Here is a 165,721-nt window from a genome sequence, read left to right on the forward strand (position 1 = left end):
TGAGTTCGCTTTTTCTTGGGTACAGTGTTATTCATAAAATAAGTCTAAATTGTGTAAACTTATTTCAGGACGGGACAATAAAACAAAAAAAAGCTCAAACAAAAGTTTGAGCTTTATGATTGGTTGTAAATAATTGAAGGGTTTATCTTTTAACCAATTTAGTGTTTAATTTTTTATCTCCTATACTAACTTCAAGTATATACATACCAGAGTTTAATTTAGAAACATTAATTCTTCCATTTGTTAATTCACCATTTTGAACAGTTTGTCCAATTGTGTTAACAATTCTATATGAACTTAACGCAGCTCCTTTAGTATTTATTTTTACTTCAACAAAACTAGTTGCTGGATTAGGATAAGTAGCTACATTTATAGCTTCTTCGTTACCTAACGCTTCAGCATCATTAAATGTTGTAAATAAACTTGAACTTGCTGTAGAAGCTACAATATTAATTGTATAATCTTCAACTTCACCATCAGCGAAGTTCTCACAAGCAGTTTGAGCAGCATTGTACTTCATAGATACTCTCATTCTAGTTTGTCCTAAAACAGCGCTAGAAGGCACATCTACAGTTGCAGATAAGTTATTTGCACTAGAAGAAGAACCTGAAACTACTTTTTCACTATCTTCAAATGTTCCATTTCTGTTGAAATCAATCCATACTGCCCAGAATTCTGTATAAGCTTGACCAGAGAATCCTGCACTTACAATCATACTATTTGAACTACCTCTAGCTAAAGTACCAACTTGAGAAGTAAAGTCTGAATAACCACTTCCAGCACCTGTAGCATTTGCAATTCCACCTAACTCTACATTATCAATCCATTCAAATTGAGTTCTATTACCACTAGAAGCACAATAATTAACTGGTGTAGGCGTATCACTATCCGTTGTAAATGTTACCGAACCAGCAGCTGATTCATTTCCAGCGGCATCTTGAGCTCTAACAGAAATTGTATATGAAGTACCAGCAGTTAAACCTGTTAAGTTTGCAGAAGTACCTGTAACTGTTCCTAAACTAGTAGATCCTTGGAATACTTCGTAAGCCGTTACACCTACATTATCTGTAGAAGCAGACCAACTAACTGTAGCTGTTGTTTGTGTAATACTTGATGCTTGTACATTAGAAGGAGCAGAAGGCGCTTGAGTATCTGTTCCAGCATTAACAGCAGTTAATGCTAAATCATCAATTGCAACATCACTTCTCCATCCATTTCCAGTTGTACCTACAATTCTTAATTTAATAGTAGCGCCTAAGTAACTAGCTAAATCTACAGAAGCAGCATTCCATTGGTTACCTTGGTTTCCTGATTGATTCCAAACATCAGTCCAGCTAGCTCCATCATTAGAAGAAACTTGAACTTTTAAAGATCCCATGTTTGTACCATACATATGATTTTGGAATGTAAATGTAGCTGAAGATTTTCCAGATAAATCAAAACATCCACTTTCTAAAATAGCAGTAGCATTGTTTCCTATTTGTCCAGTACTTCCATTAGTAGAAGCTTCTAAGAACATATAGAAAGACCCATCAGCTCCAGAACTTGGTCCTGTTGTACTTGAAGGAGTACCTCCACTATCTCTTACCCAGTCACCATCATCACCACCAACTTGAGTCCAACCATCATTACTTTCAAAACTTTCACTATAAGGTAAAGCTTGACAAGCAGCAGGTGCATTAGTTGTAAATGTAGTAGAAGAACTGTAAGAAGAATTTGTACCATCAGGACACTTACTACGTACTTGTACTTGATACTGAGTAGCAGCAGTTAAACCTGATAAATCTAAAGATGTACCAGATACAGCACTAGTTGTCCAAGAAGTAGTTCCAGCAACTCTATATCTAACATCGTAAGTAGTTCCAGCAACTGCAGACCAGTTTACTGTAGCTCCTGTTTGAGAAACTCCATTTACATTTACTCCTGTAGGAGTAGTAGCATTACAAACTGCTGGAGTTCCAGTTACACCAGTAACGATTAAAGAGAAAGCTTGGCTACCACCAGTTAAACTCCCTTTATGTGTTACTGTAATTGTATATGATCCTGAAGCATTAGCAACATCAACTCTTTCGAATGGATCTACATTATTATCTCTTTTAGCACTAGACGTTGGTCCAGTTAACTCATATGGTAAAAATTCAGAACTTCCTTTAGAAACTCTAATATCTAAATCATTTACTAATACTGGTGTAGTAGAATTTACTGTAGTCACAGCAGTACCTGGTCTATCTGTCCAAGAAATAGAAGCTAATAAAGGACTAGTTCCATCAGAATCTACAGTAATTGTATATGTTTGACCAGAAGTTAATGTTAATTCTTCAATTTTAGAAGCAGCTCCATTAGCAGTAATTGTTTCAGCAGCTCTTTTAGCATTTAAAAGTCCCCATCCGAAAACAGCATCTGGACCAGAAGCACCAGCATCATCAGCTGTATGAAGTGCTAATCCTTTTAAAGTAGCAGCTCTCATGAAATTACCGTTTACATTATTATAATGTTGTTGTAATAAAATCATAGAACCAGCTACGTTTGGAGAAGCCATTGATGTACCTGTAATAGAATTATAAGCTGTATTACTATTATGATACGTAGAATAAACTCCAGTACCATTACCTGTAATATCTGGTTTAATACGGAAATCATCTGTTGGTCCTTCACTACTTGAACTATTAATAGACACAGAAATTAAATTTCCACTAGCATCTACATTAGCATCTTGCGCATTAGCTACTACTAAATTATTTTTAGAAGTTGAATGACCTGTTAATTTATCCCATCCAGAACCTCCTGTTGGGTTAGAGTTTGCTGTATTGTCATTTCCATCGTTACCAGCAGCAACTACCATTAAATAGTTTGGTGCATTAAACATAATTTCATCCCAAGCACGAGACTCATCAATATAACCTCCAAAGAAATATTGAGGTAATTGAACCTGACCTGTGTTAGGGTTTCTTGCAGCAAAACCATAAGAGTGGTTAGAAACTAACATCCCGTTAGCAGCAGCATTAGTAGCTTCAGACTGATCATTATCCCAAAAATAACCAACAGCTTTTGCATGTGGAGCCATACCTTTAGCATCTGCTTGAACACCAGAAGCGATAATTGTTCCTGTTACGTGAGCAGCATGAAAATTTAATGTTGAGCTTCCATCTCCAACAGAAAAACGGTTATTACCTCCAGCTCCATCATATTCTTGGTGAGAAGCTCTAGCAATACCACCATCCCATACGTGAGCAGTCATACCTTGACCCATTAAGTTTAAACCTAATGAACCTCCGTTGTTTAAATGATTTGTTCTTGTAGATCTTGCAGCATCTACATTAAAAGTAGTAAGATAAACAGGTACATCGTTTACAACTCTTTGTAATTGTAAAAACCTACCATCTTTAGTTGTAAGAGATGTTTTCCATCCTTTTTGTTTTGCTATTCTAATAGCTTCTTTTCGTTGTGAATTTTCTCTAGATTCAATAGATTTCTCTATTGTTTGAAGTTTCGTCAGATTGTACCGACTTTGAATCTCCTTAATTTGCTTTTCGTTTTGTGCATTAGATTGTAAACCAAAAGACAACAATCCAGCGAAAAGCAATACTTTTGGAAAGTATTTGTTTTTCATTTTGAAGGGTTATAAAATATAAGGTTCAGATGTTAAAATAAACTTAAACTAAACCTTAAAATTTTGTTAATAGTGCGCCAAATATAATTTTTTTTTATTTTAATCCAAAAAAAACAAGGTTAATTATTTAAAATAGATAGAGTTAACCCCTGTTTTTTAACAATACAATATTTTTAGACGTTTTTTTATGGTTATAATTAAGGATTTTTCAATTTCATTCAAAGGAACTAAAGTAATTAACAATCTTAATTTCAAAATAAAACCTAATTCTATATTAGGAATTGTAGGTGAAAGCGGAAGTGGGAAATCATTAACTTCTTTAGCAATAATGGGCCTTTTACCAAAAAGCGCAGAAATTTCCGGTCAAATTAATTTTATAAATTCTGATTTATTATCACTGCCAGAAAAAGAACTTCAAAAATATAGAGGAAATGAAATTTCTATGATTTTTCAAGAACCAATGAGCTCTTTAAATCCCACAATAACATGTGGTAAACAAGTTGCAGAAATTTTATCTCTACACACAAAATTATCCAAACAAGAAATTAGAGAAGAAGTAATTTCTTTATTCGAAAAAGTAAAATTACCAAGACCAAAGCATATTTACGATAGCTTTCCACATGAAATTAGTGGCGGTCAAAAGCAAAGAGTAATGATTGCTATGGCAATTGCATGCAAACCTAAATTACTAATCGCTGACGAACCTACAACAGCTTTAGATGTTACTGTTCAAAAAGAAATTATTTTACTTTTAAAAAACTTACAATTAGAAACTCAAATGAGTATTCTTTTTATTTCACATGACTTGAATTTAGTTTCTGAGATTGCAGATGATGTTCTTGTTATGTACAAAGGTGAACTTGTAGAATACGGAAATACTACTTCAGTATTCAAAAGCCCGAAAGAAAATTACACTAAAGCATTAATCAACTCTAAACCCAAAGAAAATGTTCGTTTAAAAAAGCTACCAACAGTAAAAGATTTTATTAATGATACAGTGGAAAACAGTGTTTTTTCAAAAGAAGAAAGAAAAGCATATCATGAAAAAATTTACAATACCACTCCTTTTTTAGAAGTTAAAAATCTTAAAAAAGAATTTATTTCTAAATCATTTTTATTTACGAAACCAAATGTTGTTAAAGCTGTAAATAATGTTTCTTTTTCTTTATACCAAGGTGAAACATTAGGTTTAGTAGGAGAATCAGGCTGTGGGAAATCCACTTTAGTTAGAACTATTTTACAATTAGAAAAAGCTACAAATGGTGAAATTTTCTATCAAGGAAAAGATATAACAAAACTCAACACAAAAGAATTAAAACTAATGAGAAAGGATATTCAAATTATCTTTCAAGATCCTTTTTCTTCATTAAATCCAAGAAAAACAGTTGGCGAAGCGATTTTAGAACCAATGACTGTTCATAAAATTCTATCTAATAAAAAAGAAAGAAAAGATTATGTTTTAGAACTTTTTAAAAACGTTGGTTTAGATATTACTCACTATAATAGATATCCACATGAATTTTCTGGTGGACAGCGTCAAAGAATTGGAATCGCTAGAGCAATTGCCTTACAACCTAAATTATTAATTTGCGACGAATCTGTTTCTGCTTTAGATGTTTCTGTTCAAGCTCAAATTTTAAATCTATTAAACGAATTAAAACTGAAATATAATTTCACTTACATTTTTATATCTCATGACTTATCAGTTGTAAAATATATGTCTGATCAACTTATTGTAATGAATGCTGGGCAAATTGAAGAAATTGGTGATGCAGATGAAATTTACACTAATCCCAAAAAAGAATATACTAAGGCTCTAATAAGTGCTATTCCTAAAGGAATTTAACCCTTACATCAAAAAAATTAATATAGTATATTGCGATAGTAAAAAACTAGAAGAATTAAATGAAGATTATTGTTCCTATGGCTGGTGTTGGCTCACGCTTACGCCCTCATACTCTTACCACTCCAAAACCTTTAACGGTTATAGCTGGAAAAACTATTGTACAACGTTTAGTTGAAGATATAAGCAAAGTAATTGATCAACAAATAGTAGAAATCGCTTTTGTTATCGGACCTGCTAAAAAAGGTTTTCCTTCTGATACTAAACAAAAACTAATCGAAATTGCTAATAATTTAGGAGCAAAAGGTTCGGTTTACGTTCAAGAAGAAGCTCTAGGAACTGCGCATGCTATTTATTGTGCTAAAGAATCTTTAAGCGGACCGTGTGTTGTAGCTTATGCTGATACTTTATTTAAAGCTGATTTTACTTTAGACACAAATGCTGATGGAGCTATTTGGGTAAAACAAGTTGAAGATCCAAGCGCTTTTGGTGTTGTAAAACTAGACAACGGATTTATTACAGATTTTGTTGAGAAACCTAAAGAATTTGTATCTGATTTAGCAATTATTGGAATCTACTACTTTAAAGACGGAGATAAAGTTAAAGAAGAAATTCAATATTTAATTGATAATGATTTAAAAGAAAACAATGAATATCAATTAACAAATGTTTTAGAATCTTTAAAGCAACAAGGTGCTAAATTTATACCTGGTAAAGTAGACGCATGGATGGATTGCGGTAAAAAAGATCCAACTGTTGATACTAACAAACAAGTATTAGGATTTGAAGCTGCAGATGGAAATAACTTAGTTTCTGATGATGTTGTATTAGAAAACTCAGAAATTATTCAACCTTGTTATGTAGGTAAAAATGTTGTGCTGAAGAATACAAAAATAGGTCCTTATGTATCTATCGGAGAACATAGTGTAGTAGAAAACGCTACGATAACAAATTCTTTAATTCAAACGAATGTGCAAATAAGTAATGCCAATTTTGATAATGCTATGATTGGTAATTTTGCTAAATTTAATGGAAAATTCACATCAATAAGTATCGGTGATTATACAGAACTTACATAAAATAGAAACTTTAGGAGAGTATAAAAAGGCATTTAAAATCTTACCTTTTCTCCTCTCCTTTTTGTTTTTTACTAATTCTCAAACTTATGCTCAAGACAGTCTTGTATTAGAAGCTTCTGTTTCTGAAAAAAAGCTAATTGAATTTGAGCAATTGTTTTTTGATGCTATAACTTCTAAAGCTATAAACAATCATCAAAAAGCAATACAACAATTAGAAGAATGTAATACAATCATCCCCGATGATAAAGCAGTACTTTTCGAGCTTTCTAAAAACTATTTTGAATTAAAGAAAATTCCTGAAGCTACAGAATATGCAAATCAAGCATTAACTAAAGATCCTGAAAATCTTTGGATTCGTGAACACTTGGTTAAAGTATACAGGAAATCTGGTCATTTTGATAAGGCTATTGAAATTCAAGAAAAAATAGGAGAAAAATTCCCTAAGAAAAGAAGAGAATTAGCTTTTCTTTATTTGATGAATAATGAAAGATCTAAAGCAAAAAAACTTCTTAACGATTTAGAAAAAGCAAAACTTTTAGATGGTCGTTTACGTAGATTAAAAAATCAATTGGAGAAAGTTAACAAAATTAAGCGTTCGATTAAAAAACCTATTGTAAAAGAAGATTTACAAACTGCATTTAACAAAGATAAATCGTTTAAAAACTTAACTTCTCTTTTAAAACAACTTGAAAAAAACAAGAGCAATAAAGATTTACTTTTATATAGTGAAAAAGGTTTAGGCTTATTTCCTGCACAACCTTTGGTATATCTTATGAATGGCATTGCGTTAAATAATACTAAACAATTTAAAAAAGCTATAGAAACACTTAAAAATGGTATTGATTTTGTTATTGATGACAGAAAAATGGAACAAAAGTTTTATGTAGAGTTATTAAAAGCTTACAAAGGAACTGGAGATACCAAAAACATTAACAAATACCAGAAAAAAATTAAGTAATCAATGAAAAAAGTATACTTTATACTTACCACATTAATTATCGCAACTTTAAGTTCTTGTAAATCTACTAAAGAAACTACAAGCACTTCTGCGATAAAAAACTTATCTGCAAGAAAAGTAGTTAAAAGGCATTTAGCTTCTAATTTTGAAGGAAATACCATCGACGCAAAATTAAAAGTTAAGTACAAAGACAAAAAAGAAGATATTGGTTTTTCAGTAAAAATGAAAATCAAAAAAGATGAAGTTATTTGGTTAAAAGGAACTAAAATTATTACTGTTTTTAAAGCTAAAATAACTCCAGAAAAAGTGAGTTTTTACTCGCCATACAAGAAAAATTATTTTGAAGGTGATTTTAGTATGCTAAAAAAACTTTTAGGTTTTGATGTTAATTTCAAACAACTTCAAAATATGTTACTGGGTCAGGCCGTTCTAGATATATCTGAGAATAAACAAAAAGTTGATATTGTAAATCGCTCTTATCAACTTCATCCTAAAAAACAACCTTTATTATTTGATATTTTTTATCAAATACACCCCGATCACTATAAATTAAAAAAACAATATTTAGTTAATCAATTAAAAGAACAGCGATTAGATATTGATTATACTGATTATATTAAAAAGGATGATTTATTATTTCCTAAAAGAACTGTAATTACAGCTAAAGAGAAGAATAAATTTACCAACATTAATATAGAAGTTAGATCTATTAACTTCAATACTAATTTAGAAATGCCATTCAGAATACCATCTGGATATAAAGAAATTAAATTATAGTGAAAAAGCTTTTTTACATATCTATTTTAAGTTTTTTATGTGTTTCTCTTTCATCTCATGCACAAGGAAGAAAAGAGCTTGAAAAACGCCGTAAAAAGATAAATAAGGACATAAAAAAGATCAATTCATTACTCTTTGAAACCAAAAAAGAAAAAACAAATGCTTTAGATGACTTAAAAGATTTAAGTCAGAAAATTACTGTTCGTGAACAACTTATTGAAACAATTCGGTTAGAAACAGAAGAATTAAATAAAGAAATTAAGCAAAACGAAAAGAAAATAACTGTAAACAATACAGAACTAAAAAATTTAAAAGCCGATTATGCTGATATGGTTTTTAAATCATACAAGAGTAAATCACAGCAAAGTAAAACCATGTTTTTACTATCTTCTGAAGATTTCTTACAAGCTTATAAAAGAATAAAATATATTGAGCAGTATAAAAGTTTTAGAAAAAAACAAGCTCAAAAAATTATATATAAAACTAAAGAAATAGAACGCTTAAATGATTCTTTAACTAAAAAAAAGAATCAGAAAAAAGTTTTAATTAATACAGAAACTAACCAGAAAAACAGAATAGAAAGCGAAAAAGAAGAACAAGAAGAGTTAGTTAGTAAAATTAAAAATCAAGAAAGTAAGTATAAGCGACAATTAAATAAAAAAATTAGAGAAGAAAGGGCAGTAGCTAAAAGAATAGATCGAATTATTAGAGCTGCTATTGCAAAGGCTAATAAAGGAAAGAAAGGGAAAGCAAAGAAAGGAGAGTTTTTATTAACTAAAGCTGAAAAAACTTTAAAAGCCAAATTTGAACAAAATAAAGGTAGACTTCCTTGGCCAATTAATGGTGTTATTACTAGAAAATTTGGTAAACAACCCCACCCAACATTCAAATCAATAACTATTAATGGTACTGGTTTGCATATTAGAGGTAAACAAGGAGATGATGCAAAGAGTATTTTTAATGGTAAAGTTTTAAGTATTACCAAAACAGATAAAGGAACAAAAAGTGTTATGGTTCAGCATGGAGATTATATTACTACATACTCTAATCTTAGAACTGTTTTTGTGAAAAATAATCAGAATGTTACTACAGGAACTCCAATTGGTAAAGTATTCACTAATAGAGTTACAGGAAAAACTGAATTACTTTTTGTATTGTCTAAAAACACCCAAAAACTAGATCCTGCAAGATGGATTAAATCAAACTAAATGAATAAAGCATCTAATTTTATTATAGTTACAACAGCAATAATTGCTGTTTTAGTGATTGGAAAAGGAATTTTAATTCCGTTCATTTTTGCTGTTATTTTCTGGTTTTTTACAAGAGAAATTAGAAAACTTATCTATAAAATTCCTTTTGCTGAAAAATTCATCCCAAAGTGGATTAGTAATATTTTGGTGTTTTCTATAATTATTTTAGCCTTTGGTTTTATTTCAGAAATTGTAACCAATAGTGTAACAGATGTTACAGAATCATACACAAAATATGAACCTAATATCGAGCGAATTATCACAGATTTAGGTAATTATTTGAATGTAGATCTTTTAACATCGATAAAATCCGTAGTTGGAGATTTTAATTACGGATCTGTTCTTGGTGATGTTGCCAATGGTGTAAGCGGAATATTAGGAGACACGTTTATGATTATCATTTATGCTTTATTCTTATTTCTTGAAGAACGTTCTTTTGTAAAAAAGATCTATATGGTCTTCAGTAGAAATAATAATTACGAGAGTATTCAAACAATGATTGATAAAATAGAAGATTCTATTTCTAATTATTTACGATTAAAGACCTATGTAAGCATTTTAACGGGTGTTTTAAGCTACTTTGTTTTACTTTTTGTTGGTGTAGATAGTGCGCCGTTTTGGGCCTTTCTAATCTTCTTATTAAACTACATTCCGACCGTAGGTTCGTTAATAGGTACACTTTTCCCTGCAATATTTAGTTTATTGCAGTTTGGAGATTTTACTCCGTTCTTAATTATTACCGTTGCTGTTGGAATAATTCAAGTAGTTGTAGGAAATGTAATCGAACCTCGCTTGTTTGGTAAATCTTTAAACTTAAGCCCTTTAGTAACTATTTTATCTTTATCTGTTTGGGGCAAAATATGGGGAATAACAGGAATGGTATTATCAGTTCCTATCACTGTAATAATGATTATCGTGTTCTCTCAGTTTGAAAAAACAAGATCTATAGCAATTATGCTCTCAGAAAATGGTGAAATAGATAAAATTACGAAACCTAATCAAACAAAGCTTTAAGTTCTGTAGCTTCCTTTGGTTGCATTTTTCCTGCTAAAATTAAACTTAATTGCTTTCTTCGTAAAGCTCCATCAAAACGTTGTTGTTCTAACTCAGTTTCTGGTTTAATTTTAGGAATTGGTACAGGTTTACCTGTTTCATCTACGGCTACAAACGTATAAATACCTTCATTTACTTTCGTTTTTTCACCAGATTGACGGTCTTCTATCCAAACATCAACAAAAACCTCCATAGACGATGTAAAAGCCCTAGAAACCTTAGCTTCTAAAGTAACTACACTTCCAACTGGAACTGACTTGGTAAATGCTACGTGATTTACAGAAGCTGTTACAACAATTCTTCGAGAATGACGACGAGCAGCAATACTACATGCTCTATCCATACGAGCTAATAATTCTCCTCCGAAAAGATTATCTAAATAATTCGTTTCTCCTGGTAATACTAAATCTGTAAGTACTGTTTTTGATTGTTGTGGTGTTTTAGCTTCCATCTCTAAAATTTGCCGCAAAGATAATTAAACCCTAAGAAAGGATTTTAAATTTAATCAAGAAAATATAGGATTTACTTTACAAGAATCCAAGCATCTTTAGATGCTTGCTCTCGAATAGTTTCAATAGCTTCTTTTGCAGCTTCTTTAGAAGAATAACTAGCTACAGAAACTTGAGTAAGACCCCATTGATTTTTTCCAATAATCTTAGCATTACTATATCCTTTTTGCTTTAATTCTGCTATTTTCTTTTCTGCATTCTCTTCTAATTGAAAAGCTCCTGCAATAATGAAAACAGTTTCCTTATTTTCCTTAGTAATGTCTAAACTTATTGTTGGTAATTTATCATCAATAACAAAAGTAGCTTTCTGAATTTTCTCTTCTACTAAATTTTGTTCTGCTACTAAATTATCAAGGTTACTTTTAGGTGCAAATTGTTGAAATACAGCCGCACCAGCTAAAAGTATTGCAGCCGCTGCTGCGTATTTAGTAATTCTAAATGGCTTATTTGTAGTTTGTTCTTCTTCTGTAATTTGCTCTTCATCAAAAGAAGTAACCGTTGGTAATGGTATTACTTTTTCTTCTTTTTCAATTATAGGATAACTCACAGATGAGAAACCAAAAGAACTCGTAAGGAAGTTTGTAGTACTTTCTGGTTTAAATACTAATTGATCTTCTTCATTTAAGACTAAAGTACCTACTTCATTAATTTCTAAAGCTCCAACTTTTAAAGCTGTTTTCCATTCAGTAACAGTCTCAGAAATTTTAGCTACAGCTTCTTCAAATGAAATATTTAAAATCGAAGCTACTTCATTTGCTAACAAACCATCGTTATGTTGCAACTGAGCATTAAAAGAAATCTTCTTTGTAGGTGGGTAAAAAACACCATCAACTAACTGAGTTGTAGTTGTGTTTGTAACAAATCCTCCAAAGTTCGGAACGATTACACAATCGTAACGATATAATAATTCCTTTATGTAGCTTCTCATCATCATAAGTACAAAGTTAACTTTTTTGTTGATTTAAAAAAAGTATATTTGTGTTTAGTAGACTAGATTTTTTAAAATTTTGGTCTTCTAAATTAAGAAAAAGAAAATGCTAGAAAAAGAACTATTGGCTGTATTGCGTTTACAGTCAACACCAAAAGTTGGTGATATTATATCAAAAAAATTGATACGCACGCTGGGATCTGCATCGCAAATTTTTAAAGAAAAAAAATCTGCTTTACTTAAAATCGATGGAATAGGAGAGTACATTGTTCAACATCTTCTCAATGAAAAAACACATCTATTAGCCGCCAAAGAACTTGAATATATTCTAAAACAGAATATTTCTTATTCGTATTGTTTCGATGCTGATTATCCTAAGAATCTACAAAATTGTACAGATGCTCCATTACTATTTTTTTATGACGGAAAATTAAATTGGAAAACTGATCGCATTATTTCAATTGTTGGTACTCGAAATATGACAAACTATGGAAGAGAGTTCTGTAGAAATTTCATCGAAGATATTGCTAAGTACAATCCTTTGATTGTAAGCGGGCTTGCTTATGGTGTTGATATTTGCGCACATCAGGCAGCTATTGATTGTGATTTACAAAATATCGCTGTTTTGGCTCACGGACTTAATGAGATTTATCCGAAAAGACACAAACAGTTTTTACCGAAAATCATGAATAATGGTGGAATTATTTCTGAGTTTTGGCATAACGAACAACCTATGCGTGAAAACTTTTTAAAACGGAATAGGATAGTAGCTGGAATGTCTAAAGCAACAATTATTATAGAATCTGCTGAACGGGGAGGAGCTTTAGTTACCGCAGATATTGCTAATTCCTATCATCGTGATGTTTTTGCAGTTCCTGGAAAAGTAACAGATTATTATAGTAAAGGTTGTAACAACTTAATAAAATCGAATCAAGCACATTTGTTAAGTTCCGCTGAAGATTTAATAAAAATGCTGAATTGGGATGTACAAGAAAAACCTATTGTTAAACAGACAGAATTATTCGTTAATTTAAATGAATTAGAACAAAAAGTATATGATTATTTATTAAAAAACGGCAAACAACTCTTAGATGTTATTGCATTAGATTGTGAGATTCCGGTATATAAACTATCGTCGTTATTACTTCAAATGGAATTAAGAGGAATTATAAAACCTTTGCCAGGAAAAATGTTTGAAATATAAAAAAAGTCTCTTTTTTAAGAGACTTTTTGTTGTTATATACTTGCTTTAATTCGTGCTGTAATTTCTTCTATTGAACCCATTCCGTCGAAAGTTGCCACTTCTAACTTTGTTTTCATGTAAGCGATTGCTGGCTTTGTAGTTTCTTCGAAAATTCGAATTCGTTTTAAATGCGTTTCTGGATCTTTATCGTCTTCTCGATTTGAAGTTTCTGCGCGTTTCTTAGCTCGAAGTAGTAATTCTTCTTTCGGAACTTCAATATCAATTACCTTTTCAATACTCAATCCTTTTTCTGAAACTAAAGCTAATAGATCGTCCATTTGTGGAATTGTTCTTGGGTATCCGTCTAAAATAATTCCTTCTTCAGATCGATTTTCATCTAAAATTTGACTGAACAATGTTTTCATGATTTGATCTGGAACTAAATCTCCTTTCTTTTCATACTTGGATAATTCTTTACCGATTTCGGTTCCTTGTTCTTTTTCCAATCTACAACGATCACCTGTAGAAATGTGCTTGTAGTTTAAAAGATTCTTTAAAATTTCACACTGTGTTCCTTTTCCAGAATACGGTGGTCCTGTGATGATTAAAATTTTCATCTTTTTAATTTCTATTTCAATTGTTTATCTACAAATGTACTTATAATGTGTTACTCGACAATAAAGGTTATTGGAATTGTATAGCGAACACTTACATTTTTTCCGTTGTGTTTTCCTGAAATAAATCGAGGTAATTTTTCAAACAGTTTTTTGAGTTCTTCTTTGAGAGAAGGATGCGGTGCTCTAGTTTCAATATTAGTTACAATACCTGAACTATCAATTGTAATTCGAGCATACATTCTCTTTTTACCTTGGGATAATCCTAAGTTTTGAGTAGTTGAAAAATCAAAGTTTTTTTTTACAAATTCATTCATCTTTCGTTCAAAGTTCTTTTCCCATGTTTCATTTGCCCTTTTAACAACACCTTTAAATTTTGGTTGTTTTTCTACAAAACGAAAAGAATAGAATTTCTCTTTGTTTTCTTCTGCAGGAGTTATAATTCCAACTACAGGCTCTATTTCATCACTTCTTTCAACATAATTTGTATCGACAACATCTCCAGTGGTTTCAATAACAATCTCTCCATTATCTATAATTGGTAAATCTCCTAGAATTATAAGGTCATCTTTTTTCTCTGGAGGTGAGGGACAAAAAGTAGGTTTCGTTTTAAGAGAATCTTTCGGATTGAAAACTGCTAAGGAATCTATTGTTTTTTCAACTTTAGTGAGACTGTCTATTAACGTTATTTTCTCTATTTTTTGAGTTTTATGTTCCGTTTTACAACTAAATAATGTTGTTCCCATCGCAATAAGTAGCGCTAGAAAAAACAGTTTTTGAAATGATAAATTCGTATTAAAAACAGTATCTGGTAACTGAATTACAATAGAATCTAATTGCTTTCTGTAGAAATGACCACAAACTCTTTTTCCCTTATTTTCTGTAAGATATTCTTGAATTTCCTTTGTCGATTTTTTAGTAAAATCAACTACAGTTTTAGAGCAAGAAGCACAAAATCTTCCTTTATCATTTGGAGTCATTTTTTGCCAGTTTTCATGGCAAGGTTCTGGAATAGTAATCTTGTAGTTTTTCATAGTCATTTAGCTTTTCGTTTTGGTTGCAAATACTATTCCAAAAAATCTTCATTTAAAATACTTACATTTGAAAAAAACACCCCAATGGAGCATTCAGAAGAAAAATTAATGTCGAAGAAAAAACCTGCTTTTCCTATCAATCATTTTCTAAATGATTACTTGATAGAACACAGCAGAAATATTAAGATTCCGATTTTTTATGAAGATTTACTTCGTTTTCAAGGCTCTGTTGTTGTGTATGATAAGAACGATGAAGATACACTTTGGGTGCGTGTTTATTTCTCTGAATTCGACCGACAAGAAATTGATTTGAGTTTGAAGAAAGTCTACAACATTTTACACTCCAACGGTAACGAAGACAATATTCAGTATTTAAATATCGATGCTGTTGATTATTGTACTTTTGGAAACTCAAAACCTTTCCGTGTGAAAGTGAGAAACGTTTTAAATGATAATTACACCTATTTCTACGTAAAAAAAACAGATGCTTCACGTGTTTATGGTTTAGAATTAGAGCATATTTTATCGCCATACAATCTTAACTTTTTGGTGTATAAAGACACTTTAATTGAAGAACATATTGCAGGAATTCCTGGAGATACATTTATTAAAGAAATTTTACCGAGTTGTACTGAACCTCAAAAATCTCAAATTGCCAAAGAGTTTGTAAAGTTTAATGAACGTTGTATGATTCGTTTATTAGGTGATATGCGTTCTTACAATTATGTGATTGTTCCTACCCACGATTTTGATAGTGTGGTATATAAAATTAGAGCAATTGACTTTGATCAGCAATGCTTTGAAGGAAAATTTAAAGTGTATTATCCGCAGTTTTTTAAAGAAAATTACCCGATGGTACAATTGGTAGGAGATAAGCTTCAAGAAAATTCTATTGAGCAATATAAGCTGGAAGAAAGATCGATTGTAGCTAAACGTATTTTATCTTCTGAAGATCGTTTAAATGAATTGATTTTCTGTATGAAAAATGATGAAATTTCTAATGATGCAAACATCGAACAGTTAAAAATGCAGATTCATGATTTTACGAAAGATATTTCTTTTAAAAAGAGTAAAAACATGGGGGAAGTTCTTGAAAGTGCGTTGGACTTTGTTAGACGAAATTATGAAGATGTAACTATGCGATAATTCGTGTTTACTTTTTCTTACTTCGAATACTTTCAATAACAACGGTTGCTAAAATTAAACTTCCACCGATTAATGTATTCATATTTGGAATTTCATGTAAGAAAATGAATGCTAGAATAATTCCGAAAATTGGTTGTACACTACTAATAATACTCGTAGTTGATGCTGTAAAAAACTGGAGAGAATACACCATTAAACTATGTCCGATTGCTGTAGTTAAAAAAGCCAACAATAGTAAATATGGCAACTGACTTTGTACACCAGAAATATCCATAAAAAATAGTGTAGGGAAGAGGCAAACTGAAATAATTACGGTTTGATAAAACATTAAAACTACACCGTTATACTGACTAACATAACGTTTTAAAATCAAAATTCGAATGGCATAACACAATGCTGAAATTACTCCGAAAATCATACCTTGAACGGTTGTGTTTTCAAAAGTAAAATCTGGTGATAAAATGTATAATCCGAGTAAAACTAAAACCCCTAGAACAATATAAATCGGATTGAACTTCACCTTTAAAAAAACCGGTTCTAAGAAAGCAATAAGAACAGGGAATGTATACAAAGACAACATTCCTACTGCAACATTAGACAATTTTAATGCATAGAAATAGGTAATCCAATGGATTCCCATGAAAACACCTGCGATAAGAAATGGTAAAAAATGACTTTTAGATTTTAACGATAACGGTTCTTTTTTAATTTGTAAAAACACAAACAAAATTACCATAGCAAAAGCTGCTCTAAAAAAGATAATTACTTCAGAAGGCATGGCAATATATCGACCTAAAACTCCCGAGGTACTAATAAAAAAAGTAGCTAAAAGTAAGCCTAAAACTTTTTTAAAATGTGAGTTATTCATTTGTGTAACTTTCTATTTTAATAATCGCAATATCATCTGTAGGAACATAATCAAAGTTTCTTTCTAAAATCTTAATTTTCGACTTTAATGTCATTGACTTTTCTTCATGTAAGAGAAAACTAATAATTTCATCTTCAGACTTATGCGCTTTGCTATTTTTTAAGTTTTTAAAAGCAAAAATTCCATCTGTGGCTAAACTAAGCGTTTTAAAATTAGGAACCGTAATTTTTTGTGTTTGATTATGATACCAATTATGGAAAGAATCTTTTAAATGATATGCTAAATAGTTTGGTTTATCATTACTTTCAAAATCATAATGTTTTTGATTAACAGTAACTAAGCCATCTCCAGCTATTAAAATTTCTGTTTCTTTTGTTTTTGTATTTACAATAGCCAAAATTAGAGTAGAAAGTAGTTCATAAACATCTAGATCTAATAGGTTTTTAATTACTTTTAGTTCATTAAAAAATTGTTCGGAAATAGTATATAATTTATCCGATAATTTCGTTTTTTCTTTTGTGATAAAGTCTTTGTGGAACTCTTTTTTACTGATGTTTCTTAATAATTTCCCGAATAAAATTGAGGCAAAAACAGACTCATTTCCAGATGAGCAACCATCAAAAACAGCCACTAATCTTTCATGATCAGCTGTATTCTCAATAAGTAAAAAGTCTTCGCAATGATTGGTGTGAAATTCACCTATTTGAAGTATATAATCTATGTGCATTCCCTGCAAAATTAAGGAATGACTTTTAACTACTATAATTTTACTTTATAAAAATCTTATTCAAGATTTTTCTTGTTTTTTTACTATTGATTTTCAATTTATCATTTAAAATTTTTCCTTTGTCTGATAACAAAACTACTGTTGGAAAAGAAGAAATATTATAGGTTTTCACAAACTTTCCTTTAGATCCATTGAAAAATAAATGTGTTCCTTTTTTATTCGTTTTTTCAACGATACTTTTCCACTTTTCAAAATCCTCTTTTTTATCTACAGAAATATTTACAAAAACGATATTATAATCGTGGTAATCATCTTTAAGTTTTTCAATGGTTTTAAAATCTTCGACACAAGTTTCACACCACGAAGCCCAAATATTCATTAGAATATAATTGCCTTTGTATTCTGAAAGTTTTACTTCCTCTTCATTTTCTGTTAGAAAATCGAACTTAGATAAATTTTTAGACGCTTCTACCAAACGAACCTCATCATATTTCACTCTTGCCTCAGCAATTAATTCTAGTGTAGAAGAATTCGATTTAATTAAGCTGTAATAGTCTCTTGTTCTTTTTGGAGTGTCTTTACTCATTAATTCAAATAAACTCTCTAAAACACCTTGTTTTAAAGCGTCAGTACGAATTGACGATAAGATATCTCGCATCATTTTTAGATTCTCCGCATTTTCAAGATCTTTTCGCCATTTTAGAATACTTAACTCTGCGTAAGAGTTGTATTTTTCAAAAAGATGATCGGTATCGAAATGAATATGACTTAGTGGTTCTAAAAACCTTTTTGAAGGATAAATACTGTCTTTAAATTGATAGAAAGATTTGGCGTCTTCAAACCTTAGTAAATCTAAAGAATAACCAAACTGAAGATTTTTCATTTCTTCATCAACAAAATCTTTATCTAAATTTCCAGAAAATAAAATTCCATAGAGACCTTTGTAATATCCGTCGATTTTACGGAGATACGCATTTTCATCTCCTTCATAAAATTCACGATCGAAATACTTTCTTGTATTAGCATTTCCATTTAAACGCGAAGCGTTTTTTTCTGATAAAAACTTATTGATTGAAGCTCCTTTACCAGAAAACTCCATTGAATTTCTAAAATCTTCAGAGTCAAATTTTATAGTAAGTTCATGTTCTGGTTTTATATACAGAACTACTTCTTCATCTTCTTTTTTTAAGTAGTAATATCCTTCATCTAAACTTATTTTTTCTAATTCGAAGTTTAGTTCTTTAAGTGTGATGTTTCTTATCACTTCATTTGTCACTTTTCGAATCGAAAAAGTGCTTCCAATGGTATCATTTTCTATATTAAAAAATATCTTTTGTCCAAATAAACTAGTAATACTACATAGTAATAAACAAGTAACTATTTTTTTCATAATCATTACGTTACACCGCTACAAATTAACTCATTTATCTTTTTATTAAGCAATAAATATGCCTAAAATAAATCTTTCTATTATTTTAAAAGCTTGTTTAAAAGCTGCTTTGTTTTTTCTTGAGATGGTTTGCTTAAATGACTTTCTACGATTTTTCCTTCAGGAGAAATTAAAATAAAACGAGGAATCGAACTTACACCAAAATCACTCACAAACTCAGAGTCGAAAGCGTTATCTGAAAACAACTGAACTCCATTTAATTCTTTTTCATTTAACATCTTTTTCCAAAGGTCGTATTCTGTCTTTTCATCTACTGAAATTCCTACAAAAACGATGTTTTTATCTTGATATTGTGTGGCCAACTTTTTTAAATGTGGTACTTCTTTTAAACATGGAGTACACCATGTTGCCCAAATATCAATAAACACATACTTCCCTTTAAAATCTTTTAAGGATACATTGTTTCCGTTTTTATCTTTAAAAGTAAATCCAGGTGCCTTTTTACCAATTGCTGTAGATTTTACCTTATTGTATTTCTTTCTTGCTTTGCTGACAAATTCTTGATTTGGAACATACTTTTTGATTAGTTCATAGTAAAACTTCGACTTTTCTGGTGTGTCTGAAATTCGATATAACGCATCTACAATTACATCAACAAAAATTTGATTGGTTTTAATTTTTCTGAACGAAGATTCCATTTCCTTAAAACTCGTCGCTTTTTTTAATTCTTTCTTCCATTTGTTAGATGCTAAACTCTTGTAAGACGGATAAATACTATACAATTTTGCGTCGTCGTAATACACATCTTTTAACTCACTAAAGAAATCAGCATTTAACTTGGGGTCTTTTCCTGTACGATATTTTACTGCATGTGGATAGTAAAAAACATCATTTAAATAATTGAACTGTAAGTTTACCAATTCGTGTTTTCTAAAACTCTCGTCATCTACTTTATTTAATAATCCTTTTAGCTCTTTATGAATCGCTCTAATTTTAGATAAATACTCATTTTCACTTCCATTATAAAAGCTTTCAGCATCTTTCCAACGTTCTTTTAACAACTTCTTTTTTGCTAACAGATAATTATTTACCTCTGCACCTTTACCAGAAAAACTTATCGTTTTATTAAAATCTTTTGCATCAAAATTTACTTCTAAATTAAAATCTGGTTTTAAATAGATGTAAGTTGAATTACTATTCTTTCTTAGTAGAAAATATCCCTCAATTCCTCCAAGATCTCCAGTATTAAACCTTGTTCCTTGAATTGGTATTTTCTTTACCATTTTCTTATGAATATTTCTTAATGAAAGGGTTACATCTTTTGAAGCGTTTTTTGCGTTTCCATAAATCGACTGACCAAATATTGATATCGTACAAAATGCTAAGCTTAAAATTGTTATCGTTTTTTTCATTCTTTTCCTTTTTTCTTTTTGAATTTGACGACAAATGTACATATTCTTTTTTTTCAGGTGTTTATAACGGATTTTAAGTGCTGTGTTCGACTACCTTTTTACTACATACAAGGAATAAAAACAGATGTCTTCGAATACCTCAGACACCTACTTATATATTATACTTTTTGTAATGTTTCTAAAGCTTTTTTAACTGTATCGATCTTAATAAATGTGATTAATAATCGTAAACCATTTTTGGTTTGTTTTTCTTTCATCACACAGCTTTTAGAGTTGTGCTGTACATACTTCAACATTTTGGTAAATGCTTCTGTTTGATAGAAATCACTTTGCTGATCGGATACAAAATACCCAATCATACGTTTTTGTTTTAGAATGATTTTCTCTAATCCTAATGATTTTGCTAACCATTTGATACGAACAGAATCTAGTAAATCTTGAACTTGAGTTGGATATTCACCAAATCGGTCGATTAAGTTGGTTTCAAAAACTTGTAATGTTTCTTCCGTTTCTAATTCACCTAATTGTTTGTATAAATTCAAACGTTCTGTGATAGAATTCACATAATCATCTGGGAATAAAATCTCGAAATCAGTATCAATTTGAACTTCTTTTACATATTCTTTCGGACCAGCATTTTCATCAACAGGATATAAATCTTTAAATTCATTTTCCTTCAGTTCTTCAATCGCTTCCTTCAGAATTTTCTGATACGTATCGAAACCAATATCATTAATAAATCCACTTTGTTCTCCTCCTAATAAATCTCCAGCTCCACGAATTTCTAAATCTTTCATGGCAATATTCAATCCGCTTCCTAATTCAGAAAACATTTCTAAAGCCTGAATTCGTTTACGCGCTTCTTCCGTCATCATATGATACGGCGGCGTAATAAAATAACAGAATGCTTTTTTGTTCGAACGTCCTACACGACCACGCATTTGGTGTAAATCTGACAACCCGAAGTTATTGGCATTATTGATAAAAATCGTGTTGGCATTCGGTACATCTAATCCACTTTCAATAATTGTGGTAGACACTAAAACATCGAACTCTCCGTTCATAAAAGCCAGCATTAATTCCTCTAGCTTTTTTCCTTCCATTTGTCCATGCCCGATTCCAATTTTTGCTGAAGGAACCAAACGTTGTAACATTCCGGCAACTTCTTTAATATTCTCAATTCTGTTATGAATAAAGAAAACCTGACCTCCACGTGAAATTTCATAGGAAATCGCGTCACGCATGGTTTCTTCCGACAAACGAACCACATTGGTTTCTACTGGATGACGGTTTGGTGGTGGTGTTTTTATCACTGATAAATCACGCGCTGCCATTAAACTAAATTGTAACGTACGCGGAATTGGTGTTGCTGTTAAGGTTAATGTATCTACGTTTTCCTTAATGGTTTTTAATTTATCTTTTGCTGCAACTCCGAATTTTTGTTCTTCATCAATAATTAATAAACCTAAATCTTTGAACTGTACATTTTTGTTCGTTAATTGATGTGTTCCAATCACAATGTCTACAGATCCATCGGCAATACCTTCTAAAACACCTTTTTTCTGTTTTGCGGTACGAAAACGGTTTAAGTAATCTATTTGTACAGGAAATTGTTTTAAACGCTCAGAAAATGTCTTAAAATGCTGAAACGCTAAAATTGTAGTGGGTACTAACACCGCAACTTGTTTTCCATTGTCTACAGCTTTAAAAGCAGCACGAATCGCAACTTCTGTTTTTCCGAAACCAACATCACCACAAACTAAGCGATCCATTGGTTGGTCTTTTTCCATATCAGCCTTTACATCTTGCGTTGCAGAAAACTGATCTGGTGTATCTTCGTATAAAAAACTCGCTTCTAACTCATGTTGCATGTGCGTATCTGGACCAAAAGCGTGTCCTTTTTCTAATTTACGTTTTGCATAAAGTTTGATTAAGTTAAAGGCAATTTCTTTAACTCGAGTTTTCGTTTTTTGCTTGATTTTCTTCCACGCATTCGATCCTAGTTTAAAAATCTTTGGTGGTTTTCCATCTTTTCCGTTGAATTTAGAAATCTTGTGTAACGAGTGAATACTCACATACAAAATATCGCGATCGCCGTAAATTAATTTAATCGCTTCTTGCTTCTTTCCTTCAACATCGATTTTTTGTAATCCTGCGAATTTTCCAACTCCGTGATCGATATGTGTTACATAATCTCCTTTTTCTAAATTGGTTAATTCTTTTAGTGTAATCGATTGTTTTTTGGCGTAACCATTTTTCAGTCGGAACTTATGATAACGTTCAAAAATTTGATGATCGGTATAACAAACTATTTTCTGATCTTCATCGATAAATCCTTGATAAATCGGAAAAACTACGGTTTCGTAATGTACCTCAACATCGGCATCTTCAAAAATATCGTGAAAACGCTGTGCTTGTTTTTCATTGGCACAGAAAATATAGTTGGTATATCCTTTGGAATGATGAACGTTTAGATCTTCGATTAATAAATCGAACTGCTTATTAAACGATGGTTGTGAACGGACTGAAAACGAAATCTTACCGTCACCCTGAACTTGTTTCAGGGTCTCACCTGAGTGAGCAGGACTTTGATCTGGATGAGATGCTGAAACAAGTTCAGCATGACGCTTGTCCAAATAAGCCACCGTAAAATCTTGTAATTGATTTTTAATCAATGTTCCGTCGCAGAATAATTCTGATGGTTTTGAATGTTTTATGTCTTCTGACAGTTTTTCAAACTCTACTTCCGCTTTGCGGAAAAATTTATCGAGATTTCCAGTAAGTAAATCCTGATTTTTAATCAGTAATACCGTTTTTGCCGAAATATATTTTAAAAAGCTTTCTCGTGATTCTTGTAATGCCTTGTTTTCTACATTTGGCATAATACTCACTTTGGTGAGTTTTTCTTTCGACAGTTGTGTTTCTACATCAAAAGTTCGGATGCTGTCGACTTCGTCTCCAAAAAATTCAATTCGATAGGGTTCGTCGTTTGAGAATGAAAACACATCTACAATTCCTCCACGTACTGAAAACTCTCCAGGTTCGGTAACAAAATCGACACGATTGAAATTGTATTCGAACAAAACTTCGTTGATAAAATCGAGTGATAAGTTTTCACCTTGATTTACCTTGAGTGTGTTTTTTTCTAGCTCTTTTTTCGTCACTACTTTTTCAAATAAAGCAGTAGGATACGTAACAATTATCGCTGGTTTTTTTCGTGAATTGATACGGTTTAGCACTTCCGATCGTAACAATACATTGGCGTTGTCAGTTTCTTCGATTTGATACGGACGACGATACGAACCGGGATAAAACAGTACGTTTTTTTCTCCCAGCAATTGCTCCAAATCGTTTAAATAATATGCTGCTTCTTCTTTGTCGTTACAAATAAATAGAAAAGGTTTATCGGCAGTTTTAAAAGTTTCGGATATCACAAAAGACAACGAAGAACCGACCAAATTCGATAATTGAAAGTGGTTTTTTTCTTGTTGTAAGGCCTGTTGTACCAAAGCTACCTTTGTAGCATTTTGGTAGTAGTTTACAATGGTTTGCTTACTCAACGGTAAAAATTTTGAGCAAAGATACGGAGTTGATTATAAAGTTGAAAAATCGAAAGACTTTAAAAAGAGGATGTTTAAAGGACTCGAATACTAAAAGAATCATGTTTTATCTATATCACTAACCCTTTTTTTCTATTAATTCTTTTAATTTCTTGTATTCTGAGCCTTCCAAAATATCATATTGATTTGTTGTCGCAAGTAAAATTGCGTTTCTACATTCTTCTATTCTCCTTAAAACTGGTAAAACAATGTTCTTTCCATGATTAATGTATTTTTTCATATCGCTTGCGGAAGTTGGAATTTTATAACCATCTCTACTGCTTGCAATCAAAATTCCTTCATCTCTTAAGTGACCTATGATTTTTGAGCTAAATTGCTCTTTACTTAACGGTTTATGTCTATTTACACTCAAATGGTGAACAAATTCTGCAGCTGTTGTAAACTTTCGTGGATGATTTGATTGATGATATAAAAGTAGTAGTTTAAGAAAGTTTATTCTATCTCGATTATCAATTGTATTTCCTCTTGTTTTATCAATAAAGTCAAATGCTCTGTTCAATCCAAGGGTTGCAATCGTATTATCATATTCACTAAATGTTGCTTTTTCATTAAACTCCTCAGATTTATATTCTTTAGGAAATTGATTTAAACTAATTAGTTTGTCATTAATTAATTCAGCAAACTCAGATGATTTATCAGATTTTTTGAGTTCGTCAAATATATAACCTAAAGTTCCAGCCATCATATCTGCTAATTGAACTCCAAGATCATTATGGCTTTTTTGAATTTGAAAATCTGAACCTGTAAATAGATTTCTAATATGATTTTTTTCAACATATTTTTTAAAACTTCGCATAAAATCATTTCCACCATGTTCATCAACTCTCAATTCCAATTGTGGAAATGTTCGATAAAGTTCTTTATAAAGAATTCCATTTAAAAATTTATAAAATGACTTTTTATATTTAAATCCCTCTCCATACAGTTTTCTCTTATCTATAACAACTGCATAAACAGAAAAGTTAACCTTTTTAAGTTCTCTTAAAATGATGATTCTGCGATTATGATTATGTTTTACCTTACTGGATTTAATTTCTCCCGTTTGAAAAAAACGTTTTCTTATTTCCTCAAGTTGAACTTGTATTTTGCTCAATTCATCTTGATTAATTATTACACTAGCAATAATAAAATGACTCCCTTGATTTTCAAAATCGAATGAGTTATTTCCAAATTCGTCTGCAAATGCTATTACTTTCTTCATTTTTTTAAATGTAGGATTAAACTTGATAAAATAATTCCGACCTCAAATAATTCGTTACAGGCTCTAACATATTCTATTAGATTTATTTTTTTTTCTGTACCTCCTCCTTTTCCAACTCCTAAAATTATTTCGTGTGTATCTGAGTTAAAAGTGGAATTTTTGTGATGAGTCCCATTTCTAAGCCATGGAAAGTAAAATTCTGTCAATTGTTTCAGGTTAGGATTTGATTGAAAATTTGTTCCTCTACCAGCTTTATCTGTTTTCAAAAATTTATCTAACGTAAACCCTGGAGTGTTGAATTGATCAAAATCCCGACCCTGTTTGATGTTATTTATCATTGTCGGAATAGTTAATAAATCTCCAACTATTTCATATAAATCACCATATACTGATTCTATGTCTTCCCAATGAACATTTGCGGTCATATCTGATGTTAATTCCCAACCATATTTTTGATGAAATATAGTACTCTGAAAGTTTTCTGAATGTCGCATATAGACATTGCATAGAGCATATATTTGCTTTATTAATTTATCCTCATTATTAAGGTAATTTTTAATTTCTGAACTATCAATAGATAAAAATTCAGTATTAATCTTTTCAAAAATATTATCTTTTTTTCCTCTTATAAAAATTCCTAGCCATTGATGAAATTCATCTGAAAAAACATCAAAATCTATATTTTTCAATCTTTTAAGTTCGTCTTTATTTTTTTTAGCGACGATACGTAATAAGGGTTCTATTTTTATCCATTCACTATAAAACTGAGACCAAATATATTGTAGCTCTTTAAATTTAAATATGTCAGCGTTAGAATTATTTAATTGTTGAAATAATCCCATTGTTTGAAATAAGGAAGGATCGTTTAAACGATCTTTATCAGTAGGAATTTCAGGATGTAAATTGACAACTTTAACATCCTTTTCAAAGCCTCCATTTTCAATAAATCTACAACCTTCAATAATTCTGTCTTCTCCTTTACTTTTAAATCCAATTTTTATCTTTTTAGAACATTCTGTACATTGAAAAGATGCTGATTGAGGAAAATTATTTCCCATTCCATATCGAATTCTGTAGTTTTCAGAACAATCTACACATTCAATAATAAAACTTATTGTCATTGTTAATTTAATTATGGATAACGTTTTTTATATTAAAAAATTCAATAAATATCAACTGTAGAAACAGTATATGAATATGAATAGTTTTTGAAATTATTAATTTCTAAAAAATGAAGGAATAGGAGGATTATACTATTTCTTTATCTTTTTTCGGTTGCTAAATAAAATAAAATTATTTAGGGTTGTTTATCTGTAGTATAGGGGAAAAACACCCTTTTTTTAATCAGTGATCGGTTATCAGTAAACAATGATCAATGTTTTTTTGGTGTAATTTTGTTTTTCACTACTAGTAATCAGATTATTATAATCTAAACATGATGAGAAGCTGAAATAAATTCAGCTTGACGAGAACATGATGTTCCATGGTAAACGTCATTCCGAACTTGTTTCGGAATCTCATCAAGAGAAGTACAAGTGAATTCAACACTATGAGAAGCTGAAATGAATTCAGCTTGACGAAAACGTGATGTTTCACAGTAAACGTCATACATAGATTGAACCATAAAATCCACCGCAAGAAACGAGCAAAATGAAAAGCTGTTTGAGCGATAGCGAGTTCTTTTCATTGCGTTTCGAGGATGTGAGTTTTATGTGTGAAAAGCTGTGAAGACTAGATTTTTTTGCTTCTTTTTTCATCAATGGAAAAAAGAATGAAAGGTACAATGTTTCTTACTCGATAAATGTATTTGTTATTATTCCCTTTCTTTTTCTTGACAAAACCTTTCGACTTTCGCTCAAGACAGGCTTCACAAAAATCAAGACTTCAGATCATCAACTAAAAATCTTCGAACGAATTCTAAAATAAAATAACTCGGCGTTGCCTCAAACAGATTTTATTTCTTAACGAATTTATTCTCTATTTTCTTTACGTCGATTCTCTGAGGTCAGAGTTCTCTAAAATTTAAATAAATTTAGTTTGACAAACGAAATTGTTCCACGATAAACACTTTTATTTTAAACATCGTGAATAGAAAAAAGTGTTAAGAGAGTTTCATGATTGTTTCAAAATACTACAAAATTATCAGCGATACTCGCTGTTAGTTCTGAAATATTACGAAGTTATAAGCGACATTCGCTAGGGGTTTCAAAACTCTACGAAGCTATCAACGAACTTCGTTGACACTTATGAAACTCTACGAAACTATTAGCGAACTTCGTTGATAAAATTGTTTCAAAATAGACGTCATTCCGAACTTGTTTCGGAACCTCATCAAGAGAAGTACAATTGAATTCAACACTATGAGAAGCTGAAATAAATTCAGCTTGACGAACAAAATTGTTCCACGGTAAACGTAATACTTTACTTTTGATTAATGCGTTTTTCGAGTTGTATTGAAATTTTACTTTAAAATCGAAAATAGTTCTCGATACAACTCCCCAAGGTCGTCACTCGAACTGACATTTTGATTTGAATATTCCAAAAAGTTCAATGTCTTTTCTGGCTGCAACAGAGTTATAACTTTTTTCAAAAGATAAAACTTCAAAATATTCAGAGAAATAACTCAAATATTCTTCTTTATCACCGCCAAATGGACGCTTTTCTAGATCTCCAGTTAATGGAATATCAAACCACAAACCAACTAATTTTCCGTTTGGTTTTAATAACTCGTACATCTTTTTTGCATAAGCTTTTCGAGTTTCTGGAAGTGGAGGGAATGAACAAAAAAATGTTTGTTCAATAATTAAATCATATTGACCTTCGAACTCAAAAAAATCGGCTTCTAAAAGTTGGTTTTTAGGGAAATCAGGATTTCGTTCTGCAAATGCTTGTAAAGGTTCGTTAGCAATGTCTAAAACCTCAACATTTGAAAACCCGTTTTTATATAAATATTCTGCTTCGTAAGAGTTTCCTGCTCCAGGAATTAGAATGCTTAAATCTTTGTTGGTTAATTGATCGAAATACGTTTGTAGTGGGAGGGAAGCTGTACCTAAATCCCAACCAGTTCTTTCTTCAATGTAGCGTTGCGACCAGTAGTCTTTTGTTGTACTCAAATTGTTTTAATTTTACTTAAAAATACAACTTTTTACTTTTTCTTGTAACGTGTAATTTCTATTTCAAAAATAGATGTTGGATATAATTTTATACTATCCATTGTAATTTCTTTTATGGCTAAAGATGCATTCTTCATACCAGAAAAATAAGAACATAAAAACAAAGTTTTATCTATTTCTTCAATAGCAAAAAAACTCTTTGTTTCACTATTAAATTTCTTACTAAAACTAAATACTTGTTCTCTTTTATTATTGTTAATCTTCATCACATAAGTTATCGCTTCTATTTCTTCTTTTGTTAAATTTGTTTTTGTGGGAAGCAAACGGTCGTAATTACTTTCAAAAGTAACTTCTTTATCATTATATTTTCCTTCAGAATATATTATGATTTGATTCTCATTTACTACTGTAAATTCATGAGAAACTTCATCTTTTAAGGTCAAAAAACATAGGTTACCTAGTTTAAGTTGGAATTCTGGCTTTTTTAGTGAGAAATCTCTGTAAAAAATCACTTTTTCTTCTTCTATTTCAAACAACCAAAAACCTGGAAATCCTTTTTTCATGTTGTTATGACTAATATCTCTTATCAACCATTTTCCTTGTAAATTCTTATTTTTCATTACTGCAATATTCAAAAAAATAAATGATTATCTATAATGTGAAATGATAACTAACGTTAATCTGAACCTGTTTCAGATTCTCATCATCAACATCTAGTTACTAAAATTATGAGATTCCGAAATAAATTCGGAATGAAGAAAAAACAAGCAATATGACTAAAACGTTTATTCATAAAAATATTTCTAAAAACTAAAAATACCGATAGCTTTCACTACCGGTATTACACAATAACTATTTAATTCCTAATTTTTAATATTAGTTTCCTAAGATTACAGTATACACAACTTGGTCTACATTCCAACCTCTTTCGTTGAAACATCCATTTTGTGCATCAGCTTGAATAAAAGCTATTTTTAATGGCTTAACTTGACGCTCGATTTCTGCAATATGCGCATCGAATTGGAATTGATATCTGTCCATGTTTATATCAGAATCACCATCGATATAGTAAGAATAATCGAAAGTAAATTGTTGTGCTTGTGGAGGAAAAATTAATGTTCCTTGTGAAAAATTAATACAGTTTGATGTATTTACATATTCTTCTATTTCTAAAGCAGAATCACTTCCACATCCAACATCGCTATCTAAAGTACAGTTTACAATTCTTTCAGAAACGATAGCTGCATTTAATTTAGTTCCTGATTGTAATTCTTTTACTATTTCTTGAACTTCTGGAGTGTTAGAAACATCGATTACCTTAACAAATTGTTGGTTTTGATTACTAGTTGGTACAGCTTCTGTTGCTACAGTATCATCATTTTGACAGCTGTTAAATGCTACTAATGCCACAGCAGCAAAAAATAATTTAAAAGTTTTCATTTTTATGAAGATTAAAAGGTTAATTCTGTGGCGAATTTACCCAAAATCATCATCGGAAAAACAAGGTTTTAAAATGGTGATAATTGTATAATATTCTTAAAATTAACTTTACAGATTGCTAAAGTTTTATTGCTAAAATTTTAATCTATCTTTAAAAATCGGATACTATTTTTATTGGTTATAAACCTTTTATAGATTACTATTCTGTTTTAAGTTGTTGCTGTTCTACCATAAAATCGAAACACAAATCTTCTAATCTTTTACCATTAACGGTTGCATTCCACGGACCATGACCTTTTCCTTCTAAAGGATAAAAAGCATGGTTAACTCCTGTAGCAATATAATTATCTCTTAAAGCTTCACCCTCGCTAAATAATACCGTAGGATCCTCTGTTCCGTGCATTATAATTATTGGTGCATTTGAAGCATTAAAGCGTTCTTTACCATACAAATCATTAATGATTTTTACTGAAATACCGCTTCCCCAGAAATCTAAAACTGTATGAACTTTTGTAGATTGTTCTAAATTGGTTGTTGCCAATGTAGGATCTAAAGTCATAGAAATTTCTTCTGTATAATCTTCTGCTGCAGTAACACCTAACATTGTTGCGGTTACAGCTCCTGCAGAACCACCGCCTACAGTAATATAATCAGTATTTATCTTATAATTTGAAGCATTTGCATGTAGCCAACGTAAAGCTGCTTTAACATCTCTGCTTGCAGGATAAATTGCATAAAATTGATCTATTTGAGAAGGTTCTAAACTATTCTGCGCAAAAGGAATCCAAGCTGATGGAATAGTTCCTAAATCTCCTTGTAATCTATAGTTTATTGAAAAAGCAACCCAACCTCTTGATGCAAAGTAGTTTGCTAAATTAGTCATTTGTGGTACATCTTTAGATCCAGATATAAAACCTCCTCCGTGTATTAATAAAACTGCTGGTCTGTTATCATTTGTATTATTAGGTACGTAAGCATCTAATTTTAATTGTTTTACTCTAGTGTTTGTCCCGTTTATAGTTGTATGACTTAATCCTTCTGCATATACTATATCACTTGTAACTAAAACTTCATAAGTAGCATCTGTTGTAACTATTGGTATTTCTTCATTTATTTCAGGAATTTCTTCATTATTTTCTTTGTTACAAGACATTAATAAAAGAGAAAAAATTAGGGTATAAATTATGTACTTCATCATTCAGGTGTATTTATTTCTATGACAAAAATTATTGCTAATGGTTTAATTTTAAATCATTTTCATTAAAAATATAAAATTTATCATGTTGTAAAGAGTGACTTTTTACAGATTTTTTGATCTAAAAAGATGTAGGATTATTTAAATTTATAACAACAAAAAATTAAAAAATATGTCTATATCAGATTTATACGCTAGCGGTCAACACAAACAAGAAATAGGTCATTTTGCTAGTATTGTTAAAATTGCATTAGTTGACAACACGATTACTGAAGGTGAACAAAAATTACTAGATAGAGCTGCTAAAAAATTAAATATTAGCGAAGAAGAATATAAAAAAATACTTAAAAATCCAGATGCTTACCCTGTAAATCCACCAATCGGTTATGATGAAAGTATTGAACGTTTGTATCGTTTAACTACAATGATTTTTGCTGATGGTGATGTTGATAAAGATGAAGTTTTATTAATGAGAAAAATAACAACAGCCTTAAGTTTTCCTTTAGATAATGTTGAAAAAATTTGTGATGAAGCTATTCATTTAGTAATGAACAATAATGATTTAGAGACATTTACAGATGCTATTAAAAAAGTGAATTCTATTTAGATTTCCTATACTAAAGCAAAAATTTAGTAGTTTAGTAAACTATAACCCATCCCCAAATTTATGATTATGAGAAAATTTTTTTTCGTCGTAACAGTATTCTTATTGTCTAATATTTTTGCTCAAGTAGAATCTAATCGAAACAGAAAATGGCAAATTGGCTTTGGAACAGGTGTTGTTAAGTTTTCAGATGAAGATGCAAGTTTTATTGGAGACAAAAACATGATTCAGATTCCAAGATTAAATCTAACCATTCCTATTGGCGAACAATTATCTTTAGACGGAGCCATGTCTTTTAATAGTTTTGGTGTTGGTTTTATCGATAACTCGGTAAAATACTTTTCACTTGATGGTTCTGTTAGATACAATTTCAATCAATTATCCGAAGATTTTGTTCCTTATGTTTTTGCTGGAGGAAGCTTAGTAGATTCTGAAAGAAAAATGACTCCAACTTTTAATGTTGGTGCTGGTCTTACGTATTGGATTACTAATTCCTTAGGTTTAAACACACAATTGTATTACAAACATTCTTTAGAATCTTTCGAAAGTATGCGTTCTCATATCCAAATTACAGGTAGTTTAATTTATTCTTTCGATATTGGTAATTTATTTTCAGGAAGAGCAACTTCTGCCATTGGAGGAGCTTGTTATTTTAACCAACATTAATTACTTGTTATGAAAGCATTTGCCGTATTTTTTTGTATTAGTATGTCTCTATTTTTAGTTTTTTCTAAAGGAAAAAATAAAGAAGAAAAGAATCCGAAGCTACAGTCTGATACCTGTAGATTTGATGGAAAAAAACTTTACGGTAAAATTAAACTTGTTGAATATTCATCTCAAGCAGATATTAAAGTTAAAATAGTCAATTCTTTTCCTGATATAAAAGTAAAATTTGTAGAAAGTTTTGCTGATGATTGTGGTGAATGGCAAATCGTTGAACATGGTGAAGATTTACGTGTATACATCACAGAAAATTTTGCAGATTTAAAAATTAAACCTGTGAATTCTTTTCCAGGAATGTCTCGCTAATTAAAAACTGTACATAATTCCGTTTGTTAATCGGTACTGCTCCTTTGGAATACCTAAAACCGGAAATTCATCATACTGATATGTGAAAGTTGTAGCAAACCTTAAATTTTTAACGATTTTAAAAGACATTGTTGTTTGACTAGAAATTCTAAAGTCAGAAAATAAATCAAATCTCGGTTGAAAGTATGTAGTACTTGCAATCGAGATATTTTTTGTTGGAAATAAACTCATAGAAAAATATGAACTATTTCTCCAATCGCTATTTGTTATTTTTTCATTAGATTCAATCACCTTTTCATTTTCATACATAACTAAATTACCTAAATACAGTTTGTATTTCTCCGATTTAGACAATTTAAAGCGTAAACCCACACCAACTAAACCTCTGAATCGAATAGCAGCTATTTCGTTCTCCTGAGACTGTAAAAACGCCTCTAGAGCGATTTTTTCACGAAATCGATAGTTATACCTTAAATGCTGTGCATTTTTACTTACAAGCTTATTAGAATTCGCTTCTCTAAAATCTAAATCATTAACAAACAACCATAAATGCTTATTGGTCTTGTACTGTACACGTATTCTGTTAGAAAAACCAAATATTGTATTTCTATTTTTTATTAAGTGTAAATCTAATCGTGCAAAACCAGACCAACCTGTTGTATCTGTAACTCGTCTCAAGTTTTCAACATTAATAATTTGAGAGGATAATATAAACGGGAATAGTAGTATTAGAAAAGAAATACGTTTTTTCATTTTGTTTTGGCTAAACTATTGTTGATTTAAAAGCAGTATAAAACTCTTGCTGAAGTTGTTCTATCTGGGCTGATTTATATTTTCTTGAAAAATGTACAGGAATAGGATTTTTTATTCTAGATTTTTTAGCTATTTCACCTGATTTTGCTGCATAACTATGAAAGTTTTTGATTGCCAATTCTTTATCTTCATTCAAATAAAAAGATTCTATGTAAACAGTTTCACAATCTTTAAAGTGTTCTTGAATTTTTTGATGATTTTTTTCATTAGGAGCGTGGTCCATAATAATTCCTAAACTATCTCCTAATTGAACTTCCAATAAATAAAAAAGATCTTCTGCAGAATAATTATTTTCGGCAATGATAATTTCTTTTTCTTTGTCATTATTTTCAAAAGCTTCTTTTAATTCTTTTACCCATTTACCTGGTTTAAAATCACTTTTTTTAATATTGATTTTAATTTTTTCTTTTTCTTGAAACTTATAAGCGACTGTTGGAATTTTATGATCTAACAGCACACAAGAAACTGAAAAATCTTTGTCTTCGAAAATCTGCTTATTTGTGACTTCTTTTACTTTTTTTAGCTCCCAAATTGGAGGTTTTAATTCATAAACGATGTAGTAATTAGCTGATATCACTTCTCTTACTTCATACGTAATTGAATCTTGATTAATAAGGTTCCACGTGTAACCTTTTAGCTTAGATTGTACTTGGGTTGCAATACCTTTTGGACCTATAATAATCACATATAACTCAGTACCAATCTGATGCCTAATTATAGCATCAAAATTGATAAAATGATCTATATGTGTGTGACTGATAAAAACAGCTTTAGTATTTTGTATTTCTTTTACTGTTAATAAACTCGCTTCACCACAATCGCATAAATAATTCCAAGAATGATTGTCTTTCTGAACAAGAATAGAAATATCTTCTTCTGTAGTACTTTTTACTGTAGTTGTAAACATTTTTTCTTTTTCTCTAATTCGTTGCAAAGAAACAAAAATCTAAAATGATTGAAAGAAAAAAAGCGTTATTAAGTACTATAATAACGCTTTTTAAAATATTCATTTGTGATAAACTATCCTAAATTAGTTATCGCATTTTGTATTCTTTTAATAGTTGTTTCTTTACCAACCATAGTCATAATATCAAATAAATCTGGTCCAGCAAGTTTACCAACTAAACTTAATCGTAATGGTTGCATTACCTTACCAAAACCTATTTCTTTAGAAGTAATCCATCCTTTAATTTCAGTTTGAGCGTTTTCAATAGTAAAATCTTCAATTCGTTCAATTACAGAAACTAACTCTGTCATTAAAGCTCCAGTAGTTTCTTTCCACTGTTTTTTAGCTGCTTTTGGATCATATTCTGTAGGATCTTGGAAGAAGAAACTTGATAAATCCCAAAAATCTTGTACAAAAACTGCACGTTCTTTAATTAAATAAACTACCTTTTCTACAAAGTCTTTATTAGTAGTAATTCCTTGATTTTCAAGTATTGGCAAAAATAAACTAACTAACTCATTATCAGTTTTTTGCTGTAAATATTGTTGATTAAACCACTTTGTTTTATCAGGACTAAATTTTGCTCCGGATTTACTTACTCTAGCTAAATCAAAAGCTTGAATTAAAGCTTCTAGTGAGAATAATTCTTGCTCAGTTCCAGGATTCCAACCTAATAAAGCTAACATATTTACAAAAGCATCAGAAAAATATCCATCTTCTCTGTATCCACGTGTAACATTACCAGTATTTTCATTTGTATATTCTAGCGGAAAGACTGGAAAGCCTAATTTATCACCGTCACGTTTACCTAATTTTCCTTTACCAACAGGTTTTAAAATTAAAGGTAAATGCGCAAATTTTGGTGATTCCCAACCAAATGCAGTGTATAATAATGAATGTAATGGGAGAGAAGGTAACCATTCTTCACCACGAATTACATGTGAAATTTCCATTAAATGATCATCAACAATATTTGCTAAATGATAAGTTGGCATACCGTCAGATTTAAATAAAATCTTATCATCCAATGTATTAGTATCAATTTTAATTGTTCCTCTTACTTCATCTTGTAAAATTAAAGTTTCGTCTTGAGGTGTTTTAAAACGTATTACATATTTTTCTCCTGCTTCTATTTTTTGCTGAACTTCTTCTTCAGAAAGTACTAAAGAATTCACCAATCTTCCTTTTTCACGATTATGCCAATTGTAAATAAATGTTTTACCATTTGCTTCATGATCTTTACGATGTGCATCTAACTGATCTGCAGTATCGAAAGCATAATATGCCCAACCGTTTGCTAATAATTCATCAGCATATTTTTTATATAAATCTTTACGTTCAGATTGTCTGTAAGGACCAAATTTCTCATTCTTTCCTGGACCTTCATCAAAAGGAATTTCACACCATTCTAAGGCATCTACAATATACTGTTCTGCATTAGCTACATAACGTGTTTGATCAGTATCTTCAATACGTAAAACGAATGTTCCGTTATGTTTCTTTGCAAATAAATAATTGAATAATGCGGTTCTTACGCCACCCATATGTAACGGTCCTGTTGGACTTGGCGCGAAACGCACACGAACGTTGTCAGACATTTTTTTAATTTTTTAACGAGGCAAAGATAGTTTTAAAAGACAAAGCAAAAAAGACAAAAAAAGAGAGTTTCTTTCGAAACTCTCTTTCATAATATTTATGTAAAAATAATTTATAATTTGTAATACAAACCGAATGATAGTGCAGGAGATTTTGCAACTCTTCTTCCGCTTAAAGCACCACCTAAACCAACATTTGCACCAAAGTTTTTATTAATTTCTCCTATAATTTTAAATCCAAAAGCTGCATAGCTCTGGTCATTAACATATAAACTTGTTCTTAAGTTAGTAAATGGTTGTAAAATTTCTCCATTTTGAAAAGAAGCAACACCATCTAAAAAACCAGCAACCCATAACCAAGAACCTACTTTATAACCAGCTTCACCACCTAATTTAAATGCAGAACTATAATCGTTTGTTCTAATATCAACTCCTGTAAAAGCTTGAATATACCATTTATCGAATCCTCTACCTGCAGAAATAACAGGAGTAAAAGTCCAAGCATCGTAACCAGTTCTTAAACCAGTAGCAGCATCAAAATTACTTGTATTAGCTTCAACCATCAATTGACCAGAAATTAACCACTTTTTATTGTAAAAATTATGGCGAACTCCAACTTGTATATTTCCTAAAGAACTTTCAGATCCTTCAGCAGTTACTGGAAATGGAGTAGGATTAACTAGATCGTTAGTAGCAACAAATTTAAAAGGTAAGTTAGCTATTAAAGTTGTTCTATCTGAAATTCCGTATTCAGCATATAATTGTAACGTATTATCGTTAATTTCTCTTTCAGTTTGAAAATCTGGATTTCCAAAAATATCTGAGTATGTTGGAATTGTAGTAAAAGATAATTGTAAATAAGCCTCACCTTTCTTTTGTGTCCAAGGACTTTGAGCATATGTGCTTATTGATAGGCAAATAAGTAAAAAATAAGTTAGTTTTTTCATGTTTTAAATATTTTCACTGTTAGTTTAAATATAAGTCATTTCCTTACAAAAAATCACTAGAAATTTTAAAATTTCTAGACAGTATAAAGTTTGTATTTATCTTAAATGTTATTAAGCTTTTAAATAAAGTTATATTTTTATTTAAAGAAAAAGACTGATCGAGAATGATCAGTCTTTAACTAATTCTATTTTATGTTTTTCTTAATTAAAAGAACCTATACAACATAAACCGTTACGAACAGTTCCAATACAAGATTCTCCAACTGGAGCATCTAAAACACAAGTTCCACCTTCAGATCCGATGAATCCTTGTCCACCTGCATGATGAGAAGCTACACAACCAGTTGCAGTACAATTAGAACTTCCCCAAATTCCTCCTTGGATAGTTCTTTGTTGTTCTTTTGATAAAATCTTTGTGTTTTGAAGTTTTAAAAATTCTTTTTTCATAATATTTAAATTTATGAGGTTAATAATTACTTTAAATCTATTGTTATTTTCTTTTTAATAGTGTTAAAGTGGATTATTTTAAAATTTATTTAACAAATTATCATATTAAATCACTGTTTTAACTTTTTTAATACTGTTTTTGAACACGAAATTTGTTTACTTTTATAAGTTAATATTTGTTTTATGAGTAATTTCAATCGAATTGAGCAAAAACTTCAGCAGTTTAGTAGAAAATTTAACACAAATGAGCTAATAAAAGGAAGTATTCTATTTTTAACTTTAGGACTTTTATATCTTTTATTTACACTATTTATAGAGTATTTTTTTTGGTTAAAACCTAATGCAAGAACAGTTTTATTCTGGTTATTTATAACCGTAGAAGTATTTTTATTAATTCGTTTTATTTGTTTTCCGATTTTTAAACTTTTTGGACTTAAAAAAGGAATTACACAAGAAGAAGCTTCTAAACTAATTGGAAATCATTTTCCAGAAGTAAAAGATAAATTACTTAATTTTTTACAGCTTAAAAACGAAACAAATTCATCGGAATTACTTTTAGCAAGTATCGATCAAAAAGCAAGTGAACTACAACCGATTCCTTTTTCAAATGCTATAAATTTCTCAGTAAACGTAAAATATTTAAAATATTTAGTAATTCCAGTGGTTTTATGGTTACTTACTTTTATTACTGGTATTGGTGATAAACTTAATGATAGTTTAAATAGGGTAGTAAATCATAGCATTGCTTACAATCCACCTGCTCCTTTTTTCTTTGAACTTACTTCAAAAAACTTAGAGGTAATTAAAGGTGATCCTTTAACTGTTTACATACAAACTAAAGGACAAGTTATTCCTGATGAAGCAAAAATTAACTTTAATAATGAATCTTATTATTTAGACAATAATGGTTCTGGACTTTTTTCTTACACCTTTGAATCTGTAAATAAAAACATTCAATTCTTTATTGAAGCAAACAACATTAAGTCTACTAATTATCAAGTAAATATTATTAAGACTCCTTCAATAAAAAATATCAGTATGCAGATCAATTATCCGAGGTATATTGGTAAAAAAAACGAACAACTTTCTAACGCAACAAACATCACTGTTCCACAAGGAACATTCGTAACTTGGAAAGTTTTAACTTCTGATACAGATAGTGTTAATTACACGAGTAACAATAAAACCAAACCTTTTAAAACAGATAAAAACAACGAATTTTCTTTTCAAAAGAGAATTTTAAAAGATGTAAATTATTTAATAAGTACTTCAAATGTTAAACTAAAAAATTACGAGAAACTAAATTTTTCTATTAATACAATTTCTGATGAATTTCCTACAATTGAAGTTAAATCAAATATTGATAGTATTTCTAGAGGTCCCGTTTATTTTGCTGGTGAAATTTCTGACGATTATGGATTTCAAAAATTAGAAATGGTTTATTATGACATTGATAATCCTGAAAATAAAAAATCTAAACAAATAAAAATTTCTACAGAAAACGTTCAGAGCTTCTTTGCTAAGTTTCCAGATGATTTAAAATTAATAGAAGGTATAGATTATGAATTATTCTTTAGAGTTTTTGATAACGATGCTATACAAGGAAATAAAAAAGCAATCAGTAAAAAATTTTCATATAGAAAGAAAACAACTGAAGAGTTAGATAATGAATTGCTGAATGAACAACAAAATTATTTAGAAAACATTCAGAATTCTTTACAAAAGCAACAAGACAGCAAACAAGAACTAGAAAAAGTTCAATTCGATCTTCAAAACAAGAAGAATATGAATTGGAATGATCAGAAGAAAATAGAGAATATCATTAAGCGACAAGAGCAGTATCAGAACATGATGCAGCGACAAACAAAAAAACTTCAAGAGAACTTTTCTGAAAAGGAAGAAAAAAATGAAAGTTTACAAAAGAAAAAAGAAAACTTACAGAAAAGAATAGAAGAACTTAAAAAGATTCAAAAACAAAAAAAGCTTTTAGATCAACTTAAAAAAATGGCAGAAAAGCTGAACAAGGAAGATTTAATTAAAAAATCAAAACAACTTGCTCAACAAAACAAACAGCAAGAAAAGAGTTTAGAAAGAGTTTTAGAATTAGCTAAACAATATTATGTAGAGCAAAAAATGAATAAAATTGCTAAAAAACTAGATGAATTAGCTAAAAAACAAGAAGAATTAAGTAACAAAGAGAACACAGAGGAGGAACAAAAAAAATTAAAAGAAGAATTTGAAAAGCAAAAAAAGGAATTAGATGATTTAAAAAAGGAAAACGAAAAATTAAAAAGACCAATGGATATTCCTTCAGTTGAAAATTTAAAGAAGGAAACACAAGAACAATTAAACAAAGCAGAAGAAAACCAAAAAAACAATAACAGTCAAAAAGCTAAACAAAATCAGAAGAAAGCTGCTCAAAAAATGAAAGAAATGAGTCAGAAAATGCAGCAATCAATGCAAATGATGAGTAATGAAATGGCTGAAGAGAACATGGAAGATCTTCGTAGTATTCTTGAAAACCTAGTTACATTCTCTTTTGATCAGGAAACATTAATGAATGATTTCTCTAAAATTAATTCAGGACATCCTAATTTTGGAAAGAATTTAAAGAAGCAGAATCAATTAAAAACATACTTCGAACATATCGATGATAGCTTATTTGTTTTATCACTACGTGTACCAGAAATTAGCTCTAAAATACAAGATCATTTAGCTGATGCACATTATAATTTAGATCAATCCTTAGAAAACTTTGCAGATAGTAGATTCCGAAATGGTGTTTCTAACCAAAGATATGTTATGACTTCAGCTAATGAATTAGCCAATATGTTAAGTAATACTTTAGATGCAATGCAAAATCCTAAACCTGGTAGTGGTAGTGGAAAAGGGAAGAGTGGAGATTCATTTAGTTTACCAGATATTATTCAAAAACAAGAAGGATTAATGGAGAAAATGAAGAAAGGAATGAATAAAAACGGAAAAGATGGAAAACCAAAAGATGGCAAAAATGGGGAACCTAAAGATGGAAAAGGAGATAAACAGGGTCAAAAAGGGGAGAATAAAGGACAACAAAAAGGAGAAGGACAACAAGGACAAAACGATGATTTAAATGGAGAATTATACGAAATATACAAGCAACAAAGTGAACTTAGACAACAATTACAAGATGCTATAAAAGATGGAAAAGACGGAAATGGAGAAGGTAAAAAAGCATTAAGAGAGATGGAACAGTTGGAAAATGAAATTTTAGAAAAAGGTTTTAATCAAAGTACTTTACAAAGAATGCAGCGTTTAAATTATCAACTTTTAAAATTAGAAAAAGCAACTTTCGAACAAGGAAGAGAAAAGAAAAGAAAGTCTAACACTAATTTAATCCAATACAATAAAAATAGAATTAAAGAACTTGAATTTAAAAAACAGTATTATAATCAAACTGAAATTTTAAACAGACAATCGTTACCTTTACAACAAAATTACAAGAAGAAAGTTCAAGAATATTTCAACAATAAGAACACTTCTAAAAATTAAAAAATGATAGCTTTTAACTACGAGACCAACTTTGAACTTACAGATGAAAAAAGAACATCTGAATGGATTATTAAATGTATAGAAGAAGAAAACCACGAACTAGGTGAAGTGAATTATATCTTTTGTGATGATACTTATTTACATAAAATAAACGTAGAATTTTTACAACATGATACATTCACAGATATTATTAGTTTCGATTATTCTTTAGGTAAACTTGTGAGTGGAGATATTTTTATTTCTATAGAAAGAGTAAAGGAAAATGCTTCTAAATTTGAAGTTTCTTTTCAAGAAGAACTACACCGAGTCATTATACATGGGATACTTCATTATATGGGTTTTAAAGATAAAACAGATAATGAAAAACAAATCATGAGAGACAAAGAAAATACTTGTTTAAAAGTCTTAAATTTGTAGTCCGTTCCACGTGGAACGGACTTTTTTATTTTAAAGAATATCCAATACAGAATATAAAGATGAGTTTATTCACAACAACATACGATGTTATTGTAGTAGGAGGAGGACATGCTGGTAGTGAAGCAGCAGCAGCAAGTGCAAACATGGGAGCACACACTCTTTTAATTACAATGAATTTACAGAACATTGCTCAAATGAGTTGTAATCCTGCTATGGGTGGAATAGCAAAAGGACAAATAGTTAGAGAGATTGATGCGTTAGGTGGTTACAGTGGAATTGTCACAGATAAAACCGCTATACAATTTAAAATGCTTAATAAATCTAAAGGACCTGCAATGTGGAGTCCGAGAGCTCAATCTGACAGAATGCAGTTTGCAGAATGTTGGAGAAATATGCTTGAACAAACTAAAAATTTAGACTTTTATCAGGATTCTGTAAACGGTTTAATCTTCGATGAAAACAAAATAATTGGAGTAAAAACAAATCTTGGTTTAGAAATAAAAGCCAAAACTGTAATTGTAACAGCAGGTACATTTTTAAATGGTTTAATTCATATTGGAGAAAAAACATTTGGTGGTGGTAGAGCAGGAGAAGGAGCTTCTACTGGAATAACAGAAGACTTAGTTGCTAAAGGTTTTGAATCTGGAAGAATGAAGACAGGAACACCTCCGAGAGTAGATGGACGTTCTTTAGACTATTCTAAAATGACAGAACAACCTGGTGATGATAATCCAGAAAAGTTCTCTTATTTACCAATTACATCTGTTTTAAAAAAACAGAGATCTTGTTATTTAACTTATACAAATCAAACTACTCATGATTTACTTAGAGAAGGGTTTGATAGATCTCCTATGTTTAATGGAAGAATTAAATCAACCGGACCTAGATATTGCCCGTCTGTAGAAGATAAAATAAATCGTTTTGCTGATAAGGAAAGACATCAAGTTTTTGTAGAACCTGAAGGTTGGAATACAGTTGAAATATATGTAAATGGGTTCTCTACATCTTTACCAGAAGACATTCAAGATAAAGCAATACGTTCTATTCCTGGTTTTGAAAAAGTAAAGTTTTTTAGATATGGATACGCAATAGAATACGACTATTTTCCACCAACACAGTTAACGCACTCGTTAGAAACAAAACTTATCGAAAACTTATTTTTCGCAGGGCAAATTAACGGTACTACTGGATATGAAGAAGCAGCAGCACAAGGATTAATGGCAGGTGTGAATGCAGCGTTAAAAACACAAAATAAAGAACCTTTTATTTTAAAAAGAAGTGAAGCTTATATAGGAGTTTTAATTGATGATTTGATCACAAAAGGAACTGAAGAACCATATAGAATGTTTACTTCTCGTGCAGAATACAGAACTCTACTTCGTCAAGATAATGCTGATTTAAGATTAACTAAAAAATCTTTCGAACTTGGTTTAGCTTCAGAAGAAAGATTAGAAAGAGTTACTAACAAAGAAAAGAAAACAGAAGAAACTATAGAATTCTTAAAAAAGCTAAGTGTAACAAAAGAAGATATAAATCCTATACTTGAGAAGAAAAATCTAGCAGCTATAAATCAATCTATGAAATTATATAAAATAGCAGCCAGACCTCAGCTTAATTTTAATGACTTTTTATCTATAGAAAAATTAAATAATTTCATAAAAGAAAATTCAATAGATAAAGAAATCATTGAACAAGTTGAAATTCATTTAAAGTATTCTGGTTATATCGAAAAAGAAAAGAGCAACGCTGATAAATTAAACAGATTAGAAAACGTTCCAATCCCTTCAAGTTTTGATTACACTAAAGTAAAATCATTATCATACGAAGCAAGAGAAAAACTTCTAAAAATAAAACCAACTAGTATTTCACAAGCGAGTCGAATAAGTGGAGTTTCTCCAAGTGACGTCTCCGTATTATTAGTTTATATGGGTAGATAATTTAAAACGTTCCATGTGGAACGTTTTTTTTTATTCTTTAAAATTTAAATCAAAAAAGCGAATGTTCCTTGTGGAACATTTTTTAAATTTACCTTTTAAAAACGAAAAGTTTCACGTGGAACTTAAAATAAAAAATAACTTGAACTATAATAAAAACACTTCCCTTTATAAAGATTGTAAAGATCATTCAATAAGTAAAGAAGATTTTAAATTATTAAGAAACGAAGAATACGATTTATTAATTACAAGTCCAATACCTGATAATTTAAGTTCTTATTACGAGAGTGAAGAATACATTTCACATACAGACAGTAGTGAAGGAATAATTAATAAGATTTATCAAAGCGTAAGAAAGTATACGATATCAAAAAAAATAAAACTTATAAATAATTATAGTAATAAAAATAAGTCAATATTAGACATAGGATGTGGTACTGGAGATTTCATAAAAGAATGTAAAAACAAAAATTGGGAAGTTGTAGGTATTGAACCAAATTCTAAAGCAAGAGATATAGGACGAACTAAAAACTTAGTTATATTAAATTCAATTGATGAATTACGTGAACAGAAATTTGATGTAATAACAATGTGGCATGTTTTAGAACATGTAACGAATTTAGATGAGACTATTAACAAAATTAAAAACATGTTAACAGAGAATGGAACTTTAATTATTGCTGTACCTAATTATAAAAGTTATGATGCTACTTATTATAAATCTTTTTGGGCTGCTTATGATGTTCCAAGACATATTTGGCATTTTTCAAAAAATAGCATCTCAAGAATCTTTGATAAAATCAAAATGGAAGTTGTAAATATAAAACCAATGTTATTTGATTCATTCTATGTTTCTATGTTATCTGAAAAATATAAAAGAGGAAGAAATAACTTTTTAAATGCTTTTTTTGTTGGATTGTGGTCTAATATAAAGGGAATATCAACAAAAGAATATTCATCTCATATCTACATCATAAAAAACAAGAAATAATTATTTGTAGATAGTTTTAAGAAGGTTTTATATATAATCTATAAAATCATATTAGTAAAAAATAAAAACGCTTTAAATCTCATTATTTAAAGCGTTTACTATAATTAAAAATTATATTTATTTTTTTTATTATAAATTTTACTTACTTAATAAATACACTCCGAAAATTGCAATTATAAAATAAACTGCTAACGTCATAGCACCTGCATAATCTTTTGCTAATCTTTGTCCTACTAAAAGAAAAATTAAACTTAGTGCAGAAAGTACTGCTCCAATTAAAGCAATTTCTTTTGCACCTGTTGTTGATAAGTGAAAAATACCAACGAACATTAAAGCACCAGCTAAAAGTTCCATAATTAAAATAACTGCTAATAAAATAGGCACAGAATTTTTTAAAGGAGAATTTTTAAAGTGTTCTTTGATAAAAGATGAATTTCCTTTCCAATCTGTAACCTTATCTATACCCGATTGTAAAAAAGTAACAATAAGAAATAATAGCAATAAAATTTCTGTTATGTGTTTTTGAATAAGTTCCATAAATTAAGTTTGTTTAGGATAAAATTACTACATATTGTAACAATTAAAAAAAATTGCGTCATATAAGTAACTTAAATAGCTATATTTATAAATAAATCAACTTAAAAAAATTTAACTATGTTATTCGTTTTTAACCCATTATTACCAATAATAATATTTATATCTATAATATTATTGATATCAGCATTCTTTATAGTAAAACAACAAACAGCTGCTGTAATCGAACGATTTGGTAAGTTTCACAGTATTCGTCAGTCTGGTTTACATTTAAAAATACCTTTAGTAGATCGTATTGCAGGTAAATTAAGTCTTAAAATTCAACAATTAGATGTAATTGTAGAAACAAAAACTTTAGATGATGTATTCGTACGTTTAAAGGTTTCTGTTCAATATAAAGTAATAAAAGATAAGGTATATGATGCTTTCTATAAGTTAGACTATCCACACGATCAAATTACAAGTTATGTATTTGATGTTGTTCGTGCCGAAGTTCCTAAAATGAAGTTAGATGATGTATTTGTTAAAAAGGATGATATTGCAATTGCAGTAAAATCTGAATTAAATGATGCAATGATGGAGTATGGATATGACATTATTAAAACGTTAGTAACAGATATCGATCCTGATGCTCAAGTAAAAGCTGCAATGAATAGAATTAATGCTTCTGAAAGAGAAAAAATTGCTGCTCAATATGAAGGAGATGCGCAACGTATTTTAATTGTTGAAAAAGCAAAAGCAGAGGCAGAAAGTAAACGTTTACAAGGTCAAGGTATTGCAGACCAAAGAAGAGAGATTGCACGTGGTTTAGAAGAGTCTGTAGAAGTTTTAAATAAAGTTGGTATTAATAGTCAAGAAGCTTCTGCATTAATCGTTGTAACGCAACATTATGATACATTACAATCGATAGGAGAAGAAACTAATAGTAACTTAATCTTATTACCAAACTCACCGCAAGCAGGTAGTGACATGTTAAATAACATGGTAGCGTCTTTTACAGCAAGTAACCAAATTGGTGAAGCGATGAAAAGAGCTAAAAACAAGAAAAAAGATGATTCTGAAGATTAATAATACATCTATAAATACTAAATAAATTAAAAGCCAGTAGTAAAACTACTGGCTTTTTTACGTTTATCAACAAAAAACTAACGATCATCAAACAAATTATAAAGTCTTTTAATTCATCTGTTTATTTGTATCAAACTTAAAAATGATGAAAAAAATTATTACCATAATTGCTATAATTAGTTTATATACTACTGTAGCTCAAAAGAAAAATTATACCGATGATATTAATACTTTTATAAAAGAATTCCCAACTAATACAGAACTGTCAGTCTTACTTGTAGATGGAGATAATTCAGAGTTCTTAGGTGTTAGAAAACAAAATGGTACTATAAATAGTATTGATAATAAAGAAAGTATTTTTGAAATAGGATCTATTACAAAAGTATTTACCAATATTTTGTTATCTAATTCAATACAGCATGGTAAGACTACTTTGAATGAAACTTTACAAAGTAACTTTGATTTTACTATTCATAAAGGCGATAGTATTACTTTACAACATTTATCAAATCATAGCTCTGGGTTTCCTGTTTTACCTTCTAATATGTATAAACAAATGGAAAAGAATCCAACAAATCCATATAAAGAGTACACAAATGATGACTTAGAAAAGTATTTGAATGGGAAAATTGACTATGGATTTAAAGCTGGTGATAAGAGTGTGTATTCTAATCTAGGAATGGGATTATTAGGATATATATTAACAAAAAAAACAAAGAAAACTTATCATCAATTGCTAAATGAAACTATTCTTAATCCTTTACAAATGAATAGTACTTCAACTAATGTAAAAGATAAAAGTAAATTGGTAAAAGGTCTAAATCCTGATGGTAGTTTTGCAAGTAATTGGGATTTTACAGATGCTTTGGTTGGAGCAGGAGGCATAAAATCTACAACTAAAGATATGGAAAAATTCATCCGTAAAAACTTCGAAAATGATCCAATGTATACATTACCTTTAAAAGAAACATTTGCTGTAAATAAAGTAGCTAAAATTGGTTTAGGTTGGCAAATTATAGACAGTAAAAATAAAAAGTTTTACTGGCATAATGGAGGAACTGGTGGATATAGATCTTGTTTAGTATTTCATAAAGAAACTAAAAAAGCAGTTTTGATATTATCGAATATTTCAGCTTTTCATGGTAAATCTTCGAGTTTAGATAATTTATGCTTTTCTTTATTTAAGAAACTAATGAAATGATAAAAAAGAGAATCTTTATAATCCTTTTACATTTAACTTTCTGGTTATTAAGTTATCTATATATAACTTCTGGTAATTTAAGTTGGAATGGATTTGGAAAAGAAGAAGGATTATTAAAAAAAGCATACCTGTATGGTATGTTTTTTAATGCTTTATTATTTTACATTCAAGTGTTTTGGTTGGTTCCTAAGTATTATGTGAAAAACAAAAAAGCAATGTTTTGGGGATTTTCTATAGTACTTTTCTTTTTAATAACTTATGTGGAAACTTATTTAGATGTTGCTTTAGCAGTAAAGTATCGTGTGTATAGTTTTGAACCAATTGCAGCTGGAATAATATGGTTTTATCATAATTCAATATTTCATTTCATATATTTTATAGTTGGGTTTTATTACCGTTTTCAACAAGAATACATCAAATCTGAGAGAGTAAAACAAGAATTACTAATAGAGAATCATAATGCTGAATTAAAATACCTAAAAGCTCAATTAAATCCACATTTTTTATTCAATGGAATTAATAGTATTTATCATTTAATTGGAAAGAATAACGCTAATGCTAAAAACACGTTACTTAAGTTTTCTAATTTATTACGTTATCAACTTTATGAGAGTAATACAAATAAAATAGAGCTATATAAAGAGATAAATTACATAGAAGAATACATTAGTATAGAAAGAATAAGAAAAGGAGAGGATATCGTTTTAAATTTAAATATAGATATTGAAAAAGAACATAATTTGATTATGCCTTTATTATTAATTCCTTTTATAGAAAATGCTTTTAAACATATTAGTAATCATAATGAAGCAAAAAATAATATTATATCAATCTCAATTGTAGAAAGAAATAACCTTTTAAAACTAATTGTTAATAACTCTAAAGATTTTTTTCATCATCAGGCAAAGAGTGGGGGAATAGGTTTAAAAAATGTAAGAAAGAGATTAAATTTACTTTATAAAGATAAATATGATTTAAATATTAAATCTACTGAAGATACACATGAAGTTGAACTTATAATACATTTAAATTGAGAAAAATAAATTGTTTAATTGTTGATGATGAACCATTAGCCAGAGAAGGAATTAAAGAGTATTGTGATCAGATTCCTTTAGTAAAAGTTATTGCTTTGTGTAAAAATGCAATTATAGCTAATGAATATTTACAATCACATGAAATTGACTTAATTTTCTTAGATATTAATATGCCATTATTAACAGGGTTAGAATGGTTAAAAACACTTAAAAACTCACCACTTATAGTAATTACCAGTGCATATTCTGAACATGCATTAGAAAGCTATGATTTTGAAGTCATAGATTATTTAGTAAAACCTATTCCTTTCAACAGATTTTTACAGGCTGTTAATAAAGCTGAACGTTTGTTAGTTAAAGAAGATGATAACAATACAATTTTTATTAAAACATCTAATGCAATAAAAAGAGTTGCAACTAGTGATATTCTATTCGTAGAATCTATGCAGAATTATGTAAAAGTAATTACAGAAAAAGAAACAATTATTACACATATTACTTTAAAACAAATGTATGAGCAATTGCCTAAAAACGAGTTCATACAAACACATAAATCCTATATTGTATCAAAAAATAAAATCGATGAGATTAATGGTAATTTAATTGTAATACGTGATTGTAAAGTACCTATAAGTGTTCGACTAAAAAAAGAAGTACTACAAACTTTAATGCAATAAAAAAGCTCACAAAATTGTGAGCTTTACATATATAATTTCTTAAAAATTATTTTTCTTCGATTCTATCGTCCTCTTCTTTAGTAGCATCTTTAAATTCCTTAATACCAGAACCTAATCCTCTCATTAATTCAGGAATTTTCTTTCCTCCAAATAATAATAGTACTACAACTACTATTAATGCTATAGACGCTCCACCAGGAATTGCTAAAAATGTTGTTAATGTATTCATCATCCAAAATTTTGTATTGCAAAGATATAAAAAACTTTAGTTACTTCTTTCAATAGTTCCACCAATTACTTTCTTTTCTTCAATAAGTTCTGGCTTACCTTTATAAAGTATTGTTCCACCAAAGCTTACTTTAGCATTTAAAGTTTCTCCTGAATGAACTTCAGCTTTTGCACCGGAACCAGCAGTTACTGTACAAACATTGGTAACTTTTAAATTGTAACCGTGATAAGTTGCACCTAAATCTAATTTAACTGTCTGATTTTTAGCTTCACCAGAGAGTTTAATAACTCCACCGGAAGAGCTTTTCACAGCTAAATGTTTTGTGTTAACAACTAAATTCATAAACGCGCCTTCTTGAGCTTTAATTTCAACATGATTTTGATTTATCTCTTTACATGTTAATGTAACTCCTTCATTTGCATCTATAATGCTAATATCTTTATTAAAATATAATTTAGCTTTTACTTTTCCATCCGCTGTAGTTTCAGGAAAGCGCAATGATATTTTTAATTTCTTGCCTTGTTGTTTAATTCTTACTTTTTCTGCTTTCTCTCCAGTAATATAAATTTCTTGTTTATCAGATTTAATTAATTCTATATCGATACCATTGTATACTTTAAGAACCTCAAAATCTTTCAGTTGCTTCATAATTGTGGTTTGAGCAAAAGTAAAAATAGAAAGAAAACAAAGCTTAAAAAATAATATTTGTTTCATTTTTAGGTGATTATATAACTACAAATTAAACTATAAATTTGTGTGATTAGTATATTGAAAAAGTTAAAGTTTAGTGTGATATTAAGTCAAAATCTAAATGTTTTCTTTCAAGATCTGTATGTTTAACTTTAACAACAACTTCATCTCCTAATTGAATTACAGCTTGAGTTGCCTGACCTACAACTGCATACTGTTTTTCATCAAAAATGTAATAATCATCTTTTATATCTCTAATACGAACCATTCCTTCGCATTTATTAGCTATAATTTCAACATAAATTCCCCATTCTGTAACACCAGAAACAACACCTTCGAATTCTACATCTTTATGATCTTGCATATACTTAACTTGCATATACTTAATTGATTCACGTTCTGCTTTTGCTGCGAGTTCTTCCATTTTTGAAGAATGTTTACAACGTTCTTCATAACCTTCTACTTTTGGTGAAGTACCTCCATCTAGATAATGTTGTAATAATCTGTGTGTCATTACATCTGGATATCTTCGAATTGGTGAAGTAAAGTGACTATAATATTCAAAAGCTAAACCGTAATGTCCAATATTTTGTGTAGTGTAAACCGCTTTACTCATCGAACGTATTGCTAAAGTTTCCACCATATTAGCTTCTCCTTTTCCTTGAACTTCTTTTAAAAGTTGGTTTAAAGATTGAGAAGTTGTTTCTCTTGTTTGTGTATCAATTTTATATCCGAACTTAGAAACAATATTTTGTAAAGAAGCTAACTTTTCAACATCTGGCTCGTCGTGAACACGATATATAAATGTATTATTGCTTGGTTTACCACCTTTAGCTTTACCAATAAATTCTGCTACTTTTCTGTTGGCTAATAACATAAATTCTTCAATTAATTTATTAGCATCTTTTCCTTCTTTAAAGAATACACCAACCGGATTAGCATTTTCATCTAAGTGAAATTTTACTTCTACTTTATCAAAGGATATTGCTCCAGATTTCATTCTCTTACTACGCATTTTCTTAGCTAATTCATCTAATTTTAAAATAGCATTTGAAATATTCTCATCTACAGTATATGCTGAACCTGATAATGAAACTTCAACAGGAACCACATTTGTTTTACTTTCTATAATGGCTTGAGCTTCTTCATAGGCAAAACGTTTATCAGAATAGGTAACTGTTCTTCCAAACCACTGATTTACAATCTGCGATTTTTCATTCATCTCAAATACAGCTGAAAAAGTCAATTTTTCTTCATTCGGACGTAAAGAACAAACTCCATTAGATAACATTTCTGGTAACATAGGTACCACACGATCAACTAAATATACAGATGTTGCTCTGTCGTAAGCTTCGTCATCTAAAATTGTTTTCGGTTGTACGTAATGAGAAACATCAGCAATATGAATTCCAATTTCATAATTACCGTTTTCTAAAACTGTAAACGATAAGGCATCATCAAAATCTTTTGCATCTTTCGGATCTATTGTAAACGTAAGATCGTTTCTCATATCTCTACGTTTGGCAACTTCCTCATTTGTAATAGCTATAGGTAACTTTTCTGCGTCTTCTTCTACCTCTTTTGGAAATTCATAAGGTAATCCATATTCTAATAAAATCGAATGAATTTCAGTATCATGATCTCCTGGCTTTCCTAAGATTTGGGTAATTTTTCCAAATGGATTTTTAGAGTTTTCTGGCCAATCTGTAATTTTGGCAACTACTTTGTCTCCATTATCGGCCCCATTTAATTTTCCTTTCGATACAAATATATCTGCATACATTTTAGAATTATCTGGTAAAACAAAACCGAAATTTTTACTCATTTGTAATGTTCCAACAAATTCTTGTCGAGCTCTTTCAATGATTTCAACAACATCTGCTTCTAGTTTAGATGTTTTTCTTTTGTTATACACGTAAACTCTAACAATATCGTCTTGTAAAGCTTTATTAATGTTTACTGAAGGAACAAAAATATCGTCTTCAAAATCGTCACAAATAAAATATCCATTACCATTACTTGTAAGATCCATTGTACCAATATGATACTTACGATCTGCATTAATTTTATACTTTCCTTTTTCTGCTTCTACAATTTTATTTGTAGCAGCGAGTTCGTGAAGTTTCTTTATAATTTGATTTCTTCCGTCTGTATCACTTATAGTAATTTTGCTAGCAATTTGCTTATAATTAAAAGCCTTGTTACTATCTTCATTTAAGATTTTAAAAATTTTTCTCGTTAAATCCTTTATCACCTTACCTTTCTTCTTGTAAATTTTCTTCTTTTTAGGCATATAATTAATTAAATTTTTTACTGAACCAAAGTACAAAGAATTATCCACGGATAATATTTCTTAAAAAAATCTTAAGAAAAATGTAACATCTCTTAAATTTTCTCGTCTTTATATAAACTAACTACTACAAAGTGAAAAACTTACGTAAAATAATAATCTTCTTTCTTGTAATATTTATTACAGGAATCATTATTGCTGCAGTGAGTATAAACACAACACTAAGTAAAAAGGACCCAACAACAGTTGTTTCTTCAAAAAAAGACATTCCTTACTTAATCAAAATTTCATAGCTCAGTTTTCCTTATTAACAACTTATATTATTATTAATTGTTTTATTTAAAATTTTAAAAAAAAGACAACTGATTATAATAGTCTGTTAATTTGTGGAATTGTTTTCTGAATTTAAATTTGGTTTTATCACTTATTAAATGAAATTAACAATTTATGAGTATAAAAGTAGGTTGAAAATCAACTATAAAACATAGTTATTAACAATCTGTTCGATTAGAAATACACTTATTTTTATGAATAGTTAATTTCCTGTTCACTGTAAATAAATTGTAAATTTTATGTTGATAAATTCAAATTAAAAAACTAAAAAAAAAGTTGCATAATTCATGTAGACCGCTGTATTGTAAAAAAAACTCAGAAACCCAAAAATTCTTTTGATAAACTTCTTAGTAGTTCTTAACAATTTAGAAATATTGGTAAATCGTTTATTTTAAGTTGTTTATTACCCTTTTTAAAAAAAGCATTGTTAATTACTGTTGATAACCGTTAATAACACTATTTTTGTGACCAACAACACAATTAAAATCAAGAAATTATGACTATTGCTATTGGTAATGATCACGCAGGAACAGAATATAAGTTTGAAATCATCAAATTATTAGAAGAATTAGGTCATACTGTAGTTAATTTTGGAACAGATGATAATGGTAGTATGGATTATCCAGACACAATTCATCCAACAGCTAATGCAGTTGAAAATAATGAAGCCGATTTAGGTATTATTTTATGCGGAAGTGGTAACGGAGCACAAATGACTGCAAACAAACATCAAGGAATTAGAGCTGCCTTATGTTGGAATAACGAATTGGTTGCTTTATCAAGACAACATAATAATGCTAACATATTAACAATTCCGGCTCGTTTTGTTTCATTACAACAAGCATTAGGCTTTGTAAAAATTTTCTTAGCTACAGAATTTGAAGGTGGTCGTCACCAAAATAGAGTATCTAAAATCGCTTGTAGTTAATAACTAGTTAACAAATGGAATTTTTAGTAAAATCTTTTAATGAGCTCTCTTTAAGGGAGCTTTATAGTTTATTACAATTACGTTCAGAAGTATTTGTTGTTGAACAAGATTGTGTATATCAAGATATCGATGGTAAAGATGAAAAAGCTTTACATGTTTTAGGTGTTAAGAATAATGAAATTATAGCGTATACGCGTTTATTTAAACCATTAGATTATTTTGAAGAAGCTAGTATAGGTAGAGTTATTGTAAAACAACCGGAACGTAAATATGGTTACGGTCACGATTTAATGAAGTTTTCTATTGATACCGTTATTAATAAGTTTTCTACAAAAACTATAAAAATAGGTGCGCAAACCTATTTACAGAAGTTTTACGAATCTCACGGTTTTCAACAAGTTGGTGAAGGTTATATTGAAGATGGAATTCCTCATATTCATATGATAAAAAACTAAATAACTTAAAAAGGCTGTGTAATTTACACAGCCTTTATTTTTAAAATATAATTTCCTTACAACTACATAGGTAATTGTCAAAGTAAAAACCACCAGGACAATCTAGTTCAACTTTACATCTTACATTAGAAATAGCACCTTTAGTATTTTTTAATTCTGTTTGGTTTAATACTTTACCTAGATTTAAGATTGATTTTTTCATGTGAATTAAATTTTAAAATTACGTAAAGTGAAAATCTATTTTTCTGTTAATAAAGTCAATAATAAATTCAGAAGTGTAATACCTTTTTTCAAAATTGACTTTGTAAGCCAAAGAATATTTTAAATTAATTTTGAAACTTCAATTACACCTCCAGAAGGTAAATCGTTTAACCATATATTTCCTATTCGAACACGAACCAAACGTAGTGTTGGAAAACCAACAGCAGAAGTCATTTTACGAACCTGACGGTATTTTCCTTCTTGTAATATAATTGAAATCCAAGATGTTGGTCCGTGTCTATCGTCTCTAATTTTCATAGAACGTTCCGGAAAATTAGGAGTATCAATAACGCTAACCTTGCAAGGTTTTGTCAGGTACTTTTCACCTTTAATTCCAATTTTAACACCAGTTTTTAACAATTCAATTTCTTTGTTAGTAATCGCACCGTCAACTTGCACATAGTATTCTTTTTCTACTTTACCACGTGTCGTAATAAAATCACTTACTTTTCCATCTGTTGTTAACAATAATAAACCTTCAGATTTTACATCTAAACGTCCAATAGCCATTGTTCCTTCAGGAAAATCATATAATTCTCCTAACATTTTTTTCTGTCTCTTAGTTTGATTGTTGATAAACTGAGAAAGAAATCCGAAAGGTTTATGAATAATAAAATGACGATGTTCCATAATAAATAGTTAATCTGAAAAAGGAATCAAAATTACACTACTTTTTTCATAACTTAGCATATCTTATTTTATAATAATTTTTACCAATTTTATGGCAACAGATAAAGAAAAAGAAGCGAAATTAAAAGCGCTTCAACTCACTCTAGATAAATTAGATAAGTCTTACGGAAAAGGAACTGTAATGAAATTAGGAGATAAAGTAATCGACGATGTAGATGCGATTTCTTCTGGTTCTTTAGGTTTAGATTTAGCGTTAGGTGTAGGTGGATATCCTAGAGGAAGAATTATTGAAATATACGGACCAGAATCTTCTGGTAAAACAACCTTAACTATACATGCCATTGCTGAAGCTCAAAAAGCTGGTGGAATTGCAGCATTTATTGATGCAGAACATGCTTTCGATCGTTTTTATGCTGAAAGTTTAGGTGTAGATGTTGATAACTTAATTATATCACAACCAGATCATGGTGAACAAGCATTAGAAATTGCGGATAACTTAATTCGTTCTGGAGCTATTGATATTGTTGTTGTCGATTCTGTAGCAGCTTTAACACCAAAATCTGAGATTGAAGGTGAAATGGGTGATTCTAAAATGGGATTACATGCACGTTTAATGTCTCAAGCATTACGTAAGTTAACAGCTACTATTAGTAAAACTAACTGTACAGTTATCTTTATTAACCAATTACGTGAAAAGATCGGTGTAATGTTCGGAAATCCAGAAACTACAACGGGTGGTAATGCATTAAAATTCTATGCTTCTGTTCGTTTAGATATCCGTAGAAGAACGCAAATTAAAGATGGAGACCGTGTTATTGGTAACAGTACTAAAGTAAAAATTGTTAAAAACAAAGTAGCACCACCTTTCCAAACTGCAGAATTTGATATTATGTATGGATTAGGTATTTCTAAAGTTGGTGAAATTTTAGATATCGGTGTAGAGCTTGGTATTGTTAAAAAGAGTGGATCTTGGTTTAGTTACGGAGACACAAAATTAGGTCAGGGTAGAGATGCTGTAAAAGGTATTATTAAAGATAATCCTGAATTAATGGAAGAGCTTGAAAACAAAATTAAAGAAGCTATCGACAACCAAGAATAAACATTAGAAAGAATCTTGTTTAATATAGAAACAGTTGTAGTTTAACTACAGCTGTTTTTTTATTTTTAAAAGAAAAAAGTGATTACAGTAAGCAAGCAAATAAGTTTAGTTCCTATAACTTCAAATGACACTTCAGTTTTGTTTGATCTAATGAACGAAATATATCCTCAAGCATATGATTATTTCTGGGAAGACGCTGGTAATTGGTATATAAATAACCAGTATTCTAAAGAAAATATAGAAAAAGAGTTAGCTGAAACAAATTCAGATTATTATTTTGTAGTTGTTGATGGAGAAAAAGTTGGTAATTTTAAAGTAAACTGGAATAGTGAATTAGAAAATTTTATTGAGAAAAGAGCAGTAAAACTACATCGAATTTACTTACATACTAAAACACAAGGTAAAGGTGTTGGAAAGCAATTATTACTGTGGTTGGAAAATGAAGCAAAGAAAAAACAATATGAAATGATTTGGTTAGATGCTATGGATGAAAAACCACAAGCTTTTGAGTTTTATAAAAAACTAGGTTACCAATACCATTCACATTGCTTTTTACCTTTTGATTTATTATATGATAAATACAAGAAAATGAGTCAGGTTTACAAAATTTTAAACTAAACTCCAGTACTACCAAAACCACCAGCTCCTCTTTCTGTTTCATTTAAAACAGAAACTTCTTGCCAGTTTACACGTTCATGTTTAGCTATTACTAATTGTGCAATTCGCTCACCATCGTTTACGGTAAATTCATCATTAGAAAGATTTACTAAAATCACTCCAATTTCACCTCTATAATCTGCATCTACAGTACCAGGAGAATTTAAAACAGTAATCCCTTTTTTAGCAGCTAAACCACTTCTTGGTCTTACTTGTGCTTCAAAACCTTGAGGTAAAGCAATAAATAATCCTGTTTTAATAATAGCTCTTTCTAAAGGCTTTAAAACAACAGGTTCATTTAAATTAGCTCTTAAGTCCATTCCTGCAGAACCTTCAGTTTCATAAGTAGGAATTTGATGCTTCGATTTGTTAATTATTTCAACGTTCATTTCACATTTTTTAGCGTTTCAAAGATAAATAATACTAACAATTACGCACTAGATTATAGTTTTATTAATTTAGCATCATAAAACAAACGACATAAATGAGCGAATTTGAAAAAATAGCCGTTATTGGTGGAGGAAGTTGGGCTACTGCAATTGTTAAAATGTTATCAGAAAATAAAACCAAAATAGGTTGGTATATGAGAAGCATTTATGCAATAGAACATATTAAAAGAAATAAGCATAATCCGAATTATTTAAGTTCTGCAGAATTACATCCAGAACAATTAGATTTAACAAACGATATCAATACTTTAGTAGAAAATTATGATGTTTTAATTTTCGCTATTCCTTCAGCTTTTTTAAATTCAGAGTTAGAAAAATTAGCCATACCATTAAATAATAAAATTATCTTTTCAGCGATAAAAGGTATTGTTCCAGAAACAGGGTTAATTGTTGGTGAACATTTTCATAAAAACTATAATGTATCTTATGAAAATATAGGAGTTATTGCCGGACCTTGTCATGCAGAAGAAGTTGCTATGGAACGTTTATCGTATTTAACAATTGCTTCTCAAGATGAAAAGAAAGCAAAGGAGCTTAGTAAATGTATTAAAGGAAGATATATAAAAACAAAAGTGTCTGACGATATTTTTGGAACAGAATATTCTGCCATGTTAAAGAATATTTATGCAATTGCTGCAGGTATAGCACATGGATTAGGATATGGTGATAATTTTCAGTCGGTGTTAATGAGTAATGCTATTCGTGAAATGAAACGATACATTAAAAAAGTTCACCGAATGAAACGAAATATTAATAACTCTGCCTATTTGGGAGATTTGCTAGTAACAGGTTACTCTGTATTCAGTAGAAATAGAATGTTTGGAAACATGATTGGTAAAGGATATACAGTAAAATCTGCGATGTTAGAAATGAATATGGTTGCGGAGGGATATTATGCTACAAAAAGTGCCTACAAGATTAATGAAGAGAATGGTGCAAAAACGCCTATTATAGATGCTATTTACAGTATTTTATATGGAAAAAAAGAGGCGAAAGAAGTGTTTGAGAAACTAACAAATATGTTAGATTAATTTTTCAAATTAAAAGTATAAAAACCCTTCAAATAATACCTACAAAATGAAATCAAACATCATCTAACGCCTAAAATTTTTACGCCACAAAAGTAAACGAAAAAAAAATTTTAGCAACACAAATAGGTTATTAAATATTTTGGAAAAAGTTAAATAAAAATTAACAAATTTTAATATTTTTACAACAACTAGTATATTTTTAAACAACGATGAAAACAATTCAAGAAGCTGTTGAAATTACTATAAGAAAAACCCCATTTATTGAAGAAGCCCTAAACGAAAAGTTAATCAATGTTTCCTCATTAGCCAGGTTAATTTTACCTGAAGTAGCTCAGCAACTTAAAAAAGAAGTAAAAGTTGGAGCTGTAATGATGGCAATTAATAGATTATCGCCAGCTAACGAATTACGTATTCGAAAGAATATTAAGAAGTTAGCTTTAGATTTGGGAGATGTAATTGTGCGTTCGGATTTATGTGATTTTACCTTTAAAAATTCTCCTACTTTATTTAAAAAGATAGCTATCATTTTAGGAGAATCTGCAGAGAATAACGATTTATTTTTAACTATATCTCAAGGTATTTTTGAAACAAATATTGTAGCCAGTAAAAGCTTACAGCCTTTAATTCAAGAAACTTTTTTGAAAGAGATTCTAATCAATAATGTAGACAATTTAGCTTCTATTACTATAAAATTACCAAAAGAAAACTTAGAACAATCTGGAATTTATTATTTCATTTTAAAACAATTTGCTTGGGCAAACATTGCTGTTCAAGAAGTAATTTCAACAACACATGAAATGACAATTGTTGTAAAAGAGAATGATGTAAATGAAACATTTTCAATCCTAATGGATTTGAAATTAAGCTAATACTTTATGCAAAAACAAGATCCGTTTGCGTCTTTACGTATTAAGGAGTTTAATATTTTTTTATTAGTAAGATTTGCATTAGTTTTTGGTTGGTCTATGCAATTTCTCATTTTAGAATATGAGATTTATGAAATAACAAATTCAAAACTAGCTATAGGAATTATAGGTTTAATGGAAGTAATTCCAGCTGTTTCTATGGCTTTATTTGCAGGTCATGTTGTAGATCAAAAAGAAAAAAGAAATTTGTTAGTTGTGTGTATAGCTCTCTTTTCATTAATAAGTTTAGGTTTATATTTTCTTACATCTGATTATTATACTGAAGGTTGGAGTTATAACTCGATTTTATATTCAATTTATGCATTAGTATTTTTTGGAGGTTTATTACGATCTTTTTTTGGACCTACAATTTTTTCTCTGGTAGCTTTAATTGTTCCTAAGAAATTATATACAAATGCCGCCACATGGAATAGTTCTACTTGGCAATTAGCAAAAATATTAGGTGTATCATTTGGTGGTTTTTCTATAGGTTTATTTGGAGTAGATTCTTCTTTATTAATAGTATTTTCATTAGTAGCTTTATCTTTAGTTTTATTATTATTTATAAAGAAAAAACCAATTTTAAATAAAAAGATTGGAGAGCCTATTTTTGAAAGTTTAAAAGAAGGAATTCAATTTGTTAAAAATTCCAAAGTAATTTTAGGTGCTTTAACTTTAGATATGATCTCTGTTCTTTTTGGAGGAGCAGTGGCTTTACTTCCTGTTTTTGCTAAAGATATTTTAAAAGTAGGACCAGAAGGTTTTGGTTTTTTAAGCGCTGCACCTGCTGTAGGAGCTTTTTTAACGATGTTAATTACTGCTTATATTCCTGTTAGTAAAAATGCAGGAAAGAAGTTATTAGTAGCCATTTTTGGTTTTGGTATTTGTATACTAGTTTTTGGTTTATCAACAAGTTTTTGGATATCACTAATAGCTTTATTTTTTAGTGGTGTTACAGATGGAATTTCTATGGTTATTAGGCAAACTATTTTACAGTTAAAAACACCAGATCATATGAGAGGTAGAGTTGCTTCTGTAAACTCAATTTTTGTTGGATCTTCAAATGAATTAGGAGCTTTTGAAAGTGGATTAACAGCCAAATTAATGGGAACGGTTACTGCAGTAGTTTTTGGAGGTACAATGACTTTGTTAACAGTAATAACTACCGCAATAAAAAATCCAACCTTAAGAAGGCTGGATTTAACTAAAGATATGCAAGAACAAGAAGAAAAAACTAATTAGTAATTTTCGACCAGTTCTTATCTGCTTGTTCTTTTAATTTTTTTGGATCTTCTTTTAACCATAATTTTAAGGTATTAGTACCCCAAGAATTATAGAAAAGATATAATTTTCCGTCTCTTATTTCAAAAGTCTTAGGATTTATATCAACTTTTTCGCCATTAACACCAATTGCATAAGCACAATATCCACCATATTGAGGTACATATTTATCGGGGTTTTCTTTAAAAGTTTTTAAGTTTTCTTCTGAAGAAAAACGATACGTAGCACCATTATGATTTGTACTTAATTTCTTTTTTCCTTTAACGGCAGTATTACTAAAATAAGCCACAACATCGTAACCTTTAGCTACAATTCCTTTTTTTGTATTAAGGTGTTCTGTTTGGCTAAAAACAGTTGTTGTTATAAATAGTAAAGCGAATAAAAAACGAATCATAATTATTTATCTGAATTTTTCATTTCTTCCCAGTTTTTATCTCCTTTAGCTTGTAAAGCTTTTGTATCTCCTTCTTGCCAATCAGTTAATTTATTAGCAAAAAATGAATTATAGAAAAGGTATAATTTACCATCTCTTATTTCATAAACTTCTGGATCTACACCCATTTTAATCTTCTTTTCAGCCACAGCATAAGCACAATATCCACCATATTGAGGAATATATTTATCTGGATTACTCGTAAATTCATTTAAACTTTCTTTGTTAGAAAAATAATACGTTTTTCCATTAATATCTGTGGTAAATGTTTCATTTCCTTTTACAGGTCCGTCTGTTGAATAGTAAGAAACTACATCGTAACCACCAACAGCTACTTTATCATCTGTTTTTGGTCCGCATTGATAAAATGTAATAGATGCAAAAATTGTAAATAGAAGAAAGATTGTTTTTTTCATTGGTAAACTATTTTAAATCAGATTATAAATATATTTATTTGTCTCTTAAAATACCATTAAATTACAACCACGGATATCAGAATTATCAAAACGACCGATAATTTCAAAAGAATTATCGTCGTAAATCTTTCCTAAATCTTGTGTTGCAATAAAAGAGCAAGAATTATAATTGGCTAAATCAATAACATTTATTCCGCCAGTTTTTTTTGTTTTTGCGATTGTTAATGGATCTTCTGTATCTCTGGTAAGAATTTTCATCCAAGGAGGGCAATTAAAAATTCCATCTCCTGTAGAATATCCTTGACTTAAAAGTTCTGTCATACCATATTCAGAATGAATTTTATCAACACCAAATCCACATTTTAAAATATGGTGAAGTTCTGTTCTAATCAACTCTTTTCTTCTACCTTTCATACCACCAGTTTCCATAATAATGGTATTTTTTAAATTAAATTGATGCATTTCAACTAAATCTAAAAGAGCAAAAGAAACACCAATTAAAAGCACTTTTTTATGTCCATTATCTAAAGAAGTTAGTTTATCAGCAAGTTCATTTAAGTTGTTTAAATAAAATCCACTATCAGCGTTTTTAGATCTTTTTATAAGGTCGTTCACCATATATATTAAAGATGAACCTTTTCTTTCTAAATAGTTTGGTAAAAGCGCTAAAACAACATAATCTTCTATGTTTCCATAAAAATGTTTAAAACCTTCTAAATAACTCTTTTCATATAAAGAGATGTCAGAAACGTAGTGTTTACTAGTAACACTTCCTGTGGTTCCAGAACTACTAAAAGTTTCTTGAATAGAAGCTGTTCCACTTACTACTTCATGTGATTTAAAAAATTGGATAGGTAAGAAAGGAATTTCATGTATTTCTTTTATATCACTAGGGTGAATGTATAATAAATCACAAAAAGATCGATATACACGATTATTTTCGAATTGATGTGCAAAAGTTTGTAATGCCTTTGCTTTAAATTCATCAGTAGAATTAATATTTGTGAAACAATTTTCCATAATACAGACAAAAATACAAGTTACTCACGCAACCTTTGCAAAAAAAGCCCATCTATTAGGTAAATAAAAGAGTTAAAAATTAAAGTTAATAGTTAAATTATGAGAAGGGTCTTTTACAGTTTATTCATTAGTCTTTCATTTATATCTTGTTTGAAAGATGAAAATGTCACAAATTTTAGTCCAACAAATCCTCTAGAAAGTTTGGAATGGTTAAAAGAGAAAAAGGAAAATTTTGAAAGATTAATGAATTCTGTAAAAGTTGAAATATTACAATTTAAATACGAAGGTCATGATGTGTTCTTAATTAACGATTGTGTCGATTGTACAGATGCACTAATAAAAGTGTACAATTGCGATGGAGAAGTAATTTGTGAGTTTGGCGGAATTGCAGGATTAAATACTTGTCCCGATTTTCAAGATAATGCACAACTAGTCGGAGTATTATGGCGTAATTATGATCAACTCATCATAAATAAAGAAAGATACGATGCTACTAATACAGATAACTATTCGATAACATCTGTATCTATTCAAAATAATATTTTAACGCTCGAAGTAACCTCTTCTGGTTGTAGTGGAGATAGCTGGATTATGAACTTAATTGATTCTGGTGGAATTTCTGAATCTTTTCCTTTACAGAGAAGTTTAAAGTTAGAATTAACTAATAATGAAGCTTGTTTAGCAATTGTAACTAAAGAAGTAAAGTTTAATATTTCACGATTACAAATATCTCAAATCGATCAGATTGTATTGAATTTAGAACAATGGAATTCACCAATAAATTATAATTATTAAAAGGTTGTTATGAAGAATTATAAATTACTAAAAGTTATTTTTTTACTGGGTGTATTTTATTTAATGTCTTGTGGTTCAGAAGAAAATGAGTGCGATGATTTAGTATTTAGGACTTCACCAGTAGAAACTCTTTTACTTTTCAATTTTAATACTCAGGTTAATATAAACGATATAGAAATACTTTGTGATGTAAATGGTTTAGAAGATCAAGATTGTAAAAATTTATTACAGTTTTCAGATAATACATATTCATTTCCTATAACAACAAATCTTAATGCTATAACTGTTAAAACTCCAACTAAAGATTATAAAATAGAATTTAACTACAAGTTTATTCAACATCAATGTTATACACAAGTTGTTGTTGAACGAATTGTAGTAAATGGAGAAGTACTTTGTGAAGAATGTAATCTTCAAAACACATATACTTTAAATTAAAAAGAGATGAAGAAAAGAGTATACTTAAAATTAATATTTCTACTGCCATTAATATTAATTGGTTGTAATGAAAAAGAGATAGAAAATGATTTGAATTTAGTTTGTTCGGTTGAAAAACCAACAGAAGATTTAAGTTGGTTAAAATCTGAAATAGAAACAATTAATAATTCTACAGAGTTCTCTAAATATAATTATATCGTTCAGATAATGCATAATGATGAAACGAAGTTTGTTTTAGCTAATTGCAATCCTGCGATCAACTCAGTATTTGAAGTAAAAAATTGTTCAGGAATAACAACCAATATTGTTGGCAGTGGAGCAGAAGATGTACCACTTGAAACTTTTGAACAAGGAACAATTATTTGGAAATCAAATCAAATCGAATGTCAATTTCAATAAAAAAGATAAAAATGTATAAAAGATTAGTAATTATCTGTCTTGCAACTGTTTTAAGTTTTTTTAGTTGTAGTAAAAGTGAAAATGATGTATTACAAGATTCATTAGTTGGAACTTGGAGTTTAGTAACCATTGAAGGAGGTTTAGCTCAACCTGTAACATATAGCAAAGGAGAAATAGTATGGTTTGTTAATTTTGATAATAACACAATTACTATAAAAAATTCAGTAGAACATAACGTAGGAATCCAGCAAAATTTTAGTCTGAATCATACAGGAGTTTATGATTTTTCTATAACAACAGAAAATGATAATGAAATTTTAGTTGTAGGTGAAAGAAAAGGAACCATAAAAAAAGAACAAGGAAAATTCATCATAGATTACGGAGTAGCTTTCGATGATGTTCGATATACATTAATTAGATAAAAAATATGAAAAATTTAAAATTTATAACAATACTGTTTTTAGTATTTATTTCTTGTAGTGAGAATGAAGAAGTTGAAATAATAGAAAGTAATTTATTACTAGGAAATTGGTCTGAAGTAGTTTATGAAAATGAAAAACTAATTTTTAAAAGAGTAAAAGAATTACCACAAGAAGCTTACGGATTTTCGTTTAAAGAAGAATTTCCAGAGTTTTTAGAAAGAACTTCAGGTTTTTGTGGAACACCTCCACTTAGTTTTTTTGATATAGATGGTAATTGGCAAATTGAAGATGGAGATATATTAAAGATTTATGATTTAAGTATAACTAATCAATACAGACCAAATAATGGACTTTTACATAACTTTAAAATAGTTTCTTTAACTAAAGATGTTTTAATTTTAAAAAGAGAATTAACGGAACAAGAAAAAGATCACCAAGAATTAATGGATCTTTACAATGAGTTTTATGAAATGGCAAATAATAAAAGTTGTACAGATGAAAATAATTGGTCTTTTGTAGGATATGGATCTAAAGCATGTGGAGGTTTTCAAGGGTATATAGCTTATTCAACATTAATAGATGTAACAGCTTTTCTACAAAAGGTAGAAAAGTATACGCAATTAGAAGATGCATATAATAGAAAATGGGAGATTTATTCAACTTGTGATTTGATAGCTCAACCTCAAAAAGTAATTTGCTTAAACGGACAACCAACGTTAAAATATTAGATCAACAATTTAAATCAAACGGAGTATCAAAATAGAACAACTCATACAAGAGTGTAAGCAAAATAACTTACAAGCCCAGTCTCAGATTTATCAAATCTTTGCTGCGAAACTCTTTGCGTTGAGTTTAAAGTATTGTAGAAATTATCAAGATGCAGAAGATGTACTTCAAGATAGTTTTTTAAAAGCTTTCGATAAAATACATCAATACAAAAATAAAGGATCTTTTGAAGGATGGTTACGAAGAGTTGTAATTACTACTGCGCTTCAAAAATATAAAGACAAAACGCAATTATACATTGTAAAAGAAGAAATAGACGTTAAAGAAGAGGAGGTAAGCTTAGATGAAAGTAATATTGATATTGATGTGTTACTAAGCTTAATTCAAGAACTTCCAGATCGTTATCGTTTGGTTTTTAATCTTTATGTTCTAGATAATTTTTCACATAAAGAAATAGCAGATTTATTAAGTATTTCTGAAGGAACTTCTAAATCAAATTTATCTAGAGCAAAGAAAATTTTGAAGAGTAAGTTAGAAGCATATCAGTTAAAATTAGAAAAGGCATAATGATGGAAGATAAAAATATAGACAGATTATTTCAAGAAAAGTTAAAGGATTTAGAGGTAATGCCTAATCCTGAATTATGGCAGAATATTGAAGATAAACTTTCAAAGAAGAAAAAGAAGCGAATTATACCTTTTTGGTGGTTTTCTTCTGGAATAGCTGCAGTTTTATTAATCTCTTTATTAATTACAAATCCTTTTAAAAATGATGCTACTATTAATTTTCCTACACCAGTAAATGAAGATTTTCCTGTTGTTGAAACACAGCAAATAAAAGTTGATACAACAACTTCAAAATTTAAGGAAACAATACCAAAAGAAGAGGTTACAACAGAGTTAGTAGAAAATAAATTGAATCAAAAGAAAACTGATAAAACAACAAAAAACACAATTGAAATAGCTAAAACAGAAACGAATAAAAGTTTCAAAGAGAAATTAAAAACTAAAACAAATTCATCTAAAAAAGAGACAAATAAAATCTTAAAAAAGAAGGAAGTACATAGTTTTAAAAAGGATGTTTTAATAGCAGATAATCAAGTAGAAAAAACAAAAAATAAAGAAGATAAAATCACTAAGAAAACAAAAGAAACAAAACAAGCATTAGTGGCTTTAGTCGATGAAAATCCAATTGAAGAAGAGAAAATCAAAACTTCCAAAAAATGGAGTGTCACACCAATTGTTGGAGTTATAGGTTCAAGTGCATTTTCTGGCGGATCACCAATAGATGAAAGTTTAAATTCAAATTCTATTTCAACAGACGGAACTTTGGCTTATGGAGTAAAAGTAGGTTATCAATTAAATGAAAAATGGTCGATTAGAACTGGTGTTCAATTTCAAAAGAATGTGATAAATACAGAAAATGTTGGTTTATTTACTAGTGTAACATCAAATAACAATTTAGAAGCGATTAATTTTTCAATTAACGATGCATTTACTTTTGTAAGTTTAGAACCTTCTGGTGATAGTAGTTTTGCTTTAGATCCTACTAATTCTGGTGGTAATTTAGCAGATAGAGGAAGCATTGCACAAACGTATAGTTATTTTGAAATACCTGTAGAAGTTCAATACCAATTTTATGAAAACAAAACATTTAAAACACAGTTGGTAACAGGATTTAGCACCTTATTTTTAAATGAGAACTCTGTAGCGTTAAACTCAAGTATTTTAAATCAACCTATAGGAGAAGCAAATAACTTAAACACATTAAATTTCAGCGGAAATTTAGGAATTAATATTGATGTTCAATTATCCAAAAAATTGAATTTAAACTTTAATCCAATGTTAAAAGCGCAGTTAAATACATTTTCAGAAAACTCTAATGGATTTAGTCCTTTTATTTTCGGAATATATTCTGGAGTAACATTTGATTTTTAAATATTCGTTTCACATGGAACATATAGAAAAAGAAGGTTAACAAGAAAAAGAGCAATTATCAATATTAGCAGTAACTAATACGATAATTGCTCTTTTTTAATATGAGAAATCTTTTAAGTAGTTTTACTCTTTATAAATTTTCACTTCAGTTTCACCTTTAGCGTTCATAGAAGCTCTATACATTCCTGCAGTATTAAATTCAAAAACCATATTTCCGTTTTTATCAACAGCAATAATTCCACCTGTACCACCTAATTTGGTAAGTTTATTCTGAATAACTTCTCTTGCGGCTTCTTTTAACGATAAATCTTTGTAATCCATTAAAGCAGAAATATCATGAGCAACTTGAGCTCTTATAAAATATTCACCCCAACCTGTAGATGAAACACCACAAGTAGCGTTATTTGCATAAGTTCCAGAACCAATAATTGGAGCATCACCAATTCTATTCCAACGTTTGTTAGTCATTCCACCAGTAGAAGTACCGGCTGTAATATTTCCATTTTTATCTAAAGCAACACAACCTACAGTTCCGAATTTAGAATCTTTAATAATAGGGTCATAAAAAGCAGTTTTAGCATCGTGATCTAATTCAGCCTTCATTTTTTCTTTAACACGTTGTAAAGATTTAAATCTACTTTCAGTATAAAAGTAGCTAGAGTCAACAATTTCAATACCCTGAGATTTAGCAAAAACAGAAGCTCCTTTACCAGAAAGCATTACATGTTCAGAGTTTTCCATCACTTTTCTTGCTAAAGAAATAGGGTTTTTAATATCAGCAACACCAGCTATAGCACCAGCATTTAAGTCGTTTCCTGTCATTATAGAAGCGTCTAATTCATTAGTTTCTTCATGAGTAAAAACAGCTCCTTTTCCGGCATTAAATAACGGAGAGTTTTCTAATACATGAATTGTTTGTTCAACTGCATCTATACTTTTACCACCGTTTTTAAGTATGTTATATCCTACTTTAACTGCTTCTTTCAATTTGTCTTGATATGCTTTTTCTTTCTCTGGAGTCATATTTTTCTTTAAAATAGTTCCAGCTCCACCATGTATTACAATAGCAAATTCATTAATTTTTTCATTTTTTGATTCTTTTTTTTCAGTTGTTGTTTTACAACTAATTAAAAGAAGTACTAAAGATAAACTGGTTAATAAGGTTTTCATGGTAAGTTATATTTTAAACAAAAATTATAGTTTTTGTTTAATTTTATTAATAGTGATTTATTTGTAAATTTGACATCAATTTAAACAACTAAAACGTAACTACAAAATGACAGATTTTGGTATTAAAGAAGCATTAAAAACCTTAGGGGTTAATGATATAAATGAAGGAACTTCTACAGGTTCTAAGTGGTTTTCTAATGGAGAACTTATTGAAAGTTATTCTCCAGTAGATGGTAAATTAATAGCTAAAGTAAAAGCTTCTACTAAAGAAGATTACGAGAATGTAATGACTGCTGCTACTGAAGCTTTTAAAACTTGGAGAGTAATGCCAGCTCCTCAACGTGGAGAAATTGTTCGTCAGTTTGGAGAGAAATTAAGAGAAAAGAAAGAAGCTTTAGGTAAATTAGTTTCTTATGAAATGGGTAAGAGTTACCAAGAAGGTTTAGGTGAGGTTCAAGAAATGATTGACATCTGTGATTTTGCTGTTGGTTTATCGCGTCAGTTACACGGGTTAACAATGCATTCTGAAAGACCAGGACACAGAATGTACGAACAATATCATCCGTTAGGAGTTGTAGGAATTATTTCTGCGTTTAACTTTCCAGTAGCTGTTTGGTCTTGGAACACAGCTTTAGCTTGGATTTGTGGTGATGTTTGTGTTTGGAAACCATCTGAGAAAACTCCATTATGTGGTGTAGCTTGTCAGAACATAATTACTGAAGTTTTACAAGAAAACAATTTACCAGAAGGAATTTCTTGTTTAGTAAATGGAGATTATGTAGTTGGAGAGTTTATTTCTAAGGATACTAGAATTCCTTTAGTTTCTGCTACAGGATCTACTCGTATGGGTAAAATTGTTGCTAGTGAAGTTGCAGGTCGTTTAGGTAAAAGTTTATTAGAATTAGGAGGAAATAATGCAATTATTGTTACTCCAGATGCTGATATTAAAATGACAGTAATTGGTGCTGTATTCGGAGCTGTAGGAACCGCAGGACAACGTTGTACTTCTACACGTAGATTAATTATTCACGATTCTATTTACGATAAAGTAAAAAATGCAGTTGTAGATGCTTATAAACAATTACGTATCGGTAATCCTTTAGATGAAAACAATCATGTTGGACCGTTAATCGATAAAGATGCAGTTGCAATGTATAACAAAGCTTTAGAGAAAGTTGTTGCTGAAGGTGGAAACATTATTGTAGAAGGAGGAGTTTTAGAAGGTGAAGGATATGAAAGTGGTTGTTATGTAAAACCTGCTATTGCAGAAGCTGCTAATGATTATGAAATCGTTCAGCACGAAACGTTTGCTCCAGTTTTATATTTATTAAAGTATTCAGGTGATATAGAGAATGCAATTAATTTACAAAACGGTGTTGCACAAGGTTTATCTTCTGCAATTATGACCAACAATTTACGTGAAGCTGAGCGTTTCTTATCACACGCTGGATCAGATTGTGGTATTGCAAATGTAAACATAGGAACTTCTGGAGCTGAAATCGGTGGAGCTTTTGGAGGTGAAAAAGAAACTGGAGGAGGAAGAGAATCTGGTTCAGATGCTTGGAAAATTTACATGCGTCGTCAAACAAATACAATTAATTATACTACAGAATTACCTTTAGCTCAAGGAATTAAATTCGATTTATAGTATAAACATAAATAAGCTACAATAAAAAAGCCGTCTCTAAGAGACGGCTTTATGTGTCTAAATAACTATAGTCCCCCCGAACTATAAACCTTGAATTTTGTTATTCAGAAACTCATTTACTACTTTCTTTCCACTTTAAAATTACTATTTATTCTACTTTTTTCGTTCTAACTATCGACGAATGGTAATTTTCTAGAGTTCATAAAGGTTTCCGTGTAGATTAACGATATATTATATGAGTTATAAATTTATTTTATAAAAACAAAAAGCTAGCCGTCGGGTTATGACGGCCAGTAGTTGTAAGCAATAATCGACCCCCTTCAAGTCTGATTATTAAGCGGAACAAAAATAGAATTAAGATTCATTTATAAATTCTTAAAATCGACGGTTGATATTAAATATGGTTCAAAAGGTTTTTATTTAAAGATGAATGGTAAAAAATTAAAGATTAAGAGTTTAAAAATGAAGTATACAAACTAAAAAAGACGACTTATTTAAGTCGTCTTTTTTAGTTATAAACTATACAGCCCCCCCGAGCTATAATTATCTATATTTATTTTTATTATTTACTAACTAACACTGTAAAATTACGTAAAAGAAGAGATCGCCCTTGTGAATTATCGACGAATGGAACTTTAAATAAGTTGATAAATATTTGACTATAGATAAATATCAAAAAAAGGTAAAAATCCATGCTTCTTTTATAGATTTGTACTTTATAAATTAATGTTTATGATGAATTTTCTTTCCTTAGTCGGTAGAATTTTTGGACAAAAACAAGAATCTGAAGAAGATATTATGAAGAAATTTTTAATTGTGGGTCTAGGAAATATTGGTGAAAAGTACGATAACACCAGGCATAACATAGGCTTTAAAATTGTAGACGCTTTTGTAAAAGAAAATGAAGCTTCTTTTTCTACTGAAAAGTTAGGTGATTTAGCAAAGCTAAAAGTAAAAGGAAAAACAGTGTTTGTATTAAAACCTAATACTTATATGAACCTGAGTGGTAAAGCTGTTTTATATTGGATGAAGAAAGAAAATATTCAAATTGAAAATTTATTAATTATTACGGATGATTTGAATATAGATTTTGGAAAACTAAGAATAAAAAGCAGAGGTAGCGCTGGAGGACATAATGGTTTAAAAGATATTCAAGAAAAATTAAACACAGGTTCTTACCCAAGATTCCGTTTTGGTGTAGGCTCAGAATATAAAAAAGGAAGACAAGTAGACTTCGTTTTAGGGCAATGGAGCGATGAAGAAGAGAGTCAGCTTATAGAGAGAATACCAACGAGTGTAAACGCGATTACATCGTTTATAAATGCTGGAATTTCAAATACTATGAATGAGTTTAATGGTAAGTAAAAAACAAAAGAGTTTATAAATTAAAAAAGCAGACAATTATTTGTCTGCTTTTTTAATATGATTTAGTAACTAATTTCTATTGTCTCTCAAAAGTAATAGTTATTTCTTCAGTTGTTGTAATTTGATTATCTGTAGCTTCTGCTTCTTTAGAAAGTACTAAAGTATTCGCAGTGAAAGAAGTAATTTCAAAAATTCCGTTAATTACACCAGTATTAGTATCTGTAAAAGTAACTCTTCTATTTAAAGGATCTAAAGTATATGTTCCAGAGCTATTTTCAGTTTCAATACTAGTTTCTTGTACAGGAGCAGATCCATTGTTTAAAGTAGTAACTGCAACTTCTCTGTATTCTCCAGAATAAGTAAACGATCCGTTAGTAGAAAGTACTAAATCAAGTTGAAACGTATCTCCTTCATAAGATTCAGTAGAAATATCTACAGTTTGACCAGAAGCCGTTGTAGAAGTTTTATTTGTACCTCTTAATTTAGTTACTGCATATGTTCCTGTAAAGTTTTCAGTAGTTAATTCGAATACAGGTGTTTCGTCATCACCACTACAACTTGTTAATGTTGCAAAAGCAACAAATAAAATAAATGACTTTAATAATTTCATGGCTTATATCTTTTTTAAATTTTATTGAATATATCTTTTATATATCTAAAGAAAAAAAGAACTAAATATTGTCTGATGCAAACCATTCTGCATAACAACTTTCAGTTTCTTGTAATTTTAATGAATGTAAACGAATTCCTTCTGGTAAATTTCCAGATATCTTTTTAGCAAAATCAATCACCATCATTTCGCTTGAAGGTTGGTAATCTACTAAAATAATATGATGTCCAAGTTCCTTAAGATATTCAGCTAATTCGAGATGAGGTGTATTTTTATTAAATAAAGTTGCGTGATCAAACGCATCAACAATTTCTTTATTTACGATCTTTTTTAAATCACCAAAATCAATTACCATTCCGTATTTTGGGTTATTGGTATCTGATATTGGTTCACCGATTACAGTAACAAATAACTTGTAACTGTGTCCATGAATATTTTTACACTTTCCGTCATAACCATATAAAGCATGAGCTGTTTCGAAAGTGAACTTTTTTGTTATTCTAATCTTACTCACTACCTTCTAAATTTTTTATTATTTCTATACTTGTTAACAAAGTATACAACGCCAACAGCTAATGCCAATCCAAGAAATAAAATATTTTCTCCCATAATTTCAATTAAAATATTCCGCAAAAATACAATTTTAATTTACTCGCATTACATACGTTAATCTAAAAGTTCTCAGCTATACCTAGCTTTTTATAGATTATTTTTTCTTTTTTGAATAGAATCTCATCAGAAATAAAGTCTAAAATGAATAAATGAGTTATTCTAAAGATTGCATAATTTTATAGAACAAGAAAAAACATGAATAAGAATAATACGCAAATAGAAAGGTATCAGAAACTTATTGTATATCTAGAAAATAAGTTTAAAACCGATATTAATTCAAAAGATATAGAAGATGTTTCTTTCTATTCATATCGAAATATCAATAGAATATTCGCAGCATTACAACATGAAACTATTGGTCAATTTATCAAAAGAAAAAGGTTAGAAAAAGCCGCTGAGTTTTTAAAATATTCAGCAGAAGAAATTTCTGACATTGCTTTAGATATTGGTTATAAAGATGTAGCTGCTTTTAGTAAAGCATTTAAAAAACACTTTAATTGTTCACCTTCTACGTACAGAAATTCGCAGCATATTCAGCAAGAGATTACGACCAAAATTTTACAAGAGAAAAGAGAGAATGCTAATAAAACGCTATCATTTAGTATTGAACACTTACCAAGTTTTAAAATTCTATATCTACAATATAAAGGTTCTTATGAAGATATTCGCGGAATAGAAAAGACTTGGAATAGTTTGCTAAAATATGTTTTTAAAAAGAAGTTATTGTCTGATGAGACTATACTTTTAGGTGAAATTTTAGATGATGATGACATAACAGATACTTTGCAATGCAGGTATAACGCTGGAATTGTTTTAGAAGATCATCAAGATTTTGATACTAAAGGTTTCTTTGAAATAAAGGAAATACCTACTCAAAAATATGCGAAATTTATACACAAACGAAGTCATGAATCTTGTTACGAAACTTACAATAACATTTATGCAAGATGGATGCAAGATGTACAATTAGAATTTGCAGACCAAGCTACATTGGAGTTTTATGTAAATGATGAAAGTACAACACCAAAAGAAGAACTAATTACAGAAATTTATATTCCAGTAGTATAATTGTCTTGAATGGACAAACAGTTTTTGAATTCCTGAGATAATTTTGAACAAAAAATTATCGATTATGGATTTAAAAACCATTACGCTGTTATTTGAAAAAGCACCTATTATAAATTATGTGGCTATTTTCTTTGTGTTCAATCTTTCTTTGATTTTATTTGAGATTGCTGTTGATTTTTTCGTTTCTAAACAACGAAGATGGAAAGATACTGGAGCGAATTTACTCATCTTTATTATCAATCAATTACTAGAAAAAACAATATTAGGAAGTATTGGAATTTTGTTTTTAATTCCATTTCAATGGATTGCTTTTTTTGAAATCCAGATGGATTTAGGGTCTTGGTTTTTTGCCATTTTAGCAGCAGATTTTACATATTATTGGATGCATCGTTTAGAACACGAACATCGAATTTTATGGGCACATCATAGTGTACATCATTCTTCAGAAGATTATAATTTAACTGTATCAATGCGTTTAAGCTTTGTAGAAGGATTATTTGAGTGGATTTTCTTAATTCCAATGGTGTTAATCGGTTTTAGTCCTTTTCAAACTATTGTAGCTTTAGTTTTAGTAGCGCAATATCAAACTTGGATACACACAGAACATATTAAAAAATTAGGCTGGTTAGATGAGGTTTTTAATACTCCATCGACACATAGAGTTCATCACGGATCAAATCAAAAGTATTTAGATAAAAACTACGGAGGAATTTTAATTATTTGGGATAAGCTATTTGGAACCTTTAAAAGAGAGGAGGAGAAAGTAGTTTACGGATTAACAAAAAATATAAAAACCAATAACCCAATTACGATTAATTTTATTGAATATGTTCATATTTGGAAAGAAGTAAAGCAATGTAAAACATTAAAAGATAAATTGAGAATAGTTTTTGGAAACCTTATTTGGAAGCCAGCATATTTTGATAAAAATAAGTCTTAATTTAACTGTTTTTCAAAACAAATACTTTCTTCTAAACCAGAATACTGTCCGTAATTTTCTATGATTTTATAATTGTTTTTTTTGTAAAGATGAACTGCTTCAACTTGTCTAATTCCAGTTTCTAAAATACATCGATTAAAAGAAAGTTCTTTTGCCCAAATTTCTAATGCTTTTAGTATTTGCGAAGCCAAACCTTTACCTCTTGCTTTTTCAGAAGTAAACATTCTTTTAATTTCCATTGTAGTTGTATCGTATTGTTTAATGGCTCCACAAGCTAAAGGTTCGTTATCAACATAAATAAGAACAACATGTTTAATAAGATCGAGTTTGTTATACTGATTGTAAAAATCATGATCCTCACCATCTGTAACAGCTAAAAAAGCATCCAATTGTTTTACTAAAGCTCTAAAATCTTTGTTTTCTGAATCGGTTCTAACAAGAGATATCATAATTCAATACGATTTAAAACAATCCAAATAACTTTTTACGTTTAGCAATATTAGGTCTTGTTAAATTCAAAACATCAGAAATATTGTGTTTATCAAAACCATTAAAAAGAGATTCAACACCTTTGGTCATTTTAAGATTTAACTCTTCTTGATACAAAGGAATTAACGTGTAAAAATCTATAGATTTATTTTCTAAAGTTAACGTGTGAAATTGTTCATTAAAAACAATAGAAGGTAATAAAACAACAGAACTTAGTTTAGTTTTAGCATCAAAAGGTTGCGCAGGATCTCCATTTGGCATAGTATGTCCGTAAGCTAACCATGTGTTGTATTCATGAGGAAAACGTGCTAAAAACTTTAACCATCGAATTGGCCAGTAATTGCTTTCATCTTTAAAATCTTCTTCAGAAATTTTCCAATCTTCAGGTAAACAAATGCTTAATTCTGCATAATTACAACCTTCAATACCTTCTGGAGTATTCATAGGTTTATCGCTCATTCCAGAAGTAACTAAAGTATGAAAAGGTTTTGCTGTAGTAGGTTTAACCCAGTGCACATCAATATGAACTTGATCGGAAACAATTTCATGAAAAACCATATCGATTTCTCCTACGTGTTTTTCTATATGATCTGAAATAGCTTCCAGAGAAGATTCTCCAGAAGCTATTTCAAATTTATTTTTATTGTTTTCGTCGTATCTGTAAATTGGCGATCCTGATTTAGACTTTTCCATAGTTTTATTTCTTATTGTTTTTTGAATTTAGCTAGTGCATTTTTAGTAAACTCAGAAAGTACTAATCTTCCTGTAATTTTTGCTCTTTCAACTAATAATTCATTCCAGTTTTCAGTTCCTTCCCAAAGTGTTTTTTTCATTTCAAATAAAGCATCAGGATTATAAGAAGCTAACTTTTCAGCTAACAAACTTACTTCTTTGTCTAATTCAGAAAGAGAATCGAAAACCTTAGCATATAAGCCTTTGTCTTTTGCCCAATATGCATTTTTCCAGCTTGTAGCATCTAAAGTTAATTCTGCTAAACCACTAACTCCAATTTTTCGTTCTACTGCAGGAGCAATAACAAAAGGTCCGATACCAATAGTAAATTCAGAAAGTTTAATACTTGCCGCTTCAGTAGCTAACACATAATCACAGGCAGCTGCTAAACCAACACCTCCACCTACAACTTTTCCTTGAACTCTACCGATAACTAATTTCGAACAAGTACGAATCGCATTAATTACATTAGCAAATCCGGAAAAGAATTTTTTTCCATCATCTAAATTATCAATTGCAACTAATTCATCAAAAGAAGCACCAGCACAGAAAGCACGTTCTCCTTCAGATTTTAAAACGATAATATTTACTTTATCATTATCTGATAATGAATTTAATTCTTTCGTTAAACGATCTAATAATTCACTAGGAAAAGAATTACTGGCAGGATGCCCAAATTCTATAGTTGCTATTTTATTCTCTATATGTGTATATAAACTTCCGTTAGGTCTTGTTGTTGTCATTTATTTAGTTGTTTGTTCAAAAATAGTCTTAATTTTATTTTTTCTGAAAAAAAGAATCATGAAAAACATAAAAATGATAATTATTGAAGGTATTCCTAAAGATACTATTTTAAAGGAACTTTTACATTTATATGAAACGATTTTTGATGATGCAAAACTTGATTTTTTCATTGATAGGATTACAAGTAAAACCGATGTAATAATTGTGTTGACTTATTTTGAAAATTCACCAGTTGGATTTAAAATAGGATATCGATATAATGAAACTACTTTTTATAGTTGGGTTGGGGGAGTGTTATCTGATTTGAGAAGAAAAGGAATTGCACAAGAACTAGCTAAGAAACAAGAAGAATTAGTAAAAGAAAAAGGATATAAAAAGCTTCGAACAAAATCGATGAATCGTTTTAAGCCAATGTTGATTTTAAATATTAAAAACGGATTTGATATTGTTCAAGTGTATACTAATACCAGCGGACAACAAAAGATTGTTTTCGAGAAAGATTTATAATTCGTCTTCAGCTAATCTTAAAAACTTACTTCTAAACTTAAGAATTAGTGGTAATCCACGAACAATAATCCAGGCAAAGAAAGCGATCCAAATAGCATATAATTTATAGTCTAAATAATCGAAAAAAAGCAATGTTGGAATAAATACTAATCCTGTAGATAACAATAATAAATTTCGTAAATATTTCATTTCTCCCATACCTTTAAACATTCCGTCATAAATAAATGCTAAAGAACAGAAAGGTTGCATTAGTAGAATCACCCAAAATACTTCGTAGAAACTCGTTAAAACTTCGGTTTCTTGTGTAAATAACCTTCCGATAGGTTGATATAAAACAAAACCAATAACTGCTAAAGCTATTCCTAGTAAAAATCCATATAAAATCAAACGACTTCCTAGTTCTACTAAAGTTTTATAAGCTTTTGCACCTAATAATTTTCCTGATAAAATATTTCCAGCAGAAGAATATCCGTCCATTATAAATGCGCCCATCAACCATAAATTCAATCCAATTGTATAGGCAGCTATATATTCGTTTCCGTAAGCTGTAGCATAAGAAGTTCCGAAGTATAAAGCTAAATTTAAAGCTATAGTTCTAACAAATAGATTAAGAACCATAGAAATAAATCTCGGAATTTCTTGATTAAATGGTAGTTTAAAACGTAAAGAAATAGAAGTCTTTTTATATAATAAAACCAAAGCAATTACAGCCATTACAATTTGTGCAATAACACTTGCATAAGCAGCTCCTTCTATATGCATGGCAGGAATATATCCTTCAATTCCGTAAACAAAAGCTAAGTCTAAAACAATGTTTACAACAGTTCCTATAATTGCAATAACCATAGGATAAAACGTGTTTTGTAAACCTCTAAAAGTTCCGTAAACAGCGATTGTAAATAAAGTAAAAGGAAAACCAAAAGCTCTGATTTTATAATAATCAACAGAATACTCTAAAACTTGTCCGGATGCATTATAAAACTGAAAAATTTCTTTTGCAAACGGATAACTTAATCCTAAAATTAGTAAACTAACACCAACAATTATTACTGTAGCTTGTGCAGGTAAGTTTTTAATCTCATCGATACGCTGTGCACCAACATATTGAGAAACAATAGAAGAAATTCCACTACGAGTTTGACCAAATACCCAGATTAGCATAGATAAAAAAGCACCAACAATTCCAATAGCTGCAATACTTTCGGTAGCATTTTCTTTAATGTTTCCAACAATAGCTAAATCTGTTGTAGATAGCAAAGGTTCTGCAACACCAGTTATTAAAGCAGGAATAGCTAATTTATTAATATATTTAAAACTAATATCGTGTTGCATAATAGTCAGCAAAAATAAGTATATTGAACAAGGAAAAACATAGTTTAAATTAAATAATTATTATGGGAGAATTAGCAGCTAGTTTAATAGAGTTCTTTGCTGAAATAGCTTTAGGATTCCAGCAATTGTTTTTCAAGAAAAAACTAAAGAAAAGAAGAGCATACGAAAAAGCGAATAACTTACCACCTAAGAAAATGATATCACCTTATGGAAGAGTTACTATTTTAGTAGGTGTGTTATCATTTATAGCTATTGTATTTTACATAGTAAATACAAGCAAAGCTGATAAAAGTAAAACTGAAGATAAAGTTGTTGAAATAAAAGCGCTATTAGAAAAAGAAAGAGAAGTTTTTGGTAAATATCCTGATAAGTTAAATATAATCAAAAGAAACAATCCGCTTCGCAACGATTTATTAGTTGATGGTTGGGGAACTACTTTTTCTTATAAAGTTGTTGAAAACTCATACATTTTAGCATCTGCAGGAAGTGATAAAAAGATAAATACTGAAGACGATTTAATTTATAATTAATCGTTACAATTATCACAAATACCTGTAATAAAAACAGCTGTGTTATCGATTGTATGATTTGGAATATTAGGAATCGTAACTTCTACAGGTAAACACATTACTTTTTTACATTTTTTACATTCAAAATGCGGATGAACATCATTGTGATGATCAGAAGTACAATTGTTTTTACATTTTGCGTACCACTTTAATCCATTTTTTCCTACAAATGAATGAATAATACCTTCATCTTCTAAACGATCTAAGGCTCTGTATACTGTAGTTTTATTCATTTCATTCTTTAGTCTTTCCACTAAATCAACAGCTAAAATTGCTGAGAACTCATTCTCGAATAAATCAAGTAAAATTTTTACTGCTTTTGTTTTCCTAATGATTCCCATAGTACAAAATTAAAGCAACTGTGTTGCGATATAATAAATTAATGTATTTTTGTCTCCCAAATACAAAATTAAAAAAAATAGATGTTATTGAATCAAAAATCAGATGCTTTAGGTGTATTTTCTAGCGGTTTATGTTTAATCCATTGTGTTTTTACCCCTTTTTTATTTGTTATTCAATCTCATGGAGCGTGTTGTGAAGGAACAACTGCACCATTTTGGTGGAAGAGTATTGATTATATTTTTTTAGTGATTTCTTTTTTTGCTATTTTTAAGTCAGCAAGCCAAACATCAAAAGAATGGATGAAATATGCTTTATTTTCGAGTTGGGTATTATTAGCATTCATTATTATAAATGAGAAAATTGCGTTATTCGCTATTCCAGAAGCAGTTATGTATGTTGTTTCTTTAAGCTTAGTAGGATTACATTTATATAATAGTAAATATTGCCAGTGCTCAAATGAAACATGTTGTACAGTAAGCTAAAAATCTAATATTTATGGAAAAACACGATCACATAGGAGACAATCATATACTTACAAACATTAAAACCCCAATGGTTCCTAATGCTTTTGATAAGTCTGATGATGAAAAAATAGCTAACATTCAGGTTTATTTTAAAAAGATTATGGAAGAATTAGGCTTAGATTTAACAGATGATAGTTTATCTGGTACTCCATATCGTTTTGCAAAAATGTATGTGAAAGAGTTATTCTATGGATTAAATCCAGCGAACAAACCAAAGGTTTCTACTTTCGAAAACAAGTATGGATATCAAAAGATGTTAGTCGAACAAAATATTACAATAGATTCTTCTTGTGAACATCATTTTTTACCAATTACAGGATACGCACATGTAGGTTATATTCCGAAGGATAAAGTTGTGGGCTTATCTAAAATAAATCGTTTGGTAGACTATTATTCGCACCGACCTCAAGTACAAGAGCGATTATGTATTCAAATTTTAAAAGATCTTCAAGAAACTCTAGGAACAGAAGATGTAATTGTGGTGATTAATGCTAAACATTTATGTGTTTCATCAAGAGGAATTAAAGACAAGGAAAGCTTTACTACTACTGTAGAATATGGAGGTCGTTATAACGAAGCAAGTATTCGAAATGAATTTTTTAAGATTTGTGATTTTAAGAATGCAGAGTAAATAACGTCAACCTGAATTTATTTCAGGTTCTCATGAATATTTGTAATCAAGCTTTTTTATCAAAAGTTTCTTTGGTAATGACAGTATTATTAACCCTTTGAACCCATTTTAAAAAATTAGCTTCTGTAACAAACCAATTTTCATCTACTAACTCGTTGTTTGAATAACTAAAAATCCATGTTGATATAGAATTCTCAAAACTTACTTTTTCTATAGTATCTATTTTATGAGAAGTTGCAGTTATTTTGTTTTCAATAGAGTAAGAAATATCTGTTATTTTATTAGTGAACTTTTTAGAAGTTTTGAATAGGTTTAGAAAGAAGAAGAATTCTTTAAAAGCATTTTCATCATCGTTTAAATTTCTATTGTGAATTTGCCAATACCAACCACCAGTTTCACCAAAATGTTTTGGTAAATGACCGAGTAACCAAACATTAAAAAAGGAAAAATCGTTAAACTCCTCGCTATACCAATGACTATCATTTGCAGTACAACTATACCCATTAATAAAAGCATCAAGAGAATTAAAAGAATAATGATTACCTAAATACAAGGCTTTTCTTTTTTCAAGATGATCTAATATTTGATATATGTTTAGTTTTTTGATTGACATGATAATGAGATGCTGAAATAAATTCAGCATGACGTTAATATAGAATTTATCAGTGATTGATAATTGATCAAAGATAATTGAATATTGAACCTATTTTTTCACCAACATTCGCTTAATTTCGTTCAATTTCATTAAAGCTTCAATTGGTGTTAACGTATCGATATCTGTAGCTAAAATTTCTTCTCTTAAATCTTCTAATAAAGGATCATCTAATTGGAAGAAACTCATTTGCATGTCGTTGTTTTGAACATCTTTTAACGTGTCTTCCACATTTTTGTTAGCATGACTTTCTTCTAACTGTTTTAAGATCTTATTCGCTTTTCTAATCACCACATTTGGCATTCCAGCTAATTTCGCAACGTGAATTCCGAAACTATGATTACTTCCACCAGCAACGAGTTTACGTAAAAAGATAATGCTGTCTTCTAATTCTTTTACAGAAACATTAAAGTTTTTAATTCGCTCAAACGTTGTTGTCATTTCATTTAATTCATGATAATGCGTGGCAAACAATGTTTTCGCTTTTGAAGGATGTTCATGTAAATATTCGGTAATTGCCCAAGCAATAGAAATTCCATCGTAAGTAGAAGTACCTCTTCCAATTTCATCTAATAAAACTAAACTACGTTCTGAGATGTTATTTAAGATCGAAGCGGTTTCATTCATTTCAACCATAAATGTAGATTCTCCCATAGAAATGTTATCGCTAGCACCTACACGAGTAAATATTTTATCTACAATTCCAATTTTCGCTTCAGTTGCAGGAACATAACTTCCCATTTGTGCTAATAAAACGATTAATGCAGTTTGACGTAAAATCGCAGATTTACCCGACATATTCGGACCAGTAATCATAATGATTTGTTGGTTTTCACGATTTAAAACCACATCGTTAGCCACATATTCTTCGCCGATTGGTAATTGCTTTTCAATTACAGGATGACGACCATTTTTTATTTCTAATATTGTAGAGTTATCAACAACAGGACGCACATAATCGTTTTCTTTTGCCAAGTTTGCAAAAGACAATAAACAATCGAGTTGTGCAATTAATTGCGCGTTGCTTTGTACATCTTGAACATCTTTTACGATGTATTGAATCAGCTCGATAAATAAATCAGCTTCTAACGACTGAATTTTATCTTCTGCACCTAAAATTTTTGCTTCGTATTCTTTAAGTTCTTCAGTAATATAACGTTCGGCATTTACTAAAGTTTGTTTACGAATCCAATCTTCAGGAACTTTATCTTTATGTGTATTTCGAACTTCAATATAATATCCGAAAACATTATTAAAAGCTATTTTTAAACTCGGAATTCCTGTACGTTCAGTTTCACGAGCCAACATATTGTCTAAATACTCTTTTCCAGAATTTGCAATCCCTCGTAATTCATCTAACTCTTCAGAAACACCATCAGCAATTGCATTTCCTTTATTAATATTTACAGGAGCATCTTCAAATAAAGTTGTGCTTATTTTTTCAATTAAATCATTACAATCTTTCAGTAAAGAACCAATCATTTTTACTGTAGCATTTTTAGTGCTTTCAGCAGCAGATTTGATCGGATGAATAGCTTTTAATGAGTTCTTTAATAAAACAACTTCCCTTGGAGAAACTTTACCTGTTGCAACTTTAGAAATTAAACGTTCTAAATCGGAAATCTGTTTTAGTTGATAGGTAACCGTATCAAAAAACGATTCGTTATCAATTAAAAACTGAACCTGTTCTTGTCGTTGCTGAATTGGTTTTAAATCTTTCAACGGTAAAGCCAACCAACGTTTTAATAAACGTCCTCCCATAGGAGAAATAGTTTTGTCGATAATGTCTAATAAACAAACCGAGTTTACAGAATTACCGCCATATAATTCTAAATTTTTAACCGTAAAACGATCCATCCAAACATATAAATCTTCAGCAATTCGTCCTACAGATTGAATGTGTTCTATTTTATTCAGTTGTGTTTCAGATAAATAATACATCACTGCACCAGCAGCAATAATACCATCCGTAATTTCTTCAACACCAAAACCTTTTAAATTCTGAACTTTAAAATGATTGATTAATGTTTCATAACCATAATCTTTTTGAAAAACCCAATCTTCTAAATAAAAGGTGTGAAAATCGTTAGTAAACGCTTCTAAAAAACGTTGTTTATTTTGTTTTTGCACCAAGATTTCACTCGGCGAAAAGTTTTGTAGTAATTTATCGATGTAAGCTTCATCTCCATGAGCTACTAAAAATTCACCTGTAGAAACATCTAAAAAAGAAACTCCTAATCGTTTTTTTCCGAAGTGAACCGCAGCTAAGAAATTATTGGTTTTCGATTGTAATACCTCATCATTTAAAGAAACTCCTGGAGTTACCAATTCTGTTACACCACGTTTTACAATCTTTTTGGTCATTTTCGGGTCTTCTAGCTGATCGCAAATTGCAACACGAAGTCCAGATTTTACTAACTTAGGTAAATAGGTATTTAATGAATGATGTGGAAAACCAGCCAAAGCTGTTTCACTTTCACTTCCATTTCCACGTTTGGTTAATACAATACCTAAAACTTCCGAGGCTTTAATAGCATCTTCACCAAAGGTTTCGTAGAAATCACCTACGCGAAATAATAACATGGCATCCGGATATTTAGCTTTAATTCCGTTGTACTGTTGCATTAATGGCGTTACCTTTTTTGCCTTTGTTTTTGCCAAGTTTGTCTATTTTAAGTTAGTTTTGCGAAGATAGAAAAAATACTCAGTGCTCACTTTACAATGAACAATTATCAGTAAACAATAAAAGAGTAATTTTGAAGGCTGATAATTGATAGTTGACCACTGATTATTGTTAATTGAAGAGATGAGAAAATTAAGAAATAGCGAATTAGGAAGAATTTCTGTAGAGGAATTTAAAACAGCGACAAAAACTCCAATTATTGTTGTGTTAGACAATATTAGAAGTTTAAATAATATTGGTTCTGTGTTTAGAACTTCGGATGCTTTTCTTATTGAAAAAATATATTTATGTGGAATAACAGCAACTCCACCAAGTAAAGAAATACATAAAACAGCTTTAGGTTCTACAGAGTCTGTGTCTTGGGAATATGTTGAAGATACATTAACATTAGTTGAAGAACTAAAATCTGAAAATGTAAAAGTATTGTCAATTGAACAAGCTGAAAACAGTACGATGCTAGATGAATTTATGCCAGAAACCAATCAGAAATATGCAGTTGTCTTTGGAAATGAAGTAAAAGGAGTACAACAAGAAGTTGTTTCTGCATCTGATAAATGTATAGAAATTCCTCAGTTAGGAACTAAACACTCATTAAATATATCGGTAAGTTGTGGTGTAGTTTTGTGGGATTTGTTTAGTAAGATGAGAAGTTAAACAAAAGAGAAATATAATTGAACCGTTACTTTTAGTAGCGGTTTTTTTATGTTTTCCCTTCGAGAGCTTCAGGGAACGATAATGAGATGCTGAAACAAGTTTAGCATGACGAATAAACGGGTACCGTCATTCTTAATTTATTTCAGAATCACACATAGAAATGAATTTGTTTGAATAGTTTAATGTCAGTTCGAGTGAAATTCTGAAAGAATTTTATATCGAGAACTATGTTTTCGTGCTCAAAATCGCCTTTCTCGATACAATTTTCAGAATCACACAAAATTATAGTTTGAATAATTCGGTAGCTTAGCCAAGTCGAAGCCAGAATTATAATAACATATATTACTATCCGTTGTGCATTTAGAAACATAAGTAATCCTAAGTTGTCAGTTCGAGTGCTTTTGAGGTACGAAAAAGTGTATCGAGAACTATTTCTAAGTTAAAATTCTTATTCTCGATACAATTTTTCTTCATTTCATTTCGAAAAATCACTCGAATTGACAGAATTTCACTCCAAATGCACAAAAGGTATATTATTGCAAAACAGAGTTGCAAATAAAAAATAAACACATTTTTTATTTTTTTAACAGGCAAATTTTGTTTTTAAAGTATTGTAAAAGTATTGTAAAAGTATTTTTCTGTTTTATTAACCTTGTAATACATAAAATTATGTTAGAGAATTTAAAGCAATTTGAAATTGAAAAAGAACAATTGGTAACCATTTATGGAGGAATAAATGGCGGAGGTGGAGATGGTGGAAATACAGGTGGCGACCGTTCTGGCGGTGGAGGAGGAACTAGTGGAGATGGAGATCTTTACTGTGATGATGCCATTCAAATTTGTTAAGAATTTAATTTTTAAGAACCGTTACTTTTAGTAGCGGTTTTTTTTGTTTTCCCTTCGAGAGCCTCAGGGAACAATAATGAGATGCTGAAACAAGTTCAACATGACGATTTGAATCACACAGAATTGAAGTTGTTTAAATAGTTTAATGTCAGTTCGAGTGAAATTCTGAAAGAATTTTATATCGAGAACTATGTTTTCGTGCTCAAAATCGCTTTTCTCGATACAATTTTCAGAATCTCACAAAACTATAGTTTGAATAATTCGGTAGCTGAGCACAGTCGAAGTTACATTAAAAATTAGTTTTTATTTCCCTTCGAGGGCCTCAGGGAACGATAATGAGAAGCTGAAACAAGTTCAACATGACGATTTTAAAAAGAATTGGTAGCTGAGCACAGTCGAAGCTAAGAAACAGATGAGGATATGCTCAGTTTGACATAATATGTCATTTAATAATGACAGTAAAATTGACATTTTTGTTTTATTAATTAATAGTAAATTAACTTTTGTAAGTGTTTTTTTGTCAAATAATTATGATTTAAAACTTTGAAAGAGTTTAAAAATGATAAATAAACGTTAAATAAGGCATAATTATTGTTATATATAAGTGAGGTCGATTGTTAGTGTATAAAAAATTGCGACTTTTGCGTATCTACAAGAAAAAAGCTAAATTTAGAACGCTAACATATATTATTATTAATTTTTAAAAAATACAGTGTATGAAAACTTTTACTCACAATTTACAAGCAACAAGTATTAAATTTCCAGGTGGAGATGGTGTTTCTGGAGACGGAGGCGGTGGAGATGATGGAGGACAAGGTGGAGATAAGTAAACATTCATTTATACTTTACAATAAAATAAAAAACCATTATTTTTGAAAATAATGGTTTTTTATTTTCGTACCGATGATTAAACAACTACTATTATTACTGTTATTACTACCTTTTTTTATTTTTTCACAGGATTATAATAATAAGTATGATTCTGTAAGAAATGTTATTATTGAAAAAGGAAGACAAGCTTATTTTGATAAAGAATTAGATAAGTTGAAGGAAATTACTAATGAAGTTTTAGGGATTTACACACAAAATAAAGATTCTGTTCTATTAGCAAAATACTATCATTTTAAAGCTTTACAAAGTAAATTAGCATATAAAAATGACAGTGCTTTTTATTATTATCACGAATCTAAAAATATCTCAAAAAAAATAAAAGATTCCTTACAGGCAGGTAGACGTTTATTAAGTATTGCTATTTTACAAAAAAACATTAAAGATTTTTTAGGTAGTGAAATTAGTTCGATTGAAGCTTTACAATATTTAGAACCAATACAATCTGTTACGTATTTAGAGCGTGTTTTTAATAATTTAGGTACAGTCTCAAAACAATTAAATCAACAGGATGAAGCTTTGGATTATTACAATAAGGCTTTGGATTTAAATAAAAGAGTTTCTAATAATATAGGTTTTTTAAATATTTTAAATAATATAGGATTACTTTATCAAGAAGAAGAAAAGCATAAAAAAGCGATAGTTTATTTTAAAAAAGGATTAACCTCTTTTAAAGATACAAAAGAAAAATATCCTGCTGAGTATTGTTTATTATATGAAAACTTAGCATTTAGTCATTACAAATTAGGTAAAAAAAAATCAATAGTAGATCGTTTTGAAGAAGTATTAAAAATTAGAGAGAAAGATGATAATTTGAGAAGTTTAAGTACTACACATTTAAATTTAGCAGAGTTTTTTAAGGAAGAAAATAATTATGTAAAAGCAAAATTTCATGCTAAAGAAGGTTTAAAATTTGCTACACAAACACATAATAACGAACGTTGGCTAGAAGCTTTAAAAACACTTTCTGAGTTAAGTACTGGTAATGATTCCAAAAAGTATTTAGAAGAGTATATTACATTAAATGATAGTTTAATTACTCAAGAAAGACAATTAAAAAATCAGTTTGCAAAAATTCGTTATGAGACTGATAAAAAAGAAAAAGAGAATACATTTTTAAAAGCAGAAAACGAGCAACGTGTTATCGAGGTAGAGAAACAACGACAACAAAAAATTATTGGTTGGCTGGTGGCTACACTTAGTATCTTAATTTTAGCATCTAGTGTCTCTTTCTTTTCTTTCCGTAGAAAAAAATTATTGTTTCAAGCACAACTACAAAAAATAGAAGCTCGAGAAAAGGAACGACGACAAATTGCAAAATCTTTACACGATGAAGTGGCTGGAGATTTACGTTTGTTACATTTAAAATTAGCACAAACAAGTTTATTAGCAGAAGCAGAAAAATTAGAGTTAGTAAAAGATAATGTGCGTAATTTATCGCACCAATTAAGTAGTGTAAGTTTTGAGAAAGTAAACTTTACCGATCAGATTATTAATTTAATAAGTGATTATTTTGCTCCGAATTTTATTATTAGAGCACACGATTTAAAAAAGATTAATTGGGAAGAGATAAATAATTCTATTAAAAGAGTGTTGTATTTAAGTATTCGAGAGAGTATTCAGAATTGTGAAAAATACGCACAAGCATCGAGAATGGATATCAGTTTTAAAGTCCATAAAAAATCTGTATTTTTGGCAATACAAGACAATGGTATTGGTTTCGATACTACAACTTCTAAAAAAGGAATTGGGTTACAAAACATGCAAGAACGTGTAGAAGAACTACAAGGTAAGCTTACAATTTCTAGTGAAGTTCAAAAAGGAACCAGTATAGAAATCCAAGTTCCGCTAAATGCCTGAAACAACTAAAATATTGATTGCTGATGATCATCAGCTAATTATAGAAGGAATACTTTCATATCTTAAAGGAATAGATAACTTAGAAATAGAAACTACAAATTCGTGCGACGATGCCTATGCTAAGATTAAAGTAGCCTTAGTAGATGAACCTTTTCAAATATTATTTACAGATTTAAGTTTCGATAATACAGATGAAACCTGTAAAATAGATGGAGGTGAAAGTTTAATAAAAACTATCAATAGAGAAGAAATTCCAATTAAAGTAGGTGTAATTACAGGACATTCTGAAACGAATAGAATTTTTAATGTTATTCAGAACTTAAAACCATCTGCATATTTATTAAAAGGAAAGTGTAATACGAACGAATTAAACTTTGCTATTCAGAAAATGTTAGCTGACGAAGTGTATTATACACATGAAATTCATCAGAAACTTTTAAAAAGAGCACTAATAGAAATTCAAATGGATGATGTTGCAGTTCAGATTTTAAAAGAACTTCCGAACCATCCAAAAATTAGTAATCTAGAAGGAATTATCACCAAAGATGATGGTAGTTTTTTAAAGATTCGTTCTATTGAAAACAAATTAGCCAAATTAAGAACCGATTTACAAGCCAATAATAATACCGATTTAGTTTTGAAAGCTAAGGAGTTAGGTATTTTAGATTAACCCACTGCGGAAATCCACATTTTTGGCTACATATATCCCTTTTCAGGATCTTTATCTCTTAATTACTTTTGAATCGAATTAATCAAATAATTCACAAATTTTGGGAAGAATTCCTGGAAAAGATTAGAAAGAAGAATAGGCCCTTTAAGCAAAAGCTTAAAGGGTTTTTTTATGGGTAAAAACTAGATAAATATAAGTGTACATAAATCCACATTTTAGACTGCGGAAATCCCCTTTAGTAAACTGTGACCTTGCTATATCTTTGCAGTGTGATCATCATCGATGTAATAAAGAGGGTGAAAACATTTAGGGGATTATATGAGAGGTTGATCACAAGTCAACCTCTTTTTTTTTCGAAAAATAGCATTGCGGAAATCCACATTTTAGATTACAGATATCCCTTTTTACAGGAAAATATACTTAAGTACTTTTGAATAGAATTCAATAGACAATTCACCATTTAGGGAAGAATTCAAGGAAAAGATTAGAAAGAAAAATAAATTACCTTTTAAGTTTACTTAAAAGGTTTTTTTGTGGATAAAAAAGCAGTGTTGCATAAATCCACATTTTAAATTGCGGAAATCCCCATTTATAAATTGTGACCTTATACTATATTTGTGATGTGATCATCATCGATGTAATAAAGAGGGTGAAAACATTTTAGGGGATTATATGAGAGGTTGGTCACCAAAAATCAACCTCTTTTTTAAACAGAACTTACTACTTATTCTATATAAAAAAAAGAGACTAGTTACTTTATTGAACGAGTCTCTTTTTAAATTAAATAAATTTATATTTCGCTTTGTTTATTTCTTACTTTAAGATAGTTAAAGGCATTTTATAAGTTTTACCTACAACATTAGCTTCTGTTGTAACTACTCTATAGTTTAATTTATTCTTTACGTAAGCATCAACATTAGTGTTATCAGAATTAACAGTTAAAACGATGATTTCACCTTTGTTGTTAATAGTAAACTCAATAGAAGTATTGATATCTCTTTTATAATCGAAATCAGCTTTTCCTAAAAGTTTAATAATCTCAGTTCTTAATTCAGCTTTAACTGCTTTTACTGGTTTGTCGTTGTTAGCAAATGCTGAAAAGTTAATTAATGTTACTACGATTAATGTTACTAGCTTTTTCATTGTTCTGGTTTTTTTTCGGGTTTTAAATAATTTTTTTTATTAAATTTTGATACTCCAAAAGTAGTTCAGCCTTCTTTATTTTTGACTATCAAAAATGTTAATAAAACGTCTATTTTAAGGTGGTTTTTGTTAAAGTTCTCTAAAAATTAACGTTTAGAAAACATTGAGAAATAATCAGTAAAAATATATTTTTATTGAATAATAATTAATAAAACCCTTTAAAAAGCCTGTTTAAATATTGAATATTTAAAATAAAAAAATAAAAAATTTAAAAAACACTGTTAATTTAAGGTGTTTTTTGGTGAAAAAATGGACGTCAGATTTGTGCGTGAAGTTTAAAATTTGTGTCAATTTTCAGGATTAAATTTCATCATGAAATTTGATTTAAAAGTTCTTCCTATCGGGATACTAATTTTGTTTATTCCAATTTCATTTCCAGATATTTTATCAATATGGTTTACATTAATTATATATGACTTGTGAATTTGAATAAAATACTCAGGAAGTTTTGTTGTCCAGTTTTTTAAAGAATCGATAAAAACGTATTTCTTTTCCTGAGTTATAAAGGTTAAGTAATTTCTATCAGATTCTATATATAATATCTCATGAAGTAAAACTTTATGTAAAGTTTTATCGATATTTAAAAATACACTGTTATTGGGTTCGGCTTCTATTTGTTTTACGCGTTGTTCTATTTTACGAATTGCCTTTAAAAAACGATCGAAAGAAAAAGGTTTTACTAAATAATCTACAATAGTTTCTAAATCAAAACTATCTAAAGCATAATCTGGATAAGCTGTAGTGATAATTATAAAAGGTGGATTGATTAATGTTTTCATGAAATCAATTCCCATAATATCAGGTAAGTTAATATCTAAGAAAACAAAGTCGACAGTATTTGTTTGTAAAAAACGGTGAGCTTCTTTTGCTGTTTGAAAACTAGCTAATAATTCTATGTTTAATGTTTTGTTTAAAAAACTCTTTAAAATCTTCTGAGCAGGAAGTTCATCTTCAATAATAATACATGTAATCATATCAACTCTAATTTTAAAGAAACAAAATATGTTTTTGACTTATCTATTTTTAAAGTATAGCGATTTTCATATAATAGATTTAAACGTTTCTCCATATTCTGTAAACCTATACGTTGATTCATATTGTTTTCAGAAGTTTCATATTCATTTTCACAAGTACAGATTAAATTTCCATTATTTACTTCAATAGTAATATGTATATCACTATTTGTAGTACTATGTTTAAAAGCATTTTCTATTAAAATGATTAATAATAATGGAGCAATATTATATTGAAAAGATTTTATCGATTTGTGATAATGTACTTTTTTAATTCCTTCAGTTCTAATTTCTTGAAAGGCAATATAATTATCGATATAATTTAATTCTTTTTCTAATGGAATAAAATCAGCATTACTTTCATATAAAACATGTTTTAAATTTTCAGATAATTTTAAAATTAAATCTGGAGTTTCTTCAGGCTTTTCTATGGCGTAAGAATATACTGTGTTTAAGTTGTTAAAAAGTACATGCGGATTAATTTGAGATTTTAAAAACTTTAATTCCATAGCGGTTTTCTCTTCTTGTGCTTTTCGAATTTCTTCTTCTTTGCTTAAATATTTAAATAACAACCATATAAAAGAGAAAAAGATAAGCGGAACTATAGTTTGCCATAAGTAATTACTTAAACATTTCATTATAGTACAACCACAAGAAGTAAATACATTACAGTAAAATTGTGTTGCAAAGAAAGAAACTAAAGCAAAAAGTATTGCATATAACAAATACCATTTTCGCTTTACAAAGAAAGGAAGTAAAAAGAAATGATTCGTGTAAACTATAATTAATAGTATAAATACATATTGTAAAAAAGGATTTTCAGACCAATAATATTGTGAAAAAACAAATAGAGAAATAAAACAAAAGAGCGTCCAAAAAAGTAAATGAACAATTGTTTCGGTGATATGTTTTTTAATCATTTCCATATGAACAGATGAAAATACATATTAATATAACATTTCGCAATGCAAGCGTATAAAATGCATAAATGTAGGTACGAAATACATAAACTATTAAAAAATAGTTGTTTGTACTTGTTTTAAGGTAGAACGTTTATTTCATTTTTTATCACTTTTAAAAGCGTGTATGTTTGTGAAAAACAATGTGTTAATTATGAAAAAACAGATCCTAATTTTAATAAGTTCTTTTCTTTTTTATGTTGGTTTTGCTCAACAAACAAAAGGACTAGTTACTAATGAAAAAGGGAAATCTATGCTATTAGGAAAAGTAAATAGAGCTTCTTTTAATCATGAAGATCTTAATTGGTTTTCTAAAAATTACGATGCTTATTTAGCTAACGATAAAATTATTAATCTTTTAAAAGATGAACTTCAATCATATAAAATAAAAGTGTTTTTTGGTTCATGGTGTGGAGATAGCAAACGTAACGTACCTGTTTTTTTAAAGATTTTAGATGAATCGAATCTACCAAAAGAGCATATAGAAATTATTGCTTTAGATAGAAAAGATGAGGCTTATAAACAATCACCAAACAGAGAAGAAAAAGGGTTAAATATTCATCGTGTACCAACTTTTATTTTTTATAAAAACGGGAAAGAAATTAATCGAATTGTAGAGCATCCAAAAGAAACTTTTGAGCGTGATGTATTAAAAATAGTACAAGGAAAAAAGTATGTTTCAAAATACAGAGCTGTTGAATTGATTGATACATTATTACATACGCAAAAAGACAATTTAAAAACGCAGGAAAAGCAATTGATTAGTTATTTACCAGAAATAGCAGAAGGTGTAAAAGAATTAAACACTTATGGTTTTGTAAAACTCAGCGCTAATGAATTAGAAAAAGCACAATATGCCTTTGAATTAAATGCAAAAGTTTATCCTAATCATTACGTAACACATTTTAGTTTAGGAAAGTTTTATCATCGGGAAAAGAACTACAAAAAAGCTTTACAATCACTTTACAGATCTTTGAGTTTAAATTCTAAAAACGAAAAAGCAAAAGAGTTAATAAAAGAAATAGAACATCACACTTTAAAATAATAAATTATGAACGTAAAAATCACATTAGTATTCGTGTTTTTATTCGGAATGCTATTACACAGTCAAGAGTTTAAGTTTGAGAAAGAATTAATTAATTATGGAAAAATAGCTCAGGGTTCCGATGGAGTACGAGTTTTTGAGTTCACTAATATTGGTGATGCTCCATTAATTATAAAACATATTAAATCTACTTGTGGATGTACAGTTCCACAGAAGCCAGAAAAACCAATTATGCCAGGAGAGAAAGGGAAAATAGCAATTTCATACGATACTAAAAGACCAGGGAACTTCTCTAAAGCAATTACTGTGTTTTCTAATGCAAAACAAGAACGAAAAATGCTAAAAATAAAGGGGTTTATAGTTACACCAGTAAAAGCAGTACAATAGTGCTGTTTTTAATATAAAGATGGAGGTTTAAATAATTTCCATCTTTTTTAATAAAAAGCTAGCATTCATATTTTCACAGATTCCTTTTTTAAAAGTGTAGTCAAAGAAAAGTTCATCATTAACAATTTCTGCATCAAAATAATAGTTCTTCACTTCTTTTAGTTCGTTCTGTATTTCACATAAGCTTAAATCATGGGTAGCAATAATTCCTGTAGCTTTAGAACCAACTAACTTTTCAACAAACTTTTTAGAACCTATGGCTTTATCTGTACTATTTGTTCCTTTTAAAATTTCATCTAAAATGATAAAATAAGAAGTAGTTTCAATCTGATCTACAATAAATTTTAATCGAGTTAATTCTGAGAAAAAATAAGAACTATCATCAGTTAAAGAATCACTAGTACGCATACTTGTAATTAACTTTATAGGCGAATATGTACAAGAAGAAGCACAAACAGGTAATCCAATATTAGCCATAACAATATTTAAAGAGACTGTACGCAAAAAAGTACTCTTTCCGGCCATATTTGCACCTGTAACAATAAAAAATTGCTCTCTGTTAATTAAAATATCATTATCAACCCTTTTTTCTTTTTTTAGTAAAGGATGTCCTAGATTTTTCGTGTCTAATATAGTTGCATTATTACTTAATTCTGGATAAGTATATTCTGGATGATTGTATGCAAAATTTCCTAAGCTATTGTAAGCATCGAAAAAAGTGACAGTTTCAAACCAGTTTTCTACAGTGTTTTTATAATTCGAAATCCACTTTTCAATACGTAAAGTGTTTTTTATATCAAGTAAAAAGAATCCGTTTCCTAAAATAGCAATAAGAATGTTATTTCTGTTATCAAGTGCATCTAAAGCTCTAGAAAATGCTGAAAAAATTAGTGAAGCTTTCTTTGTTTCAGATTGAATGTTTAATTGCTTTTCTTTTAGTAAACTGCTTGTAAAAGATTCGTTTTCTATTTCATTCAGTAAAAACGAATATTGACGAAATGTGTCTTTTACCTGATCTGAATTTTGAGATACGGCATTTATTTTTTTTAAATAACGACCAGTAATTCCTAATCCTAAAGACATCCAAATAAGTATAAATGTAGAGCTTATAAAGTTTAAATACACTCCAATAAATAAGCTTACAGATATTGTTGAAAAGATTATAGATATCCATTCCATTTGAGAAGGAATAAAAGACGTATAGTTTTTAAGCCATTGAATAATATTCTTTGCTGAAGTTTCTACTTTAATTAAACTAGAAATAGCTTGATAGTTTTGACGCCATTTTGGTTTAGATGCTAGTTCTTTTACAGCTTGCTGACGTACATCTATATGATTTATATTATTCGCTTTTAAAATGTCAGCTAGTTTTAGCGTACTTTCTTTAATGTTTGTTCTATTTATAAACTGAAAGAATGAACCTATGCCAAATAAATCTATATCTAAACTATAATAGTGCTTCGGATCTTGAAACTCTATACCAGTTTTCTTATCATGAAATGCACCCGAAATAATTTGTAATTCATCTTTATTAATCTCTTGTAAAGCTCTTGCAAGTTTTAATTTGTCTTTTGCTTTGATATTTTTCAGTATTAAAAAAGTAAATACACTGACTCCGATAATAATTAATGGGATACTAACTTTCCAATTATCTCTAAAGAAATATAAACTGGTAATTGTAAAAAGAAAAACTAAAAACCTTAGAATGCTTATTTTAGAAATCAGAGTATTAAAATCTTCTACTCGCTTATTATGTAATTCTAGTTGTTCTTTATAAAAAGGTATAGGTTTTTTCATTAAAGTCTTTTAACTGTTTGCCATTGCGATAATTATTCCAATAATGGTAACTGCAAAAATAATAGTAAAGAATATCTTCCAGAAAGAATAAGGACGTTTTCCAGAAATAGCTCCCGATTGCCCATTGATGTAAAAATAATACTGTTTATTTTTATAACGATACGACGATATATATATAGGAAGTAGTATGTGTTTAAATGTTTCATCTGATAGATTTATATTTAAACTATGTATTCTTTGTGTATCTCCACCAATATCTCTTTTCGCCCAACGATTGGCAATTCTATATGCTTCTTCTTTAGATTCTAAGTGTCCGTTATTAAGAGAAATCGTGTATTTTTCTGTAATGAATCCAGCTAAATATTTAGAATCAAAAGTTTCTAAATATCGAAGGTTCCAATTGTATACTTTATAAGGAATTTTGTTTTTATGTTGACTAGAAGCATTAATTAAAGTATCATCAATAAAACCGCTAATATCTCCAGAAGCATAAGACCAATCTGTTTTTCGAACTCTTCTAGTTTTGGTAACTCGTTCACCATTTTCGTAAGCAGTATATCTTTCATCCTCATAGTAATAATCGCCTCTTTGTCCAGTGTACTTTCCGTAAAGCTGCGCATCAAATGTCCAAAAAGGAAGATATAAACCTTTTAATCTATGTGGCTCTAAAGAAGTTTTTTTTAAAATATTTGGAGCAAACCAAAGACTTTTAATCCATTTTTGAAAAATAGCTACCGATTTCTCGTTTGAAAAATGAAAAGGCAGAATAGCTCCAGGCAAAATCCAATCTTCTTCATAAGAATCTTCTGTGATTAATGGTTCTGAGCAATAAACACAATGTAAAGATTTATAATTTTCTTCAACATGTTGATTGGCTCCACATGATTTACAATTTAATAAGCTTATTTTTTCAGTATGAGACAAAGAGCCCATCTGTTCTAAATAAGGATATAATTCTAATTCCTGAAACTCTGATATAGCTTCAGAAATTACTTCTTCATGTCCACAATAATCGCATTTTATATGATTAGTTCCAGGATTATAATTTAAAGAGGCACCACAGTTTACACAAGCTTTCTTATGTTCTGTTTGCTGTATTGTCTCCTGATGTTCTGAGTGATCAGTCATTAAAAATTAATAAAGTTTGGTTTTCTTATGCGTTTGGTAATGGTGGAGGTGTAGAATTTAATAAACTTTTTAAATTTGGTATAGTTTGAAGCATCGACCAATTAGCCATTCCTTGAGTCCAAACTAAAGTTTCTGGTCCAATAGTATTATTTGCAATTAAACTTGCTAAAGTAGCTTTAGGAACAGGTCCTATTTGTTGATTGTTTACAGCATAAAAGTAACTTTGGTTGTTACTAGGAATTGGAGGAGGAGTAGATGAATTATTAGAGTTTGATTTATTAGAGAATACATTAGCCATTTGTTGAGCCATAGCAAAGCCCATTCCCATTCCCATTCCTTCACTAGCTGTTGAAGTATTGTTTGCAGCTTGTTCGATAGCTTTGGCTGCTTTAAATTTAGTTAGCTGGTCTAAATCGATTTTATTTAGCCTACTATATTCAAAAATTTCTTTCTTTAAATTTTCTGGCATAGAAATGTTTTCAATAAAAAACTTTTCTATAGATATCCCAACAGATTCAAATTCTGGTTGAAGAACTTTTAAACATGTTTCAGATAACTCAGTAGTATTAGCAGCGTACATTTCTATTGGTAAATTAGCTTCTCCAATAGTATCTGTAAAGCGGGTAGAAATCAAACTTTTTAAATGTTCGTTTATTTCGAAAGTGGTAAAATCATTATCTGTACCAACGATGTTTTTTATGAACTTACCGGCATCAAGTATTTTAAAAGTATAAGTACCAAATGCTCTAACTTCAACAAAACCAAATCGGTTATCATTTAGTATTATTGGATTTTTTGTTCCCCATTTTTCATCTGTAAATAACTTAGAATTTATAAAGTATACCTCTGCTTTAAATGGGCTATTAAAACCGTATTTCCAACCTTGCAAAGTAGATAATATAGGTAAATTTTCAGTGTTTAAAGTATATCTTCCAGGAAGTAAAACATCAGCGAGTTCTCCTTGATTAATAAAAACTGCAATTTGACTTTCACGAACAATTAATTGTGCATTGTTTTTTATTTCATTTCCATAACGTTCAAAACGATATGCTAATGTATCATTACTATTGTCAATCCACTCAATGATATCGATAAATTCATTGCTTAATTTCTTTCTTATTTCGTCGAAGATTCCCATTTAAATTTTTTTGATGTTATTTCACTAATATAAGTATAACTTTGGATTCAGTTGTTACAACCTAAAAACAAAAAAACTCAAGTATTACTTGAGTTTTTTTGTTTTATATAAGAGATATTTTTTATCCTTTTAAACTAGCTTTTAAGAATTCTGAATTCATTCTTGCAATGTTTTCTAAAGAGATTCCTTTCGGGCATTCTACTTCACAAGCTCCTGTGTTAGTACAGTTACCGAATCCTTCTTCATCCATTTGTTTCACCATGTTTAATACACGATCTGTAGCTTCAACTTGTCCTTGTGGTAATAAGGCGAATTGAGAAACCTTAGCAGAAACATATAACATTGCAGATGAGTTCTTACAAGTAGCAACACAAGCTCCACAACCAATACAAGTAGCTGCATCGAAAGCTTTATCTGCATTTTCCTTATTTACAGGAATAGCATTTGCATCTTGAGTATTTCCAGAAGTATTTACAGAAATAAATCCACCAGCATGTTGAACTCTATCAAAAGCCGATCTATCAACAACTAAATCTTTAATTACTGGGAATGCTTTAGCTCTAAATGGTTCGATATAAATTGTATCACCATCTTTGAATTTACGCATGTGTAATTGACAAGTTGTTACACCTCTATCTGGTCCGTGAGCTTCACCATTAATATATAAAGAACACATTCCACAAATTCCTTCACGACAATCATGATCAAAAGCTACAGGTTCGTCACCAGTTTCGATTAATTGTGTGTTTAAAACATCTAACATTTCAAGGAAAGACATATCTGGCGACACATCGCTGATACTATAATCAACCATTTTTCCTTTATCGCTAGCGCCTTTCTGACGCCAAATTTTTAACGTTAACTTCATAATTCTTTCCTTATTTGTATGAACGTTGTTTTAATTCAATATCGTTAAACTCTAACTCTTCTTTGTGTAAAACAGCATCTTTAGGTTCACCTTTGTATTCCCAAGCAGCTACATAAGCAAATTCTTTATCATTACGTAAAGCTTCACCTTTTTGAGGGCCATCTAATTCAACAGATTCTTCACGGAAGTGACCTCCACAAGATTCTGTTCTGTTTAAAGCATCTTTAGCAAATAACTCTCCTAATTCTAAGAAGTCAGCTACTCTTCCAGCTTTCGCTAACTCTTCATTAAATTCATTTGCTCCACCTGGAACTCTAACATCACTGTAGAATTCAGCTCTTAAAGCAGAAATTTCTTCGATAGCTTCTTTTAAACCGTGTTCGTTACGAGACATTCCAACTTTGTTCCACATGATTTTTCCTAAACGTTTGTGGAAATAATCAACAGATTTTGTTCCGTTATTGTTAACAAATTTGTCTATTGTAGCACGTACACTCTTTTCCGCCTCATCGAATTCAGGAGTTTCCGTAGAAATTGGTCCTGTACGAATATCATCAGCTAAATAGTCACCAATTGTATATGGTAATACGAAGTATCCATCAGCTAAACCTTGCATTAATGCAGAAGCTCCTAAACGGTTTGCTCCGTGATCAGAGAAGTTAGCCTCTCCAATAGCATATAATCCTGGAACAGTCGTCATTAAGTTATAATCAACCCAGATACCACCCATTGTATAGTGAACCGCTGGATAAATCATCATTGGAGTTTCATATGGATTCTCATCAACGATCTTCTCATACATTTGGAATAAGTTACCATACTTATTCTTCACAACTTCCTGACCTAATTTTTTAACTAAAGCAGCATCGTTTACATTTAAACCTTTAATAGTTGCTTGCTCTTTTCCGTAACGCTCAATAGCAGAAGCGAAATCTAAATAAACAGCTTCACCTGTTGCGTTAACTCCGAAACCAGCATCACAACGCTCTTTAGCTGCACGAGATGCAACATCACGTGGAACTAAGTTACCAAATGCAGGGTAACGACGCTCTAAGTAATAATCTCTATTTTCTTCAGCAATTTGTGTAGGCTTTAAACTTCCTTCACGAATTGCTTTTACATCTTCCATTTTCTTTGGAACCCAAATACGACCATCATTACGTAATGACTCTGACATTAACGTTAATTTAGATTGATGATCTCCTGATACTGGAATACAAGTTGGGTGAATTTGTGTGTAACAAGGATTTGCAAAGTAAGCTCCTTTTTTGTGAGCTTTCCAAGCAGCTGTTACGTTACTTCCCATTGCATTAGTAGATAAAAAGAATACGTTACCGTAACCTCCAGTTCCTAATACAACAGCGTGAGCAGAATGACGCTCAATTTCTCCAGTAACTAAATTACGAGCAATAATACCACGAGCTTTTCCATCAACAATTACAACGTCTAACATTTCGTGACGGTTGTACATTTTGATTTTTCCACGACCGATTTGACGGTTCATTGCAGAATAAGCTCCTAATAATAATTGTTGTCCAGTTTGTCCTTTAGCGTAGAAAGTTCTAGATACTAATACTCCTCCGAAAGAACGGTTATCTAATAATCCACCATAGTCACGAGCAAAAGGTACACCTTGAGCCACACACTGGTCGATAATATTTGCAGATACCTCAGCTAAACGATAAACGTTTGCTTCACGAGAACGGTAGTCACCACCTTTTACAGTATCGTAAAATAATCTGTAGGTAGAATCTCCATCTCCTTGGTAGTTTTTTGCAGCGTTAATTCCTCCTTGTGCAGCAATAGAGTGTGCACGACGTGGAGAATCTTGAAAACAAAACGCTTTTACATTATATCCTAACTCAGCTAAAGTTGCAGCAGCAGAACCTCCTGCTAAACCTGTACCAACTACAATTACGTCTATTAAACGTTTGTTCGCTGGGTTAACTAAGTTGATTTTATTTTTATGATTAGTCCATTTATCAGCAATAGGACCTTTTGGTGTTTTTGAATCTAAAGTTGCCATACTTAAATTGTATTAGTGGTGATTGAAATGGTGAACTAAAGCAATGATGATAAACCCTAATGGTATACCAATTGCATAAACTTTACTAAACGTATTCAATCCTTTAGTATATTTATTATTTGCTCCTACTGATTGAAAAGCAGAATTAAAACCATGTAATAAGTGTAATGCTAAAAACACAAAAGAAAGCACATATACACCTACTCTGATAGGATTTTCAAACATGTGAACAACATGAGTGTAAAAATCCTTACCAACTTGGCTTTTTCCATCTATATATTTTTCAACCATTTCAGGAACCCAAAAATCATTTAAATGGAATATTACAAAACCTAATATTGCTAAACCACTCCAAATCATGTTTCTACTCATCCAAGTAGAGTTAGCCGCACCATTATTTTTTGCATACTTAACTTCACGAGCACTTTTATTTTTAATCTCTAGTACAAATCCCATTACAAAATGGAAAACTACACCGAACATTAAAACAGGCTGTAATAAGTACTGAACAGCCCAAAAGTTACCCATGAAATATGAAGCATCATTAAAAGCTTCAGGGCTAAAAACCGATAAAATGTTAATTGCAAAGTGTTGTAGTAAAAAAACCATTAGAAAGAGTGCCGAAAGTGCCATGGCAAACTTTCTTCCTATAGAAGATTTTAATAATCCGCTCATTATTTTTAATTGTTGAATGAAATAATTACTAGCAAAGTTAAGATCTAAGTAGTATTTGTACAAGGATTAAATATTCTTTTGTTTTATATTTAGAATGGGTTTAAATAGAAGACGAGATGAATTTTACAAAATTTTGTTGTTTTTTTTATTAAAAATTCATTTTTTTTGAATCAAAAATTTTTATAACAAAAAGCTTTAATTTTTCTGAGATTAGAATAGCTGAAAAACAAAAAAATATTCATTGAAAATTATTAATGCTTTTTTTTAGTTCTTGTTGTTTGCTTGTTCTTGTAATAAGGCGATTTGAGTCTCTAAATCGTGAAGACGATCGTAAATATCCACAGGTTCTGGCATTTGTTTAGATGCATACATTGTAACATACCAAACTTCCATAATTTCATCAGCATTTATAGTGTAAGTAGGGTAATTCCCTGTTTTATTATCACTTTTTAATATTAGTTTACCTCTTTCTGATATTCTATTGATCACACGCTTTAGTACAATTCCATCATTTTTACTAACAATTATATATACTCTTCCGTCTTTTATATCTTGTAAATCTTCAACATATTGTCCGAACACTAAATCACCATCAAAAAAAGTTCGAACCATTGAATTTCCTTGAACTTCAAAACATCGGAAAGATCCATGACGCAAGTGAGGCATATGAAAAGAAGGTAGGTTTTGAATATACTCGGAATCTCCATAACCATTTAAATAACCAGCACGAGCTTGCGTAGGAACAAAAACGATATTTTCATCTCCTGAAGAATTCGTAGCAACAACTTTTGGAGTTCCGCTATAATTACTATTTGGAACATCGTCATATAGCATAATATCACTTTTACCAAATAAATAATCTGGGTTAATATTAAACTCATTGATGATTGATGTTAATACATCATAACCAGGTTTTGTTTTTTTACGACTACCATCTGGTTGCGGACGACCATTTACAATACTATCTACAGTTGTTCCGGTTACACCAATTCTTTTAGAAAACGACAAATTATTTAATTTGTGAAAATCTCTTATTTCTGCTATTTTTTTTGAAATGTCCATCTTTCCATTTTTTTAACATATGATTAAAAATAAAACATTTGTTTATTGTGTAAAATGTTTGTATTTTTGTCCTGTGTTTAAATGCAAATATAATAAAATTTAAACATATGTGGAAAAGTTGCTAATTCTTTAGAGGTTTTAACTTGTTATAAGTCATTTTCTTAATACCTCTGTTTTTAAAATTCACAAATATATTTTACTGGTTTAAACTTTATGTTAGTGTTGTTTACTGTTAAATAAGCAAAACAAGAATGTGATATATGCTCTTGTAAAGTTTAAGAATTATTAAAAAAAGATTTAAATGGAAAAAAAGCCAATTACATCAAACCTTTTTAGGTTTGTGACATTGCGTTCGCCTCAATTAGCAGACGAAAGAAAGAAAGATGTATTATTTGTATCGTATCCTGAAGGAAAAGAAACAGAAAGTTTAGCTCACAGATCAGTTGCTGGAATTCAACAAGAAACTAAAAGATTAGAAGCATTACAGAATGCGTATCAATCTCCAGATTTTAATGCTATAGAAAACAGGTTAGAAATCAGAAAAACATATGGTAAATTATATGATTTTTCTAATTGGTTAATGCGAAATAAAAACTACTTAAGTGCTGTAAGTATAGAAGAAAATTTACAGACAATCTTATTTAGCGGTTCGCAAACTTCTGATGCAACACCTGTGGTTTCAGATATTATTTTAGATGAAACCGAAGAGATTATATTATGGAATAATTTATTTTATCAAACGATCCATAAAAGTTCTACTTCAGTTCGTGAAGCTTTAATTCAGTTGTTAATAACTAATCGTTTTTTAATCGCATTTAACGATTTTGCTAATAGTTCAGTTTCATCAGTAGATTCAGATGGAGAAATTGAGTTTACAGAAGAACAAGCAAAAGAATTCCGATTTAGAGCAAATGCTAGTGTAATTGTTCCTAAAGAAGTTTTATACTCACCAAAGAGTGATATTAGATCGTTATCAACAAAAGGAATGACAGCTAGTCAATCAGCTTTTTTAGAAAAAACGGTTAAGGTTGATTTAGCTAAATCACGATTAAAAACCTACGAAACAGCTTTACAGGAAATTAATAAGGCAGAATTAGTTTATAACAAAGAAGAAGAAAAGAAATATCAAGAAGCAATTGATGTTTATGAGCAGCAAATAAAGGAAATAAAGAGTCAGCCTGTAATAGATACAGTTATTGATCCAGTAACAAAAGAAGAGTCTCAAATAGAAACTTATCCTGGTTTAAATGATGTTGCTATAGGGTATATAAAGTCTAATGAAATTATTAGATATCCAGAAGGTGTGGTTGCTAAACCTAGTGAATCTGAAGCTAAAATTACAGCTCAATTATCTCAAGAAACTCAAGCTTTAATAAATACTAAAGACTTTGAGTTGTATGATACTTTTGCAGAAATAAAAGTAGGATTAACTAATAAAATCAAGAAAGAGAAGGAAGTTATTTTAAATAATGTATCTGAAGCTTCTGACGTTATTATTGGAGGTGAAGTGGTTAGTTCTAGAATGACAAGTGTAGATTTAGATAAGAGTTATGTAGGGTATGTTGATAGTGATGTTAACGATCTTTCTACACTACGTCTTACTTTTTACACTTTAGGTTCAGAGCAAGTTACTGTTGAAGATGCTCAGTATGCTATTACGAATAGTGATAACGATAATGTGATTTTTTCTGGAAGATCTTTTCAGAACTTATCTATTTCTGATAATGCCCTGTTAAATGTTAGATTATTTACAGATAACAAAATAGCTTTATCAGAAACAACGTATAAGTTAAATGGTGAGTTAGCGTTGAGTAACGGTCAGATTTTAGTTTTTGAAAACGAAAGATTTATCACTATCAGTAGAGATGAGGATGGTTTCTTAACATCTACAGGAATAGAAGGTCAATTCACGCTTAGAGGTGAGGCTGATACTCCAGATGGATCTGATTCTGGTAGTGCAGAAGAAGGAACAATTTTCGGAGTTTCTCAATTAGGTATTGCAGATTTTAGACGTGTAGAGCAAGAGGTTTGTTGTTATGTTCCAGGAGAAGTTTCTCATATTGAAAATATTATGGCTCGTGAGTACAAAGAGAAAAGTACTCGAAATTTAACATCATATGAAAGTACTACAGAAGAAAGTTCTGAAAGAGAAGCAGAAGTTTTAACAGATACGACTTCTACAGAGCGTAATGAATTACAAAGTGAAGCTTCATCTATTGTAAATCAAGATACAGCGTCAAGTTTTGGAGCTAATGCTAGTGTGAGTGGTGGTCTTGGAACAAAGTTTAGTTTTGGTTCTAACTTTAACACGTCTTCAAGTAATTCTATTTCTAAGTCTAATCGTCAAGCACAAAATTATGCTCAAGAAGTTACAGAACGTGCTTTAGAGCGTGTGGTTGAAAAAGTAAGTAAAAAACGAACAACTAGAATTCTTAAAGAGTTTGAAGAAAATAACACTCATGGTTTTGATAATAGAAAAGGAGACCAACATGTAACAGGTGTGTATCGTTGGGTAGATGTTATATACAAAAATAAATTAGTGAACTATGGTAAACGTTTAATGTATGAATTTTCAATACCAGAACCAGCTAAATTTTATATTGATGGATATTTAAAAGGTGAAAAAGGAAAATATATAAATGGAAGTAATTTAATTGCCCCTGTGAAACCTATTCACCCAAAAGAATTAAAAATAATGAGTCTTTTGGAGAATGGATTACTTAAACCATCTGATTTGAACAGAGAGAATTATCAGATTATTGCGGCGAAATATAATGCATATGTACCATTAATTCCAGAAGATGAGATTATAGTTAGTAAGTCGTTTTCATATAATATTCCTGATACAAGAGATGATGAATGGGATGAGATATTTTCAGAGAATGAAGATGTAGAGATCCCTGAAGGATATGAAACTAAAAAAGTAAAAGGAGTTATTACAGTAAATAATAGAGAGACTGGTTTTCAGACTTCTTTAGTTGCTGGTGATACAGTTATATCTAGTGGTGTAGAGCGAAATATGCCAGCTTATAAAGGTTTTTTCCCTGTTTCTTATTCTGTGTATGGTTATCATGTAGGTAGTGTCCATTTTAAAATTACTTGTGGAATATCTGATGAAGGAATTACTGAGTGGCAAAAAGAAGCTTTTAAAGCCATTATGGATGCTTATAATGAGCGTGTTGAAGAGTATAATGATTTTGAATTAGGTAAAGAAGTAAGTGTTGAGGAGAAAGAAAAACAAAGAGAATTTAGTTCTCAATTAAATAGAGGTATAGAGAAACGAGAGTTAAAACGTATTGCTATTGATTTAATGACGGCTCCTTTTGAAGATAAGTTCACGGTAAGTCAAAGTCATTATAAAAATAGTATTACGACTGTTAGTAAATCTCAAGAATTAGATAATCATGCTGCGGTTGTTAAGTTTTTTGAACAGGCTTTTGATTGGGAAATAATGGCGTATACTTTCTATCCTTACTTTTACAAGAGTAAGTTAAAATGGGGTGAGAATTTTGAATTTTTAGATACTAATGATCCTATTTTTAAAGCATTTCTACAAAGTGGAATGGCTAGAACTGTTGTTCCTGTTCGTCCAGGTTTTGAAGCTGCTGTAAATTGGTTTATGAATACAGGGGAATTATGGAATGGTGAAGGTATAGTTACCGATACAGAGGATGATTTATATGTTTCCGTTGCAGAAGAAATGTTAAAACCTGATGGTGAAGTAGAAGGTGTTTGGGAAACTCGAGTACCTACGGCTTTAACTATTTTACAAGCAGATTCTGTTGTGTTAAAAGAAGGAGGTTTGCCTTGTAATCCAAATTGTGGTGAGTATAGTCAATTTAAATCTAGTGATTATAAATTAGGAGATGAAGTTGCTACTCCAGAACCTTCTCCAGAAGGTGTGGATTTTGATATCGTTGGTGAAACGAATACGGTACAATAACCTAATTAGTTATAGGTAAGTTTTGAGTGCTGTCTAAAAGTATTTTAGGCAGCCTCTTTAATAAAATTCATTGTTTTTTAGAAATTATTTAAACCTCATTTTTAAAATTAGGTTAGTATTTCTATGGAATCAATTTAAAGAAAAAGGAATATAAAATGAATGCATACGAATATGGTATAAAGCATTTCAAGTCAAAGTTTCAGCCGGAGTCTAACTGTGTTGTTTTTAATAATTTATTAAAGATTGTTGGAGATGATGAAGAAGATACATTAGAGTTAGACGATAGTTTTTTAGAAGAAAACTCAAGAGAAACTTTTGTACAAGTGTTTTCAACCGGAAATAATCAATACAAAAGAACAGAAAACTCCAAAAGATTAAGTGTAGATACAGTTGAAAGTTATTTGCTTCCGAATTTTTACGCAATAGAAGTTACAGAAAACATCGTCGTAGAAAATCTTAGTTCAACTATTTTAAAAGTAATAGCTTATCAAGAGGAATTATTTGTTAAGGTAGCAATAGGAACAGAAATTACAGAAGAGTTAGAAGTAGAAATAATAAAAAAAGAAAACAACATTCCTTCTCCTACTGTTCCAAAAATTTTTGCGATTCCAAATATTAAATTAAGGAAAATTGTAGAAAACAATTCTTTTTCTGTGGTGTTCTTTTTTACTGAAGATGGAGCATTATTAGAAGATGCTTATGCTCGAATTAAAAATGTAGCAGCAAATGAAATTATTTTTTTCTTGGAAAGTGATAGTTTATTTAATCCTTTGTCTGTGGTTAGGGTAAAAACAGGTAAGGCTATTCAAAAGAATATAAACTTACCATATAAAGAGATAGCAGAATTGGCAAAGCTTTTTAAGGTGAAAATAGATACTAAAGAAGTAGAGAAAGTTTTTGAAAATCATTTTAACAATAAAAGTTTAGAAGAAATAAATAGTAAAATTTCATCTTTCTATGAGGTTGATAGTTTTATTATAGAAGGATTAGGTGAATTTCTTAGTGGCCTCTTAGGTAATCCATTAGTGATTATTGGAACTAATGTTATTCCTGAATTAAAAGCTGATGCTAATAGGTGGAAATATTTTGATAAAAAAGGTGAAAGAAATGTAGATTTTGCTCCAATTTTCCCTGGGTTTGAAAAGTTTTTAGAGGTAAATGAACCTAAGGTAAAAGAGGGGAAATCATTAGATTCAGAACTAGACTCATTAAAAAATGATTTAAAAAATAAAATTGACAGTATTCCAAATGATGGATTGAGAGATTTTTTAAATAAAAAGATAGTCTTTGTTTTTAAAATGACAGATGAAGTCAAAGATTTGTACAATAGCTTTAGCAAGTTGTTAAGTAGTAAAAGTGTTTTTATCTTTTTAAACGCTTTATTTATAGGGATATATAATAGTATTGTAGATGCTATTGCTGGTATTATAGCAATTATTGGTCATATTTTAAATATTCCAAAGTATTTAAGTGATGATAATACTTTGTCTTTTAAAACTATGATAAGAATTGGTTTTGAAATGTTAGAAAATGCTTTTGAAGCTTTTCTACTTTTATTTTCTTCAGCAAATCTTAAAAAAATATCAAAAGGTTTATTAAAAGTAGGTAAAGAGCTAGTTGCTTTTTTAAATAATCCAGAAGCTATACTTTCTAAATTATCAGACGGTGTAGATTATGTAGCAACAAAAGTAGATCGAATAGGTTACGGTATTGGTTTTGCGATTGGTTTTATTATTGAAGAGGTAATTACGGCTCTAGCAACAGGAGGAGCAAAAACAGTAAGCCAAGCTTTTAAGTTAACGTTTGATGGACTTACGAAACTGTTTAGTAGTGTAAGACAAGGAGCAAAAATAGTAGTAAACTCTCCAACTAAATTTATACAGGCTTTAGGTGAACTCTTTCAACAATTAAAAAAAATAGATGTAGCCAAAATAATGGATGCGTTTCTAACTTGGGTAAAATTAGTGGTGAAAACGAGTGGACAATTGGCAGAAGAAGCCTTTGAGCGTTTGTTTAAAAGTGCGTCTGCTAAAAGGAAAATACGAAAGTTAGGGTATGCGCCTACCAGTGTTAAGGATGATGTTATTACATTTTGTCCAATTACCCGATAAAACCATGAAAAAACTATGGTTTTATGTCTTTTATTTGTGGGAGTACAAAAAAAGACGAAAAGAGAAGGTTCTTGTTTTTTTAGAAGAAAACAATTTAAAGTTAGTTAAGAAAAGAGATACTTCTATTGTTTTAGGTTGTTTTAACCAAGCTGCATCAGTTAAAAAAAAAGGTAAAATTGATTTAATGGATGAGCAGGGTAATATTTTAGATTCTGGATTGTCTGAAGCTGAAGTTCCTAAAAAGATGAAAGAGTATGAAGATGCGGCTAAAAAAGAAGGTATTTCGACTAAGGAGTATTTGAAAAAGGTTGCTGAGAGAAATAGGAGAACAAAAAAGAGAAACTCTTTAAAGAATCCAAGAAGGTTGAAGGAATTTAGAGAAGATTTGGATAATTTTTTAAGAGAGAGACGAGTATTGAGAGAACATTATAGGTTAAACAAAAATCAATTATGGAGTGATTTTGTAGAAGCTTTCGATGTTAAGCATTTTAGTAATATTGATAATTTAAATTTTTTTAATAGGATAGTTAATAAATATCCTCAATTAGCTAGGTTAGATGATGTTGGTAGAGTTATACCAGATAGAAATATTGCGGAATTTAAAACACAATATTTAAAAAACAATGAAATATTCGAAGAGATAACTGAATTAATACATTCAGGAAAAGGAAATAAATATCCTGATGATTTTATAAGTGTTCATGATAGGCCTGAATGGGTTAAATTTCAAGTTGGATCTACTAAAAAGGTTGAAGGAAAGATTATATTTATAGGGGTGAAAGATGTTAATGGACAAGTAAGAAAAGGAGATAGTGAATTGAAATATGTTTTTCATTTTATAAGGGATCATTTACGCAGTGCAGATGAATTTATTGTGGAAACAAAAAATATATTTATAACATGTACTTCATGTCAACAGGAATTGTTAATATTAAAAAGATTTGTCGAATCTCAGAATAAGACTTTGAAATTAATTGTTTACGGAGATGAAAGTATAAAAGGAGGGCGCGAATTTGCTGATAATTTATTAAACAAATAAAAAATGACTATTGAATATTTACAAAAATTTGAAGAGAATAAAGATAAGTTTAAATATGTAAAAACGTATCCAACTCAAGGTTGTTCGTTGAATGAAATAAAAGTTTTAGAAGAAAAACTAAATAATGGAAATCCTTTCCCTAAAGTGTTTAGAGAATTTTTATTTATCGGAGGAGAAGTATCTTGCCTTCCATTTAACATGAAGTTTAGTTGGATGGAAAGAGAAACTAAAGATTGTTTAGCGGGTTTAAAAAATAGAGGTTTGAAAATAGATAGGCCTATAGTTGTATTTAATCAATTAGATTCTGAACAATATAGTTTTATCTACTTAGATGAAGGAGATGATCCACAACCATGGAATTGTTTTGCTGTAGAAGATGAAGAAACTATTTGGAAATCTCCTTTTAATACTTTTAAAGATCTGATAGAAGTATCAGTAGATTTAGCTTTAGAAGGAAGAGGTTTTTAGGTTTTAAACACTTAAAAAATGTAGAATATATTTCTTAATAAAAAACAACCTCGTCTTAATCTTAATAGACGAGGTTATTTTTATTTAATACATTTTATAATATTTTAACTGTAAAATGTTTTTTTATTTGTAATATGTTTGTATATTTGTGTTGCTTATTTAACAGTTTAATAAATATTACAGAGAAAAAGAATACTTGATTAAACTAAATCTAGTTAAGAAAAACGAAAAAGAAAGAATCAAGTTATTGCGTATCTCTGTTTGTTTAAAAAACAAAATCTAAAAATTAGTTTATTCTAATAGTGTAAGTTTTGATGTTAAAAAAAACATTTTTAGAATGTTTAACATCAAACTTTTTTGACTACAAAAAACTATGAAAATCAGTAAATTTTTTGGCTGCAAATTAATCAAGTGATTGTATTGTAGTAAGAGTTAGTTTCTGTTATGGAGGTTAATTCGATTATGTATGCTAATAAAATCAATAATTTTTTATAGAGATTATTGGGGCTTGTTATGCATTTCAATTTCGTGAAAATAAAATTAAAATAATGAAAAAAAGTAAAGAAGAATTAAAAAGTTATTTCGAAAAAGGAGATAAACCAACTCAAGCTCAGTATTCAGATTTAATCGATAGTTATATCGATGCTAAACAACCAGCAGGGGAAGCTAACAGAGAGTTCAGGATTGATGAAAATGGAGAAGTTACTGTAGTTTCAGAAAAAGTAATTCCTGAATATACACTTTCTGATATTACAAACAATAAACTATCGTTATTAAAAGATGGGGTTGCTGTCAAAGAAATTGATTTAACAGATTCGTTTTCAACAGTAGTAAGTGAAAGGCCTACAAATTTGTCTTTTTCAAATTCTTTATCTGGAGGATTAATAGAATCAAGTACAGGGCAAAATGCATTAATTCCTATAGCAAATAAAGATAATATGGGATTAATGAAAGCTAATTTTTATGAAGAAGTAGATTTTACTCCTAGGCTTTTTGCAAAGGAAAGTATTGAGAATGAATACACTTCTAGTTTATCTATTGGAAAAGCTGTAAGAGTCGGTAATCTAGTTCATTACGATTTAACTATAAAGAATATTGTTGATCCTGTAGATATCACAGGTGAAGGATTTTACATAACAGGTTTACCTTTTTCAAATATTAAAATAGGGAGTACCTATTCTAATAATAGTAATATACTAAGTTTTAGAGCAACCACAATAGATTCTGGTTTAGAAGCTAATGATTTGAGGGTTTTTATGTTGTTGGATAGGTTGCTTATAGTTAGAGCTGATAATTTAGAAAGAGTTTCCGGTGTTTCTTTTAATGGAGGTGTTAGTTCCAATGATATAATAATTTCCGGTACATATATTACTAATTCTAATATCTAATAAATGAAAAAGACAAAAGAAGAATTAAAAAGTTATTTCGAAACAGGAGATAAACCAACACAAGCTCAATATTCAGATTTAATCGATAGTTATATCGATGCTAAACAACCAGCGGGAGAAGCTAACAGAGAGTTCAAGATTGATGAAAATGGAGAGGTTTCGCTAGTTTCTGCTGGTTTAGGAGGAGGGCTTCCTGTTGATTTTTATGAGGAGGTAGATTTTACACCTAAGTTTTATGTTACTTCTCAAGATGAATATACAGTTGGTTCAGCGGTAGGTAAGGCAGTAAGAATGGGAAATATTGTTCATTTTAATATTAAATTACGACAAATTAGTGATCCGAGTAATATTAATTCCGGAACGGGGAATTCTGGAGCTTATATAAAAGGTCTCCCTTTTCCTAATGATGAATCCGGAGTTATGTATACAAATAACACAACAATAAATTATTTTGCAGCAACAAGTGTTGAGGCTGGAGTAGACCCTAAAAATATACAAGTTATTTATTGGGGGAATATTTTACTTATTGTCGATGCTGTTACAAGCCAAAGAGTAACAGATATATCTTTTGATGGAGGAACTTTTGATTCAGATTTAGGTATTAGTGGGTCTTACATTACCAATGTTTACACTCCGTAATTACTTATAAAAACAACTCAAGTTTAAGTTTTAAACTGATTGTTTATAAGTAAATAATCAGCAATATCACAAAAAAATAAATCCCGAAATCATGTTTCGGGATTTTTATTATGTTAAAATTAAACATTTTACAAAAAAAACAGTAAAAAGTTTGTGTAAACTAAAAAAAGGTTGTATATTTGTACTCGTAATCGTCAGTTGGCATACAGTCGCAAATCGAGCTATTTTGTATGAATTCCAAACGGTACTTTTTTTGAGGTTTTAACTTGAGTTTCTTCATTTTTTTAAAATCTCTTCAACATTAATTCCAACATATTTTTTGAAGCTTTTATAGTAAAGCGCTTATCATTTGAATCATGATGCTATAAAACTGCAATCTGTTCACCTGTTTTGGGTGTATATGTTTGTGAATTAATAGAAGAGGACAGAAACATTTTGTGAAAGAATCAAATTAGAATCTTTCATGGGGGAAAGCAGAAAAACCATGTAAAAAAACAGAGTAAGCCTATTTTAAAAACCATCCTATTTATTATGCCAAATTTAGTACCAGAATTAAACAGTTTAGATTTCAACGTGTATATCGGAGGTCCGTTACAAGCTGCAATCCAAGCCCAAACAGAAGCTTCTATGGCTACTGTAGATTTCATCGAGAGAGTAGGTTTTGAAAATGATGTTGATCCAGCAAAGCCAGATAACTTACGTTATGTCGATTTCAAGTACAAAAAGTCTACAGCTAACCCACATTTTGGAAAAACTGCTATTGAACTTTCTGATGAAGGTTTACCAGCCGACACAGATACAGACAATCAGTTTCTAGAAAGTAACGTGGCTATCAAGGTTCCGTTTTTAACAATGTTAACAATCCCATCTTTACGTATTGATGAAGTAAATGTTGATTTTAACGCACGTTTAAGTTCTGTTGAAACTAGAAGTATCGATACAAAGTTTGCTTTAGATGCTAAACTAGGTTTAAAATTCAAGTTCATCAAATTTAAAGCTTCAGCTTCTTACAGAAGAAACACAACTCAAGGAACTAAAGTTGATAAAACATACAACTTAGGTGTTAGAGTTAGAGCTGTAAATGAAGAATTACCAGAAGGATTAAATAGAATTTTAGGCATGTTAGAAGATAGTATTGCTACTATAGCTTAAAACTTATTTGAATTAACCTAACCTCGAAGGTCATTCATTTTGAATGGCCTTCCTTTTAAAAACTTAAAACAAAATAATGGTAAAACTTAATGAATATTTAGGGAGTATTGCTTCAAGTATTGCAGAAGCAAGATTAGTTTCTGATTTAAAATCGTTAGAAGTTGCAGAGCAATTTTCTAAACACGAATTGTTAAAACATTTTTCTGTACCACGTTTTAAGGCAGAAAATATAGAGCTAACAATTCCAGTAGCAATTGCAGAAACAGGTCAAGATGATACAACTACAACATATGTTGCAAGTGTAGAAAATAAGGTTGGTCTTAGAAATGCAACAATTAAAGTTTTACAAGATCGCTTGCCTTATGCAAAAAATGTTGTTGGCGATACAAAAGGAGATATTATCAGTAAAGAGGATGTTGCAACATTTTCCCAAGATATAAAACCTGTGGAAGAGATTGTGCCTTTTGATGAAGTTCAACTTCCTAGAGAAGAATCTTTGGTTCCTCCTATTAAAGATGATTTTCCAGATTACAAAATTGCAGAATTAGAGAATTCGATTAATCAAGAAATTGTAAAACTTGATACGAATTTAAAATTAGGTTTAAGTACCGAAAAAGAGTTAAGTGCCTATGCAGAAAGAGCAGTTAGAGCATTTACAAAAGTGTATCCAATTCCTCCATATGTTAGAGTAGATTTAATAGGAACTCAAAATGCTGTTAGTCAAAATGTAAAAAGTTATGTGAAATCTGCACCAGTAACCGATGATTCAGCAGCTAAAGCTGGACCAAGAGTAATAGTAGAAGGACATAAATTAAGAGAATTACCACCAGAGAATATTGTTCAAATTAAAATGACTTTAAAAGAAGAAAGTTTAGAATGGTATGCGTCTGAAAATGAAGAAGGAAACGTAAGTAATAAATTATTGCCTGAATAATAATGAGAAAATCAATTCTTAATACTTTAAATAGTCTAGAAACTCAGCTTTCTAAAATACATCCAATTGTAGATTTACTTGAGAAAAAGAGTAATTCAAGCGCTAAAGAATTACGAGATTGGTTAGCAGAAACAGAAGAGTTGTTCCAACAGAGTAACTTGGCAGAAGCTTCAATGTTTGCTGTGAAAAGAGGAGAGTTATCTACATATCATCCAGATAGTAGTCAGCATAAAAGAAAACAATTGCTACAATTTTGTTCTGGTCTTTTAACTGATGCTCAAGGAGATTTATGGAAAGTATATGCAAGATTAACAGATACAATTGAAAAAGCAAAAGTTTCTGTTAAACAATTGTTGGGAGTTATTTATCAAACCAAACAATTTAAATATGATCCTGATACAGATTTTACACAATTTATTCAAGAAGTGTGGCAATTTTGTACAATGCACGAACAATTAAGAGGAATAACTGCTCAAATTCAATCTTTAGTGAACAAAACAGATGTTTTACTTTTAATTGCTGAAGAAATAGAAATAGAAAACCTATAATTTATAAAGGTTAAAAAACAGTAATATCACAAAAAAAAGAAGCTCAATAATTATTATTGGGCTTTTGTTTTTATTAATTATAACATTTTACATAATTATATTATGTTTTGTTTGTGTGTTTGTGTAATATGTTGTATATTTGTATTGCTATTAATTAGTGTTGTTTTAATAATGAATCTTTTTATGTTATGTAGAAACATAAAGTTAGGTTAAACCACAATCTGGTAAAGAGAAAAATAAGAACCTTTAACTTTTTATGTTCTGTCTGCTAACGCTTTTATTAAAAAAAATTATATGAATAAATTAATATCAGTGGCGTTATCGCAATATGGAGTTAAAGAAGTAAAAGGGGCAAAAGATCATCCTCAAATACTTAATTATTTTAAAACTATGGGTTTCGATATAACAAATTATAGTGATGAAACAGCATGGTGTAGTGCTTTTGCTAATTGGGTTGCAAAAGAAGCAGGATATGAAAAGTCAAATAAATTGAATGCAAGAAGTTGGTTATCTGTAGGAACATCTACAAGTACACCAAAGCAAGGAGATGTAGTTGTATTATGGAGAGAAGATCCGAGTAGTTGGAAAGGGCATGTAGGTTTTTTGGTAAAAGAATCAAAACGCTACGTGTATTTGTTAGGAGGAAATCAAGGAAATAGTGTTAGTATAAAAGCCTATCCCAAAAATAGAATATTAGATTACCGTGTTTTGAAAAAAACCGCATAAATAAATCATGTAAAAAGCTTGATAGAAGAAAGTGTAAGTAAAAAGAGAAAGAAGAATGAGAAGTTAACCGCTAAATTTATTTTAGCGGTTCTTTTTTTGTGTAATTTAAAAGGAATTCTTGTTAGTAATTTTCATTTTTACGACCAATTTGTAAATTTGGTTTATGGCAATTCAAGATATTAAAACCTACACTTTTCAAGATGTTTTTTCACTACAACTAGTAGACTTCGAAAAAGCTTGTGTTGTAAATAAGCCTACCCAAATAAACGAATACAAAATCTTTTGGATTAAAGAAGGGAAAGGAACGTATAATATTGATTTTAAAAGTTATTCTTTTGATGGAACTGTTTTGTTTTTCCTGTCACCTGGTCAGGTATTTACTGTTGATTCTGAAAGAATAAAAGAAGCTTATCAGTTAAGTTTTACTAGAGATTTTTATTGTATTCAAACTCACGATACAGAGATTGCTTGTAATGGTGTTTTATTTAATAATGTATATGAGACTCCGTTTGTAACTCCTTCAGAAAAGGATATTAAAAAACTAAATTTCATTTTAGATAATTTAGTTGAAGAATTTGAATTAGCTGAAACAGCGCAATATGATATGTTGCAGTCTTTTTTAAAACAGTTTATTATTTATTCTGTTCGAATGAAAAAAGAGCATTCTATAATTAAAGACGATACAGAAACTAAATTATTTAAAGATTTTAGCTTACTTGTTGAGCAAAATTTTAGAAAACTTCATAGTGTTACAGATTACGCAAATCGATTAGGAATTTCTCCAAAGTCGCTAACTAAGCATTTTCAGAAAATAGGAGCAGAAACCCCAAGTGATTTTATTAAAAATAGAATTGTTACTGAAGCAAAACGACAATTGTTGTATTCTTCTGAAGCTGTAAAACATATTGCGTTCGATTTAGGGTTTAATGATCCGGCATACTTTTCACGCTTTTTTACTAAAGCAACAGGAAATTCTCCTGCACAATTTAAGAAAATACAAAAAGTACAACTGTAAAGTATACTTTTAAAAATTATAAATAGAATCCGCTTTTGAAGAAATTTCAAGGCGGATTTTTTGCTTTTTCACCCTGTTTTTCAGCTAAAAGTCCAAATGTACAAGGCTTAGGAACTTTTGTCCATTTTTTAAGGTCTATTCTCGTCGCATCTTTGTACCAGAATTATTTGTTAATCCTCATTAAAACAAAAAAAGACATGAAAGTAATAACACATCAATGCCCTAACTGTTGGGGATACCAAGAGTACGAAGAGCAAAACGAATTAAACAACAAACAAGAAAATAATAACTAATAAAAAACCTTAAAAATGAGTACAAGAATAGAAACATTAAACCCAGAAACTACAACAGGAAAATCAAAAGAATTATTTGACGCAGTTCAAAGTAAATTAGGATTTATTCCAAACTTAATTAAAGTTTTTGGTAATTCACCAGCAACATTACAGAGTTATTTATCATTAGGTGATTTAACAGCAAGCGGAAATTTTTCTAACAAGTTCAGAGAGCAATTAGCTTTAGCAATTGCAGAAGAAAATAGCTGTAACTACTGTTTATCTGCACACACTGCAATTGGAAAAATGAATGGTTTAACAGATGAGCAAACTGAAGCAAACAGACAAGGACGTTCTTCTGATGACAAAGTAGCAGCAGGATTACAATTTGCACAAAGTGTAACTAGAAATAGAGGTAATGTAAGTTCTGAAGAGTTAGCAGCAGTAAAAGCAGCAGGATACAACGATAGTGATATTTTAGAAATTGTTTTAAATGTAGTTTCTAATACATTAACAAACTATGTAAACCATATTGCAGAAACTGAAATAGATTTCCCAGCAGTAGAAGCAGGAAAATTCACAGTAAATTCATAATAAAAAAAGTAAATAAAATTTTAAATCCCAAAACAATAAATTAATTAAACATGAAAAAAGTAATAGCAATTTTAGTAGTAGTATTAGGAGCAGTAATGAATGTTAATGCGCAAGAAGTAAAGACTGTATCTTTAGAACAAACTAAAGGTGAGTTTACTCAAAAGTCAGTAACATTATCTGAAGGAACTTATATCTTCGAAATCGCTAATAGTAATGTTGGTAAAGATGTTGGATTTGTTTTAGCTCCAAAAGGAAAAACAGATCAAGCAAATCACATTAAAGAAGCTTATGTTACTTCATTAGCAAAAAACAACACAAAATCTACTTCTAAAAAAGTAAAACTTAAAAAGGGAGAATACGTTTATTTCTGTCCATTAAACCCAACTCCGCAATATACATTGATTGTAAAATAGATATAGATTGTTAATTTAAAAAAAGCTCGGTAAACATTTTACCGAGCTTTTTTTATTTTTATAATTTACCTCCATCGAGTTCATCTTGCCATTTTAGTAATTCTTCCCATTTACCTTCATAAGCAAGTTTAGCTTGTTGTGGCCAAGTATTTGGTTTATGAATTCGATAACGATCGCCACCGCTATTTAATACTTCTTGACATTTTTCAATAGAAGTTTCGCTTAAAGCTTTCCAAGTTTTAATATCAAAATTATGGAATAACACTTCTATTTTAGGGCCAATTCCTTCTACAATTTTTAAATCATCTTGTTTAATTTTTTTTCCAAATACAGCTTTTGCAGCATCAGCATTAAATGGAATTAAATTTAAACTAGCATTAGTACTTTTAGCTTTGTCTAAATCATTCTGTAAAGAAGCTTTTGCTTTAGTACAAGCTTCTAGTTCAGTTTCTAAGCTAGAAATTTTATCTTTTAATTCTGAATTATCATTTGTGCTTCCTGTTAAAGATGCCGCAGCACCTAAATTAGTACTTGCTTCTCTGGCTAATTTTAAATCTGAACTTAATCCAGCTTTACTTTCTCTACAAGCATCTAAATCGTTTTGTAAAGCTATTTTAGATTTATTACAGGCTTCTAGATTAGTTTCAAGTTGAGAAATTTTATTTCTTAATTCAAGGATTATAGAATCATCATTGTTGTTATTATCATCTGATCTTCTAAAAAGTCTACCTAATAAATAGCCTAATAAAGCACATAAAAGACCTACTACAATAGGAATGTATATACATGGACTCATAATTTTCTTATTTATTTAATTGTTATTATTGTTCTTCTGTTTTTTGCTCTTCCTTCAGGAGTATTATTGTCTGCTATTGGTTCTGCTTCACCTTTGGAGGTGGCAATAATTTTATTTTCGGGTATAGCAGCATTTTTAATAAGATACTTTTTAACTGAATCTGCTCTGTTTTGACCCAAAGCTAAGTTATTAGTCACATCTCCAGTATTATCTGTATGACCAGTTATTATACAAGTAGCGCCATCTACTTTGTCTAAATATTTGGCAATGTCAGCAATTTCTTGTCTTTGTTCTGCGTTGAGGTTAATTTCAAATTGCCCAGATTTAAAGTGTAATTCTATTGCATGAGCTTTAATATATTCAGCAAGCTTATCCATTTCTTCAGGGTCGTCTTTTAATTCTGAAATAGAAAAAGCTAAAGGTCCATGATAAACATGTAAAGAATCGGCAATCATATCTTCTTTTAATTCACCAAAAGTGTTCATTACTTTTGATGGAACACCTTTTGTGTTTAAAAAATTCTTGATAGAATTTGCTCTTGCTAAACCTAGATTAGGATAAGCAGATTTGTTTTCTTCATCTTGAGTGTAATATCCAGTGATCGATAATGATTTATTATTATTTGTAGATAAAAAATCTTTAAGTTTATCGATCTCTACATCTAAATTAGAAGAAATAGGTGTTAAAAAGCTGAGGTTAGAAGCTTCAAAATTAAAATTATCATTAGCATTTAAGGAAAAATTTCCATTAGCATCTTTAACTGTAAAAGGATACAAAGTAGGATTTTTGTATACTTTTTTTGGTGTTGTATTTTCATTAGTCACAATATTTTCATTATGACTTTCTGAATTACAACACAAAATATAGCTAAAGTAAGTTCCAATAATAATGGTAAGTAAAATACCTAGAAGATACATTAATCTTTTACCCATAATTTTTGTTTTAGGTTACTGATTGTGAATTTATTATTTTTTTTTGAAAATTTTAACACTATTAATTATAAAGCTGTTGTTTTTTAGTGTTTTTAATGAAAATAGTCATAAAACATGGCTTTTTTGTAAATGTTAAAGAAATATTATTAAAGTTATTGTTTTGTTAATTAGTGAATTACAGTGAAACACATTTGAGTTGTTAGCGTCTTTTAATTGAACAACCACTAATTAATATTGTATCATGAGAAAAATCATCTTAACCATCGCTTTAGCTTTTGGAGCTTACACAACAACTGTTAACGCTACAGAATTACCAACAAGTGAAAATGTTACTTTTTTAAATTATGAAGACGTAACAACATTTTGTAAATTAATTAAAGAAGGTAATTATGAAGCTGTTGAAGCTATGATAAATAGCGGAGAAGACATTAATAAGAAATCTACAGGATTAACACCATTAATGTTTGCGGCACGTTACAACAGAGCTAAAATCGCAAAATTATTAATAGATAAAGGAGCGAAGTTAAAAGCAAAATCGAATAGAGGATTAACAGCTTTAAAATGGGCAGAATTAGCAAAAGCTAATGAAACCATGAAAGTTATTGAAAAAGCAATGAAGAAATAAAAAATAAGACTTCATTTGTAAATTGTTTGAATTAAAAAAAGACCGACAAATTTGTCGGTCTTTTTAATATATGAATAATATGTTTTATATTCTTAACTTTCAGCTTCAGCAGCAGCTTTAGCAGCATTACGAGACATACGTACTTGAGCAACCACAGTGTTATCTGGGTGTAAGAAAGTAAAGTTCTCATTTGCTAATTCAGTAATATAAAGTTTATTACCGATTTCTAATTCAGTAATGTCAGCTTCAATAAAGTCTGGTAAGTTAGCTGGTAAAGCTTTAACTTTTACTTTACGCATGTTGTGACGTAAAGCACCACCAATCATAACCCCTTTAGAACTACCTACTAATTTAACAGGAATTTCCATAGTTACTGGCCTATCTTCGAATAATTGATAGAAATCAATGTGTAAGATTTTGTCAGTTACAGGGTGAAACTGAATGTCTTGTAAAACAGCTGCGTAAGTTTTACCGTCTAGTTCAATCGAAGCAGTATATACGTTTGGAGTGTATACTAAACTTTTGAACGCTTTTTCTTCAGCTGAAAAGTGAACAGGCTTATCTCCTCCGTATAATACGCAAGGAACCTTTCCAGCATTACGTAGGGCTTTAGTAGCTTTTTTACCCACGCTTTCTCTTTGAGATCCGTTGATTGTAATCGATTGCATTACTTATATTTATTTTAAAAATTTACATTAAAAACTTATCGCTTATTGATGTATTATCTTGCACTTTGTGCATAACATCAGCGAATAAGGGCGCGCAAGATACAACTTTTATTTTAGAAATATCCTTTTTTAAAGGAATTGTATCTGAGACAATTAACTCTGTTAATTTAGAGTTTTGAATTTTCTCATAAGCATCACCAGAAAGTATTGGGTGAGTACAAATTGCTCTTACAGATTTTGCACCTCTTTCTACCATTAAATCGGCAGCTCTAGTTAATGTTCCTCCAGTGTCGATCATGTCATCAACTAGAATTACATTTTTACCTTCTACTTCACCAATTAATTCCATGTGCTCAATTACATTAGCTTTTTTTCTTTGTTTGTAACAGATTACAACATCACTAGCTAAGTATTTAGAATATGCATAAGCTCTTTTAGAACCTCCCATGTCTGGAGAAGCTATAGTTACATTTTCAAGTTTTAAACTTTCAATGTACTCCATGAAGATTGTAGAAGCATATAAGTGGTCTACTGGTTTTTCGAAGAAACCTTGGATTTGATCTGCGTGTAAATCCATTGTCATAATACGAGTTGCTCCAGCAGCCTGTAAAAGATTAGCAACTAATTTCGCACCGATTGCTACTCTAGGCTTATCTTTTCTATCTTGTCTTGCCCATCCGAAGTAAGGCATAACAGCAGTAATATGTCTTGCTGATGCACGTTTAGCAGCATCTAACATTAACAGCATTTCCATTAAATTATCAGCAGTAGGGAAAGTAGATCCAATAATGAAAACTCTTCTTCCTCGTACTGATTCTTCAAAAGCAGGTTGAAATTCACCATCGCTAAAAGGTGTAATTTTAACATTACCTAGCTCTTCGCCATATTCTTTTGCTATTTTTTTTGCTAGCTCCATACTTTGTCTGCAGGCAAACAATTTAGGAGTAAGTTGATTATAAGACATTTATCAGTTGTGTTTATTGTTGTGTTTGCGCAAAAGTAAAATTATTTTGAACAGTAATAAAGAGATTTAAATGAATTCAGTAAAAAATATTTAGATTTGCAGCCTATTATTGCCAAAGTGGTGGAATTGGTAGACACGTCGGATTCAAAATCCGATGCTCATTAGAGCGTGTGGGTTCGAGTCCCACCTTTGGTACAATAACTTTTACAGGTTAAAATTTCTATAAATCGAATCCAATATCTTTTCTATAGTTCATTTTCTCAAATGAAATCTTGTCGATATTTTTATAAGACTTAGCTAAAGCATCTTTAATAGTATCACCAAAAGATGTTATAGCCATAACTCTTCCTCCATTTGTTACTACTTCAGTATCGTCTATTTTAGTTCCAGCATGAAAAACAATAGAATCTTCAATTCCTTCGAAACCAGAAATTGCTTTTCCTTTTTCGTATGCTTCAGGATATCCACCAGAAACTAACATTACTGTAGTCGCAGTTTGTGGAGTTACTTCATAAGTTTTCTCATGTAAGTTTTGATTAGCAACTCCTTCAAATAAATCGAATAAATCAGAATTGATTCTAGGTAAAACCACTTCAGTTTCAGGGTCTCCCATTCTTACATTGTACTCAATAACAAAAGGGTCTCCAGCTACGTTCATTAAACCGATAAAGATAAACCCTCTATAATCGATTCCGTCTTTTTGTAAACCATCAACAGTTGGTTTTATAATTCGATCTTCAACTTTAGTAAGAAAATCAGTATCAGCAAAAGGTACAGGAGAAATTGCTCCCATTCCACCAGTATTTAATCCAGTATCTCCTTCACCAATTCTTTTATAGTCTTTAGCAGAAGGTAAAACTTTATAGCTTTTTCCGTCGGTAAGTACAAAAACAGAAAGTTCAATTCCTTTCAAGAATTCTTCGATAACTACTGTAGCAGAAGCATCCCCAAATTTTTGATTGGTTAGCATTTCTTTTAACTCAGATTTAGCTTCTTCAATATTGTCTAAAATTAGAACTCCTTTTCCTGCAGCTAAACCATCAGCTTTTAAAACAAAAGGAGGATTTAAGGTTTCTAAAAAAGCATATCCGTCTTCTAAAGAATTTTGAGTAAACGATTGATATTTTGCAGTAGGAATATTGTGTTTCTCCATAAATTGTTTAGAGAAATCTTTACTACCTTCTAATAAAGCACCATCTTTTTTAGGTCCGATTACAGGAATATTTTTTAGTTGATCGTCGGCTAAAAAGAAATCGTGAACTCCTTCAACTAAAGGAGCTTCTGGACCTACAACTACCATGTTAATTTCATGTTCTAAAACAGCTGTTTTAACTGTATTAAAATCAGTCGGATTAATACTTAAATTTTTAGCAATTTTATCTGTCCCTGCATTTCCAGGAGCTACGAAAACTTGAGTAACTTTTTTACTTTGAGATAGTTTGTAAGTAAATGCATGTTCTCTACCTCCAGAACCTAAAACTAAAATATTCATGTGTGTTGTGTTGTTATTTGGCTGCAAATATAGGTTGATAGGAATAAAAAAAGAAGAAGTAAATTTACTTCTTCTTTTTTCTAGAAAACTTTTAAAAGTTTTTTCCTGATGGTTTCATGATTTTCAAACATTATTTCAATAAAGTATATACCAGAAGATAAATTCGAGGTATTTATTAAATCTACATTAGTTGTTCCTCGTTTAAGTTCTAACCCTTCTATATTAACTAACTTCCAATAAATTATTTTTTGGGTAGTTTTTATGTTTATTGTATTGTCAAAAGGGTTTGGGTAAATTTTAATTGTTTCTTCTTTTGTTGTTTCTTTTTTTGAAAGCAAAGAAGAAGTTTTTCTTTCTAAATATCCATTACAAGGACCTATTAAAGCTTTAAACTTAACATTACCAATAGTTTTAAAACCTGGTTTTAAATATATTTTTTCACCTGCTTTGTAATTAACAAATGCATTTTCATGTATTGTGTTCGTAGCAGTGATACTTATATTAGTTGATTGATTACTAATACCTCCGTTAGGTATATTCTGAGAAATTAATATGGAATCTTCACAATTATTAAATTTATTAGAAATAGTTAAGCTATATCTAAAATTACCTTCTCCTAAATAAGCACGCATTCTATTTTTTTGACCTTCAGTGAATAAGTTCATACATGAATCATCTGAATAATCCATGTAATTTTCTACCATGTCTTCTGAATCACAAGAAATACTTCCTAATTGACAACGATAATTAGCGCCATTAGATTTAGGTGTATCATCAACTAAATCATCAATATTACAATTTGTACTGTTACCCCATATATGTCTTAAACCTAAAAAATGACCTACTTCATGTGTAGCAGTTCTTCCTTTATTAAATCTAGGAGGTAAGTTAAAATTACTATTCGTATCTACGCTACCAAAATATCTGTGTCCAACAACAATACCATCTGTTTCTGGTGTACCTCCAGGGTATTGAGCATAACCAAGAACGCCATTCATATTACAAACCCAAATATTTAAATATTCAGATGTATTCCAAGGCGCTACTCCTCCTTTGCTAGTTTTTTTTATATCATCTGTAGTTCCCCAACTAGTTCTATTAGAAAATTTTCTTGTTATACCATTAGTAGCATTACCATTTGGATCTATTGAAGCAAGTTTAAATTCTATTTTTGTATCAGCTGCTTGAGACCATCTTGTAGTTGCATCTGAATTCGTTCTTCTAAAATCTTTATTTAATACTTCAATTTGCGACATAATTTGAGCATCACTGATATTTTGTTCATCATTGTTATATACAATATGAACAACTACAGGTATTGTAAGAATTTCATCATTGGTTTTAAACAATATTTTTCTTTGAATAGAATTTTCAATCTGAATCATTTTTGTTTCCAAATTAGGATCCAGTGATTTTCTATATTCAAGGTTTTCATCTGAATGACAATTTCTTTGTTCTTGAGAATAACTGTAAACAGAGAGAAGGGAGCAAATAAATAATGTTGTAATTTTTTTCATATGGTTTAATTTTTGACAATTTTTTTTCTGATTGTTTCTCCTGAATTAGATATAATTTGAATGTTATACAATCCTTTGGGTAATGAAGAAGTATTTATTGTAGAGGTAGTTCCGTTTAAAACATCTTTATTTAACATGTTATAAATAATCCAATGTTTAATTTTTTGGTTTGTTTTTAGGTTAAATTGATTTTGAAACGGATTTGGATAAATAACAATATTATCAGCAAGAGTTTGCTTTTCGTTAGAAGTTACTAAAAGTTCTTCTTTAAGTATTGTGTTATTTAATGTTAATGTTTTATTATTCGTTATAGAACAACCTTTAATTATTGCTGAGAAAGCTCCACCAGAAGCAACTTTAAAGCCAGGTTTTAAATATACTTTTTGTCCAGCATCATATCTGGCATTAGCTCCATTTTTAATATTATTTTTTGCAGTTATACTTACACTGGTAGATCTATTATCTGTTTGGTTAGAATTAACATCTCTTGTGATTGTTATGTTACTTTCACATCCTACATAATAGTTTACTGTTAAATTATAATGAAAAGTCCTAATGTAATTTGTTTTTGCATCTCTTAAGGAAATGATTACAGTATAACCTTGACTAAAGTTTGAATTGAAATTATTTATTCCAGTCACAGGAATACTAACAGATTGATATTTTCTTAAAAATCCATTTCTAGGATTAACATTAATTGTGTTTGAATTAGCTCCGACAATGTTAACCACATTCCAATAATGATCTGCATTTCCTGATTGAATTGTTATGGACTTTACAAAAGTTTCACCTTTTCTTACTGTTACTATATCAGCAGCTGGTATTACTGATTGAGAAAAAGAAATAAAATTTATGAAGGTGATAAATAAAAATGAAATATTTTTTTTTGATAATTTCATGAGTGATTTTTTGGGTTAATTTAGAGCAATACAATACCTGTCTGGGTAATTTTCCAGATATGCATACAATCAGATAGAAAGAGAAATTATTATAGTATTAGAAGGTTAATTTTAAGTTTTTTTCATGTCTAAAGTCAACAATTTTTAGATAATGGGATGGTATTCCTTTTTCAGAAATTTATTTTTAAAGAAATATTAGAAAACACGAATTTCAAGAATAGTATCGTCAGTATTACAGTTGGTACAAATAATCTGAGATGCTGTAAAAGCATCAAAAGATTCAACTTGTACATTACAGTTTTCTAAAAGTTTTGTTTTAATGTTATTTACTTTTACATTAATAAAAGTATCTCTCGGAATTGCAATTGTAATATCTCTTGTTTGTGCCATCGAAAATTCTACCACTTTTTGCTCTCCAGTACCAGAAATAATATAATCAATTACACCTATGATATTGTTATCATTACTCATAATTTGTATGAGAGATAGATCAATATTAGGGTTGTTTAAAAAATTAGTACCATCACTATCAATTAGCTTCATACGAACTGTAAATAAGACTTCTTGATCATTTTCTGAACACTCGTCAGTAGTAGAACAACTCCAGCATAGTATTAGAAATAAAGAAAATATATAGTGTATCTTTTTCATTGTTAAAGTTATTTGTTTTTTATTATCTTTTTCTTAATTAATTCTCCTGAATCTAATAACACATTTATTATATAATATCCGTTAGACAATGAAGAAGTATTAATAATAGCAGAATTCCCAGTTAAAATTCTTTGGTTTAATACATTATAAATATGCCAAGCTTTAATTTTCTTTTCTGTTTTTAAGGTAAGTCTATCGCTAAATGGATTAGGGTAAATACTAAATTCATTACTTTCAATCTGATGAATATTATCATCTTCATTCAGACTTGAATCAACTTCCTTTTTTTGCAGAATAATTCTAGCAGAGACTAAACATTCTTGAACTTTTAGATTTACTACAGAGTTTCTTTTTAAATGAGTTTTTGGTAATAATCGTAAAGAAGATCCAGCTTTAATATACGCAACTGTATTCGGTTCAGATTCACTATTTGATATTACAACTGTGTCAGCAGCATCGTAATCCCTTGAAATAATTTCATTAGCAATAGTAATATTTTCAATACAGCCTAATACATCAACACTTAAACAACTAGAAAAATCAGAATTACCAGCACTATTTTTAGCTCTTATTTTATATGTATATGTAGTTCCTGCACTTAAACCTGTGTGTGTGTAACTATTAGAATTAACTGTAGCTATAAGTTGATTATTACAATCATAAAGTTGATAACTCGTAGCGTTTGAAATTTGATTCCAATTTAATACAATGCTTGAAGTAGAATCTGAAAAACCTGTAAGTGTAGGAGTTATAGGTTTTACAATATCTTCTTTTGTTGTAACACTTTTACAGTTGGAGAAGTTTGAAAAACCATTATTGTTCAAAGCTCTAACCTTGAATTTATATGTTGTATCTGGATTCAAATTATTTACTACATAACTATTAGATGTTACAGTTGCTATTTTTTGATTTGTATCGCAATTATATACTTCATAGCTTGTAGCATTAAATATAGAATCCCAATTTAAATTTACTTTGGTTTTTGAACTAGCATATCCATTTAATGTTGGTGTTTTGGGTACATTTAGGTCTTCGTATACTATATTTAATTTAGCAGATTTTATGTCTACACGACCTCTATTTGGTGAAAAAGTTAGTGTTAAAAAGTTACTATTTGGATCAAAATATTGTAATGTAGAATTACTAAAACCAGTAGCATTAGCATCGTAAATAATCACTTCTTCAGAAACTGTAGTTGCGTGTGGAGTTTCAATGTAATAATCAACAACTCTTTCTCCAGAATTATTACAGAGATATAATTCTTCTAGTTTTTCAGGAGAAGGAAAAGTCCAGGGTATAGTTTCGTTGCAAGACAATTTAGCTCCTCTTATTACTATTCTAGAATTATTATTCGAGTATGCAGTAGTTGAATTAGTTATAACAATATCTAGTGTTATTTTTTTTATTTGTTTATTTGGGAAATTAGGATGCTCAAATAAATACCTTGCATTTGTGTTAATATTAAGTTGATTATTAAATTCAATACGTTCACCGGATTTTTCAAAAAAATTGCAGTAACTAAAACCACATTCTTTAGTTACACCTTGTCTATCAGAAAAATTGATTGTTTCAGTAATAATTTCTTGCCCCATTATAGCAAAGGGTAATAACAATAATAATACTTTGAATAATTTCATAACTAATCACGCAAATTTTTATTCTAAACAAAAGTTTTTAAATAAAATCGGCCTAAAAAATAGGCCGATTAAAAAATAACATTCTAACTTACTTTTTCTTTTTCGTAGCTTGAACTTGAGCTTCTAACGCTTTAATTCGCTTTTCTTGCTCAATTGTGTATAGAGTTAATTCCTCTATTTTTTGAAGTAATAAGTTTGTCATTTCTTTTAATTGCAATCCTCCCTCTTGTATTTTTTTAGCAGATGGTACATTTGGTAAGTGATGATTTTCTTTAGTGAAAGTTTCTATTTCTTCTAAAGTAGGCATTGTATAATCTTCTTTTAAACTAGACGAACCTGTATAATATTTTTGGAATACATAATCTGCAGGCACTTCTAAATCAACTAATACTTCTTCACAGTGAATATCACCTTTAACAGTTAGTTTGCTGTCTGGGTTAACAGAACCAATCCCCATATTTCCTTCTTCAGTAATAATAAAACTCTTACCAAAAGAATCAGCCCCTTTATAAATACCGAAAGCATTACTTCCTCCTACTGCAACTCTCCAAGATTTTCCATTACCATTTACATATTCACTACCTATTCCACCGCCAGATCCTTGTCTTTTAAATCGTGAAATTAAAAAATCGTTAGACAAAACGTCTAATTTTCTTAAAGGAGCTCCTGTTCCTATTCCTAATTTACCCTCCACTATTACATTTTTATTGTTATTGATGTAAAAATGAGGAACTAAGACTCCATTTACAAATGTTTCAAAAGTGAATCTTTTATTAGGAACGTCATACCTTATTGTTCCTTGATTAGTAGTGTTAGGGTTAAAAGTTAATACTTTATGACCACCGTCATGAAATGTAAAACCAGTATTTCCAATTTGTAATTTTTCTTGAGGATTTGAAGTTCCTATACCTACATTTCCGTTTAAAGGAAAAGTGTTTTGACTAAAGCAATTCATTGAATTGACTAATATCACAGCAGTTAATATTATTTTTTTCATATTATTTGTTTTAATTTTTATAGAATATTTCTGTTATTATTTGATCTTCAGCTTGTACAATTAAAAAATACATTCCTTTTGTTAGTGTATTTACTGAAATAGTTGCGTTAGTGTGTAAAGAACCTCCTTGTAAAATTGTGTTTCCGTAGGTGTTTAAAATCTTATAATTTGTAATCGGAACTTTAGATTTAATATTCAAAATATTTTCTACAGGATTCGGGTAAATTATTACTTCTAAATCTGTTTTACCTCTATCTGATCCTTTCGTACCTGTTAATTTTGTTCTATCACCCGGACGATTTTTAATATCTTCAGAGTCTTCGGAATTATCAGCATCATCAGAACTGTTAGGAACTGCAAGTATTCTTATTTGATATCCATCTTTAGGGATAATTCTAATTCTCTTTGAGTTACTTACTTTAATATATCCACTAACAGAAGTATCTTCCATTAGTGTAGTTATCGTAAGATCGTTATTACATTGAACTAAATTTAAATTAAAAACGGCACCACTTTTTACTATTGGTTCTCCATTAATTCCACATTCTTTTGTTTGGCTAAAAACAGTAAGATGATTTATGAAAAAGCTTAAAATTAATGCCCCCCGTATTATTACTTTTTTCATGGTTACAAATTTGGTAAATAATTAGTAAGTAAAGACTACCATATTTATGGTATTTTTAGACTTTAAAAATTGAAATTCTAAAATATTTTATGCCTATAATTTTTAAACGTGTAGTATTATTTCTTCTATTTAGTTGTTTTATTTCTTTTTCTCAAGAAACTATAGCTTATCATAAACTTTATGAAAAAGTAAGAAACATTGATCTTAACAAAGCAAAAGAATATGCAGAATATGCAATAAATTTTAATGATAATATAGAAAGCGATTCTTTGAAAGCTATATCATTTTACAATAGGTCAGAAATTTACTTTAGATATAATTTACTTAAAGAAGCAAGAATAGATGTAGATCGAGCTATAGCATTAGCAATTAAAGGAAATAACCAGACAATTTTATGTTTGTCTTATATTATTTTAGGAAGAATCTATAGAGAAGAAATAAAATACACGGAATCGTTAAAAGCTACAGAAAAAGCATTGAATATCGCAGAAGAGCTTGAAAATAATTTTTTGTTACATAAAGTTTTGAACAGAAAAGCAAGGTTGTTAAATAGAACAAAGAATGAAAAACAAGCAATAGATATACTTAAATCGAATATTAAAAATGAAAATTTTGATAACACAGATAATAAAGCAAGAAGTTATAGTTCATTAGGAGGGATTTATCAAAAAATAAATAAGGATAGTAGTATTTATTACTATAATAAAGCATTAAATATAATTAAAGATGAAAATAATGAGTATTTGAGAACTTTAATCTACTTTAATCTTGGAGACGTTTATATTCAACAAGAAAATTATCCTAAAGGACTAGAGAATATAAAAAAGTCAGAGAAAATTAGTCTTGCTATTTCTGATGATGTTGGACTTTATTATACAACAGGTGCATTAGCTACTTATTATCATAATCAGAAAAAATACAAAAGAGCAATTGAGTTATATAAGAAAGCATTGAGTTCTTATAGTAAATATGTAGATAGAAGTGAGATTGCTCACATGTACTGGATTTTCTCTGAAGCCTTATATTTTGATGATCAATTTAAAGAAGGTTTTTTGATTCAGGAGAAATATATGGAGCTAAAAGATAGTTTATTTACTGTTGAAAAAAGTAAAACTTTTGAACGTTTACAAACTGAATATGATGTAGAGAAAAAGAATAATCAGATTGCGTATTTGGAAGAGAAGCAAGCTTTAGAAGCCAAACAACGTAAGCTTATTATAGGTTTAGGAGGATTAGTCCTTTTTGTATTACTGTTGTTAGTTTTCTTATACAGGTATAGAGCAAAATCTCAAAAGGTAATTCGAACACAAGAAAAACAATTGTTTTTACAAGAAAAAGAACAATTAAAGCAAAATGAAAAACTAAAACGAGTTGAAGGTTATATAGAAGGAGAGGAGAAAGAAAAAAACAGAATTGCTTTAGAATTGCATGATGGAATAGGAGGGCAGCTTTCGGGTATATTACATTTAGCTTCTAGTTTACCTAATAAAGAGCATAGTTTAGCTTTAACTAATAATTTAAAAACAGTTTCTAAGGAAGTTCGTTTACTATCTCACAGTTTAAGTACAAGTTTTAGTGAATTACAACCTTTTCAAAATTTATTACAAACCTTAAAAGAACGATATAAGAACCATTTTTCAATAGAGATTTATTTATTTCCAGAAGAAGCTGTGAAAGCTATAACAAATAAACAGAAGACTTTTTTATATCGTAGTATTCAAGAAGTTTTGAATAATATTTATAAACACGCAAAAGCAGAATTAGTGCAATTATCTTTAACAATTTCCGATGAAATTATACTTGTTATTGAAGATGATGGTATTGGTTTTAATACAAATAAAGTTCCTAATGGAATAGGGTTACAAAATATTAAAGAAAGGATAAGCTATTTAAAAGGAGAGTTTATTATAGATTCTAAAGAAAATGAAGGAACAAGTGTAATTATAAAAATTCCTAAAGAAGATGAGGAAGGTTAATTTAATATTAGTTGACGATCATAATCTTTTTTTACAAGGTTTGAAAGCAGCTTTACAGGAGTATGATTTTATAAAAATTCTAGCTACGTTTACGAATCCTAAGAAGGCACTTTTATGCATAAAAAAAGAAGAATTAGACTTAGTGATTACCGACATATCTATGCCAGAAATTAATGGAATAGAGTTTATTAAATCTATCAAAAAAACAAATCCAAATATAAGGGTATTAGCCATTAGTATGTTTGCTCCTTTACATAACGAACGAAATTTTTATAATGGTTATTTACTTAAAGACACATCTATATCAACAGTTATAAAAGCAATTAAAGAGATTGTACTTAACAAAGGAACTTTTTTTTACGATGAATTATCTGAAGTAGAGAATTTGACATTTTCTAAAACGATAGTAACTAAGAGAGAAAAAGAAATTATACAATTGATAGCTGAAGAATTAACTGTAGAAGAAATAGCAACAAAATTGTTTTTAAGTAAACATACAGTAGAAACACACAAAAAAAATATCTTTTTTAAACTTCAAATAAAGACAAATGCAGGTTTAGTAAAAAAAGCTATTCAATTAGGATATATCTAACATTTCAATGCTCAATTGTCGGTGGTTAATTATTATTTATTATACCCAGAAAGCTTTGCCAAAAGCATTGATGACTTATCAATGATAATTATGAATTGATTTTTCACCATTTCACAAAATACTTAAAAGCAGAAGATAAATGGTAAAGAAATAATTTGATGTTTTTAGAAGATCCTTGTTTTAAAACATGTGAAACTTTTACTTTAGGATAGTATAATTTTTTCTTACCTATCTGATCTATTTTTTTACAGATATCAATATCTTCCATATACAAGAAGTAACGTTCATCAAAACCATTTAAAGTAACAAAATCTTCAGTTTTAAATAACATAAAACAGCCATGTATCGCTTCTGGAAAAAAAGGTTTGGTTAAATCTTCATTTCTGTACTCTTGTTCATGAATTCTACTCTTAAAAATTTTTAGTTTTCTAATTATTAAATCAAAAAAAGTAGGATATTTCCTTACGTTGTGTTGATGTTTTCCGTTTGGAAATTGAATTTTAGGAGTAATTACGGCTACATTAATTTTATTTCTTAATGTTTCAATTAGTTGCTGTATAATATTAGGTTTAAAAGTTACATCTGGATTTAAAACTAAGTGGTATTTAGAGTCCTTAATTTTATCTATTACAAGATTTTGAGCTTTAGCAAAACCTAAGTTTTCATTGTTAAAGATATAGGTAACATCGGGGTGGTTTTTTAATCTTAGAGGTAAGTTCTGTTGAGGTGAATTGTCTACTAAAAAAAGGTGTTTTGTAAAGTTAGAAATGTTTAAAAAGGAATTAACAGCATTTTCTAAATCACTAATATTTTCATTATATAATACAATACAAGCTGTTATGTCGGTATAATTATCCATTAATAAGCATTTTCATCGCCCTTGAAAACGTTTAATACTGTACTAACAACAATTTTTATATCTAACATAAATGACCAATTTTCGATATAAAAAATATCTAAGCGAACTCTATTTTTAATATCTGATTTCTTTCTTATTTCGCCTCTATAACCACTGATTTGCGCTAAACCAGTTATACCTGGTTTCACAGCGTGTCGTTCTAAATAATTGTCAACATCTTTTTGATACTCAAGAGCTAAGCTTTCTAAATGTGGTCGAGGTCCAACTACACTCATATTTCCTAATAGTACATTAAAGAATTGAGGAATTTCATCTAAACTTGTTTTTCTTAAAAATGCACCTATAGGAGTAATTCTACTGTCGTTTTTTGTAGCGTGAACTTTGTTTGCTTGTTTATTAACATACATAGATCTGAATTTATAACAAATAAATTCATTCCCATTAAAACCTTCTCGTTCTTGTTTAAAAATTGCAGGGCCTCGAGATTCAATTTTGATTAATATCCATAATATTGGGTACAGCCAAGAAATAATGAACAAACAAACAAATGAAGAAAAAAGAATATCGAAAATACGCTTGATGATTCTATTTTCAATTAAGTCGAAAGGAAGCTTTTTAACACTCAATACTTTTAATGTATTATCGTAAAATTCTACATTTCTACTTTTGCTATAAAATTCTTTAGAATCTGGAATTAGTTTTAAAGTTATATTATGTAAACTGGTATACTTAGTAAGTTTTTTTACTTGTGCTTTCTTTAAGTTTGAAAGTGTAGCATATATTTCATCAATTTCATTTTCTCTAAGAAACTCATATAGCTCACTTTCATTTCCTAGGTAATTCGAATCATCAATTGTTTTATTTGAAAAGTAACCAAGAAAAGAATACCCTAGACTTGTTTTATTTTGAAAAAGTTTGATCATTTTTTTGGTAGTATCATCTTTTTCAAAGAAAATTACTTTTTTAAAATTACTTCCAGATTGTCTTATTTTTTTTAAAATTAGAAAAGAAATAAGTTTAAATAAAGCTAATGAACCTAAGGTTATTACTAAAGTTTTAAATTGCGTATTAACAACTTCTCCCTCTTTAAAAATTCCGAAATAGGCGAAAAAAACAAGTGTAAAAAATAATCCTTGTACTACTGTTAACCTAAGTAATCTGTAAAAGTTTGTAAATCTGTAAACTTTGTAATAGCTGGTGAAAATAGAAGTAACACACCAAAAAACAGAAATATAAGTGTGAAATTGAAAACTTTGATGAATTTTTTCAAAAACAAAATATACAACCATATTGATGAGTAGTAGATCTACTATCAAGAGTAAAATATTGGTGTTTTTAATCAGTTTTGAAATCAATCTTAATTAGTTTAATATTTTATCAATCATTGAATCGATAAGGAATAATTTTTTGCTTACTTCTATTTGATTCGATTTATCAAAGTCATCTTTGAGTAACTCTTCAAATATATCTTTAATTTTTTCTGTATCCCAAGATGTCACTATTGTTTTAAAGTTATTTTTTTTAAACAGAAGTTCAATTTCACTTCCTTTGTCTGTAATACAAACAACATTAACTCCGCTTACTAATAAATTAGGAAGTTTAGAAGGAAGAGAACCTTTAGAAGTTCCTGCAAGTTGAGGTACAATTTGAATGTTGCTTCTACGGTATAATTCTTCAATATTGTTTTTAGGAACTAATGAATGAAACTTAATTTTAGTGTTTTTATTTTTTCCTTTTAATTCTTCGAAATGATTTCCTTGAGAAAAAATATGAAATAGAACTCCATCAAGTTGTTCAGAACAAAAGTCAAATAAATTATATAAACCTTGTGGGTTTTGCTTTTCTCCTAATGCTCCAGAGTATACAATATGTTGGTATGTGTTAGGTAATATATCTTCCAGATCATTTGTGAAATTTTCTGAGTCAATTGTAATAAACGGATATTGAACTTTTAATTTCGAAGTAGGTAAATCATACATACTTTGAGCAAAGTCTTTCATTTCTTGGGATAAGAAAATTAATGAATCACAAGATTGGTAACATCCTTTTTCTACTACATGAATACTCTTTGCAATTACTTTACTTATTATACTAGTTTTTTGATTGGCGTATATTTCTTGTAAATCATGAATCATTCCTACTTTTTTTGTGCTTTTTTTAAAAAAAAACTGAGTAAAATAAAAAGCTAAACTAGGAGGAAAAACAGGAATAATGATATCTGTATTTTTTCTTAATTTTAAAATATTTCTCAAAATGAAAAGACAAAAACTTATTTCTAAAATAACTCTACGTAATGTGGCATTATTCGGAAAACGAAGGAATTTTCCTCCACGGATTATTTCTATACCATCAATTTGTTTTGAACTTTTACTGATTTTCCAGCTTGGATAAAAAGGATGAAAACATAATACTTTTACATGATGTCCTTTTTCTTTTAGAGCAAGAGCCATTTCAGTATTAAATTTTCCAGTAGAAATCGGTTCAGGAAAAAAGAAAGGTGAAATTATAGTTATGTTTAATTGATTATTGGTCATGTAAAGTGGTTGTAGAATTAATTTCTATCTTTTACTATTTTTAATGGGGTTCCGTAGCAAATTTTATTTGCAGGAATATTTTTATAAACACTACTTCTAGAGCCAATAACAGATTGTTTACCAATAGTAATTCCAGGTGCAACAAAAACATCTGTAGCTAGCCAACATTCATCTTCAATAATAATTTCTTTAGCGTAAATAGGGAAGGAGGGAATGGTATAGTCATGAGATCCTGTACAGATATATGATTTTTGAGAGATAACCACATTATTTCCAATGTTAATATTACCTAAATTATAAAGAACAACATCGTCACCAATCCAAGAATAATCACCAATATTTAATTTCCATGGATAAGTAACTCTAACTGTAGGTCGAATAATAACATTCTTGCCAATTTTAGCCCCAAACAAACGTAATAAAAAACGTCTCCAACCATATAAAAATTGAGGTGAAGTTCTAAAAAGAACACTTTGAACAATCCACCAAAGTTGAACTATAAATGGATTTCTTCCTCTAAAATTTTTAGGTAGTTTAAATGTGTTTAAATCTTGTTTTTTATGCATTCAATATTTTAATAAAATTCTCTTTAAAGAGATCGAGTGAAAATTTTTGTTGAAAATACGTACTGTTATTTTGAGCTATTTCTTTGAGTTCATTTAAGTTTAGGCTTAAATCACTTACTGCTTTATATATACTTTCTATACTTTGTTGTTCTACAAATTTACCATGAATATTTTGATCAATAATATCTGTTATGCCTGCATGTTTAGTTGTTATGATATAATTTTGACTAGCTAATGCTTCTAATATTGAAATAGGCTGACCTTCCATTTTATAAAAGGTTGGTAAAATGAAAGTATTACTCCAAAGAAGTAATTCTTTCTTATTATTTCCGTTTACAACACCAATATATTCGGTATGATTTAATTTGTTTAGTTTTTTAACAATTATATTTTTTAAATTTTCGTCAATGTTACCTGCAATTTTAGCTTCATAATTTATTTTATTTTCTTCCAATTTTTTTAAAGCATCTAATAGAAAAAGAATTCCTTTTTCTTGCATAAGATTACTTAAAAAAACAAGCTTTACTTTTTCGAATTCCTTCTTTGTTTCTCCTATTTTTAGGTAATCTTCAGCAAAATTATAAAGAATAAATATTTTTTCATCTTTAATAAACGGAGATAAATTTCTTTTTAAAGATTCAGATAAAACTATTCCTTTTGAGAATTTAGATACTAGATTTTTAAAAACACGTTTTTTAATCCCTTGTAAATTATGATAACAATCAATTAAATGATTTCCATGAACGTGAATAATAAGTTCTTTTCTTAAGAACTTAGATAACAAAATGAAAACGGAATATTTTATTATTCCAAAAAAAGTTTGACCAGGAGTGATATAAATAATATTATTTTTAAAAACTTTATATAAGTTGAAATTTAGTTTTAGATAAAAGAACATTTTTTTTAAAGAGAATGAACCTAAATCTTCACTGAAATTAGGATTAGAGGTATTGATAAAAGAAACATCAAAACTTTCTTCTTTTTTTAATAAATCTCTTACAATTTTATTTGCTAATGACACACCAGATATAGGGTCTGGAAAAGGACCAATTAATAAAACTTTTTTACTCTTTTTCATAAAAATATAAACATGTTATTAAAAACGAAAAAATTGTTAATCCTGATTGTCTTTCAAGAATATTTTCGAAAAGCATTGTTATTGAAAAAAAAATAACTAGTCCAATTAATAATCCATCATAATCTTTCACTCCTTTATATAACAAGTTAATAAAGAAAAAAACTATTGTAAATAATGCAAATATTCCTGTTGTTAAGTAATAACTTATATATTGATTATGTGAATTGTAATATTCATTTGGGTTACTAAAAAGACTATTTTCTTTGTAGCATTTTTTTAATTCATTTTTTACATCCCCTAAACCATAACCAAATATTGGCGATTCTTTTATTTTTGAAATAGCACAGTAATAAATAGCATATCTAATACTGGTTGAGTTTTTGGAGCTTACCTTAGTATAGGTTTCTTTCTTAACTAATTCTGAAAATAATAATTTAACTCTAGGAACTTGAAAAATTAAAACTAAAAATACACCTAAACTAAAAAATATAATTATTCTGCTTTTTATTGATTTGTAAAAGTAAATTATTAAAAAAATTGATGAAGCTAATGTAGCTAAAAGCACCCCTTTTTTAGACATTAAAATAAGACCAATAGACATTGGGATTATTTCCAAAAGAAAATAGATTAAGTTTTTGCCTTTTCGTTTCGATTTAAAAAAAGCAACCATGCTAAAAATTAAAGGAACAGCTAAAAAAATAGAAGCATATATAGCATGTTGATTTATAGGGCGCATTTCATTATTTATATAAGACATTGCATCATGCAAGCTCATTTTATTAGTAAAAACACCTAAATATCCTAAATAAATAATAATTACAATAGCGAAAATAATAGCACAAAAAGTATAAGTTTTTGATAATCTGCGAATAATTTTCTCTGAAATTTTAAAATGGGATTTATATAATAACCCGAAAGTTATAGGTATTAATAATAAAGCTATTCTAGAACTTAGTTGTTTATCTATTCTGAATAAGTTTTCACTATATAATAAACTAGGTAATAAGATTAAATATAAAGAACTTGTTATGACAACTTTCTTATATGGAAATTTAATTGAATTTTCTGATTTTCTAACAAGTATAATACTTAAGACAAAAAGTAAGTATATTGGTATACCCTTTAATGAGTTAGGTAATAAAGGTAAAGTACCAAATGCACAAATTGTGTTAATTATTATTTTTTTCATTTAGTTGGTAAATTCTTTATTATTTGTAAATAGATATATCTTATTAATAATATAAAACCAGCATAATAAATCATTCTTATCGCAGATCTCATGTTGTACTCAAAAGAAAAAACTATATAAAGACATAAAAATATCAACAATAAAATAGCTAAAAAAATTTTTCTTTCTTTTAGAAAGATTCTAATTTTTTTTTCAAAATACATATAAATTACTCCATTTAAGAAGAAATAAACATATGTGAATAATAGTCCTGTTTTAAAGACTCTTCCGTGTAGAGAAAAAGGAGCATATACATTTAATCTCATTTGATCTGCATATTTATACCAGTCGGTAAATCTTCCTGGTAGAGGGCTCAAATTAGTTAGTATAATCCCAAAATCGAAAACAGCTTTTTTTAATGTTCCAATGGTAACATATACACCAAAAATAAAAGAGTAATAAATATTGAATGCTATATTTTGAGTTTCCCCATTAAACTCATCGGTTATACTAGAAAGATATGGAATTAATCCATGACTCTTAAGCATTCGTAGTCCTGTTAAAAAACTCAGAAAAATGAATCCAAAAATTAAGTTTACGTACAATCTACTTTTATTGAAAAGTGTATTTCCTCCTAGTAAAAACAGTAAAACAACATAAACTATATAGTATAAAAAAGTACTTCTAGAACCAGTTCCTATGGAAATAGTTATAAGTAGAAAAAATAAAGAGAAACTCAGAGTTTTACTCTTTTTATTTAATAAACCTAAAATTATAACAGTAATAAAAGATAGTAGTTGTATAATGATTTTTAACCCGCGACTTGCTTCATTTATATAATATTCTCTTTTAAAAATACCATTCCCATATAGTAAAAAATACATTCCAATAATACTGAAAACCATAATTGGAGCAATAATTTCAAGCTTTAATGAAGAACTCGATTTATATTTAATGAATAAATACTCTGTAAAGTTTTTATTAAATAGTAGCTTATTCTTTTTACCAGATAAGTCATAATATATAACAGCACCAATTAAAAATGCGACAAGTGCATGCAAATACATTTTTATTACACTAAAAAAAGATCCTTCAGAAACTTTATCCAAATTGAAAAGAGAAATCTTAGGTTCATAATAATAAAAGTAAAGGGTAGACAATCCTAAAGAAAGTACACTAAAAAGAATGTAAATATATACTGGACTTAACAAGTAGTATTTCAATCCTCTATTCAGTAAGAATATTAAAAAGAGTACAGCTAAAATTAATAGTGTTAATTCCATAATACAAAACTAGCATTCTAATTGTTTTGTTTTATCAATAACCTTGTGAACTATATTGATAAAATTACTTTTAAAATAAATAAGGATAACAGAAATAAAAATTACTTGATATAAAATAGATGAGATAGGCTGAGCTAAAACTCCATATTTATTAGTTATTAATTTTACAACACCCAAAAATAACATTGAAATTATAGCTTGAGCTAAAAATAACACTTTCGTATTTTCCGTAGCTTTTATTAAATATATTATTGGATTTGTTAACGCCAATGAAATATAAAATATAGCTATATAATACAGTAAATAAGTGTATGGTAAATAATCTTTGTTGAAAATTGTTTCAAACAAAGTATTTTTAAAGACTAAAAATAATAAAGTGAAAACTCCAACGACAAAAAGACCAACAAAAATTAAACGAACTATGTATTTTACGATACTGGTTTGATCATTATCTTTAATGTAAGTCGCAATTTTAAGAGGTACAATGTTATCTAAAGCATGAAAAAAAATATGAGTGATACCAAATAAACTTTGTGCGGCTTTTTGAGCTCCAACGGCGGTAGCTCCAAGAAACGCTCCCGCTCCCAGCATAAATGTGTTGTCTGAAACCCATTGTATTATAGAGCTTGCTAAAAGCCATTTAGAGAACATCCAATTTCTAAAAAAGTGAACTTTAAAATTTTCTAAGTTTACTTTTAAATTCTTGTAAATAGCGTAAAAAGGAATAACTCCTAATAAGTTTGCGATTGTTAATATTAGCAGTGTTTTCCTTAACGTAATATCATAAAAAAGGAATAAAGAAGTTGTTGCTCCGAGGAATAAGCTATTTCGCAAAAGATCAGAAAAAAAACTAAGCTTTGGAGTTTCTTTTACATAAAAATAACGTCTTACAAAATCTTGATTTAAGGTTACAAAAATTAGTAATGTAATTAATAGAGAATAGTCAGATAAATCCCAATTCTTATTAAATATCCAACTTAAATTTATCATTAAAAATGCAAGTAGCGAAAGTAACAAGCTGAAACCAATACTTTGAATTTTAACAACCTTTAAATACTCGTTTTTTAAAGAAACTTTTGGTGTGATATTCATCATTGGAATTGTGACTAACGATTGAAATATTAAAGTAAACAATAACATTCCAAGAACGATAATCACATAAACACCAAATTCCTCAATGCCCAAATATTTGGCTAACAGTATATTTGATAAGAAATTAGTTCCTGATACTAAAGCCTGATCTAAAAATGCCCAAGATGTTTTTCCTTCCTTACTAAACAAGTTGATTCACTTTTTTTGCTTTATACCATTCGTACATTTTATCAATTCCATCATTGAGTTCAACTGAATGTTTCCAACCAACGCCGTTTAATTTCGATACGTCAGTAACCTTTCTCATGGTACCATCAGGTTTATCCGTATTAAACGTTAGTTCTCCTTGATAACCAATTTTCTCTTTAATTAATTCAGCTAATTCTTTTATTGATATTTCTTTACCAGTACCAATATTTATATGAGTATTCTTAATATCGTGTTCCACACCCAGAATTGTGTCTTTAAAATCTACTTTTTCCATAATGTGCACACAAGCATCTGCCATATCTTCACTCCAAAGAAATTCTCGTTTTGGTTTTCCAGAACCCCAAATTTCCACACTTTCAGAAGATATTCCGAATTTTGATAGATAGGATTTTGCTTCTTCTATTGAAGTTACATTTAAATCACTAATAATTTCAGATTCTTTTCCTTCAGATAATAACTTAGCTAAATGTATTTTTCTTATTAAAGCTGGTAGTACATGAGACTTTTCTAAATCAAAATTATCATTAGGCCCATATAAGTTTGTTGGCATTACTGAAATGAAATTCGTTCCGTATTGTAAATTATAACTTTCACACATTTTAATTCCGGCAATTTTCGCAATTGCATACGGTTCATTAGTATATTCTAATTCATTAGTAAGTAATGAATCTTCCTTCAAAGGTTGTGGCGCATTCTTTGGATAAATACAAGTACTTCCCAAGAAAAGTAACTTCTTTACGTTATGCTTATAACTTTGATGAATTACATTATTCTGAATCATCAAATTTGCATAAATAAAGTCAGCTCGATATGTGTTATTTGCTACGATTCCACCAACTTTCGCTGCTGCTAAAAAAACATACTCTGGTTGTTCCTTTTCGAAAAAATTGGCTGTAGCTATTTGATCTGTTAAATCAAGTTCTTTATGAGTTCTTGTAACAATATTTGTAAATCCTTTTTCTTGGAGGTTTTTTACAATTGCGCTTCCTACTAATCCTCTGTGGCCAGCAACATATATTTTAGAAGATTTATTCATAATTATTTAGAATATCGTGTCCTCCTTTTTGTAAATAGGTTTCTCGTTCCATTAACTTTAAATCACTCTCCATCATTTCTTTCACCATATCTTCCAACGTGTATTCTGGAACCCAACCTAGCTTTTCTTTAGCTTTAGTTGCATCACCTATTAATAAATCTACTTCTGTAGGACGATAATAATGGGGATCGATAGAAACAACCTCTTTTCCTATTTCTAAGTTAAAATCAGGATTACTACATGATTTCACAATTCCTTTCTCATCTTTACCTTCTCCTTCAAAAGATAATTCTACACTAATTTCATTAAAAGCCATTTTAACAAAGTCTCTTACTGTAGTTGTTTTGCCTGTTGCAATCACCCAATCTTCTGGTTGTTCGGCTTGTAAAATCATCCACATCATGCGAACATAATCTTTTGCATGTCCCCAATCTCTTTGAGCATTTAAATTTCCTAAGTATAATTTATCTTGTAAACCGTGAGCTATTTTAGAAACTGCTCTAGTAATTTTTCTAGTTACAAATGTTTCTCCTCTTATTGGCGATTCATGATTAAATAATATTCCATTACATCCGAAAATATTATAGGCTTCTCTATAATTTACGGTAATCCAATATGCATACATTTTTGCAACTCCATATGGACTTCTTGGGTAAAAAGGTGTAGTTTCAGATTGTGGAACTTCTTGTACTTTTCCATAAAGCTCTGATGTAGAAGCTTGATAAATTTTAGTTTTGTTTTCAAGTTTTAAAATTCGAATAGCTTCTAATAATCTTAATGTTCCTAATCCATCTACATTAGCAGTATATTCAGGTGTTTCAAAAGATACATGAACATGGCTCATGGCTGCAAGGTTATAGATTTCATCAGGTTGAACTTCTTGTAAAATTCTAATGAGATTAGTACCGTCAGACATGTCTCCATAATGAAGAATCAAATTTCTGTTTTTAGTATGCGGATCTTGATATAAATGATCTATTCTTTTGGTATTAAAACTAGAAGCCCTTCTTTTTATGCCATGAACTATATAGTTTTTTTCTAATAAAAGTTCAGCTAAATATGCACCATCTTGCCCCGTAATTCCTGTAATTAAAGCTACTTTTTTCATATTATTGATTATAGAAGTAATCTTTCAGAAAATTTTTAAAATTTCTTCTTGTTTTTATGTGTGTCCAAATAAGAGTTTAATTTTAATAGTAATAAGCCAAGTATCATTAAAAATAAACCAATAATCCCAAATTGAAACCCTTTGTTTTTTTGTATCTCCTTTACTTTGTGTCCAATAGGTTGGAAGTTAGAAACAATATTTATTATTTCTGATTTCTCAGATAAATCATCGTTTACCTCGATAAGTTCTTTATTTAACCTTAAACTAGTATTAAAAAGCTGTAACTCTTTGTTAGAAGCATTTCCTTTTTCTTGTAGACTAATTGAGGTTCCAGGAGACAATTTTTTAGCCTCTTCTAATAAAACTTTCTTATATAAATTATGTAATGAATCTGTTTGCTGTAAGTTTTTTCTCAATAGAGCATCAGTTTCCAAAAGGCTTTTCTTATTATTTCCTTTTAGTGTTTTAAAATAATCGTTATTAACTATAGATGAAATTATAGGGGTGCTTAATTTTTGAAAAACATCATTTTTAGAAGAAATAACAGAAATTCTATGAACCTTATAGTCTACTTCAGTAAATGTTTCTTTAAATTTTCTGTAGGAATAACTTTTTACAGTAGATGTATCTACAGATTGCATTAATTCGTCAAATGACGTTAAAATATCATTTTCATTAATAACAGGTTGAATGGTAAACTTTTTTAAAGATTCGGCATCTTCTGGAGTTATATTAAAAATTTTAGATAAATCAGTATTATTTTTTTGATCAACAAGCTTTTGTTTTACAAGATCATCATAAAATTGAATATTGTTATATAATTGTCTAGCACTTCCAAAATTAGGTTTTACGTATAAATCAGCAACATATTTCGTTCCAGATTTATATTCGAAAAATATTCCTGTAGCTCCTCCAACAATTGTTGCTACTGCTAATTTTATGATATTAGCTTTTAAAAAAAGTAATGAATTTATAAGAAAACTAAAAATAGCTTTAAAGATTGAACCTATAAAACTAAAAAGTTTAGAAAACCCTTTTCCTATAATAATGAATAAAGATCCTAAATCTACTTCTTCATTTTCTTTATGATGTTGATCAGACATTTTTAATCGTTTAAGATTTGTTCTAGTATTTTCTGTGTGATTGCATATGTTGGTGTTACACCACTCATTCCTAATCCACCAGAAGCTAATGTTGCTCCAGTTTCTAAAGGATTATCCGAAGCATAATATGCATATCTTACTTTCACATTTTCACCAATATTACCTCTAATTTTAGATGCTGATTGAATTGCTTTTTGGTAATGTGCTCCTTCCATTTCTAATCCGATAACATCCCAAGTTGAGTCATGGAAGAATTTTAAAAGATCTTTGTTTTGTAATGAAGTACCTAATACAGTAACCATAGCACCATCAAATACTTCAACACCAAAACCTTCTAAGTCTTCTTTTTTAAGTTCATTTTTAAATGGATAGTTATCTGCTGTACCTTCAAAAATATGAGAAGAAGGAATCATAATATCTCCTTTACCACCTTCTAAAATTCCTGCTTTCCCCATTATAGAAACTGATTCAACATTTATATGAACGATTTCATTATTACACTTATACGGTTTTAACAACTCATCCATAGTTTCGTAAGCTTGCTCACCAAAAGCATAATCCATTACGATAATTACTGGTTTAGCAGAAGAATTCGGGCTGTTAAATTTAGTAGTGTCAAAATTTACTTTAGCAGTGTCTATAATTTGAACATTAATGTTAGTTCCGCTTTTATCTTTTAAATAAATTAGACCGTTTTCAGAAGCATAATTTTTTACAGTAGTTTGTAAAGGTTTACTATCTGCGTTACTTAATAATTCATACAGTTCAAAACCTGAATTATTTTCTTCTGGTAAAGCGTTTTTAGCATATAAAGTATTCAAGACACTGTGCATGTTTGCACTAATAATATGAATAGGTCTACTTAATAAATCGTTTTGAAGTAAAGCTTCTTTGATATCATTAGCCCAAATTTCACCATGATAATGACGTCCGATTTCTTCTGATAAAACAGAACTAAAACGGATAGATCTTTTCTTATCGTACAATTCTTCATTAATTGCAAGTTTACCTAACCAGTAAATTAATTGGAAGAAACGATGTGGATTCTCCTCTGTACCGTAAGTATTATGAGCTTGATAAACTTCTTCGTATGTTCTTCCTAAGATACTTCCAAGATGAACGATTAAAACGTCTTTTTCTTGGTCGGTAAGCGATTTGTTATGAAGAACAGTTTCCTCTAAGTTTTGCCACTCACGAGTTGTTTTTTTACCGTCACTAATTAAAACTCTATCTTTAATTTTGTGAGATTCAATGAATAAAAAGGTAAGGTGAGTCAGAATATCATAGATGTCAGATCTTCCTCTAGTAATCTCAATATTCATTTGATCTTTATCTATTCGATAACAGTTTCTTCTTCTTTTTGGAGGAATTATGGCTTTAAAATTAGAGTTTCTATATCCTTCATCTCCTGTAAGATTAATGAATTGACATTCTTCTATTCCTTCAGGAAGTCTTTCTATAATATAATTTAAACCGTTTAATTCAGATTTGTCTTCAGCAATAGAACCATAAATTTCTGGTCTAAGTGATAATAATGATTTACGTAAAGTTTCACCTGAAACTCCCATAGGCTTATAAAATCCACGACTAAATAAGTGACGCATAGAAATGTATAATCGTTCTATTGCATTTGTAGATTCTTGAGCTCTCGTTCTTTCTTTATATATTTTCGACATATAACTTTTTAGCTGTTTCCTAATATTTTATTGTATCTAGATTCGTCATTTAGTATATCAACCGCTTGTTTAATGGTTGCATCATTTTTCAAATGGTATTGATAAACTCCTTTCTTATAAAAATATTGTTGTAAAATTTCGTCTTGTATTTTTTCTAACAGAACATCTTTATTCTTATCAATCTGTTGAACCTTATACGTTTTTATTTTTGTAATTAATTGATTGTAATCTGAAGCAAGATTATCTTTATTCTTCAGTTTTTTATAAGCGTCTTTAAATAACTTTTCTTGTTCTGTTACAAAAGCTGTGTCTTTTGTTTTTAAGTATGTTTTAAAGTTTTCAAAACCCTTAAATGAAAAAGAATTAATATCTGATTTTGGATTTTTTCTCACATAATCTGTAGCAAAATTAAAAATTGCTCTAGAACTTAAAAGTTTTTCAGTTTCTTCAGTTTTTTTAGAGATATTAATTTTTACATCAGGAGTTACACCTCCGCCATCATATACGGCTCTACCATTTTCAGTTTTAAAGGCATTTACTTGTCCATCAGAAAATTTAGGAACTTTTCCTGTTTTCCAGTCACGATTAGCATAATCTAATTCCTGAATACATCTTCCACTAGGTGTGTAATATTTAGAAATTGTAGCTTTCATTTGAGTACCATATGGTAAATCGAAATAACGTTGAACTAATCCTTTTCCGAAAGATCGTTCACCTAAAACGACAGCTCTATCATAATCTTGTAATGCTCCAGATACAATTTCAGATGCAGATGCAGATCGGTCGTTAATTAAAACTACAACAGGTAATGTTTCATCTAAAGCATCTTGACTAGTAGTATAACTTCTAGAATTCTTTTTTGTTTTTCCTTTAGTGTCAACAACTCTTTTTCCTCTTGGAATAAATAGATTGGTAATATTTACAGCATCATATAAAGATCCACCAGGATTACTTCTTAGGTCGAAAACTAATTTTTTCATCCCTTTTTCTTTCAGTACATTAATAGCATTTCTTACACCATCGGTAGATTTTCTAACTGTAAATTGAGTTAATATAACATAACCAGTATCTTCATTAATCATCTCAAAATAAGGAACTGGATCGTCAATAATTTTATCTAATTCTAGCTTAAAGTTTAATGTTTTGTCTCCTCTTTTAACGACTAATGAAATAGCCGTACCAGGAATTCCTTTTAAAACTTGAGACAAGTTTTCATTATCTAAACCTTGTAGTTTTTGGTTATTAACATCGATAATTATATCACCAGCTTTTAAACCAATTTTATCAGCAGGAAATCCTTCTTTTATAGTACGTATTGTAATTCCTTGTTTAGAGTACCAAGAAGAAATTCCAATTCCTCCATATTCACCTTCACGCCTAATTTTTGCATCTTCTACTTGTTGCTCATTATAAAAACGAGTGTAGGGATCTAAATTTTCTAAGGTATTATTTATAGCCTTGGTTGTAATTTCACCAGGATTTATTTCGTTGATATAGTCAACATTTAGTGTCTTATATAAATTGTTGTAAATTTCTATTTGTTTTGCAATCTCGAAGAAACGAGACTGAAAAGAAAAAGAAACAATTATTACACAACCAACAATTAGAATTAAAATTTTTTTATTTCTCATCTTCAGAAATTTTTGTGATAAACTTCTTTAAAAGTTTCTCCATTGAGGATTCTAAGTCTGCGTATTGCCACTCTTCTTTTGCAAGATAAGAAATCATAAACACATAAGGTTTATCAACTTCCGAATACACTATATTTTTTTGTAAACGATAACTTTCCCTTAATAAACGTTTAATTCTATTTCTATCTACAGCTTTTTTAAAGTTTCGTTTTGGAACAGAAACACCACATTGAACAGGGAAGTTTGAATGATGTTCAATTTGCAAATACACCATTCTTAAAGGAAAAACTTTAATAGATTTTCCTTCAGTAAATAATTGTGAAATTAACTTTCTACTCTTTAATCGTTCTTGCTTTCCTAAGGTAAATTTCATTATGACAAACATAAGCAAAGAAAGATTAATATCTGTTTTTTTAGCTATTTTTGAATAAAGTAAACGAATATGAAACCCGATCTTTTTCAAGCACCAGATTATTACCTAGTTGACGATTTATTATCTGATGAACATAAGTTAGTTAGAAATACTACTCGTAGTTGGGTAAAAAAAGAGTTATCTCCAATTATTGAAGAATATGCTCAAAAATCAGAATTTCCAAAACAATTAGTAACTGGATTAGCAGAAGTAGGTGCTTTTGGTTCATATATTCCTTCTGAATATGGAGGAGCAGGATTAGATCAAATCTCGTACGGTTTAATTATGCAAGAGTTAGAAAGAGGAGATAGTGGTATTCGTTCTACAGCTTCAGTTCAAACATCTTTGGTAATGGGACCAATTTATAATTATGGTTCAGAAGCACAACGAAAAAAATATTTACCAAAATTAGCATCTGGTGAATGGATTGGAAGTTTTGGCTTAACAGAACCTAATCATGGATCTAATCCTGGTGGAATGGAAACGAAGTTTAAAGATATGGGAGATCATTATTTGTTGAATGGAGCAAAAATGTGGATTTCTAATTCTCCTATTTGTGATGTGGCTGTAGTTTGGGCTAAAAATGAAGAAGGTAGAGTTCATGGTTTAATTGTAGAGCGTGGTATGGAAGGTTTTACAACTCCAGAAACTAAAAATAAGTGGTCGTTAAGAGCATCAATTACAGGTGAACTTATTTTTAATAATGTAAAAGTGCCAAAAGAAAATATATTACCTAATAAATCTGGATTAGGAGCTCCTTTAAAATGTTTAGATCATGCGCGTTATGGTATTGCTTGGGGAGCAATTGGTGCAGCTATGGATTGTTATGATACGGCTTTAAGGTATTCAAAAGAAAGAACTCAGTTCGGAAAACCAATTGGGCAATTTCAGTTACAACAAAAAAAGTTGGCTGAGATGATTACAGAAATAACAAAGGCACAATTAATGGCTTGGCGATTAGGTGTTTTGAAAAATGAAGGAAAAGCAACTTCGGCACAAATTTCAATGGCTAAACGTAATAATGTAGATATGGCAATTAATATTGCAAGAGAAGCTAGACAAGTTTTAGGTGCAATGGGAATTTCCGGTGAATATTCTATTATGAGGCATTCAATGAATTTAGAAAGTGTAATTACTTATGAAGGAACACATGATGTTCATTTATTAATTACTGGATTAGATATTACAGGTTTAAATGCTTTTAAATAAAAAAAAGCTACCGAATCCCCACGGTAGCTTTCTTTTTTTAACTAATGTTGAATTGCATAACTGGCCCCTTCTCCCAGTTTGCTTAGAGTTTTAGTAATCTCTTTTAAAATATTAGTTAATCTCCCAAATAACCCTTCAAATTGTTTCATTTTGTTTTCCCGTTTAATGTTCGTTATCTGATAGTAATACAACTCAGAATTTAAACACCCTACGGTTTTATGAAAAAAGTTAGAAAAGCTATCGAATAATAACCGATAGCTTTTACATTAAGTTCGGTTTTAGTGTTGTAAAGCGTAACTAGCTGCTTTACCACACTCTTTTAAAGCTAATAGAAAACGTCTTAAACCCCTTCTAGCTTTTATGATTAAAACTTTCCCCATGTTGTTAATTTTAAAATAATCCCTAAACTTGTTATTAAAGAATAACACTGCAAATATACCAGCAATAACAAGGCTTTAACAAGTGGAAAACCGCAAGATTAAGTGCAATTTTCCGTATTTATAAAAGGTTTTTTTCTTGAAGATTTAGCGCACAAAAAACCACCTTAAAAAAGGTGGCTCTTAACATAGTTTATAAGTATTCGGGGGGTACTATATTTCTAGTGTTGTAAAGCGTAACTTGCTCCTTTAGCACATTCGATTAAAGCTTCAGTAAATGATTTAGCTATTTTGTTAAGTTTAAAAAGTAATAATTTTCCCATGTTGTTAATTTTAAATAATCCCTAATGTTTTATGTAATAAACAATTACATTGCAAATATAGTATTGGTAATAAGGTTTTAACAAGTGGAAAACCGCAAGATAAAATGTAATTTTCCGTATTTATAAAAGGTTTTTTTCCTTAAGAGATTAAATAAAAAAACCACCTTAAAAAGGTGGCTCTTGATATAGTTTATAAGTATTCGGGGGGTACTATATTTCTAGTGTTGTAAAGCGTAACTTGCTCCTTTAGCACATTCGATTAAAGTTTCAGCAAATGATTTGCCTATTTTGTTAAGTTTAAAAAGTAATAATTTTCCCATATTGTTAATTTAAAATAATCCCTAATATTTTATGTAATAAACAATTACACTACAAAAGTAAGGTGGCTTTTTAGTTTTAAAAAGGGGATATCCGCAAAAAAAAATGTGATTTTCCGTAATGTACTAAAAAACAGCCTAATAGTTGTTTAGGTGTTTGATTAAATTTGGTTTATGTTTTTGTCCAATTGGAACTTTATGTTCAGAAATTAGTAAATGGTTTCCTTCTATAAAATTTACTTTTTGAATATTTATAGCAAATGATTTATGAACTTGAATAAAATTGTTAGAAGGTAATTTCTCTATCATAGTACTCAATTTACTATAAGTTGTTAATGTGTTGTTTGTGGTATGTACTTTAACGTAATCTCCTAACGATTGAACAAATAAGATGTCTTCAAATTTTATAATATGTAATCTTTTATCTGCTTTAAGAATAAGTTTGTCTTCATCTTGCTTTAAAATATCTTTAGCTTTAATTACAGCTTTCTGAAAACGTTCAAACGAAAAAGGCTTCAATAAATAATCGGTTGCATTTACATCAAAACCTTCTACAGCGTATTCTGCATATGCAGTTGTGAAAATAACTAAAGGCGGATTGACTAATGACTTGTAAAAGTCTAACCCAGAGATGATAGGCATGTTAATGTCTAAAAATAATAAGTCTATTTTTTCATCTTCTATTACTTTTTGTGCTTCTTGAGCATGATTGCAGACAGCTTTTAATTCTAAAAAATCAACTTTTTTCACAAATTGTTCTAATACATTTTGAGACGAAGGTTCATCATCTATAATAATGCAGTTTATTTTTTTGATCATAATTCTATTGTTAATGAAACAGAATACTTCTCATTTTTAGAAGTAATTTCTAGATGATGTTGGTTTGGGAATAAAATTTCTAAATGTTGTTTAACATTTTGTATTCCTATACCAGAGTATGGAGTTTTATTTTTATTAAATAAAAAATTATTAGAAATGTTAAATGATAAATTATTATTTTCTTCTATTAATTTAATGTGTACAAAAGGATTTTTCACACCGCTTTTAATTCCATGTTTAAAAGCGTTTTCAATTAAAGGAAACAAAAGCATTGGAGGTATTTTTTGATCTTTTTTTATAGTGTGTTCAAAATTAATTTTAGCATTGAGTACACTTCTGTTTTTTTCAAAATCGATGTAATTTTTAATAAGTTCAATTTCTTTACTCAAAGGAATTTTTTCATTTTCTGTTTCGTAAATACCGTATCTTAAAATATCTGATAATTGTAAGATAGCTTGCGTTGTTTCTTCTTTTTTATTTATTGATAAAGAGTATAATACATTTAAGGCGTTAAATAAAAAATGAGGATTAATTTGATTTTTTAAAACTGAAAGTTCTAACTGTAAAGCCGCTTTTTCCTTTTGATTAAAATAAATCCAATCTTCTGCAAGCTTAACAAAAACGGCTAAGAAAACAGCAGTTATAAACAATAATACTGTTTGTGAGTTTTTTAAGTAAGAAATAAAGAAGTAATCTGGAAACAAGAAATCAATTAAAATATTGTGAAATGAAATATTTAAGATGGAAAAAAATAGGGTAGTTGTAAGTACACAAATTACAAAGAGTACATTTTTTTCCTTTTTTAAGAGTTTTGGAATAAAATAATATAACCCTAAAGTAACTGGAGGAACTAAGGTAATTAGATAGCTTACAGTGTAAATAATATCAATCTTTTGTATAGGATAATCAGAAAAGATAAATAGTAAAATGACAAAAAAGAACAGCCACAATATAACGTTGAATGTAGCTATATTATGTCTGTTCCAAATATTATATTTTTTATGAATCTTCATTAACTCTTTGTTAAAGTAAATTTTGTTTCAGTTTCCCATTTTTCAGCAGATTCAGAAACCATATATTTCTTTAAAAACTGTTGTAATTCTTCAGAAGTTGCAGTTAATAAAATATCATCTTTCATTACACCAACTTTTTTGTGTTTGATTTTTATCTTCTTTTCTGTGAATAATTTTTCTAATCTTTTTTCATCAAACCATTTTATACTAACAGTTCCATCGTTTAACATATCTAGTTTTACAAGCGAATGTGTATAAATAATATGGTATTTCATTAAAGAACTTAAATCAACATTATCAGAATTAAAAGGAATAAAGTCTAAAAAATATTGATTTCCAATTTTAAAAGGTGTTGCGATAAAAGTAGAAGTCTCTTTCTTTTTCTTGTATTCAACAAAGTAAGAGTTTTTAAACTGTTCTCTTAGTATTTTTTCTTCCTTAGAAATTTTCCCCTCATTATTTTCAGGTTTAGAGAATTCTGCTTTAGTAGAAATAATTGTCCAACTATTATTGCTATTATCTTTCCATTCTCCAATTAAACTTTCAATATGTTTTACAGTGTCTTTTGTATAAAAAGGATTTAAAGATTTTACAATACAAGAATTAAAAACTATTAAACTTAAAACTAAAATTATGTGTTTCGTTTTCATAATACTCAAATTTAAATTATTTGAGTCAAAAGAACCTCAAAGTAAAAAGAATTGAAACTTTTTTCGATGAACACTATTATTTTCTAGTCAAACACCAAAAACTAAAAAAAAATGCGCTTGTACTCTATTTTAATACACTAAGGAACTAAAGAAGTGAAATAGATATAGGTAAATTTATATTTGAATGGAATTGGTTTGTAATTTGTTCGGGGGAATGTATACGGTACTAATTCCAAATATTATTTAAAGGCTGAATAGATTACTATTCAGCCTTTATTTTGTCATGAACTTTAGTTGAAATATTATCATTCCATAACGTAAGAATGTCTGTAGCAACTGAAGCACCGCTACCAGCTGCTATAGCATATTGACTTCTCCAGCCTGCGATTGTACCGCAAACATATAATCCATCTTTTATAAGATGATTAAAATTTCGTAATTGAATTCGATCTTTCATTGGATTAGCACGAGAATGTTTTTCAACATATTGTTCTAATCCAGCTATCGAAAAAGGTTTAGCATAATTTAAAGCAACAACAACATTTTTTGTAAAGTATGTCTCTTTATTAGTTATTACTTTATAAACATCTTGATTGTCAAGAACAGCCTCTACTTTTTCACTATGAATCTGATTAATATGCGGATAAAGTTCATTCATTTGGTTTTTTCCCATCTCTAAAATGTCTTTACCTAAAGCGCCAGGATTTAACCCTAAAACGTTATTAAATAAAGCGTTTTGTAAATGTGAACTTCTTTGGTGCATAATAATTCCAATGTTTTTGTCTTTGGCAAACCATTTCTCTTTTGCAGAACCTAAAACTAAGGCACATTGCATACCAGCAACACCACCACCAATAATTAAAACATCAAACTTCATATTAAGCTAGTAACATTTTAATGTTTGCAGCAAAAAGTTTTACAGCAATTGCTAATAATATTACTCCGAATATTTTTCTAATGATTGCAATACCGTTTTTACCAATAATGCGTTCGATTCTTGCAGAAGTTTTTAATACTAAATAAATAACTATTACATTTAATAAAACAGCTATGATAATATTCATTAGTTGAAATTCTGCTCTAAGCGATAATAAAGTTGTTAAACTACCTGGTCCGGCAATTAAAGGAAAGGCTAAAGGAAATACTGTAGCATTAAGCGCTTGATCTTCTTCATCTTTATATAAAGTGATACCAAGAATCATTTCTAAAGCAATAAAGAATAAGATAAACGAACCTGCAACAGCAAAAGAATTTACATCAATTCCAATAAAACCTAATAATCGTTGTCCTACGAATAAGAATAAAATCATAATTAACCCGGCAATAATCGATGCTTTTTCAGATTGAATATGACCAACTTTTTTTCGTAAATCGATAATAATAGGAATGTTACCTACAATATCAATCACGGCAAATAATACCATGAATGCAGTGAAAATTTCATTTAAATTAAAATCCATAACTGATGTTTTTAGTTATACTTTTTTTAAAACAAGCGGCAAAAGTATGTATTAATGGAATTAAATGTAGTAAAAATAAGTTTATTTTTGCGCCATGTTTCAGTTAGGAAAAACAATAGTCTCAGAAGACATTATAGAAAAGGAGTTTGTATGTAACTTATCTGCATGCAAAGGTATTTGTTGTGTTGAAGGAGAAGCAGGAGCTCCATTAGACAAGGAAGAAACAAAGATTTTAGAAGAAATTTATCCGAAAGTAAAGCCATTTCTTCGCAAAGAAGGTGTAGAAGCTATAGAATCTCAAGGAACTTGGGTGACAAGTGATTTTGGAGAATTAGAAACACCACTAGTAAATCATGCAGAGTGTGCTTATGTAATTTTCGATGAAAAAAATACAGCTTTGTGTGCTATAGAAGAAGCTTACAACAAAGGATTAGTGGATTGGAAAAAACCAGTTTCTTGTCATTTATATCCTGTACGAGTAAAAGATTATGCCGAATTCTCTGCTGTGAATTACCACAAATGGGAAATTTGTGATGATGCTTGTTCTTTAGGAGAAGAGTTAGGCGTTCCTGTATACAAGTTTGTAAAAGAAGCTTTAATTAGAAAGTTTGGAGAAAACTGGTACTCTGCATTAGAGAAATTTGCAGAAGAGCGTAAATAAATTTATAATTTATTAAGTAGCTCTTCTATTTCTTTGTTTTTGTATTTACTTAATTCTCGAACATTTTTAAAATACTTTTTAGCTTGTTCTTTATTGTTTAGTTGTAAGTAACTTAAACCTAAATACCAATTTGCTTTATCTTTAAATATTTCTTCTTTAGTAAGATATTCATTTAAAGCGTTAATTGCTTGTTCGGGTTGTTGTAAAGACAGTAAACAATTTGCTTTGTATAAAAGTAAATGTGGTTTTTGAGTGTTATTATACGCAGATTCAAATAAAGCTAAAGCTTCTTTGTATTCTTGCTTTTCATAGCTTAAAAAGGCTTTGAACTCTAAAGTTTCAGACGATTCTCCTCTTACGATAGGTTGCACTACATTTTCATACGGACTGTAATATTCTTGAAATAAATCTTCTGAAGAAGTAGCATTATTATTCAGTAAGAAATAAGCTCCCAGTGAAAAAATTAAAACTATGGATGCTGCAACCTTTAATAATGGGAATGCAGATTTTTTCTGTACTTTATTTGTAATGTTAAACTCTAAATCTTGAAGTTCTTTCTTTAATTCTTCTCTTTTATTTTGTTGAATAGCTTGTTGTAGATTCGTTTGAAATTCAAAATCCTTTTTAAACTCTGAATCCGTATTGATTAATGAATCAAACTCTTCACGTTCCTTCGGAGACAAAGTATCTTCAAAATATTTTTCTATAAGTGAAAGTTTATCCATTGATCTTAGATTTTAATTGTTTTAAACATCTTGATTTTTGACTCTTAACTACGTTTTTATTGTCGTATTTCAAATAGTCTTTAATCTCTTCTATAGTTAAATTATTATAATAAAATAGTGTAAGAATCTCTTTACATTTCTTTCCTAATTGAAGTAATGCTTTTTGAATTTGTCTTTGTTGTAGGTTAATTGTATCAGAAAAACTAGGAACTTCAACTGTATCATAATCATCTTTTATATCATGATTTACAATGCTTATTTCTTTGTTTTGTTTTCTGTTTTTATCGAAAATCATATATTTTCCTATACCAAACAAATATGTTTTCAACGAACAATTTAAATCGTCTGTTTTTCCTTTTAGTACTTGTTCTCTAAAAGCAATAATAGCATCTTGATATACATCTAAGATGTCTTCATCAGAAGAACTAAACTTTTTACCAAACACTAAAAAAGGTTCTCTATACGCTATATAAATCTCCCTTAATATTTTAGTGTCTCCTTTTTTTATTCGCTGGAGTTTCTCACTATCATTCATTTAGTGTCATTTTTTTCTAAAAGTAAACAAAAATCTCAAAAACTTTTTTCAATAGTAATGTTAACCTTTTTTAAAAGTAAACATTAAGCTATAAAACAGATACTATTATGAAAACAAATAAACTAATTAAAACAGTATGTATTGTAGCGTGTTTGCTTTATGCACCAATGAATGTACAAGCTCAATTTTGGAAAAAAGTAAGCAAAAGACTTCAAGATAAAGTTGAAAATAAAGCTATGAATAAAATTGATAAGAAAGCTGATGAAACGATAGACGGAGCTTTAAAAAATAAGAATAAAAAGAAAAAAACAACATCAGCAAACACAAAGTATTCCTTTAAAGGAAGCGTTACTGTAGAAGTTTCTAATGAGAAAAATGATAAAACAGTTTTTAATCTTCTTTTTAATAGGAGGGAAGATGTGATTTGTATGGAAATGAATGTAGATGGTACCAATCAGATTTATAATGTAATTACACCATCTAAAATCATTTCTTTGATCAATGCGGACGGTATGAAGATTAAAAAAGAAAGCGAATCTATAGAATTTGATAATTCTGATAGAATGCCTCAAGGAGAAGAAGGATTGATTAAAACTGGAAATACGAAAACTATTTTAGGATACAATTGTGAAGAATACCAATATAAAAACGAAGAAGGTTCTGCTTCAATTTGGGTAACATCAAGGTTTCCTATAAAATCTAACTATGCACCTTTATTAGGAATGACAAACAATACTAATATTAAAGGTTTTGTGCTAGAATTAAATTACGAATCTAAATCAGGTGAAAAAGGTTTAGTTCAAGTCATAAAAATAGAAAAAGACAAGAAGCAGGAGATAAATACTGCTGACTATAAATCAATGTTTTAATTATGAAAGCCGTTTTATATGTTTTAGGAGTTATGTTACTTATGATTTATCCTAAAGAAGAAAGAAAGGAATTCACAGAGCTTAATCATAAAGAGGAATTTAAGATTACAAAAAATTCAAAACCATACATCAAAATTAGTTTTAAGAACGGACCGTTTAAAGGGACACATATTTTTAAACCTGCAAAAGGAGATTACTTGAGTCAAATTAATCTCGGGTTTCACGATAAGGTAAGTCAAATAAGTGCCAATAAAATTATTTCTGAAAAAGGAATTCAGATTCATAATTTTTCAAGAAGTTTTTTAGGAGAAGCCAAAGTAGGGGATCAGACTACTAAAAAATATACTTCAGGATGTGGTCATTTAAACTTTATAGATCTTAAGAATAATCAGAAGTATAAAAGAATTGATGGAGATTTTACTGGTTGTACGAAGACTAAAATTACCAAAGTTACTCCATGGAAAAAAGGTGTTGTAAAATTTAGAAGAAAAGTTACAGGAACATTCACAGATTCAATAAAATTTAAAATAATTAACGACGACGGTTCAGAAGAAACAATAATAACAGAAGTTACTATAGAGTTTTTAGCGAATCAATCTAAATTTTAAAATAAGAACTTATGAAAACATATGTATTTATTATAATTTTAATTGTATTTAGTTATTCTTGTGTTTATGGTCAATTAAAAATATTAGATGAACCATCAGGAAGTGGTTCAGGTTTTGTACAATCTGTAGCCATATATGATAATGATATTTTATATACGTTTATAGACAACAGTACAACTGGAACTTCTGGTATTTATTTAAGCATTGGAGATAAACAAACTCGTGTAGATTTAACTCCTGGTACAAATAAAATAGCTTTATTTCAAGAAACTATATCTAATGCTAATTATGCTTTATATAAAGAGGGGAATTTTTCAGCAGGAAAGGATATTTATGCTAAAATTTTTCAAACAGGACAAGATACTTATGTAGCTAAACTAAATGATTTAAGAACTTTATTAATTCCTGAAAACAGATTTACAAAAGAAAAACCAGGCGGGAATAAAAACATACAATTAGTTGCAAATGATGGTGTTATTAGTATCGATACAATTTTTGAAGGAGGAAAGAATAAATTGCTTTTACGTCATTTTATTGCAAATTCTACTACTTCGGAGTCTAGAGAATATAAGTTAGATGCTGAGTTATTTAACTCAAAACCTACTAATTTTTTTAGTTGGGATGGAAAAGTATTTTTTGTTGCTAATTATTTGGGAGAGAAAGATATATATAAGGTGGATGCCTTAACTAATATAAGAGTAACACAAAATAAGGTAAGTAAACCAACAGCTTTTAAAGGAGTGAGTCCTAATAATTTTTTATTAGATGATCGTATTTATTTTACTGGTAGAGATGGCTTTTATACTAATGTTGTTCCTGGACCTGTTGACCGTAATTATCCTACTGCAATTTGTTATAGTAATGGAGATATCGATTTTGGTAGTACTGAAACGGCAATATATAATGGAGATGATGGTTCACTTGGTTATAAAGCATATTCTAATACAGAATTTTCATCACAAATTTTAGGAAAAATTGATTCTCAAATTTTGTATTATAAAACAGGAAGTTTTGGTGGATCTTTTCACTCTGCTCCGGCTGATGAAAATTTAGGAATTACCACACAATCATCAAGCTCTTTTAAATTCATTCAATTTGAAAATGAGGTATTTATCCTGTCAAAAACTAGTAATGGGACAATACGTTTATACAAAACAAATGGTCAAGCTAGCGGAACAGATTATGCGGATTTACCTCCTTTTATAACAGCTTTTGCTAATAACTTTGGAACCATAAAGATTAATAACGATAAACTATATTTCTTAGCTAGATATTCAATGTCAGGAGCATCAAGATATCAGCTTCTATCATACGATCCTAAAGTAAATTTACCAATCACTATTGAATTTTCTTTTCCTGAAGGAATAGATTTGAATTTAAATAATTTTTATACTTATAATTCAGGGTTTGTATTTACAACTAATGATGGAAAATTGTATACTCTAAACGCTGAAAAAAGAGCAGAAATTATAACACCAAATAATGCTAATAGAAATTCATTAAGTTCTACAATAGCTTCATTAGAGTATAATGGAAATCCGTATACAGCTGAAATTAAATCAATTAATAGTAGTGTGAATAAAGTAAAGATTCAGGTGCTCGACACAATTTCCTCTATTTATAAAAATGAAATAGTAAATTTACCAAATTCAATAGATAAGCAAAGAATTGCAAATGTGTTTTACAACATAAACAGTATAGAAGCCTCTACTAGTATTAATGAATATGATGTAGAATTATCATATCATAAAAATGATTTTCAAAATACTTCAATAAGTGCAAGTGATATTTCTGTTCTTATTTTTCAAAATAATGCTTGGCAAGAAGTAACTCCTCATGCTTTTGATAATGTTAACCAAACCATCCGATTAAATATTAATTTAGAAAAAAAAGCTTATTTATTTATAAAACACAATAGTGTTCTATCTATTGAAGATGAAAAAAATAATAAAACAAAAAAAATTAAAATATTTCCTAATCCTGCTTCAAAAGAAATAAAAATTTATCCTAAAAATATTGAAACAATTGATAACGTTGAAATATATACAATTACAGGGCAATTGGTTTTAAAGAAAAAAGTAATTAAAAATTTAGAGTTCTCTCTGAATTTAAACGGATTGAATTCTGGTATTTATCTGGTTAAAATAAAAACAAATACTTCTGTTTTTTTCCAAAAAATAATAGTAGATAATTAGTTTTTTTGATAGAAATGTTTGTTCTGCTTTAGGTCTCAGTATTCATAATACTGGGACTTTTTGATAATAATGTTAACCTTTTTTCTGAAAAAACATTAATAGACGTACAATCAAAAAACACAAAGAAATGAAAAAAAGAAATCTTTTATTAGCGCTAATTTTAGCTGTTAATTTTTATTCATGTAGTAAAGATGAAGAAACTATTAATGAAGAAGTTGTTCAGGAAATAAATGAAGAGCTTCAACTTACAATTGAGTTTGCAGATGGACCACACAAAGGAACTTATACATTCAAAGAAATTGAAAATAAGTTTGATAGTAACATTGATGGAGATCTATTTAATGGAAATTCAAGTTTCGAATTTAAAAATATAACAACAGAAAATAATCTCATTTTAAATAACTTCAGAAGAACTTTAAAAGGATCTCTAGATATTGGAAAAATAGAAAGTATTGAATTTACCAATGGTTGCGGAAGTCTTTTTTTTAGAGATGAAAACAATAGTTTTTCTTACAAAGAAATACGAGCAGATTTTACAGGTTGTTCCACTACTGAAGTGTTAGAAGTCTCATCTTGGCAAAAAGATTTAGCTTACGAAAAACGAAAAATAAAAGCACAATTTCAGGAGGATATAACAATGCAAATTATAAAAGACGATAACAGTATTTCAGAAGTAAATACTACGATTAAAGTGAGTTTTATTGCAGAACAAAAAAAATTGATTTAAGATGAAGAAAATATTGAATTATAGTTTGTTTTTATTGATTTTATTATCGTTTTCATGTAGTAAAGATGATGAAGTTTTAGAGGAAGTAAAACCGTTACATGAGGCGGTAGTTGGTAATTTAAATAATGCTTTGAATTTTACAGTGTTACCAGGTGCTATGGTTGTTAATACTAATGAAACATCGAAAGAAGCTGTTACTGCTTTTGATGATCTTGTTAGAATTGCGGATCAGATTGTAACTTTTTTAGAAGTGCCAAAGACTACAATTTCCTCAGATATTACAAATAATAAAGAATCATTTAGTTGGTTAGATAATCTTTTTGGCGATACTGTAGAGGTAAATTACGAAATAGAAAAGGAATCTGACAGATATGTTTTCAGTTATAAAGCTACTAAAGGTGATTTTTCTTTAGAGTTTATAAAAGGAAACACATTATTAGATGAAAATGCAGGGATTTTTATAATAAATGAAGGAAATGCAATTGGATCTTTAAGTTGGGAAATCACAGAAAAAGATTTAATAATAGAGCTACTTTTTGAAGGAAAAACTACTTTAACTTATAATAAAACAGATAAATCTGGAACCTTAATTAGTGGAGATATAACATACCAATGGAATGAAGATGGTAGTGGTTCATTAACAGATACAAGTTTAAATACACCAGTTGTAAAAACATGGTAATTTTTATTATGATGATTAATAATTTGTTTCAAAAAAAGAGCTACCTAAACAGGTAGCTCTTTTGAATTTATATATTAAATTATAACTATTTGATTACAATTTTTCTTGTAGAAATTTTCTTTTCAGAATTAATAACTTGAACTAAATATACTCCACTACTTAAATTTGTAGAAATTAATTGTTTTTCGTTATCGTTAAAATCTACTTTCTTAGCAAGAACTTGACTTCCTGATAAATTAAATACATTAATATCTGTTGCTCCATTTTCTCTTTTAGCGAAAACAGTAAATTCACCGTTAGATACTGTTGGATAAACTGTAAAGATTTTATCGCCTTTTAATACTTCATCAACAGAAGCAGTTGCAGCGGTAAAAGCCCCAGAGAATACACCTCTACCATAAGTTGCGGCAAAAACAACATTATCATCTCTTAAATCTAAATCAAGAACAGGAACGTTACTCATACCATTGTCAGATCTTGTCCAACTTGGAGAAGTTGCACTAAAGTTAGATGTTTTCCAAACCCCTAAATCAGTACCGATAATCACTTCTTCTCTATTCAAAGGGTTTTGTAAAATTGATTTAACAGGAATATCTGGGAAATTCCCTTCTTTATCAAACCAAGTAGTACCACCATCGTTAGTATACCAGATGTTTCTTACACCATAATTATGAAATGTAACGAAAATGTCATTTTCAGTAGCTCCAAATTCAATATCAGATATAGAACCTACAAACTCACTTCCTGTAATATCTGTCCAAGTAGGGCTAGAAGTATTAGCATTTTGAATTTTTAAAAGTTTACCGTTTTTTAAACCAGCAAATAAGTTTGTAGCAGACGTAGTATAAGGTGAAACTTTTAATGAAGAAGGTTCAGAATCCATCATGATTATATTTAATAGATCTGATTTAGATACTGTTCCAGTCTTAAAACCAGAGTATTTTCTTATTTTGTACAAATTGTTACTACTATTATTAGATGAATAATTACTATAGAGTATATCTAGATTAGAATCTAAATCCTGTTGGTTTATAAAGTCTCCATTGTTTACATTTTCATCATTTATTGATAAGGTTCGGTTTCTAAGTCCAATTGTACTAAAGAAACTTATAAAGCTATTAAAAGTAGTATTTGTAATGTAATAAGTGTCATTTCCATCTTGATCAAAAAAGCTAGAAGCACCATCACCCCCTGTTGTTTCTCTTGATTCAGTAATACCACTACCTGCATTTTCAAATATTAAGGTACCATTATCTTGTGCACCAGCTAAAAAATTGTCTCCGGGTAATGATGTAGTTGGGGCAACACCAAGAGTATAAAATTGAAGTGTATTATAGTTATTATTTCTAGAATTGATATCAATACCAGCATTTTCACTATAATAAACACCACCATCATTAGAAAAAACCATTTTTAAAGATGATGCAAATGCAATACCATGGTGATCTGCATGAACATATTGAATGTTAAACCTACCTACCCATTCAGATATTTGATTCCAAGTACTACCACCATCTATTGATTTAAACAAATCAATTCCACCAGCATACAAAACATTATCATTGTTAGGGTCAACTTTTATTAATAAATCATAAAAAGCTTGCCCTCTAGTAAAATCATTCGCAGCAATATCTGGATCAGCAGCATTTGGTAAAGCTGTCTCATTTAAATTAATGAAGCCATTAGTCGTTTTGTATATTTTTACAGGAGTACGAGAACTTCTTATTTCAGCTAAAACATATGCGGTATTAGCATTTGAGGATGATAATGTAATTTCTGTTCTATCTCCATTCGGAATAGTATTTATAACATCAAAGTTTGTCCCATCTGTAGATTTTAAAATTGTTCCACCTCCATCTCTAGAAGTATCGCTGCTAATTGTACTTACAAAAATTGAGTTGTCAATAGAAATCTTTATGTTATTAGGTTCATAATTATTTCCTCTAGGTGTTTTAGGTAAATTCAATCTTGAAAAATTGTTACCATCTGTAGATTTGTAAACACCAAAGCTGTCACTTCCTATTATTGTTGTTGTTGGGTTAGTGCTTGAGTATGACGCATCAGCTACAGCAATGTATAATTCTGAATTACCGTTATTATTTCTTATTGCTATATCGTTTATATGTGCTATACCTGGAACTAGTGCGGTTCCAGAAGTATTATTAATAACTGCGTCACCAGTAATTCCGCCAAAAATTTTTCCCCACGTATTACCTCCATCTGAAGATTTCCATAATCCATTCCCATTAACATCACCTTGAACGTAAGATTCCCCAGTACCAACATAAAAGATTTTAGAATTATTAGGGTCTACAGCAATAGAAGAAACAGATAAATTTTCCGGAAGATCCATTCTTACCCATTGAGAATTAGGATTGCTAATATTTGTATTCTTCCATAATCCTCCACTAACTCCACCTGCAATAACTGTTTCATCAGTCGTATCGTTCGGATCGAATATTATAGCTCTTGTTCTTCCTCCCACATTATTAGGTCCTCTCTCTATCCAAGGATTATCAGCTGCATCTCCAGGTACTCTTTGCCTTATACTATTTAATCTCTCTTGTAAATTGTATACATTTTCTTTATGAACTTTTCCTGTAGAAGGATTAATTTCACTTAAGTATTTTTGTTCGAAATAAGCATTTGGAGGCAAACCTGCATCTTTTCTTTCTTGTCTTGATAAACTTCCAGTCTTTTGATAAGGATGTTCTTTAAGAAATTTCGCGTGACTTTTTCTTAGTTTTTCAACATTATTTAATGTCGATTCTTTAGAATTAAAATATAAAAAGCTACCAGCAGAAAACATTAATAAAGCTGATGCTGAATAGAGTAGTTTTCGTTTCATTTAAAAGAAATATTAAATTTTTGCTAATTTACTAGTAATTAGTTGTTTTTTTAGTTTTTTTAACACTAATTAAATAAATTTCCATTCACTTTTTTATACAAACGAATGGCATATCCATCAGACATACTAGCTATGTAGCTACAAATTTGCATAATTCTATCATATAAATTTTCTTTTGGTTCTTGGTATTCTTCAGGGAGTAAATTCAGTACTAATTTATCGTAATTAGATTTTTTTTCGTCATATTTATTATTTAAAGCGACGACAAAAACATCTAATAAATCTGCTATAATTTTATATCCTGAAACTTCTTTCTCAATAACTTCTTTACTCTTATAGATCTTTTCTACACTAATATTTATAATGTCACGTATTTGAGCTTCAAACTTACATTTGTCTAATAATGCATTATTGAATTTACCTTGTAAAATAGCTTCTTCATTATCTAAGAATATAGAAACAGCCTCACCAACTAGAGTATTAATTGCAATAGCTCTTAAATATGCAGTTCTATCTTTTTTATATTTTAAGGAATAATACTTATCTCTATTAATGTTAGATACTAATTTGGACATATATTCTAAAGCGTAACTTTCATCTATAAGACCAAGGTTAATTCCATCTTCAAAGTCGATAATAGTATAGCAAATATCATCAGCAGCTTCCACTAAATAGGCTAAAGGATGACGATGAAAAGCAATTTCATTTCTATCTTTTTTTAGCATTCCTAAATCTTCAACTAAATCTAAAAAAGCTTCTTTTTCAGATTGAAAAAAACCGTATTTTTTATCAGAAATTTCTTTAGTTGGTTTTTTAGGAAGACTTTCTTTTGGGTATTTTATAAAGGCTCCTAAAGTAGCATATGATAAACGTAAACCACCAGGAGTTCCTGCTCTATCTTCAGTAACTATTTTTAAGCCATTAGCATTTCCTTCAAAATCAATAATATCTTGATATTCTTTTTCTGTTAATCGCTCTTTGTATTGTTTTCCGTTACCTGTTTTAAAATATTCTCCAATAGCTTTTTCCCCTGAATGGCCAAAAGGAGGATTACCAATATCATGCATTACAGAAGCAGCTGCTACAATAGCTCCAAAATCGTTAAAAGTATATCCTAATTTTTTTAAGTTAGGATGTCGTTCTAATAATTCTTTTCCAACTCTTCTTCCTAATGTTCTTCCAACAACAGAAACTTCTAAGCTGTGTGTAAGTCTTGTATGTACAAAATCAGTTTTCGATAATGGAATAACTTGTGTTTTATCTTGTAAACTTCTAAAAGGAGAAGAAAAGTTACAGGAACATTCACAGATTCAATAAAATTTAAAATAACAAATGACGACGGTTCAGAAGAAACAATAATAACAGAAGTTACTATAGAGTTTTTAGCGAATCAGTCTAAACTTTAATGATTTCAATTTCCCAAAAAATAATAGTAGATAATTAGTTTTTTTGATAGAAATGTTTGTTCTGCTTTAGGTCTCAGTATTTATAATACTGGGACTTTTTAATAATAATGTTAACCTTTTTTCTGAAAAAACATAAATAGACGTACAATCAAAAAACACAAAGAAATGAAAAAAAGTAATCTTTTATTAGCGCTAATTTTAGCTGTTAATTTTTATTCATGTAGTAAAGATGAACAAACTATTAATGAAGAAGTTGTTCAGGAAATAAATGAAGAACTTCAACTTACAATTGAGTTTGCAGATGGACCACACAAAGGAATTTACACATTCATAGAAATTGAAAATAAGTTTGATAGTAACATTGATGGAGATCTATTTAATGGAAATTCAAGTTTCGAATTTAAAAATATAACAACAGAAAATAATCTCATTTTAAATAACTTCAGAAGAACTTTAAAAGGATCTGTAGGTATTGGAAAAATAGAAAGTATTGAATTTACCAATGGTTGCGGAAGTCTTTTTTTTAGAGATGAAAACAATAGTTTTTCTTACAAAGAAATACGAGCAGATTTTACAGGTTGTTCTACTACTGAAGTGTTGGAAGTCTCATCTTGGCAAAAAGATTTAGCCTACGAAAAACGAAAAATAAAAGCACAATTTCAGGAGGATATAACAATGCAAATTATAAAAGACGATAACAGTATTTCAGAAGTAAATACTACGATTAAAGTGAATTTTATTGCAGAACAAAAAAAATTGATTTAAGATGAAGAAAATATTGAATTATAGTTTGTTTTTATTGATTTTATTATCGTTTTCATGTAGTAAAGATGATGAAGTTTTAGAGGAAGTAAAACCGTTACATGAGGCGGTAGTTGGTAATTTAAATAATGCTTTGAATTTTACAGCGTTACCAGATGCTATGGTTGTTAATACTAATGAAACATCGAAAGAAGCTGTTACTGCTTTTGATGATCTTGTTAGAATTGCGGATCAGATTGTAACTTTTTTAGAAGTGCCAAAGACTACAATTTCCTCAGATATTACAAATAATAAAGAATCATTTAGTTGGTTAGATAATCTTTTTGGCGATACTGTAGAGGTAAATTACGAAATAGAGAAGGAATCTGACAGATATGTTTTCAGTTATAAAGCTACTAAAGGTGATTTTTCTTTAGAATTTATAAAAGGAAACACATTATTAGATGAAAATGCAGGGATTTTTATAATAAATGAAGGAAATGCAATTGGATCTTTAAGTTGGGAAATCACAGAAAAAGATTTAATAATAGAGCTACTTTTTGAAGGAAAAACTACTTTAACTTATAATAAAACAGATAAATCTGGAACCTTAATTAGTGGAGATATAACATACCAATGGAATGAAGATGGTAGTGGTTCATTAACAGACACAAGTTTAAATACACCAGTTGTAAAAACATGGTAATTTATCATGATGATTAATAATTTGTTTGAGTCGTCCTAAAATAGGTTGACAGTTTTAAAAAGTATTATTTAAACCAGAGAAGCTAGCTTCTCTGGTTTTTTG

General features: G+C 29.3%; 157 protein-coding genes, 1 tRNA gene and 1 pseudogene. 73 read left to right on the top strand and 86 right to left on the bottom strand.

The genetic code is table 11. From position 1 onward, the window contains the following. Positions 1–142: 142 nt before the first annotated feature. Positions 143–3,610: a S8 family serine peptidase gene (locus Q1A46_RS10955; RefSeq protein ID WP_299678119.1), complete on the bottom strand. Its 3,468-nt coding sequence runs from the start codon at positions 3,608–3,610 to the stop codon at positions 143–145. A 187-nt stretch (positions 3,611–3,797) separates the two neighbouring features. Here Q1A46_RS10955 and Q1A46_RS10960 point away from each other — a divergent pair, with 187 nt between their 5' ends. From Q1A46_RS10960 to Q1A46_RS10985, 6 genes are read left to right on the top strand one after another with little or no spacing between them, the layout of a single operon-like run. Then, positions 3,798–5,456, top strand: a complete 1,659-nt coding sequence (locus Q1A46_RS10960) for an ABC transporter ATP-binding protein (protein ID WP_299678121.1) — start codon at positions 3,798–3,800, stop codon at positions 5,454–5,456. 59 nt (positions 5,457–5,515) lie between these two features. Further along, the gene (locus Q1A46_RS10965; RefSeq protein WP_299678123.1) at positions 5,516–6,532 is read left to right on the top strand and encodes a sugar nucleotidyltransferase; all 1,017 of its coding nucleotides are present in this window, start codon (positions 5,516–5,518) and stop codon (positions 6,530–6,532) included. Then, positions 6,510–7,490, top strand: a complete 981-nt coding sequence (locus Q1A46_RS10970; protein ID WP_299678125.1) for a lipopolysaccharide assembly protein LapB — start codon at positions 6,510–6,512, stop codon at positions 7,488–7,490. The genes Q1A46_RS10965 and Q1A46_RS10970 overlap by 23 nt, the downstream gene beginning before the upstream one ends. A 3-nt stretch (positions 7,491–7,493) precedes the next feature. Further along, positions 7,494–8,267 (top strand): DUF4292 domain-containing protein, encoded by a 774-nt coding sequence (locus Q1A46_RS10975; RefSeq protein ID WP_299678128.1) that lies wholly within the window; start codon positions 7,494–7,496, stop codon positions 8,265–8,267. Continuing rightward, positions 8,267–9,475, top strand: a complete 1,209-nt coding sequence (locus Q1A46_RS10980; protein ID WP_299678131.1) for a murein hydrolase activator EnvC — start codon at positions 8,267–8,269, stop codon at positions 9,473–9,475. Before Q1A46_RS10975 ends, Q1A46_RS10980 begins: the two co-directional genes overlap by 1 nt. Beyond that, positions 9,476–10,531: an AI-2E family transporter gene (locus Q1A46_RS10985; RefSeq protein ID WP_299678134.1), complete on the top strand. Its 1,056-nt coding sequence runs from the start codon at positions 9,476–9,478 to the stop codon at positions 10,529–10,531. It abuts the gene before it with no gap. Here Q1A46_RS10985 and Q1A46_RS10990 read toward each other — a convergent pair. Both Q1A46_RS10990 and Q1A46_RS10995 read right to left on the bottom strand, forming a co-directional pair. After that, on the bottom strand, positions 10,512–11,021 hold the full coding sequence (locus Q1A46_RS10990) for an acyl-CoA thioesterase (RefSeq protein WP_299678137.1): 510 nt from the start codon (positions 11,019–11,021) through the stop codon (positions 10,512–10,514). The genes Q1A46_RS10985 and Q1A46_RS10990 overlap by 20 nt on opposite strands. Before the next feature lie 71 nt (positions 11,022–11,092). Next, positions 11,093–12,007, bottom strand: coding sequence for an SPOR domain-containing protein (locus Q1A46_RS10995; RefSeq protein ID WP_299678140.1), 915 nt, complete (start codon positions 12,005–12,007; stop codon positions 11,093–11,095). A 106-nt stretch (positions 12,008–12,113) separates the two neighbouring features. Between Q1A46_RS10995 and dprA the strand changes: the two genes are divergently transcribed. Next, positions 12,114–13,211 (top strand): DNA-processing protein DprA, encoded by a 1,098-nt coding sequence (gene dprA, locus Q1A46_RS11000; protein WP_299678143.1) that lies wholly within the window; start codon positions 12,114–12,116, stop codon positions 13,209–13,211. A gap of 32 nt (positions 13,212–13,243) precedes the next feature. On the opposite strand, the gene Q1A46_RS11005 is transcribed toward dprA, so the two are convergent. Continuing rightward, positions 13,244–13,807 carry a nucleoside monophosphate kinase gene (locus Q1A46_RS11005; RefSeq protein ID WP_095068722.1) on the bottom strand — a complete coding sequence of 188 codons (564 nt, stop codon included), beginning with the start codon at positions 13,805–13,807 and terminating at the stop codon, positions 13,244–13,246. 50 nt (positions 13,808–13,857) lie between these two features. After that, on the bottom strand, positions 13,858–14,838 hold the full coding sequence (locus Q1A46_RS11010) for a hypothetical protein (RefSeq protein ID WP_299678161.1): 981 nt from the start codon (positions 14,836–14,838) through the stop codon (positions 13,858–13,860). Between the two features lie 84 nt (positions 14,839–14,922). Here Q1A46_RS11010 and Q1A46_RS11015 point away from each other — a divergent pair, with 84 nt between their 5' ends. After that, positions 14,923–15,984, top strand: a complete 1,062-nt coding sequence (locus Q1A46_RS11015) for a hypothetical protein (protein WP_299619211.1) — start codon at positions 14,923–14,925, stop codon at positions 15,982–15,984. A 7-nt stretch (positions 15,985–15,991) separates the two neighbouring features. Here the strand turns inward: Q1A46_RS11015 and Q1A46_RS11020 are convergent, their stop codons facing one another. From Q1A46_RS11020 to Q1A46_RS11075, 12 genes are all read right to left on the bottom strand, one after another. Next, positions 15,992–16,852, bottom strand: coding sequence for a DMT family transporter (locus Q1A46_RS11020; RefSeq protein WP_299678164.1), 861 nt, complete (start codon positions 16,850–16,852; stop codon positions 15,992–15,994). Continuing rightward, on the bottom strand, positions 16,845–17,579 hold the full coding sequence (locus Q1A46_RS11025; RefSeq protein WP_299678167.1) for a protein phosphatase 2C domain-containing protein: 735 nt from the start codon (positions 17,577–17,579) through the stop codon (positions 16,845–16,847). Before Q1A46_RS11025 ends, Q1A46_RS11020 begins: the two co-directional genes overlap by 8 nt. Positions 17,580–17,619: 40 nt before the next feature. Further along, on the bottom strand, positions 17,620–18,969 hold the full coding sequence (locus tag Q1A46_RS11030) for a TlpA disulfide reductase family protein (protein ID WP_299678170.1): 1,350 nt from the start codon (positions 18,967–18,969) through the stop codon (positions 17,620–17,622). Positions 18,970–19,049: 80 nt separating this feature from the next. Beyond that, a complete protein-coding gene (locus Q1A46_RS11035) occupies positions 19,050–20,381 on the bottom strand; it encodes a TlpA disulfide reductase family protein (RefSeq protein ID WP_299678173.1) in 1,332 nt (443 codons plus the stop codon). A 158-nt stretch (positions 20,382–20,539) separates the two neighbouring features. Next, positions 20,540–23,941 (bottom strand): transcription-repair coupling factor, encoded by a 3,402-nt coding sequence (gene mfd, locus Q1A46_RS11040; protein WP_299678176.1) that lies wholly within the window; start codon positions 23,939–23,941, stop codon positions 20,540–20,542. Between the two features lie 118 nt (positions 23,942–24,059). Beyond that, positions 24,060–25,202: a DUF3800 domain-containing protein gene (locus Q1A46_RS11045; protein ID WP_299678179.1), complete on the bottom strand. Its 1,143-nt coding sequence runs from the start codon at positions 25,200–25,202 to the stop codon at positions 24,060–24,062. Next, on the bottom strand, positions 25,199–26,323 hold the full coding sequence (locus Q1A46_RS11050) for a hypothetical protein (RefSeq protein WP_299678193.1): 1,125 nt from the start codon (positions 26,321–26,323) through the stop codon (positions 25,199–25,201). The genes Q1A46_RS11045 and Q1A46_RS11050 overlap by 4 nt, the downstream gene beginning before the upstream one ends. A gap of 308 nt (positions 26,324–26,631) precedes the next feature. Next, entirely contained in the window at positions 26,632–26,814 is a 183-nt protein-coding gene (locus Q1A46_RS11055; RefSeq protein WP_299678195.1) for a hypothetical protein, read from the bottom strand. A gap of 895 nt (positions 26,815–27,709) precedes the next feature. Then, positions 27,710–28,315 carry a methyltransferase domain-containing protein gene (locus Q1A46_RS11060; protein WP_299678197.1) on the bottom strand — a complete coding sequence of 202 codons (606 nt, stop codon included), beginning with the start codon at positions 28,313–28,315 and terminating at the stop codon, positions 27,710–27,712. A gap of 32 nt (positions 28,316–28,347) precedes the next feature. Beyond that, entirely contained in the window at positions 28,348–28,935 is a 588-nt protein-coding gene (locus Q1A46_RS11065) for a hypothetical protein (protein WP_299678199.1), read from the bottom strand. A gap of 256 nt (positions 28,936–29,191) precedes the next feature. Beyond that, a complete protein-coding gene (locus tag Q1A46_RS11070; RefSeq protein WP_299678201.1) occupies positions 29,192–29,755 on the bottom strand; it encodes a hypothetical protein in 564 nt (187 codons plus the stop codon). A 199-nt stretch (positions 29,756–29,954) separates the two neighbouring features. Continuing rightward, positions 29,955–30,953, bottom strand: coding sequence for an alpha/beta hydrolase (locus Q1A46_RS11075; RefSeq protein WP_299678203.1), 999 nt, complete (start codon positions 30,951–30,953; stop codon positions 29,955–29,957). A 169-nt stretch (positions 30,954–31,122) separates the two neighbouring features. Between Q1A46_RS11075 and Q1A46_RS11080 the strand changes: the two genes are divergently transcribed. The 3 genes from Q1A46_RS11080 to Q1A46_RS11090 all read left to right on the top strand — a co-directional run bounded on the left by Q1A46_RS11080 (position 31,123) and on the right by Q1A46_RS11090 (position 32,583). Next, positions 31,123–31,557: a TerB family tellurite resistance protein gene (locus Q1A46_RS11080; RefSeq protein WP_299678205.1), complete on the top strand. Its 435-nt coding sequence runs from the start codon at positions 31,123–31,125 to the stop codon at positions 31,555–31,557. Between the two features lie 66 nt (positions 31,558–31,623). Further along, on the top strand, positions 31,624–32,220 hold the full coding sequence (locus Q1A46_RS11085) for a hypothetical protein (RefSeq protein WP_299678207.1): 597 nt from the start codon (positions 31,624–31,626) through the stop codon (positions 32,218–32,220). A 9-nt stretch (positions 32,221–32,229) separates the two neighbouring features. Then, the gene (locus Q1A46_RS11090; RefSeq protein ID WP_299678209.1) at positions 32,230–32,583 is read left to right on the top strand and encodes a hypothetical protein; all 354 of its coding nucleotides are present in this window, start codon (positions 32,230–32,232) and stop codon (positions 32,581–32,583) included. Here Q1A46_RS11090 and Q1A46_RS11095 read toward each other — a convergent pair whose 3' ends face one another. The 5 genes from Q1A46_RS11095 to Q1A46_RS11115 form a co-directional block, all read right to left on the bottom strand. Next, positions 32,584–33,336: a DUF481 domain-containing protein gene (locus tag Q1A46_RS11095; protein WP_299678211.1), complete on the bottom strand. Its 753-nt coding sequence runs from the start codon at positions 33,334–33,336 to the stop codon at positions 32,584–32,586. A gap of 10 nt (positions 33,337–33,346) precedes the next feature. Then, positions 33,347–34,330 (bottom strand): peptidase, encoded by a 984-nt coding sequence (locus tag Q1A46_RS11100; RefSeq protein WP_299678213.1) that lies wholly within the window; start codon positions 34,328–34,330, stop codon positions 33,347–33,349. Positions 34,331–34,416: 86 nt separating this feature from the next. After that, entirely contained in the window at positions 34,417–35,940 is a 1,524-nt protein-coding gene (gltX, locus tag Q1A46_RS11105; RefSeq protein ID WP_299678215.1) for a glutamate--tRNA ligase, read from the bottom strand. Positions 35,941–36,050: 110 nt separating this feature from the next. After that, on the bottom strand, positions 36,051–36,884 hold the full coding sequence (locus Q1A46_RS11110) for a hypothetical protein (RefSeq protein WP_299678217.1): 834 nt from the start codon (positions 36,882–36,884) through the stop codon (positions 36,051–36,053). Between the two features lie 201 nt (positions 36,885–37,085). Beyond that, positions 37,086–37,331 (bottom strand): hypothetical protein, encoded by a 246-nt coding sequence (locus Q1A46_RS11115; RefSeq protein WP_299678219.1) that lies wholly within the window; start codon positions 37,329–37,331, stop codon positions 37,086–37,088. Positions 37,332–37,514: 183 nt separating this feature from the next. On the opposite strand from Q1A46_RS11115, the gene Q1A46_RS11120 reads away from it, so the two are divergent. The 4 genes from Q1A46_RS11120 (at position 37,515) to Q1A46_RS11135 (ending at position 44,204) form a co-directional block, all read left to right on the top strand. Beyond that, positions 37,515–40,862, top strand: coding sequence for a DUF4175 family protein (locus Q1A46_RS11120; RefSeq protein WP_299678222.1), 3,348 nt, complete (start codon positions 37,515–37,517; stop codon positions 40,860–40,862). Positions 40,863–40,865: 3 nt separating this feature from the next. Then, positions 40,866–41,279: an rRNA maturation RNase YbeY gene (ybeY, locus tag Q1A46_RS11125; protein ID WP_299678225.1), complete on the top strand. Its 414-nt coding sequence runs from the start codon at positions 40,866–40,868 to the stop codon at positions 41,277–41,279. 59 nt (positions 41,280–41,338) lie between these two features. Next, on the top strand, positions 41,339–43,216 hold the full coding sequence (mnmG, locus tag Q1A46_RS11130; RefSeq protein WP_299678228.1) for a tRNA uridine-5-carboxymethylaminomethyl(34) synthesis enzyme MnmG: 1,878 nt from the start codon (positions 41,339–41,341) through the stop codon (positions 43,214–43,216). A gap of 139 nt (positions 43,217–43,355) precedes the next feature. Beyond that, positions 43,356–44,204, top strand: a complete 849-nt coding sequence (locus Q1A46_RS11135) for a bifunctional 2-polyprenyl-6-hydroxyphenol methylase/3-demethylubiquinol 3-O-methyltransferase UbiG (RefSeq protein WP_299678231.1) — start codon at positions 43,356–43,358, stop codon at positions 44,202–44,204. A gap of 138 nt (positions 44,205–44,342) precedes the next feature. Here Q1A46_RS11135 and Q1A46_RS11140 read toward each other — a convergent pair whose 3' ends face one another. After that, entirely contained in the window at positions 44,343–44,741 is a 399-nt protein-coding gene (locus tag Q1A46_RS11140) for a DoxX family protein (protein ID WP_299678234.1), read from the bottom strand. A gap of 117 nt (positions 44,742–44,858) precedes the next feature. Here Q1A46_RS11140 and Q1A46_RS11145 point away from each other — a divergent pair, with 117 nt between their 5' ends. The 4 genes from Q1A46_RS11145 (at position 44,859) to Q1A46_RS11160 (ending at position 48,718) form a co-directional block, all read left to right on the top strand. Further along, the gene (locus tag Q1A46_RS11145) at positions 44,859–45,806 is read left to right on the top strand and encodes an SPFH domain-containing protein (protein WP_299678237.1); all 948 of its coding nucleotides are present in this window, start codon (positions 44,859–44,861) and stop codon (positions 45,804–45,806) included. Positions 45,807–45,951: 145 nt separating this feature from the next. Further along, positions 45,952–47,007 carry a serine hydrolase gene (locus Q1A46_RS11150; protein ID WP_299678240.1) on the top strand — a complete coding sequence of 352 codons (1,056 nt, stop codon included), beginning with the start codon at positions 45,952–45,954 and terminating at the stop codon, positions 47,005–47,007. Further along, the gene (locus Q1A46_RS11155) at positions 47,004–48,041 is read left to right on the top strand and encodes a sensor histidine kinase (RefSeq protein ID WP_299678243.1); all 1,038 of its coding nucleotides are present in this window, start codon (positions 47,004–47,006) and stop codon (positions 48,039–48,041) included. Before Q1A46_RS11150 ends, Q1A46_RS11155 begins: the two co-directional genes overlap by 4 nt. Continuing rightward, positions 48,038–48,718, top strand: a complete 681-nt coding sequence (locus Q1A46_RS11160) for a LytTR family DNA-binding domain-containing protein (protein ID WP_299678246.1) — start codon at positions 48,038–48,040, stop codon at positions 48,716–48,718. The genes Q1A46_RS11155 and Q1A46_RS11160 overlap by 4 nt, the downstream gene beginning before the upstream one ends. Positions 48,719–48,764: 46 nt before the next feature. Here the strand turns inward: Q1A46_RS11160 and Q1A46_RS11165 are convergent, their stop codons facing one another. From Q1A46_RS11165 to rnr, 3 genes are all read right to left on the bottom strand, one after another. Further along, a complete protein-coding gene (locus Q1A46_RS11165) occupies positions 48,765–48,947 on the bottom strand; it encodes a twin-arginine translocase TatA/TatE family subunit (RefSeq protein WP_095068690.1) in 183 nt (60 codons plus the stop codon). Between the two features lie 36 nt (positions 48,948–48,983). Then, positions 48,984–49,595: a head GIN domain-containing protein gene (locus tag Q1A46_RS11170; protein ID WP_299678251.1), complete on the bottom strand. Its 612-nt coding sequence runs from the start codon at positions 49,593–49,595 to the stop codon at positions 48,984–48,986. Positions 49,596–49,731: 136 nt separating this feature from the next. Further along, positions 49,732–51,930, bottom strand: coding sequence for a ribonuclease R (gene rnr, locus Q1A46_RS11175; RefSeq protein WP_299678254.1), 2,199 nt, complete (start codon positions 51,928–51,930; stop codon positions 49,732–49,734). A gap of 826 nt (positions 51,931–52,756) precedes the next feature. On the opposite strand from rnr, the gene rpiB reads away from it, so the two are divergent. Then, complete coding sequence (rpiB, locus tag Q1A46_RS11180; protein ID WP_299619083.1) at positions 52,757–53,188, top strand: ribose 5-phosphate isomerase B; 432 nt, start codon at positions 52,757–52,759, stop codon at positions 53,186–53,188. A 14-nt stretch (positions 53,189–53,202) separates the two neighbouring features. Then, complete coding sequence (locus tag Q1A46_RS11185) at positions 53,203–53,643, top strand: GNAT family N-acetyltransferase (RefSeq protein WP_299678257.1); 441 nt, start codon at positions 53,203–53,205, stop codon at positions 53,641–53,643. Positions 53,644–53,683: 40 nt separating this feature from the next. Here Q1A46_RS11185 and Q1A46_RS11190 read toward each other — a convergent pair whose 3' ends face one another. Together Q1A46_RS11190 and Q1A46_RS11195 are read right to left on the bottom strand one after the other, a co-directional pair. After that, the gene (locus Q1A46_RS11190; protein WP_299678260.1) at positions 53,684–53,845 is read right to left on the bottom strand and encodes a hypothetical protein; all 162 of its coding nucleotides are present in this window, start codon (positions 53,843–53,845) and stop codon (positions 53,684–53,686) included. Between the two features lie 119 nt (positions 53,846–53,964). Further along, positions 53,965–54,534, bottom strand: a complete 570-nt coding sequence (locus Q1A46_RS11195; RefSeq protein ID WP_299678263.1) for a pseudouridine synthase — start codon at positions 54,532–54,534, stop codon at positions 53,965–53,967. A gap of 91 nt (positions 54,535–54,625) precedes the next feature. Here Q1A46_RS11195 and recA point away from each other — a divergent pair, with 91 nt between their 5' ends. Both recA and Q1A46_RS11205 read left to right on the top strand, forming a co-directional pair. Beyond that, complete coding sequence (gene recA, locus Q1A46_RS11200; protein ID WP_299678266.1) at positions 54,626–55,633, top strand: recombinase RecA; 1,008 nt, start codon at positions 54,626–54,628, stop codon at positions 55,631–55,633. Positions 55,634–55,711: 78 nt separating this feature from the next. After that, on the top strand, positions 55,712–56,251 hold the full coding sequence (locus Q1A46_RS11205; RefSeq protein ID WP_299678269.1) for a GNAT family N-acetyltransferase: 540 nt from the start codon (positions 55,712–55,714) through the stop codon (positions 56,249–56,251). Here Q1A46_RS11205 and dut read toward each other — a convergent pair. Beyond that, positions 56,248–56,679 carry a dUTP diphosphatase gene (gene dut / locus Q1A46_RS11210; protein ID WP_299678272.1) on the bottom strand — a complete coding sequence of 144 codons (432 nt, stop codon included), beginning with the start codon at positions 56,677–56,679 and terminating at the stop codon, positions 56,248–56,250. The two genes, Q1A46_RS11205 and dut, sit on opposite strands and share 4 nt — an antisense overlap. Before the next feature lie 95 nt (positions 56,680–56,774). Here dut and Q1A46_RS11215 point away from each other — a divergent pair, with 95 nt between their 5' ends. From Q1A46_RS11215 to Q1A46_RS11225, 3 genes are all read left to right on the top strand, one after another. Further along, on the top strand, positions 56,775–57,770 hold the full coding sequence (locus tag Q1A46_RS11215) for an NAD(P)H-dependent glycerol-3-phosphate dehydrogenase (RefSeq protein ID WP_299678275.1): 996 nt from the start codon (positions 56,775–56,777) through the stop codon (positions 57,768–57,770). A gap of 209 nt (positions 57,771–57,979) precedes the next feature. Continuing rightward, positions 57,980–58,639: a hypothetical protein gene (locus Q1A46_RS11220; protein ID WP_095074958.1), complete on the top strand. Its 660-nt coding sequence runs from the start codon at positions 57,980–57,982 to the stop codon at positions 58,637–58,639. Between the two features lie 6 nt (positions 58,640–58,645). Then, the gene (locus Q1A46_RS11225; RefSeq protein WP_299678284.1) at positions 58,646–59,917 is read left to right on the top strand and encodes an MFS transporter; all 1,272 of its coding nucleotides are present in this window, start codon (positions 58,646–58,648) and stop codon (positions 59,915–59,917) included. Here the strand turns inward: Q1A46_RS11225 and Q1A46_RS11230 are convergent. From Q1A46_RS11230 to Q1A46_RS11240, 3 genes are read right to left on the bottom strand one after another with little or no spacing between them, the layout of a single operon-like run. Then, positions 59,910–60,350, bottom strand: coding sequence for a YHS domain-containing (seleno)protein (locus Q1A46_RS11230; protein WP_299678287.1), 441 nt, complete (start codon positions 60,348–60,350; stop codon positions 59,910–59,912). The genes Q1A46_RS11225 and Q1A46_RS11230 overlap by 8 nt on opposite strands. A gap of 2 nt (positions 60,351–60,352) precedes the next feature. Next, entirely contained in the window at positions 60,353–60,805 is a 453-nt protein-coding gene (locus Q1A46_RS11235; protein ID WP_299678290.1) for a YHS domain-containing (seleno)protein, read from the bottom strand. Between the two features lie 45 nt (positions 60,806–60,850). After that, entirely contained in the window at positions 60,851–61,825 is a 975-nt protein-coding gene (locus Q1A46_RS11240; RefSeq protein ID WP_299678293.1) for an acyl transferase, read from the bottom strand. A 99-nt stretch (positions 61,826–61,924) separates the two neighbouring features. On the opposite strand from Q1A46_RS11240, the gene Q1A46_RS11245 reads away from it, so the two are divergent. The 7 genes from Q1A46_RS11245 to Q1A46_RS11275 are packed head-to-tail and all read left to right on the top strand — an operon-like array spanning position 61,925 to position 66,542. Then, complete coding sequence (locus Q1A46_RS11245; protein ID WP_299678296.1) at positions 61,925–62,620, top strand: hypothetical protein; 696 nt, start codon at positions 61,925–61,927, stop codon at positions 62,618–62,620. A gap of 9 nt (positions 62,621–62,629) precedes the next feature. Beyond that, on the top strand, positions 62,630–63,058 hold the full coding sequence (locus Q1A46_RS11250; RefSeq protein ID WP_299678299.1) for a hypothetical protein: 429 nt from the start codon (positions 62,630–62,632) through the stop codon (positions 63,056–63,058). Between the two features lie 6 nt (positions 63,059–63,064). Next, positions 63,065–63,457 (top strand): hypothetical protein, encoded by a 393-nt coding sequence (locus tag Q1A46_RS11255; protein WP_299678302.1) that lies wholly within the window; start codon positions 63,065–63,067, stop codon positions 63,455–63,457. Between the two features lie 11 nt (positions 63,458–63,468). Next, positions 63,469–63,879 (top strand): hypothetical protein, encoded by a 411-nt coding sequence (locus Q1A46_RS11260; protein WP_299678305.1) that lies wholly within the window; start codon positions 63,469–63,471, stop codon positions 63,877–63,879. A 5-nt stretch (positions 63,880–63,884) separates the two neighbouring features. Further along, the gene (locus Q1A46_RS11265; RefSeq protein ID WP_299678308.1) at positions 63,885–64,607 is read left to right on the top strand and encodes a hypothetical protein; all 723 of its coding nucleotides are present in this window, start codon (positions 63,885–63,887) and stop codon (positions 64,605–64,607) included. 31 nt (positions 64,608–64,638) lie between these two features. Then, a complete protein-coding gene (locus tag Q1A46_RS11270; protein WP_306420519.1) occupies positions 64,639–65,172 on the top strand; it encodes an RNA polymerase sigma factor in 534 nt (177 codons plus the stop codon). Positions 65,173–65,174: 2 nt separating this feature from the next. Beyond that, positions 65,175–66,542, top strand: coding sequence for an outer membrane beta-barrel protein (locus Q1A46_RS11275; protein ID WP_299678311.1), 1,368 nt, complete (start codon positions 65,175–65,177; stop codon positions 66,540–66,542). Between the two features lie 123 nt (positions 66,543–66,665). Here the strand turns inward: Q1A46_RS11275 and Q1A46_RS11280 are convergent, their stop codons facing one another. Beyond that, positions 66,666–67,712: an isoaspartyl peptidase/L-asparaginase family protein gene (locus Q1A46_RS11280; RefSeq protein WP_299678314.1), complete on the bottom strand. Its 1,047-nt coding sequence runs from the start codon at positions 67,710–67,712 to the stop codon at positions 66,666–66,668. A gap of 106 nt (positions 67,713–67,818) precedes the next feature. On the opposite strand from Q1A46_RS11280, the gene Q1A46_RS11285 reads away from it, so the two are divergent. Both Q1A46_RS11285 and pth read left to right on the top strand, forming a co-directional pair. Next, the gene (locus tag Q1A46_RS11285) at positions 67,819–69,360 is read left to right on the top strand and encodes an aldehyde dehydrogenase family protein (protein ID WP_299678317.1); all 1,542 of its coding nucleotides are present in this window, start codon (positions 67,819–67,821) and stop codon (positions 69,358–69,360) included. 732 nt (positions 69,361–70,092) lie between these two features. After that, positions 70,093–70,725, top strand: coding sequence for an aminoacyl-tRNA hydrolase (gene pth / locus Q1A46_RS11290; protein WP_299678320.1), 633 nt, complete (start codon positions 70,093–70,095; stop codon positions 70,723–70,725). 76 nt (positions 70,726–70,801) lie between these two features. Here the strand turns inward: pth and Q1A46_RS11295 are convergent, their stop codons facing one another. Both Q1A46_RS11295 and Q1A46_RS11300 read right to left on the bottom strand, forming a co-directional pair. Next, positions 70,802–71,335, bottom strand: coding sequence for a hypothetical protein (locus tag Q1A46_RS11295; protein WP_299678323.1), 534 nt, complete (start codon positions 71,333–71,335; stop codon positions 70,802–70,804). Positions 71,336–71,396: 61 nt separating this feature from the next. Further along, a complete protein-coding gene (locus Q1A46_RS11300; protein WP_299678326.1) occupies positions 71,397–71,849 on the bottom strand; it encodes a 6-carboxytetrahydropterin synthase in 453 nt (150 codons plus the stop codon). Positions 71,850–72,142: 293 nt separating this feature from the next. Between Q1A46_RS11300 and Q1A46_RS11305 the strand changes: the two genes are divergently transcribed. Both Q1A46_RS11305 and Q1A46_RS11310 read left to right on the top strand, forming a co-directional pair. Continuing rightward, positions 72,143–73,015 carry a GyrI-like domain-containing protein gene (locus tag Q1A46_RS11305; protein WP_299678329.1) on the top strand — a complete coding sequence of 291 codons (873 nt, stop codon included), beginning with the start codon at positions 72,143–72,145 and terminating at the stop codon, positions 73,013–73,015. A gap of 64 nt (positions 73,016–73,079) precedes the next feature. Continuing rightward, entirely contained in the window at positions 73,080–73,955 is an 876-nt protein-coding gene (locus Q1A46_RS11310) for a sterol desaturase family protein (RefSeq protein WP_299678332.1), read from the top strand. Here the strand turns inward: Q1A46_RS11310 and Q1A46_RS11315 are convergent. Genes Q1A46_RS11315 through Q1A46_RS11325 form a run of 3 tightly spaced genes read right to left on the bottom strand, consistent with a single transcriptional unit; the run spans position 73,952 to position 75,919 of the window. Continuing rightward, positions 73,952–74,404: a GNAT family N-acetyltransferase gene (locus tag Q1A46_RS11315; RefSeq protein WP_299678335.1), complete on the bottom strand. Its 453-nt coding sequence runs from the start codon at positions 74,402–74,404 to the stop codon at positions 73,952–73,954. The genes Q1A46_RS11310 and Q1A46_RS11315 overlap by 4 nt on opposite strands. A 13-nt stretch (positions 74,405–74,417) precedes the next feature. Beyond that, a complete protein-coding gene (locus Q1A46_RS11320) occupies positions 74,418–75,137 on the bottom strand; it encodes a suppressor of fused domain protein (RefSeq protein ID WP_299678338.1) in 720 nt (239 codons plus the stop codon). Positions 75,138–75,148: 11 nt separating this feature from the next. Beyond that, a complete protein-coding gene (locus tag Q1A46_RS11325) occupies positions 75,149–75,919 on the bottom strand; it encodes an enoyl-CoA hydratase/isomerase family protein (protein WP_299678341.1) in 771 nt (256 codons plus the stop codon). Positions 75,920–75,977: 58 nt separating this feature from the next. On the opposite strand from Q1A46_RS11325, the gene Q1A46_RS11330 reads away from it, so the two are divergent. Further along, positions 75,978–76,427: a GNAT family N-acetyltransferase gene (locus Q1A46_RS11330; RefSeq protein WP_299678344.1), complete on the top strand. Its 450-nt coding sequence runs from the start codon at positions 75,978–75,980 to the stop codon at positions 76,425–76,427. Here the strand turns inward: Q1A46_RS11330 and Q1A46_RS11335 are convergent. After that, positions 76,422–77,759, bottom strand: a complete 1,338-nt coding sequence (locus tag Q1A46_RS11335) for an MATE family efflux transporter (protein ID WP_299678348.1) — start codon at positions 77,757–77,759, stop codon at positions 76,422–76,424. The two genes, Q1A46_RS11330 and Q1A46_RS11335, sit on opposite strands and share 6 nt — an antisense overlap. Positions 77,760–77,821: 62 nt before the next feature. Here Q1A46_RS11335 and Q1A46_RS11340 point away from each other — a divergent pair, with 62 nt between their 5' ends. Then, positions 77,822–78,289 carry a hypothetical protein gene (locus tag Q1A46_RS11340; RefSeq protein WP_299678351.1) on the top strand — a complete coding sequence of 156 codons (468 nt, stop codon included), beginning with the start codon at positions 77,822–77,824 and terminating at the stop codon, positions 78,287–78,289. Here Q1A46_RS11340 and Q1A46_RS11345 read toward each other — a convergent pair. Continuing rightward, entirely contained in the window at positions 78,286–78,669 is a 384-nt protein-coding gene (locus Q1A46_RS11345; protein ID WP_299678354.1) for a Fur family transcriptional regulator, read from the bottom strand. The genes Q1A46_RS11340 and Q1A46_RS11345 overlap by 4 nt on opposite strands. 81 nt (positions 78,670–78,750) lie before the next feature. Between Q1A46_RS11345 and Q1A46_RS11350 the strand changes: the two genes are divergently transcribed. Next, complete coding sequence (locus Q1A46_RS11350; protein WP_299678357.1) at positions 78,751–79,152, top strand: MerC domain-containing protein; 402 nt, start codon at positions 78,751–78,753, stop codon at positions 79,150–79,152. A 13-nt stretch (positions 79,153–79,165) separates the two neighbouring features. Then, on the top strand, positions 79,166–79,825 hold the full coding sequence (gene folE, locus Q1A46_RS11355; protein WP_299678360.1) for a GTP cyclohydrolase I FolE: 660 nt from the start codon (positions 79,166–79,168) through the stop codon (positions 79,823–79,825). Between the two features lie 46 nt (positions 79,826–79,871). On the opposite strand, the gene Q1A46_RS11360 is transcribed toward folE, so the two are convergent. After that, the gene (locus Q1A46_RS11360) at positions 79,872–80,438 is read right to left on the bottom strand and encodes a hypothetical protein (protein ID WP_299678363.1); all 567 of its coding nucleotides are present in this window, start codon (positions 80,436–80,438) and stop codon (positions 79,872–79,874) included. 90 nt (positions 80,439–80,528) lie between these two features. Further along, complete coding sequence (gene mutS, locus Q1A46_RS11365) at positions 80,529–83,138, bottom strand: DNA mismatch repair protein MutS (protein WP_299678366.1); 2,610 nt, start codon at positions 83,136–83,138, stop codon at positions 80,529–80,531. A 145-nt stretch (positions 83,139–83,283) separates the two neighbouring features. Between mutS and Q1A46_RS11370 the strand changes: the two genes are divergently transcribed. The 4 genes from Q1A46_RS11370 to Q1A46_RS11385 all read left to right on the top strand — a co-directional run bounded on the left by Q1A46_RS11370 (position 83,284) and on the right by Q1A46_RS11385 (position 88,078). Next, the gene (locus tag Q1A46_RS11370; RefSeq protein WP_299678369.1) at positions 83,284–83,814 is read left to right on the top strand and encodes an RNA methyltransferase; all 531 of its coding nucleotides are present in this window, start codon (positions 83,284–83,286) and stop codon (positions 83,812–83,814) included. A gap of 669 nt (positions 83,815–84,483) precedes the next feature. Further along, positions 84,484–84,660 (top strand): hypothetical protein, encoded by a 177-nt coding sequence (locus tag Q1A46_RS11375; RefSeq protein WP_299678372.1) that lies wholly within the window; start codon positions 84,484–84,486, stop codon positions 84,658–84,660. A gap of 903 nt (positions 84,661–85,563) precedes the next feature. After that, on the top strand, positions 85,564–87,408 hold the full coding sequence (locus tag Q1A46_RS11380) for a tetratricopeptide repeat-containing sensor histidine kinase (RefSeq protein ID WP_299678374.1): 1,845 nt from the start codon (positions 85,564–85,566) through the stop codon (positions 87,406–87,408). Further along, entirely contained in the window at positions 87,401–88,078 is a 678-nt protein-coding gene (locus Q1A46_RS11385; RefSeq protein WP_299678376.1) for a hypothetical protein, read from the top strand. The genes Q1A46_RS11380 and Q1A46_RS11385 overlap by 8 nt, the downstream gene beginning before the upstream one ends. 813 nt (positions 88,079–88,891) lie before the next feature. Here Q1A46_RS11385 and Q1A46_RS11390 read toward each other — a convergent pair. The 3 genes from Q1A46_RS11390 to Q1A46_RS11400 form a co-directional block, all read right to left on the bottom strand. After that, positions 88,892–89,221 (bottom strand): hypothetical protein, encoded by a 330-nt coding sequence (locus Q1A46_RS11390; protein WP_299678378.1) that lies wholly within the window; start codon positions 89,219–89,221, stop codon positions 88,892–88,894. A 347-nt stretch (positions 89,222–89,568) separates the two neighbouring features. Further along, on the bottom strand, positions 89,569–90,255 hold the full coding sequence (locus Q1A46_RS11395; RefSeq protein ID WP_299678380.1) for a LytTR family DNA-binding domain-containing protein: 687 nt from the start codon (positions 90,253–90,255) through the stop codon (positions 89,569–89,571). Then, positions 90,252–91,220, bottom strand: a complete 969-nt coding sequence (locus Q1A46_RS11400; protein WP_299678382.1) for a sensor histidine kinase — start codon at positions 91,218–91,220, stop codon at positions 90,252–90,254. Before Q1A46_RS11400 ends, Q1A46_RS11395 begins: the two co-directional genes overlap by 4 nt. 187 nt (positions 91,221–91,407) lie before the next feature. On the opposite strand from Q1A46_RS11400, the gene Q1A46_RS11405 reads away from it, so the two are divergent. Both Q1A46_RS11405 and Q1A46_RS11410 read left to right on the top strand, forming a co-directional pair. After that, positions 91,408–92,298 (top strand): thioredoxin family protein, encoded by an 891-nt coding sequence (locus Q1A46_RS11405; RefSeq protein ID WP_299678384.1) that lies wholly within the window; start codon positions 91,408–91,410, stop codon positions 92,296–92,298. 6 nt (positions 92,299–92,304) lie between these two features. Further along, on the top strand, positions 92,305–92,685 hold the full coding sequence (locus tag Q1A46_RS11410) for a DUF1573 domain-containing protein (protein ID WP_299678386.1): 381 nt from the start codon (positions 92,305–92,307) through the stop codon (positions 92,683–92,685). A 27-nt stretch (positions 92,686–92,712) separates the two neighbouring features. Here the strand turns inward: Q1A46_RS11410 and Q1A46_RS11415 are convergent, their stop codons facing one another. The 7 genes from Q1A46_RS11415 to Q1A46_RS11445 form a co-directional block, all read right to left on the bottom strand. Next, entirely contained in the window at positions 92,713–94,482 is a 1,770-nt protein-coding gene (locus Q1A46_RS11415; RefSeq protein WP_299678388.1) for a DNA mismatch repair protein MutS, read from the bottom strand. Positions 94,483–94,491: 9 nt separating this feature from the next. Next, positions 94,492–95,610, bottom strand: coding sequence for a DNA helicase PriA (locus Q1A46_RS11420; RefSeq protein WP_299678390.1), 1,119 nt, complete (start codon positions 95,608–95,610; stop codon positions 94,492–94,494). 25 nt (positions 95,611–95,635) lie between these two features. Continuing rightward, entirely contained in the window at positions 95,636–96,748 is a 1,113-nt protein-coding gene (locus Q1A46_RS11425; RefSeq protein WP_299678391.1) for an SPFH domain-containing protein, read from the bottom strand. A 121-nt stretch (positions 96,749–96,869) separates the two neighbouring features. After that, complete coding sequence (locus tag Q1A46_RS11430; protein ID WP_299678393.1) at positions 96,870–97,616, bottom strand: succinate dehydrogenase/fumarate reductase iron-sulfur subunit; 747 nt, start codon at positions 97,614–97,616, stop codon at positions 96,870–96,872. 10 nt (positions 97,617–97,626) lie between these two features. After that, positions 97,627–99,642, bottom strand: coding sequence for a fumarate reductase/succinate dehydrogenase flavoprotein subunit (locus Q1A46_RS11435; RefSeq protein ID WP_299678395.1), 2,016 nt, complete (start codon positions 99,640–99,642; stop codon positions 97,627–97,629). Positions 99,643–99,654: 12 nt separating this feature from the next. Continuing rightward, positions 99,655–100,317 carry a succinate dehydrogenase cytochrome b subunit gene (locus tag Q1A46_RS11440; RefSeq protein ID WP_299678397.1) on the bottom strand — a complete coding sequence of 221 codons (663 nt, stop codon included), beginning with the start codon at positions 100,315–100,317 and terminating at the stop codon, positions 99,655–99,657. A gap of 264 nt (positions 100,318–100,581) precedes the next feature. Beyond that, the gene (locus tag Q1A46_RS11445) at positions 100,582–101,379 is read right to left on the bottom strand and encodes a LexA family transcriptional regulator (RefSeq protein ID WP_299678400.1); all 798 of its coding nucleotides are present in this window, start codon (positions 101,377–101,379) and stop codon (positions 100,582–100,584) included. 301 nt (positions 101,380–101,680) lie between these two features. Between Q1A46_RS11445 and Q1A46_RS11450 the strand changes: the two genes are divergently transcribed. From Q1A46_RS11450 to Q1A46_RS11510, 13 genes are all read left to right on the top strand, one after another. After that, positions 101,681–105,322, top strand: coding sequence for a hypothetical protein (locus tag Q1A46_RS11450; RefSeq protein WP_299678403.1), 3,642 nt, complete (start codon positions 101,681–101,683; stop codon positions 105,320–105,322). A 155-nt stretch (positions 105,323–105,477) separates the two neighbouring features. After that, positions 105,478–107,433, top strand: coding sequence for a hypothetical protein (locus tag Q1A46_RS11455; protein ID WP_299678406.1), 1,956 nt, complete (start codon positions 105,478–105,480; stop codon positions 107,431–107,433). A 4-nt stretch (positions 107,434–107,437) separates the two neighbouring features. Continuing rightward, the gene (locus Q1A46_RS11460; protein ID WP_299678409.1) at positions 107,438–108,472 is read left to right on the top strand and encodes a hypothetical protein; all 1,035 of its coding nucleotides are present in this window, start codon (positions 107,438–107,440) and stop codon (positions 108,470–108,472) included. Positions 108,473–108,475: 3 nt separating this feature from the next. Then, positions 108,476–108,940: an SMI1/KNR4 family protein gene (locus tag Q1A46_RS11465; RefSeq protein WP_299678412.1), complete on the top strand. Its 465-nt coding sequence runs from the start codon at positions 108,476–108,478 to the stop codon at positions 108,938–108,940. Between the two features lie 548 nt (positions 108,941–109,488). After that, entirely contained in the window at positions 109,489–110,328 is an 840-nt protein-coding gene (locus Q1A46_RS11470) for a hypothetical protein (RefSeq protein WP_299678415.1), read from the top strand. A gap of 3 nt (positions 110,329–110,331) precedes the next feature. Further along, positions 110,332–110,967: a hypothetical protein gene (locus tag Q1A46_RS11475; protein ID WP_299678418.1), complete on the top strand. Its 636-nt coding sequence runs from the start codon at positions 110,332–110,334 to the stop codon at positions 110,965–110,967. Between the two features lie 531 nt (positions 110,968–111,498). After that, a complete protein-coding gene (locus Q1A46_RS11480; protein ID WP_299678421.1) occupies positions 111,499–112,119 on the top strand; it encodes a DUF2589 domain-containing protein in 621 nt (206 codons plus the stop codon). A gap of 76 nt (positions 112,120–112,195) precedes the next feature. Then, positions 112,196–113,053 (top strand): hypothetical protein, encoded by an 858-nt coding sequence (locus tag Q1A46_RS11485; protein WP_299678424.1) that lies wholly within the window; start codon positions 112,196–112,198, stop codon positions 113,051–113,053. 2 nt (positions 113,054–113,055) lie between these two features. Beyond that, positions 113,056–113,601, top strand: coding sequence for a hypothetical protein (locus Q1A46_RS11490; protein ID WP_299678427.1), 546 nt, complete (start codon positions 113,056–113,058; stop codon positions 113,599–113,601). A 294-nt stretch (positions 113,602–113,895) separates the two neighbouring features. Further along, complete coding sequence (locus Q1A46_RS11495) at positions 113,896–114,327, top strand: TIGR02594 family protein (protein WP_299678430.1); 432 nt, start codon at positions 113,896–113,898, stop codon at positions 114,325–114,327. A gap of 163 nt (positions 114,328–114,490) precedes the next feature. Continuing rightward, positions 114,491–115,342, top strand: coding sequence for a helix-turn-helix domain-containing protein (locus Q1A46_RS11500; RefSeq protein ID WP_299678432.1), 852 nt, complete (start codon positions 114,491–114,493; stop codon positions 115,340–115,342). 308 nt (positions 115,343–115,650) lie between these two features. After that, a complete protein-coding gene (locus tag Q1A46_RS11505) occupies positions 115,651–116,208 on the top strand; it encodes a carboxymuconolactone decarboxylase family protein (protein WP_299678435.1) in 558 nt (185 codons plus the stop codon). Between the two features lie 50 nt (positions 116,209–116,258). After that, entirely contained in the window at positions 116,259–116,621 is a 363-nt protein-coding gene (locus Q1A46_RS11510) for a hypothetical protein (protein WP_299678438.1), read from the top strand. A 58-nt stretch (positions 116,622–116,679) separates the two neighbouring features. On the opposite strand, the gene Q1A46_RS20925 is transcribed toward Q1A46_RS11510, so the two are convergent. Both Q1A46_RS20925 and Q1A46_RS11520 read right to left on the bottom strand, forming a co-directional pair. Further along, positions 116,680–117,417: a hypothetical protein gene (locus tag Q1A46_RS20925; RefSeq protein ID WP_306420518.1), complete on the bottom strand. Its 738-nt coding sequence runs from the start codon at positions 117,415–117,417 to the stop codon at positions 116,680–116,682. A gap of 11 nt (positions 117,418–117,428) precedes the next feature. Then, positions 117,429–118,349, bottom strand: a complete 921-nt coding sequence (locus tag Q1A46_RS11520; RefSeq protein WP_299678441.1) for an OmpA family protein — start codon at positions 118,347–118,349, stop codon at positions 117,429–117,431. Positions 118,350–118,590: 241 nt separating this feature from the next. Between Q1A46_RS11520 and Q1A46_RS11525 the strand changes: the two genes are divergently transcribed. Further along, the gene (locus Q1A46_RS11525; RefSeq protein ID WP_299678444.1) at positions 118,591–118,974 is read left to right on the top strand and encodes an ankyrin repeat domain-containing protein; all 384 of its coding nucleotides are present in this window, start codon (positions 118,591–118,593) and stop codon (positions 118,972–118,974) included. Positions 118,975–119,066: 92 nt separating this feature from the next. On the opposite strand, the gene Q1A46_RS11530 is transcribed toward Q1A46_RS11525, so the two are convergent. Both Q1A46_RS11530 and Q1A46_RS11535 read right to left on the bottom strand, forming a co-directional pair. Next, positions 119,067–119,642, bottom strand: coding sequence for a 50S ribosomal protein L25/general stress protein Ctc (locus Q1A46_RS11530; protein ID WP_299678447.1), 576 nt, complete (start codon positions 119,640–119,642; stop codon positions 119,067–119,069). A gap of 22 nt (positions 119,643–119,664) precedes the next feature. Beyond that, a complete protein-coding gene (locus Q1A46_RS11535) occupies positions 119,665–120,606 on the bottom strand; it encodes a ribose-phosphate pyrophosphokinase (protein WP_299678449.1) in 942 nt (313 codons plus the stop codon). Positions 120,607–120,717: 111 nt separating this feature from the next. Between Q1A46_RS11535 and Q1A46_RS11540 the strand changes: the two genes are divergently transcribed. Further along, positions 120,718–120,801: transfer RNA gene (locus tag Q1A46_RS11540), tRNA-Leu, on the top strand. A 25-nt stretch (positions 120,802–120,826) separates the two neighbouring features. Here the strand turns inward: Q1A46_RS11540 and purD are convergent. The 7 genes from purD to Q1A46_RS11575 form a co-directional block, all read right to left on the bottom strand. Continuing rightward, a complete protein-coding gene (purD, locus tag Q1A46_RS11545) occupies positions 120,827–122,098 on the bottom strand; it encodes a phosphoribosylamine--glycine ligase (RefSeq protein WP_299678452.1) in 1,272 nt (423 codons plus the stop codon). 80 nt (positions 122,099–122,178) lie between these two features. Then, positions 122,179–123,615, bottom strand: a complete 1,437-nt coding sequence (locus tag Q1A46_RS11550) for a M43 family zinc metalloprotease (protein ID WP_299678455.1) — start codon at positions 123,613–123,615, stop codon at positions 122,179–122,181. A 5-nt stretch (positions 123,616–123,620) separates the two neighbouring features. Further along, positions 123,621–124,514 (bottom strand): 3-coathanger stack domain-containing protein, encoded by an 894-nt coding sequence (locus Q1A46_RS11555; protein ID WP_299678458.1) that lies wholly within the window; start codon positions 124,512–124,514, stop codon positions 123,621–123,623. A 195-nt stretch (positions 124,515–124,709) separates the two neighbouring features. Continuing rightward, positions 124,710–125,165, bottom strand: a complete 456-nt coding sequence (locus Q1A46_RS11560; RefSeq protein ID WP_299678461.1) for a hypothetical protein — start codon at positions 125,163–125,165, stop codon at positions 124,710–124,712. Between the two features lie 8 nt (positions 125,166–125,173). Continuing rightward, positions 125,174–126,802, bottom strand: coding sequence for a fibronectin type III domain-containing protein (locus Q1A46_RS11565; protein ID WP_299678464.1), 1,629 nt, complete (start codon positions 126,800–126,802; stop codon positions 125,174–125,176). An 88-nt stretch (positions 126,803–126,890) separates the two neighbouring features. After that, the gene (locus Q1A46_RS11570; RefSeq protein ID WP_299678466.1) at positions 126,891–127,799 is read right to left on the bottom strand and encodes a hypothetical protein; all 909 of its coding nucleotides are present in this window, start codon (positions 127,797–127,799) and stop codon (positions 126,891–126,893) included. Between the two features lie 10 nt (positions 127,800–127,809). Beyond that, positions 127,810–128,424 carry a T9SS type A sorting domain-containing protein gene (locus Q1A46_RS11575; RefSeq protein ID WP_299678469.1) on the bottom strand — a complete coding sequence of 205 codons (615 nt, stop codon included), beginning with the start codon at positions 128,422–128,424 and terminating at the stop codon, positions 127,810–127,812. An 89-nt stretch (positions 128,425–128,513) separates the two neighbouring features. Here Q1A46_RS11575 and Q1A46_RS11580 point away from each other — a divergent pair, with 89 nt between their 5' ends. Further along, positions 128,514–130,400, top strand: coding sequence for a tetratricopeptide repeat-containing sensor histidine kinase (locus Q1A46_RS11580; protein WP_299678472.1), 1,887 nt, complete (start codon positions 128,514–128,516; stop codon positions 130,398–130,400). After that, entirely contained in the window at positions 130,387–130,992 is a 606-nt protein-coding gene (locus Q1A46_RS11585) for a response regulator (RefSeq protein WP_299678475.1), read from the top strand. Before Q1A46_RS11580 ends, Q1A46_RS11585 begins: the two co-directional genes overlap by 14 nt. A 103-nt stretch (positions 130,993–131,095) precedes the next feature. Here Q1A46_RS11585 and Q1A46_RS11590 read toward each other — a convergent pair whose 3' ends face one another. The 14 genes from Q1A46_RS11590 to rnpA are packed head-to-tail and all read right to left on the bottom strand — an operon-like array spanning position 131,096 to position 146,709. Next, complete coding sequence (locus tag Q1A46_RS11590; protein ID WP_299678478.1) at positions 131,096–131,851, bottom strand: glycosyltransferase family 2 protein; 756 nt, start codon at positions 131,849–131,851, stop codon at positions 131,096–131,098. Continuing rightward, the gene (locus tag Q1A46_RS11595) at positions 131,851–133,206 is read right to left on the bottom strand and encodes an undecaprenyl-phosphate glucose phosphotransferase (protein WP_299678481.1); all 1,356 of its coding nucleotides are present in this window, start codon (positions 133,204–133,206) and stop codon (positions 131,851–131,853) included. The genes Q1A46_RS11590 and Q1A46_RS11595 overlap by 1 nt, the downstream gene beginning before the upstream one ends. A gap of 6 nt (positions 133,207–133,212) precedes the next feature. Continuing rightward, the gene (locus tag Q1A46_RS11600) at positions 133,213–134,385 is read right to left on the bottom strand and encodes a glycosyltransferase (protein WP_299678484.1); all 1,173 of its coding nucleotides are present in this window, start codon (positions 134,383–134,385) and stop codon (positions 133,213–133,215) included. A gap of 17 nt (positions 134,386–134,402) precedes the next feature. Then, on the bottom strand, positions 134,403–134,951 hold the full coding sequence (locus Q1A46_RS11605) for a putative colanic acid biosynthesis acetyltransferase (RefSeq protein ID WP_299678487.1): 549 nt from the start codon (positions 134,949–134,951) through the stop codon (positions 134,403–134,405). Beyond that, a complete protein-coding gene (locus tag Q1A46_RS11610; RefSeq protein ID WP_299678490.1) occupies positions 134,944–136,029 on the bottom strand; it encodes a glycosyltransferase family 4 protein in 1,086 nt (361 codons plus the stop codon). The genes Q1A46_RS11605 and Q1A46_RS11610 overlap by 8 nt, the downstream gene beginning before the upstream one ends. Then, the gene (locus Q1A46_RS11615) at positions 136,016–137,218 is read right to left on the bottom strand and encodes an O-antigen ligase (protein ID WP_299678493.1); all 1,203 of its coding nucleotides are present in this window, start codon (positions 137,216–137,218) and stop codon (positions 136,016–136,018) included. Before Q1A46_RS11615 ends, Q1A46_RS11610 begins: the two co-directional genes overlap by 14 nt. Next, positions 137,215–138,480 carry an O-antigen polymerase gene (locus Q1A46_RS11620; protein ID WP_299678496.1) on the bottom strand — a complete coding sequence of 422 codons (1,266 nt, stop codon included), beginning with the start codon at positions 138,478–138,480 and terminating at the stop codon, positions 137,215–137,217. The genes Q1A46_RS11615 and Q1A46_RS11620 overlap by 4 nt, the downstream gene beginning before the upstream one ends. A gap of 9 nt (positions 138,481–138,489) precedes the next feature. Further along, positions 138,490–139,761, bottom strand: a complete 1,272-nt coding sequence (locus tag Q1A46_RS11625; RefSeq protein WP_299678499.1) for a lipopolysaccharide biosynthesis protein — start codon at positions 139,759–139,761, stop codon at positions 138,490–138,492. After that, on the bottom strand, positions 139,754–140,818 hold the full coding sequence (locus Q1A46_RS11630) for a GDP-L-fucose synthase (RefSeq protein ID WP_299678502.1): 1,065 nt from the start codon (positions 140,816–140,818) through the stop codon (positions 139,754–139,756). The genes Q1A46_RS11625 and Q1A46_RS11630 overlap by 8 nt, the downstream gene beginning before the upstream one ends. Continuing rightward, positions 140,811–141,926, bottom strand: coding sequence for a GDP-mannose 4,6-dehydratase (gene gmd / locus Q1A46_RS11635; RefSeq protein WP_299678505.1), 1,116 nt, complete (start codon positions 141,924–141,926; stop codon positions 140,811–140,813). Before gmd ends, Q1A46_RS11630 begins: the two co-directional genes overlap by 8 nt. Positions 141,927–141,961: 35 nt before the next feature. Continuing rightward, entirely contained in the window at positions 141,962–143,029 is a 1,068-nt protein-coding gene (locus Q1A46_RS11640; protein ID WP_299678508.1) for a hypothetical protein, read from the bottom strand. Between the two features lie 2 nt (positions 143,030–143,031). Further along, positions 143,032–144,705, bottom strand: a complete 1,674-nt coding sequence (locus tag Q1A46_RS11645; RefSeq protein WP_299678511.1) for a hypothetical protein — start codon at positions 144,703–144,705, stop codon at positions 143,032–143,034. An 8-nt stretch (positions 144,706–144,713) separates the two neighbouring features. Next, a complete protein-coding gene (locus Q1A46_RS11650; RefSeq protein ID WP_299678514.1) occupies positions 144,714–146,336 on the bottom strand; it encodes a S41 family peptidase in 1,623 nt (540 codons plus the stop codon). Beyond that, positions 146,326–146,709, bottom strand: a complete 384-nt coding sequence (gene rnpA, locus Q1A46_RS11655; protein WP_299678517.1) for a ribonuclease P protein component — start codon at positions 146,707–146,709, stop codon at positions 146,326–146,328. The genes Q1A46_RS11650 and rnpA overlap by 11 nt, the downstream gene beginning before the upstream one ends. A gap of 69 nt (positions 146,710–146,778) precedes the next feature. On the opposite strand from rnpA, the gene Q1A46_RS11660 reads away from it, so the two are divergent. Further along, positions 146,779–147,957, top strand: a complete 1,179-nt coding sequence (locus Q1A46_RS11660; RefSeq protein ID WP_299678520.1) for an acyl-CoA dehydrogenase family protein — start codon at positions 146,779–146,781, stop codon at positions 147,955–147,957. A gap of 1,155 nt (positions 147,958–149,112) precedes the next feature. Here the strand turns inward: Q1A46_RS11660 and Q1A46_RS11665 are convergent. The 5 genes from Q1A46_RS11665 to Q1A46_RS11685 all read right to left on the bottom strand — a co-directional run bounded on the left by Q1A46_RS11665 (position 149,113) and on the right by Q1A46_RS11685 (position 152,916). Continuing rightward, a complete protein-coding gene (locus tag Q1A46_RS11665) occupies positions 149,113–149,793 on the bottom strand; it encodes a LytTR family DNA-binding domain-containing protein (protein ID WP_299678523.1) in 681 nt (226 codons plus the stop codon). After that, positions 149,790–150,806 carry a sensor histidine kinase gene (locus Q1A46_RS11670; protein ID WP_299678526.1) on the bottom strand — a complete coding sequence of 339 codons (1,017 nt, stop codon included), beginning with the start codon at positions 150,804–150,806 and terminating at the stop codon, positions 149,790–149,792. The genes Q1A46_RS11665 and Q1A46_RS11670 overlap by 4 nt, the downstream gene beginning before the upstream one ends. Further along, the gene (locus tag Q1A46_RS11675; RefSeq protein WP_299678528.1) at positions 150,806–151,456 is read right to left on the bottom strand and encodes a hypothetical protein; all 651 of its coding nucleotides are present in this window, start codon (positions 151,454–151,456) and stop codon (positions 150,806–150,808) included. Before Q1A46_RS11675 ends, Q1A46_RS11670 begins: the two co-directional genes overlap by 1 nt. 262 nt (positions 151,457–151,718) lie before the next feature. After that, positions 151,719–152,333, bottom strand: a complete 615-nt coding sequence (locus Q1A46_RS11680) for an FAD-dependent oxidoreductase (protein WP_299678531.1) — start codon at positions 152,331–152,333, stop codon at positions 151,719–151,721. A gap of 1 nt (position 152,334) precedes the next feature. After that, positions 152,335–152,916 (bottom strand): MarC family protein, encoded by a 582-nt coding sequence (locus Q1A46_RS11685; protein ID WP_095074871.1) that lies wholly within the window; start codon positions 152,914–152,916, stop codon positions 152,335–152,337. A gap of 94 nt (positions 152,917–153,010) precedes the next feature. Between Q1A46_RS11685 and Q1A46_RS11690 the strand changes: the two genes are divergently transcribed. Further along, positions 153,011–153,577 carry a DUF3109 family protein gene (locus Q1A46_RS11690; RefSeq protein WP_095074870.1) on the top strand — a complete coding sequence of 189 codons (567 nt, stop codon included), beginning with the start codon at positions 153,011–153,013 and terminating at the stop codon, positions 153,575–153,577. A 2-nt stretch (positions 153,578–153,579) separates the two neighbouring features. Here the strand turns inward: Q1A46_RS11690 and Q1A46_RS11695 are convergent, their stop codons facing one another. Together Q1A46_RS11695 and Q1A46_RS11700 are read right to left on the bottom strand one after the other, a co-directional pair. Next, positions 153,580–154,302 (bottom strand): tol-pal system YbgF family protein, encoded by a 723-nt coding sequence (locus tag Q1A46_RS11695; protein ID WP_299678538.1) that lies wholly within the window; start codon positions 154,300–154,302, stop codon positions 153,580–153,582. Further along, the gene (locus Q1A46_RS11700) at positions 154,295–154,837 is read right to left on the bottom strand and encodes an RNA polymerase sigma factor (RefSeq protein WP_299678541.1); all 543 of its coding nucleotides are present in this window, start codon (positions 154,835–154,837) and stop codon (positions 154,295–154,297) included. Before Q1A46_RS11700 ends, Q1A46_RS11695 begins: the two co-directional genes overlap by 8 nt. 107 nt (positions 154,838–154,944) lie before the next feature. Between Q1A46_RS11700 and Q1A46_RS11705 the strand changes: the two genes are divergently transcribed. The 5 genes from Q1A46_RS11705 (at position 154,945) to Q1A46_RS11725 (ending at position 159,918) form a co-directional block, all read left to right on the top strand. Then, entirely contained in the window at positions 154,945–155,706 is a 762-nt protein-coding gene (locus Q1A46_RS11705) for a DUF4412 domain-containing protein (protein WP_299678544.1), read from the top strand. A gap of 2 nt (positions 155,707–155,708) precedes the next feature. Further along, the gene (locus Q1A46_RS11710; RefSeq protein WP_299678547.1) at positions 155,709–156,314 is read left to right on the top strand and encodes a hypothetical protein; all 606 of its coding nucleotides are present in this window, start codon (positions 155,709–155,711) and stop codon (positions 156,312–156,314) included. Between the two features lie 11 nt (positions 156,315–156,325). Then, positions 156,326–158,509, top strand: coding sequence for a T9SS type A sorting domain-containing protein (locus Q1A46_RS11715; RefSeq protein WP_299678550.1), 2,184 nt, complete (start codon positions 156,326–156,328; stop codon positions 158,507–158,509). 127 nt (positions 158,510–158,636) lie between these two features. Then, positions 158,637–159,236 (top strand): hypothetical protein, encoded by a 600-nt coding sequence (locus Q1A46_RS11720; protein WP_299678553.1) that lies wholly within the window; start codon positions 158,637–158,639, stop codon positions 159,234–159,236. A gap of 1 nt (position 159,237) precedes the next feature. Beyond that, positions 159,238–159,918 carry a hypothetical protein gene (locus Q1A46_RS11725; protein WP_299678556.1) on the top strand — a complete coding sequence of 227 codons (681 nt, stop codon included), beginning with the start codon at positions 159,238–159,240 and terminating at the stop codon, positions 159,916–159,918. 85 nt (positions 159,919–160,003) lie between these two features. Here the strand turns inward: Q1A46_RS11725 and Q1A46_RS11730 are convergent, their stop codons facing one another. Beyond that, positions 160,004–162,766, bottom strand: a complete 2,763-nt coding sequence (locus Q1A46_RS11730; protein WP_299678559.1) for a T9SS type A sorting domain-containing protein — start codon at positions 162,764–162,766, stop codon at positions 160,004–160,006. 65 nt (positions 162,767–162,831) lie between these two features. Beyond that, positions 162,832–164,055, bottom strand: a pseudogene (gene dgt / locus Q1A46_RS11735) (dGTP triphosphohydrolase); the annotation flags it as partial. A gap of 282 nt (positions 164,056–164,337) precedes the next feature. On the opposite strand from dgt, the gene Q1A46_RS11740 reads away from it, so the two are divergent. Further along, on the top strand, positions 164,338–164,937 hold the full coding sequence (locus Q1A46_RS11740; RefSeq protein WP_299678562.1) for a hypothetical protein: 600 nt from the start codon (positions 164,338–164,340) through the stop codon (positions 164,935–164,937). Between the two features lies 1 nt (position 164,938). Continuing rightward, positions 164,939–165,619 (top strand): hypothetical protein, encoded by a 681-nt coding sequence (locus Q1A46_RS11745; RefSeq protein ID WP_299678565.1) that lies wholly within the window; start codon positions 164,939–164,941, stop codon positions 165,617–165,619. Positions 165,620–165,721: the final 102 nt, after the last annotated feature.

It is taken from the genome of uncultured Tenacibaculum sp. (assembly GCF_947502995.1).
Lineage (GTDB): Bacteria > Bacteroidota > Bacteroidia > Flavobacteriales > Flavobacteriaceae > Polaribacter.

Coding starts and splice junctions, on each gene's coding strand:
- Q1A46_RS10955 (WP_299678119.1), bottom strand. CDS start 3,610: ATGAAAAACAAATACTTTCCAAAAGTATTGCTTTTCGCTGGATTGTTG.
- Q1A46_RS10960 (WP_299678121.1), top strand. CDS start 3,798: ATGGTTATAATTAAGGATTTTTCAATTTCATTCAAAGGAACTAAAGTA.
- Q1A46_RS10965 (WP_299678123.1), top strand. CDS start 5,516: ATGAAGATTATTGTTCCTATGGCTGGTGTTGGCTCACGCTTACGCCCT.
- Q1A46_RS10975 (WP_299678128.1), top strand. CDS start 7,494: ATGAAAAAAGTATACTTTATACTTACCACATTAATTATCGCAACTTTA.
- Q1A46_RS10985 (WP_299678134.1), top strand. CDS start 9,476: ATGAATAAAGCATCTAATTTTATTATAGTTACAACAGCAATAATTGCT.
- Q1A46_RS10990 (WP_299678137.1), bottom strand. CDS start 11,021: ATGGAAGCTAAAACACCACAACAATCAAAAACAGTACTTACAGATTTA.
- Q1A46_RS10995 (WP_299678140.1), bottom strand. CDS start 12,007: ATGAGAAGCTACATAAAGGAATTATTATATCGTTACGATTGTGTAATC.
- dprA (WP_299678143.1), top strand. CDS start 12,114: ATGCTAGAAAAAGAACTATTGGCTGTATTGCGTTTACAGTCAACACCA.
- Q1A46_RS11005 (WP_095068722.1), bottom strand. CDS start 13,807: ATGAAAATTTTAATCATCACAGGACCACCGTATTCTGGAAAAGGAACA.
- Q1A46_RS11010 (WP_299678161.1), bottom strand. CDS start 14,838: ATGAAAAACTACAAGATTACTATTCCAGAACCTTGCCATGAAAACTGG.
- Q1A46_RS11015 (WP_299619211.1), top strand. CDS start 14,923: ATGGAGCATTCAGAAGAAAAATTAATGTCGAAGAAAAAACCTGCTTTT.
- Q1A46_RS11020 (WP_299678164.1), bottom strand. CDS start 16,852: ATGAATAACTCACATTTTAAAAAAGTTTTAGGCTTACTTTTAGCTACT.
- Q1A46_RS11025 (WP_299678167.1), bottom strand. CDS start 17,579: ATGCACATAGATTATATACTTCAAATAGGTGAATTTCACACCAATCAT.
- Q1A46_RS11030 (WP_299678170.1), bottom strand. CDS start 18,969: ATGAAAAAAATAGTTACTTGTTTATTACTATGTAGTATTACTAGTTTA.
- Q1A46_RS11035 (WP_299678173.1), bottom strand. CDS start 20,381: ATGAAAAAAACGATAACAATTTTAAGCTTAGCATTTTGTACGATATCA.
- Q1A46_RS11045 (WP_299678179.1), bottom strand. CDS start 25,202: ATGAAGAAAGTAATAGCATTTGCAGACGAATTTGGAAATAACTCATTC.
- Q1A46_RS11050 (WP_299678193.1), bottom strand. CDS start 26,323: ATGACAATAAGTTTTATTATTGAATGTGTAGATTGTTCTGAAAACTAC.
- Q1A46_RS11055 (WP_299678195.1), bottom strand. CDS start 26,814: ATGTATGACGTTTACTGTGAAACATCACGTTTTCGTCAAGCTGAATTC.
- Q1A46_RS11065 (WP_299678199.1), bottom strand. CDS start 28,935: ATGAAAAATAAGAATTTACAAGGAAAATGGTTGATAAGAGATATTAGT.
- Q1A46_RS11070 (WP_299678201.1), bottom strand. CDS start 29,755: ATGAAAACTTTTAAATTATTTTTTGCTGCTGTGGCATTAGTAGCATTT.
- Q1A46_RS11075 (WP_299678203.1), bottom strand. CDS start 30,953: ATGATGAAGTACATAATTTATACCCTAATTTTTTCTCTTTTATTAATG.
- Q1A46_RS11080 (WP_299678205.1), top strand. CDS start 31,123: ATGTCTATATCAGATTTATACGCTAGCGGTCAACACAAACAAGAAATA.
- Q1A46_RS11085 (WP_299678207.1), top strand. CDS start 31,624: ATGAGAAAATTTTTTTTCGTCGTAACAGTATTCTTATTGTCTAATATT.
- Q1A46_RS11090 (WP_299678209.1), top strand. CDS start 32,230: ATGAAAGCATTTGCCGTATTTTTTTGTATTAGTATGTCTCTATTTTTA.
- Q1A46_RS11095 (WP_299678211.1), bottom strand. CDS start 33,336: ATGAAAAAACGTATTTCTTTTCTAATACTACTATTCCCGTTTATATTA.
- gltX (WP_299678215.1), bottom strand. CDS start 35,940: ATGTCTGACAACGTTCGTGTGCGTTTCGCGCCAAGTCCAACAGGACCG.
- Q1A46_RS11110 (WP_299678217.1), bottom strand. CDS start 36,884: ATGAAAAAACTAACTTATTTTTTACTTATTTGCCTATCAATAAGCACA.
- Q1A46_RS11115 (WP_299678219.1), bottom strand. CDS start 37,331: ATGAAAAAAGAATTTTTAAAACTTCAAAACACAAAGATTTTATCAAAA.
- Q1A46_RS11120 (WP_299678222.1), top strand. CDS start 37,515: ATGAGTAATTTCAATCGAATTGAGCAAAAACTTCAGCAGTTTAGTAGA.
- ybeY (WP_299678225.1), top strand. CDS start 40,866: ATGATAGCTTTTAACTACGAGACCAACTTTGAACTTACAGATGAAAAA.
- mnmG (WP_299678228.1), top strand. CDS start 41,339: ATGAGTTTATTCACAACAACATACGATGTTATTGTAGTAGGAGGAGGA.
- Q1A46_RS11140 (WP_299678234.1), bottom strand. CDS start 44,741: ATGGAACTTATTCAAAAACACATAACAGAAATTTTATTGCTATTATTT.
- Q1A46_RS11145 (WP_299678237.1), top strand. CDS start 44,859: ATGTTATTCGTTTTTAACCCATTATTACCAATAATAATATTTATATCT.
- Q1A46_RS11150 (WP_299678240.1), top strand. CDS start 45,952: ATGAAAAAAATTATTACCATAATTGCTATAATTAGTTTATATACTACT.
- Q1A46_RS11155 (WP_299678243.1), top strand. CDS start 47,004: ATGATAAAAAAGAGAATCTTTATAATCCTTTTACATTTAACTTTCTGG.
- Q1A46_RS11165 (WP_095068690.1), bottom strand. CDS start 48,947: ATGAATACATTAACAACATTTTTAGCAATTCCTGGTGGAGCGTCTATA.
- Q1A46_RS11170 (WP_299678251.1), bottom strand. CDS start 49,595: ATGAAGCAACTGAAAGATTTTGAGGTTCTTAAAGTATACAATGGTATC.
- rnr (WP_299678254.1), bottom strand. CDS start 51,930: ATGCCTAAAAAGAAGAAAATTTACAAGAAGAAAGGTAAGGTGATAAAG.
- rpiB (WP_299619083.1), top strand. CDS start 52,757: ATGACTATTGCTATTGGTAATGATCACGCAGGAACAGAATATAAGTTT.
- Q1A46_RS11185 (WP_299678257.1), top strand. CDS start 53,203: ATGGAATTTTTAGTAAAATCTTTTAATGAGCTCTCTTTAAGGGAGCTT.
- Q1A46_RS11190 (WP_299678260.1), bottom strand. CDS start 53,845: ATGAAAAAATCAATCTTAAATCTAGGTAAAGTATTAAACCAAACAGAA.
- Q1A46_RS11195 (WP_299678263.1), bottom strand. CDS start 54,534: ATGGAACATCGTCATTTTATTATTCATAAACCTTTCGGATTTCTTTCT.
- recA (WP_299678266.1), top strand. CDS start 54,626: ATGGCAACAGATAAAGAAAAAGAAGCGAAATTAAAAGCGCTTCAACTC.
- dut (WP_299678272.1), bottom strand. CDS start 56,679: ATGAACGTTGAAATAATTAACAAATCGAAGCATCAAATTCCTACTTAT.
- Q1A46_RS11215 (WP_299678275.1), top strand. CDS start 56,775: ATGAGCGAATTTGAAAAAATAGCCGTTATTGGTGGAGGAAGTTGGGCT.
- Q1A46_RS11220 (WP_095074958.1), top strand. CDS start 57,980: ATGAAAACAATTCAAGAAGCTGTTGAAATTACTATAAGAAAAACCCCA.
- Q1A46_RS11225 (WP_299678284.1), top strand. CDS start 58,646: ATGCAAAAACAAGATCCGTTTGCGTCTTTACGTATTAAGGAGTTTAAT.
- Q1A46_RS11230 (WP_299678287.1), bottom strand. CDS start 60,350: ATGATTCGTTTTTTATTCGCTTTACTATTTATAACAACAACTGTTTTT.
- Q1A46_RS11235 (WP_299678290.1), bottom strand. CDS start 60,805: ATGAAAAAAACAATCTTTCTTCTATTTACAATTTTTGCATCTATTACA.
- Q1A46_RS11240 (WP_299678293.1), bottom strand. CDS start 61,825: ATGGAAAATTGTTTCACAAATATTAATTCTACTGATGAATTTAAAGCA.
- Q1A46_RS11245 (WP_299678296.1), top strand. CDS start 61,925: ATGAGAAGGGTCTTTTACAGTTTATTCATTAGTCTTTCATTTATATCT.
- Q1A46_RS11250 (WP_299678299.1), top strand. CDS start 62,630: ATGAAGAATTATAAATTACTAAAAGTTATTTTTTTACTGGGTGTATTT.
- Q1A46_RS11255 (WP_299678302.1), top strand. CDS start 63,065: ATGAAGAAAAGAGTATACTTAAAATTAATATTTCTACTGCCATTAATA.
- Q1A46_RS11260 (WP_299678305.1), top strand. CDS start 63,469: ATGTATAAAAGATTAGTAATTATCTGTCTTGCAACTGTTTTAAGTTTT.
- Q1A46_RS11265 (WP_299678308.1), top strand. CDS start 63,885: ATGAAAAATTTAAAATTTATAACAATACTGTTTTTAGTATTTATTTCT.
- Q1A46_RS11275 (WP_299678311.1), top strand. CDS start 65,175: ATGGAAGATAAAAATATAGACAGATTATTTCAAGAAAAGTTAAAGGAT.
- Q1A46_RS11280 (WP_299678314.1), bottom strand. CDS start 67,712: ATGAAAACCTTATTAACCAGTTTATCTTTAGTACTTCTTTTAATTAGT.
- Q1A46_RS11285 (WP_299678317.1), top strand. CDS start 67,819: ATGACAGATTTTGGTATTAAAGAAGCATTAAAAACCTTAGGGGTTAAT.
- pth (WP_299678320.1), top strand. CDS start 70,093: ATGATGAATTTTCTTTCCTTAGTCGGTAGAATTTTTGGACAAAAACAA.
- Q1A46_RS11295 (WP_299678323.1), bottom strand. CDS start 71,335: ATGAAATTATTAAAGTCATTTATTTTATTTGTTGCTTTTGCAACATTA.
- Q1A46_RS11305 (WP_299678329.1), top strand. CDS start 72,143: ATGAATAAGAATAATACGCAAATAGAAAGGTATCAGAAACTTATTGTA.
- Q1A46_RS11310 (WP_299678332.1), top strand. CDS start 73,080: ATGGATTTAAAAACCATTACGCTGTTATTTGAAAAAGCACCTATTATA.
- Q1A46_RS11315 (WP_299678335.1), bottom strand. CDS start 74,404: ATGATATCTCTTGTTAGAACCGATTCAGAAAACAAAGATTTTAGAGCT.
- Q1A46_RS11320 (WP_299678338.1), bottom strand. CDS start 75,137: ATGGAAAAGTCTAAATCAGGATCGCCAATTTACAGATACGACGAAAAC.
- Q1A46_RS11325 (WP_299678341.1), bottom strand. CDS start 75,919: ATGACAACAACAAGACCTAACGGAAGTTTATATACACATATAGAGAAT.
- Q1A46_RS11330 (WP_299678344.1), top strand. CDS start 75,978: ATGAAAAACATAAAAATGATAATTATTGAAGGTATTCCTAAAGATACT.
- Q1A46_RS11335 (WP_299678348.1), bottom strand. CDS start 77,759: ATGCAACACGATATTAGTTTTAAATATATTAATAAATTAGCTATTCCT.
- Q1A46_RS11340 (WP_299678351.1), top strand. CDS start 77,822: ATGGGAGAATTAGCAGCTAGTTTAATAGAGTTCTTTGCTGAAATAGCT.
- Q1A46_RS11345 (WP_299678354.1), bottom strand. CDS start 78,669: ATGGGAATCATTAGGAAAACAAAAGCAGTAAAAATTTTACTTGATTTA.
- Q1A46_RS11350 (WP_299678357.1), top strand. CDS start 78,751: ATGTTATTGAATCAAAAATCAGATGCTTTAGGTGTATTTTCTAGCGGT.
- folE (WP_299678360.1), top strand. CDS start 79,166: ATGGAAAAACACGATCACATAGGAGACAATCATATACTTACAAACATT.
- Q1A46_RS11360 (WP_299678363.1), bottom strand. CDS start 80,438: ATGTCAATCAAAAAACTAAACATATATCAAATATTAGATCATCTTGAA.
- Q1A46_RS11370 (WP_299678369.1), top strand. CDS start 83,284: ATGAGAAAATTAAGAAATAGCGAATTAGGAAGAATTTCTGTAGAGGAA.
- Q1A46_RS11375 (WP_299678372.1), top strand. CDS start 84,484: ATGTTAGAGAATTTAAAGCAATTTGAAATTGAAAAAGAACAATTGGTA.
- Q1A46_RS11380 (WP_299678374.1), top strand. CDS start 85,564: ATGATTAAACAACTACTATTATTACTGTTATTACTACCTTTTTTTATT.
- Q1A46_RS11385 (WP_299678376.1), top strand. CDS start 87,401: ATGCCTGAAACAACTAAAATATTGATTGCTGATGATCATCAGCTAATT.
- Q1A46_RS11390 (WP_299678378.1), bottom strand. CDS start 89,221: ATGAAAAAGCTAGTAACATTAATCGTAGTAACATTAATTAACTTTTCA.
- Q1A46_RS11395 (WP_299678380.1), bottom strand. CDS start 90,255: ATGATTACATGTATTATTATTGAAGATGAACTTCCTGCTCAGAAGATT.
- Q1A46_RS11400 (WP_299678382.1), bottom strand. CDS start 91,220: ATGGAAATGATTAAAAAACATATCACCGAAACAATTGTTCATTTACTT.
- Q1A46_RS11405 (WP_299678384.1), top strand. CDS start 91,408: ATGAAAAAACAGATCCTAATTTTAATAAGTTCTTTTCTTTTTTATGTT.
- Q1A46_RS11410 (WP_299678386.1), top strand. CDS start 92,305: ATGAACGTAAAAATCACATTAGTATTCGTGTTTTTATTCGGAATGCTA.
- Q1A46_RS11415 (WP_299678388.1), bottom strand. CDS start 94,482: ATGAAAAAACCTATACCTTTTTATAAAGAACAACTAGAATTACATAAT.
- Q1A46_RS11420 (WP_299678390.1), bottom strand. CDS start 95,610: ATGACTGATCACTCAGAACATCAGGAGACAATACAGCAAACAGAACAT.
- Q1A46_RS11425 (WP_299678391.1), bottom strand. CDS start 96,748: ATGGGAATCTTCGACGAAATAAGAAAGAAATTAAGCAATGAATTTATC.
- Q1A46_RS11430 (WP_299678393.1), bottom strand. CDS start 97,616: ATGAAGTTAACGTTAAAAATTTGGCGTCAGAAAGGCGCTAGCGATAAA.
- Q1A46_RS11435 (WP_299678395.1), bottom strand. CDS start 99,642: ATGGCAACTTTAGATTCAAAAACACCAAAAGGTCCTATTGCTGATAAA.
- Q1A46_RS11440 (WP_299678397.1), bottom strand. CDS start 100,317: ATGAGCGGATTATTAAAATCTTCTATAGGAAGAAAGTTTGCCATGGCA.
- Q1A46_RS11445 (WP_299678400.1), bottom strand. CDS start 101,379: ATGGACATTTCAAAAAAAATAGCAGAAATAAGAGATTTTCACAAATTA.
- Q1A46_RS11450 (WP_299678403.1), top strand. CDS start 101,681: ATGGAAAAAAAGCCAATTACATCAAACCTTTTTAGGTTTGTGACATTG.
- Q1A46_RS11455 (WP_299678406.1), top strand. CDS start 105,478: ATGAATGCATACGAATATGGTATAAAGCATTTCAAGTCAAAGTTTCAG.
- Q1A46_RS11460 (WP_299678409.1), top strand. CDS start 107,438: ATGAAAAAACTATGGTTTTATGTCTTTTATTTGTGGGAGTACAAAAAA.
- Q1A46_RS11465 (WP_299678412.1), top strand. CDS start 108,476: ATGACTATTGAATATTTACAAAAATTTGAAGAGAATAAAGATAAGTTT.
- Q1A46_RS11470 (WP_299678415.1), top strand. CDS start 109,489: ATGAAAAAAAGTAAAGAAGAATTAAAAAGTTATTTCGAAAAAGGAGAT.
- Q1A46_RS11475 (WP_299678418.1), top strand. CDS start 110,332: ATGAAAAAGACAAAAGAAGAATTAAAAAGTTATTTCGAAACAGGAGAT.
- Q1A46_RS11480 (WP_299678421.1), top strand. CDS start 111,499: ATGCCAAATTTAGTACCAGAATTAAACAGTTTAGATTTCAACGTGTAT.
- Q1A46_RS11485 (WP_299678424.1), top strand. CDS start 112,196: ATGGTAAAACTTAATGAATATTTAGGGAGTATTGCTTCAAGTATTGCA.
- Q1A46_RS11490 (WP_299678427.1), top strand. CDS start 113,056: ATGAGAAAATCAATTCTTAATACTTTAAATAGTCTAGAAACTCAGCTT.
- Q1A46_RS11495 (WP_299678430.1), top strand. CDS start 113,896: ATGAATAAATTAATATCAGTGGCGTTATCGCAATATGGAGTTAAAGAA.
- Q1A46_RS11500 (WP_299678432.1), top strand. CDS start 114,491: ATGGCAATTCAAGATATTAAAACCTACACTTTTCAAGATGTTTTTTCA.
- Q1A46_RS11505 (WP_299678435.1), top strand. CDS start 115,651: ATGAGTACAAGAATAGAAACATTAAACCCAGAAACTACAACAGGAAAA.
- Q1A46_RS11510 (WP_299678438.1), top strand. CDS start 116,259: ATGAAAAAAGTAATAGCAATTTTAGTAGTAGTATTAGGAGCAGTAATG.
- Q1A46_RS20925 (WP_306420518.1), bottom strand. CDS start 117,417: ATGAGTCCATGTATATACATTCCTATTGTAGTAGGTCTTTTATGTGCT.
- Q1A46_RS11520 (WP_299678441.1), bottom strand. CDS start 118,349: ATGGGTAAAAGATTAATGTATCTTCTAGGTATTTTACTTACCATTATT.
- Q1A46_RS11525 (WP_299678444.1), top strand. CDS start 118,591: ATGAGAAAAATCATCTTAACCATCGCTTTAGCTTTTGGAGCTTACACA.
- Q1A46_RS11530 (WP_299678447.1), bottom strand. CDS start 119,642: ATGCAATCGATTACAATCAACGGATCTCAAAGAGAAAGCGTGGGTAAA.
- Q1A46_RS11535 (WP_299678449.1), bottom strand. CDS start 120,606: ATGTCTTATAATCAACTTACTCCTAAATTGTTTGCCTGCAGACAAAGT.
- purD (WP_299678452.1), bottom strand. CDS start 122,098: ATGAATATTTTAGTTTTAGGTTCTGGAGGTAGAGAACATGCATTTACT.
- Q1A46_RS11550 (WP_299678455.1), bottom strand. CDS start 123,615: ATGAAAAAAATTACAACATTATTTATTTGCTCCCTTCTCTCTGTTTAC.
- Q1A46_RS11555 (WP_299678458.1), bottom strand. CDS start 124,514: ATGAAATTATCAAAAAAAAATATTTCATTTTTATTTATCACCTTCATA.
- Q1A46_RS11560 (WP_299678461.1), bottom strand. CDS start 125,165: ATGAAAAAGATACACTATATATTTTCTTTATTTCTAATACTATGCTGG.
- Q1A46_RS11565 (WP_299678464.1), bottom strand. CDS start 126,802: ATGAAATTATTCAAAGTATTATTATTGTTATTACCCTTTGCTATAATG.
- Q1A46_RS11570 (WP_299678466.1), bottom strand. CDS start 127,799: ATGAAAAAAATAATATTAACTGCTGTGATATTAGTCAATTCAATGAAT.
- Q1A46_RS11575 (WP_299678469.1), bottom strand. CDS start 128,424: ATGAAAAAAGTAATAATACGGGGGGCATTAATTTTAAGCTTTTTCATA.
- Q1A46_RS11580 (WP_299678472.1), top strand. CDS start 128,514: ATGCCTATAATTTTTAAACGTGTAGTATTATTTCTTCTATTTAGTTGT.
- Q1A46_RS11585 (WP_299678475.1), top strand. CDS start 130,387: ATGAGGAAGGTTAATTTAATATTAGTTGACGATCATAATCTTTTTTTA.
- Q1A46_RS11590 (WP_299678478.1), bottom strand. CDS start 131,851: ATGGATAATTATACCGACATAACAGCTTGTATTGTATTATATAATGAA.
- Q1A46_RS11600 (WP_299678484.1), bottom strand. CDS start 134,385: ATGACCAATAATCAATTAAACATAACTATAATTTCACCTTTCTTTTTT.
- Q1A46_RS11605 (WP_299678487.1), bottom strand. CDS start 134,951: ATGCATAAAAAACAAGATTTAAACACATTTAAACTACCTAAAAATTTT.
- Q1A46_RS11610 (WP_299678490.1), bottom strand. CDS start 136,029: ATGAAAAAGAGTAAAAAAGTTTTATTAATTGGTCCTTTTCCAGACCCT.
- Q1A46_RS11615 (WP_299678493.1), bottom strand. CDS start 137,218: ATGAAAAAAATAATAATTAACACAATTTGTGCATTTGGTACTTTACCT.
- Q1A46_RS11620 (WP_299678496.1), bottom strand. CDS start 138,480: ATGGAATTAACACTATTAATTTTAGCTGTACTCTTTTTAATATTCTTA.
- Q1A46_RS11630 (WP_299678502.1), bottom strand. CDS start 140,818: ATGAATAAATCTTCTAAAATATATGTTGCTGGCCACAGAGGATTAGTA.
- gmd (WP_299678505.1), bottom strand. CDS start 141,926: ATGAAAAAAGTAGCTTTAATTACAGGAATTACGGGGCAAGATGGTGCA.
- Q1A46_RS11640 (WP_299678508.1), bottom strand. CDS start 143,029: ATGTCTGATCAACATCATAAAGAAAATGAAGAAGTAGATTTAGGATCT.
- Q1A46_RS11645 (WP_299678511.1), bottom strand. CDS start 144,705: ATGTCGAAAATATATAAAGAAAGAACGAGAGCTCAAGAATCTACAAAT.
- Q1A46_RS11650 (WP_299678514.1), bottom strand. CDS start 146,336: ATGAGAAATAAAAAAATTTTAATTCTAATTGTTGGTTGTGTAATAATT.
- rnpA (WP_299678517.1), bottom strand. CDS start 146,709: ATGAAATTTACCTTAGGAAAGCAAGAACGATTAAAGAGTAGAAAGTTA.
- Q1A46_RS11660 (WP_299678520.1), top strand. CDS start 146,779: ATGAAACCCGATCTTTTTCAAGCACCAGATTATTACCTAGTTGACGAT.
- Q1A46_RS11665 (WP_299678523.1), bottom strand. CDS start 149,793: ATGATCAAAAAAATAAACTGCATTATTATAGATGATGAACCTTCGTCT.
- Q1A46_RS11670 (WP_299678526.1), bottom strand. CDS start 150,806: ATGAAGATTCATAAAAAATATAATATTTGGAACAGACATAATATAGCT.
- Q1A46_RS11675 (WP_299678528.1), bottom strand. CDS start 151,456: ATGAAAACGAAACACATAATTTTAGTTTTAAGTTTAATAGTTTTTAAT.
- Q1A46_RS11680 (WP_299678531.1), bottom strand. CDS start 152,333: ATGAAGTTTGATGTTTTAATTATTGGTGGTGGTGTTGCTGGTATGCAA.
- Q1A46_RS11685 (WP_095074871.1), bottom strand. CDS start 152,916: ATGGATTTTAATTTAAATGAAATTTTCACTGCATTCATGGTATTATTT.
- Q1A46_RS11690 (WP_095074870.1), top strand. CDS start 153,011: ATGTTTCAGTTAGGAAAAACAATAGTCTCAGAAGACATTATAGAAAAG.
- Q1A46_RS11695 (WP_299678538.1), bottom strand. CDS start 154,302: ATGGATAAACTTTCACTTATAGAAAAATATTTTGAAGATACTTTGTCT.
- Q1A46_RS11700 (WP_299678541.1), bottom strand. CDS start 154,837: ATGAATGATAGTGAGAAACTCCAGCGAATAAAAAAAGGAGACACTAAA.
- Q1A46_RS11705 (WP_299678544.1), top strand. CDS start 154,945: ATGAAAACAAATAAACTAATTAAAACAGTATGTATTGTAGCGTGTTTG.
- Q1A46_RS11710 (WP_299678547.1), top strand. CDS start 155,709: ATGAAAGCCGTTTTATATGTTTTAGGAGTTATGTTACTTATGATTTAT.
- Q1A46_RS11715 (WP_299678550.1), top strand. CDS start 156,326: ATGAAAACATATGTATTTATTATAATTTTAATTGTATTTAGTTATTCT.
- Q1A46_RS11720 (WP_299678553.1), top strand. CDS start 158,637: ATGAAAAAAAGAAATCTTTTATTAGCGCTAATTTTAGCTGTTAATTTT.
- Q1A46_RS11725 (WP_299678556.1), top strand. CDS start 159,238: ATGAAGAAAATATTGAATTATAGTTTGTTTTTATTGATTTTATTATCG.
- Q1A46_RS11730 (WP_299678559.1), bottom strand. CDS start 162,766: ATGAAACGAAAACTACTCTATTCAGCATCAGCTTTATTAATGTTTTCT.
- Q1A46_RS11740 (WP_299678562.1), top strand. CDS start 164,338: ATGAAAAAAAGTAATCTTTTATTAGCGCTAATTTTAGCTGTTAATTTT.
- Q1A46_RS11745 (WP_299678565.1), top strand. CDS start 164,939: ATGAAGAAAATATTGAATTATAGTTTGTTTTTATTGATTTTATTATCG.